Below are 204,195 nucleotides of genomic sequence, written 5' to 3'. Positions count from 1 at the left end.
GTCGGGGTAAGGGGATTCGAACTCCTGACATCCTGCTCCCAAAGCAGGCGCGCTACCGGACTGCGCTATACCCCGGTTTGAAATTGGCTCCGTGACCAGGACTCGAACCTGGGACCCAATGATTAACAGTCATTTGCTCTACCGACTGAGCTATCACGGAACTACACATTTCAATTTACAACGGTGAAGCTTTACTGCGTTCTCTTCGACCCGTTCGCATCGCTGCGTTCGTGTGTCTGAGGCGCGCTATTCTACAATCTTCAGCACCTCTGTCAACCCCCTAAATTGCTTTCAAGTTAATGATTTGCAACTTATTTTGGATTCCTGCTTGGGGAGCGGAAACCCTGGTGGGTGACTGACTGCGGGGCGCACTTTACAGCCCTTTTCCTTTAAGTTCAACAGCCTAACGAAAAAAAGGCCTCGCAATGCGAGGCCTCCTGTTCAACTACACATTTTTGTAGGAGCTCGCTTCCTCGCGAAGACCTCTTGAGCGCTGCGTTTAGCCTGATAACATGCGTTATCGTTAACGACCATCGCGAGCAGGCTCGCTCCTACAGTGGATCAAACGAAGACGATTTCGTCGTTCTCCACAACGCCCTTGGCAGTATCGCCGGGCATGAAACGACCCGACAGAATCAGCTGTGCCAGCGGGTTTTCGATCCAGCGCTGGATCGCTCGTTTCAGCGGCCGAGCGCCATACACCGGGTCGTACCCTACCGCGATCAGCTTATCCATGGCCTCAGGGCTGAGTTCCAGCTTCAGCTCCCGCTCGGTCAGACGACTGCGCAGACGACCCAACTGGATCTCGGTAATGCCGGCAATCTGATCCCGTGCCAATGGCTCGAAGATCACCACTTCGTCGACCCGGTTGATGAACTCCGGCCGGAAGTGCGAAGAAATCGCGTCCATTACTGCCGCACGCTGGGCCTCGCGATCACCGACCAACTCCTGGATCTGCACCGAACCGAGGTTGGACGTCATGACAATCACGGTATTTTTGAAGTCCACCGTGCGGCCATGGCTGTCAGTCAGTCGACCGTCTTCAAGCACTTGCAGCAGGATGTTGAACACATCCGGGTGCGCCTTCTCGACCTCGTCCAGCAGGATCACCGAGTAAGGCTTGCGACGCACGGCCTCGGTCAGGTAACCGCCTTCTTCATAGCCTACATAGCCCGGTGGTGCGCCAATCAGGCGAGCCACGGAATGTTTCTCCATGAACTCGGACATATCGATGCGCACCATCGCTTCTTCGGTGTCGAACAAGAACTCCGCCAGCGCCTTGCACAGCTCGGTTTTACCGACACCGGTCGGGCCGAGGAACATGAACGAACCGCTTGGTCGGTTCGGATCGGCCAATCCCGCACGGGAACGCCGCACGGCGTTGGAAACCGCCACCACCGCTTCGTCCTGCCCGATCACACGCTGGTGCAACAGGCTTTCCATCTTCATCAGCTTGTCGCGCTCGCCTTCGAGCATTTTCGACACGGGAATACCGGTCCACTTCGACACGACTTCCGCGATCTCTTCTTCAGTCACCTTGCTGCGCAGCAACTGGTTTTCGCTCTTGCCGTGCTGGTCGACCATCTGCAAGCTGCGCTCCAGGTCCGGGATCACCCCATACTGCAACTCGGCCATGCGGTTCAGATCGCCTTTACGGCGTGCAGTTTCCAGTTCCTGGCGGGACTGCTCGATCTTCTGCTGAATCTGCGCTGAACCCTGTACCTCGGCCTTTTCCGAGTTCCAGATTTCTTCGAGATCCGAGTACTCACGCTCAAGGCGCACGATTTCTTCCTGGAGTTTTTCCAGACGTTTCTTCGCAGCCTCGTCGCTTTCTTTCTTCAGCGCCTGGGATTCCACCTTCAACTGAATCAAGCGACGTTCCAGACGGTCCAGCACTTCCGGCTTGGAGTCGATCTCCATGCGGATACGGCTGGCGGCTTCGTCGATCAGGTCGATGGCCTTGTCCGGCAACTGACGATCAGTGATATAGCGATGGCTGAGTTTGGCCGCCGCGATAATCGCACCGTCAGTGATCGCTACCTTATGGTGAACCTCGTAACGCTCTTTCAGGCCCCGCAGGATCGCGATGGTGTCTTCTTCACTCGGTTCGTCCACCAACACTTTCTGGAAGCGGCGCTCGAGGGCGGCGTCCTTCTCTATATATTGGCGGTACTCATTGAGCGTGGTGGCGCCGACGCAATGCAGCTCGCCGCGAGCCAATGCCGGCTTGAGCATGTTGCCCGCATCCATCGAGCCTTCGCCCTTGCCGGCGCCGACCATGGTGTGCAGTTCGTCGATGAACAGAATGATCTGCCCTTCCTGCTTCGACAGTTCATTGAGCAAGGATTTGAGGCGCTCTTCGAATTCGCCGCGATACTTGGCACCGGCAATCAGCGCCCCCATGTCGAGGGACAGCAGGCGCTTGCCCTTGAGGCCATCCGGCACTTCGCCGTTGATGATGCGCTGGGCCAGGCCTTCAACGATGGCGGTCTTACCGACCCCAGGCTCACCGATCAATACCGGGTTGTTCTTGGTGCGGCGTTGCAACACCTGAATGGTCCGGCGAATTTCGTCGTCACGACCGATCACCGGGTCGAGCTTGCCCTCTTCGGCGCGCTTGGTCATATCGACAGTGTATTTATCCAGCGCCTGGCGCGACTCTTCGTGGTTAGCGTCGTTGACCGCCTCGCCACCGCGCAGGTTGTTGATCGCATTTTCCAGGGCTTTCTTGCTCACGCCCTGACCGAGCAACAATTTGCCGAGTTTGCTGTTCTCGTCCATGGCGGCGAGCAACACCAGCTCGCTGGAGATGAACTGGTCGCCCTTCTGCTGGGCCAGGCGATCAGCCTGGTTGAGCAGACGCGCCAGGTCCTGCGACATGTTGACGTCGCCGGTCGGATTCTGGATTTTCGGCAGCTGGTCGAGCTCTTTGGTCAGCTCTTTACGCAGGCTGTTGATGTCGAAGCCTGTTTGCATCAGCAGAGGCTTGATCGAGCCGCCCTGCTGTTCGAGCAGGGCCTGCATCAAATGCGCCGGCTCAATAGCCGGATGGTCGAGACCGACGGCCAGGGACTGGGCATCGGACAAGGCTAATTGCAATTTGCTGGTTAAACGATCTATACGCATGGGTCACCTTCCTTTTGAGCAGGTCGGACCAATAAAACATCCTGAATGAAGAAACCTGCCAGATAGCACAATAGATGCGGTCGATTCTGGGAGATTCAAGCGTCGTGATGTTGATGCAGATCAGACAACTCTAGCGTTTGTGGCCTGTCTTACGAGTAACAGTACTCGTGAGACAGGCCACTACAGCCAGATAAGGGAGGCAAACCGGCCGGTTTTCGGACTGCGGCGGTAAGAAAAGAAGCGCGGATCGGTCACGGTGCAGAAACCACCACCATAAACAGCGGTGACACCTCGAGCCGCCAGGCGCAGACGCGCCAACATATAGATGTCGGCCATGAACTTGCCGGCGTTTACGCTTGGCACGAAAGCTTCAGCCGCTTGCGGCAGCTGCTGCACGAAGGTTTCGCGCACTTCCGGGCCGACTTCAAAGGCTTGCGGGCCAATGGCCGGGCCGAGCCATACCAACACATCGGCAGGTGGCACGTCCAGGCTGTCCAGAGTGGCTTCCAGCACGCCAGCCGCCAACCCGCGCCAACCGGCATGGGCCGCCGCGACGCGAGTGCCGGCACGGTCGCAAAACAACGCCGGCAAGCAGTCGGCGGTCATTGCCGCGCAAGCGATGCCCGGCGTCGCCGTCCAGCTGGCGTCGGCAGTGACCACTCGGCCTGGGTCGGCATGGGCCACGACGATGCCGTGGACCTGCTGCAGCCAGGCCGGTTGAATGGAGAAATGATCGGTGAGGCGACGGCGATTTTCGGCGACAGCTTCAGGGCTATCGTCGACGTGATCGCCCAGATTGAGGCTGTCGAACGGTGCCTGACTGACGCCGCCCGCACGGGTGGTCACACAGGCTTTGACCCCGGCCGGCGCGGGCCAGTCAGGAATCAGCCAGTCACTCATCCGATGAACGCCTCGCGGTCTTGCTTGAGCAGGGTCAGCAACCAGACGAAATCTTCCGGCAACGGCGACTCCCAGCTCATCCGTTGACCGGTGGTCGGATGATCCAGCTCCAGGAAACGCGCGTGCAGCGCCTGGCGCGGGAAGTTTTTCAGCGATTCGACCATCGTTGGGTTCGCTGCCGGCGGAATACGGAAGCGACCGCCGTAGGCAGGATCTCCGACCAACGGGAAGTTGATGTGCGCCATATGCACGCGAATCTGGTGCGTACGACCGGTTTCGAGCTTCACCCGCACGTGCGTGTGGGAACGGAAACGCTCGAGCACACGGTAATGGCTGACGGCTTGCTTGCCCCCCTCCATCACCGCCATGCGCTGGCGCTGCTGACCATGACGACCGATCGGCGCATTGATCTTGCCGCCAGCCGTCACCACGCCGATCACGATGCATTCGTAGATCCGGCTGACACTGCGGCTCTGCAATTGTGTCACCAACTGCGTCTGCGCCTGAATGGTCTTGGCCACCACCATCAGACCGGTGGTGTCCTTGTCCAGGCGGTGCACGATACCGGCGCGCGGCACATTGACGATGTCCGGCACGTGGTGCAGCAAGGCGTTGAGCAAGGTGCCATCAGCGTGACCGGCAGCCGGATGCACCACCAGGCCCGCAGGCTTGTTGATCACCAGGATATCGTCATCTTCATAGACGATGTCCAGGGCAATGTCTTGAGCGACCCATTCGCCCTGAGCTTCCTGCTCGGCAGTGAGTTCAAGAATGGCGCCACCGTGAACGATGTCTCGCGGGCGGATAACCGCCCCATCCACAGTCAGGCGGCCGTCTTTGATCCAGGCGGAAAGGCGCGAGCGCGAGTGCTCAGCGAATAATTGTGCGGCGACTTGATCGAGGCGTTGGCCGCCCAATTCGGACGGCACCTCTGCGCGAAGTTCAATTTTATCGGACATGCTCAGACTAGGCGTCGGCACAGCCTTTGGTTTCGGCTGCGCGCTTGTGGTTAAATACGGCGTCTTTTGCCCCGAGGCTATTCAACGGGGCGCTCATCATAACAGGACGGCCACGCCCAAGACAGCGGCCGTCATAGGGACGCAAGCCGCCATGCAAGTGAAACACCTGCTGCTGATCGCCATCCTCGCATTGACCGCTGCTTGCTCATCGAAGGAAGTCGTAGACGAAAACCTGAGTGAAGTCGAGTTGTACCAACAGGCTCAGACCGACCTGGACAACAACAGCTACAACAGCGCCACCGCCAAGCTGAAGGCTCTGGAATCGCGTTATCCGTTCGGTCGTTATGCCGATCAGGCCCAACTCGAGCTCATCTACGCCAACTACAAGAACGCCGAGCCCGAGGCTGCAAAAGCCGCGGCCGAGCGCTTCATTCGCCTGCATCCACAGCATCCGAACGTCGACTACGCCTACTACCTCAAGGGCCTGACGTCGTTCGACCAGGACGTCGGACTGCTGGCGCGCTTCCTGCCACTGGACATGACCAAGCGTGACCCCGGCGCCGCCCGCGACTCCTACAACGAGTTCGCCCAGCTGACCAGCCGTTTCCCGAACAGCCGTTACGCGCCGGATGCCAAGCAGCGCATGATCTACCTGCGCAACCTGCTGGCGGCGTACGAAATTCACGTTGCCGACTACTACCTGACCCGTCAGGCCTATGTGGCTGCCGCGAACCGTGGCCGTTACGTGGTGGAAAACTTCCAGGAAACCCCATCGGTCGGCGACGGCCTGGCGGTGATGACCGAAGCCTACCAGCGTCTGCACCTGGATGAGCTGGCCGCCACCAGCCTCGAAACCTTGAAGCTCAACTACCCGAACCACCCAAGCCTGGTCGACGGTCAGTTCGTACCGTCGGTGGCCGAAGCCGATAACCGTTCGTGGCTGAGCAAGGCCACCCTGGGCATGATCGAATCCCGTCCTCCGCTGCCACCGGGAGAAACCCGCGCCAACCAGGACGTGCAGAAGCAGTTCCAGGACGCCAAGGATGCGATTCCGAACGAACTCAAGCCTAAAGACACCAACGGCGATGTGATCGAAGAAGAAAATCACGAAGCGCAAGGCAACAACAGCGACCGCTCGTGGTTCAGCTACATGACGTTCGGTGTGTTCGACTGACACCCCGCACGGGCCCAAAAGGGAGACTCTCGAGTCTCCCTTTTTTATTGCGCCATTTTTTATAAGGAGCATTGCGCTGTGCGGCTGCGATGTCCCCGGCTAAACTGGCGCTTCATCAACCAAAAAGCAGCTCACCATGCTTCGTTTAATATTCTGGATCGCCGTTATTGCCGCTGCGGTGTGGTTCTGGCGTAAATACAAAGGCCAGGCTTCCGCGCCCAAGTCCCCCGCCGAGCTGGAAGCGGCACCGATGGTCCGATGTGCCCATTGCGGCGTGCACCTGCCCCGCGACCGGGCGCTGAGTCTTCAACAACAGTGGTATTGCAGCCAGGCTCACCTCGAGCAAGGCCCAGGGTCCAGTGGTCGCTGAGACTCAAAGTCCCGGCGGCAAACAGGCCCAGCGACTGCTGCGCCTTTATCACCTCTACCGTTTGAGCGTCGGCATCATCCTGGTGCTTTTGATTTCCAGCGACATGGACACTCAGTTGCTGACGTCCGGCAATGACGCGTTGCTGCGTGGTGGCAGCTGGTTGTACCTGATACTGAACATTCTGCTGGTTGTGTTCTTCGAGGACACACGCCGGCCGGCGCAATTGTTCAGCCTGGCGCTGGCTGACGTGCTGCTGTTGTGCGGCCTGTTTTATGCCGCAGGTGGCGTGGCCAGCGCCGTTGGCAACCTGTTGATCGTATCGGTAGCCATCGGCAACACCTTGTTGCGAAGGCGCATCGGGCTGTTGATTGCCGCTGTCGGCGCGCTCGGCATCGTCGGCTTGAGTTTCCTGCTGAGCTTCAGCCACCCTTCCAGTCCCAACGATTACTTGCAGGCAGGAGCCCTTGGCACCCTGTGTTTTGCCGCAGCGTTATTGGTGCAAGGCCTGACCCGACGCCTGGAGGTCAGCGAAACCCTGGCCGAGCAAAAGGCCAGTGAAGTCATCGGCCTGGAAACCCTCAATGCGCTGATCCTGCAACGGATGCGCACCGGCATACTGGTGCTCGACGAGTGCAGACGAGTGCAGCTCGCCAACCACAGCGCCCTGGCCCTGCTCGATTGCGCGCATCTCGAAGGCCTCGTGATTGACGAGCACTGCCCAGCCCTGACCGAGCGCCTGGACCTTTGGCGCAAGAATCCGACGCTGCGTCCCCACAGCTTGAAGATCACCGGCAACGGCATGGAACTGCGACCCAGCTTCATCGCCCTGGGCATCAGCCCGAACCACCAGACCCTGGTCTTTCTCGAGGACCTCGCCCAGATCGCGCAACAGGCGCAGCAATTGAAACTGGTGGCCCTGGGTCGCCTGACCGCCGGCATCGCCCATGAAATCCGCAATCCGCTGGGCGCCATCAGTCATGCCGCGCAGCTATTACGAGAATCGGAGGAACTGAACGGCGCGGATCGACGTCTGACGCAGATCATTCAAGACCACTCTGAGCGAATGAATCGGGTAATCGAAAACGTCCTGCAACTGTCCCGCCGCCAGCAAACCGTGCCGCAACGACTCGACTTGAAACCGTGGCTGGAACAATTCGTGGGCGAAACCCGCGAGGCGGCAACCGCACACCAACAGATTCACCTGCACACCACTGGTGCAGACTTCAAGACCCTGATGGATCCCGACCAATTGCGGCAGATTCTCGACAACCTGGTAGGCAACGCATGGCGCCACAGTGGCTTGCGCCGCGAGCAGGCGCAGGTCTGGCTGGAACTGTTTATCGATCCAAACAGCCAGTTGCCGATCCTGGAAATTATCGACGACGGTCCTGGTGTCCCCCCGGACCATCAAGCGCAACTGTTCGAACCCTTCTTCACCACCAGTCAGCACGGCACTGGCCTGGGCCTCTACCTGTCCCGCGAGCTGTGCGAAAGCAATCAGGCACGCCTGGACTTCAAGCCACGCCAGGATGGCGGCTGCTTTCGCATTACCTTTGCTCACGGACGGAAACAAGGTTGAACAAGAAATCACGGCAGAAAGTCCTGATCGTCGACGATGAACCGGACATCCGCGAACTCCTGGAAATTACCCTGGGAAGGATGAAACTCGACACCTACAGTGCCCGCGATGTGGGTGAGGCCCTGGGCCTGCTCAAGCGCGAAACGTTCGATCTGTGCCTCACCGACATGCGCCTGCCGGACGGCACCGGCCTTGAGCTGGTGCAGCACATCCAGCAACGTTACCCGCAAATTCCGGTGGCCATGATCACCGCCTACGGCAATATCGAAACGGCGATCAATGCACTGAAGGCCGGCGCCTTCGACTTCCTGAGCAAACCGGTGGACCTTGGCCGCCTGCGGGAACTGGTCGCCAGCGCCCTGCTGCTTGCTGCTCCCGGCAGCACTATCGATCGTCGTCTGCTGGGTGATTCACTGCCCATGCGCAACCTGCGCAAACAGATCGACAAACTGGCGCGCAGCCAGGCACCGGTCTACATCAGCGGCGAGTCCGGCAGCGGCAAGGAGCTGGTTGCGCGCCTGATCCATGAGCGAGGACCACGGGCCAATCACCCCTTCGTACCGGTCAACTGCGGGGCGATACCATCGGAGTTGATGGAAAGCGAGTTTTTCGGCCATCGCAAAGGCAGCTTCAGCGGTGCCATCGAAGATAAACCCGGACTGTTCCAGGCCGCGCACGGCGGCACCCTGTTCCTTGACGAAGTGGCTGACCTGCCGCTGCCGATGCAGGTCAAACTGCTACGCGCGATTCAGGAGAAAGCCGTACGCAGCGTCGGCGGACAACAGGAAGAGGTGGTCGATGTGCGCATCCTTTGCGCCACCCACAAAGACCTCGATGCCGAAGTCGCCGCTGCACGCTTTCGCCAGGACTTGTACTACCGCTTGAATGTGATCGAGCTGCGGGTTCCGCCGCTGCGCGAGCGCCGCGACGACATAGAACCGCTGGCCAGCCACGTGCTCATGCGCCTGGCCGCCGACACCGGGCAGCCGGCGGTAAAACTCCACCCGCACGCCCTCGACGCGCTGAAAAGCTACCGCTTTCCAGGCAATGTGCGGGAACTGGAGAACATGCTCGAACGGGCTCACACCCTGTGCGAAAACAAACAGATCGAGGCCAGCGACCTGCGCCTGGCCGAGGGCAACTGCGCTATCGAGGGGGGATTACTCGACCTGACACAGATCGACAACCTGGAAGCGTACCTGGAAAACGTCGAGCGCCAGCTCATTCTCCTGGCCCTGGAAGAAACCCGCTGGAACCGCACGGCAGCGGCTCAGCGGTTGAATCTGTCGTTCCGCTCGATGCGCTACAGACTGAAGAAATTCGGCCTGGATTGAACGGCTCTTGATCTTGTCTCAGATCCGACCGGTCGGCGCATAGGGTGCAGGATCAATAATCGGCTCACGCCCCAACATCACATCAGCGAACAACTGACACGACGCCGGCGCCAGTACCAGACCGTTACGGTAGTGCCCGCAGTTGAGCCACAACCCATCAAATCCAGGCACCCGACCAATATAAGGAATGCCTTCCGGCGAACCTGGGCGCAATCCGGCCCAATGCCCCACCACTTCTGCATCCGCCAGCGCTGGAATCAACTCCACCGCCGATGCCTTGAGGCTCTCCAGGGCCGACTCGGTCGGCGTCTTGTCATAGCCTTCATGCTCCAGGGTACTGCCAATCAGAATGTGTCCGTCGCGCCGCGGAATCGCGTAACGCCCCTTGGCCAGCACCATGCTCGGCAGAAAGTCAGCGGCGCACTTGTAGAGAATCATCTGGCCTTTTACCGGCTCGACCGGCAACTCCAGCCCCAGCCCCTTGAGCAAGTCGCCGCTCCAGGCGCCCGCCGTCAGGACCACCTGATCTGCAGGGACACTCCCTGTCGAGGTGTGCACGCCAACGACTTTATCGCCTTCACGGAGAAACCCGCTGACTTCACACTGCTCGTGGATCGTCACGTTCGGCAGCGCCGACAACGCAGCCTTGAGCGACTTCACCAGCCGTGGATTGCGCACGTTGGCCACATCGGCCATGTAGATCGCCCGGGAAAAACCGCCGCCCAGCACCGGCACCGCATCGTGTGCCGCCGAGATATCCACAGCCCGCAATGGACGGTTCTCTCGTGCAGCCCACGCCAGCGCCTCGGCCTCGTCATCCAGATCCAGCCAGTACAGACCGGTGATGTGCACCTCGGGATCAACCCCGGTGGCCGCAAACAGGCGCTCACCCAGCTGTGGATAAAAATCCTGGGACCAATGAGCCAATGCGGTGACCGCCGGGCTGTAACGCCATGGATAAAGCGGCGAAACAATCCCGCCGCCTGCCCAGGAGGATTCCCGGCCCACGTTCGAGCGATCCAGCAGCACAACGCTCTGCACTTCGGACGCGAGATTGAATGCCGTCAGCAGCCCGATTACCCCGCCGCCGACAATCACCACTTGCTGTTGCCTGGTCATGTTCTGATCCAACCGATAAATAGACAGTGGACGCAAAGGGGCGTCCGAAAAGTAAACTCAGCGACCCCAGCAATCCTTGGCGGTCAGGCCGGCCGTGGCGTTGACCATGCCACGGACACCGGTATTGGTCATAGTGAAATCTCCGCACTTGTCCGCAGCCATGCTCGTGCCCGGCTTGCGCACGGCGGTCAGCAGGAATGTCTGATCGGTCAGAGTCGGGGTAATGGTGTAGTAATCGTTGCCGGCGCTCAGACCGGTGGCATCGGTGTAGACATTTTTTTGCGAATAGAAGCGCTCAAGGATTTGCGCCTGCTCGGAAAGCAGACTGGCCACTTCGGTACGGCGGCCCTTGTTCAGGTATTCGGTGAAGCTCGGGGCAGCAATGGTCATGACAATCCCGATGATCGCAATCACGATCATGATTTCGATCAGGGTAAAACCGCGGTTGGATCTATGCATGCCTCAACTCTCACTTACTGTATTTGTCGCCACATGATGCGACGGCCGCCGCCGGATTTTTCCATTCCAGGGGGGCCGTTGCCAGCGGATTCATTCGCGCCCTCGCCATTGCCATCGGCGTCCTGGCTCGAATTATCTCCAATGAAGGTCACGCCGTTCGAAAGCATATCGTTGCTGTCGACCACGCCATCGTCGTTGCTGTCGAGCATCTTAGCGCTGATCGCTTCGGGCAGCTTGAGGCAGATGGGTATCAGCCCATGATTGTTGCGATAAAAACCGTACCAGTTGCCATTGGCCAGACAGGTTCGCCGGTCCAGCGCCGGTGAATCCGGCGGCGTGATGGCCTGGGCCGGCACCGACAGGTTCAGCGCGACGATCACACCGCACAGCAACGGCCAGAACCTGGCAGGCCGCTCAGTACTTGGCATAAATGCTCTCCACCACACTGCGAGAATGGCCCGCGATGCCTACCGCCGTTATCCGGTACAAGGTTGCCTGTGTATTGATCGGCACATTCACGGCGTCGCGGCTGACGCCGATGTTTTGCACGCCATAAAAGCCCTTGCCCGACGCCACCCACATCACTCCGGAGGTAGCGTTGAAACCCGCAGACGTAATGGTCAGCGACTCGGCCGGTGGAGCGCATTGAAGGTGCCCGCTGCAATCCGGCAGCGCAAAACCGCCCCGTTGCACCGCGCTTTCGCCCACCCGCAATGCAGCCTCGGCGCCTTGAAACGACTGATTGCGCAGGCTCACGCTGCCGGCCATTTTTTCCTGCAGGGTGGCGTTCTGCATTGAAGAGATACCTATCAGCGTCAGCAACAACAGGAATACCAGGCTGACGAGCAACGCCATGCCGCGCTGGTGATAAGAAATCACGGATGAATAACTCATCGACCTTCCCTTCATGGCAGGCGATTGCGCAGGGCGGCAACCACGTTGAAGGTTTGATCGCTCACCCGATGGTGAGGATCGAAGAGCGTCAGGCTCAGCCGCACGCTGCGAATGCGTGCCGGGTCAGACGGATTGCTGCTATAGCTGGACGCGGCGATATCCGTGGCAGAGCTGGCAATGCCGAAGCTCACGTTGAAGGCTTTGACGTTATCCACCAGCGGCTGCCGGAGCGGTGCGCCATTGCCGACAGCAATCGTCAGCTGGTCCTTTCTCAAGCCATAGGCTATCCGCCGGATCGGAAATGCCAGTTGGCCGGGACCAGGCGTACGTGACTCACTGTAAGCCGTCGCACCGGTCCGACAATCGGAGACCACGGTCCATGTCGGCGTCCCACCGTTACTGCCGACATCCGCCGTCACCAGCGTCAGGCTTTGGCGGGCATTGTCCCAACTGATCGGCGTTTTCCGACTGGCATTGAAATCACTCGCCGAACTCTCAGCGGTAATGGTTTCCAGACAGCCGAACATACCGACCATACGGATTTCCTGAATCATTTTGCTCAGCACGAAACGCGCATCTTCCTGCATGGCTGCGGCGGCGTTCTGACTGACGTAAGTGTTTTTGGCGGCGATGAACACCTGCACCACGCCCAACACCACTACCAGGCTCAACGCCAGGGCGATGAGCAATTCGATCAGGCCAAACCCTCGACTGGATCGATTCATGGCGCATCCACCGGGTCGACAGTGGCCCGGCTACTCAGGACAAAGCTACGACGGGAATCAGCGCTGTTGGCAGCCCGTGAGTCGTCCCAGGAAATGGTGATGGTGTACACACGCTGATTGAGGCTGATGCTGCCGGTCGCACTGGGGCCGCCAAAACCAATGATGTTACTGGTGAAATCGTAGAGATCCTGGTCCCGGGCAACGTTCGGATTGCCCGAGGTCGGTGGCGTAACGGTGTAGTCGGCGGCCGCGTTGGCGCGAATGCGGTCCATCATGTCGTAGGCGATAAAACTGGCCTGGCTGGTCATGCGCGCACTGTCCGTGTACTTGAGTGCATTCAGCTGTAATGCCGCCGCCCCCAACAGACCCACGCTCAAAATCAACAATGCAACCAGGACTTCGATCAGTGTCATGCCCTCCTGTGCACCTTTGCGCCATTGCCTCATCCGCAACTTCCACCCAATAGAATTCGTCCGTTCAAACACAGGTTCAACGTCCTGCTTTGCGCACCCAATACATAACTGATCGCCACCGCCGTGGACGGTGACGACAACCCTCCCAGATTGTTGAAATCGATGGCCGATACACCCGAGGTTAGCGTCAGCGTCGCGCCACTGCTTATCGCCGGCACAACCCGCAATACATTCGCCGGCGTACTGGTTCCGTCATACACCGACAACTCCCCGGTCCATGCGCTGCCACCCGCTGTCGGGCGCACGCGGGTCGTCACTCCGCGATTGATCGCCTCCAGTCGTGCGAAGTTAAGAGCATGTTGCAGATCACCGATTTCGGTATCGGCCCTGTTGATTTGCGCCGAACGCGTAAACGCCGGTACAGCCAGGGTGATCAGGACCAGAAAGACCGCAATCGCCACCAGCAACTCCAGCAACGTGAAACCATTTGAACGATGTTGCATCGGTGCCCTTTGCTGCCGTTGGCTATACCTGCTGTTGCTCGCCAGAACATGCGACCGCCAAATCCCGGTTGCATTGCCATCGCCCGCGCATGGATTGCTCGGCCGAGAAAACTTCAGGGAGGGAAATGTCATGCATCAGCGCGGTTTCAGCCTGATCGAACTGCTCATGGGACTGACAATTGTCGGGATTGTTCTGCACTTGGTCAGTCCGGCGTTTGCGGCACTGTCAGAATCGACCTATCGCGAGGAGACAGCGAAGTCACTTGCCAGCGGAATGCGTAGCGCAAGAGTCGCCGCGATCACACGAAACCAGCCCGTCGTCATTCATGGCATAAACGATGACTGGAGCCAGGGCTGGCGAATCGTCCTGGATGTCAGCGGCAAGGGGCATGAGGACATCAGCAATCCGCTACTGATGGAGCACCGCAGCGGAAACCGAGTGCCGGTGTTCGGCAATCAACATGTCAGGACGTCAGTACGCTTCAGTCATTTGGGCGAACCGGCGAAAAAAGGCCTTCAATCGGGGACATTACACGTTTGCGCCAGCCGCGAACCAGTGAGCCGGCACCAGGTGGTGCTGGCGTCCACCGGCCGCGTCAGCCTGCGCAGCGAAAAAGCTGAACAGGCATTATGCGCAGGAGGGGAAGGCATCAGAGCAGGGAACGAACGCGCAACTCTTTAGGCATGGAGAATGTGATGTTCTCCTCGCGGCCGGCCAGTTCATCAGCACCAGTAGCGCCCCAGGCTTGCAACTGCTGGATCACGCCGCGCACCAGGACTTCCGGTGCAGAAGCGCCTGCCGTGATGCCGATGCGCTCGACGCCGTCGAACCAGCTTTTTTGCAGGTCTTCAGCACCGTCGATCAGGTAGGCCGGGGTCGCCATGCGCTCCGCGAGCTCACGCAGGCGATTGGAGTTGGAGCTGTTCGGACTGCCAACGACCAACACGACATCGCATTCGTCGGCCAGTTGCTTGACCGCATCCTGACGGTTTTGCGTGGCGTAGCAGATGTCGTCCTTGCGCGGACCACCGATGGCCGGGAAACGCGTACGCAGGGCGTCGATGACACGGCTGGTGTCATCCATGGACAGGGTGGTCTGGGTAACGAACGCCAGTTTCTCGGGGTTGTGCACTTGCAGTTCGGCGACGTCTTTTTCGTCCTCGACCAGATAGATCGCACCACCATTGCTCGCGTCGTATTGGCCCATGGTGCCTTCGACTTCCGGGTGACCGGCGTGGCCGATGAGAATGCATTCGCGACCGTCGCGGCTGTAGCGCGCCACTTCAATGTGCACCTTGGTCACCAGTGGGCAGGTGGCGTCGAACACTTTCAGGCCCCGCCCGGCAGCTTCAGTGCGAACAGCCTGGGAAACACCGTGGGCACTGAAGATCACGATCACATCGTCCGGAACCTGATCCAGTTCCTCGACGAAAATCGCCCCGCGTGCGCGCAGGTCTTCGACGACGAATTTGTTATGGACCACTTCGTGGCGTACGTAGATCGGAGGACCGAACACTTCCAGGGCGCGGTTGACGATTTCGATCGCGCGGTCCACACCGGCGCAGAAGCCACGGGGGTTGGCGAGTTTGATTTGCATGCTGTGCCTCGTGTCTTGCCCTGTAGGAGTGAGCCCGCTCGCGATGGGCGTCAATGACAACACGATCATTCTGAATGAAAGCGGTGTCTTTGAGTCCTTCGCGAGCGGGCTCGCGCCTACAACGGGCCGGTTTGGTCAGTTACAGCGCTGTGACGGAAATGATTTCCACGTCAAAGGTCAGCGTCTTGCCTGCCAGCGGGTGGTTGAAGTCGATGGTCACTTGAGCATCATCGAACTCTTTCACCACACCTGGCAATTCAGTATTGGCCGCATCATTGAAGATCACCAACAGACCCGGCGACAGCTCCATGTCCTGGAACTGAGAGCGCGGAATGATCTGTACGTTTTGCGGGTTGGGCTGGCCGAAGGCGTTTTCCGGCTCGATGCTCAGAGTACGCTTGTCGCCAGCCTTGAAACCGAACAACGCCGCTTCGAAACCTGGCAACAGGTTGCCGTCACCGACCTTGAAGGTCGCCGGGGCTTTGTCGAAGGTGCTGTCCACCGTGTCGCCATTCTCCAGGCGCAATGCGAAATGCAAGGTGACTTCCGTGTTCTGGCCAATGCGTTGCTCAGCCAATACCTGTTCAGTCATGAACGGCTTCTCCGGTCTTTTTACTTTTGAACATATCCAGTGCCAACATCACGGCACCGACGGTAATTGCACTGTCGGCAAAGTTGAACGCCGGGAAATACCAGCGGTTCTGCCAATGCACCAGGATGAAATCGATCACATGTCCCAGGGCAATGCGGTCATACAGATTGCCCAACGCACCACCGAGCACCAGCGCCAGGGCGATGGCCAGCCAGGTTTCGTTGCGCCCCAGGCGCTTGAGCCAGACCACCAGCACCGCACTGACCACCACCGCGATCAGTGCAAACAGCCAGCGCTGCCAACCGGAACTGTCAGCCAGGAAGCTGAACGCCGCGCCAGTGTTGTAGGCCAGGGTCCAGCTGAAGTAATCGGGGATCACCACGATTTGCTGGTACATCGCAAGCTTGCCTTCGAAGTAGAACTTGCTGGCCTGGTCGATGACCAGGACCAGCAAACTCAACCAGAGCCAGCTCAGCCGTCCGAAACGGCCAACGGCATTAGGCATAGTGACGAACCTCACCAGCGCCGCTGATGTTGTCGACGCAACGACCGCAGATTTCCGGATGCTCCGGATTCACGCCGACGTCTTCACGGCAGTGCCAGCAACGGGCGCACTTGGCGAAGGCCGACTTGACGATCTTCAACTTCAGGCCGCTGACTTCGGTGACCACGGCGTCGGCCGGCGCCTGCACGAAAGGTGCGACGCTGGCGGTGGAGGTGATCAGCACGAAACGCAGTTCGTTGCTCAGTTTGGCCAGGTCGGCGCTCAGTGCGTCTTCGGCGAACAGCGTCACTTCAGCCTGCAGGTTGCCACCGACGGCTTTCGCCGCGCGCTGGATTTCCATCTCTTTGTTGACCGCAACCTTCACTTCCATGATGCGATCCCAGTAGGCGCGACCGAGTTCGAAACCTTCCGGCAATTCGGTCAGGCCTTCGTACCAGGTGTTGAGCATCACCGATTCGTTGCGCTCGCCCGGCAGGTATTGCCACAGCTCGTCGGCGGTGAACGCCAGGATCGGCGCGATCCAGCGCACCAGCGCTTCGGAGATGTGGAACAACGCGGTCTGGCACGAACGACGAGCCTTGCTGTCGGCGCCGGTGGTGTACTGGCGGTCCTTGATGATATCCAGGTAGAAACCGCCCAGCTCCTGCACGCAGAAGTTGTGGATCTTGGAGTAGACGTTCCAGAAGCGGTATTCGCCGTAGTGCTCTTGCAGCTCGCGTTGCAGCAGCAAGGTGCGATCCACGGCCCAACGGTCCAGTGCCAGCATTTCTTCGGCCGGCAGCAGGTCGGTGGCCGGGTTGAAGCCGGTCAGGTTCGAGAGCAGGAAACGCGCGGTGTTACGGATACGCCGGTAGGCGTCCGCACTGCGTTGCAGGATCTGCTCGGAAACCGCCATTTCACCCGAGTAATCGGTCGACGCGACCCACAGACGCATAATGTCCGCACCCAGGGTGTCGTTGACTTTCTGCGGTGCAATGACGTTGCCCAAGGACTTGGACATCTTGCGGCCGGACTCGTCGACGGTAAAACCGTGGGTCAGCAGTTCGCGGTACGGCGCGTGGTTGTCGATGGCGCAACCGGTCAGCAGCGACGAGTGGAACCAGCCACGGTGCTGGTCCGAGCCTTCCAGGTACAGGTCGGCGCGTGGCCCGGTTTCGTGGCCCATCGGGTGCGAACCGCGCAGGACATGCCAATGCGTGGTGCCCGAGTCGAACCAGACGTCGAGGGTGTCGCTGATCTTGTCGTACTGTGGCGCTTCATCACCGAGCAGTTCGGCGGCATCCAGCTTGAACCAGGCTTCGATGCCTTCGACTTCGACGCGCTTGGCGACTTCTTCCATCAGCTCGACGGTACGTGGGTGCAGCTCGCCGCTTTCCTTATTCAGGAAGAACGGGATCGGTACCCCCCAGTTGCGCTGACGGGAGATGCACCAGTCCGGACGGTTGGCGATCATCGAGTGCAGTCGCGCCTGGCCCCAGGCCGGCACGAACTTGGTCTCTTCGATGGCTTTGAGCGAGCGCTGGCGCAGGGTGTCACCGGTGGTTGGCTGCTTGTCCATGCCGATGAACCACTGCGCGGTGGCACGGTAGATCAGTGGCGTCTTGTGGCGCCAGCAGTGCATGTAGCTGTGCTCGATGATGGTGGTGTGCAGCAGCGCACCCACTTCGGTCAGCTTGTCGACGATGGCCGGGTTGGCCTTCCAGATGAACTGGCCGCCGAAGAATTCCAGCGATGGCACATAAACGCCGTTGCTTTGTACCGGATTGAGGATGTCGTCGTTGACCATGCCGTATTTCTTGCAGGTCACGAAGTCGTCGACGCCGTAGGCCGGTGCAGAGTGAACCACGCCAGTACCGGCGCCCAGTTCGACGTAATCGGCCAGGTAAACCGGCGACAGACGGTCGTAGAACGGGTGACGGAAGTTGATCAGCTCCAGGTCGGAACCGGTGGCAGTGGCGATCACCGAGCCTTCCAGCGAGTAACGTGCCAGGCACGACTCGACCAGCTCTTCAGCCAGCACCAGCAATTTGTCGCCGACATCCACCAGGGCGTAGTTGAATTCCGGGTGAACGTTCAGCGCCTGGTTGGCCGGGATGGTCCACGGGGTCGTGGTCCAGATCACGATCGAAGCCGGTTTGGCCAGCGATGGCAGACCGAATGCGGCAGCCAGCTTGGCTTCATCGGCAATCGGGAAGGCCACGTCGATGGTCGAGGACTTCTTGTTCTCGTACTCGACTTCCGCTTCGGCCAGGGCCGAGCCGCAATCGAAGCACCAGTTCACAGGCTTGAGGCCCTTGAACACGAAACCGCCCTTGACGATTTCTGCCAGGGCGCGGATTTCACCGGCCTCATTCTTGAAGTCCATGGTCTTGTAGGGGTTGGCGAAATCGCCCAACACGCCCAGACGGATGAATTCGGACTTCTGGCCTTCGATCTGCTCGGTGGCGTATGCACGGCAGAGTTCACGGGTCTTGTCCGCGCCCAGGTTCTTGCCGTGGGTCACTTCGACTTTGTGCTCGATCGGCAGACCGTGGCAGTCCCAGCCCGGAACATAAGGCGCGTCAAAGCCCGACAGGGTCTTCGAGCGGATGATCATGTCCTTGAGAATCTTGTTCAGCGCATGACCGATGTGAATCGTGCCGTTGGCGTACGGAGGACCGTCGTGCAGTACGAACTTCGGACGATCCTTGCCAATCTCGCGCAACTTTCCGTACAGGCCAATACTGTCCCAGCGCTGCAGAATCTGCGGTTCGCGCTGTGGCAGGCCGGCCTTCATTGGGAAGGCGGTGTCCGGAAGGTTTAGCGTGGCTTTATAGTCGGTCATTTAAGGCTCTTCATTAGCGATTGGCGCTAGGTGCGACAGGGCACGGGCGGCGGCGACATCCGCATTGATCGCCGTCTTAAGCGCCTCCAGAGAGGCGAAACGCTGCTCTTCACGCAGCTTTTGGTGGAAAACCACCGTCATACGCCGGTCATACAGATCGCCGGCAAAATCTAAAAGATGGACTTCGAGGTGGGCTTTGCCATCTCCCTGGACCGTAGGTCGAACGCCGATATTGGCGACGCCTGGCCAGGTCTTGCCGTCGAGGTCGACGCTGACCAGGTAAACCCCGGTAAACGGCACGCGACGGCGCTTGAGTTGAATGTTGGCCGTTGGCGTACCCAACTGGCGCGCCAGTTTCTGGCCATGCAACACCCGCCCGGCAATCCGGTACGGGCGGCCAAGCAGACGTTCGGCAAGGGCAAAATCTGCAGCGGCCAGCGCATTACGCACCTGGGTGCTGCTGACCCGGATACCGTCGAGTTCGACAGTCTGAGCCGCCTCGACGGTAAAGCCCTGCTTCACGCCGGCCTGTTGCAGGAAATCGAAATCCCCTACCCGGTCACAGCCGAAACGGAAGTCGTCGCCGACTTCAAGATGCTGCACGCCCAGGCCATCCACCAGAATGGTGTCCACAAACTCGCTGGCGCTGAGCTTGCTCAGACGCTGGTTGAAGGCGAGGCACAAGACCCGGTCAACACCTTCGGCAGCGAGCAGCTGCAACTTGTCGCGCAGGCGTGCCAAACGGGCCGGTGCCGTGTCCGGCGCAAAAAACTCACGCGGCTGCGGCTCGAAAATCACCACGCAGCTGGGCACGCCCAATTCAAGCGCACGCTCACGTAGTCGCGCCAGGATAGCCTGGTGGCCACGGTGTACACCGTCAAAGTTGCCAATAGTGGCGACACAGCCCCGATGCTGGGGGCGCAGATTTTGGAGGCCTCGAACCAGCTGCATAACGCGCTTCTTGCTCATAAAGTGGTCGATTATAACCACACCCGGCGGCCGACGACAGGCAACACCGTATCCCAAAGTGATCGAGCCGACAAAAACGCCGGCCCACCCGTGTTTATCGAGGCCCGAGCCTTAGCCCAACGCCTTGCGATTAAAGTCGCGCAAGCGAAAACCCATCAACACTAACATCCCGAAATACGCCACCACACCGGCGACCACCAATGCCCCCAGGCGCAGGAACCGCTCAAGCATATGCCCTTGATCCCAGGCTGGCATAAAGTGCATCGCACCCAGCAACACGCCTGACATCACCGTCACCGCGATCACCAGCTTCAAGCCGAATACCCCCCAGCCCGGTTGCGGCTGGTACATCTGCTGCTTGCGCAGCTGATAGAAGAGCAACCCGGCGTTGATACAGGCACCGCCACTGATGGCGAGCGCCAAACCAGCATGAGCCAGCGGACCGATCAGCATGAGGTTGAACAGCTGGGTGATGATCAAGGTGAAAATTGCGATCTTTACCGGCGTGCGGATGTTTTGTTGCGCATAAAAGCCCGGTGCCAGCACTTTAATCACGATGATCCCGAGCAACCCGACCGAATAGGCGATCAACGCACGCTGGGTCATGGCCGCATCAAATGCATTGAATTGACCGTACTGGAACAGCGAAACCGTCAACGGCTCAGCCAGAATCCCCAACGCCAGGGAACATGGCAACACCAGTACAAAGCACAGGCGCAGGCCCCAGTCGAGGATTCGCGAATATTCATGGCGATCCTTGTTGGCGTAGGTCTTGGCCAGGGTCGGCAACAGGATCGTGCCCAATGCCACGCCCAGCACACCGGACGGCAGCTCCATCAAACGGTCGGCGTAGTACATCCAGGACACGGAACCGGCGACCAGGAACGAAGCGAAAATGGTGTTGATGATCAGCGAGATCTGACTCACGGACACCCCGAGAATCGCCGGCAGCATTTGCTTCATGACCCGCCAGACCCCCGTATCACGCAGATTCAGGCGCGGCAGCACCAGCATGCCGATCTTTTTCAGATGTGGCAGCTGATACAACAGCTGCGCCAGGCCGCCGGCCAGAACCGCCCAGCCAAGCGCCATCACCGGCGGGTCGAAGTACGGCGTCAGGAACACCGCAAAAATGATCATGCTGACGTTCAACAGGGTCGGCACAAAGGCCGGCACCGAAAAGCGGTTCCAGGTGTTAAGGATCGCGCCCGCCAGCGAGGACAGGGAAATCAGCAGGATGTAAGGAAAGGTCACCCGCAGCAGGCTGGAGGTCAGCTCGAATTTTTCCGGCGTATCGGTAAAGCCCGGCGCCGTCACCCAGATGACCCAGGGTGCGGCAATCATCCCCAGCGCGGTCACCACGGCCAGCACCAGCGTCAGCAGACCCGAGACGTAAGCAATGAACGTTCGCGTCGCCTCCTCGCCCTTCTGGCTTTTATATTCGGCAAGAATCGGCACAAAAGCCTGGGAGAACGCGCCCTCCGCGAAGATACGCCGCAACAGATTGGGCAATTTGAAGGCGATGAAGAACGCGTCGGTCGCCATTCCTGCACCAAATATGCGTGCAATGAGGGTGTCACGAACGAAGCCCAGGATCCGGGAAAGCATCGTGATAGAGCTGACGGCGGCCAACGATTTGAGCAGATTCATTGAAAGAGTTTGTGCCTGTCGATAAACAGCAGGCGAACTGAGCGCCTACTTATGCGATACTCCGCGCCGCAACAGCACAGAGCCAAAGCTCGCGAGTTTACAGGTCGCACGCCGGAAAGAAATATTCTGTGCCACCGACCTCATGAAAACGTGACGAGCGAAGGCAAGACAAGGCGAAAACAGGCGAGAAAGCAGAGTTGACGAACGTCAATGAGCATTTCGAGACTGTTTTCAACGCTGCATTGCCGAGCGCAGTCGTTTTCAAGGGGTCGGGACCTACCACTTAGCGGAACGTTTCCTCCGCCCTTGACAACACTGCAACTCATCGGCATGATTCGCGGCCTATTTTGATTGCTATTTCCTAAAAGTCTTTCGAGGAGCTCGACGGTGGCCAACTCACCTTCCGCCAAAAAACGTGCAAAACAGGCTGAGAAGCGTCGCAGCCACAACGCCAGCCTGCGTTCCATGGTTCGTACCTACATCAAGAATGTAGTTAAGGCCATCGACGCAAAAGACGCTGAAAAAGCTCAAGCTGCTTACGTTCTGGCCGTGCCAGTTATCGACCGTATGGCCGATAAAGGCATCATCCACAAGAACAAAGCCGCTCGCCATAAGAGCCGCCTGAATGGCCACGTCAAGGCCCTGAACGTTGCCGCTGCTGCCTAAGCGACACGCTCATTAAAAAACCGACCTCAGGGTCGGTTTTTTATTGCCTGTAATTTGATGACCACACAAAAAACTGTGGGGGCGAGTTTCCTCACCCCCACAGTTCTGATTGGGTCAGATTATTGGGTGTTAGCCCAAGGAAGAATCGGAATCGCCGTGACGGCATTCTGCGGGCTACCCTCGATCAAACGGTCGCTGTACACCAGATACACCAGCGTATTGCGCTTCTTGTCGAGGAAACGCACCACCTGCATGGTCTTGAAGACCAGCGAAGTGCGCTCCTTGAATACTTCGTCGCCATCCTTGAGCTCACCCTTGAAGCTGATCGGCCCGACCTGCCGGCAAGCGATGGACGCCTCGGCGCGATCCTCGGCCAATCCAAGACCACCCTTCACACCGCCGGTCTTGGCGCGTGAGAGATAGCAGGTCACGCCATCGACCTTGGGATCATCAAAGGCCTCGACCACGATCCGGTCATTTGGCCCGACGAACTTGAACACCGTCGAGACCTGACCGATTTCTTCCGCCGAAGCCAGCAAGGGCACCGCCAACAGCAAGCCCAACAATCCTTTTGCCACGCGCATTCAGATATTCCTTCAGACCAGAATCAGGTTATCGCGGTGAACCAGCTCCGGCTCTGCCATGTAACCCAACAGACCGACAATCGCCTCGGATGACTGACCGATGATTTTTTGTGCTTCCAGCGCACTGTAGTTGGCCAGGCCACGGGCGATTTCACGACCGTCCGGCGCCACGCACACCACCATCTCACCGCGACGGAAGCTGCCCTGAACCAGCTTGACCCCGACCGGCAGCAAACTCTTGTTACCCTGGGACAACGCCACCACCGCCCCTGCATCCAGCACCAATGTGCCGCGGGTTTGCAGATGCCCGGCCAGCCATTGTTTGCGCGCCGCCAGCATGCCGCGCTCAGGCGAGAGCAAGGTGCCGATGCGCTCGCCCGCCTTCAGGCGATCCAGCACGCGCTCAAGGCGCCCACCTACGATGATCGTATGAGCACCCGAACGCGCCGCCAGACGCGCCGCGCGCAATTTGGTCTGCATGCCGCCACGCCCCAGCGCACCACCAGTGCCACCCGCTACAGCATCGAGCGCCGGATCATCGGCACGCGCTTCGTAAATCAACTTGGCATCAGGATTGTTGCGCGGGTCGGCGTCGAACATGCCATCGCGATCGGTCAGGATCACCAGCAGATCAGCCTCGACCAGGTTGGCCACCAGCGCCGCCAGGGTATCGTTATCGCCAAAACGGATTTCATCGGTGACCACGGTGTCATTCTCGTTGATCACCGGAATAACCTTCAGCTCCACCAGCGCACGCAAGGTACTGCGGGCATTCAGGTAGCGCTTGCGGTCGGACAGGTCGTCGTGAGTCAGGAGAATCTGCGCAGTGTGCAGGCCATGCTCGGCAAAGCTCGACTCCCAGGCCTGCACCAACCCCATCTGGCCGATTGCAGCGGCGGCCTGAAGCTCGTGCATTGCACTGGGTCGCGTAGTCCAGCCCAGACGGCTCATGCCGGCCGCTACCGCCCCGGAGGACACCAGCACCAGCTCGACGCCCGCCTCATGCAAGGCCACCATCTGCTCAACCCAGACACCCATTGCCGCGCGATCCAGGCCCTTGCCGTCCGCCGTCAGCAAAGCGCTGCCGATCTTCACGACCCAACGCTGCGCACCTGTCACCTTGCTCCGCATCATCTTCAACCTTAGCTTGAGGGCAGCGCGACCTGGCACTGCCCGTGACGTTATTCGTGGCTATTCGTGACCAACCGATTTCCAGATACCAAAACGCCGCTCAATTGAGCGGCGCTTAAGTTTATCGCAACGAATCAGTCACGCACGTAAATGATTTCCGGACCGTCTTCGTCATCCACGTCTTCTTCATCCCAATCATCGTCACCGATGTCGTGGACCGACTTCACGCCGCTGCGACGCAGGGCACGCTGATCGTCCAGCGCTTGCAGCTGGGCACGCGCCTCGTCTTCAATGCGCTGATCGAGCTCTGCCAGCTCCTCACGGTAGGCGGGATCATTGGCCAGACGATCGGCACGGTCTTCCAGATAGCGCATGATGTCGTGGCACAAGCGCTCGGTGTTCTGCTTGGCGATGGCCGAAATCACATAGACCGGACCCGTCCACTCCAGGCGATCAACGATTTCCTTGACGCGTGCATCATGCTCTTCTTCAAGAATCTGGTCGCATTTGTTCAGGACCAACCAACGATCACGCTCAGCCAGGGACGGACTGAACTTGGTCAATTCGTTAACGATGACTTCTGCGGCGTCCGGAGCACTGGTGTCATCCAGCGGCGCCATGTCGACGAGGTGCAGCAGCAGACGGGTACGCGACAAGTGCTTGAGGAAGCGAATGCCCAGACCCGCGCCTTCGGAAGCACCTTCGATCAGGCCCGGAATGTCCGCGACCACGAAGCTTTTCCAGCGATCGACGCTGACCACGCCGAGGTTTGGCACCAGCGTGGTGAACGGGTAGTCGGCAACTTTCGGCTTGGCCGCCGATACCGAACGGATAAAGGTACTTTTGCCAGCATTCGGCAAGCCCAGCAGACCCACGTCCGCCAGCACTTTCATTTCCAGCTTGAGATCACGCTGCTCGCCCGGCTTGCCCGGCGTAGTCTGGCGCGGCGCACGGTTGGTACTGGACTTGAAGCGCGTGTTACCCAGACCGTGCCAGCCGCCATGGGCCACCAGCAGCTTCTGGCCAGCCTTGGTCAGGTCACCGATCACTTCCTGAGTCGCGGAATCGATCACGGTGGTGCCAACCGGAACGCGCAGAACCAGATCCTCACCCTTCTTGCCGGTGCAATCGGTGCTGCCACCATTGGAGCCACGCTCGGCATCGAAGTGCCGGGTGTAACGGTAATCCACCAGGGTATTGAGGTTTTCGTCGGCGATCATGTAGACCGAGCCGCCATCACCGCCATCACCACCGTTCGGACCACCGTTCTCGATGAACTTCTCGCGCCGGAAACTCATGCAACCGTTACCGCCGTCGCCAGCCTTTACTCGAATCGATACTTCATCAACAAACTTCATAACACAACGCCTCTCGCCATACGGACGAGCCGAAAAACACTAAGACATAAGACTCTTGCAAAAATGAGCGCAGCGACCTCAATCAACGACCGCACAATCCAGCGCGCCGACAGCCCATACAAACAGTTTTGCAAGAGACTCACCCCACAAACGAAAAAGCCCCGTCGCGAGACAGGGCTTTTCCAGCGATCGCGCAATTAAGCTGCGACTACGCTCACATAACGACGACCGAAGGCGCCTTTTACTTCGAACTTGATCACGCCTTCGACTTTAGCGAAGAGGGTGTGATCTTTACCCATGCCAACGCCGTAGCCAGCGTGGAATTGGGTGCCGCGCTGACGCACGATGATGTTGCCTGCTTTGATAGCCTGGCCGCCATACATCTTCACGCCAAGGCGTTTGGCTTCTGAGTCGCGACCGTTACGGGTACTACCACCAGCTTTTTTGTGTGCCATGAGTTCAATTCTCCTAGTGAGGAATTAGGCTGTAATTAAGCCTGAATACCGGTGATTTTGATCTCGGTGTACCACTGGCGGTGGCCCATACGCTTCATGTGGTGCTTACGGCGACGGAACTTGATGATGCGGACTTTATCGTGACGACCTTGGGAGATCACTTCAGCCACAACGGTAGCGCCAGCAACAACTGGAGCACCGATATTCACGTCGTCACCATTGGCAACCAACAGAACGCGATCAAAGGTAACGGATTCGCCGGTAGCGACTTCCAGTTTTTCGATCTTCAGGTATTCACCTGGGGCGACTTTGTACTGCTTGCCGCCAGTAACGATTACTGCATAAGACATGGTATTTCTCCGATAATCCTGCTCACCCAGCTCTTTATAAGAAGAGGTATTGGCTGGCATGGCTGCATGGGGCTGGAAGGCCCGCTTGCAATTGCGTAAGGCAGGTGCTGCCCAGGAAGTTCAGGGTGCGCGATTGTACGCAAGGCACGAGCGCCTTGCAATAGGCCGTCCATCGCGCCTTGACACCTGCCGACGCGGGTCCTAGCATGCCGCGCAACCCTTCTGGAGCAACTGTCGCTGATGCAACCCCAAGCTTTCTACCGCGCGGTGGCGGACGATTTTAGCGCCGTCGACGGCATCATCAAGAAGCAGCTGACTTCCCGAGTGCCGCTGGTATCGAAAATCGGCGATTACATCACCTCGGCCGGCGGCAAACGCCTGCGTCCTTTATTAGTCTTGTTGTGCGGCAAGGCACTGGGTCGCGAAGGCGACGACCTGCGCCTGCTGGCAGCCACCATCGAATTCCTGCATACAGCGACCCTGCTGCACGATGACGTGGTGGACATGTCCGGCATGCGCCGTGGTCGCTCGACCGCCAACGCGATGTGGGGCAACGCCCCCAGCGTGCTGGTGGGCGACTTCCTGTATTCGCGCTCCTTCGAAATGATGGTCGAGCTCGGCTCCATGCCGGTGATGAAGATCCTCTCGCAAGCCACGCGCATCATCGCCGAAGGCGAAGTGCTGCAGCTGTCGAAGGTCCGTGACGCCAGCACCACCGAAGAAACCTACATGGAAGTCATCCGCGGCAAGACCGCGATGCTCTTCGAGGCCTCGACCCACAGTGCCGCAGCCCTGTGCGAAGCCACGCCGGAGCAGGCTGAAGCCATGCGCACGTTCGGTGATCATCTGGGCGTAGCCTTCCAGTTGGTCGACGACTTGCTGGACTACAAGGGCGACGCAGAAACCCTGGGCAAGAACGTCGGTGACGATCTGGCTGAAGGCAAGCCGACCCTGCCGCTGATCTACACCATGCGCGAGGGCACGCCGGAACAGGCTGCACTGGTGCGCAAGGCGATCCAGAAAGGGGGTATCGAAGACCTGGAAAGCATCCGCGAAGCCGTGGAAGCCTCGGGCTCCCTGGACTACACCGCGCAACTGGCCCGCGACTACGTTGCCCGCGCGATCAAATGCCTCGAGGCGCTGCCTGCCAGCGAATACCGCGATGCCCTGGTCGAGCTGAGCGAGTTCGCCGTCGCCCGCACGCACTGACAGACACTGTGGGAGCGAGCTCGCTCCCACAGGTTTTCCTGCGCTGTGCCCGCTCCCGCCTAAAACCCTATATAATGTGCGCTTTTTAGCGATCCTGAATCCAAAGGAGCCTTAGTGAGCACGTTGCCACCCTGCCCGAAATGCAATTCCGAATACACCTACGAAGATGGCGCCCAACTGATTTGCCCCGAGTGCGCCCACGAGTGGTCCGCCAACGGTGAAGCCGAAGCCGTGTCCGATGACACCGTTAAAAAGGATTCGGTCGGTAATGTCCTGCAGGACGGCGACACCATCACCGTGATCAAGGACCTCAAGGTCAAGGGCACATCCCTGGTGGTCAAGGTCGGCACCAAGGTCAAGAACATTCGCCTGTGCGATGGCGATCACGATATCGACTGCAAGATCGACGGTATCGGCCCGATGAAACTCAAATCCGAGTTCGTCAGAAAAGTCTGATTCCGCTGTATTCCATCCCGCGCCAAGCGCGGGATGGTGCTTCGCCCTCCCCCACCCCGCCTCTCTCGCCGTAGCCAGCCGCCAGCTGTTTTGACCTTGCGCAGTCTTTACCCCGGAAAAGCCACAATCCGTCGATAGATGCTTGCTATTCAGATAATAAGAATTATTCTCATTGAAACCCTTTTCAATGGAGATGACGCATGACTTATTTGATCGATGCCTGGCTGGACCGCCCACACCCTTACCTGCGAATCCTGCATCGGGAAACCGGGGAAGTCTGTGCGGTGCTTGAAGAGGAAGCCTTGTGCGAACTGCAGGATCAGGGTGATCTGGACGTCAATGGCCTGAGCTCCTGCGAGCCAATGGTACTCAAGGAACTGGTGCGCAATCTGTTTCTGTTCTGCTATGCCCGGGCCTTGCGCCCGCACACTGAACCGCACCATAAAATCGAAGTATGAAATACGTAAAACACTGTAGGAGCGAGCTCGCTCCTACAGGTAATCAGCAGGTCTTACAGAACGTCGAGCAGCTCGACGTCGAACACCAGTACGCTGTGCGGCGGAATGCTGCCAACGCCTTGTGCGCCGTAAGCCAGCTCGCTCGGCACGTACAGACGCCATTTGCTGCCGGCATTCATCAGTTGCAGGGCTTCGGTCCAGCCAGCGATAACGCCGCCGACCGGAAATTCTGCAGGCTGGCCACGCTCGTAGGAGCTGTCGAACACAGTGCCGTCGATCAGGGTGCCGTGGTAGTGAGTACGCACGGTGTCTTCACGGGATGGCTTGGCGCCTTCGCCAGCAGTCAGCACTTCGAACTGCAGACCGGAAGCCAGGGTGGTGATGCCTTCACGCTTGGCGTTCTCGGCCAGAAAGGCCAGGCCTTCGCCAGCAGCCGCTTCAGCCTTGGCTGCCGCTTCGGCTTGCATGATTTCGCGGATGACCTTGAAGCTGGCGGACATTTCTTCCTGACCCACACGGCTTGGCTTACCGGCGAATGCGTCGGTCAGACCAGCCAGGATCGCGTCCAGGCTAACGCCCGGTGGCGGATTATCACGCAGTTGGTCGCCCAGCTGACGGCCAATACCGTAGCTGACGCGGGTTTCGTCGGTGGACAGATTTACTTCGGACATGACACTGCTCCGCTGTGCGGACGGCCCTGGAACTTGCCGTGCGTGCACAGCGCGTCCCGGAGCGCCCGGAACCAAAAGGGCCAGCAGACTAGCACAGTTGCCACGGTGTTGATCAGGGACGTCAGCCCTGTCGCGAAGAACCAAGGTCGATCGGCACCTTCAGGTGTTCTTCGACGTCACCCAGCCCGCACATCTCGTCATGGACCAAGGTGTGCACGAGGTTGAAATTCAACTTGGGAAAGGAATGCAGCACTTCACGCGCATGCTCGACCGAACGCAGGTGAAACATCTGCCCGCGAGCATCGCTCAATGGATACGCCGCGCCATGCATCCGCGCTTCCAGCAGGTAGATACCGCCTTCCATGGAGATCAGGTTCAGCTCATCGACCTTCCCGGCGACAGCATAGGCATTCAACTCTTGCAGGTTCATGAACGCACCTCACGCATTGGCGAGCCAAGACATCTACAGGGATATGCCTCGGCGCGTCAAAGCACAAGCCACAAACGATGCCGCCCGTCTGTTTGGGCAAAATCCCCTGTGGCGAACGAGCTTGCTCGCCGCAGGGGGCATGCCTGGTGTCAGTGCTTGGTCAGCTTATCCAGATAACCCATGGCAAACGCCGACACCACGAACGTCATGTGAATGATCACGTACCACTTCAAATGCTCGGGATCGACGTTTTTGGCGTCCATGAAAATCCGCAGCAAGTGGATGGAGGAAATGGCCACGATGGACGCCGCCACCTTCATCTTCAATGAAGACGAATCCATGGTGCCCAGCCAATTGAGCTTTTCCTTGTGTTCGTCGATATCCAGCTGGGAAACGAAGTTCTCGTAGCCGGAAATCATCACCATCACCAGCAGACCGCCCACCAGTGCCATGTCGATCAGCGACAGCAGCACCAGAATCAGGTCCGACTCGGCCATCGAAAAGACATTGGGAATGACGTGGAAGACTTCCTGGAAAAATTTCAGTGCCAGCGCCAACAATCCCAGGGACAGACCGAAGTAGATCGGTGCCAGCAGCCAGCGGGATGCATACATTGCATTTTCGATAAAGCGTTCCATTGAATCTCACACGTGGTCTGAAATGGCCGCGAGTATAACAGTCGCCTGTGTATGCCCAAAAGCCGCCAGAAACCGTTGAGAAATCCGCCACCTGCGCGTATGTGTCAAATTTTTTCTGCTAGTGTCCAAACTATTGACAGCCGCGTGATATCGGACAGGAAGAGTGGAAATGGATGTGCGACTAACGTTAACGAGTGCTGGAGTTTGCCTGGCCCTGTTGCTGGGCGCCTGCTCACCCGGCGAAGAGAAACGCCAGGTCAGCCTCGAGGAAAAGACCGCGCAGTTCGAAAAATCCCTGGACGCCATCACCGACCCTAAACTCAAGGATGCCGTGGCTGAACTGGGCGGCTCGCTGTTGCTGCTGGAACGCGCGCAGCTCAAGCTGGACAGCAAACCCGTGGAAACCGAGTACGGCGACGACGCCCTCGCCGTACTCAAGCACTACCCCACGCCCCAGGCCCTGGTCGATACCTATATCAACGGCCTGTTCGTGCTGCGCAAAGACTCCAGCTCCGACTACCTGATCGACCTGCAACCGGTGTTCCCCTTCAATTTCAACATTCCCGCCGCGTTCCTGTTTCCCCATGGCCTGGAATGGCAGTCGGTCACCCTGAACAACAAACGCGTCATCGCTTTCCAGCCGGAATGGTCGGAAACCGATCCGGGCATTCAATTGAGCCCGTCGAGCTCCAACCTGACCAGCCCCGATGACCTGACCGTGACCTACCCGTTCATCGAAGGCCTGGACATCGACCACAAGAACCAGCCACAACCGGTGAGTCTGCAAGGCAAGCTGGAAGTCATTGCACCGCGCCGGCTCTACAGCTTCGACTTGACGAAAAAGGACGTTGGCCAGACTCGCACCAACGACAACCTCAGCGTCACCTTGCTCAAGCTGACCCACAACTACGCCGAAATTGAGTTCAACAACAACGCACCGCTTGCACCCGAGATTGGCGAAACCCCACTGAACCCGCTGATCGTCCAGGCCAGGGACGCCACCGGGCAATTTCTCACGCGCTCGGGGTCAATCAACGAAACCGCCTCGCAAATCGCCTTCTACCAACAACAGCTGGCAAAAATGCAGCAGCAGAAAACATGGACCGACGCGTTCGGCAAACAACTCGACGAAGAACAGCGCGCCTTTGAAAAGCAACAAACCCACCATTACTCGAAGGTGTACTTCAACGGGCCGATCGAAACCCTCGAAGTCAGCCTGCTGGATTTTTCCGGAGCCACCGTAACGCGCAAGGACCTGAACCTGCCGGTGCGTCGCTTCGACCGCCACACCACGGAGAAAACCATCCAGCCACTGAGCTTTCCTGTGGTGGTGTATGACGACCAGGCGTCGACCTGGCTCAAAGGCGCCGCATTGACGGAGGAACAACTGAAAAAAGGGGTCAACATCAGTCAATCGGTCGATGACCCCAGCGCAGCAAGGGTCGAATTCAGTCACCTCAAAAGCTTCAATGACGAACTGCTCGGCTCGTCCTTCAACCCCGGCGACAGCCCCGTCAGTTTCTTCACCGAGGACAGTCGCGGCAAACGCGACGAGCCCATCGAACTACCCGCAGAGGCCTACCAGGTCGATCCACTGCGCGGCACCATCACCTATGACCTGAACCTGTTTCCGGAAACACCGGCTTACGTGGTGGGCTCCATGCCGCTGTTCCTGGCCACGGTCGAGAAAAAGCCCCTCGACGCCCATCAGCTGCCCAAGGGGCTTGAGCTAAAGGGCAATGCACTGGTAGTGGATCTGAAAGTGTTTCCCGATCAGGACTGGCGTTTTTTCGCCAAGGATGACAGCGGCAACTACCTGAAGGAAATTCTGGCGGTCAACCATGATGCGAGTGCAGAAGGCCCCGGATTATTTGCCGTGCATTACTTCTACGGGCAACCCACGCAGTTGGAAACCTATCAGCGAACTGACCTCACCACCGTGCAATACGGTTTCGAGGTCAAGCTCGACAAGGCCGACACGTCCCATCTGGTCCAATAGCGCTTAATGCTCGGGCCGGAACTCGAAGCCACCGACGCTACGGCAACGACCACCGTTGATTTCCCGCAACTGGGCTTGCAGATGCAGGCACCAGATCTGCGGGTCATCGGCCAGTTCATAACCGTGCAAGGTCAGGCTTTCAACGATGGTGTCGAGTATCGACTCAGCGACAAAAGGTCCATGAAACGGACCTTGAGCCTTGATGGCTGAAGGTTGTTCGCCCGCCATTCCGGCGGCGAAGAGTAAGGTCCACATGCCCGTATCGCCCGCCAACGGTTTGATGGCGCATTCGATACGGGTCACAAGGCCCAGGCATTGACGGGTGAGGCAGAGGTTGCGCGACATGGCGGCGACCCTCGTTAGATCCGGTATTCAGCCCCCACGCGAAGGCTGTCTCGATCCAGTGATTACTGTCGATATCCTTGAGCAGAGAATAGAAGAAAAGTCTGACTAGCACGTCAGGCAAGTCCAGAAGGCGCCGAATGGTCATTGTGTGAATATTGACGCCAGAGTGATGGCACTTTGGGATACACACAAACAAATGTGGGAGCGAGCCTGCTCGCGATAACAGACTGACAATCAACAAACATGCTGAATGTTAATCCGTCATCGCGAGCAGGCTCGCTCCCACAGTGGAGCGGTTTAATCCCTGGATTGTTTTGTATCAGGCCGGTTTGGCTTCGACCAGTGCCTCCTGCGCCGCCTCTTTCTCGGCTTCCTTCAGATCGTCTTCGCTGATCATTTCCGCGATGACCCGCAAGCGCTCAACCACCCGCGCGTTGACACTGCCTTCGGGAAACTCGCCATTCTCATCCGGCTCACCCGCCGGCTCGCCCACCAGCAAGCTCAAGGCCTCGTCCGCCTGGCGCACCGCGTAGACATGGAACAGCCCTGCGCGCACCGCAGTCAGCACTTTTTCGTCGAGCATCAGCGTCGCGACGTTGGCATGGGGAATGATTGCCCCTTGCTCGCCGGTCAGCCCACGGGCTTCGCAGAGACGGAAGAACCCTTCGATCTTCTCGTTGACCCCACCCACCGCCTGCACTTCACCGAACTGGTTGATCGAACCGGTGATTGCAAAACACTGCTTGAGCGGGGTTTTCGACAATGCCGAGATCAGCGTGCACGCCTCGCCCAGCGACGCACTGTCGCCATCGACATAACCGTAGGATTGTTCCAGCGCAATGCTCGCGGAAATCGCCAACGGGAATTCCTGGGCATAACGACTGCCCAGATAGCCGGTGAGGATCATCACGCCTTTGGAGTGAATCGGCTGACCCAGGTTGACCTCACGTTCGATATCGACGATACCGCTGCCGCCCGGATACACCGTGGCAGAAATCCGCGCCGGCACACCGAAGGCCGAATCGCCGACTTCCAGCACCGTCAAGCCGTTGCACTTGCCGACGGCCGCGCCATCGGTGTCGATCAGGATGATCCCGGCGAGCATGTCGTCGAGAATCCGCGCTGACACACGCCCGGTCCGGGTGGCCTTGGCCTTGAGCGCCCGCTCGATGTGGCCGGCATCGGTCATTTCATCACTCGCCAGATGACGAATGAAATCCGCCTCGCTGACCAGTTGGAACAGATCGCCAATGCGTGCCGACAAACGCCCCTGATGCTCGGCCAGGCGAGCACTGTAAGTCGCCAGTCGCGCCACCGCATCGGCGGTCAACGGCGCCATGCCTTCTTCCGAAGTACGGGTTTTGAGCAACTGGGCGAACTGCTCCAGGCTCTCGTCGACCATCGGGATATCTTCATCGAAATCCACCAGGACGCGGAACATCTCCTGGAAGTCCGGATCGAGGTCCTGCAGCGTGTAGTAGAGCGAACGGGCTCCGATGATCACGACCTTGACCTGTAATGGGATGTTTTGCGGGGTCAGGGTCACAGTGGCCAGGCGCCCCAGTTCTCCGAGCGGTGATTCCATTTTCAGCTTGCGCGATTGCAGGGCGCGCTTCAGCGCGTCCCACACGAACGGCTCACTGAGCATTTTTTCCGCTTCCAGGATCAGGAAACCGCCGTTGGCCCGATGCAACGCCCCCGGCCGCAACTGGCGATAGGTGGTGTACAGCGCGCCTTGATCGGTGCTGTATTCGATCCGGCCAAACAGGTTTTCGTAAGTCGGGTGCGGCTCAAACACCACGGGCGCACCACCGCTGGAGGCATGACCGACCACCAGGCTCGGCGCGTACTGTTCTTCCAGCAGTTTGCGGGCGACGGCGTCAGTCTTGCTGTCGTCCACCAGTTGCTCGACCACGGTCTTGAGCAGGTACACCTGCATGGCTTGCAGGTAACCGCACACGGCGGCGTTCTCTGCGTACTTTTCCGACAATGGCGAAAGCAACGGCTGCAAGGCCAGGGTGATGGTTTCTTCGTTGAGGTGGCGCAGCTGATTGCTCGACTCGCGCTTCCATTGCGGCAGGCTGGCCAGTTCTTCGTTCAGACGCTCTTCCAGAGCGGAAATGTCGTCATGGAAGCGTTCACGCTCGGCTTCCGGCAACTGGGCGAACTCCGCCTCGTCCAGCGCCTTGCCCTCGGCCATCGGGGTGAAGGCGATGTTGCTGCTGTCTCGGTAGAGCGCGACATCCTTCTCCAGGGCCAGACGCTCGATGATATCCAGCGCCTTGTCGTAGCGCTGGTTGAAGGCGCGGTCGATGGCACTTTTCTTTTGTTGATAGGACGGGTGCTCGAACACTGCTGGAAAGGTGGCCAGCAGGTTGTCGATCAAGCCGTTGATGTCGCCGATGAAGGCGCCGGCGGTGCCCGACGGCAATTCCAGTGCGCGGGGCTCGCGCGGCTCATCGAAATTATTGACGTAGACCCAGTCCGCCGGGGTCTGCTGGCGTTTGGCTTCGGCCTTCAGGTAGCGTTTGACGAACGAAAACCGGCCGGTGCCGGGCTCACCCATGACGAACACGTTGTAACCGGGGCGTGGCATGGCCACACCGAACTGCAAGGCTTCGACCGCACGTTCCTGGCCAAGCACACCGCGGAAGGGCTCCAGATCATTAGTGGTAGAGAAGCTGAACTGTTCAGCGGAAAACGGACGGGTCAGCGCTTCAGGCGCTAGACGCAAGCTGGCAGCAACAGGATCAGGCATCGGGCTTCCTTACATCAGGCGGGGCAGATAGCGGCATTCTGGCGCTGCCCATGCCCGACTGGCAAGGAGCGCCTTACCCAAAGCATAGAGAAGTCGAAACCCCGGTACAGAGCCGCGCCAATTCACTGTTTTCAACGAATGTTTTGCAAAAAATCACGGAACCGCTTGATCGTGCCTAAACTCCAAACTGCGCGGCTGGACTAATAACCGGCCCAACTGGCGCCGGAACGGGCCAAACCCCCTTTTCCATTGGTACGCATCTAAAAGAGAACAAAGCTATGAAACGGATTCTTCTCGGTACTCTCTTCACCGTTGCATCCCTCAACGCCATGGCTCAGGCGCCAGGCGGTCCGGATTGCGGTTGGGGCAACATGCTGTTCGAAGGTCAGCGTGGTACTCCGGCTCACTTCCTGGCATCCACCACCAACGGCACTTCCGGCAACGCAACCTTCGGCATGACTTCCGGTACCAACGGTTGCGCGACCAACGCGGCGCTGACCTATGGCGGCAAATCATGGTTCGCCATGAATGGCATGATGAATGAGCTGTCCGAAGACATGGCTAAAGGTCAGGGCGAAGCGCTGACTACTTACGCCGTGGTACTGGGCGTGGCGCCGGAAGACCGTGCGCACTTCGCCGCCGTCACTCACGAGCACTTCCAACAAATCTTCAGCAAAGCTGACGTGACCGCTGAAGATGTGCATACCAACACGCTGGCCGTTCTGAAAAACGACCCTCGCCTGGCCAAGTACGCCACCCAGGCTTAAGCTCGACGCCACCCCGCTTCTTCAGGGAAGCGGGTTTTGTTTTTTGGACCTGCCCCTCTTTGGGTCTTTGTTTTTTTTCGAATTAAGTTGCCACTTATGCTCAAACGCCTTGCCTGGCTGGCGCTCAGTATCTGCGCCCCGCTGTCCGCCGCGCCTCACATCGATCCACAACGTTTGCAGCAACTGGCCAACGACCCTTTCTGGATTTCCCTGGGTCATTACGAAACCGCCAAGCTCGGCGGCTGGCGCAGCTACGTCAGTGACAAAAAATTCTTCCTCGCCGCCGATGGCAATGAACACCCTGATCACGAACTGGCGGCCACCGTGCAAGCGCTATATGCCCCGACCAGTGCAGGCGAACAGCATGCCCAATGCGTTTACCCGGCCCGCACCCGCTGGCTGAAAGCGCAGCTCAACCTGACGGACCTGCCGACCGTGGACTGCGCTGAATTCAAGCAGTGGTTCAAGGATGTTTCGCCCCACAGCGCGGTGATGATTTTTCCGGCGGCTTACCTGAACAGCCCCTCCTCGATGTTCGGCCACACCCTGTTGCGCATCGATCAGGCTGACGTACAGACCGACAAGACCTCGCTGCTCAGCTACGCGATCAACTTCGGCGCCTACATCGAAGGCTCGGATAACAGCATCCTCTATGCCTGGAAAGGCCTGATGGGCGGGTATCCGGGCCTCTTTGCGCTGGTGCCGTACCAGGAAAAACTCTCGGAATACCGCAGCCTGGAAAACCGTGACCTGTGGGAATACCGGCTGAACCTGACCCAGGCAGAAACGGCGCGCATGGTCGAGCACGTCTGGGAACTGAAACAGATCAAGTTCGACTATTTTTTCTTCGACGAAAACTGTTCCTATCGCCTGCTGGAGCTGCTGCAAGTGGCTCGCCCGAGCCTGCGCCTGACCGAACAATTCCCCCTGACGGCCATTCCCACCGACACTGTCAAAGCGGTGAAAGAGGCCGGGCTGGTGGAGTCCATTCAATATCGGCCGTCGCGTGAACGGGAACTGCTGAGCCGCGCCGAACCGCTGACCGCCGAAGAACAACAGTGGGTGCTGAAGGTCAGCGCCGACCAGAAACAATTGCAGGCCCCGGCATTCAAGGCACAGCCCCGCGACCGCCAGGCGTTGATCATCGACGCCGCTTATCGACTGGAGCGCTACCGGGCCAATGGACAGGAACGCGATCCCGCACGGGCCCAGCGCAGCTTCGAACTGCTGCGGGCGATCAATCAGAACCCGGCACCGGAGCTGGACATCCCGCAACCCAGCCTGCCGGAGGACGGTCACGAATCCCGCACCTGGCAGGCCGGTCTCGGCACCCGGGGCGACAAGGCGTTTGGTGAATACGGCCTGCGCATGGCCTATCACGACCTCAACGACAACGCCGAAAGTTTCCCCCTCGGCGCGCAGATCGAAATCCTCCAGCTCAAATTGCGCCAGTACGAAGGCAATGACTGGCAGTTACAGCAACTGGATCTGGCGACCATCCGCTCCCTGACACCGCGCAATGAGTTGCTGCAACCGCTGTCGTGGCAGGTCACAGGCGGCCTGGAGCGGGTCCCGGGCAAACATGACGACGAAACCCTGGTCAGCCACGTCAACGGCGGCGGTGGTGGCACCTGGCAACTGGGCGACGACCTGCTGGGTTTTGCCTTGGGAACGGTACGGGTCGAACACAACAATGACTTCGCCGGTTTTATCGCCCCGGCGGCGGGTTTCAACACGGGCCTGCTGTGGAAAAATCCGCTGGGCAACTTCAGCCTGGAAGCCAAGGGCGATTACTTCACCAACGGCGAAGTGCGTCGTGGCCTGAGCCTGAACCAGCAGTGGGAACTGTCGCGCAACCTGGGCTTGCGCCTGAGCGCCCAGCGCGAATTCAGCCACCTGGCCACGCCCGAGAACGAAGTGATGCTTGAGGTGAAGTGGTATCACTACTAGCTCACAGGCAGCGCGCCACCCCGTTGTGGACGAGCGTGCGGCCCGGGCCCTTCAGTCGCCACAGGTCGCTCACAGACATTCCTCGAAACTAAAAGCCTGCAACCATGGCCCAAACCCTATATCGGGAGAAAACCATGAGTCGTGCCTTCGTCAATGAAGATAATGCCGCCGCGCAAGCCGATCAGCCGGTCGAACGGCAGGTCAGCGTGCAACCCAATTACGTCACCCCCTCAGGCCTGACCCAGTTGCAGGCGAAGGTTGCGGAGCTGCAAACCCTGCTGGGAGAACTGAACGCCCTGGGTGAGCTGGCCGACAAGCAGCGCGAAGCTGATCTTCAGCGCGACTTGAGGTATTTCAACCAGCGCCTGCAAAGCGCTCAAGTCGTCACCCCCGCCAGTTCGACGACGAAGGTGCAGATCGGCAGCCGCGTGACGTTCGCAGACGAGCACAGCCACGAACAAACCGTGCAATTGGTCGGTGAGGACCAGGCCGACGCGGCAGCCGGCCTTATCAACTGGAGTTCACCCCTGGGCCGGGCATTGCTCGGGGCACAACTGGGCGATGAGGTGCTGTGGCAACGCCCGGCCGGCGATCAACTGATCGAGATCATCCGCATTCAACCGGCTTAAACCACACCTTGGGCGAGCATGGCGTCGGCGACTTTGACGAAGCCGGCGATGTTCGCGCCTTTGACGTAGTTGACCTGGCCGTTCTCTTCCCCGTAATGCACGCACGCATGGTGAATCGACTGCATGATCGCGTGAAGCTTGCTGTCCACTTCACCACCGGTCCACAGCAGACGCATGGCGTTTTGTGACATCTCCAGCCCGCTCACCGCGACGCCACCGGCGTTCGACGCCTTGCCCGGCGCAAACAAGATGCCCGCTTCGATAAACAGGTCCACAGCCTCCAGGGTGGTTGGCATGTTCGCCCCTTCCGCCACACAGGTGCAGCCATTGCGCAGCAGCGCACGGGCCGCCTCGGCATCCAGTTCATTTTGCGTGGCGCATGGCAGCGCGATGTCGCAGCTCAGCCCCCAAGGGTGCTGGCCGGCGAGGAACTCCAGGCCAAAACGGCCGGCCAATTCGCTGATGCGTCCACGCTGGACGTTTTTCAGTTCAAGCACCGCTTGCCATTGCGCCTCGGTCAAACCGCTTTCGCAATACAGCGTGCCTTCGGAATCGGACAGCGAAATCACCTTGCCACCCAGATCCATGACCTTGCGCGCAGCGTACTGCGCGACGTTGCCCGAGCCCGAAATCGCCACGCGTTTGCCTTCAACGGTTTGACCGCGACGCTTGAGCATTTCTTCGGCGAAGTACACGCAACCGAAACCGGTGGCCTCGGGGCGAATCAGGCTGCCGCCGTAGCTTGGCCCCTTGCCGGTCAACACGCTGGTGAACTGGTTGCTCAGGCGTTTGTACTGGCCGAACAGGAAACCGATCTCGCGGGCACCGACGCCGATATCACCGGCCGGCACATCAACGTCGGCACCAATGTGGCGGTACAGCTCGCTCATGAAGGCCTGGCAGAAGCGCATGACCTCCGCGTCGCTCTTGCCTTTAGGGTCGAAGTCCGAGCCCCCCTTGCCACCGCCCATGGGCAACGACGTCAACGAGTTCTTGAAGGTCTGCTCGAACGCCAGGAACTTCAACACCCCGAGATTCACCGAAGGGTGGAAACGCAAGCCGCCCTTGTACGGGCCGATGGCGCTGTTCATCTGGATACGGAAACCGCGATTGACCTGGACCTTGCCCTGATCATCGACCCAGGAAACCCGAAAGACGATCGCGCGCTCCGGCTCGCACATGCGCTCCAGGATGCCGGAAGTCAGATAGTGCGGATTGGCTTCGAGAAAGGGCCACAAACTGCGCAGGACTTCTTCGACGGCCTGGTGGAATTCAGGCTGATCCGGGTCGCGTTTTTTCAGGCGGGCAAGGAAGGATTCGACGGATTCGATCATGGAAAAGTCTCGGCAAATTTTTTGTCGTAGGAAGCGTTTGGGCCGGACTTTAACAAACGACTCGTGCACAGGAACAGCGCAAAATGTCGCATTTGTGAAATTAAATGGTGCGCAGGATATAAATAAGACTGATTTTTGAGCTTATTTTGCACCTGAATGGGGAGACAAGATCCAGATCATGCACCAACAGCTACACCGCTATCGCTGGCAGGCCAGCTCCCACAGAGGACGGCGGTGGAACACTGATCCCGGACATCCCAAAAAACACTGTGGGAGCTAGCCTGCTAGCGATGAATTCGCCTCGGCACTCCTGAAAAAAACCCCAGGCAAAAAAAACGGAGCCCGAAGGCTCCGCTTTTTCATGCCACCGACCCGAATCAGGCCAGCTTCTTGTGCCGTACCCGATGCGGCTGGGCAGCGGCTTCGCCGAGGCGTTTTTTGCGATCGGCTTCGTACTCGGTGTAGTTGCCTTCGAAGAACACCGCTTGCGAATCGTCTTCGTACGCCAGGATGTGAGTGGCGACACGGTCAAGGAACCACCGATCGTGAGAGATCACAATGGCAGCGCCCGGGAAGTCCAGCAGGGCTTCTTCCAGGGAACGCAGGGTTTCAACGTCGAGGTCGTTGGACGGTTCGTCGAGCAGCAGGACGTTGCCGCCCTCTTTCAGGGTCAGGGCCAGGTGCAAGCGACCGCGCTCACCACCGGACAGGTCCTTGACGAACTTCTGCTGATCGCCGCCCTTGAAGTTGAAGCGACCGACGTAGGTACGCGACGGGATCTCGTAGTTGCCGATGCGGATCTGGTCGGAGCCATCGGAAATCTGCTGGAACACGGTCTTGCTGCCGTCCAGGTCTTCGCGGCTCTGATCGACGCACGCCAGTTGCACGGTTTCACCGACTTCGATGGTGCCCGAGTCCGGCGTTTCCTTGCCCATCAGCATGCGGAACAGGGTCGATTTACCGGCACCGTTACCGCCGATCACACCGACGATGGCGCCTTTAGGCATGGAGAACGACAGGTTGTCGATCAGCACGCGATCGCCGTAGCCCTTGGTGACGTTCTTGAACTCGATGACCTTGTCGCCCAGGCGCGGACCGGCCGGGATGTAGATCTCGTTGGTTTCGCTGCGCTTCTGGAATTCCTGCGATTGCATTTCCTCGAAGCGTTGCAGACGAGCCTTGGATTTGGACTGGCGGGCCTTGGCGCCTTTGCGCACCCACTCCAGTTCTTCCTTCATGGCCTTTTCATGGGCCGACTGCTGCTTGGATTCCTGGGCCAGACGATCGGACTTGGCTTCCAGCCAGCCCGAATAGTTGCCCTCGTAAGGAATGCCCGCGCCACGGTCGAGCTCGAGGATCCAGCCAGCCACGTTGTCCAGGAAGTAACGGTCGTGCGTGATCGCTACCACGGTGCCCGGGAAGTCGTGCAGGAAGTGCTCCAGCCAGGCGACGGAATCGGCGTCCAGGTGGTTAGTCGGTTCGTCGAGCAACAGCATGTCGGGGGCGGACAGCAGCAGGCGGCACAGGGCCACACGACGCTTTTCACCACCGGACAGGTGTTCGACTTTGGCGTCCCAGGCCGGCAGACGCAGTGCATCGGCGGCGACTTCCAGTTGGCGTTCCAGGTTGTGACCGTCGCTGGCCTGCAGGATCGCTTCGAGCTTGGCCTGTTCGGCAGCCAGTTTGTCGAAGTCGGCATCCGGATCGGCATAGGCGGCGTAGACCTCGTCCAGGCGCGCTTGCGCGTCCTTGATCACGCTGACGGCTTCCTCGACCACTTCACGCACGGTCTTGGTCGGATCCAGTTGCGGCTCTTGCGGCAGGTAGCCGATGTTGAGGTCCGGCATCGGACGGGCTTCGCCGTCGAACTCGGTGTCGACGCCCGCCATGATTTTCAGCAGCGTGGATTTACCCGAACCGTTGAGGCCGAGCACGCCGATCTTGGCGCCTGGGAAGAAGGACAATGAGATGTTTTTCAGGATTTCCCGCTTCGGCGGCACAACTTTGCCCAGCCGATGCATGGTGAATACGTATTGAGCCATGGAGAACCTAGGGTCAGTGACAGATGAATGATCAGGGCTCAGGCGATGCCTGGCCAGGCCGTGCGCGTCGCCCGATTGAAAGCGTTCAAGGTGGTGCGCGCTGAAAAAGCCCTGGGAGCTGGAACGCTCCCGCGTAACCGGCAAAGCTACCTGAATGACAGATGGCCGTCCAGCCGAGCGGGACTGGCACTTTGCCACAACTCAAGGCATGCTAGCCGCCCTTCGGGCGTCCGGCTTATAGTGCACGTCGCGCCAGTCAAGCCAAACCGCAGGATCAAAGTTTGTCCAACGTCCCTTCGCCCCTGACCACCAGCGCACCGATAACGGCGCCCGGCTCTCCCCTGCGCGGAACGCTCATAGGCGCGTTGGCGACGCTTGTACTCTTGCTGCTCGCGTTGCTGTTCTGGCAGCTGCTGGATCAGTTGCGCGAAACACAGAAAAACCAGCGTCAGTACACCATCGACTACACCGCTGATCTGGCCGCACAAGTCAGCCTGAACATGGCGCTCAACGCGCAGATCGCCCTTAACCTGCTACCGATCGTCGAACAACCGCAAAGTCCCGACGAACAGCAGGAGCTGCTGCGCAAACTGCAAAAGTCCTTGCCCGACCTGGTCAGCCTGGCATTGCTCAGCCCGTCCGGAGTCATCCTCAATGACAGCGCCGACAATAGCGAAGACGCCGATTTCCTGAGCGAACTGGTCCGTCGCAGCGGTGCCCAGCGTCACTACTTCAGCAATGCCATCGACGGCTCGGCGGTGCATCTGCTGTTGCATCAGGCCAGCGGTAGTACCCGCGGCTACTGGGCCTTGCGCCTGAAGCCGACGTTTCTTTCGTCACTGACCAATCTGACTGAAGTGACCGGCCGACCGCAGTGGCTGGTGGAAAACCGCTTCAACCACCAGATCATCAGTCGCGATGAAGCCCTTCCCCTGGTCAATCCGGGCACGCTGACCCAGGACGATGTGGCCAACAGCGTGCTGACCGTGCCCTTGAGCAGCAGCGACTGGCAACTACGTGGATTGTTCGATCGGCAGCGTGTACTTGAAGAACTGCTGCCGGCCTTCATTGGCAAGTGCCTGCTGGGCCTGGCCTTTTCCATGCTGCCGTTTATCGTCCTGTTGAACATGCGCCGCCGACAGCGCCAGTTGCATGAAGGGCGTCGACGTTATCAGGAGATCTTCGAAGGCACCGGCGTCGCACTGTGCGTGCTCAACATATCCGGCCTTAAAAACGCCTTCGACAAGGCTCAATTGCAGAACACCGAACAACTGCAAGCGTGGCTGGCGGTCCCGCAGAGTCGCCGGCAATTGTTGCAGGAATTGCGCATAACCGAAGTCAATCAGGTTGCACTGCAACTGCTCAACGTCACGACCCCCGCTCAAGCCTGGAAGTTGCTGATCGACGGCAACCCGCTTGGGGACAGTGCCATCGGCAATCAGGTGCTCGAAGCGGTCCTCAACCAGCAAAAGCAGCTTGAACTGGAAATCAAACTGGAGAACGCCAGTGGTCGGGACCAGCATCTGTGGCTGGTGCTGCGCCTGCCGGAAGATCCCGAGGACTATAAAGCGGTGATCCTGAGCATCACCGACATCACCAGCCGTAAACTCATCGAGCTGTCTCTGCTGGAGCGCGAAGGATTCTGGTCCGACGTGGTGCGAACCGTGCCCGATCACTTGTATGTGCAGGACGTGATCAGCCAACGAATGATCTTCAGCAACCACCATCTGGGCCAGACGCTGGGATACAACCGCACCGAACTGCAACAGATGGGCGAGTATTTCTGGGAAATCCTGCTGCACCCCGAAGACGCCGACTTCTATCACCGTTCGCGCCAGGCCCAGAGGCAAGCCGGTTATCGGCAATTGATGCAGTGTCAGTTGCGCTTTCGTCACCACAACGGCGGATGGCGGCGCTTCGAGATTCGCGAGCAGGCTCTGGCAAGGGACAAGCACGACCAGGTCACGCGGATTATCGGCGTGGCCAAGGACATCACCGACCAGATCGAAGCCAGTGAATCGCTGCGCGACAGCGAACAGCGCTACCGGATGCTCGCTGAAAGCATCAGCGACGTGATTTTCTCCACCGATAGCCGATTGGCACTCAACTACGTCAGCCCGTCGGTGCTATCGGTGCTGGGCTACGAAGTCGAGTGGATTTTCAACAATGGCTGGCAATCGACCATTGCCAACCCGCAGCAGTTGACCAGCATATTCCACCTCATGGACCGGGTCAGCAAAGCGCTGGATAAACCCGATCAACTGGCATTGTTGCGCAGCCAGGTGCAGACCCAATTGTTCCTGTTCGACTGCCTGCGGGCCGACGGGCGCAAGATTCCCATCGAGTTGCGACTGGTGCTGGTCTGGGATGAACACGGTGCGTTTGAAGGCGTGTTGGGGGTCGGTCGCGATATCAGCCAGCAACGCCGCGCCGAGAAAGACCTGCGCATGGCGGCGACGGTTTTTGAACACTCGACCTCGGCGATCCTGATCACCGACCCGGCCGGCTATATCGTCCAGGCCAACGAGGCGTTCAGCCGCGTCAGTGGTTATGCGGTGGAGCAAGTCCTCGACCAGTTGCCGAACATGCTGACCGTCGACGAGCAGCAGGAAGCCCATCTGCGTTATGTACTCAAGCAACTGAGCCAGCACAGCACCTGGGAAGGCGAAGTCTGGCTCAAGCGCCGCAATGGTGAGCACTATCCGGCCTGGGTCGGCATCACCGCCGTTCTGGATGATGAGGGCGATCTGGCCAGTTACGTGTGCTTCTTCACCGACATCAGCGAGCGCAAGGCCAGCGAACAGCGGATTCACCGCCTCGCCTATTACGACGCCCTGACGCACCTGCCCAACCGCACATTGTTCCAGGACCGTCTGCACACCGCATTGCAAGCGGCGGAACGGCAAAAGTCCTGGGTGGTGCTGATGTTCCTCGACCTGGACCGCTTCAAGCCGATCAACGACTCCCTGGGGCATGCCGCAGGCGATCGCATGCTCAAGGACATGGCCACGCGCCTGCTCGGCTGCGTCGACGATGACGACACCGTGGCGCGCATGGGTGGCGACGAGTTCACCTTGCTCCTGCAACCGCGAGCCAACCGCCAAATCGCCTTGAACCGGGCGATTCATGTGGCAGAGCAGATACTCGCCAGCCTGGTGAAACCCTTTGTGCTCGAAGGCCGCGAATTCTTCGTGACCGCCAGTATCGGCATCGCCCTCAGCCCGCAGGACGGTAACGAACTCAGCCAGTTGATGAAGAACGCCGACACCGCGATGTACCACGCCAAGGAACGAGGCAAGAACAACTTCCAGTTCTACCAGGCGGACATGAACGCCACTGCCCTGGAGCGTCTGGAGCTGGAAAGCGACTTGCGCCACGCCCTGGAGCAAAACGAATTCGTGCTGTATTACCAACCGCAATTTAGTGGCGACGGCAAACGCTTGACCGGCACCGAAGCCCTGCTGCGCTGGCGCCATCCACGACGTGGCCTGGTGCCGCCGGGGGACTTCATTCCGGTGCTCGAAGAACTCGGCCTGGTGGTGGATGTCGGCGACTGGGTGATCAGCGAGGCTTGTCGCCAGCTGAAAAACTGGCACCAGACCAAGGTGCGCGTGCCGAAGGTCTCGGTGAACATTTCCGCCCGGCAGTTCTCGGATGGTCAGCTCGGTACGCGGATCGCCACCATTCTCAAGGAAACCGGCCTGCCGCCGGCCTGCCTGGAACTGGAGTTGACCGAGAGTATCCTGATGCGCGAAGTCTGCGAGGCGATGCAGATCCTCGACGGCCTGAAGAACCTCGGCCTGAGCATTGCGGTCGACGACTTCGGCACCGGGTATTCATCGCTCAACTACCTCAAGCAGTTCCCGATCGACGTACTGAAAATCGACCGAACCTTCGTCGACGGCCTGCCCTCGGGTGAACAGGATGCACAAATTGCCCGCGCGATCATCGCCATGGCCCACAGTCTCAACCTGGCAGTGATCGCCGAGGGCGTGGAAACCCAGGAACAGCTGGACTTCCTGCGCGAACACGGTTGCGATGAGGTTCAAGGCTACCTGTTCGGCCGCCCGATGCCGGCCAACAAGTTTGCAGCGCAGTTCAGCAATGATGCCCTCTTCATGTTTGATTGATTGGAGCCCAACGCTCCAATCAATCAAACATGAAGACCGGTTGCGAGCTGCAAGCTGCAAGCTAAAAGCTGCGAGCTGCGAGCTGCGAGCAAGGGCGAATCGGCTTTTACTTGCAGCTTGAAGCCCGCTTATCCACAACCTGACTGTGTTTCATATCCCTTCTAAAAGCGGTTGGGTTAGAATGCCCCCCTTTTCCGCCCCCGATCCTTGAGGACCGCCATGTTCAGCCGTGATTTGACTATTGCCAAGTACGACGCCGATCTCTTTGCCGCCATGGAGCAAGAAGCTCAGCGCCAGGAAGAGCACATTGAGCTGATCGCTTCGGAAAACTACACCAGCCCTGCGGTGATGGAAGCTCAAGGCTCGGTACTGACCAACAAGTACGCCGAAGGCTACCCGGGCAAGCGCTACTACGGTGGCTGCGAGTACGTCGACGTGGTCGAGCAACTGGCCATCGACCGTGCAAAAGAGCTGTTCGGCGCCGATTACGCCAACGTCCAGCCACACGCTGGCTCCCAGGCCAACAGCGCCGTTTACCTGGCCCTGCTGTCGGCTGGCGACACCATCCTGGGCATGAGCCTGGCCCACGGTGGTCACCTGACCCACGGTGCCAGCGTTTCGTCCTCCGGCAAGCTGTACAACGCCATCCAGTACGGCATCGATGCCAACGGCCTGATCGACTACGACGAAGTCGAGCGCCTGGCGGTTGAGCACAAGCCGAAAATGATCGTGGCCGGTTTCTCTGCCTACTCGCAGATCCTGGACTTCCCGCGTTTCCGCGCAATCGCCGACAAGGTGGGCGCCTACCTGTTCGTCGACATGGCCCACGTGGCCGGTCTGGTCGCCGCTGGCGTCTACCCGAACCCGGTTCCTTTCGCTGACGTCGTGACCACCACCACCCACAAGACCCTGCGCGGTCCACGTGGCGGCCTGATCCTGGCTCGCGCCAACGCCGACATCGAGAAAAAGCTGAACTCCGCCGTGTTCCCTGGCGCCCAGGGTGGCCCGCTGGAGCACGTGATCGCAGCCAAGGCGATCTGCTTCAAGGAAGCGCTGCAGCCTGAGTTCAAGGCTTACCAGCAACAAGTGGTGAAAAACGCCAAGGCCATGGCCGGTGTGTTCATCGAGCGTGGTTTCGACGTTGTATCGGGCGGTACCGAAAACCACCTGTTCCTGTTGTCGCTGATCAAGCAGGAAATCTCCGGTAAAGACGCTGATGCCGCGCTGGGCAAGGCGTTCATCACCGTGAACAAGAACTCCGTGCCAAACGATCCGCGCTCCCCGTTCGTCACCTCCGGCCTGCGCTTCGGCACTCCGGCCGTGACCACTCGCGGCTTCAAGGAAGCAGAGTGCAAGGAACTGGCCGGCTGGATCTGCGACATCCTGGCTGACCTGAACAACGAAGCGGTGATCGACGCCGTTCGTGAGAAAGTCAAAGCCATCTGCAAGAAGCTGCCGGTATACGGTGCTTGATAAGCCCCGCTAGACCGCAGTAAAAGAACCGGCCAGAGATGGCCGGTTTTTTATTGCCAGAATAAAGACGAGCAACGCACACATTTAATAAAGCAACCCACAAGTCACTCTGGCCACCCACTCCAATACCGCCCCCGATTTAAATCCTTGCAACATACGCAATCCCAAAAATCAATAAAAACTACCTACTCTAAAACCCGTTCTACCCAACAAACTTAATAAACGGGTTACATCATGAATAGCAATATAGAAAAATCTTTCATCGCAACGTTGAGAATGTTTGACCATAAAGTAAACCTACTTGAAGAGCTCCATGGCAAACCCGCGCTGGCCACCATCAGACACTTCAGCGGTGGTTTCTTCACCGGAAAGCCGCAGACCCACGACCACTCCCAGCGACTTGGCATCCGACCAAACGAGCAGATCGGTGAGGTAGCGCCACTCACACTGCACTTCCGGCATACGGCCGATGGCTACATACTCTCGATAAAAAACACCGGTGAATATTACAATCAGATCATCAGTGAAAAAGCGCTGGATACTTTTGCCGCCATTGACTCGGACGCTGAAGACCCGACAGCCTTTACCCTTGTCAACCAACAAGGCCAACCTGTCACACTGGATAATCTACGCAACACTCACTCTGCAGTTTCACTCAAGATCAAAGACAAACACTATTTGGGCGGACTCAAACTAAATGGCTCGCCCTATGTTTATCTTGGCAAAACCGAAGAGCGCTCAAAGATAACTTTCATTCTGAGTATTCTTCAAAGAAAAGTACCTCAGACCCTGTCCTGAAATGCCCTTCAATATCAGAAAAAACACCCTCTGAAGCGACATCCCTGAAGGCGTCTGGACACTGATACACGATGTCACCTTGGCCGCACCCTGAAAAAATCGGCATCCATTGCCGATTTTTTCTGCCAACCGCTCAAAACCAGGGCATCGCGCGCAACTGGTAAGACCGGTAAAGCCAATCGCTCAATTTTCACTTGCGATCACCTGCATTCAGTGCCTAGACTGGCTCCGCACTGGACATACCGGTAAGACCACAATAATTAAGTACTGACGTCGATCGGCTTATGCGGGCGACGGCCAGGACACCGACCAGGATTCCTCCCATGCTCAGATGGTGCTCGCGTTCAATCTTCCTCCAAGTGGTTCTCGGACTGGTGCTCGGCATCGTCTGCGGGCTGGCCCTTCCTGAATACTCCGCTCAGCTCAAGCCCCTCGGTGACGGGTTTATCAAGCTGATCAAGATGCTCATTGGCCTGATCGTGTTTTGCGTGGTGGTCAGCGGTATCAGCGGTGCCGGCGACCTGAAGAAGGTCGGACGCATCGGCCTCAAATCAGTGATCTACTTTGAAGTGCTGACCACCATCGCTCTGGTAATCGGCCTCGTGTTCGCTTTCAGCACCGGCATCGGCAGCGGCGCGAACATCCATCTGGATCAGCTTTCCGCTGCCGACATGGGTGACATCGCCCAGCGCGGCCAGCACATGCATACCACCACGCAGTTCTTGATGGACCTGATTCCGACCTCGGTGATCGGGGCCTTTGCAGACAACAACATTCTGCAAGTCCTGCTGTTTTCGGTGCTGTTCGGCAGTGCATTGAATCTGGTGGGCGAAGCGGCGTCGGGTATTTCGCGGCTGATCAATGAACTCAGCCACGTGATCTTTCGCATCATGGGCATGATCGTGCGCCTGGCGCCGATTGGCGTGTTCGGCGCCATTGCCTTCACCACCAGCAAATATGGCCTCGATTCGCTGCAACACCTGGGCAGCCTGGTCGGTTTGTTTTACCTGACCTGCACCGCTTTCGTGGCGTTGATTCTTGGCCTGGTGATGCGCTTGTCCGGCCTGAGAATGTGGCCGCTGCTCAAATATCTGCGCGAGGAACTGCTGATCGTCATGGGCACCGCTTCGTCAGACGCCGTACTCCCGCAAATCATGCGCAAGCTTGAGCACCTGGGCATTGGCAGTTCGACCGTCGGGCTGGTGATTCCTACCGGTTATTCATTCAATCTCGACGGTTTCTCGATCTACCTGACCCTGGCCATCGTGTTCATCGCCAACGCCACCGGCACACCGCTGGCCATGACCGACCTGCTGACCATTCTGCTGGTGTCGTTGATCACGTCCAAGGGCGCGCACGGCATCCCAGGTTCGGCACTGGTCATTCTGGCGGCCACCCTGACGGCTATTCCGGCCATACCGGTGGTGGGCCTGGTCCTGGTGCTGGCGGTGGACTGGTTCATGGGCATCGGCCGGGCGCTGACCAACCTGATTGGCAACTGCGTGGCGACCGTGGCCATTGCCCGCTGGGAAAAAGACATCGATGTGCAACGGGCGAACAAGGTACTTTCCGGTCAGGTGGGTTATACCTTCCAGCCGCGAAAACCGGCCGCTTCGGCGCATCAGCAGGAATTCTGAATCAACGGCGTGCCGCTCCAGCTGGCCGGCACGCCCCTACTACTTTCGATGCTCAGGGAGCGAACAGTGATTACCTCGTCGACCGTTGTAAATTCAGTCGTGGAAAAACTTCGGGCCGCGCTGGCCCGGGGTCAATGGCGCTCCGGCGAAATGCTGCCGGGGCAACGTGAACTGGCCGAACAACTGGGCATCAGTCGTCCGAGCCTGCGTGAGGCGGTCATCGTCCTGGAAACCCTTGGCCTGGTGCGTTCCATGCCAGGCAAAGGCGTGGTGGTGCTGGAGGCCAATCCCGGCGACAGCCAGAGCTATGACAACGCGGTGTCGGCGGCAAGCCTGGAAGACGTGCTGCAACTGCGCTACACCCTTGAACCGTTCATCGTAGGCCTCGTGGCGCAATCGATCAGCAGCAAGGAAGTCGGGCAATTGCGCCTGACCCTGATGGACATGCGCGAAGCTCTGGAAGCCAACGACAGCGAGGCCGGGGTCAACGCCTACATCGCGTTCCACGAAGAGCTCTTCACGCTGACGTCCAACCCGATCTTCCAGAGCGTGGTGCAGCAAACCAGCAACGCGCTCAAGCAAAGCGCCGAAGTGCTGCGTAACTCCCCGGAGCATCTGGCTGAACGCCTCGAAGAAAACGAAGCCGTGGTGCGCGCGATTCGCAGCAAGAACAGCGCCCAGGCCAGCGCCGAGATGCGTCGGCACATTCTTCGTGAAGGCCAACGGATGGGCATCGAATTGAACATCCCGGAAGACAACTTCGGTAGCTGAAACCGCTTCGAACTGGAGACAGGCCATGAACAGCTTCGCTTCACCGCAAACACTCGTTGCCCTGCCCTTCCCTGGAAAAAATCTCGGGCAGCCGTCGGCGGAGGATCTTTACTCCCGGATCTTCGACGCCATTCTCGAACAGCGCCTCCTGCCCGGCAGCCGCTTTACCGAGGACAGCCTGGGCCAGATGTTCGGCGCTCGACGCAGTGAAGTTCGCAGCGTGCTGACGCGACTGTCCCACCAGCAGGTCATTATCCTGCGAGCCAACCATCGCCCTCGTGTCGCCGCACCCGATGTCGAACAGACCCGACAAACGCTGCACGCACGGCGCCTGACCGAGATGACGCTGGTCAGACTGGCCTGTCAGCGACCTCTGCCAGAACAGCTGAAACGCCTGCACGCGCTGGTCGATAGCGAGCGCCACTGCACCGCGCGCGGCCCGACGATTCGCTTGTCCGGGACGTTTCATTTGCAGTTGGCTGAAATGGCGGGCAATGCGCCACTGGCGCATTTTCTCGGTAGCCTGGTACCGCTCACCTCACTGGCGATTGCGCAATTTGATACGCAGTTGGAAGGTTATTGCGGGTGGCAGGTGCATGAACACATCCTGGACGCCGTTGAGCGCGAGGACTCCCGGGAAGCCGAGTTTTTGCTGAGCAAGTATCTGGATCATTTGGAGGCGGCATTGCTGAACCCGCAACCGATCTCCCGCCAGAATCGTGTTGCCGGTTAGACCACGTTCGCGAGCAGGCTGGCTCCCAAATCTCCCGTGGGAGCGCGCCTGCTCGCGATAGCGACATCCGCCTCACTGAACATGGCACCCCTTACTGCGCCGCCACCTTCGCAAACCCCTCACGGATTTTCTCTTCCGGCAAATCATCGGCAATAAACACGATCACGCTCTCGCGCGATTCGCCCTCGGCCCATTCGGTGTCCCAGTCGAAGCCGTAAAGCTTCAGCACGCCCTGAAACACCATGCGTCGCGGTTCGCCAAGGATGTTCAACACGCCTTTGTAGCGCAGCAATTGCTTGCCATGGTCTTCCAGCAGTTCATTCATGAACTCGCTGAGCTTGTCGATATCCAGCGGTTTGTCGGTACGCAGCACCAGGCTGGAAATGCGGTCGATGGACGGCGCCTGGGTCACGGGCCGCAAACTCACGCCTCCCCCGAGGTCGGCATTGAGATTGAAACCGCGCACGTCGAGCAGCTCGGCCAGGTCGATCCTGCCGTGATCAACCACACGAATCGGCGCGCGACGATTGATCCGGGTCAGGCGCTCACTCAACGCGGTGAAGGTCGGCTCGTCCACCAGGTCACGCTTGCTCACCAGCAAACGGTCGGCGAAACCGATCTGCGCCTGGGCAATGGTCTGGGTCAGGTGCCGCTCGGCATGCGCCGCGTCGACCAGGGTGATGATGCCATCAAGGATGTAGCGCTCGCGCAGCTCTTCGTCGATGAAGAAGGTTTGCGCCACCGGGGCCGGATCCGCCAGCCCCGTGCATTCGATCACCAGACGGTCGAAGGTGATATCGCCGCTGTCCAGGCGTTCGAGCAGCAGATACAACGCTTTGGTCAGGTCAGTGTGAATCGTGCAGCAGACGCAGCCGTTGGACAGCGTCATCACTTGTACCGGCTCGTCGCCCAACAGCTGGGTATCGATGCCCGCATCGCTGAATTCGTTTTCGATCACCGCGATTTTCAGACCGTGCTCGGCTTTGAGCAGGTGGCGCAACAGCGTGGTCTTGCCGGCGCCGAGGAAGCCGCTGAGGATCGTGACGGGGATGGGAGAGGACAAAATTGATCTCCTGTTTCACAAAACTGATAAACAACACAAAACAAAAGTGAGAGCGAGCTTGCTCGCGATAGCGGCTTAACATTCAACATCACTGTTGATTGACAGTCCGCCATCGCGAGCAAGCTCGCTCCCACAGGTTTTGCCGTTAACCCGCCATCCGGATCAACAGCACTTCGGCCCACCCTTGCCACCGTAACGGGCTTCCTGGCGTTCGCGGAAGAACGCCTCGTAGCTCATCACCGGTTTGTCCGGGTGTTTGGTTTGCATGTGCTCGACGTAGTTGTCGTAGTCGGGCATGCCGACCATCAGGCGCGCGGCCTGACCGAGGTATTTACCGAGGCGACTCAGGTCATTGAACATGCTGCAATCCTCGATCAAGCATCCGGCAGCGCCTGGAATGGCGATTCTTTATCCGTACGTTCTTTTTTACCCCAGGCGGCAATGCCGACCTTGAGCGCATAGAACAGGATACTGAACACCACGAACAGGAACAGCGCGGTCAGCGTTGCGTTGGTGTAGGCGTTGAAGATCACGTGCTGCATCTGCGTGATGTCCTTGGCCGGAGCGAGGATCTGACCATTGGCCAGCGCATCGCTGTATTTTTTAGCCAGGGACAGGAAGCCGATCGCCGGGTTGGCGTCGAACAGCTTGATGAAGCCAGCGGTGGTGGTGCAGACCAGCAGCCAGGCCGCAGGCAACAAGGTCACCCAAATGTAGCGCTGGCGTTTCATCTTGATCAGCACGACGGTGCCGAGCATCAGCGCGATACCGGCCAGCATCTGGTTGGAGATGCCGAACAGCGGCCACAAGGTGTTGATGCCACCCAATGGATCGATCACGCCCTGGTACAACAGCCAGCCCCACATTGCCACGCAACCGGCGGTCGCGATCAGGTTGGCGGTCCAGGATTCGGTGCGGCGCAGCGCCGGCACGAAGGAGCCCAGCAGATCCTGCAGCATGAAGCGGCCGGCACGGGTGCCGGCGTCGACGGCGGTCAGGATGAACAGGGCTTCGAACAGGATCGCGAAGTGGTACCAGAATGCCATGGTGTTTTCACCCGGCAGCACGCTGTGCAGGATCTGCGCGATACCGACCGCCAGGGTCGGCGCACCGCCGGCACGGGCCAGGATGGTGGTTTCACCGATGTCCTTGGCCACTGCTTGCAGGGCGTCCGGGGTAATGGCAAAGCCCCAGCTGCTGACGGCTTGTGCAACGGCCACGACATCACCGCCGACCACGGCGGCCGGGCTGTTCATGGCGAAATACACGCCTGGCTCGATCACCGAGGCAGCGACCATGGCCATGATGGCCACGAAAGACTCCATCAGCATGCCGCCGTAACCGATATAGCGGGCGTTGGTTTCGTTATCCAGCAACTTCGGCGTGGTGCCGGAGGAGATCAGCGCGTGGAAACCGGACACCGCGCCACAGGCGATGGTGATGAACAGGAACGGGAACAGCCCGCCCTTCCACACCGGCCCGGTGCCGTCGATGAACTGGGTCACTGCCGGCATTTTCAGCTCGGGCATGGTGATCAGGATGCCGATGGCCAGGGCGACGATGGTGCCGATTTTCAGGAAGGTCGACAGGTAATCGCGCGGCGCCAGGATCAGCCACACCGGCAAAACTGCCGCCACGAAACCATAGCCGATCAACATCCAGGTGATCTGGATACCGGTGAAGGAAAAGGCCTTGGCCCATACTGGATCGGCGGCAATCTGCCCGCCCAGCCAGATCGAACCCAGCAACAGCACTACGCCGATCACCGAAATTTCACCGATGCGGCCCGGGCGGATGTAGCGCATGTAGATGCCCATGAACATCGCGATCGGGATGGTCGCCATCACCGTGAAAATGCCCCACGGACTTTCGGCCAGGGCCTTGACCACGATCAGCGCCAGCACCGCGAGGATGATGATCATGATCAGGAAGCAGCCGAACAGCGCGATGGTGCCGGGAATGCGGCCCATTTCTTCACGGACCATGTCGCCCAGGGAGCGGCCGTTGCGGCGGGTGGACATGAACAGGACCATGAAGTCCTGCACGGCGCCAGCCAGCACCACACCGGCGATCAGCCATAGCGTGCCGGGCAGGTAGCCCATTTGCGCCGCCAGCACCGGCCCGACCAGCGGACCCGCGCCGGCAATGGCCGCGAAATGGTGACCGAAGAGGATATGTTTATTGGTGGGGACGTAATCAAGACCGTCGTTATTGAGCACGGCGGGAGTGGCCCGTCGCGCATCGAGTTGCATCACATTGTTAGCGATGAACAGACTGTAGTAGCGATACGCGACCAGATAAATGGCCACGGCTGCGACCACAATCCACAAGGCGTTGATCGCCTCGCCTCGACGCAATGCCACGACACCCAGGGCGCACGCACCTATGATTGCCAGCACCAGCCAGGGTAGATGGCGTAGCGGGCTATTATTATTTTTCATTTTATTATTCCAGCCAGAGTGGACAAGAAAGAAAGCCACCTCGAGTTTAGCGCCCCTGACGACAAAGGGCATACCCGATATTGGTCTGGCGCCTCTCTTGCTGGCAGTCTTGCGAAAGGCGGGTCTATAGTCAGCGAACCTATCGAGGATTGCGCCATGAGCGACCACCCTGCCGACCGCCGCCGTTTCAAACGTATTGCGTTCGATGCCCGAACCGAGCTCCGTCAGGGTGAACACACCTGGCCGGTAAAGCTGATCGACCTGTCACTCAAGGGCTTGCTGATTGAACGCCCTGCCCCGTGGCTGGGTAATCCGCAGCAGAACTTTTCCGTCGGCATTCACCTGTCCGATGACACCGACATTGCCATGGATGTCGAACTGACCCACGAGGACAAAGGCCAGCTCGGCTTTGTCTGCCGGCATCTCAGCCTGGAATCGATTGCGAGCCTGCGGCGGTTGATCGAGCTCAACCTGGGTGACGCCGCTGAACTTGAACGAGAGCTGGGTGCCCTGATCGAAATCTGACGGCCCGACACCATCCCAGTGGGATCAAGTCCGGCCCGGAAACTTATTCGAACAAGGCGTCCAGCGCCTGCTCCAGACGGGTGACGGCAATGATCTGCAAACCCGGCGGAGCCTCTTTCGGTGCATTGCCCTTGGGCACGATGGCGCGCTTGAAACCGTGTTTGGCGGCTTCTTTCAAACGCTCCTGACCGCTCGGTACCGGACGCACTTCACCGGACAGCCCCACCTCACCAAACACCAGCAGATCATGAGGCAACGGCCGGTTGCGCAAGCTGGACATGACCGCCGCCATCAATGCCAGATCGGAAGCCGTTTCCAACACTTTCACGCCACCGACGACGTTGAGGAATACGTCCTGATCGTGGGTCGGAATACCGCCATGACGATGCAACACCGCCAGCAACATCGCCAGGCGATTCTGATCCAGACCCAGGGTTACCCGGCGTGGATTGGCCAGATGGCTGTCGTCCACCAACGCCTGGACTTCCACCAGCATCGGTCGGGTACCCTCCCACGTCGCCATGACCACACTGCCCGGAACTTCTTCCTGAGCCCGGGTCAGAAAAATCGCCGATGGATTGGAGACTTCTTTCAGGCCCTTGTCGGTCATGCCGAACACGCCCAGTTCGTTAACCGCACCGAAACGGTTTTTCACTGCCCGCAGCAGGCGCAGACGACCATCGGATTCGCCTTCGAAATACAGGACCGTGTCGACCATGTGCTCCAACACACGGGGACCAGCCAGCGCCCCCTCCTTGGTGACATGGCCGACCAGGAAAATCGCCGTACCGCTCTGCTTGGCATAACGCACCAGCAATGCCGCGCTTTCGCGGACCTGAGACACGCCGCCCGGTGCCGACTGCAGTTGCTCGGTGAAAATCGTCTGGATCGAGTCGATCACCATCACCTTGGGCTTTTCCTGCCGCGCCGTGGCGATGATGGTTTCGATACAGGTCTCGGTCATGACCCGCAACTGATCCTGAGGCAACCCGAGGCGTCGGGCACGCATGGCCACTTGCTGTTGGGACTCTTCGCCGGTGACGTACAGCGCCGGCATGCTCTTGGCGAGGTTGCACAAGGTTTGCAACAGAATGGTCGACTTGCCGATGCCGGGATCACCACCGATCAGCACCACCGAACCGTCCACCAGACCACCGCCCAGCACCCGGTCCAGTTCGCTGGACGCCGTGGAAAAACGCGGAATCTCCTCGACACTGACTTCGGCCAGGGTCTTGATCTGCGCCTGTTGGCCGGTCCAGCCGGTGCGACCGCTGGGCGCTGCCGCCCCACCGCTTTCCACCATGGTTTCAGTCAGCGTGTTCCAGGCGCCGCACTCGCCGCACTGGCCAGCCCACTTCGGAAAAGTCGAGCCGCACTCGGTGCAGCCATACATGCGCTTGGCCTTGGCCATCGGAACTCCCGGCAAAAATCGCGATGATACCCCAGGTGGAGCTAATCAGTGCGACGCGGGTGTCCGCCGACAACTTGTCATGATCGATTGGCACATGTAACGACATGGTTAATTAAAAACATTTACAATTTTTTACAACTAACACCAAACACCCCACATATGACCTGTACACATCCACTACAACTACCGTATCAACGTACAGTAAGCGCAAAATCCGCCATCAATATAAATAGCAAAACTGACCAAGCCCGCCCTTATATCTTGTCCTCGCTCTCACCTCCCCGCTGAATTCTCAAAATCCAAACAACCCAAAGTGAAACTTTATTTATGTTGCCACTATCATTTCATTCCAGCTGACCTTCGCCACACGCCTGGTTTTCGACAGTTGAGCAGCACAACGACAGGCTCGCGAAAAAGCCTCGAAACCCTTTCTCGCTCACCCTGCGAGGGTGGCATTTTCAAACTTTTTCCCGATACCCCGGTCGACAGCAGGCGGCGTTTGTAAGCAGGCGTTTCGAGCAAGATGCGTCTTGCTGATTTACACTGCGTTCACCAACCTCATCTGTAACAAGGAAATAACCTATGGGCGTGATAAGTGAGTTCAAGGCCTTCGCGGTCAAGGGCAATGTGGTCGACATGGCCGTGGGTATCATCATCGGCGCCGCCTTCGGCAAGATTGTCACGTCGTTTGTCGGCGATGTGATCATGCCGCCAATCGGGCTGTTGATCGGTGGGGTGGACTTCAGTGACCTGGCCATTACGCTCAAGGCCGCTGACGGTAACGTCCCGGCGGTGGTGCTGGCCTACGGTAAATTCATCCAGAGCCTGATCGACTTCCTCATCGTCGCCTTCGCGATCTTCATGGGTGTCAAAGCCATTAACCACTTGAAACGCGAAGAGGCAGTGGCGCCCACCGTGCCGCCGGTTCCGACCAAGGAAGAAATATTGCTGGGCGAGATCCGCGATCTGCTCAAGGCCCAGAACAACCGGCCTTGAATGTTTGAAAGAAATACGGATGGCGCCCTTGCGGCGCCGTTTTTTTTACCAGAAGTTTTCCACCGCCACCTGACCAGGTCGTCGACTGAGGCTCAAATGCATATCGCGCGCTTTAAGCAATCTGCGCGTGTCATCGATCATCTGTGGATTGCCGCATAGCATGACCCGAGAGTGCTCGGGCGTCAGGGCCACCCCGGCCGCGCGCTCCAGCTCGCCATTTTCGATCAATGTGGTAATGCGCCCGTTCAAGGCGCCAGGATGTTGCTCGCGAGTCACCGTGTTGATGAGTTGCAGCTTGTGGGCGAATTCCGACAGATACTCACGCTGCGCCAGCCCCGCGATAAGGTCCTGATAAGCCAGCTCCCGGGTCTCACGGACGCTGTAGACCAGGATGATCCGTTCGAATTTTTCCCAGACCTCGAAGTCCTGCAGGATCGACAGAAACGGCGCCAGCCCCGTACCTGTGGATAACAACCACAGATCACGTCCGTCAACGAAGCGATCAAGCGTCAGGTAACCATAGGCCTGTCGATCGACCAGCAGCGTATCGCCGACACCCAGACGGCTCAGCTCGCTGGTGAACTCGCCCCCCGGAACCACGATGGAAAAGAACTCAAGAAACTCGTCGAAGGGTGACGACACCATGGAATAGGCACGCCAAACCGTACTGCCATCAGCCCTGGTGACGCCTAACCGGGCAAATTGCCCCGCTCGGAAGCGAAACCCCGGATCCCGTGTTGCCCGCAAGGTAAACAGGTTCGGAGTCAACGGCTGGACGTCGATGAGGGTTTGGCGAGTAAATTTCTCATCACTGATGGTCATGGGGTACTCCATTAAACAGATATCACAGTGTCTCGCAAAGCCAACTCTATATACACATGTTTTGTAGTGTCTTATTAGAGTAACAACGCCTCCTGTATACTTATACAACATGCCTGTATTACAAAACATTCCATAAAGTTAAAATGACATCTCACATACCATAGAGACGCTTATACGCCCCCCTCTTTACTCTTATAGCTAGAACCAAAATCCAGTTTTCCTGCAACTTGGCAAAGCCAAATATTTTAACCATCGCCGTAGGATTCATCCTACAATCCTGTAATCCAAATTATTGGATCCAACCAGCCCCCCCTTCTGTAATGGGAGCTTCGCTATGGAAAAATGGAAAATCTCTCAGCTCGAACAACTGTCATCCACCAATGATCTTGAAACGGCCTACCGGATATCAGTGAACTTCGCGAAAAATATAGGCTTCAGATTCTTCGGATTTTCAACCAGTTACACTTCAAATACCGAGAGGCTGAGTGCTCTGCGCTTGAACAATTACCCGTCAGACTGGAACGCCGATTACGAAAAAAGAAAACTGGCTCGCATCGATCCAGTAGTGGCGCATTGCTTTCAATCGGCAATACCCGTTCTGTGGACCGAAGAACTGTTCGACAGCACGCAATGTCTCTGGAATGAGCTTGAACTACAAGGATTGCAACACGGTTGGTCCCAAGCCGTTCACGACGAGAATAGCGGTCTGTGCAGCATACTGAGCCTGGCGCGCAGCCATTGTCCGATCAGTGCATGGGAGCTGTACGAAAATCAGGGCTACTCCGTATTCATCGGACATCACCTGCACAAGCTGGTTGCGCGAGCGCTGCCCAAGGGGGCTGGCACACCGTCCACCCCGCAATTGTCTCTTCGGGAAATCGACGTGTTGAAACTGGCCGCGGATGGCAAAACGGCCTACGAAAGCGCCAGGATTCTCAATCTCAGCCCGCGAACGATCAATTTCCATGTTCAGGAAACCATCCGCAAATTCGGAGTAAGCAATAAGATTTCAGCTGTCATCGCCGCCGCCAAGGCTGGCTACCTCGACAGAAACGCAATGGGTTGACTGGAAAAACCTGCGAGTAATCCACTCCAAAAAAACGTACCATTCGCGGTCCCTCCTGAGTGATGACGTGTGATTTGTCCACGACGCAGTCCACTCGGACGGCCCCGCCGCCAAGACGTCCCCGGGCCGCGGGACACCCGTTGATTACCCAGAGCCCCGCCCCATGCCCTTGCTCGAAACACCCTTCGCCAGCCTCGACCTGATCCGCCAACCCGAACAGCAGAACGAACCGCTGCAAGCCTTTGACGCGGCAGACGAGTACCTGCTCAACCATCTGGCCGAACAGCAACCTTCGACCGAGATGCGGGTTCTGGTGCTCAACGACAGTTTCGGTGCATTGGCAGCCAGCCTCGCGGGCAAGGTCAAAGTGACCAGCAGCGGCGACTCGTTCCTGGCCTTTCAGGGCCTGGAAAAGAATCTGGCGCGCAATGGCCTGCCGTTTGATGGCGTACCGCACATACCCGCCAGTGAAGCGCTCAAGGGGCCCTTTGACCGGGTACTGATCCGGGTGCCGAAGACGCTGGCCTTACTGGAAGAACAACTGATCCGCCTGCAAGGCCAGTTGGCGCCGGGCACCCAAGTGGTCGCGGGCGCGATGATCAAACACCTGCCACGTGCCGCCGGCGATCTGCTGGAGCGCTACATCGGCCCGGTACAGGCGACCCTGGCGGTGAAGAAAGCACGGCTGCTGATCGCCACGACCGAAGCAAAAGCCCCCGTAGTTTCACCCTACCCGACTCGCTATCGACTCGATGCACCGGCCATCGAATTGCTCAACCACGCCAACGTGTTCTGCCGTGAAGGCCTGGACATCGGCACGCGAGCGTTTCTCCCACACCTGCCGAAGAACCTCGGCAGCGCACGGGTTGCCGACCTCGGTTGCGGTAACGGCGTTCTGGCGATCGCCAGCGCCCTGCAAAACCCCGAGGCCCATTACACACTGGTCGATGAGTCGTTCATGGCCGTGCAATCGGCCGCCGAGAACTGGAGCGCCGCACTGGGCGAGCGCGATGTGATTGTGCGGGCGGGCGATGGGTTGGCCGGGCAGGAACCTCAATCGCTGGACGTGGTGTTGTGCAATCCACCGTTTCACCAGCAGCAGGTGGTCGGCGACTTCCTGGCCTGGCGGATGTTCCAGCAAGCCCGGGAAGCCCTGGTGACAGGCGGTGCGTTATTCATCGTCGGCAACCGTCATCTGGGGTATCACAGCAAGCTCGCGCGGTTGTTCCGCGGGGTCGAGCAAGTCGCCGCCACGCCGAAATTCGTGATTCTCAAGGCCCGCAAATAATCAGGGCAAAAAAAACCCTCCATCAGGAGGGTTGTAAATCCGCGCCGCAAGGCTGCGGGATGGGATGTCAGGTCATTAATGTGTGGTCAGGCCGGCGGCGTTCATGAACATCCGCATCAGGCTGGCGACGATGAACAATGCACCGACGCTTCCCGCCCAAATCATGGCCAACCAGCCGAGCCGCTGCCACAGCGGCTTTTTTTCGGCCTGTTCGATGTCGTGCAGGGAATGTTTGTTGCTCATAGCCTGTACCTCCAATGAAGGTGGGTGGCGCCCGTCATGGCGCCATCGCGAGCAAGCCCGCACCCACAAATCCGCGCAGAAAAGGCCTAGTGGTAGCCATCTTCATGGGTGACCTTGCCGCGGAACACGTAATAGCTCCAGAAGGTGTACCCAAGGATGAACGGGATGATGAACAGCGTGCCCACCAGCATGAAGCCCTGGCTCTGCGGCGGTGCCGCGGCGTCCCAGATCGAGATCGACGGCGGCACGATGTTCGGCCACAGGCTGATGCCCAGGCCGCTGTAACCGAGGAAGATCAACACCAGCGTCAGCAGGAACGGCGTGTAGTGCGCGTTACGAGCCACCGCACGGATCAGGCCGTACAAAGTCACCAGCACCAGGATCGGCACCGGCAGGAACCAGAACAGGTTCGGCAACGTGAACCAGCGCGCCGCAATCTCGGCATGGGCCAGTGGCGTCCAGATGCTGACGATGCCGATCACCGCCAGCAATACGAACGCCAGCGGCCGCGCCAGGTCATGCATTTGCTCCTGCAGCTTGCCTTCGGTCTTCATGATCAACCAGGTGCAACCGAGCAGCGCATAAGCCACTACCAATGCAGCTCCGCAGAACATCGTGAACGGTGTCAGCCAGTCCAGTGACCCTCCGGCGAACTGACGATTGACCACCGGCAAGCCATCGATGAACGCCCCCAGCGCCACACCCTGGAAGAAGGTGGCCGCGACCGAACCACCGATGAACGCCTTGTCCCACAAGTGACGTTTGTCGTCCTTGGCCTTGAAGCGGAACTCGAAGGCCACGCCGCGGAAAATCAGGCCGATCAGCATGAACATCAGCGGCAGGTACAACGCCGAGAGCACCACCGAGTAAGCCAGCGGGAACGCACCGAACAATGCTGCGCCCCCCAGTACCAGCCAGGTTTCGTTGCCGTCCCAGACCGGAGCGACGGTGTTCATCATCACGTCGCGGTCACTTTTGCCCGGGATGAACGGGAAGAGAATCCCGATCCCCAGGTCGAAACCGTCCATGACCACGTACATCATGATGCCGAAGATGATGATCACGGCCCAGATCAGCGGAAGATCAATACCCATGATTCAAATCTCCTTGGTCGTGGTGCGGTCGGCATCGGCGTGTTCATCGTCGGCTGCGGACAGCGGACGTGCCGGTGTGCGTTTCTGGCCAGGACCACCTTCGTTGGTTTCCTTGCCCTCGTCGATCTTCGGCCCCTTGCGCACCAGGCGCATCATGTAGCCCAGGCCGGCACCGAACAGGGCGAAATACACCACGACGAACAGGATCAGGGTGATGCTCATCTGCATGAAGCTATGGTTGGACGACGCATCCGCCGTACGCATCAGCCCGTAGACCACCCACGGTTGACGACCGATTTCAGTAGTGAACCAGCCGGCGAGAATCGCGATCAGGCCGGACGGCCCCATCCACAACGCCAGATACAGGAACGGCCGCGAGGTATAGAGCGTGTCGCGCTTGCGCAGCCACAGGCTCCACAACCCGGTGAAGATCATCAGGAAACCCAGGCCGACCATGATCCGGAACGACCAGAAGACGATGGTCGAATTAGGCCGGTCTTCAGGCGGGAATTCCTTGAGGGCGGGCACCTGTTTGTCCAGGGAGTGGGTCAGGATCAAGCTGCCAAGGTACGGAATCTCGACGGCGAATTTGGTTTTCTCTTCTTTCATGTCCGGCCAGCCGAACAGGATCAGCGGCGTCGCTTCGTTACCTTTGTTTTCCCAGTGCCCCTCGATCGCGGCGATTTTTGCCGGTTGATGCTCGAGCGTGTTGAGGCCGTGGAAGTCACCGATGACCGCCTGAATCGGCGCCACGATCAGCGCCATCCACATGGCCATCGAGAGCATGGTGCGAATCGCCGGGTTGTCTTTGCCGCGCAGCAAATGCCAGGCCGCCGAGGAACCGACGAAGAAAGCCGTTGCGACGAACGCCGCCGTGGCCATGTGCATCAGGCGATACGGGAACGACGGGTTGAAGATCACCGCCAGCCAGTCGGTCGGAATGACCTGGCCGTTGATGATCTCGAAGCCTTGCGGGGTCTGCATCCAGCTGTTGGACGCGAGAATCCAGAAGGTCGAAATCAAGGTGCCGATGGCGACCATCACCGTGGCGAAGAAGTGCAGGCCGCGGCCCACCTTGTTCCAGCCAAACAGCATGACGCCGAGGAAACCGGCTTCGAGGAAGAATGCGGTCAGGACTTCGTACGTCAGCAACGGCCCCGTCACCGATCCGGCGAAGTCCGAGAAACGGCTCCAGTTGGTGCCGAACTGATACGCCATGACCAGCCCCGACACCACGCCCATGCCGAAGTTGACCGCAAAGATCTTCGACCAGAAGTGGTAGAGATCGCGGTAGGTGCCGTTGTGGGTTTTCAGCCACAGGCCTTCGAGCACCGCCAGGTAACTCGCCAGGCCAATGGTGATGGCAGGAAACAGGATGTGGAACGAGATAGTGAACGCGAACTGAATTCGGGCGAGATCAAGTGCCTCTAAACCGAACATAAGTCTTCCTCTGTCAGGTAGTACGGCTGCCGGCGCAAGCCTGCATCCACGGTTCCCACGGGTATGGAGTGCGGCGAATTCAAATTCGTTCTTTTTTTTACCAGCATCGCAACGCAGGGAGTCTGGCGCTCGGGTCACTGGATCAACGCCTGTCGAGGGTATTGATCTGGATCAAGCAACGTTGAAAGAGTAGTCCCATTTGCGAGGATGAACCGCGTGGTCTTTTGCCGCGTGACAAGTTGCCTCACCGAGGCGGGCCAGGTGAATAGATGTCTAGCTAACGAAATCTTCCAAGATGGCAACTTCCTGTTACAGCTTAATGATAATCTCTCCCTTTCCCACACCCAGATCTGCCGCCAGATGCCCAGCCAAGAGCCCTTGCTGTTACGTCATCACCGCCCTTTCATCGCGTTCTGGCTGGCCCGGATCTTTACGGCCAGCGGCTTTCAAATGCTCACGGTGGCCATTGGCTGGAACCTGTACCAGCTGACCGGCAACGTGCTCGATCTGGGCCTGGTCGGGCTGGTGGAGTTCGCCCCGCGCGTGCTGTTCATGCTGCACACCGGGCATGTGGCGGACCGCTACGACCGGCGCAGGGTCGCGGCGATCTGCCAGTCCATTCAGGCACTGATCGCCCTGTCGCTGGCGATCGGCAGCGCCACTGACCATGTCACCCGGGAAATGATCTTCATCCTCGCGTTCGTGCTCGGTGCCGCTCGCTCCTTCGAAATGCCGACCACCCAGGCCCTGCTGCCGAGTATCGTGCCCAGCGCCCTGTTTCCCCGGGCCGTCGCCGCCGCACAGTCGGCCCAGCAGTCAGCGACCATCGTCGCCCCGGCCCTCGGTGGATTGCTCTACGCCTTCGGCAGTGTCTGGGTCTATGGCCCGACGGTGATCCTTTACCTCATTGCCTGCTCACTGATGCTCAACCTGCCCGCCCGCCAAACGCCGCTGAACAAGGGCAAGGCCACCCTCGATTCACTGCTGGCCGGCATCCGCTTCATTCGCAGTCGCCCCGACATACTGGGGGCTATCTCCCTGGACCTGTTCGCCGTCCTGCTGGGTGGCGCGACGGCGTTGCTGCCGGTTTTCGCCAAGGACATCCTGCTGACCGGCCCGTGGGGCCTGGGCCTGCTGCGCTCGGCACCCGCAGTGGGCGCGCTGATGATGTCGCTGTGGCTGGCGCGATTTGCTGTCGACCGCAATGTCGGGCGAGTGATGTTCACCGCCGTGGGCATATTTGGTGTGGCAACCATCGCCTTCGGCCTGTCGACATCGTTCTGGTTCTCGCTGGCCGTGTTAGTCGTCCTGGGCGCGGCCGACATGATCAGCATGGTGATCCGCGCGTCCTTCGTGCAACTGGAAACCCCGGACGAAATGCGTGGCCGGGTCAGCGCCGTGAACGGATTGTTCATCGGTGCTTCGAATCAATTGGGAGAATTCGAATCCGGCCTGACCGCCCACTGGTTCGGAACCGTGCCGGCGGTGGTCATGGGCGGTATTGGCACGCTGGTGGTGACCGGGGTGTGGATCAAACTGTTCCCGAGTCTGGCCAGCCGCGATCGCATGCATGTGCCGAACGAAGAGGCGAAGGTCTGACGCTAAACCACCAACTCCGATGCCACCGCCGTTCGCGTGGCCTTGCCGCAGAGTTGTTCCACCAGCGCCAGGACGAACGGCAGGGCGGCGCCCGAGCCCTGGGCCGTGATGCAGTTGCCATCGACCACCACCGGTTGATCGACGAAGGTGCAGCCTGACAGTTGATGGCTGGCCGAAGGCAGGCAGGTCATGCGCCGCTGGCGCAACACGCCAAAGGCCTGCAGCGCCAGCGCGGGGGCCTCGGCAATGCCCGCGAACAAGCGACCGGCCGCGGCCTGGTCCTTGATCAATTGTTGCAGGGGTTGATGGTTCGACAGGTGCTGCGCCCCCACCGCACCGCCGGGCAGGGCGATCAGGTCGAATGGCTGGGCCAGCAGGTCCACCAGCATGGCATCGCAGGTCAGGCGGGTGCCGCGGGCGCAGGTGAGCATGCGTCGCCCCTCGATGCTGGCCACCACCACTTCCACTTTGGCACGGCGCAGCACGTCGACCAGGGTCACGGCTTGCAGGTCATCGATGCCCTCGGCGAGGGTAATCAAGGCTCTAAAGGTCATAAGGGCAATCCACGGAATGATCCTTAAAGCGTAGTCAGCTTTCCCGACCCTTGTTCGAACCCCGCCTTACTTGATGTAGAGCTGCGTCGACAAGGTGTTGCCCGGGGCGTTGATCGAGGTGTTGCTGAAGGTGAACGTGCCTTCCTGCTTGCCCGCCATATCGAAGACGTACAGATAACCAACGGTTTTCATGCCGACAGTGCAGTCCGTCAGGTTGCCATTATTGAAAGCACAGACTGGAGCCCGGGTGCCGTTCACATCAAAACCGTCCAGTCCGACATGCGCCTCGCGACCGTAACCGATTTCCAACACGTAGATCATGATGTGAGGGCCGGAGTGGTTGCAGCGTGTCTGCTCCTGTCCTTCAGCAATGTCTTCAAAGCCGCAGGCCGGCGATTCGACTTTGAGCACTTTCAACTGAGTCAAGGGTGGCGCCGAGGCCGCCGAGGCGGTTTGTGCCCCCAGGCACAAGGCCAGCAACATTCCAATGCCGATAAACAGACGCTTCTTCACGCGATACCCCTCCCCAAAAACAGCGCGCAGTATGGCTGACTTGAGCTAAACGCAAAACATCGACGACGATCACCGCCATAAGCAGCCATAACCCTACGCTGCTGGTATGATGCGCGGCTTTTTCCGACCCACAGAAAATTCCCAGGCGCCAACAGCGGTCTGTGCTTTGCTGTTGAGGTCGATACATTCACGGCGCCGGGCGCGCCACGGGGAGCAGACATGCTGGAAAGGCTGTTTCAACTCAAGGCACACAACACCAACGTACGCACCGAGATACTGGCGGGCGTCACGACCTTTTTAGCCATGGCCTACATCCTGTTCGTCAACCCGAGCATCCTCGGCGAGACCGGCATGGACAAGGGCGCGGTATTTGTCGCGACCTGTCTGGCCGCCGCCATTGGCTCCACAGTCATGGGGTTGATCGCCAACTACCCGATCGCCCTCGCGCCGGGCATGGGCCTGAACGCCTTCTTCACCTACACCGTGGTCCTGCACATGGGTCACACCTGGCAAGTGGCGCTGGGCGCGGTGTTCATTTCGGCGGTGTGTTTCTTCCTGCTGTCGATCTTCCGCATCCGTGAATGGATCATCAACAGCATCCCGTTGCCATTGCGCTCGGCGATTGCCGCCGGTATCGGCCTGTTCCTGGCGTTGATCGCCCTGAACAAAGCCGGCATCGTAGTCAGCAACCCGGCGACCATGGTCGGCCTCGGTGACCTTAAACAACCGGCACCGATCCTCGCCACCCTCGGCTTTGCCTTGATCGTCGCCCTCGAAGCGCTGGCCGTGCGTGGTGCCGTGCTGATCGGCATTCTGGTCGTGACCATTGTTTCGATCGCGATGGGTTTCAGCCCGTTCGGCGGCGTGATGTCGATGCCGCCTTCGCTGGCGCCGACCTTCCTGCAACTGGACATCAAGGGCGCATTGGACATCGGTCTGTTCAGCGTGATCTTCGCCTTCCTGTTCGTCGACCTGTTCGACAACTCCGGCACCCTGATCGGCGTCGCCAAGCGCGCCGGCCTGATGGGCAAGGATGGCCACATGCCGAAAATGGGCCGCGCCCTGATCGCCGACAGCACCGCCGCCATGGCCGGTTCCCTGTTGGGCACCTCGACCACCACCAGCTACATCGAATCCGCCGCCGGCGTGAGTGCCGGTGGCCGCACGGGCCTGACGGCCGTCGTGGTGGCCGTGCTGTTCCTGCTGGCACTGTTCTTCTCGCCACTGGCCTCCAGCATTCCGGCTTACGCCACTGCCCCGGCGCTGCTGTTCGTCGCCGTACTGATGACATCCGGCCTGGCCGAAATAGACTGGGACGACATCACCGTTGCCGCACCGGTCGTGATCACCGCCCTGGCGATGCCATTCACTTATTCCATCGCCAACGGCATCGCTTTCGGTTTCATCTCGTGGACCGCGATCAAACTGCTGTCCGGGCGTGGCCGCGAGCTGAACCCGGCGCTGGTGATTCTGTCGATTCTGTTCGTGATCAAGCTGGGTTGGTTCAACGCATGACTTTTAATTCCCAGGCCTACGCCACTCAGCTCGAAGAAAAGGTCACGCGCTTGCGTGACCTCCTGGCGCCGTTCGATGCGCCGCAGCCGGCCGTCTTCGACTCGCCGCTGCAGAATTTCCGCCTGCGCGCCGAATTCCGCCTGTGGCGCGAAGCCGGCGAGCGCCACTACGCGATGTTTTCCCAGGAAGACAAACGCACGCCGATCCTGATCGAAGAATTCCCGATCGCCAGCCAGCGCATCAACCAGTTGATGCCGCAGCTCAAGGCCGCCTGGCAAGCCAGTTCAGCCCTGAGCCACAAGCTGTTTCAGGTGGAGTTCCTGACCACCCTGGCTGGCGACGCCATGATCACCCTGTGCTACCACCGTCCGCTGGACGAACACTGGCACGCGGCGGCCTCGAAGCTCGCGACCGAATTGAATGTCAGCGTGATTGGCCGCTCCAAGGGCAAGCGCGAAGTCATCGGTCACGATTACGTGGTGGAGAAGCTGGAAGTCGGCGGCCGTACCTTCAGCTATCGCCAGCCCGAAGGCGCCTTCACCCAGCCCAACGGCACCGTGAACCAGAAGATGCTCAACTGGGCGTACGACGCGCTGGGCGATCGCCCGGACGACTTGCTGGAACTGTATTGCGGCAACGGCAACTTCACCCTGCCGCTGGCCACTCGTGTGCGCAACGTGCTGGCCACCGAAATCAGCAAGACCTCGGTCAACGCCGCACTGAGCAACCTCAGCGAAAACGCGGTGGATAACGTCACCCTGGTGCGCTTGTCCGCCGAAGAGCTGACCGAAGCCTTGAATGAAGTGCGGCCGTTCCGCCGACTGCACGGCATCGACCTCAAGAGCTACGAGTTTGGCAGCGTATTCGTCGACCCGCCGCGCGCCGGCATGGACCCGGACACCTGCGAACTGACCCGGCGCTTCGACAACATCCTGTACATTTCCTGCAACCCGGAAACCCTGGCGGCCAACATCGCCCAACTGCACGACACGCACCGCATCACCCAATGCGCGATGTTCGACCAGTTCCCGTGGACTCACCACATGGAATCCGGCGTATTGCTGACCCGGCGCTGAGTGCAGGTGCCAGACATGAAAAAGCCGTCTCTGCGACGGCTTTTTTTCACCCGGTTTTCACCCCGGCAGATTCTTTCGATATTCAGTGGTGGTGATGCCTTTATACCCCCAGTTATCGGTATCAATTTCCTCGATCACGATGTGCGTCAGTTCAGGCGGTTTGCCGAGGACGCGCTGCAAGGTTTCGGTGATTTCCGCGATGACCTGGGCTTTTTGCTCCCGGGTAACGCCGTCACGGGTAATACGTACGCTGACGAAAGGCATGCTGTATCTCCTGCTCGTTGATCAAGAAAGGCCTGGGGTATCGAACTCACTGTATCGGTGTGCAGGCATCTGATAAATACTGATTCACACACTTCATTTGATCCCCGGTGTAATCAATCATGCAGCGACAATTCGACGATCTTCAGCTGGGCAGTATCGAGCTGTTTTGCCTGGCCGCCGAAGCCGGTAGCTTCACTTCTGCCGCGCTGGTGGCAGGCGTCACTCCGGCGGCCGTGAGTCGCTCGGTGTCACGTATGGAAGAGCGTCTGGGCGTACGGCTGTTCGCACGCACCACCCGCAGCGTCAAGCTGACCGACAGCGGTCGTCGCTACTACGAGGAATGCCGCCAGGCGCTGGCTCAACTGGTTGAAGCCCAGCGCGAAGTCATGGGCCAGCAGCAAGTGCCGTCCGGGACCTTGCGCATCAGTATTCCCACCACCTACGCCCACCATCGCATCCTGCCGTTGCTCCCGGCCTTTCGCGCGCGTTTTCCGGCGGTGAAGGTTGAGTCGCACATCAGCAATCGCAACATCGATTTCGTCGGCGAAGGTTATGACATGGCCATTCGCGTGCGGGCCATTCCCGATTCCGGCCTGATCGCCAGGCCCCTCGAAGACGCCGAACTGGTGATGGTTGCCAGCCCCGACTACCTCCAGCATGCCGGCACGCCGCAAACCCTCGACGACCTGCAGCACCACGAATGCATCCAGTACGAACTGCCCAGCAGCGGCCGGCGCATCGCCTGGTTGTTCAACGACAAGAGCGTGGAGCGGGAAATTCTGGCGGAAGGCAACTTCAGTTGTTCCGACGATGTACTGGGTGGCGTGACCCTGGCGAAACACGGCGCGGGGTTGTTTCAGACCTATCGTTTCATTGTCGAAAAGGAGCTGGCTGATGGCTCGTTGCTGGAAGTGCTCAAGCCCTACGGCGGACGCTCTCGGCCGTTTACCCTGCTCTATCCGCAAAGTCGCCACGTCCCCCTCAGATTGCGGGCGTTTATCGATTTTCTGCTTGAGCATCTGCCGCGCTGATACGAAACCGTCCGATCACCGCACACAAAAAGCCCGCTGACCGGCTCTTCAATTGACCGTATTAACCAGTTAGTACAATTTATCTCCACAGGCCGGAATCCTCGGCCAATGCCAAAAACAATAAGTGGAGAAACATCGATGTCCCCCATTATTCTGGTGCTCAACGGCCCGAATCTGAACCTGCTCGGCACCCGTGAGCCGGCAACCTACGGCCACGAAACCCTCGCTGACATTTCCGCCCTGTGCGGTCGTACCGCCGAAGAATTCGGCCTGGCGGTGGAGTTTCGCCAGACCAACCACGAAGGCGAACTGCTCGACTGGATTCACAACGCCCGCAACCGTTGCGCCGGCATCGTGATCAACCCGGCCGCCTGGACCCACACCTCGGTGGCGATCCGCGATGCGCTGGTGGCCAGTGAACTGCCAGTGATCGAAGTGCACCTGTCCAATGTCCACGCCCGTGAACCTTTCCGCCACCACTCCTTCGTCTCGGCGATTGCCACTGCGGTGATGGCCGGGTTCGGCAGCCACGGCTATCGCCTGGCGCTGGAGCATTTCAGTCTGCGCTTGAAGGGGTGAGCATCGTGAATCAGAACCATACGGTATTGGCCGGACTGATCGGCGCCGGCATCCAGGCATCCCGCACCCCGGCGCTGCACGAACATGAAGGCGATGCCCAGGGTTTGCGCTACCTCTATCGCCTGATCGACCTCGATCAGCTGAAACTCGACAGCAATGCCCTGCCCGACCTGCTCAGTGCCGCCGAGCGCATGAACTTTACCGGGCTGAACATCACCTTCCCGTGCAAGCAGGCGATCATCCCGCTGCTCGACGAATTGTCGCCGGAAGCCCGCGGCATCGGCGCGGTGAACACCGTGGTGCTCAAGGATGGCAAGCGCATCGGCCACAACACCGATTGCCTGGGATTTGCCGAAGGCTTTCGCCGTGGCTTGACCGGCGTTGCCGTTGACCGCGTCGTACAGATGGGTGCCGGAGGCGCCGGTGCCGCCGTCGCCCACGCACTATTGAGCGAAGGCGTACGGCAACTGAGCATTTTCGATGTGGAAACCAGTCGCGCCCAGAGCCTGGCGGACAACCTCAATCAACATTTCGGCAGCGGCCGCGCCGTCGCGGGTCTCGATCTGGCGGGGAGCCTGGCCGAGGCCGACGGCCTGGTGAACACCACACCCATGGGCATGAAAAAACTGCCGGGCATGCCAGTGCCGGTCGAGTTGCTGCGCGCGCAGCTGTGGGTCGCGGAGATTGTTTACTTCCCGCTGGAAACCGAACTGCTGCGCAACGCCCGCGCCCTGGGTTGCCGGACCCTGGATGGCGGCAACATGGCGGTGTTTCAGGCGGTGAAGGCGTTCGAATTGTTCAGCGGCGTGGTGCCCGATGCCCAGCGAATGCTGGCGCACTTTCAAAGCATGAATGGCTGAAGGTTTTCTGTGGCGAGCGAGCTTGCTCGCCACGGTTTCAGGCCTGCAGGTAGCGCAATACCGACTCGCAAATCATCTCCCGGTGACGCGCCTTAATGCCCTCGTCCGGCAAGTCGATCTGAAAAATCTCACCGAAGGTGTGACGGTTCGACACGCGATAGAAGCAGAACGAGCTGATCAGCAAATGCACATCCAGCGGAACCAGCCCCTTGCGAAACAGCCCTTCCTCGGCACCACGACGCAGAATCTCGCCCAATGAATCGAGGATGGTGTTGTTCATCGCCTTGATCGCATCGGAACGCTTCACGTACTCGGCGTTATGGATGTTTTCAATGCTGACGATGCGCACGAAATCGACGTTGCGGTCATGGTGATCGAAGGTGAATTCCACCAGCCGCCGAATCGCCTCCACCGGGGCCAGTTCGGCCAGGTGCAGACGGTTTTCGGTGCTGCGGATATCGCCGTAAAGCTTTTCGAGCACTTCGACGTAGAGCTGTTCCTTACTGCCGAAGTAGTAATAGATCATGCGCTTGGACGTGTGGATGCGCTCGGCGATCGCATCCACGCGAGCCCCGGAAAGCCCCTGCTGAACGAACTCGACAATGGCTTCTTGAAGAATGTTCTCGCGGGTTTTTTCCGGGTTGTTCTTGCGACTCTTGCGCGGCTCGGCCATCGGTTCGCCGGACGCCAAGGAGAGTTCTGAAGTCATTGTCATTGCGGGCTCACGGCCATCACTGCACAAGCGGGCGATTATGGGCTGAGCCGCACACTGAGGGAAGCCGTGCGGCAATGGATTACTCCCGTCATTACGAATTTCCTACAACTTTGCCTGACGGACGGCACCGCTTCGGGATTTGGCCATTGCCGCCAGTCGTACCGCGACGTTGGCCGCGCCGTAACCGGCATAGCCGTTCTTGCGCTGGATGATCTCGAAGAAAAACCGCCCTTCGAACGGCTCGGTGTAGACATGGAACAGCTCGCCACCCTGGGCATCGCGGTCGTACAGCACGTTGTAGTAGGCCAGTTCGCTGAGGAACTCGTCGTCGAAGTCGAAGCGCGCCGCCAGGTCGTCATAGTAGTTGAGCGGGATGTCCAGCAACGGAACGCCCGCCGCTTTCGCGCGACTGACTTCGGCAAAGATATCGTCGCAATCAAACGCGATGTGATGCACGCCGGAGCCGCGATAACTCGACAGCGCGTGTGAGATGGCGGTGTTGCGGTTCTCGGAAATGTTCAGCGGCAGACGAATCGAGCTGTCCCGACTGCGCAACGCGCGGCTCTTCACCAGACCATAAGGGTCGGGCAACACCACTTCGTCGTCGGCCTCGAAATCCAGCAGGCTCTTATAGAACAACACCCAACTGTCGAGGCTGTCGGCCGGCAGGGCCATCGCCATGTGATCGATGCGTTTGAGGCCGCCGCTGGCCAGCGCGTTCGGCTGCAGGTTGAAGTCGGTGCCGTAGACGTCGGCGTCCTGATCCACCAGGTAAATCAGGCTGCCATCCGGCGCGCGCACGGCGGCGAGTTCCAGTTCATTGGGGCCGACCAGCCCGCGATAGGGCTGGCCTTTGTAAGCCACGGCGCGGGCCAGTGCACTGGCGCTGTCCTTGACCCGCACGGCGGTGGCGCACAGCGATGGACCGTGGGCCTCGAAAAAACTGTGGCCGAACGAGTAAGGCTCGGAGTTGAGGATCAGGTTGATATCGCCCTGGCGCAACAGGCTGACGCTCTTGGAGCGATGCTGGCCAGCCTTGACGAAGCCCAGGCGTTCCAGCCAGTTCGAGAGCTTGGCACCGAGGCTTTCATCCACGGCGAACTCGAGAAACTCGATGCCGTTGTACTCGCTGGCCTTGGGCGTCTCGAACAGGATGTCGAGGTTGGCCGCAGGTCGGGATTCCTGCTCCAGGCGCTGACGGGTTTTCTCTTCGAGGTACAGCAACGAACGCAAACCGTCGGCGGCATTGGCCCGTGGCGGCGCGGCGCGAAAGCCGTCGTTGAAGATCTCCAGCGACAGCGGCCCGGTGTAACCGCTCTTGATGATCGGTGCGAGGAAGCCCGGCAGATCGAACTCGCCCTGGCCCGGGAAGCAGCGGAAATGCCGGCTCCACTCCAGCACATCCATGGCCAGGATGGGCGCGTCGGCCATTTGCACGAAGAAGATCTTGTCGCCCGGGATATCAGCGATGGCGCTTGGATCGCCCTTGAGCGACAGCGTATGAAAGCTGTCGAGCAACACGCCGAGGCTTGGATGATCGGCCTGACGCACGATGTTCCACACCTGTTGATAGGTGTTCACATGCCGGCCCCAGGCCAGTGCTTCGTAACCGATACGCAAGCCCCGCGCGCCGGCGCGTTCGGCCAGCAGGCGCAAGTCGTCGACCAGAATCTGCTCGTCGCCAATGGAATCGGCCGAGGCGTTGCTGCACACCAGCACCAGGTCGGTGCCCAGTTCCTGCATCAGGTCGAACTTGCGCTCGGCCCGCTCCAGATTGCGCGACAGGCGGTCACGGCGGCAGCCTTCGAAATCCCGGAACGGTTGAAACAAGGTGATGGCGATCCCGAGATCGGCGCACATCTGTTTGATTTCCCGGGGGCTGCCGTCGTAGTAGAGAAGGTCATTCTCGAAAATCTCGACGCCGTCAAAACCGGCGGCGGCAATGGCTTCGAGTTTTTCCGGCAGGGTACCGCTCAAGGAAACGGTGGCAATGGAACGCTGCATATCTTCGACTCCCGGTACTGGAGACCATTTTGTTAGGGGCATTCGCCAGCTGATGCGGGGACTGCGTTTAGCTTTGAGTGAATTATTGGCTGCGTGATCCCGCACAGCAATTTAAAGTGTACTACCCAGTTAGTTTTGCGTGCGATTATCGAACAAAATGACAATTGGCGAATTGACGATTTTTCGTCCACTGCGCAACATCAACACCACATTGGGCCCGGTCACCACACATCGGTCCCAGTTAACAACGACCCAGAACACCACATAAAAATTTCAAAAAAACGGGTATACGCTCATGCGCTCCTTCACCGCTCTGCTCGCTCGAACCAACGCCATTACGCCTGGCCCGGCGTCCATCCGCCCCCTGCGCACCGCTGGCACACACGTGCCGCTCGCTGAATAACCCGTCAGCCGACGAAACAGCCGATCAGTCCTCACGCGCACGCCGCCAGCGATTGATCACGCGCCCTTGAAGTCCCGACGAGCCTGGCTTGTCAGTCATTGAACGGATGGCACACATGAATCCTACACAAAGCTCACGCATGGCCCCGGCCATGAGCGCTACCACTGGTGGCATCGGCGATAAAATTCGCGGCGCCATGGCCGTCGGCAAAACCCGTTGGGGCATGCTGGCGCTGGTGTTTTTCGCCACCACCCTGAACTACATCGACCGCGCCGCCCTCGGCGTCATGCAGCCCATCCTGGCCAAGGAAATGAGCTGGACGGCGATGGACTACGCCAACATCAACTTCTGGTTCCAGGTCGGTTACGCCATCGGCTTCGTGCTGCAAGGGCGCTTGATCGATCGGGTCGGTGTGAAGCGCGTGTTCTTCTGCGCCGTACTGCTCTGGAGCCTCGCAACCGGCGCTCATGGCCTGGCCACATCGGCGGCTGGCTTCATGGTTTGCCGCTTCATCCTCGGCCTGACCGAAGCCGCCAACTACCCGGCCTGCGTGAAGACCACGCGCCTGTGGTTCCCGGCCGGTGAGCGTGCCGTGGCCACCGGTATTTTCAACGCCGGGACCAACGTCGGTGCGATGTTCACGCCGATGCTGCTGCCATTGATCCTGCATGCCTGGGGCTGGCAAGCCGCGTTCCTGTGCATGTCGGCACTGGGCGGCATCTGGCTGGTGTGCTGGGGCCTGAAATACTTCAACCCGGAAGATCACCCTCGCGTTAAACAGTCGGAACTGGACTACATCCAGAAAGAAGTCGAACCGGAACAAACTCGCGTACCGTTCTCGAAAATCCTGCGCATGCGTGGCACCTGGGCCTTCGCCCTCGCCTACTCGATCACCGCGCCGGTGTTCTGGTTCTACCTGTACTGGCTGCCACCGTTCCTCAATCAGCAATACAACCTGGGGATCAACGTCACCCAGATGGGCATCCCGCTGATCATCATCTACCTGACGGCCGACTTCGGTAGCGTGGGCGGCGGGATACTGTCCTCGTTCCTGATCGGCCGCGGTATCAACCCGATCAAGGCGCGACTGATGTCCATGTTCCTGTTCGCCTGCTGCATCATCGGCGTGATCATGGCCGCCGGCTCCAGCAGCCTGTGGGTCGCGGTGTTTGCCATTTCCCTGGCCATCGGCGCGCACCAGGCCTGGACCGCGAACATCTGGAGCCTGGTGATGGACTACACGCCCAAGCACATGATGAGTACGGTGTTCGGTTTCGGTGGCATGTGCGCCGCCATTGGCGGGATGTTCATGACCCAGTTGGTCGGCCACATCCTGACCGTCACCAACAACAACTACACCGTGCTGTTCACCCTGATTCCGGCGATGTACTTCATCGCGCTGATCTGGATGTACTTCATGGCCCCGCGCAAGATTCCGAAAGTAGAAGACTGATGCTGCCTCGGCGCAGGCCCGATTTCGGGCCTGCGCTTTTTTTGTGCCCGCATTTCATGAATCCACGATTTTTCGTTCATCGCCAAGGAGGTCTAACCATGTCGCCAGGTCGCCTGAGCATCGCCCAACGCGCGGTCATCAGCTTCGGTCTCATCGCCCTGCTGGTGCTGTTGCAGGGCTTGTTCGCCCTCAAGCAAGTCGCCCAAGTGCGTGCCACCGGCCAATACACCGAGAACATCTCCCTGCCCAGCACCCGCTACCTGGGGGAAATCCGCGACTATGCATTGAGCATTCGCGTACTCAGCCTGCGCATGGCACTCAACCGCGACCCCAAGGTGCTCGAGGCCACGGTGAGCCGCCTGCATCAGGTGCAGGGCTGGCTGGAGCAGGCGCTGAACAAATTCACCCCCCTCGTGGGCGATTACAACAGAGAGCCGTACGAAAAATTCGTCGCGACCGTCACCCAATACCGTCAAGCGCTGGCGCAATACGAAACCCTGTCGCGGGAAAACCGCCAGGAAGAAATGACCGCGCTGCTCAACGGCAAGATCCAGGATTACTCGACCCTGACCGGTGACCAGTTCGCCGAGCTGGTGGCCCTCACCACCCAGCAAGTCAGTCAATCGGCGCAACAGGCCGACGCGCTCTACAACCAGGTGAAAGTCACGGTGATCGGGGCCTTGATCGCCGTCTCGCTGCTGACCGTGCTCCTCGCCTGGATGTTGATTCGCAGCATCGTGGCGCCCATCCGTCAGGCCGTAGACGTGGCCGAACAGGTCGCCGCCGGGGATCTCAGTACGCCGATCAGCAGCCACGGCACGGATGAAACCGGGCGCTTGCTGACCGCGTTGTCGATCATGCAAACCAGCCTGCGCGAGACCCTGCAACGGATCAGCGACGCCTCCACGCAACTGGCCGCTGCCGCCAACCAGATGAAACAGAGCACCCACCAGGACTCTGGCCGCCTGCAACAGCAGCACAACGAAATCGAACAAGCCGCCACGGCGGTGAACGAGATGACCGTGGCCGTGGAAGAAGTCGCCCGCAATGCCGTATCGACGTCGGACAGTACGCGCCAGTCGACACAACAGGCGAGTCAGGGTCAGGCGCGGGTGATTGAAACACTCGACTCGATCCAGGCCATGAGCGCCGATGCCGGCACAGCCCTGCAACAGGTGCAGACCCTGGCCGAGCAATCCCGGGAAATCGGCAAGGTGCTGGACGTGATTCGCGCCATCGCCGAACAGACCAACCTGCTGGCGCTCAACGCGGCCATCGAGGCCGCCAGGGCCGGGGAAGCCGGGCGCGGTTTTGCGGTCGTGGCCGATGAAGTTCGCGCACTGGCCCATCGCACCCAACAATCGACCCGGGAAATCGAACAGATGATCGGCCGGGTTCAGGGCGATACCGAAGGGGTGGTGCTGTCGATGCACGACAGCAGCCAGCGCGTTGCGCAAACCCTGTCGCTCGCTGAACAGGCTGGCATCGCGCTGGCGGAAATTACCCGGGCCATGGAACAGATCCATGAGCGCAACCTGGTGATTGCCAGCGCGTCGGAAGAGCAAGCGGCGGTGGCGCGCGAGGTGGACAGGAATCTGCTGAACATTCGCGACCTGTCACTGCAAAGCGCCGACGCCTCGACCCGCACCAGTGCTACCAGCCAGGAGCTGTCGCAATTGGCGGCGGGCCTGCAAAACCTGGTGGTGCGCTTCAGGTTCTGAGCGGCCTCAACGGCGACTTTGCTGCCAGGCCGCCGCCAGGCCACTGCAGCAAATCACCGCGATCCCGAGCACCGTGGTCAGGGTTGGCGTGTGGGAAAAGAGCAACCAGCCCAGCAGACCGGCAAACACGATCTGGCAGTAACTGAAGGGCGCCAGCAAGGCGGGCGCGGCATGGCGGAAAGCCTGGGTCAGAAACAGATGCGCCGTCATGCCGCAGGCGCCCAGCGCCAGCATCAGCACGCCATGCGGCAGGCTCGGCACCTGCCAGAAGAACGGCACCAACGCACTCATCACCAGGGTGTTGCACAGCCCGGCGAAGAAGTTGCTGGTGGTCGGGCTGTCGATCTCGCTGAGCTTGCGGGTCAGCAGTTGATAGAAGCAGAAAAACAGCGCCGAACAGAACGGCAGCAACACCGCCGGGGTGAACAACTCGCCGCCGGGGTGAACAATGATCAGCACGCCACTGAAACCGAAAATCACCGCCAGCCACTGCCCGCGCGTCACGCGCTCCTTGAGCAACGGCACCGACAACGCCGTGACCAGCACGGGCGCCAGGAAGTTGACCGAGGTCGCTTCCGCCAGCGGGATGTACATCAACCCCGTGGTGAAAAACAGACTGGTGCCCAGCAGGCATAACGCCCGGGCCAATTGCAGCAACGGGCGCTTGGTACGCAACACCCGCAACCCGGATTGCGGCAGGAAAATCCCGGCCATCAACAAGGTGTGCACCACATAACGCGCCCACACCACCATGACAATCGGGTAGAACCCCGAGAGGTATTTGGATATCGCGTCATGACTGGAAAACAGGAAGGTGGCAACGACGATCAGCAAGATGCCCTTGAAGGGCTGATTGACGCCGGAAAGCGGGGTGCTGACTGTCATTGGGTTTCCTTTTGTTTACATCAAAAATCAAAAGCTTCGCGGGCAAGCCACGCACCCACAGGTCCGCATAAAACGTGTGGGTGCGTGGCTTGCCCGCGACAGGTGCGCAGCACCGCTTACAGCCGCGCCAACAATTCCCGGGTTTTATCCAACGCCATCTGCGCCCGGTCCAGGCCGCTCACGCCCTGCTCCAGCAGTTGCAGGGTGGGAATTTCCAGACTCAATGGAATGTTAGCCGGCAAACAACGCAACAGCCCCGGCAGATCGCAATCGCCATCGCCGGGAAACCGCCGCTCGTTACGGGCCTGACGCAAAATCTCGGCCATGTCCGCCGGACGGGGCCCCGCCACATCACATAACTGCGCATACCGTAGCCGCGAAGGGGCAACCCTGGCCAGATCTTCCAGCCGCGACCCGGAGCGATCGAAATGGAACGCATCCACCAGCACTGCACCGTTTTCGCGCCCGGCTGCCTCGACGATGCGCACGGCTTGCTCAAGGTTGCGCGCATCGGTCCAGGGCATGAACTCCAGGTGCGGATGCAGTCCATATGGGGCCGCCAGATCACAAAGCAGCGCAAAGTTATCGGTCAGGCGTTGCTCATCCACATCATTACCGGCCACCAGTAATTCAGTCGCACCGAATTCGGCACCGACCGCCAGCACCTTCTCGAATTCGGCGACGACGGTATCCGGCTTCAAGCGCAGGATTTCAACATCCAGTACACGTAGGCCGGTATCGCGCAGACGCGCCAGGGTCTGACGGCGCAAACCCGCATCCGCCACCAGGGCAAAATGGTGCTCCTCCGGCGTCGCCGGCACCAGACGCAAGCCGACGTGGCTGTACCCGGCCCGCGCCGCGACGTCGACCATCTCGGGCGGTGACAGCTCCAGCACGGTCAGACTGGCCAGGGAAAAGATTCGTTCACTCATGGTCAAGCCTCAATCAGGGAAGGTGTGCAAGCGCGACCGGTTTCGGCGGCTTCGCGGATGGCTTCGATCAGCGCCAGGGTGCGGGCGGCATCGGCGGCGCTCACCAGCGGCTCGACTTCCCGGCGCACGACGCGCACGAAATGCTGCAACTGCAAGCGCAACGCCTCATCGGCGCTGAAGCTTTCCTGCGTCTGCACCAGGGACTGATGCCACCCGCCATCGGCTTCGGTGTAATGCCAGCGCTTGAGTTGCGGAATGCTCAGCGCCCCGCCGGTTCCGGCGAGCAAGTAACACGGCTGGTCGGCCTGACGCGGATACACCGGGTTCTCCCCGGAATCCAGCTCCCAACTCCAGGGCGCCGCCACCGCGTCGGACCCGGTCAGGCTGCCCAGGGCACCGTTGTCGAACTGCAGCAACACCGCCGCGCAATCTTCGTTGGCAAAACCGCGGATGGCGTTGCTGGTGATGGCCTGCACCTGACGCACTTCACCGCACAAGTGCCGCAGCAAATCGAGGTCGTGGATCAGGTTGGTCAACAACATCCCGGCACCCGCCTCGCGGCGCCAGGGCGTCTCGAAGTAACTGTCGGGTTTGCGCAACTGCCAGAGCGCCGTGACCGTGGTCAACCGGCCCAAGGCGCCGCTCTTGACCAGTTCATGGGCACGGACGATCAACGGGTTGTGCCGCCGATGATGGCCCACCAGCACCGGTACTCCCGTAGCCTTCGAAGCCTCCACCAACCGGCGAACCTCATCCAGATGCACGCCGACCGGTTTCTCCAGCAACACCGCTACACCGACGGCGAGGCAATCGAGGGCAGTGCTGACGTGCAGATTATTCGGATTGGCGACGATGACCGCGTCCGGCTTCGTCTGCTCCAGCATCTGAGCGTGATCGGCGAAATACGCCACTCCCCATTCGGCGGCGAGGGTTGCTGCTAGCGGACCGGGATCGGCCACGGCGCACAGCGTCGCTTCAGTCAGGGTTTTCAGATGCCGGTAATGCTGCTGGCCCATGATGCCAGCGCCGATCAGGGCGATTCGAAGGGGCGAATTCAAGGCGCGGTCCTCTTGTGTTTATTGTTGGAAGGAAGATTTCCAATAATTTAGAACCAGGTTCCAGATTCTTACACACACAAGGACTGAAAGTGTTCGAACAGCGCACAGCTTTCATTTGGCAAACGAAAATCCTTTGTGGGAGCGAGCTTGCCCGCGATAGCGGACCTCCAGCCAACAATGATGTCGGATATACGTCCCTCATCGCGGGCAAGCCCGCTCCCACAGGAGAAACTTCCGCCCCTAGTTAAATAACTCCGACGCCAGGCTCGCCGCCGACAATTCCTCGGTAAACCTCAACAACAACGGCGCCAGTTCATGCAGTCGTGCGCCCGGCATCCGCGCGCTCGGCCCGGCAATGCTGAGTACGCCAATCACCCGGCCAGAGCCGGGATGACGCACCACCGCGGCAATCGCCGACGTGCCTATCGCCGAACTTTCCTCGACACAGGCGTAGCCTTGCTCCCGCGCCAGGCGCAGGCGCTCGAGCAATTCAATGTTCGAGCGCGGCGCATTCGGCCCCAGTTCCAGTGGTCGGTCCATGGCCTGGCGTTCTACCAGCGACAGGGCTTCGGCATCGCTCATGCACGCCAGCCACGCATGCCCGGAGGCCGTGTAAAACAGCGGTGCATCGCGGCCCATGTCCGGGTCGTAACGCAAGCCGGAGCGGGCCCCCTGGGACTTGGCGATCCAGGTCTGCCGCTCGCCGTCTATGACGCCCAGACGCACCAGTTCACCGGTTTCCTGAGCCAGGCGATCGAGCACCGGCTGCACGATATCGGCGCCACTGCTCGACAGATAACGGAACCCCATCGCCACCAGCTTGGTCGACAGGTGGTAGCGCAGGTTCTCCGGGTTCTGTCGCACATAACCGAGGCGAATCAGCTCCGCCAGCATGCGATGGGTGGCGCTCTTGGGGATGTCCAGCTGCTCTGCCAGGGTCTGCATCGGCAGGCCACGGGGGTCGCTGGTGAGGCTTTCAAGCACACTGAAAACACGTTCGATCTGACTGCCGGCCATGGGAGCTTCCACGCAAAATTTGCTCGATTCTAGAAGACAACCGGCCGAATGCGAAATCTGGAACTCGCCGTCCGATTACCGCCCGCTTTGTGCGCCACAGGCTTGCCCGACTCCGTCGACCTCTTATATTTTCTGGAATCAAATTCCAAAATAATAAGCCACTGGAGTGCTCACAATGCCTGCCGAACCGCCCATTCTTCCCGACATCGACTGTGATGTGCTGATCGTCGGCTCCGGTGCGGCCGGTTTGTCGGCCGCTGTCACGGCGGCATGGCATGGCCTGAAAGTCATTGTGGTGGAAAAGGATGCGGTTTTCGGTGGCGCCACGGCATGGTCCGGCGGCTGGGCCTGGGTGCCCTGCAATCCCCTGGCCCGTCGCGCCGGCATCGTCGAAGACGTGGCACTGCCACGCACCTATTTAAAACACGAGTTGGGCGAGCACTTCGAGCCGGCAATGATTGATGCCTTCCTGGAGGCCGGCCCACAGATGGTTGCGTTTTTCGAACAGCACACCTCGCTGCAATTCGCCGACGGCAATGCCATTGCCGACATTCACGGCGACACGCCAGGCGCAGGCACCGGCGGGCGCTCGGTGATCGCCGCCCCCTATGACGCACGAAAAGTCGGCAAGCTGCTCAAGCGTCTGCGCAAAACCATGCGTGAAACGTCGTTCATGGGTATGCCAATCATGGCGGGCGCGGACCTTACGGCATTCCTCAACCTGACCCGCTCGCTGCCCGCCGCCTGGCACGTCACCCGACGCTTCACCCGCCACCTGCTCGACCTCGCCGTGCATGGCCGCGCGATGCAACTGGTCAACGGTGTGGCGCTGGTCGCACGCCTGGCAAAATCCGCCGAGGACCTCGGCGTATTGCTGTGGGAGTCGGCGCCCGTCACCGAGTTGCTGCGCGAGAACAATCAGGTCCATGGCGCGGTGGTCAGCACTACCAAAGGTTCGGTGCGCATCCACGCGCGCAAGGCCGTGGTACTCGCGGCGGGCGGCTTTGCCAATGACATCGAACGGCGCAAGGCATTGTTTCCACGCACGCCAACCGGGCGTGAACACCTGGCCCTGCCACCGCTGGCGGTGTCCGGCGACGGGCTGCGACTGGGCGAAAGCGTCGGCGCTCGAGTGAATACCGATATGGCGTCACCGGTCGCCTGGGCACCGGTCTCGCAGGTGCCGCACAGCGATGGCAGCGTTGGCCATTTCCCGCACATTATTGAACGCGGCAAGCCGGGGATCATCGGCGTGCTGAGCAATGGCCAGCGCTTCGTCAACGAAGCCAACGGCTACTACGACTACGTCAAGGCCATGGTCGCCGCTGCCCCGCCAGGCGAAGAGGTCGCTTCGTGGCTGATTTGCAGCCATGGTTTCCAGCGGCGCTACGGGCTGGGCATCTCTCGGCCGTTTCCGGTGCCGTTGTCATCCTTTATCCGCAGCGGCTATCTGAAAACCGGTAACACTCTTGAAGCATTGGCGTCGGCCTGCGGCATCGATCCGGACGGTCTACGCCGCACCGTGGAAGACTACAACCGCCATGCGCGCAACGGTGAAGACCCGCAGTTCGGTCGCGGTTCGACCCCCTATAACCGCAAGCAGGGCGATGCGCGGCAACAACCCAACCCCTGCGTCGCGCCGATCGAACAAGGCCCGTTCTACGCGGTGAAGGTCCAGCCCGGTTGCTTCGGCACCTTCGCCGGGCTCAAGGTCAACGCACACGCCCAGGTCCTCGACGACACAGGTCAGGCCATCGCCGGTCTGTATGCGGCGGGCGGCGACATGGCCAGCATCATGGGCGGGCACTACCCCGCCGGCGGCATCAATCTGGGCCCGGCGCTGACCTTCGGCTACATCGCCGCGCGGCATATCGCGGGTATCACCGCTTATGAAAAGGAGATCGACCATGCAGCACATCGTTAACGCCCAAGGCTTGAACATGCCAAAACTGGGCCTCGGCACCTGGCCGATGCTGGGCGAAGAATGCACCCGCGCCGTGGAACAGGCCCTGGCACTGGGTTATCGGCACATCGATACCGCGGCGGGCTACAACAACGAAGACGCTGTCGGTCAAGCACTGGCGAACAGTCCGACACCCCGCGAGCAGATCCATGTCACCACCAAGGTCTGGTGGGACCAACTGCAGCCCGACGCCATGCGCCACTCCATGGACCGCAGCCTCAAGGCCCTGCGCAGCGATTACGTCGACCTGTTCATGATCCATTGGCCGAGCACCGACTGGGACTTGCCGAGCACGATCGAGACCCTGGTGTCGTTCAAGGAACAAGGCCTGGCGCGCAATATCGGCGTGGCGAATTTTCCGCTGCCGCTGTTGCGCACAGTCGTCGAGGAACTGGGCGCTCCGCTGTCCGCCATTCAGGTCGAGTATCACGTACTGCTCGGCCAAAACGCCCTGCTGAACTACGCCCGTCAACACGATCTGGCCCTCACGGCCTACACGCCCCTGGCTCGCAACAAGGTCTCGGACATCCCGCAGATCCGGCAGATCGCCGCCAAACACGGCGTGCTGCCAACCCAGGTCGCACTCAAATGGCTGCTGGATCAAGCGAACGTGGCCGCCATTCCCAAGGCCAGTAGCGAGGCCAATCAACGGGCCAACCTGGCGGCGCTGGAGGTGCAACTGGATGACACGGACCGCGCCTTGATCGCCAGCCTTTCCAAACGCGAGCGCCAGGTCAGCCCGCCCTTTGCCCCGGTATGGGACGCGTTCGACGAATAACCCCGCCGATCCGAGCGCTTTACGCAGCGCTCGATGCTCCCCCGATAAAAAAACCGTCGCCCTGCGGAATTCGTCGGGGTGTCCGTGTTCAATACAAGCCTGAAATGTGCTCGGCAATCCGTCAGGGGTTGCCGGGCCTAGGGGCGCGTGCGACAAAAACCCGGACGACTGGACTGGCGCCGCTCCCACTTGGCAGCAACACTCACCGCACGGGGTCATTACCCGGAACAGAAGAGGATTCCCACATGCTATGGAAAAAAGGCCGACGCAGTGACAACGTGGTCGATGCCCGTGGCGATGATGTCGGCGGTGGCGGGATGCGCTTTGGCGGTGGCAAGGGCCTGAGCCTGACGGCGATCCTTCTGATCGTCGGCATCGGCTGGATCACCGGCCAGGACCCACTGCAGATCCTCGGCCAACTGACCGGGCAGATGGGCCAGCAAACGGCACCGGCGACCACTCAGACGCGCAAGGCGCCACCAGCCAGTGATGAAGGCGCCGAATTCGTCCGTTCGATTCTGGGTGATACCGAGGACACCTGGCAGCAGATATTCCAGCAGGCCGGCAAGCAATACAAAGACCCGACCCTGGTGTTGTTCAGCAATCGCGTGAACTCGGCCTGCGGCCTGGCGACGTCGGCGACCGGTCCGTTTTATTGCCCGGCGGACCAGAAGGTCTATCTGGACATGGCGTTTTTCCAGGAAATGGCCCAACGTTTTTCCGCGGCGGGGGACTTCGCCCAGGCCTACGTGATCGCTCACGAAGTCGGACACCACGTGCAGACCTTACTTGGTGTTTCCGCGAAAATTCAGGCCGCGCGCCAGCAAGGCCGGCAAATGGAAGGCGATGGTGGCTTGCTGGTGCGTCAAGAACTGCAAGCCGATTGCCTGGCCGGCGTCTGGGCCAACCATGCACAACGACGGCTGAACTGGCTGGAACCGGGCGATGTCGAAGAAGCGCTCAACGCTGCCAATGCCATCGGCGATGATCGTTTGCAGCAACAGGGTCAAGGCCGTGTGGTGCCCGACTCGTTTACCCATGGTACGTCGGCGCAACGGGTGCGCTGGTTCAAAACCGGATTCGCCCAGGGCCAGGTTGGCCAGTGCGATACCTTTGCGGCGAAAAATCTGTAAATGAAGACGTGGCTGTTGGCGTTGTTGATCACCTGCACAAGTACTTGGGCTGCCGAGCATGCCGTCAAGGAGGTCAGCCCCGGACGCCTGTTGTTGAAATCAGGCGAGATCGCGGTGGGCATCAGCCCTGGCCCGGCCAAAATCGAACGAGTGTTGATCATCGTCCATGGTCGCTTGCGCAACGCACAGACCTACCTGCACAGCGGCGAACACGCGGCGGAACTGGCCGGGCAAAGTGCGACAACACTGATCATCGCCCCACAATTCCTCAATGAAACCGACGTCGCGATGCATCCCGTTGCCGAGACGGTTCTGCGCTGGCAGGGCAATGAGTGGATGGCGGGTGGCGAATCCACTGCGCCGTTCCGTCTCAGCGCCTTTGCGGCGCTGGACGAAATCATCGCCCGCCTGGGTGATCGCGAGCAGTTTCCCGATGTGAAGCAAATCGTCATCGCCGGCCACTCCGGTGGCGCTCAAGTGGTTCAGCGATACGCCATGCTCGGACACGATCAGCCAGCCCTCGACGCCGCCGGGGTGCAGGTGCGCTATGTCATCGCCAATCCATCTTCCTATGCGTACTTCGACGAACGCCGGCCAGTGGCTTTCAGCCATGCCCGCTGCCCGGACTTCAATCGCTGGAAGTACGGGCTGACGGATCTACCCGCCTACGCCGAAGGGAAAACGCCTGCGCAACTGCAGGCAACCTACGTCAAGCGCAACATCGTTTATCTGCTGGGGCAACAGGACATCGACCCCAACCACCCGGCGCTGGACAAGGGCTGTGAAGCCCAGGCGCAAGGCCCCTATCGATTGGCCCGCGGGCGCAATTACTTTGAGTATCTGAAGCGGCTGCAACCGAAAGGGCTCAATCAGCAACTGATCGAAGTGCCCGGCGTCGGGCATGACGGGGATGGGATGTTTACTTCGCCGGAGGGGCAAAAGGCGTTGTTCGGGCTGTAGGTTTCGCGCTGGCCGAGAGCATCTGCCGCAACTCGATGCAATCGGCCGCATGCCAATCGGTCAATTCCGGCCACGGATTATCCGGCAGGTTCACCAGCACCGTCCGTGCCCCCGCCGCCCGCCCGCAATCCAGATCAAAGCGGTAATCACCGACCATCACCATTTCGCTCGCCGGTACGTTCCAGGCTTGCGCCAATTTCAGCAAACCACCGGGGTGCGGTTTTGGCGGCGCTTCATCTCGACCGAGCACGTCCTCCACCGCGAAGCAGTCAGCCAGGCCAATGGCCTCCAGCGTGACATGCGCCAATTCACGGGCATTGCGCGTGAGAATGCCCAGGCGATACCCGCGCCCGGCCAGGTCACGCACCAGCTCTACGGCACCCGGTGCCGGTTTCGACCCGAGCGCCAGGTCGCGCTCGTGCTCGAGCAGCCACGCATGCTTGGCAGCGGCTTCGTCGGCCGGTAGCGCGGCGAGGTGGGTCAGGATGTCGTCTTCGGCCGGGATCGCCAGCGCCACGCGAATCGCCGCGAAATCATGCACGGCCACCGTCAGGGTGCCGTCCATGTCGAACACCCAGTGACGCACATCGGCCAGGCTCATGACCAATCCTTGCGATGACGGATCAGGCCTTCCTGCGTGACCGAGGCCACCAGTTTCCCGGCGCGGTTGAACACGCTGCCACGGGAGAAACCACGGGAGTTGCCGGCCCAGGGACTGTCCATCGCGTACAACAACCAGTCATCGGCACGCAGATCAGCGTGGAACCACAGCGCATGATCGAGGCTGGCGACCTGCATGTCCTTGTGCCAGACCGATTTGCCATGGGGCTGCATCGAGGTGGTCAGCAGACCGAAATCCGAGGCATAGGCCAACAAGTACTTGTGCAACGCCGGGGAGTCGGCCAAGGCACCGTCGGCACGAAACCAGACGTACTTGATCGGGTCGGATGGCAGCGGGTTGTAGGGATCCTTTTCGGTGATCGGCCGGAACTCGATCGGCTTGGGGCACAGCAGTTTTTCGCGCATTTTCTCGGGGATCAGGTGCGCGCGCTGCTGGGTCAGCTCCAGCTCCGATGGCAGGTTTTCCGGACCGACCACTTGCGGCATTTCGCTTTGGTGCTGGAAACCTTCTTCGTCGTACTGGAACGAGGCGCTGCAGGTGAAGATCGGATGGCCCTTCTGGATCGCGGTCACCCGGCGTGTGCTGAAACTGCCACCGTCGCGCACCCGATCAACCTGATACACCACCGGCAACCCGGCGTCGCCCGGACGCAGGAAGTAGCCGTGCATCGAATGCACATGGCGCGCCTCATCGACGGTCTGACTGGCCGCCGACAGGGACTGGCCGAGTACCTGGCCACCGAACAACTGCCGAAAACCCAGGTCCTGGCTACGGCCACGGAACAGGTTTTCCTCAATCGGCTCCAGGGTCAGCAGGTCGACCAGATCATCCAACACTTGGCTCATTCAGACTCTCCTCACACAAAGCAATGCCGCGCAGTCTTGGCTGCGGCGGTCGATTCAGTTTCTGGCCAGGGCCGATGGGGGCCATTGTAAACATCCGCGGCGGCTTATCCATGCAAGGTTTGCAGCCATTGTTCACGGCTGATGCGATACAGCACGTGATGGCGCAAGGGATGATCGACGGCAAGGTTGGGGTGTTCAAAGTCATCAGCGCCATCATGGTGCATGCCGATGGCCTGCATGACTTTCTGTGATGGCAGGTTGCTGTCGGCCGTGAAGGAGACGATTTCGTTCAGCGCCAAACGGTCAAACCCGCAGCGCAGAGCGGTCCACGCCGCCTCACTGGCATAACCCAGTCCCCAATGCTCGCGCGCCAGGCGCCAGGCGATTTCGATGGCGGGGGTGAACGGCGCGTCGAAACCCACCACCCCGAGCCCGGTAAATCCGATGAACTGCCCAGTGTCCTTGCGCTCCAGCGCCCACGGACCGAAACCATGCTCAGCGAAATGACCACGGATTCGCCCGATCAATGAAGCACTTTCCAGTCGGCTCAAGGGTGCCGGGAAATAACGCATGACCTGTGGATCGGCACACATTGCCGCAAACTCCGGCAAATCCTCATCCTGCCACTGCCGCAACAGCAGCCGCGCGCTCTCGAGTTCCAGTATCGGCTCCATCGTGCTCCCCCCATTTTCATGCCGCGAGTCTACAACGCTGGTAGGATCCTTCACTCATTCCTGTACGAAAGCATCATGCCGCTGCCGCTGATTTATCACGAAGACTACAGTCCCGAATTCCCGGCGGATCACCGCTTCCCCATGGACAAGTTCCGCTTGCTGCGCGATCACCTGGTGGACAGCGGCCTGACTCGCGACGCCGACCTGCTGCGTCCGCAACTCTGCCCGCCGGAGATTCTCGCCCTCGCCCATGACCCTTCGTACATCGAACGCTACATGGGCGGCGAGTTGTCCCGCGAGGATCAACGTCGCCTCGGCCTGCCCTGGAGCGAAGCCCTGGCCCGGCGCACGGTGCGGGCGGTCGGCGGCTCGTTGCTGGCGGCCGAGCAGGCGCTCGAGCATGGCCTGGCCTGTCACCTGGCCGGCGGCACTCACCACGCTCACTATGACCACCCGGCCGGCTTCTGCATTTTCAATGACCTGGCGGTGATCAGCCATTTCATGCTGGAAAGTGGCCGGGTCAACCGGGTACTGATCTTCGATTGCGATGTGCACCAGGGTGACGGCACTGCACGCATCCTGCACGACACTCCGGAGGCCATTACCGTTTCCCTGCATTGCGAGAAGAATTTTCCTGCACGCAAGGCCGACAGCGACTGGGACATTCCATTGCCCAATGGCATGGGCGATGCCGATTACCTGAAAGTGGTGGATGACGCGCTCAACTACCTGTTGCCGCTCTATCAACCGGATCTCGTGCTGTATGACGCCGGCGTCGATGTGCACAAGGACGATGCCCTCGGCTATCTGAAACTGACGGACGAAGGCCTCGCCGCCCGCGATGAAGCCGTGATGCGTCATTGCCTGGGCCGCGACATCCCGGTGGTCGGGGTGATTGGCGGCGGCTACAGCAAGGACCGCAAAGCCCTGGCCCGCCGCCACGGCATTCTCCACCACAGCGCGCAGCGGGTCTGGCAGTCATCAGGTTGTCACTGAGTTGTGGACGCTTTACCCACAATGCCTGTGGAGCTGCCTGTGGATAACCTGAGTGAAAGCGACCGCAGCCCATGCGGGGTGTGGGCTACAGACTAATGATCATTTTTTAACCACCCTTTCAAACCCCATACAGTCCCCGTGGGAGCGGGCTTGCCCGCGATGAGGCCGGCACCTTCACCCTCTTCGGTGACTGACACTCCGCCATCGCGGGCAAGCCCGCTCCCACAGGGATTTTGGCTGCTAGAATGCCTACCTTCATTCCGCCAGACCGCAGCGCAGCCCATGACCCGACCCTCGACACCCTCCACCTCTCACGTCGCCATCATCGGTGGCGGTCCCGCCGGCCTGATGGCGGCTGAAGTGTTGAGTCAGGCCGGGATCAAGGTCGATCTGTACGACGGCATGCCTTCGGTCGGGCGCAAATTCCTCCTGGCCGGCGTCGGTGGCATGAACATCACCCACTCCGAAGCCTACCCGGCGTTCCTTTCGCGCTATGCCGAACGGGCACCGCAGATCGCCCCGCTGCTGCGCGGTTTCGGCGCCGAAGCCCTGTGCCAGTGGATTCAGGACCTGGGCATCGACACCTTCGTCGGCAGCTCGGGCCGGGTCTTTCCGACCGACATGAAAGCCGCGCCGCTGCTCCGTGCCTGGCTCAAGCGTCTACGTGACGGCGGCGTCGTTATCCACACCCGCCATCGCTGGCTGGGCTGGAATGAAAACGGCGGTTTGCGCATCGACAGCCCCGAAGGCGAAAAAACCGTTCAGGCCGACGCCACCCTGCTGGCGCTCGGTGGCGGCAGTTGGGCGCGCCTGGGTTCGGACGGCGCCTGGATGCGGCCACTGGAGCAACGCGGTGTAGGACTGGCACCGCTGCAACCGAGTAATTGTGGCTTCGAGGTGCAGGCCTGGAGCGAATTGATGGTCAGCAAATTCGCCGGCAGCCCGCTGAAAAACATCGCCATCGGCCTCAACGACGACGTGCCGCGCCTCGGCGAATGCGTAATGACCGCCACCGGCATCGAAGGCAGCCTGATCTATGCCCTGTCGGCACCGATCCGCGAAGCGATCAACCGGCACGGCTCGGCGACTATTCATATCGACCTTCTGCCCGGCCGGCCTGTGGATAAAGTGCTGTCGGCATTGAGCAAGCCGCGCGGCTCACGCTCGATGGCCAAACACCTGCACAGTCAGTTGGGCATCGATGGGGTGAAAGCCGCGCTGCTGCGCGAACTGACCTCTGCCGAAACCTTCACGGACATGGCTTTGCTGGCCCAGGCCATCAAGGCATTGCCACTGACACTGGTGAAAACCCGGCCATTGGACGAAGCCATCAGCAGTGCGGGCGGTGTGTTGTTCGAAGCGATGGATGAACGCTTGATGCTCAAGCAGTTGCCTGGGGTGTTCTGCGCGGGGGAAATGCTGGACTGGGAGGCGCCGACGGGCGGCTATCTGCTGACCGCGTGTTTCGCCAGTGGGCGGGCGGCGGGGTTGGGGATGATTGAGTGGTTGCAGCGCTAGGGCTGAAGACCGAATAGCCCCCATCGCCAGCAGGCTGGTTCCCACAGGAAACACCTGTGGGAGCCAGCCTGCTGGCGATGGCGGCTTAGCAGACGCCGCCGTTAATCAAGGCTTACGCTTGCGCGGCCCGGTATTGAACACCGGCACCTTGCGCACAGGCTTGACCGAAGGTTCTGCTGGTGCGACTTCCCCGCTATCCACCCACTTGCCAAGGTTGCGCTTGCCGCCACCACCCGAAGCTTTCGGCTTCTTAGGCTTTTTCGGCTTCTTGATCACCTGGCCACTGGCATCGGTGTCCGGCACCCGGTGCTCAGGCTCGAAGTCCGGTTCGTTCTGACGCTTCAAGGTCTGGCGGGTGAGCATCTCGATGGCCGAGAGCAGGTTCACCTCATCGGCACACACCAGGGAAATCGCCTCGCCGGTCGAGCCCGCGCGGCCGGTACGGCCGATGCGGTGGATGTAGTCCTCGGCGACGATCGGCAAGTCGAAATTGACCACCAGCGGCAAGTCTTCGATATCCAGACCACGGGCCGCAACGTCGGTGGCGACCAGGATCTGCACTTCGCTCGCCTTGAAACGGTCCAGCGCACGCTGGCGGGTCGCCTGGGGTTTGTCGCCGTGAATGCCGTCGGCGTTGATGCCCAGGCCCTGCAGCTTCTCGACCAACGCATCCACACCATTACGGGTCTTGGCGAACACCAGCACTTGCTTCCACTTGCCCTTGCGCATCAAGTGCACGAACAGCTCTGGCTTGCGCTTCTTGTCCACCGTCACCACCCATTGCTTGACGGTGTTGGCGGCCACGTTGCGCGGGCTGACTTCGATGGTCTGCGGGTCGTTGAGCATTTGCCCGGCCAGCAGGCGGATGTCGTCGGAGAAAGTCGCGGAGAACAGCAGCGTCTGACGTTTCTTCGGCAATGCGCGGTAAATGTTCGCCAGTTCTTCGGAAAAGCCCAGGTCGAGCATCCGGTCGGCTTCGTCCAGCACCAGGGTTTGCAGCTGGTTGAACTTCAGCGCGTTCTGGCGGAACAGGTCGAGCAAACGGCCCGGGGTCGCCACCAGCAGATCGACACCGCTGCGCAGCTTCATCATTTGCGGGTTGATGCTGACGCCGCCGTACACCGCGTAGGTGCGCAGTGGCAGGTTCTCGGCGTACTGGCGCACGGCTTCGTGAACTTGCTCGGCCAGTTCGCGGGTGGGCACCAGGATCAGCGCGCGCACCGAGTTGGCGGTGACTTTCGGCCCTTCCATGGCCAGCAATTGCAGGAGCGGCAGCGCGAAACCGGCGGTCTTGCCGGTGCCGGTCTGGGCGGCGGCCATCAGGTCGCGACCGGCCAGCACCGCCGGTATGGCTTGCGCCTGAACCGGCGTCGGAGTCTGGTAGCCAAGCTTCTCAAGGGAGCGCAGCAAGGGTTCGATCAGGCCAAGGGAGGCGAAAGTCATGGGAGTACCGTAGGAAAATTCAGCGCGGGTTGTGCAAAACAAGTGTGCAAAACAAATGTGCAATGGCGCGCAGTTTACCCTAATTCACACGGGATTCTGTCGGCACTGCCTTCACCACCGGCTGCGGTGGCGAACGGCGCCACTGCGGCAGACCGATCAACACCACGGCACTGATGATCACCAGCATCGCCAGCCCTTCTTCGATACCGATGGTCTCGCCGACAAACACGATCCCCAGCAACACCGCCACCGCCGGGTTGACGTAGGCATAACTGGTGGCCGCCGCCGGGCGCACGTGTTTCAACAGATACATGTAGGCGTTGAAGGCGATGATCGAACCGAACACGGTCAGGTACGCCAGCGCGGCCCAGCCTTCGATCGGCGGCATCTGTTCCAGGTGCTCGCCGCTCACGGCACTGCCGATCAGCAACACCACCCCGCCCACCAGCATTTCCACGGCACTGGCCATGGCGCCCTGAGGCAATGGCAAGTGTTTGCTCCACACCGAACCGAAGGCCCAGGTCGCCGCTGCAAAGATCAACAACGCGGCGCCCAAGGGGCTCGATTGCAAGTTGGAACCCAGGTTGAGCATGGCGATACCGATCAGCCCGAGGACAATCCCGGCCCATTCGAGACGGGTATTGCGCGCGCCCCACAAGTAGCCACAGAGCAAGGTGAACAACGGCACCGTCGCCACCGCCAAGGCGGCGACACCTGAAGCCACCCCCGTGTGCTCGGCGAGGCTGACCCCGCCGTTGCCGCAAGCCAGCAGTAACACCCCGATAATGCCGGCGGCTTTCCATTGCGCCCAGGTCGGTGCCGGTGCCCCGCGCCAACGCAGGAAGGCATACATCAAGCTCCCGGCAATGACGAAGCGAATCCCGGCCAGCAGCAGCGGCGGCCAATACGCCACGCCGATGCGGATTACCAGGTAAGTCGAGCCCCAAATCACATACAAGGCGAAGAAGGCGGCGATCAGCGGTAAGGGAAAACGACGTAGGCCAGGCATGGGGGGCAGCTCACAGGCAAGACAAGTGAGCCGCTATTTTAGAAAGGCTGACAGCAGAAAATAAGTTACAAAACCTTTTTAAAGCGCCGGTACACTTTTCAAAACACGGAGTTCAGCGCTATATACCGTTGTTTCGAAAGTCAGCCCTTTTCAGGAGTCGCCCCGTGGATAAATACGACCGCATGCTGCTCAGCGCCCTGCTGGAAAACGGTCGCGCGTCCTACGCCGACCTGGCGCGCAAGGTCAACCTGTCCGCCCCCGCCGTGGCCGAACGCGTGGCCAAGCTCGAAGCCAGTGGTGTCATCACCGGTTACCAGGCGAAAGTCGACATGGCCAAGCTGGGCCTGCCCATCCAGTGCGTGATCGAACTGCGCCTGAACCAACACGGTAACCAGAAAGCCTACGACGACCTGATCAAAATCCCACAGTTGACTGAATGCCACCGGGTGACGGGCGATCCCTGCGTGATCATGCAGGCGGCGGTGGGTTCGATGCCGGAGCTGGAAGAGTTGATCAACCGGATCGCCACGTTCGGCTTCAGCAAGACGTCAATTGTGTTGTCGAGCGCGATAGAGAAGCGCGTGCCGCTGGGGCACATCGAGGGCAATGGAAAGTGAACAACCTGTAGGAGCGAGCCTGCTCCTACAGGGAATCTGCGGTGTAGTCAGAAGCCGCGATAGCGCTTCAGATGTTCGCCCACTTTTGCCGCCGGCACTTTCTGCAACTTGCACAGCAGGTCGTGGGACAACTCGCGCAAGCCGTGTTTCTGGCGCAGCTCTTGGGCCAGGTGCGCCGTGAGGTTGGCGGCCATTTCCGCGTCGGCCATGGCCCGGTGGGCCTTGCCGGTGTGGGGCAGGTTGGCGAAGGTGGTGAGGGTGCCGAGTTTGTGGTTGGGCGCGGCCGGCATCAGGCGGCGGGCCAACAGTAGCGAACAGGCGAAGTTCTGCAGACGGGTGCGTTTGATGCGCCCGAGCTCGAAGTCCCAGAATTTCTGGTCGAACGCGGCGTTGTGCGCCAGCAACGGCGTGGTGCCCACGAATTCGTTGACCTCGTTCATCACCTGCTCGGCCGATGGCGCGGTGCGCAGCATGGCGTTGCTGATGCCGGTGAGTTGTTCGATGAAGGCCGGGACTCGCACTCCGGCATTCATCAGGCTCTGGTAACGCTCGACGATGCGCCCCTGTTCAAGGATCACCACGGCAATTTCCGTGGCCCGGCAGTTGCTGCTCGGGGAGATCCCGGTGGTTTCAAAGTCGATGACTGCTATGCGTTCCAAACCTGTTTCAACTCCGTAAAAATCAATTCTTGAGCAGCAGCGCACCTTCGATCGGCACGTAGCGACTGGCCGCGCGGATCAGCGAGTTGGCGGTCAGGCCCGGCACGCCGTAGGCCACCGCCTGCACGCCGTGCTTGCTGATGATGCGCTCAAGCAGCATGTCGAAATCGCCGTCGCCGGAGGCCAGCACCACTTCGTCGACATGGTCGGCGGCGTCCATGATGTCGAGGGTGATGCCCACGTCCCAGTCGCCCTTGGCCGAACCGTCGCTGCGCTGGATGAAAGGCTTGAGCTTCACGGTGAACCCGAGATTGCGCAGGATCTGCTGGAACTGCTGCTGTTTGCTGTCGCCGCGATCGATGGCGTAGGCGTAGGCCTCGACAATCTGCCCCTGCTTGCTGATTTCAGCCCACAGCGCGGCGTAATTGAAGTGGCAACCGTAAGCCTGACGCACGGTGTAGTAGAGGTTCTGGACATCGGCGAACACTGCGATTTTTTTCACCGCACATCCCCTTGGGCGCAGGCAGGATCAGGCACCAGGCCCGAAAAGTCGCCCAGTATGCCAGCCTGAAGGCGTATTCCGCGAATAATCGGCCCGAGGCATCCGGACGCCTCGGACGAATGGCACCTGTGGAATGGGCAACGTTGAGGAGTGACACCTTTGGAATGACACCTGTGGCGAGCGAGCTCGCCACAGGTCAGGTGCAACAGAAGGGTCAGACGAAAGAGTCGTCGTCGCCGCCGAAGAACGATGAGCTGTCATCGTTGTAGTCGGCGTCAGTAAAGCCGCCCTGGTCGTTACTATAAGAATCGTTACCCGCCATACGCTGGTCATCGCCCCAGCCATTGTTGCTCTGGTCGCTGACCTGGGCCGGCTCTTCCTTGATGACTTCGACGATTTCCTGCGGTTGCTGATTGTTATGGAACAGGCTGCTGATGCCTTGCGCCAGCATTACGCCACCCGCGACGCCCGCGGCGGTTTTCAGCGCGCCACCGAGGAAACTGCTGCCGGCCGCTGCCGGAGCCTGCTGCTGCGGCGCATAACCCTGCTGCGCAAAGCCCTGCTGCGGAGCACCGTAGTTTTGCTGCGGCGGTTGGCCACCGAACGACGACCGCCCTGGCTCGCGCCAGCCGCCACCACTCGATACCGGTGCGCTTTGGCTGGGCGCCGGCTGCGGGTCGCGGGCGCTGCCACCAAAGATGCTCGACAGAAAGCCGCCACTGCTTGGGGCCGGCGCCGCTGTCTGCGCCTTGGCCTGCTGCAGTTCGGCCTGCAATTGCTGGATTTGTGCCGTCAGTTGCTTGTTCTGCTCGTCGAGGCTCTTGATCGCCGCCTCTTGCACCAGAATCGCCTGGGTCATGAAATAACCCGCTGCGGGCTGGCGAGTCAGGTGTTCCTTGATCCGCGCCTCGGCCTGGGCGTCGCGCGGGGCTGAGTTCGTTTCGGCCTGTTGCAGCCGGGAAAACAGTCCATCGATCAGGGTTTGTTCTTCGCTGTTCATGGCGACCTCTTAGATTGCCGGGAAAATCGTTGCCTGTATCCACCGAGGATAAGGTGCCTGACCTTAATGGAGGCTGAAACAAGTTGTTTCAATGACCTTTACCGAACGTTTACGTTTGTGCCCTTGTGCACATCATCGGTTAAAGTGGACCACTGATTGCAACCTGCGATACCGACTGATGAATCCGTTCGACGTACTGCGTGACTCCCTGTACTTCTTCAAACGCAATCTGGGCCAGATTGTGCAACTGTGCCTGCCGCTGGTGATCATCGAGGCCCTGCTGCAACAAGTGGTCGACCATTCGACCGAGCCCGACAGTTTTCCAGGCATCAGCGTGATCGTCGGTTTGCTGATCTATCCGCTGTACACCGCCGCGCTGATTCTGTTTCTCGATGCCCGCAGCCGTGGGGAATCGCCCCGTAACCGCGATTTGCTGACAAGGTCCGCCTACCTGTGGCCGCGCTTTGCCTTGCTGACGGCCCTCAATACCGTGCTGATACTGCTCGGCCTGTCGCTGTATTTCCTGCCGGGCATCTGGCTGATGGTGACCCTGGCTTTCGGCGAATACCTGCTGGTGCTGCGTGGCCTGGCCCCGCTGGCGGCGATGAAGGAAAGCCTGCGCCTGACCCGCGGGCACTTCATGCGCATCCTGGTGTGCATTCTGTGCGTGATGGGGCCGTTGTGGGTGCTCAAGGGCGCGACGCTGGCGGTGTATCCCGACCCGCAGAACCCGGTGATCTCGCTGTTGATCGACAGTGCCCACAGCTTCCTGCAGCTGTTCACCAGCGTGGTGCTGTTCCGCCTGTTCATGCTGATCGGCGATACGCCGGAAAAAATCGATGGACCACGCTGACCGTGGGCGATGGCTTGTCAGTCGGGTATGCTCGGGGTCTATCCTCGTAACACAATAATAAGATAATAAGCCGAGCCATGACCCGACCATTGCGCTACACCCTGCTGGGATTGTTGATTGTGATCGCCTTGGCAGGCGCGATGGTCTACAGCCTGACCTGGCGTCCTGACGCCAGGGAGGTGCTGCCGGTCAGTTGCAGTACTCAGCCCCCCACCGTCGCACCTGGCCAGGCGCTGAAGGTGATGACCTGGAACGTCCAGTACCTGGCGGGCAAGCGCTACGTGTTCTGGAACGACCTGGCGGCCGGCACCGATGAAGCCCCCACCGCCGACGACATGGCCTTCAGCCTCGATGAGGTGGCGCGGGTGATTCGTGACGAGCAACCGGACATCGTGCTGTTGCAGGAACTCGATGACGGCGCCAAGGCCAGCGGCTACCAGAATCAGCTCAAGCTCTTGCAGGAGCGGGTCGCCGACCTCTATCCATGCAGTGCCCACGCGTTCGACTGGAAAGCCGACTTCATCCCTGATCCGCACATTTTCGGCAGCGTTGGCCGGCAACTGGCGACCTTGAGCCGCTACGAGATCGAACACGCCGAGCGCCTGCAATTGCCCGTGTCGGAGGTCAACCTGATCAGCCGTCAGTTCAAGCCGAAAAACGCCTTGTTGCTGACCTACCTGCCGTTGAGCGACGGCGGCCAGATGGCGGTCCTCAACACCCATCTGGACCGTGCGACCCAACCCGACGAAACCCTGCAAGCGCAAGTCTCGGCCGTGGCCAAGGTCCTCGACAAATTCGAAAGCCGTGGCACGCCGTGGCTGATCGGCGGCGACTTCAACCTCCTGCCGCTGGGTCAATACCAGCGCCTGCCCAGCGAGCAACGCACGCCCTATTCCTCCGACAGCGCCTTGCATGTGCTGTGGGACAAATACCCGATGATCCCCACCAACAACGAAGCCAGTGGCATCGACCGCGCGCGCTGGCTGACGCACTACCCAAACGATACGAACGTGAGCGGCCCGGACCGGACTGTCGACTTCCTGTTTTACAGCCCGCGCATCAAACGGGTCGAAGCGAGGGTGCGACAGGACGATACATTACGCATCTCCGATCACTTGCCGGTGATCGCCCGGTTCCTGCTGCCGGCGGCGCCATAGCGCCAGACTCCAGGCCAACACCGCCCCTGTGGGAGCCAGCTCGCTCCCACAAAGAACGTGCATCAATGCACCTCTTCCAGGTCGTCATGCAGCAAGCCGAAAATCTTGCGTTTCATGTCAATGAACGAGTGTTCCATGACCATGTCCAGCGTGCGTGGGCGCTCGATCGGCACGTCGAGAATCTGCTTGATTCGCCCGGGACGTGCGCCCATCACATAGACCCGGTCACCGAGCAGAATCGCTTCGTCGATGTCATGGGTGACGAACAACACGGTTTTCTTGCTGTGGCCCCAGACCCGCAACAGCAGCTGCTGCATTTGCAGGCGCGTCTGGCTGTCGAGGGCACCGAAGGGCTCGTCCATCAGCAGAATCTGCGGGTCGTTGGCCAGCGCGCGAGCGATCGCCACACGCTGCATCATGCCGCCGGACAACTGCTTGGCGTAGTTGTCGGCGAAGTTGCTCAGGCCGACTTCGTTGACGTAGTAGTCAACAATGTCCTTGCGTTGCGCCGCCGGCATGCCACGCCGCTTGAGTCCGAACTCGACGTTCTGGCGCACGGTCAGCCACGGGAACAGCGTGTAGCTCTGGAACACCATGCCGCGATCCGCACCGGGCCCCTGCACTTGCTGGCCCCCCACATAAATCTCGCCCGAAGTGGGCTCGTTGAGGCCGGCGGTGAGGTACAGCAGGCTCGACTTGCCGCACCCCGAAGGGCCGACCAGCACAGCAAATTGCTGATCCGGCACGTCGAAAGACACCTCTTCCAGCGCGGTAAACGTGCCGCCATCGGGTTTCTTGTAACGCAGGCTGACCTTGTCCACTTGCAGTCGTGGCGCGGCCTGCACCGCAGTGGCCTGGGGGGTGGCGAATCGATGATTGGCAGCGGTTACTGAGCCCATGCGGTGATCCTCAGACGTAAGAAGCGGAACAGTTGATCGGTCGCGAGGCCCAGCAGGCCGATGATCGCGATGGCCAGGAAAATCACATCCACCTGAAAGCCGCGCATGGCTTTGAGGCTCAGGTAACCCAGGCCACTGGAGGCCGCGACCAGTTCGGCGACGACCAGGTAAGTCCAGGCCCAGCCCATGGTCACGCGCAGGGTGTCGAGCACGCCCGGCAAGGACGCCGGGGCAATCACGTGCAGCACGGCGTCACGACGGTTCGAGCCCAGGGTGTAGGAGGCGTTGATCAGGTCCTTGGAGATGCCCTTGGACACATCCGCGATCATCACCAGTTGCTGGAAGAACACGCCGAAGATAATCACCGACACCCGCTGCTCCAGACCGATGCCGATCCACAGAATGAACAGCGGCACGAAGGACGTGACCGGCAGATAGCGGATGAAGTTGACCATCGGCTCGAGAAACGCCTGGACGATGCGGAAGCTGCCCATCAGCAACCCCAGCGGCACGGCGACCAGGGACGAGACAATAAAACCGACCATCACCACTTCGACGCTGGCCCAGACATGCTGGCCGAGCGTGCCGTCACGACCCAGGCGCACGGCGGCCTCGACCACGGCACCCGGTGTCGGCAGGAACATGCCCGGCACCACGCCGCCGTAGGACAAGCCGGCCCAGAGGCCGACCAACAAGACCCAGGCCAGGCCGCTCGCACTCCAGATCACCGACACCGGCAGGCCGGTCTTGGGTGTGATGCAGCGGCTCAGCCATGAATTGCGCTTGAACATGCAAACCTCCTAGAGCGGGCTGACGAAACGGTTGTCGATCAGGTCGTCATTGCTGACGTTGTAAGGCTTGCCCTGCAACTCGCTGGCGGTCTCGTTGGCCAGTTTGATCAGCGGTTCGCTGTCACCCGGCTTGCCCGGCGAGCCGAGCAGTTTTTCGCTCATGGCCTGATCGTAGAAGCGCACGCCTTTTGCGGCCGCCGCCAGCTCCTTCGGATCGGCAAGGTAGCCGCCGACGCCCTTGGCCATGATGGTGTACGCCTGCTCCGGGTGGTCCTTGGTGTACTGCACCGCTTTGTACAGACCGGCCACCAGGGCCTTGACGTCTTCCGGTTGTTTTTCGATGACGGTGCAGTTGAGTGCCACCACGTCGACGATCACGCCCGGCGTGCTGCTGCTGTCGATCAGCACCTTGCCCTGTTGCTTGTCGCGGACCATCGACAGGTGCGGCTCCCAGGTCACGGCGGCGGGCACGCGACCGGCGATGAAGGCGGTGGCGGCGTCGTCAGCCGTCATGTTCTGCACAGTGATGTCGCTCATGGTCATGCCATGTTTTTTCAGCAGGTAAGACAACCAGAACTGCGAGGTCGAGCCTTCGTTGACCGCCACGGCCTTGCCCTTGAGCTCCTGCAAGCTCTTGACGTCCTTGCCCACCAGCACGCCGTCGCCGCCATGGCTGTCATCCAGCGCGGCCACCGCCTTGAAGCAGAATTGCGGACGGTATTTCAGCACTTCGTCGATGGTCGACGCCGAGCCCGACAACTCGCCCGACGCTTGCGCCGCCATGTACATCGAAGCCTCTTCGACGACGGGCAGTTCCACGGTCAAACCGTTTTCCTTGAAGTAGCCCAGGTCCTGGGCCAGGTAGAGGGTGCCGTAACCGACCCAGGTGGTGTGACCGATGGAGAGGGTGCCGGCCTGGGCGCTAGTGGCGACCGTCGCGGCGATGGCGGTGACCGCCAGTGGATAAGTAACGCGGGTAAGCAAGGACTTGATCATAGGGCACTCCCAAAGCTGTTGATTTAGTTTTGATGGGCAGTACGGCCAGCGGCCCTGAACATCAGCTGCCACCGGCGATCTCTGACGGACCTTTGGTTGGGCAGCATGGGGCTGACTGGCGAAGTCGATGTTGGCCCAAGGCAGGGCTCAGGAAAATGAGGAAATATGTCGATGGGAACGATGAAAAAACTGGGTAGCGTGCGCGGAAAAAGGGCAGCGTTGGAGGGGGTGCACGGGGTGGGTGCAAAAATGAAAGGGGAGTTGAATGGGCAAAAGCAATCGCGGGCAAGCCCGCTCCCACAGGTCATGTGTCGGTCGCACGTTTAAGCACGACACATAACCTGTGGGAGCGTGGCTTGCCCGCGATAAGGTCCGCAGGACCTTCAGGCGGTGTTAGAGCCGGCCGTATTCCTGCGCCGTACGATCCACCGCTTTCAGGGTCTTGCCCACCAGCTCGTCAATCTCTTCACGACTGGCAATCAACGCTGGCGCCATGATCATCCGCCCCAGCGTCGAACGAATGATCACCCCTTCTTCAAAGCCAATCGTGCGGCAACGCCAGGCGATGTCGTTCTCGTTGGCAAAGCGTTTGCGGCTGGTCTTGTCTTCGGCCAATTGCAGTGCCGCCACCATGCCCGTGCCCTGGATATCGCCCACCAGCGGGTGATTGCCGAACACCTCGCGCAGGCACTGCTGCAGGTACGGACCGATGTCATCCTTGACCCGCGTCACCACCCCTTCATCGCGCAACGCCTTGAGGTTGGCGATCGCCACAGCCGCCGCCACCGGGTGCCCGGAATAGGTCAGGCCGTGGGCGAACACACCGCCCTGCTCCACCAGCACCCGGGCCATTTTTTTCGACAGCACCAGGCCTCCCATCGGGATGTAACCGGAGGTCAGGCCCTTGGCGATGGACAGGGTGTCCGGCTCGAAACCGAAGTACTCGTGGGCGAACCATTCGCCGGTACGCCCGAAGCCGCCAATCACTTCGTCGGCACACAACAGCACGTCGTATTTGCGGCAGATGCGCTGGATTTCCGGCCAGTAGCTTTCCGGCGGGAAGATCATGCCGCCCGCGCCCTGGAACGGTTCGGCGATGAAGCCGGCAACCTTGTCCGCGCCCAGCTCGAGAATCTTCGCTTCCAGTTGCTGCGCCGCGCGCAGACCGAATTCGGCCGGCGTCAGGTTACCTTCGTGAGCGAAGAAATACGGCTCGTCGATGTGCTCGATGTCGGGGATCATGCCGCCCATTTCGTGCATGAACTTCATGCCACCGAGCGCCGTCGCGGCCAGGGTCGAACCGTGGTAGCCGTTCCAGCGGCCGATCATGATTTTCTTCTCGGGCTTGCCGAGCACCTGCCAATAACGCCGCACCGTGCGGATCAACACTTCGTTGGCTTCGGAGCCTGAGTTGGTGTAGATCGCGTGGCTGTAGTGATCCGGCAACAGGCTGAACAACAGCTCGGAAAGCTCGATCACCTGCGGGTGAGTGGTGTGGAAAAACATGTTGTAGTACGGCAGCTGTTCCAGCTGCTGGCTCGCCGCCAACGCCAGGTCCTTGCGCCCGTAGCCGAGGTTGGTGCACCACAGCCCGGACATGCCGTCGAGGTAACGCCGACCGTCGTTGTCCCACAGGTGCAGGCGCTCGCCACGGACCATCACCCGAGGTCCTTCATCGTTGAGTGCCTTTTGATCGACGAATGCGTGGATGTGGTGCGCGGCGTCGGCGGCCTGGTAGTCGCGGGTGTCACGTGGGGTGGTCATCGCCAGTTCTCCGTTTTGTTATCAGCGCAATTGAAACCAGGTGGTCTTCAACTGGGTGTATTTATCGAATGAGTGCAGCGACAGGTCACGGCCAAAACCGGACTGTTTGCCACCGCCGAAAGGCACGGTCACGTCCAGCGCATCAACGCTGTTGACCGACACGGTACCGGCTCGCAATTGTCGCGCCACGCGGTGGGCGCGATTGAGGTCGTCGGTCCACAGCGACGCCGCCAGACCGTAGACGCTGTCGTTGGCCAGTTGCAAGGCGTGGGCCTCGTCATCGAACGCCGTGACCGCCAGCACCGGGCCGAACACCTCATTGCGAAACAGCGGCATGTCCGGGCTCACCCCGGTAAAAATGGTCGGCTGGATGAAGTTGTCGGAACCATTGAAGATCGACTGCCGGCCGCCACAAACGCGGGTCGCGCCCTGCCGCTCGGCCTGCTGGATGAACGTCATGATGCGTGCCGTCTGGCGGCTGTCGACGATGGCACCGGCAGCGCTCGACGGGTCCAGGGGATTGCCCGGCTGCCAGCACTCGGCCTGGGCCTTGAGGCGCTCGACGAATTCATCGTGAATCGAGCGCTGCACCAATAACCGCGAGTTGGCGGAACAGACTTCACCCTGATTGAAGAAGATGCCGAACGCCGCCTTCTGCGCCGCCAGATCCAGGTCCTGACAGTCGGCGAACACCAGGTTCGCACTCTTGCCGCCGCACTCCAGCCACACCTGTTTCAGGTTCGATTGTGCCGAGTACTGCATGAAGTATTTGCCGACTTCGGTGGAGCCGGTGAACACCAGGCAATCGACGTCCGGGTGTAGGCCGAGGGCTTTACCGGTCTGTTCGCCAAGCCCCGGCAGCACATTGAGGACACCGGCCGGCAGGCCGGCTTCGAGCGCCAGCTCGGCCAGACGCAGCGCGGAGAACGGCGACTGCTCGGCCGGCTTGAGGATCACCGAATTGCCCGCCGCCAGGGCTGGCGCGAGTTTCCACGCGGCCATGTCCAGCGGGAAGTTCCAGGGCACCACGGCCGCGACCACGCCCAACGCTTCGCGGGTGATGGTCGCCAGCACGTTCTGTGCGCTGGGGGCGACCTGATCGTAGAGTTTGTCGAGGCTCTCGGCGTACCAGCGCAACACCCCGGCGGCGCCCGGCACGTCAATGTTGTAGGCGTCCATGACGGGTTTGCCCATGTTCAACGAATCGAGCAGCGCCAGTTCTTCGCGATGGGCCAGAATCAGATCCGCCAGGCGCAACAGCACCTGCTTGCGCTCGCTCGGCGAACGCGCCGCCCAAGTGCCGGCTTCGAACACCTGCCGCGCGTTGCGCACCGCTGCGTCGACGTCCTCGTCACCGCAAGCCGCCACGTTGGCCAGCCACTGGCCAGTGGCGGGGTTGATGGCCGCGAATGTCTGTCCCGACTGCGCCGCACGGGATTGACCGTCGATCACGGCCTGGTCGGGAAGCCGCAGCGCAGCGGCCTTGTTTTGCCAATATGCAAGCTCGAACACGTTCAGATGCTCCAGGGGCTTTTCTTGTGCATGGATGGTGGCCCAGGCCCGTGTCGAGGAAAAATAGTAAAAATGTCTTCGCAGACGATGAAAAAACTGGGTAGCCAATCTCCCTGGTCGCGCCGCTTGTGGTTATTGTTCAAACGCGACAAAAACTTCGCCTGAAGGGATACGGGCGGTGCGTAAATTGCTTGGATGCCTTACCCGTCCGTCCCGAGGTTTGTCGTGGCCGCCTACAACCTGCGTCAATTGAAGTACTTCATTACCACCGTCGATTGCGGCAGCGTCGCCGAGGCTTCGCGCAAGTTGTATATCGCCCAACCGGCGATCTCGACGGCGATCAAAGGCCTGGAGGACAGCTTCGGCGTGCAACTGCTGATCCGCCATCACGCCCAGGGCGTCTCCCTGACGCCCAGCGGCGCGCGCTTCTACCGCAAGGCCCAGGAACTGCTGCGCATGGCCAAGGAGTTCGAACAGAACGCTCTGGCCGACAACGACGTGGTGGCCGGGCAAATCGATATCGGCTGCTTCGAAACCGTCGCACCGCTGTATTTGCCAAAGCTGATTGCGGGGTTTTCGGCACTGTACCCGGGGGTAAAAATCCGTATCCGCGACGGTGAGCAGCAGGAGTTGGTGCAAGGCCTGACCTCGGGCACCTTCGATCTGGCGATTCTCTATGAGCACGACCTGGACGCCACCATCCAGACCGAACCCCTGATGCCGGCGCAGCGCCCTTATGCCTTGCTGCCGGCGGATCATCGCTTTGCCCAGTTGAAGCAAGTGTCGCTGCGCGACCTGTGCCTGGAGCCGATGATTCTGTTGGATGTACAGCCGAGCCGGACCTACTTCGTCAGCCTGTTCGAGGAACTGGGCCTGACGCCGCACATTGCCTTCAGCTCACCGTCGATCGAGATGGTGCGCGGAATGGTCGGGCAAGGGTTTGGCTTCTCGATCCTGGTCACGCGGCCGCATTCGGAGTGCACCTATGACGGGCAAAAAGTGGTGTGCGTGGACATTGTCGAAGACGTCACGGGGTCAGGACTGGTGGCGGCGTGGTTGAAACGCGGACAATTGACCAAACCAGCGCAGTTGTTCGCCGATTACTGCCGCGAGCAGCTCACCGAAAAATCACGCCCGCCCTTGTAGAAACCGGCTCGCCGGCAAAAGGGCCGTGGAGACTTGCACCGACCTTGATGCCGCCTTCGCTGGCAAACCAGCGCCTACTTACGCGGCTTGATCCGTGCGGTCGCTTCGGCCACCAGCGGATCATCCGGCCAGTAGTGCTTCGGGTAGCGCCCCTTCAAGTCCTTCTTCACTTCGGCGTAGGTGCTGCGCCAGAAGTTCGCCAGGTCTTGCGTCACCTGCACCGGCCGCCGCGCCGGGGACAACAGATGCAGCTTGACCACCTGCCGGCCACCGGCGATGCGCGGGGTCTCGGCCAGGCCAAACAGCTCCTGCAGGCGCACCGCCAGAATCGGCGGTTGTTCGCTGTAATCCAGACGGATCGACGAGCCTGAAGGCACGCTCAAATGATGCGGTGCCAGCTCGTCGAGCCGTTGCGGAAGCGGCCATGGCAACAGGTTATGGACGATGCTCGACAGGTCAAGGTTAGCGAAGTGACTGAGCCGCGAGACCTTGCCCAGATACGGCATCAGCCAGTGCTCCAGGCTTTTGAGCAACGCGGCGTCGCTGACATCCGGCCACTCGCTCTCGCCCTTGCCCGCCAGATCCAACTGGCGCAACAAGGCGACCCGCGCCTGCCACTGACGCAACTCCGGCGTCCACGGCAACAATTCCAGACCCTTGCGCCGGACCAGATTGACCAGCGCCTGGCTGCGGGCGGTTTCATCGAGGCCGGTCAGCGGTTCGCGGCTGAGAATCAGTTCCCCGACCTTGCGCTGACGCTCGGCCCGCAACACGCCTTCGCGTTCGTCCCAATCCAGTTGATCGACCACGCGCACCTGTTCGGCCAGCACCGAGTCGAACAGTGCCGGGTCGAAATCCGTCGCCAGATAAATCCGTTCTTCACGCTGGCCCTGACGACTGCCGAGGTCGGCGATCACCAGCCAGGGTTGCTTCATCAGGCTGTCCGCTTCGGCGAACAGGGCTGCGCGGCCATTGGCCAGGCGATACTCGGCGCCGCCCGCGCGTCGTTGTTGGGCGACGCGATCGGGATAGGCCAGTGCCAGCAGCGCGCCAAGCCAGCGCGGGTGATCGGGATCGCTGACCGGCTGCGTTGCCTTGCCGCGCAGATAGCCTCGATATTGCCGCGCCAGTTGCCGCGCCCGCTGCACCCCGCCCTGGGCACCGCGAGCGGCGCGCGCCTCGCCGGACAACAGCACCAGTCGGCTGTGCAGATCCGCACCGGCACCGCGCAAGATGTCGCGCTCGCCAAGCAGCGCCGCGACATCGCAGGCCATGTCTGCCAAACCCAGGGCCTGGCCGCGCAACAGCAAATGGGCGATGCGCGGATGCGCCGGCAACTCGGCCATGGCCTGACCGTGACGGGTCAGCGTTTGGCCATCCAGTGCGCCCAAGCGTTCGAGCAGGTCCTGCGCCTGGGCGTACGCGGCGGCGGGGGGTACATCGAGCCAGACCAATTGCCCGGGCGTCACGCCCCAGCGGCCGAGTTGCAAGGCCAGACCGGCGAGGTCCGCCGAAAGGATCTCCGCACTGCCGTAGGCCGCCAGTTGTTCGTGCTGATCCTGTGACCACAGGCGATAACACACGCCGGGCTCCAGTCGCCCGGCGCGGCCCGCACGCTGGGTAGCGCTGGCCTTGGAGATACGTTGGGTGTCGAGGCGGGTCATGCCGCTGCCCGGGTCGAAACGCGGCACCCGCGCCAACCCGGCATCAATCACCACGCGCACGCCGTCGATGGTCAGGCTGGTCTCGGCGATGTTGGTGGCCAGCACCACTTTGCGTTGGCCCACCGGCGCCGGGTCGATCGCCGCACGTTGCGCGGCCAGGTCCAGTTCGCCATGCAACGGACAGAGCAACACCTGAGGGGTGTCGCCCAGCGCATCGGTCAGTTGTTGATGCACGCGTCGAATTTCCGCTTGTCCGGGCAGGAACACCAGCACGCTGCCGGTCTCATCGTTCAAGGCTTCGAGAATGGTCTGCACCAGCCGTGGCTCGATGAATTCACCCGGCTGGAATGGCCGCCCCCAACGCATCGCCACCGGGTACATGCGCCCTTCGCTGCGCAGGATCGGCGCATCATCCAGCAGCCCGGCCAGGCGTTCGCCCTCCAGGGTCGCGGACATCAGCAGGATTTTCAGCGGTTGATCGTCGCGAAACAGCTCCCGGCCATTGAGGCTCAGGGCCAACGCCAGGTCGGCGTCGAGGCTGCGTTCGTGAAATTCGTCGAAGATCAGCAGGCCCACGCCTTCCAGTGCCGGGTCGTCCTGCAAGCGCCGAGTGAGGATGCCTTCGGTGACCACTTCGATGCGGGTGTTGGGACCGACCTTGCTGTCGAGCCGGATGCGATAACCCACGGTTTCGCCGACTTTCTCGCCCAGTTCACTGGCCAGGCGCTCCGCTGCCGCACGCGCCGCCAACCGGCGCGGCTCGAGCATCAGGATGGTTTGCCCGGCCAGCCACGACTCGTTGAGCAAGGCCAAGGGCACGCGGGTGGTTTTACCGGCGCCGGGCGGTGCTTCGAGCACGGCTTCGTGGCGTGTCGCCAAGGCTTCACGCAGGGCGGGTAAAACTTCATCAATCGGCAAAGAAATCATGCTGGCTCCCAAACAGAGCGGCGAGTATAACGGCGAACTGCCCAGTGTTCGTTGCGGTCCTAATTCATACCGATGACGCTTCGTTTTGAAATGACCCAGGAGATTTCATATGCGTATTCCCTTTCGCCTGATTGGCGGTGTTCTGGTCGCCACCCTGCTGACCCAAGTAACGGCCTGCGGTTCGATCTTCTACCCGGATCGCCGCGGCCAGATCGACGGCAAGATCGATCCGGCCATTGCCGTGCTCGACGCCGTGGGCCTTCTGTTCTATATCATTCCCGGCCTGATCGCGTTTGCCGTGGACTTCGCCACCGGCGCGATTTACTTCGAACCGGGCAAGACAGCCCAGGTTGATCCGGAAAAGCTCAAGGACGCCATCGGCGCCGACGGCAAGGTCGATAACCTCAAGTTGCAGACTATTCTGCAGCGTGAACTGGGCCGCAGCTTCCCGCTGGATGATCCACGCCTGATCCAGCACAAGGGCAGCACCCAGCAACTGGCCATGTTCGGCCTGCAACCCGCCGCGTAATCGGTGCATTTCAAGGAAAGGCCGCACTTATGATCTCCAGCTCCGAACACGCCCGCCTGCTGCGGCTGGCGACTCGTGCCTCGGTGGCGGTGGCTTGCACGCTGGTCGTCGCCAAGGCCATCGCCTAGTGGCTGAGTGGATCGGTGAGCATGCTCGCCGGGTTGACCGACTCGGCACTCGACGGCATCACTTCGATGCTCAACTTGCTGGCTGTGCACTACGCCCTGCGCCCCGCCGACGACGATCATCGCTACGGGCATGGCAAGGCCGAGTCGCTGGCCGGCATGGCGCAGGCGCTGTTCATCGGCGGTAGTGCGGTGCTGATTGCGATGCAGGCGTTCGAGCGGATCAAGCATCCGGAGCCGGTGGGCGCGCCATGGATCAGCATCGGGGTGATTGTGTTCTCGCTGGTCCTGACCCTGGCGCTGCTGATGTTGCAGCATCGTGTGGTCAAGGCCACGGGGTCCAACGCGGTGCGCGCCGACTCCTTGCATTACCGCTCGGACATGCTGCTCAACGGCAGCATCCTGGTGGCGCTGGTACTGGCCGGGTTTGGCTGGCATCAGGTCGACGCCTGGTTCGGCCTGGGCATCGCCGCGTACATCCTCTGGAGCGCGGTGCAGATCGCCCGGGAAAGTTTCACGGTGCTGATGGATGAAGAGCTGCCACCGGATGTCAGCCAGCACATGCTCGAACTGGCGTGCAGCGTTCCGGGCGTGCTGGGCGCCCATGACCTGCGTACGCGGGTTTCCGGCAACCAGTGGTTCGTGCAACTCCACCTGGAATTGCCGGGGGATCTGACGCTATCCGTTGCCCACGGCATCAGCGATCAAGCCGCCGATGCAATTCACGCCGCCTACCCGCGAGCCGAGGTGCTGGTGCACGCCGACCCGATGAAAATAGCGGCAAGCTCCAAGCTTTAAGCTGCAAGTTTGAGGCTAATGCTCACAGCTTGCGGCTTGAAGCTTGAAGCTTGAAGCTTGAATCTGCTACTGAACCTGATACCCGCGACTGCTCAGGCAATTGCCCTGAGCCTGGCGATAGGCTTGCACCACCGAAGGGTCTGGCTGGTAGGTCGCGGTTCGCGGATCGAAGCCACTCTGCTGTACCGCGTATTGATAACACTCGTAGCCATCCCGATTGACTTGCTCCTGGGACTGGCCGTTGGCCGGGTAAGCCACCACGTCATAACTGTTGTTGACGGGTGGTGGTGGCTGTTGCGGCTGCGGCTGAAGGCTGCCAACGGGTGGTTCGACCACGACGTAATCCTGGGTACTCTCCTGATAGGCGTAGTACGCGCCCGCCGCCAGAAATAGCACCGCGCCGCCGATCAACACCTGTTCGGCGTAATCCGGCAAGTAACTGACGCGAATCCCGCGCGGTGGTTCAACCACCACATAACGCGGGCCCAGCGGGCGATACCAGTAACCGCCGGAGTAGAAATAATCCATGCCACGGTAAGGCACGCGGTACTCGCGGTCCGGGAAGCGATCGATCACATGACCCGGACGATACTGCGGCCCAGGGCCCCAACCATTGCCGTGCCCGTTCGGACGGCCCTGCCACTGATTATTACTCGACGGCGCACCGGTATAGCCGCCCCAGTGCTGGTTGTTGTCGTTGCGCCGCGGCACGTCCTGGTAATACCCGCGCTGCGGCGGCTGGGTCTGACGCACCGCGTCGGGCCTTGGCTGGATCGGCAAGTCATTGGCCGGCAATTGCGGTGGCGGCGGAGGGGAACGAACCGGATTGTTGAAATCGGGCTGTTGACGGTTTTGCCATTGGCCATCGTTCCGGTTCTGGCCGTTGTGCTCGAACTGGCGACTGTTGTCGCCACGAATGACGTCATTGTTTTGCGGGCGCGGTTGATTGTTGCCATGGCCCTGATTATTTCCCTGATGACCGCCCTCCCCCTGTCGACCACCCTCGGGCCCACGGTTCTGCGGCTCATCGGCCAACGATTGCGCAGTGACACTGACACACAGCAAACCAACTCCGGCCAAACGCCAGATGCGCGACTTCATGCTTTTCCTCACTGTGGGGACTGCTGGGGTACGGATTGCGTAGGAGCGAACAGCGCTTGTACGTAAGACTGGAAATGCACAGGCTGGTTCTGCCACAGGTTATCAGTCGCGAAACTTATTTATTGAGGGGCAGCACTATATTCCAGGCATAGAAAAAGGGGAGACCTGTCGGCCTCCCCTTGAGAACTTCGTCCGTGCTCGACGCTTTTGACGTCGGCTCACCTCACGCCGTCTTCTGGACAGTGTGTAGCTCGGGGGCCGGCACATCCCCTGTGGGGGTGGCGACCGCAGCTGGCCTGATTGGGCGAGCCGCACTGGACTGTTTGTCCGAGCAGTGATTCTGGTGATAAGAATAGGCTCGGAGAGCCAGCAGAGGATTGCGAAGATTGCTCAAATAAACACTACTTGCGCAATTTTTAACCCTGGATAGATAATCTGTCGCAATAGTTATGACAAAGGCCTGATTGATGAGCAAACTCGACCGATACGACCTGAGCATTTTGGCTGAATTGCAGCGTGATGCACGCATCTCCAATCAGGAGCTGGCCGAACGCATCGGCCTGTCACCGTCGCCCTGCTCACGGCGGGTCAAGCAACTGGAGGACGACGGCTACATTTCCCGCCAGGTCGCCTTGCTCGACCGCAAGATGCTCGGCCTGAGCCTGACGGCGTATGTGCTGATCGGCATGGACCGCCATACGCCAGAGCGCTTCGAGAACTTCGAAGCGGCTATCCGTACCTTGCCGCAAGTCCTGGAATGCAGCCTGGTGACCGGGATGGATGCCGATTATCAGCTCAAGGTCGTGGTGCCGGACATGGATCACTATCAGAAACTGCTGCTGGGGCACCTGACGCGAATTGAAGGCGTGACCAGCGTGCGCTCCAGTTTTGTGTTGAATCAGGTTTTGAACAGCACAGAATTGCCGCTGACTCATCTTCGTAGCTAAGGGCGCCTTCGCTGGCAAGCCAGTTCCTACAGGGGATCTTCAGCGCGCCAGGATCAACTGTAGGAGCGAGCTTGCTCGCGATGGGGCCGCAACAGCCGACGAATGACTGCGACACACCGCCGCAGGTCAATACTGCCCTCCCCTAGCGAGGCGTATACTCCCCGCGCCCTTTTAGCCTCGCCCGCGCTGGAGATGTTCAATGGATCCTGCAGTTTTCGAAGAGTGGATGATGACCGGCCTGGTCTCCATCCTGATCATTTTCATGGGTTTCATCGTCTGGGATCTGGCGAAGAAGTCCAAGGCCGGGCGTTTCGGCTCGTTCATTCTGTTCTTCGTGCTGGGCCTTGGCGTGGCGGCGTTCGTCATCAAGAGCGTGGTGATCGGATTGATCGAGTCCGGCACCTTATAAGCGCGCCGGCACTTCCTTCCACTGGCCCTGATCGAGCCCTTCGAGGCTCCAGTCGCCGATTCTGACCCGCACCAGGCGCAAGGTTGGCAGCCCGACCGCCGCCGTCATGCGGCGCACCTGACGGTTTCGCCCCTCGCGAATCACCAGCTCCAGCCAACGGGTCGGCACACTCTTGCGAAAGCGCACCGGCGGATTGCGCGGCCACAACTCGGGTTCGTCGAGTTGCCGCGCCTCGGCAGGCAAGGTCATGCCGTCGTTCAACTCCACGCCATCGCGCAAACGCTGCAACTGCTCGGCGCTCGGCTCACCTTCCACTTGCACCCAATAGGTCTTGGCCAGTTTGTGCTTCGGGTCGGCGATCCGCGCCTGTAGCTGGCCGTCGTTGGTCAGCAGCAGCAAGCCTTCGCTGTCACGGTCCAGCCGTCCGGCGGGGTAAATCCCCGGAATATCGATAAAGTCCTTGAGCGTCGCCCGACCTTCGCCATCGCTGAATTGCGTCAGCACATCGAAGGGTTTGTTGAACAGGATCAGTTTGGGCTCGGCCGGTGGCGCCTTGGCGACACGGCGCGGGGCCGAAGGGGATGGCTTCGCGCCAGGACGGCGGGAAACGGGACGTTGAGGACGGGACATGGCAAAAGAGACATCTAACGGTCAGGGCTGACAATGCTAGGGCGCGCCATCAATAATTACCACTGCCACGCCCTTGCCCCGACCGCTAAATGACCATGACAAACCGTTAGCGGAACGGCGGTTCGTCGAAGCTGCGCAGTTTGCGCGAGTGCAGCGAGTTGAGTTCGGTGCGCAGCAAGTCCACCGCCTCGATGCCGATCTTCAAATGCTGGCTGACCGCGCGTTCATAGAAGGCGTTGGCCGAGCCCGGCAGCTTGATTTCACTGTGCAGCGGCTTGTCCGACACGCAGAGCAACGTGCCGTAAGGCACACGCAGGCGATAGCCCTGGGCGGCGATGGTGCCGCTTTCCATGTCCACCGCGACGGCGCGAGACAGGTTGATCAGCGGACGCTCCTGGGCCCAGCGCAGCTCCCAGTTACGGTCGTCGTAGGTCAATACGGTGCCGGTGCGCAGGCGTTTCTTCAATTGGTCGCCTTGCTCGCCGGTGATGTTGGCCGCCGCTTGCTGCAAGGCCATCTGCACTTCGGCCAGGGCCGGGATCGGAATGTTCGGTGGCACCACCCGGTCGAGAATCCCGTCGCGGCGCATGTAGGCGTGCGCCAGCACGTAGTCGCCAATGGTCTGTGACTGACGCAAGCCGCCACAGTGACCAATCATCAGCCAGCAGTGCGGACGCAGCACCGCCAGGTGATCGGTGATGTTCTTCGCGTTGGACGGGCCGACGCCGATGTTCACCAGGGTCACCCCGTGACCGTCGCTGGCGATCAGGTGATAGGCCGGCATCTGGTAGCGGTGCCAAACCACGCCCGCCGCAATCGCCGAGGCTTCGCCGTGGTCCATGCTCTTTTCGATGATCACGTTGCCCGGCAGCACCATGCGCACGAAACGCGGGTCTTTGCGCAATTGTTCCAGGCCATGGACGATGAACTGGTCAACGTAACGGTGGTAGTTGGTCAGCAGAATCCACGGCTGTACATGACGCCAGTCGCTACCGGTGTAGTGCACCAGTCGGCGCAGGGAGAAATCCACCCGCGCGGCATCGAACAGCGCCAGTGGCAGCGGATCGGTGTTTTCCCAGTCGTACAAGCCATCGGCAATGCCGTCGGTCGCCGCCGACAGGTCGGTGCTTGGGAACACCCGAGCCAGCACGGCAGCGGTGACGCCAGAGCCGGCCAGCTCATCGCCCTGTTCGACGACATACGGATACGGGATGTTTTGCTGACTGACACCGACCTCTACGGTCACGGTGAAGTCGTGCATCAAGGGCACAAGCTGTTCCAGCAGGTACTTACGGAACGCCGAAGGGTGGGTGACGGTGACGCTGTAGGTGCCTGGCAACTGGACCTTGGCGTAGGCGCGGGTGGTCTGCGGGACTTCGCCCTGGCAAAGGTAGGTCAGACGCAGTTCGGGATATCGAAACATTGCCCGCTGCTCGGCGTCCGGTTCGACACGATCCTTGAGGTAGCGCTTGAGCGCCTGACTCAGAGCGGTGGTTGCACGATTGTGCAAGAGCGCAAGCCGGTCAACGGCTTGCTCGGCGGTTTGAACGACAATAAAAGCTTCGGTCACGATCAGCATCCTGTGTTCTGACTTGCAGGCCTTCATCTTGCCTGCATCGTCGCTTCACGGGAACAGTGGCATGCTGATACAAAAAATATTGCACACACCGAAAATCCTGTGGGAGCGAGCCTGCTCGCGATCAGGCCATCACATCCAACATTTTGGTTGAATGGAAGTTCGCTATCGCGAGCAGGCTCGCTCCCACAGTAGGTTGATGGTGATCAAAAGCCCTGCGGGATCGACCGCGCGACAATGGCTTCCACCTCCAGCCCCCGTGGCAACGCGCCATATACACGTCCGGCGGAACCGAGACGACTGGCGATGAAGGCATCGCTGACCGCCGCATTGCCCGCCTCCAGCAGCAGCTTGGCCTGCAGCCCCAGGGCAATGTCTTCGGTCAATTGCCGGGCACGGTACTGAATGTCACTGGTGTCCTTGAAGGCTGTCTGCAACCGATTGATGTGCGCGGCCAGGCGCTTGTCGCCATGGCCGTCGCCCAGCTCGTTGAACAATACGTCCAGCACGCCAGGCTCTTTGGACAGCGCCCGCAGCACATCGAGGCATTGCACGTTGCCGGAGCCTTCCCACGTCGAGTTGACCGGTGCTTCGCGGTACAGCCGTGGCAGGATGCTGTCTTCGACATATCCGGCCCCCCCCATGCATTCAGCGGCTTCGTTGATCATGGCTGGCGCGCGCTTGCAGATCCAGTACTTGCCCACCGCCGTCACCAGTCGGGCGAATTTCGCTTCCTGCTCACTCTCCAGATGATCCAGCGCCCGGCCCATGCGCAAGCTCAAGGCCAGCGCCGCTTCGCTTTCCAGTGCCAGGTCCGCCAGCACGTTTTGCATCAATGGCTGTTCGCTGAGCAATTTGCCGCCGACCGAGCGGTGCGCACAGTGATGGCTGGCCTGGGTCAGGGCCTGGCGCATCAGCGAACTGGAACCGACCATGCAATCGAAGCGGGTCATGGCCACCATTTCGATGATGGTGGGAACACCGCGCCCCTCTTCGCCGACCATCCACGCCAGCGCACCACGAAACTCCACTTCGCTGGAGGCGTTGGAGCCGTTGCCGAGCTTGTTTTTCAGGCGCTGGATGTAGAACTGATTGCGCGTGTCATCCGGGCGATGGCGCGGCAGCAGGAAACAGGTCAAGCCCTTGTCCGTTTGCGCAAGCGTCAGAAAGGCATCGCACATCGGCGCCGAACAGAACCACTTGTGCCCCACCAGTTCGTAAGCCTGGCCAGGACCGCTGGCACCGACCGGATAAGCCTTGGTGGTGTTGGCACGAACGTCGGTGCCACCCTGTTTCTCGGTCATGGCCATGCCAATGGTGACCCCGGCCTTATGGACCATGCCGACGTTGCGCGGGTCGTATTCGGTGGCAAGAATTTTCGGCAGCCATTGTCTGGCCAGATCCGGCTGCAGACGCAGTGCCGGCACGCTGGCGAACGTCATGGTCAGCGGGCAGCCACTGCCGGCTTCGGCCTGGCTGTGCAAATAGGTCATGGACGCGCGGGCAACATGGGCACCGTCCTGGGGGTGTGCCCAGGGCAAGGAGGTCAGGCCATGCTCGATCGCCGTGCGCATCAGTTGGTGATAGGCCGGGTGAAACTCCACCAGGTCGATACGATGGCCAAAGCGGTCGTGACTGTTGAACACCGGTTTGTTCTGATTGGCCAGGAATCCCGCTTCCATCAGCGGCCCGCCCGCCAGCGCACCGTACGCATCGATCCGCGATTCGGCCCAACCGGCCCCGAAGCGCCGCGACCACTCCTGCAACGGCAGGTCGATGCGATACAGGTTGATGCCGTCCAGAGACGGTGGCTGGTTGGTGACTTCGTGGGTTTCGGCAAACTGATGCAGGTTCATGACGGGGCTCCTTTGGTCAGCCAAGGGACCTCAGTTAAGCACCGCCCTTGGGCTGATCAAAGTGTCATATCTGCCTAACTGCCGGCGCTTTCGCCCTGTTACGCGCAAAGCACCCGTCGATAGAGCGCAGCCTGCAAATCTTCGAATTTCACCGGTTTGTTCAGGTAGTCGATCAACGCGCCGGTCGGGCAGCGCTCCCGTTCAACGCCCAGTGCGATGATGAATATCGGCACCTCGGCGCAGCCCGGCAAGGCGCGAATCTGGCAGCACAACGACACACCCTCCACGGCCGGCAACTGACAATCGAGCAGCACGGCGTCGAAGGTTTCACACTGCAACAATTCGAGTGCGGTTTGGCCGCTGTCAGCCGTGCGGACCCGGAACCCGAGCTTGAGCAACATGCCGCGCATCACCAACTGATTGATGCTGTTTTCGTCCGCCAGCAACACCGAGCAATCCTGCGGCAGGCGCAGGCGCGGGAAATCCCGGGCCATAGAGGGCACCGTCGAACGTTCCGACGCTGGCACTTCGAACTCGACATCGAGCTGGAAGCGACTCCCACGCCCAGGCTCGGAGCGATGGGTCAGGCGTCCGCCAAGCAACTCCACCAACTGCCGGCAGATGGCCAGACCCACGCCCAAGCCACCGTATTCACGGGTCATCGAACCATCGAGCTGGAAGAAGCGTTGATACATGGTCGCCTCCCCCAGATCGGTAAAGCCGATGCCGGTGTCGATCACCGCGAAGGACAGCGCGAGTCGGTCAGGCTCGACGGTTTTACCCGTCACCCGCAACGCCAACCCTCCCACCTTGGTGAATTTGATCGCGTTATCCAGCAGGCATTCCAGGCATTGCGCCAACTTGGTGCTATCGCCATGCAATCGGTCCGGCACGCCGGGTGCCACGTCGACCTTGAAGTCCAGCGATTTGCTCGACGCACTGCTGTCGAATTGCACACGCAACGCCTCGACCACACCGCGCAAACTGAATGTCGTCGGGTAAGCCTTGAGCTTGCCGGCCTGCAACTCGGTCAGGGTCAGGATGCCGTTGACCATACGCATCATCTCCCGCGCCGATCCCGCGGCTGTTTGCTGGTATTGCTCCAGCTCGGGGTCCATCTCGACGGTCTGCATCAGCTCCAGTGAGCCGATCACCCCGTTCATGGGCGTGCGCAGCTCATGGGTCAGGGTGGCCAGGAATTCGTCCTTGAGCTTGTTACTGTGGGCCAGTTGCTGGTTGAGCACTTCAAGTTTTTGCCCGGCGTCGAACAACGTTTGCGCCTGCTGTTCGCGCATCGCATTGATGCGGTCGGCCAGGGCCAGGGACAGCAGTGCCACTTCGATGGCCGAACCGATCTGGCTGGAGTACATGGTCAGGAACACGTTCGGCAGATAACCCAGCACCATCAGCGTGTTGATGATGCCGCCCAGCAAAAAAGCCGACCAGGCAATGATGAAATACCGCGCCACTCGCAGACCACGTAGCCAAGCGAAAATCCCCGCAGAAAAGATCACCACGGTAAAGGTCAGCGCCAGCGCCGTGGCCAGGCGCAGGGCCAGGGCGTAACTGGTCATCAAGGACAATCCGACCACCAGCGCGCTGAACGACACCAATGCCAGCAACAGGCGATCGAGCCAGCGACTGTGGGTGGCCGTCTGCAAGAAGCTGCGAGCGAACTGGCTGCCGAACAGTCCGGCGCAACCAATGAAAAATGGCGTCGCAGCGTTGGCCCACCAGGGGTTGTCCGGCCAGAAATACTGCACGGCCGCACCATTCACAGAGAGCTGGTACAGGCCAAACGAGGCAATGTAGACGATGTAATAGAGGTAACTGGTGTCGCGCACACTGAGGTAGATGAACAGGTTGTAGACCAGCATCCCCAGCAACACGCCATAGATCAGGCCCAACACATAGAGTCGCACCGGCTGCTCTTCGAGGTAGGCGGTGCTTGACCACAATGTCACCGGCGCCTGGATCGAGCCCTCACTTTGCAAGCGCAGGTACAGGGTTTGGGTCTGGCCGGGGGTGAAGTTCAGACTGAACAGGTAGTTGTTCTGACGGATCTCGCGGCTGGCGAACGGCAAGGCATCGCCCGTCTGGCGAACCAATTGATAGTTGCCGGCTGCATCAGGCAAGTAGAGGTCAAGGTGATCGAGGGGTGGATACGCCAGCTCCAGCAGCCAGGTCCGTTGCGCCGTCGGGTCGGTCGGGCGGTACTGCAAGTCGATTTTCAGCCAGAACACTGAACGCGAGTAGCCGGCATTGAGGGTGGCTTTGTCATGGGGTTTGAAGTTACCGGCCGCCGCTTGTGCGCGCACGTCCGCAACGGTCGCCTGACCACTTGCGTCTTCAAACACCTGCAGGGATCGGCCCAGGGGGAGGCTTTGAGTGAACTCATCGAATTCGACGGCGTTCGCCAAAATGGGCAAACACAACATCAACATTAGCAAATAGCGCATTGGTGCCCCAGCGTGGCCTATCCGGTTCTGTCAGGAAGCCCCCCATTCCTTTTGAGCAGACGTAAAACCGGTATTACCTGTTATTGATTTGGATCCACTCTAGCATAGCCGTTGATGGCCATTGAGCACTACTGAAATTTTTCCTGCAAAGGCTCTAGAACGGGCTTTTCAGCGGAGATTATTGAGCTAGAGCTGTTTGATTGATCCGCTTGTAAAAATACCTGAGCGAACACCTGTGGCGAGGGTGCTTGCTCCCGCCAGGCTGCGAAGCGGCCCCAACGTTTTGTCAGTTGCGCCGAGCCATTGGACTTGACGACTGCTTCGCACTCGAGCGGGAGCAAGCTCCCCTCGCCACAAGCATGTCGCAGCATCCGAAAAAAGATGTTTGGTGGTAAGCTCGCGCACCATGAATATCTACAGCTCTCGCCCCGTTGTCCTCTGTCTCTCCGGCCACGACCCAAGTGGTGGCGCCGGCTTGCAGGCAGATATCGAAGCCCTGCTCGCTCAGGGTTGCCATGCGGCTCCGGCCGTCACTGCCCTGACCGTGCAAGACACGGTCAATGTCACTGACTTCCGTGTCCTCGACCGTGAGTGGGTGTTGGCCCAGGCCAATGCCGTGCTCAACGATTCCGAGGTCGCGGCCGTCAAACTGGGCATGCTCGGTTCGCTGGAAATGGTCGACACCGTGGTCGAACTGCTCTCGGCGCACCCGCACCTGCCAGTGGTCTGCGACCCGGTGCTGCGCGCTGGCGGCGGCGGACGCCTGGGCAAGGATGAAGTCGGCTACGCCATGCGCGAACGCTTGCTGCCGCTCTCGATCATCGCCACCCCTAACCTTCCCGAAGCCCGAATCCTCGCCGAACTGCCCGAAGGCACCGCGGACGAGTGCGCTGAAAAACTCCTGCCGTTCGTCAAACACCTGCTGATCACCGGCGGCCATGGCGACGAAACCGAAATCCACAATCGCCTCTACAGCCGCGACGGCCATCGCGACACTTTTACCTGTCAGCGCCTGCCGGGCAGTTATCACGGTTCCGGCTGCACCCTGGCCAGTGCCCTCGCCGGCCGTCTGGCCCAGGGTGAAAACCTCGCCAGCGCCGTACAGACTGCACTTAACTACACGTGGCGCACCCTGCGTGACGCGGAGCAACTGGGCAAAGGGCAATTCGTGCCACGCCGCCTGCCACTGGACTTCTGTTCGTAACGCCATGAGGCCTGTCCGATGAAACTACGTGGCCTGTACGCCATTACCGACAGCCAATTGCTGGCCGGTAAATTTCTCTCGTACGTGGAGGCGGCGCTGGAAGGCGGCGTCACCCTGCTGCAGTACCGCGACAAGAGCAGCGATGAGGCCCGTCGACTGCGCGAGGCGCAAGCCCTGCGCAATTTGTGCGAGCGCTACAAGACGCAGTTGATCATCAATGACGACGCCGAACTGGCCGCACGCCTGAACGTAGGCGTACACCTGGGCCAAACCGACGGCCCGTTGTCGCCGACCCGCGCCCTGCTCGGCTCCAAAGCCATCATCGGTTCGACCTGCCATGCACGGCTCGACCTGGCCGAGCAAGCTGTCAAGGAAGGCGCCAGTTATGTCGCGTTCGGACGCTTCTTCAATTCCAACACCAAGCCCGGCGCCCCGACCTGCAGCCTCGATCTTCTGGACCAGGCGCGCCAGCAATTGCACCTGCCGATCTGTGCGATCGGCGGCATCACCCTGGACAACGCCGCCCCGCTGGTGGCCCATGGCGTCGATCTGCTGGCCGTGGTGCATGGTTTGTTTGGCGCCGAGAGCACGACCGAAGTGACCCGCCGCGCCCGCGCATTCAATGAATTACTAAAAATCTGATTTGAGAGTCCGCACATGTCTCGTTCCGAAACCCTATTTGCCAATGCCCAGAAACACATTCCCGGTGGCGTGAACTCGCCAGTGCGCGCGTTCAAGAGCGTTGGCGGCACGCCGTTGTTCTTCAAACACGCTGAAGGCGCCTACGTCACCGACGAAGACAACAAGCGTTATGTGGATTACGTCGGCTCCTGGGGCCCGATGATTCTCGGCCACAGCCACCCGGACGTGCTGGACGCGGTGCGCAAACAACTGGAGCACGGCCTGTCCTACGGCGCGCCGACCGAGATGGAAACCCAGATGGCCGACCTGGTCTGCTCGCTGGTGCCATCGATGGACATGGTGCGCATGGTCAGCTCCGGCACCGAAGCGACCATGAGTGCCATTCGTCTGGCCCGCGGTTTCACTGGCCGCGACAGCATCATCAAGTTTGAAGGCTGCTACCACGGTCACTCCGACAGCCTGCTGGTCAAGGCCGGTTCCGGTGCCCTGACCCAAGGCGTACCGAGTTCGGCCGGCGTGCCGGCGGCGTTCGCCAAACACACCCTGACCCTGCCATTCAACGACATCGACGCGGTTGAAGCGATGCTCGCCGAAGTCGGGCAGGACGTGGCCTGCATCATCGTTGAACCGGTGGCTGGCAACATGAACTGCGTACCACCGGCGCCAGGTTTCCTCGAAGGCCTGCGGACCCTGTGCGACAAGCACGGCGTGGTCCTGATTTTCGACGAAGTGATGACCGGCTTCCGTGTCGCCCTGGGCGGCGCCCAGGCTCACTACGGCGTAACGCCGGACCTGACCACGTTCGGCAAGATCATCGGCGGCGGCATGCCGGTCGGCTGCTTCGGTGGCAAGCGCGAAATCATGTCGCGCATCGCCCCGCTGGGCCCGGTCTACCAGGCCGGTACGTTGTCGGGTAACCCGCTGGCGATGGCTGCCGGCCTGACCACCCTGCGCCTGATCAGCCGTCCGGGTTTCCACGCGGAGCTGACCGACTACACCACGCGCCTGCTCGATGGCTTGCAACAACGTGCCGATGCGGCAGGCATCCCGTTCGTGACCACTCAGGCCGGCGGCATGTTCGGCCTGTACTTCAGCGGCGCCGACGACATCGTGACTTTCGATGACGTGATGGCCAGCGATGCGGCGCTGTTCGGTCGCTTCTTCCACCTGATGCTCGAAGGTGGTGTGTACCTGGCGCCAAGCGCGTTCGAAGCCGGCTTCACCTCGATCGCCCACGGCGAAACCGAGCTGAAACTGACCCTGGATGCCGCTGAGCGCGCGTTCGCTGCACTGAAGTAACGTGATCGAGCCGACGCTGGCCGTCGCCAGCGTCGGCTTTCACCTGCATTCCCGCTTTTTTTCCGACTCATCTGCCAACAATCCCCAGCAAAGTGGGCGATATATTTCCCGCGCAGCAGAAAAACGAGTAAAGACTTTGTAAGGTTGGCCCTGCTTATTTCATAATGCGCGCTTATTGGATCCCCTCGATGGGTCCGCGCGCCCTTCAGAGGTAAGTCGATTCCCATGAACCGCACCGGCCGCGCCCTTTCACTGGGCTGCCTGTTGCTCCTTCAGCCCCTGCTCGCGCTCGCACAAGCAGGCGGTAACTCGTTGTTAATCCCAGCGATGGGTCGCTGCACCCTCAATACCCAGCCGCAAGACCTGGCACAGGCACTCGCCGCCTGCCAGAAAGCGTCGGATGAAGGGGATGCCCAAGCGCAATACGAGTTGGGTGAGTTTTACTACGAAGGCAAAAACGCCCCGCGCGACCTCAATCAAGCCCTGAGCTATTTCGAAAAGGCCTCGCTGCAAGGCCACGCCCAGGCGCAATTCAAACTCGGCACCATGTTTTTCCACGGTGAAGGCGTGCCGGCCAATAACGTTCAGGCGTATATCCTGCTGAAAATGGCTGCGGTCAATGGCGACGAAGATGCGCTGGACACTGCCGACGAAGTCACCGAAAAGATGCCTCGCGAAGAACTGGAAGTCGCCACTCAGGTGCTGGGGCAAATTTTCCGTAAGTATTTGATGGAATTGCAGAGCGCCGATGGGCGTACGCCGTTCGCGCCGTTGCCTTAAGTTCTGTACCGATTTTTCTGGCCCCATCGCGAGCAAGCTCGCGATGGGGACGACTCGGTCTCGAAACCTTACTTCTCAGGCATCGGCATCGGAAACGGCATGACATTGCCGACCGCGCCACGGGCTTCGCTGATTTTCGGCGTGCCCAGGCGCTCGACTTCGTCGATGCGCACGATCGAATGCATGGGCACAAAACTGCGCACCACGCCTTCGAACTGAGCCTTGAGCTTCTCTTCGCTCGGATCGACGACCACTTGCGTGCGCTCGCCAAAGACGAACTCTTCCACTTCCAGAAAGCCCCACAGATCACTTTGATAGATCTGCTTGGCGTACATTTCGAACACCTGGCCCTGGTTGAGGAAAATCACCTTGTAGATTGGAGCTTCACGTTTGGTCATGGTGGGCGGGTAACACATCGAGGGATAAAAAAGAGGGCGCGAACTATAGCATAGCCGTCGGACGCGCAGCGGTAGGAACCTGGGTGCATGTTCCCTATAATGCGCGGTTCTTTGAATCACGTGATGACTCTTTCCATGGCCAAGAAGCTTTACATCGAAACCCACGGTTGCCAGATGAACGAGTACGACAGCTCGCGCATGGTCGATCTGCTGGGCGAACACCAGGCCCTGGAAGTCACCGCGCGTGCTGAAGACGCCGACGTGATCCTGCTCAACACCTGCTCGATCCGCGAACGGGCTCAGGATCGTGTCTACTCTCAGCTCGGCCGCTGGCGCGAACTGAAACTCGCCAACCCGGACATGGTCATCGCCGTCGGCGGTTGCGTGGCCAGCCAGGAAGGCGCCGCCATTCGAGATCGCGCGCCCTACGTGGACGTCGTCTTCGGCCCGCAGACCTTGCACCGCCTGCCGGAAATGATCGACGCCGCACGCATCAGCAAGCTGCCGCAGGTCGACGTTTCTTTCCCGGAAATCGAAAAATTCGACCACTTGCCCGAGCCGCGCATCGATGGCCCCAGCGCTTACGTGTCGGTGATGGAAGGCTGCAGCAAGTACTGCACCTTCTGCGTGGTGCCGTACACCCGCGGCGAAGAAGTGAGCCGGCCATTCGACGACGTGATCGCCGAGATCATTCACCTGGCTGAAAACGGCGTGCGCGAAGTCACCTTGCTGGGGCAGAACGTCAACGGTTATCGCGGCACCACGCACGACGGTCGCCTGGCCGATCTGGCCGAGCTGATCCGCGTGGTCGCCGCCATTGATGGCATCGACCGCATCCGCTACACCACCTCGCACCCGCTGGAATTCTCCGACAGCCTGATCCAGGCCCACGCCGAGGTGCCGGAACTGGTGAAACACCTGCATTTGCCAGTGCAGTCAGGCTCGGACCGCATCCTCGCGGCGATGAAGCGCAACCACACCGCGCTGGAATACAAATCCAAACTGCGCAAGCTGCGCGCGGCCGTACCGGGCATCTGCATCAGTTCGGACTTCATCGTCGGTTTCCCCGGCGAGACGGAAAAAGACTTCGAACAGACCATGAAACTGATCCAGGACGTCGGCTTCGACTTTTCCTATTCGTTCGTCTACAGCCAGCGTCCAGGTACTCCGGCCGCCGATCTGGCAGACGACACCCCCGAAGAGCTGAAAAAAGAGCGCTTGAACGCCTTGCAACATCGCCTGAACCAACAAGGCTTCGAAATCAGCCGACAAATGGTCGGGTCGATCCAGCGGATTCTGGTCACCGATTATTCGAAAAAAGACCCCGGAGAGCTGCAAGGCCGGACCGAAAATAATCGAATCGTCAACTTCAAGTGTGACAATCCGACCCTCATCGGTCAGTTTGCCGACGTGCACATCGATGCCGCACAGCCGCACTCGCTGCGAGGCTCGCTGATTCAATAACACCGATCCCTGTGGGAGCAGGCTTGCCAACGATAGGGCCAGCAAGCCCGACAACGATGTCGCCAGTTACATCGCCATCGCTGGCAAGCCAGCTCCCACAGTGAAATGCATTGTTCTTGAGAATGGGTTGATCCATTTAAGAGCTTTCGCACCCACGCCACTGGCGCTATCCTTGAACTCATCACTATTGCCCCAGGGCGGCTAAATACGACCTTGAACGCACCCATCGAACCACATCGTTTTATCCTCGAGCCTTTTGAAGCTCGCCGCTTCGCCAATTTGTGCGGGCAATTCGACGAGCATCTGCGCTTGATCGAACAGCGCCTGACCATCGAGATCCGCAACCGCGGCAATCAGTTCGAGCTGATCGGCGAACCCAAGCACACCACCTCTGCGGAAAACCTGCTGCGCCGCCTGTACCGGGAAACCAAGGGTACGGAGCTGTCGCCGGACATGGTTCACCTGTTCCTGCAGGAATCGGCCGTTGAAGAGCTGGACAATCACTCCCCTGCCGAAGCCTCCGTCGCCCTGCGCACCAAGAAAGGCATGATTCGCCCTCGCGGCTTGAATCAGTTGCGCTACGTGAAGGAAATCCTCGGCAACGACATCAACTTCGGCATTGGTCCGGCCGGTACCGGCAAGACCTATCTGGCGGTTGCCTGCGCGGTCGATGCACTGGAACGCGAGCAGATCCGCCGCATTCTGTTGGTGCGTCCAGCGGTCGAAGCCGGTGAGAAACTCGGCTTCCTGCCTGGGGATCTGTCCCAGAAGATCGACCCGTATTTGCGCCCGCTGTACGACGCGCTCTACGAGATGCTCGGCTTCGAATACGTCGCCAAACTGATCGAACGCCAGGTGATCGAAGTCGCCCCCTTGGCTTATATGCGCGGGCGCACGCTGAACAACAGCTTCATCATCCTCGACGAAAGCCAGAACACCACGGTCGAGCAAATGAAAATGTTCCTGACCCGGATCGGCTTCGGCTCTACCGCCGTCATCACCGGTGACATCACCCAGGTCGACCTGCCCAAAGGCACCAAATCCGGGCTGCACCATGTGATCGAAGTGCTCAAAGACGTGCCAGGCATCAGCTTTACCCATTTCATGCCCAAGGACGTTGTGCGTCATCCGTTGGTGCAGCGCATTGTCGAAGCCTATGAGCGCTTCGAGAACCGCGTGACCGATGAAGCACCAAAGGACAGCCGCCGCGATGCTTGAGCTTGATCTGCAACTGGCTACCCAGGCGCCCGCCCCCGGCGAGGCCGAGCTCCGCCAATGGTGCGAATTGGCCCTGCGCCAGCGCAGCGCCGACTCCGAGATGACCATTCGTCTGGTCGACGAAGCCGAAGGCCGCGAACTGAATCACACCTGGCGGCAGAAGGATTACGCCACTAACGTCCTGTCATTCCCTGCCGACGTACCCGACGAGTTTCTCGACATCCCGTTGCTGGGCGATCTGGTGATCTGCGTGGCCGTGGTCGAGCGCGAAGCCGCCGAACAGGGCAAGGAACTCAAGGCCCACTGGGCTCATCTGGTGATTCACGGCTGCTTGCATCTACTGGGTTACGACCATATAGATGACGACGAAGCCGAGGAAATGGAAGCACTGGAACGAACGTTGCTTGCAGAATTGGGCTATCCCGATCCGTACGCGGACGACGAAACCGAAACATCCCCAACCGTTACAACAAAGGATTCAGAGTAATCGCTATGAGCGAAGATCGATCGAGCAACGGGCAAAAGTCCTGGCTGGGTAAGCTTACCCAGGCTTTTGCCCATGAGCCGAAAAACCGCCAGGAGCTGCTGGAGCTGCTGCGCGACGCACACCAAAACAAACTGCTGGACAGCGAAGCGCTGGCCATCGTCGAAGGCGCCATCCAGGTCGCTGACCTGCAAGTACGGGACATCATGGTCCCGCGCTCGCAGATGGTCAGCATCAAGGCGACCCAGACACCCCGCGAGTTCCTGCCCGCCGTGGTCGACTCGGCCCACTCCCGCTACCCGGTGATCGGCGAGAGCCACGATGACGTGATGGGCGTGTTGCTGGCCAAGGACTTGCTGCCGTTGATCCTTCGGGAGAACGGCGACAGCTTCAATATCAAGGATCTGCTGCGCCCGGCCACATTCGTGCCGGAGTCCAAGCGCTTGAACGTGCTGCTGCGCGAGTTCCGCGCCAACCATAACCACATGGCCATCGTCATCGACGAATACGGCGGCGTGGCGGGCCTGGTGACCATCGAAGACGTGCTCGAACAGATTGTCGGCGACATCGAAGACGAACACGACGTCGAAGAAGACAGCTACATCAAGCCGCTGCCCAGCGGAGATTTCCTGATCAAGGCCCTGACGCCGATCGAGAACTTCAACGAATTCTTCGACAGCGAGTTCTCCGACGACGAATTCGATACCGTCGGCGGCCTGGTAATGAGTGCATTCGGGCACCTGCCAAAACGCAACGAAATCACCGAAATCGGCCCCTATCGCTTCCGCATCCTGAACGCCGACAGTCGTCGGATTCATCTGCTGCGCTTGACGCCCATCGCCCGGTAAATATTAAGGATAGAAATGCGCTGGACTACCCGCCCCGGCTGGCCCGGTAACCTGCTGGCCGTGGCGGCCGGTGCAATCACCACCCTGGCCCTGGCGCCGTTCGATATCTGGCCCTTGGCACTGCTGGCGGTCGGGCTTTTCTATGCCGGTCTGCGCGAACTGAGCCCTCGCCAGGCACTCGGCCGTGGCTGGTGTTTCGGTTTTGGCCTGTTCGGCGCCGGTACCAGCTGGATCTACTACAGCATTCACAACTTCGGTGGCGCTTCGGTTTTGCTGGCCGGGTTCCTGATGCTGATGTTCACGGCGGCGATTGCCTGGTTCTTTGCCCTGCCCGCCTGGCTCTGGGCGCGCTGGCTACGACGCAACGAAGCGCCACTGGCCGACGCCCTTGCATTCGCCGCGCTGTGGGTAGGCCAGGAGGCCTTCCGCGGCTGGTTCCTGACCGGCTTCCCGTGGCTGTATTCCGGCTACAGCCAGCTCGATGGCCCACTGACGGGGCTCGCCCCCGTTGGCGGTATGTGGCTGATTTCCTTCACCCTGGCCCTGACCGCTGCGCTGATCTACAACGGTATGCGCCTGGTGCGCACGGGTCGTAAAGGCTTCATCGTGGCTGGCGCCGTGCTGCTGGTCGGCCCCTGGGTCGCCGGCATGGCACTCAAACACCACGCCTGGACCAGCCCTTCGGGCGCACCACTGAGTGTCGCGGCGATCCAGGGCAATATAGAGCAGAGCATGAAGTGGGACCCGGCGCAGCTCAATGCACAACTGGCGCTTTATCGCGACATGAGCTTCAGCTCCAAACGCGTCGACCTGCTGATCTGGCCGGAAACCGCGGTCCCGGTACTCAAGGAGTCCGCCGAGGGCTACCTGAACATGATGGGGAATTTTGCCGCAGAACGTCACTCGGCGTTGATTACCGGCGTGCCGATTCGCCAGATGGTCCACCACGAAAAACGTTTCTACAACGGCATCACCGTGGTCGGTGAAGGCGACGGCACATACCTCAAGCAGAAATTGGTGCCGTTTGGCGAATACGTTCCACTGCAGGATGTGCTGCGCGGCTTGATCGCCTTCTTCGACCTGCCGATGTCGGACTTTGCCCGAGGCCCGGCCGACCAGGCCATGTTGCAGGCCAAGGGTTACCAGATTGCGCCGTTCATCTGCTACGAAGTGGTGTATCCGGAGTTCGCTGCCGGCCTCGCGGCACAAAGCGATTTGCTGCTGACCATCAGCAACGATACCTGGTTCGGCACCTCGATCGGTCCGCTGCAACACTTGCAGATGGCGCAAATGCGCGCGCTGGAGGCCGGACGCTGGATGATCCGCGCCACCAACAACGGCGTGACCGGCCTGATCAACCCGTTCGGCCAGATCACCGCGCAGATCCCGCAGTTCGAGCGCGGCATCCTGTATGGCGAAGTGGTGCCGATGCACAACCTGACGCCTTATCTTCAATGGCGTTCGTGGCCGTTGATCATAGTTTGCGTGCTGTTGTTTGGCTGGGCACTGATTGCCAGCCGGATGGCCAAAACGGTCTGACTTGCGGGCCCTGGACAGAGGGCTTTTTGTGGTGAGGGAGCACACTCCCTCACCACAGGGTGTTGGCCAGCCGTTGCTATCGGTAGAACAACGAATACCCCACTTGCCCCACCGCCTCATTCAGCAACTGCCCGCTCTGCCAGATCGACTTGAATTCCGGCATCCAGCCACCCAGCGGCCGGGCATTGTCCACGCCTAAAAAACCCACGGGCGCAGGCACCACTTCAAACCCTGCCTTCTGGAAGCTCCAGACAGCTCGCGGCATGTGCCAGGCCTGAGTCACCACCACCACGCGCTTGATGCCTTCAGGCAACAATACTTCGGCGCTGAATTGCGCGTTTTCCCAGGTCGTACGGCTGCGCCCTTCCTGCCATCGAACAGTGACGCCGAAATCATCGTGCAACGAGTCGGCCATCAATCGGGCCTCGGTCGGCGGCGTGCCGTAATGCAGGCCGCCACTGGTCAGCACTGGCAAGCCCGAGGCCTTGGCCAGGCGCGCCGCATAGCGTTCGCGCTCCAGGCCCACGCCCGTCGGCTGATCCGCACCCCATGCCGGATCGCCCCGCTCGCGCCCCGAGCCCAATACCACGATCGCATCGGCATGCCGAGCCAAAGTGGCCCACTCCTCGCGCGCCAACGGCGGCTCGCGCTCCAACAGCTCGGCGCCCCATTGCACCACGATGGGCAAGCTCATCAGCCAGAAGCCGCCCAAGCCCAGGGTAAAGCACACAGCGGCGAGCCTCGGCCTTGAACGGCGCCACCACCAGGCAAGCGCCAGCAATAGCAACAGAATGCCCGGCGGCAACAGAAGTTGTTTTAAGAAATAACGAAAAGGCATCGAGCATCTCCATGAAGATGCTCGAAGCCTAAGTGGGTTGACGTAATGCGACAATCAATATGGAAAGGCTATGCTTCGAAAAACCCGGGAGCATGACGCTATGCCTTACTTGCAATGCAGAGACCGGACCTTTACCGCGTCTCTGCCGGGTGTTTTGTCCTTGAGCCAGATGATCTTGGCTGAATGCGGCGCATCAAGTTGCTTCACTGCCTCGGACAAGCATCCGTGCGTTTCACGCTCACAACGATCCAGATACGCCTTGACCAGAGCAAACTCTGCGGGGCTCAGGCCACGCAATTCCAGCTCAAGCGGACGCTCATCACGCAACCGGCCTGCGGTTTTTGCCGCTTCCAGGGCCATTCCAAGACGATCTATCAGTCTTCCATATAACTCCGGTTTTGTAGCTTTTTGCTGTGAATCAACCATCCCTCACCTCATTGGAAGATAAAACCTACTCCCCAGTTAGAGCTTAGCTTCCATGAACAAACCAACTGAACGCCGCGACCAACGGCCCTCGTAGCGTTTTTTGCGAGACGCGCGACAGTAATCAGGGTTTCCCTCGATAGAGTGCGGTCATGTATGCTACGGCGCTTCCTGTAACTCCACTTCCAGCTCGCCTGGGCACCGAAACGCCGAATTGGCGCATTCACCGTCCAGCGTCGCATTGAAGAGGATTAGGCCACCCCTATTCAGTTCAAAAGTAGCCATGCACGAACAATATCAGCCCCGTGAAATCGAAGCCGCCGCCCAATCGTTCTGGGACGAGCAAAAGTCCTTTGAAGTCAGTGAACAGCCAGGCAAGGAGACTTACTACTGCCTGTCGATGTTCCCTTACCCCAGCGGCAAGCTACACATGGGGCACGTGCGCAACTACACCATCGGCGACGTGATCTCCCGCTATCAGCGCATGCAAGGCAAGAACGTCCTGCAACCCATGGGTTGGGACGCCTTCGGCATGCCGGCGGAAAACGCCGCGATGAAGAACAACGTAGCGCCCGCCAAGTGGACCTACGAAAACATCGCCTACATGAAAAACCAGCTGCGCAGCCTGGGCCTGGCGGTGGACTGGTCGCGCGAAGTGACCACCTGCAAGCCTGACTACTACCGCTGGGAACAATGGCTGTTCACCCGCCTGTTCGAAAAAGGCGTGATCTACCGCAAGAACGGCACCGTGAACTGGGACCCGGTCGATCAGACCGTCCTGGCCAACGAGCAGGTCATCGACGGTCGCGGCTGGCGTTCCGGCGCGCTGATCGAGAAGCGCGAAATCCCGATGTACTACTTCAAGATCACCGCCTACGCGGATGAACTGCTGGAGAGTCTCGACGAGCTGACTGGCTGGCCTGAACAGGTCAAGACCATGCAGCGCAACTGGATCGGCAAATCCCGCGGCATGGAAGTGCAGTTCCCGTACAACGTCGATTCCATCGGCGAAGCCGGCGCACTGAAAGTCTTCACCACCCGTCCGGACACCCTGATGGGCGCGACCTACGTCGCCGTGGCCGCCGAGCACCACCTGGCCACCCTGGCCGCGCAAAACAATCCTGAGTTGCAGGCGTTCATCGCTGAATGCAAGGGCGGCAGCGTCGCCGAAGCCGATGTCGCCACCCAGGAGAAGAAAGGCGTTCCGACCGGCCTGTTCGTCGAACACCCGCTGACCGGTGAAAAGCTGCCGGTCTGGGTCGCCAACTACGTGCTGATGCATTACGGCGATGGCGCGGTGATGGCCGTTCCAGCCCACGACGAACGCGATTTCGAATTCGCCCACAAGTACAACCTGCCGGTCAAATCCGTGGTACGCACCAGCTCCGGTGACGTCAACCCGGCACCGTGGCAGGACGCCTATGGCGAACACGGCACGCTGATCAACTCCGGCGAATTCGACGGCCTCGACTTCGCCGGCGCCTTCGACGCCATTGAAGTGGCACTGATCAAGAAAAACCTCGGCGCCTCGCGCACCCAGTTCCGTCTGCGCGACTGGGGCATCAGCCGTCAACGCTACTGGGGCTGCCCGATCCCGATCATTCACTGCGAAACCTGCGGTGACGTGCCGGTACCGGAAGATCAACTGCCGGTCGTGCTGCCGGAAGACGTCGTACCCGACGGCGCCGGCTCGCCACTGGCGCGCATGCCCGAGTTCTACGAGTGCAGCTGCCCGAAATGCGGCCAGCCTGCCAAGCGTGAAACCGACACCATGGACACCTTCGTCGAGTCCTCGTGGTATTACGCCCGCTACGCCTCGCCGCACTTTGAAGGTGGCCTGGTGGAAAAATCCGCGGCTGACCACTGGCTGCCGGTGGACCAGTACATTGGCGGTATCGAACACGCGATTCTTCACCTGCTCTATGCGCGCTTCTTCCACAAGCTGATGCGCGACGAAGGCCTGGTGAGCTCCAACGAACCGTTCAAGAACCTGCTGACCCAGGGCATGGTGATCGCCGAGACTTACTATCGTCGCGAAGCCAACGGTGCCTACACCTGGTTCAACCCGGCGGACGTGGAACTCGAACGCGACAGCAAGGCCAAGGTCATCAGCGCCAAATTGAAATCCGATGGCCTGCCGGTGGAAATCGGTGGCACCGAGAAGATGGCCAAGTCCAAGAACAACGGCGTTGACCCACAGTCGATGATCGATCAGTTCGGCGCAGACACTTGCCGCCTGTTCATGATGTTCGCCTCGCCACCGGACATGAGCGCGGAATGGTCCGACTCCGGGGTGGAAGGTTCGCACCGCTTCCTCAAGCGCGTCTGGCGCCTGGCTCAAGCGCACGTCACTCAGGGCCTGCCGGGCAAGCTCGACGTAGCCAGCCTGAACGACGAGCAGAAAGCCATTCGCCGCTCGATCCACCAGGCCATCAAGCAGGCCAGCCACGACGTCGGCCAGAACCACAAATTCAACACCGCCATCGCCCAGGTGATGACGCTGATGAACGTGCTGGAAAAAGCCCCGCAAGGCACCGGGCAGGATCGCGCACTGGTTCAGGAAGGCCTGGAAACCGTGACCCTGCTGCTGGCCCCGATCACCCCGCACATCAGTCACGAGCTGTGGAATCAACTCGGTCACGCCGAACCGGTGATCGACGCCGCCTGGCCAGTGCTGGACGAGAGCGCGCTGGTACAGGACAGCCTGCAACTGGTGATCCAGGTCAACGGCAAACTGCGCGGCCATATCGACATGCCGGCCAGCGCCAGCCGTGAAGAAGTCGAAGCCGCCGCACGCGCCAACGAGAACGTGCTGCGTTTCGTCGACGGTCTGACCATTCGGAAAGTGATCGTGGTGCCCGGGAAACTGGTCAACATCGTCGCCAGCTAATTGGATCAGGCGCCAGGTCATGCCTGGCGCCGCGTAAAACCTTTCGGGCCGCATGATCGGCCCACATGGTTTCAAGGGGAGCAACACAATGATCAAACGCAATTTGCTGGTGATGGGCCTTGCGGTCCTGCTGAGCGCCTGCGGTTTCCAGCTGCGTGGCACCGGCACTACAGAACTGGCGATCAAGGAGCTCGACCTGAGCGCGCGCAACGCCTACGGCGAAACCGTGACGCAAATGCGCCAGGTGCTGGAAAGCAGCGGCGTCAAGGTCTACACCGGTGCACCTTACAAACTGGTGCTGACCGATGAGCAGGAAAACCAGCGCATCCTCAGTTACGCCGGCGCCGGTCGTACTGGCGAATACCAGGTCACCACTGTCCTCAACTACGACATCCGTGGTCAGAACAACCTGGATCTGCTGAGCGACAAACTTGAAGTTCAGAAGATCTTCATGCACGACGGCAACAACCTGGTAGGTTCCGACCAGGAAGCTGCAACAGCCCGGGGCGAAACCCGCCGCGAGCTGATTCAGCGCATGATGCTGCGCCTGCAACAACTGACCCCGGCCCAGCTCGATCAGTTGCAGCAAACTGCCGATGCCAGGGCCAAGGCTGAAGCCGCGGCGCTGGAAGCGGCGCAGAAGGCTGAAGCGGAAACGCCGCGTCAGTCGCCTCTCGAACTGCCGAAGCAGTAAGACTTGCGGGGCGCTCAGGCGCCCCGTTCGCCCTCGCCTATGAAACTCGCCTCCGCCCAACTCGCAAAGCACCTGCAAGGTGCCCTCGCGCCGGTCTACGTCATCAGTGGCGACGACCCCTTGCTGTGTCAGGAAGCCGCCGACGCCATCCGCGCTGCCGCTCGCCAACAAGGTTTTGATGAACGCCAGGTCTTTGCCGCCGATGCCAGTTTCGACTGGGGTACGCTGCTGCAAGCCGGTGCCAGCATGTCGCTGTTCGCCGAAAAACGCCTGCTGGAACTGCGTCTGCCCTCCGGCAAGCCCGGTGACAAGGGCGCCGCGGCTCTCATCGAGTACTGCTCGCGACCGGCCGAAGACACGGTGCTGTTGATCAGCCTGCCAAAGCTCGATGGCAGCGCGCAGAAAACCAAGTGGGGCAAGGCGTTGGTCGAAGGCCAGCAAACCCAGTTCGTGCAGATCTGGCCGGTGGATGTCAGCCAGTTGCCGAGCTGGATCCGACAGCGACTGTCCCAGGCCGGGCTTTCCGCCAGTCAGGACGCGGTCGAGCTGATCGCAGCGCGGGTCGAAGGCAACCTGCTGGCCGCCGCCCAGGAAATCGAAAAACTCAAGCTGATGGCCGAAGGTGGTCAGATCACGATCGAAACCGTGCAGGCCGCGGTGGCCGACAGTGCGCGCTTCGATGTCTTCGGGCTGACCGATGCGATTCTCAACGGCGAAGCCGCCCATGCCCTGCGCATGCTCGAAGGGCTGCGCGGGGAAGGCGTCGAACCGCCGGTCATTCTCTGGGCGCTGGCCCGGGAACTGCGCCTGCTGGCCAATATCTCGTTGCAATACAGCCAGGGAACTCCACTGGACAAAGCCTTCAGCCAGGCCAAACCACCTGTCTGGGACAAGCGCAAGCCGCTGATGAGCAAAGCCCTGCAACGTTATTCGGCGCAACGCTGGGCGCAGTTGCTACTCGAAGCGCAGCGCATCGATGCACAGATCAAGGGCCAGGCCGCCGGCTCGCCCTGGATGAGCCTGAGTCGGTTGACGTTATTGATGGCGGGCCAGCGCCTTACCCTGCCTGCCGAGTAATTCCGCCTCCCCCTGTAGGAGCGTGCCTGCTCGCGATGGTCGTTAACGATAACGCGGGGAGTCTGGTTCTCCGCAGTGTTCCTGACTCCATCGCGAGCAGGCTCGCTCCTACAGGGTACGGCGTGTTTACTGACAACTCGCCCTATAGACAGAACCCCAACTTCAGCCGATGATTTGCTCCGCAAAAACCACTCACTTGCGAGCATCCATCATGAGCAAAAAGCCGTCCAAACGCGGCCCCAACAAGGCCAAATCCATCATCGCCCAGCCATTGTTCCGCAGCCGTCAGGAACGAGCCGGCAAGGGCAAAGGCAGCTACCGCCGCGAAGCCTTCCAGTCTAATAGCTGGGAGGCTTCTTACTTTCTGGCAGCCTGAAAGGCATGCATCCGCTCAACATGTTAAGGTCTGCACCTGATCCGTTTTCCCTGGACCCGTGCATGCCCCTTTGTCTTTCCCGTCGTTGGCACCTGCGCCAATTGATAGCTGCCTCCAGCCTCATTTTGCTAGTCGCCTGCGCGGAAAAACCCACCGCCGCCGACGCCCAGCCGCTTCAGACCCTTCCTGTCACCACCGCCCCCGCAGTGGTAGCACCCGTGGTACCAAGCGACGACAATCTCGACATCCAGCCGACCCAGACCTTCGCCGAATGGCAGGCCGGTTTCCGCAAGGACGCCCTGGCCGCCGGTATTCGCGCCGACCTCTTCGATCGCGCCTTCGCCAACGTCAGCTTCGACCCCAGCGTGATTCGTGCCGACCGCAGCCAACCGGAATTCACCCGGCCAGTATGGGAATACCTGGACGGCGCCCTGTCGCCACTGCGGGTGCGCAAAGGCCAGGCACTGGTCAGCCAATACGACGGCATCCTGCAAAGCATCGAGCAGCGTTACGGCGTCGATCGCCAGGCACTGGTGGCGGTATGGGGCATGGAAAGTAACTTCGGCCAATTCCAGGGCAACAAGTCGGTGATCAACTCACTGGCGACCCTGGCCTATGAAGGCCGGCGCCCGGGCTTCGCTCACGCGCAATTGATCGCAGCCCTGCAGATTCTGCAACAAGGTGACATCGAACCGGAGAAAATGCTCGGCTCCTGGGCCGGCGCCATGGGCCAGACCCAGTTCATCCCGACCACCTACAACACCCACGCCGTGGACTTCGATGGCGACGGTCGCCGAGATATCTGGGGCAGTGCCAGCGACGCCCTCGCGTCGACCGCGCATTACCTGCAAAGCTCTGGATGGCAGAAAGGCCAGCCATGGGGCTTCGAAGTGCAACTGCCGGGCAACTTCAATTACATGCTGGCTGACGGCACAATTCGTAAAAGTGTCGCCGAATGGCGCCAACTGGGCATCACACTGCCCAATGGCGGGCAGGTCCCGGCAGGCACCGAGCAACTGTCTGCGGCCTTGCTGCTGCCAGCCGGCTATCGCGGTCCGGCATTCCTCGTGCTCGATAACTTCCGGGCGATCCTCAAGTACAACAACTCTTCGTCCTACGCCCTGGCGGTGAGCCTGTTGTCCGAGCGTTTCAACGGTGCGGGCCTGATCAACGGCTCCTGGCCGAAAGATGATTTGCCATTGAGCCGTACCGAGCGCATTGAACTGCAAAACCTGCTGAGCGCGCAAAACTACGATGCGGGCACTGCCGACGGCATCATCGGCGCCAACACGCGCAAGGCGATCCGCAGCGCCCAGCAGTCATTCGGCTGGCCCGCCGATGGTTACCCGACGCACAAGTTGCTGGAAGGTCTTCGCAGCCGCTGAAAGCGTCGCGGGCAAGCCCCCCACTGACATCAAGTTGCGTGCAAATACTGCATTCACCTTGATGCCCGTGGGGGACTTGCCCGCGATGGCGACTTGTCAGGCCGTGACGTTCTAGCGCCTGATCACCACATCCTGTTCCAGCAGCAGCTCTTGCCTGCCCGCATTCAGCCTGACCAGCGCGCCCATGGGCAACGTCAAATTCGGGTCACAATGCCCGCTGCGCCACCCGGATAGCACCGGAATCCGAAATGGCTCGAACGCCTGCTTGAGCAATCGATCCAGGGAGGACACATCGACCCCCGCCACGTCCCCGACCAGAACGCCACGCAGCTTGCGCAGCGTCCCGGCGAGTCGCAGATGAGTCAGCAATCGATCGATGCGATACAGCGGTTCGTTGATGTCTTCGATAAACAGGATGACACCCTCGGCGTCGATCTCGTAAGGCGTGCCCATGGTCGCGGCGATCATCGACAGGTTCCCACCCAGCAAACGCCCGTGAGCGATGCCAGGTGCGATCGTGGTCAATGGGTAGGCCTCGGGATGCGCGAGCACGCTGCCCGCCTTCAAATGGCCGCGCAACATGTTGAGGAACGAAGACTCGGTGGGTTGTTGTCGTTTGCCGAGCAGGTCGGCGTTGAGCAGTGGACCATGGAACGTCACAAACCCTGCATGGCGACTGATCGCCAGATGCAACGCAGTAATGTCGCTATAACCGATGAATGGCTTGGCGTTATTGCGCAGCAGCTCGAAATCGATACGGTCAAGCAAGCGTGGCGTGCCGTAACCACCTCGCAGGCAGATGATGGCGTCGACTTCAGGATCGGCAAATGCCGCATGCAAATCGTTCAGCCGCACCTCATCGCTACCGGCCAGGTAGCCTTCCTTTTCGTAGACGCCGGGAAACACTTTGAGCGAATAGCCTCGGGCGCGCATCCACTGTACGGCCTTGTGGGTGTCCAGCGCAGCGGGACCGGCAGGCGCAATGACGCCAATCAGCCCTTCCATCGGCAATGCCGGAACGGGAGCATTTGGACAAAGAGTGTGGGTCGGTGGAACTGTCATCCATATCTCCCTGCGTGAAATCCTCAACACACAGTAGTCAGGAATGGGCACAAACAGAAGAGGCTTCTTTGCCCGCAGGTTGCAGGAGAAATCGGTGATGGGCGTGGGCAGGACAAAAAAATGCCCGCCTGGCTCAATGCCTGGCGGGCGTTTTCCTGTCTTCAGCGCATCAGGACGACATCAACTCGGCCTTGACCAGCTTCGCCTGCTCGTCGGCGTGGTACGAGGAGCGAACCAGCGGACCGGAAGCGACGTTCTTGAAGCCCATCTTGTAACCTTCCTCGGCGAACCAGGCGAAGGTGTCCGGGTGCACGAAACGCTGCACCGGCAAGTGGCTGCGGGACGGTTGCAGATACTGGCCCAGGGTCAACATGTCGATGTCGTGTTCGCGCATGCGCTTCATGACTTCGATGACTTCTTCATCGGTCTCGCCCAGGCCCAGCATCAGGCCTGACTTGGTCGGAATGTGCGGCATCATCTGCTTGAAGCGCTGCAGCAGGGTCAACGACCACTGGTAGTCCGACCCCGGACGCGCAGCCTTGTAGAGGCGCGGCACGGTTTCCAGGTTGTGGTTGAACACATCCGGCGGCTCGGCCGCGGTGATTTCCAGCGCGATGTCCATGCGGCCACGGTAGTCCGGCACCAGGGTTTCGAGCTGAACGTTTGGCGACAGTTTGCGGATTTCACGGATGCAGTCGGCAAAGTGCTGGGCACCGCCGTCACGCAGGTCGTCACGGTCTACCGAGGTGATCACCACGTATTTGAGACGCAAGTCAGCGATGGCGATGGCCAGGCTTTCCGGCTCATTGACGTCCAGTGGCTTCGGACGACCATGACCCACATCGCAGAACGGGCAGCGACGGGTGCAGATGTCACCCATGATCATGAAGGTCGCGGTACCACCGGAGAAGCACTCGCCCAGGTTCGGGCAGGAGGCCTCTTCGCACACGCTGTGCAGTTTGTGTTTGCGCAACAGGGCCTTGATGCGGTCGACCTCCGGGGATACCGGGATACGCACGCGAATCCAGTCAGGCTTTTTCGGCAGCTCGGTGGTCGGAATGATCTTTACCGGAATGCGTGCAACCTTCTCGGCGCCGCGCAGCTTTACGCCGGCTTCAACCTTGGCACGCGGGGCCGGACGATCAGTGACATCCTGCGTCGGGATCATGGTTTGCACTGCATCAGTAGTCATATCAGTCGATTCCGCCCGTTAGGGTCGTCTGCTCAGCATAGTCGAGGTGTTTGACGAGCTGCGCGCGCAGCCGGGCACTTACCTCGGCAAATTCAATCGATCCTGCGTGATCGCTCAGCTGGGTCATCGCCAGCCCGGCGTAGCCGCAGGGATTAATCCGTCGAAACGGTTCCAGGTTCATGTCCACGTTCAGGGCCAGGCCGTGAAAGGAACAACCGTGGCGGATCCGCAGACCCAGGGATGCGATTTTCGCTCCGTCGACGTAGACACCCGGCGCATCCGGCTTGGCCGCAGCCGTCACGCCATAACTGGCGAGCAGCTCGATCAGGCACGTCTCCATGCGGGTCACCAGGTCACGGACACCGAAACCCAGCTTGCGCACGTCCAGCAGCAGGTAGGCCACCAATTGCCCGGGGCCGTGATACGTCACCTGGCCACCGCGGTCAACCTGCACCACCGGAATATCTCCCGGCAGCAACAGGTGTTCGGCCTTCCCGGCCTGGCCCTGGGTGAACACCGGCGGGTGCTCTACCAGCCAGATTTCGTCGGCGGCATCGCTGCCGCGTTCGTTGGTGAAGCGTTGCATGGCATGCCAGACCGGTTCGTAAGCCATCTGGCCGAGTTCGCGAAAGCCCAGCGTGCCAGGCATCACAGCACCATGTGCACGAAGCCGGTGGCCCGCAGTTCGCTGTTGATGTTGTACAGCTGATCCTGATCGGTGGCGACGATGTGCAACTGAATCGTGGTGTATTTACCGTTGGTGCTTTGACGCTCATCCACACGCTCATCGTTGATCGTCGCGTGTTTCCTGACGATCTCGATGATCCTGTCTTTGTTGCCCACGCCAGTATCGCTGATCACCTTAACCGGGTAATCAACGTTGGGGAATTCGATCTTTGGCGCCTTTACTTCAGTATCGGTCATGGCGTAACGGCCTCGTAAGCGTAAGCCGTGGCGACGGGCAAGGCTCCGGGCTGGATCAGCGCGGAGCCTTGCAGGTGCACACTAAATTCAGTTGAACAGGCTGTAGAAGAATAGACGGATGCTATCCCACATGCGGCGGAAGATACCACCTTCCTCGACGGCGTCCAGAGCGATCAGATCAGCGCTGTGCACGACCTTGTCGTCCAGTTTCACTTCGACTTTACCGATCACGTCGCCCTTGGCGATTGGCGCAACCAGTTGCGGGTTCATGGTCATGCTGGCAGCGAGCTTTTTCAGCTGGCCTTTCGGCAGGGTCATGGTCAGGTCTTCAGCCAGACCGGCCTTGACCTGGTTGGTCGAGCCTTTCCAGACAGGAGCCTGAGCCAGCTCGGCGCCTTTCTGATAGAAGGTCTGGGTTTCGAAGAAACGGAAACCGTAAGTCAGCAGTTTCTGAGTCTCGGCGGCGCGAGCCACTTCACTGTTGGTGCCGAACACCACGGCGATCAGACGCATGCCATCACGCACGGCCGAAGACACCATGCAGTAGCCTGCTTCATCGGTGTGGCCGGTTTTCAGACCGTCAACGGTCTTGTCGCGCCACAGCAGCAGGTTGCGGTTCGGTTGCTTGATGCCGTTCCAGAAGAACTCTTTCTGCGAGTAGATCGCGTAGTGGGCCGGGTCTTCGTGGATGATCGCGCGAGCCAGCACCGCCATGTCGTGAGCCGACGAGTAGTGCTCAGGGTTCGGCAGCCCGGTCGGGTTCATGAAGTGGGTGTTGCTCATGCCCAGATCGGCTACGGTTTTGTTCATCAGGTCGGCGAACGCGTCTTCGCTGCCGGCGATGTGCTCGGAGAGCGCAACGCTGGCGTCGTTGCCCGACTGAATGATGATGCCGTGCAGCAGGTCGCTGACAGTGACTTGCGAGCCGACCTTGATGAACATCCGGGAACCGCCGGTGCGCCAGGCGTTTTCACTGACGGTCACCGGATCGTTTTCGCCGATCTGGCCACGACGGATTTCCAGGGTCGCGATGTAGGCGGTCATCAGCTTGGTCAGGCTGGCTGGCGGCAGGCGCTGGTCACCATTGTTCTCGACCAGCACGTTGCCGCTGCTGGCGTCCATGAGCACGTAGGCCTTGGCGGCCAGTTGCGGTGGCGACGGCATCATCTCGGCCGCGAACGCGGCAGGCGAGAGGAGCAGCGGGACTAGAAGGCACAGGCGTTTGGCAAAGGTGGTGATGTTCATCCGTCTCTCGAAATCGCTAATGGAAACTTGCCCAAGGGCAAAACTAATCAAATAACCTTCAGGCTTTGCTCTTGAACGGCCTGTGCGACGATCACGCTGCTTGCGTGACCGCCGCTCGGCGAGTTTTCGAACAAACCCTACGAGTCATCGCGTATTCAGTTGCTCACTCCAGTCACCCTTTGCCGGGCTTTTGTTCTCGACGAGCCAACAACCTGGTTCACTCCCGACTGCAAGTGAACCGTCAATCAAGTCCTACGTATTACTCCGTGACCACACTCGGCGAACCAAGATTGGCCAGACGCACGCTGTTCTGCACTTGCTGGATTTCACCCGGCGTACCGATTGGCCCCAGTCGAACCCGATGCAGCGTCTGTTGATTGCGTACGATCGAGCTGATGAACACCGGGGTGCTCACCATCCCGCTGAGTTTCGACCTCAGGAGCTCCGCAGCGTCCGGGTTGGCGAACGCGCCCACCTGCAGATACTGGCCAGAGGCTGGTGCAGAAGCGTTTTTTTTAGTATCGATCTGGACAGGCACAACGGCGGCAGCGTGCTGCTGTGGTGGCGGTGTCCATTGCTCGACGGTACCGGCCGACGCCGTAATGACCGGGGCACTATTCTGTGCAACTTGCGGCTCGTTGAGCATCAAGGGCGCCGGTCGGCCCTTGGCGGCCCACCATTGTTGCGGATCGATCCCTTCCACCTTGACTCGCGCGGTGCCGATTTCGGCATAGCCCAGCTTTTTGGCTGCGGCGTAGGACAAGTCGATGATCCGGTCCGAGTAGAACGGCCCGCGGTCATTGACCCGCAGGATCACGCTCTTGTTATTGTCCAGGTTGGTCACCCGAACGTAACTTGGCAGTGGCAAAGTCTTGTGCGCGGCACTCATGCCATACAGGTCATAGACTTCGCCGTTGGCGGTGTTCTGACCATGGAACTTGGTGCCATACCAGGACGCCGTGCCCGAAGCAACGTACGTCTTGGATTCCTGCAGCGGGAAATAGGTTTTTCCGAGCACCGTGTACGGGTTGGCCTTGTAGGGACCTGTGTGCAGGGTCGGCGTGGCATCGGGGATGCGCGACACATCGACATCCCACCACGGCGCGCCATCCTTGTGGGCGCGGTTGATGTCCAGCCCCGGTGCCGAGCGCACGGCGGTGGAGGACTTCTGGCCGGGCGAGCGACTGGTCGAACAACTGGCGACCAGCACCGCCAACGCGACGAATGCCATCAGCTTCAGGGGTTTATTCATAGGCAATGCCCGCATTACTTGACGCCCCGTGCTTGGACCAGCTGTTCTGACAGTTGATGTACGGCCATGGCGTACATCACGCTGCGGTTATAACGCGTGATTGCGTAAAAATTCTTCAGGCCCATCCAGTATTCAGGGCCATTGTCGCCTTCCAGGCGGAACGCGGTAACCGGCATATCATCGCGCAGCGCATCATGACTTGACCAGCCCAAGGCCCGCAACTCTCCGACGGTTTTCGTCGGTTCGATGCCAGTGGTCAAACCATCGTCCACCTGATCACCCCGGACATCGGCGCGACTGACCACAGGCTCCCCGGCCACCCAGCCATGACGCTTGAAGTAACTGGCGACGCTACCGATGGCGTCGTCCGGATTGGTCCAGATATTGATGTGCCCGTCACCGTCGAAGTCCACCGCATAGGCGCGAAAGCTGCTCGGCATGAACTGCGGCAAGCCCATGGCACCGGCGTAGGAACCTTTGAGGGTCAATGGATCGACCTGCTCTTCCCGGGCCAGCAGCAGGAATTCACGCAATTCCTTGCGGAAAAATTCGGCACGGGGAGGATAGTCGAAACTCAGGGTCGACAAGGCATCGATTACCCGGAAATTACCGGTATTGCGTCCGAAAAAGGTCTCAACGCCGATGATCGACACAATCACCTGAGCCGGCACGCCATATTCCTGCTCGGCACGGGCCAGCACCGCCTCGTGCTGACGCCAGAAGTCGACACCGCGGGCAATGCGCGCATCGGTGATGAACATCGGGCGATATTCGCTCCACTGCTTGACCCGCTCGGCAGGTTTCGAAATCGCGTCCAGAATTGACTGCTTGCGCTCGGCTTCACGGAACACGCCCATCAGCTGCTCGCCGGCGAAGCCGTAATCGCGGGTCATCTCACCGACGAATTCGGCCACCTGGGGTGAACCTTCGTAATCGCCGGCCAACGCTTCCTGCGCAGTGCCAAGGATGCTTACCAGGCCAACCCACGACGCGTATCGAGTCGCCCAGCCATGCATTACTTGCATTGAAATCTTCACCTTATTCAAACCTGCGCGATCCACTTGCGATGGGTATGGATCGACATCAAAACCCCAAACGCTGACAGCAACGTCACCAGCGAAGTTCCTCCGTAGCTAATGAACGGCAACGGCACCCCCACCACCGGCAACAGGCCACTGACCATACCGATGTTGACGAAAACATATACAAAAAACGTCATGGTCAGGCTGCCGGCCAGCAATTTGCCGAACAATGTCTGGGCCTGGGCGGTAATCACCAGCCCTCGACCGATCAACAGCAGGTAGATCAGCAGCAGCGCGCAGATGCCCACCAGGCCGAACTCCTCACCCATGACCGCGATGATGAAGTCGGTGTGGCTCTCCGGCAGGAAGTCCAGGTGCGACTGGGTGCCCAGCAACCAGCCCTTGCCGAACACACCGCCGGAACCGATGGCGGCCTTGGACTGAATGATGTTCCAGCCGGTGCCCAGCGGATCGCTTTCCGGGTCGAGGAAGGTCAGGATCCGCTGCTTCTGGTAGTCGTGCATGATGAAGAACCACATTGCCACGGCCACCGGCACGGCGGCCGCCAGCACGCTGAGAATCCAGCGCCAGCGCAGCCCGCCCATGAACAGCACGAAGGCGCCACCGGCCAGAATCAACAGCGAAGTGCCCAGGTCCGGCTGCCGGACGATCAGGATGAAGGGCAAGCCGATCAGAAACAGACTGACGCCCACATGCTTGAGCTGCGGCGGCAACGTGCGCTTGGACAGGTACCAGGCGATGGTCGCCGGCATCAGGATTTTCATGAACTCCGAAGGCTGGAAGCGAATCACCCCCGGGATGTTGATCCAGCGCGTGGCGCCCATGGCGTTGTGGCCCATGACGTCCACCACCACCAGCAAAAGCACGCCGAGCACATAACCGACCGGCACCCAGCGGGCCATGAAGCGCGGCTCGAACTGGGCAATGACGATCATCGACACCAGACCGATGCCAAACGACGTCGCCTGTTTGGCCAGCAGATCCCAACTCTTGCCACTGGCCGAATACAGCACGAACAGACTGCCGGCGGCGAGGGTCAGCAGCAAAATCAGCAGCGGGCCATCAATGTGCAGGCGCTGCAGCAGCGTCGCACGACGACGCATCACATCCTCGCTGGAGAGCATGCGATCAAAATTATTCATCACGGGCGGTAGCCTCCGCGCTGTTAGGGCTGGCGTATTCGGCTTTGAGACGACCATCCTTATCCAGCAGCCAGGCGTCCATGACCTGACGCACCACCGGCGCGGCGACACCGGAGCCGGATTCACCGTTCTCGACCATCACCGACACCACGATTTTCGGATCATCGGCCGGCGCGAAGCCAACGAACAAGGCGTGGTCGCGATGGCGTTCCTGAACCTTGGAGCGGTCATACTTTTCACCCTGTTTGATCGCGACCACCTGGGCCGTACCACTCTTGCCGGCGATCCGGTACTGCGCACCGATCGAGGCTTTGCGCGCCGTGCCACGGGCGCCGTGCATCACTTGCTGCATGCCGTGGTTGACCTTGTTCCAGTCGGACGGGTCACGCAGGACGATGTCCGGCATCGGGTTGGGATCCACAGGTTTCAGGCCTTCAATGGTCTTGGCCAGGTGCGGACGGTTCCAGACGCCTTTGTTGGCCACCAGCGCGGTGGCCTGGGCCAGTTGCAACGGGGTCGACTGCATATAGCCCTGGCCGATCCCGAGAATCAGTGTTTCGCCCGGGAACCATGCCTGGCGGCGCGTTGCACGCTTCCACTCGCGCGTAGGCATCAATCCCGGAGACTCTTCGAACATGTCCAGCGAGACCTTCTGACCGATGCCGAACTTGCTCAAATACGAGGACAATCGATCGATCCCCAGCTTGTGGGCCAGGTCATAGAAGTAGGTGTCGTTGGAGCGCATGATCGCCGTATCGAGGTCGACAAAGCCGTCGCCGGTGCGGTTCCAGTTGCGGTATTTGTGGTCGTAGTTGGGCAACATGTAGTAACCGGGGTCGAAAACCCGCGTCGAGGCCGTGACCACGCCCGAATCCAGGCCGGCAATCGCCACCGCCGGCTTGATGGTCGAACCCGGTGGATACAGACCGCGCAGCACGCGGTTGAACAGCGGCCGGTCGATGGAGTCGCGCAACTCGGAATAAGCCTTGAAGCTGATGCCGGTGACGAACAGGTTCGGGTCGAAGCTCGGCTGGCTGACCATCGCCAGCACTTCACCGGTTTTCGGGTCCAGTGCCACCACCGCGCCACGACGACCGCCGAGCGCGGCTTCGGCGGCTTCCTGCAGTTTGATGTCCAGGCTCAGGACGATGTCCTTGCCGGGAATCGGATCGGTGCGCTTGAGTACCCGCAATACGCGGCCCCGAGCGTTGGTCTCGACTTCCTCATACCCGACCTGACCGTGCAGTTCGGGCTCGTAGAAGCGCTCGATGCCGGTTTTGCCGATTTGATGGGTACCGCTGTAACTCACCGGGTCCAGAGATTTGAGCTCTTTCTCGTTGATCCGCCCCATATAGCCCACCGAGTGCGCAAAGTGCGCGCCCTGGGGATAGTGACGAACCAGTTGCGCGACCACTTCCACCCCGGGCAGGCGGAACTGGTTGACGGCGATTCGAGCGATTTGCTCCTCGGTCAATTCGAACATGATCGGCACCGGCTCGAACGGCCGACGCCCCTGGCGCATGCGCTTTTCGAAAATCACCCGGTCCTCGGGCGTCAGTTCCAGCACCTGAACGATCACATCGAGCACTTGCTGCCAATCGCCAGAGCGCTCGCGGGTCATGCTCAGACTGAAGCTGGGTCGGTTGTCGGCAATGACCACTCCGTTGCGGTCGTAAATCAACCCACGGGGTGGCGGAATCGGCTGCACGTGGACGCGGTTGTTTTCCGACAGGGTCGAGTGGTACTCGTACTGGATCACCTGAAGGAAATACAGCCGCGCGATCAGCACGCCGATCAGCGTCACGACCGCAATGGCCCCGAACACGACACGGCCACGCACCAGACGGGCGTCTTTTTCGTGGTCCTTGATGCGGATCGGCTGAGACATGAGGGCAGAACTACTTGTGGTAAGGGTGGCCGGACAACACGGTCCAGGCACGATACAGCTGTTCGCCGATCAGAATTCGCACCAGCGGGTGCGGCAACGTCAACGGCGATAGCGACCAGCGCTGATCGGCACGGGCACAGACTTCAGGCGCCAGCCCCTCGGGGCCACCGACCATGAAGTTCACCGTGCGCGAGTCCAGCCGCCAGCGATCGAGCTCGACCGCCAGCTGCTCGGTACTCCAGGGCTTGCCGTGGACTTCGAGGGTGACAACACGTTCGTTCGGCCCGACCTTGGCCAGCATGGCTTCGCCTTCCTGACGGATGAAGCGGGCCACGTCGGCGTTCTTGCCACGGGTGTTGAGCGGAATTTCCACCAGTTCAAGCGCCAGCTCGGACGGAAGACGCTTGGCATATTCATGCCAGCCCTCTTCCACCCATTTGGGCATGCGTGAACCGACGGCGATCAGTCGCAGTCGCACAGCGGGCCCTTATTCCTGGTCTTTGTTGAGCTTGGTGAAGTGCTCGTGGGTATTTTCAGGGCTGTGGTGAGCCGCGCTGGCCGAACGGCTCTGTTCGGCACCGGCCCACAAGCGTTCCAGGTCGTAGAACTGGCGAGCGGAGGCCGTCATCATGTGCACAATGACATCGTCCATATCCAGCAGGACCCAGTCGCTGTCGCCCTTGCCTTCCTCACCCAGTGGCTTGACGCCCTGGGCCTTGACCGCTTCGCGGACCTTGTCGAGCATCGCGCCGATCTGGCGATTGGACGTACCGGTAGCGATGATCATGAAGTCAGTGATGCTCTGCTTTTCACGAACGTCGATCACCTGAATGTCCTGGGCCTTCACATCTTCCAGGGCCGCCACGGCAACCTTGACCAGCTCTTCGCCGGCGAGAACCACGCCGGTTGCTGCCGGTACTGGCAGCGGAGCGCTCCTGAACGTGCCTTTGCGCTTTACTTTGGTTTGGTCTTTGTCAGTCATATAAAACTCGTTTTGCTCGTATGTTCGGGCGCTTCAATACACGTTGTTGCTACGTGCCTTGAGGCACTCCTATTCAGTTCGACGCACGGTAAAGTCCGTGCGCATCGATGTAGGCCAGGACCGCGTCGGGCACCAGGAAACGTACCGACTTACCGCTGGCCAGCAGTTGACGGATCTGGGTGGCGGATACCGCGAGCGGTGTCTGCCAGACGAATGCAATCTGTCCGCTCGGCCCTTTGAGGGCCAGCGGGTCGCTCACCGAACGCGCTGCCAGCAGGTTGCGCAAGGCATCCGGCGGTTCGCTGTCGGCATCCGGGCGTTGCAACACCAGGATATGGCAATGCTGGAGCAACTCTTCCCAGCGGTGCCAAGTGGGCAGGCCGCAAAAAGCGTCCCAGCCCAAAAGCAGAAAAACCTGGTCATCCGCGGCCAGTTCGGCACGCATCAGTTCCAGGGTATCAATGGTGTAGGACGGTTTGTCCCGCTGCAATTCGCGGGCGTCCACCACCAACGGCGCCACACCGGCCACCGCGCACTCGACCATCGCCAGACGGCCTTTCGCCGATACCTGCGGCGTATCCCGATGGGGAGGCCTGGCACTGGGTGTCAGACGCAGCTCATCGAGCGCCAATGATTCGGCGACTTCCAGTGCACCGCGCAAGTGGCCGATGTGCACCGGGTCGAAAGTTCCGCCCAGTATGCCGATACGGCGAGGTGCGGGCTCGCTGCCAGTGACCGGAGCTGACGGGTCGAGGTCGCCCAAGTCAGACCGACTCCTGTCCGCGCAGCTGTCCATCACCGACCACGACGTACTTCTCGCAGGTCAAACCTTCGAGGCCGACCGGGCCGCGGGCGTGCAGCTTATCAGTAGAAATGCCGATCTCGGCACCCAATCCGTATTCGAAGCCATCGGCAAAGCATGTCGGGGTGTTGATCATCACCGACGACGAGTCGACTTCAGCCACGAAACGCCGGGTGTCGCCCAGGTGTTCGCTGACAATCGAATCGGTGTGGTGAGAGCCGTAATGGTTGATGTGCTCGATGGCCTGCTCCAGCCCGTCGACCACGCGGATCGACAGGATCGGCGCCAGGTACTCGGTGCTCCAGTCTTCTTCAGTGGCCGGCAGCGCTTCGATGATTGCCCGCGTACGATCGCAACCGCGCAGCTCGACGCCTTTTTCGCGGAACCGGGCAGCCATCGGCGGCAGGAAATCCTGGGCAACGGTTTGGTCGACCAGCAGCGTCTCCATCGCACCGCAAATGCCGTAGCGGTAAGTCTTGGCGTTGAAGGCGATACGCTGGGCTTTCGGCAGGTCGGCGTGGGCACTGACATAAACGTGGCAGATGCCGTCCAGATGCTTGATCACCGGCACGCGGGCATCGCGGCTGACCCGTTCGATCAGGCCACGGCCGCCACGGGGCACGATGACATCAACGTATTCCGGCATGGTGATTAACGCGCCTACGGCGGCACGATCGGTGGTTTCGACCACTTGCACCACCGCCGCCGGCAAATCGGCTTCGGCCAGACCGCGCTGGATACAGGCGGCGATGGCACGATTGGAATGAATGGCCTCGGAGCCGCCACGCAGGATGGTCGCGTTGCCAGACTTCAGGCACAGGCTGGCGGCGTCGATGGTCACGTTCGGTCGCGATTCGTAAATAATCCCGATGACACCCAAAGGCACGCGCATTTTGCCGACCTGGATACCCGAAGGCCGATAGCTCATGTCGCGGATCGCACCGACCGGGTCCGGCAACGCCGCGACCTGGCGCAGACCGACGATCATGCCGTCGATACGCGCAGGGGTCAGCGCCAGGCGTTCAAGCAGCGCCGGCTCCAGACCAGTGGCGCGGCCGGCTGCCAAGTCCAGCTCATTGGCGGCCGTCAGCTCGGCGCGGGCAGCATCCAGCGCATTGGCAGCCGCCTGCAAGGCGCGATTTTTCTGCGCGGTGCTGGCACGGCCGATAACGCGGGAAGCCTCGCGGGCAGCGATCCCCAAGCGGGTCATGTAGTCAAGAACGGACTCAGTCATGGTCTGGCGTGGTCTTTTCCAAGGTCGTGGTAAAGAGTAAAGCGGCAGATTATAGCTGTCGCGTCCACCGACTAACAGCGGTGACGGGCGGATGGTCGAAATGGAGGGCAATTTGCCGACGTTCAGCCGGGATTAAGCTGCAAATTGTTATCATCACGACTCAATCAGCCCTGATAAACGCCGTTCATCATGACTAATCTGACTGTTCGTGAGTCCGCCGCGAGCCTGCCCAAGGGCCTCCCGGACGCTTTTTTCGACCGTGACGCCCAAATGCTGGCCCGGGATCTACTGGGCAAAGTCATCCGCCATCGGGTCGGCGACCTGTGGCTCAGCGCCCGGATTATCGAAACAGAAGCCTATTACTGCGAAGAAAAAGGCAGTCACGCCTCCCTCGGTTACACAGAAAAGCGTAAGGCTTTGTTTCTGGATGGCGGCCACATTTATATGTATTACGCCCGTGGCGGCGATTCCCTCAACTTCAGCGCTCAAGGCCCTGGCAACGCAGTGCTGATCAAATCCGCCTACCCTTGGGTCGATGAGGTCAGCGGACCGGCGAGCCTGGCGCAGATGCTCTTGAACAACCCCGACGCCCAAGGCCGCCCTCGCCCCTCGCAGAAGCTGTGCGCGGGGCAAACGTTGCTTTGCAAGTCCTTGGGACTGAAGGTGCCCGTCTGGGATGCAAAGCGCTTTGATCATGAAGTGCTGCTGGTGGAAGACGTCGGTCTGCCCCCTCCCCATATTATCCAGGCCACGCGCCTGGGCATTCCTCAAGGGCGTGACGAACACTTGATGTACCGCTTCGTGGATGGGGCCTATGCCGCCCATTGCACGCGGAACCCGCTGCGACGGGGGCAGGTCGAAGGTCGCGATTATTTTGTGCTGACTTGACGATGGCGACATAACCGTCGACATCCGCGCTGACTATCAGCCTGCAATCGCGAGCATCCGGGTAGCGATGTAGATTGTGTTCGCCCTCAAAGGGCGCAATTGAATTAGATGGAGTTTTTTTATGGGCCCATGGCTCGATAGCGTGACGGCCTGGTTGACGGTCAACCCGCAATGGCTGGCAGCAGCAGTATTCATCGTGGCCTTCGTGGAGTGCCTGGCGATTGCCGGACTGATCGTCCCCGGCACGGTTTTGTTATTCGCCGTGGCAGTGCTGGCCGGCAGCGGTGCGCTGTCGTTGAGCGAAACGTTATTGCTAGGCTTCCTCGCCGGCGTACTGGGCGACGTCGTGTCCTATTTCCTGGGACGGCATTTCCATCAGAACATCCGTCGGCTGCCCGGGTTGCGCCATCACCCGGAGTGGATCGCCGGGGCCGAGTCATATTTCCAGCGCTACGGCATTGCCAGCCTGCTGGTCGGGCGTTTCATTGGCCCCTTGCGACCCATGCTGCCGATGGTCGCCGGGATGTTCGACATGCCATTCCCACGTTTCTTCGCTGTCAGTCTGCTGGCGGCGGCGGGATGGTCGGTAGCGTATCTACTGCCGGGTTGGGCCACCGGCGCGGCGATTCGCTTGCCGTTGCCCGAAGGCTTTTGGCTGCAGGCGGGCATCGTCGTCGGCAGTATTGCAGTCATGGTGGGACTGAGCGCGACCAGCAGCCTGCGTCGCCACCGCAAGGCCACGATGTTCATTGCAGGCATGAGTGTTCTGATTCTGGCAGGGTTGTTTATCGGCTATCCGTACCTGACGGCCCTCGACCAGGGGGTTATGGCCCTGGTACAGGAACACCGCAGCCCGATGCTCGATGAAGTGGCCGTTGTCTTCACGCTGATTGGCGAATTCCGCAACATGCTGCTGTTCAGTGCCTTGCTGGTCGGGCTGCTGCTGATCACCCGGCAATGGCGTCCGGCGATTTTCGCCGGCAGCACGCTGATGTGCACCGCACTGGCCAACACCTTGACCAAGCATTTTTTCGCCCGTGTGCGCCCGGAAGTGCTCAGCGACCCACTGACCAGCTACAGCATGCCCAGCGGCCACGCGTCAGGCTCTTTCGCGCTGTTCCTGACCCTCGCCGTATTGGCCGGCCGCGGGCAGCCACCACGGATGCGCCTGACCTGGCTGCTGGTGGGATGCCTGCCGGCGCTGGCGATTTCCCTTTCCCGCGTCTACCTTGGCGCGCATTGGCCGACGGATATTTTGGCCGGGGCGATGCTGGCGGCATGCGTCTGCGCGACGAGCCTGTGGTTGATCCAGCGTCAGACTTCGCTCAACGCCCTGCCGCCCAGGGTGTGGTGGCTGGTATTGCCGGCGATGGTGGCGCTGTTTGCATTCTTCGTGATCCGGCATTTGCCGCACACAATGTTGAGGTATGCCTATTAAAAAAGAACCCCGGCCTGACAGGCCGGGGTTCTTTTTTGAACCGTATTCAGTTCATCAGTGATCAAGCACTTTGACGCTTGCGCATCTCAAGAATGAGAGCATCAGCAAGCCGACCTGCCGTGGCTGCGGTGTCCTCAAAAGATTGCCCGAGGCTGGCATGTTTAAGCATGTAGCCCACAGCAGCAGCTTCCCAGGCGGCACGTTCGGTTGTGTAGATAGTCATGATTTTAATTCCTTTTAGTAATGAAATTGGCCACTTCGTGTGGACCAACCGCAAACTAAATAAATCCTTGGCGCCCTTCAATGCTGGCAACCTGACCGAATCGTTGCCAATTGCTGCTCAGGCAAACAATTCCCCTTGCAACTCGTCCAGCAACGCCTGAATCGCGTCCAGTCGTTGCTGCGGATCATCGAGTTGCAGCAGGTCGATCTTGTCCACTTCGGCGAACGGCAAGAGGTAAGCCAACTGATTGGCCAACGACTGTTGGCCGGTCGCTTCCGTGCCCATATTCAGCGCTTCGACCATCGGGTGTTCGGCCAGCGCGTTGAGCAAGGCCACCAGATCGGCGTCCTCATCCTGTAGTGGCTGTTCAGGCTCATCTTCCAGCCACTCGACCTCGGCGACGGTCAACTGATCGCGCTGAACCTCAGTGCGCAACACATGGAATCGCCGACCGCCCTGGACTCGAATCCCGAGCAAGCCGTTGTCCTGCTGCTTGAAGTCGGTGATCAGCGCCTCGCATCCGACCAGCGCGTAACCCGCCGGAGCGATGCCGACTTCTTCGCCGTCTAGAATGCACACCACACCGAAGCCGCCGCCCTGCTTCATGCAGCGACCGATCATGTCCAGGTAGCGCGCCTCGAAAATCTGCAAGTCGAGGATGCAGCCAGGAAACAGCACCGTGTTCAGCGGAAAAAGCGGCAGACTCATAGACATTTCCTTCAAACCACTATCGACACCGCCAACGGCAGGAACACCGCCGTGGCCACGCCCATCAAACTCATCGCCAGCGCCGCGAACGCGCCGCACTCTTCACTTTCCTGCAAGGCCACCGACGTGCCAACCGCGTGGGCGGTCATGCCCAGTGCCATGCCGCGTGCCTCCGGGCTGTGGACACCGAGCCGGGTCAGCAGGCTTGGGCCGAATATCGCCCCGATCACACCCGTGATCAACACGAACACCGCCGCCAGCGCCGCGACACCGCCGATTTGCTCGGCCACCAACATGGCAATCGGCGAAGTCACCGACTTCGGCGCCATGGTCATCAGGATCATGTGTTCGGCACCGAACCACCAGCCCAACAGCACGCCCATGCCTGTAGCCACCACGCCGCCTATCACCAGCGTAGTAAAAATCGGCCAGAACAACTGCCGAATCCGTCGCAGGTTGAGATAAAGCGGGACGGCCAGCGCGACCGTCGCCGGGCCGAGCAGAATACTGAGAATTTCGGTGCTCTTGCGGTACTCGGCGTAGGTCAGCCCGCAGCCCACCAGCACACCGATCACCAGCAACATGGAGACCAGCACCGGCTGCAAAAAGATCCAGCGGGTTTTCTCGAATGCGGCCAGTACCAGCTGATAGGCGCCGAGGGTAATGCCGATACCGAACAATGGATGGTGAATCACCGACGTCCAGGCGCCGTACCAGTCAAGGATCATTGGTTGTCCTCGGGATGGTGGGCATGACGCTTGATCAAGCGCTGCATCAGCACGCCCGCGAAGGCCATGGACAGCAGCAGCGACAACACCAAGGCTCCCGTGATGGCCCAGAAATCAGCGGCAATGTCTTTGGCGTAAACCATCACGCCCACCGCCGGCGGCACCAGCAGCAAGGGCAAATATCGCAACAGGCTGCTGGCCGCCAGGTTCAGCGGTTCACCCACCTGACCACGACTGATCAGAAACACCAACAACAGCAGCAGACCGACAATCGGCCCCGGCAGCACTGGCAAAAACAAATGGTTGATCGCGGTGCCGAGCAATTGGAACAGCACCAGCCAGGTCAGGCCACGTAACAACATTCTTCATCTCCCGCAAATCCGTCACCCGCATTGGCCCGGGCATTATAAGCACGCCTGCGCTATAGACCGGCATTCGCCAAAAGCATGGTCGGTTGACCGGAGCAATTTGCCATGTTGATCTAAAGTGGTAAGCCGGGAGGCCAAAAATCCCCCCATTCAAAACTATAAAACCGATGAACCCAAGGAGAGTCTCAATGCCCTATGTTCCAGTTGCAGAGCTCAATGATTATGTCGGCAAGGAACTTGGACGTTCCGAATGGCTCACCATCGATCAGGAACGCATCAACCTGTTCGCCGAAGCCACAGGGGACTATCAGTTCATCCATGTCGATCCGGTCAAAGCCGCGCAAACGCCCTTTGGCAGCACCATCGCCCACGGTTTCCTGTCACTGTCGCTGATTCCAAAACTGATGGAAGACATCCTCGTCATGCCCGAGGGCTTGAAGATGGTGGTCAACTACGGCCTCGACAGCGTGCGCTTCATTCAGCCGGTCAAGGTCAATTCGAAGGTGCGCCTCAAAGTCGACCTGACCGAAGTCACCGAGAAGAAACCCGGCCAATGGCTGCTCAAAGCCACCGCGACCCTGGAAATCGAAGGCTCGGACAAGCCGGCGTACATCGCTGAGCCCTTGTCGCTCTGCTTCGTGTAAACCATCCCGGATGCGAAGCAGGCCGCACTGTTTCGCATCACCTCCTTTTATACCGACTGTATAAGGTCACATAGCTGCGGCATACTCCGTCGCCTAATTGCCCGGATCCCGCTATGCGCTCACTCGCACTCCTTGCCTTGACCCTGATGCTCACCGCTTGCGGCGACGGCGAATCGCCGCTGCCCCCTGACGCCCGCCTGCCGGATGGCGGACGCTATCGTGGAGATCTGGTCAATGGGCTGCTGCAAGGCCAGGGTCGCATCGATTACCCGAACGGCAGTTGGTATGCCGGTGAGTTCGACCAAGGCCAATGGCATGGCCAGGGCGAATGGCACGGCAGCAACGGCGAGGTTTATCGCGGTCAATTCAAGCAAGGGCTGTTCGATGGCCAGGGCAGCCTGACCACCAATGGCAGCAGCTTCACCGGTAGCTTCAAACTCGGCCGCCGCGACGGCGAAGGCACACTCAAAGAAAACGGCATGACCTACCGCGGCGAATTCAAAGCCGATCAGTATTCAGGGCTTGGCCGTCTCGAACTCGATGATGGCAGCACCTACCAGGGCCAGTTCGCCCACGGCAAGCCCAACGGCGAAGGCCAGCGCGGGGACGGCAACGGCAATCAGTTCACCGGGCACTTCGTCGATGGACAGCTGCAAGGCAACGGGACGTTCAACAGTGCCGACGGCGACATTTATGTCGGCGGTTTCAAGAACAATCAACTGCACGGCAAGGGCCGCTACGAAAACGCCGACGGCGACGTCTGGCTGGGCCAATTCGAGGAAGGCTCGCTGAACGGCAAGGGCGAGTTGATCGGCGCCGATGGCAGCCATTACATTGGTCAATTCAGCGACTGGCGCTTTGCCGGCCAAGGTCGCCTGAACCTGCCTGATGGCAGTTTCTATATCGGCCAGTTCGACAACGACAGCTATTCCGGTCGCGGCACCCTGGTGCTGACGGACGGCACGGTACAAAGCGGTACCTGGATCAACGGCCAGCGCGTGCGCGATGCCAATGGCAAATTACTCCCCGACAGCCTCGAACTCGGCCTGCTGGCCCAGGGCCGCCTGCTGGAGGACGCACTCAGTAATGTGCCGGCCTCGACTCCGGCCGTCGAGCTGTACACCTTGACCCTGGGCGGCGATGGCAAGCAGAGCGTGTTCCTGCGCGAATCCGACTACGTCGCCAACATGCTCACCAGCCGCTTCGGCGCCTTTGGCCAGATCCGCCTGGTGAACCATCGCGACCACCTCGTCGATCGCCCGATGGCCACCCGGGAAAACATGCGCCGCGCCGCCGTGACCCTGGCTGAACGCAGCGGGCCGGAAGACCTGATTTTCATCTACCTGACCAGCCACGGCACCAGTGAACACGAACTGGTGCTCGACCAGCCGCGCATGGAACTGGCCGATCTGCCGGCCGACGAACTGGCCGCCGTCCTGGCACCACTGAAAAACCGCGATAAGGTCATCGTGATTTCGGCCTGCTACTCCGGCGGCTTCATCCCTGCCCTCAAGGATGAACGCACCCTGATCATGACCGCCTCGCGGGCTGACCGCGTGTCCTTTGGCTGTTCGGAAGAAGCCAACTTCACTTACTTCGGCGATGCCCTGTTCGCCCAGGCCCTGAACCAGACCGATGATCTGGAACAGGCCTTCAAACTGGCCAGGGCGACTGTCGCCGAGCGCGAGCTGGCCGATGGCTTCGAAGCCTCCGAACCGCAGATCTGGGCACCGAAAACCGTGCTCTCCCACTGGCAGCTGTTACGTAAACAACAGGCACGCAAAGCCCTGCAAAGTGCCGCCATTGAAAGCAAGGATACAAAGAACAACTAAGCTGATGGGTATCAAGGGAGAAACACTATGTACTTGACGCCTCAGCACGTACTGCTTGCCGGAGCCACCGGCTTGACCGGTGAACATCTACTCGATCGTTTGCTCAATGAGCCGACCATTACGCGGGTTCTGGCGCCCTCACGCCGGGCGCTGGCCAAACATCCCCACCTTGAAAACCCGGTCGGCGACCCGGCCGTGTTCCTCCCGCAATTGAACGGTCGCGTCGACATCGCCTATTGCTGCCTGGGCACCACCATCAAGCAGGCGGGCTCGGAACAGGCGTTTCGCGCGGTGGACCTGGACATGGTGGTGGCCTTCTCCAAACGGGCGCGGGAAATGGGCGCCCGTCATCTGATCGTGATCAGCGCCTTGGGCGCCGATCCGAAGTCTCCGATTTTCTACAACCGGGTCAAAGGCGAGATGGAGCAGGCATTGCGCGCGCAGGACTGGCCGCAACTGACCATCTGCCGTCCATCACTGCTGCTGGGTGAGCGCACCGAACCGCGCCTGGCCGAGAAACTCGCCGGCCCACTGTCTCGCCTGATACCGGGCAAGTACCACGGCATCGAGGCCTGCCAAATGGCCCGCGCCATGTGGCGACTGGCGCTGGAAGAACAGGATGGAGTGCGGATTGTCGAGTCGGATGAACTGCGCAAGCTCGGCAAATAGACTGACCAACTTGTGGCGAGGGGGCTTGTCGGAACGCCGGACCGCCCCTCGCCACAGAAGCCGGCTCTCCTACAATCCGCCTGTCGCCTGAAAACTGACCCCGATCACAGTCAGCAACGACAATGGCAGCAGCAGGGTGTCGAGCAGTGCGCTGGCCGGCAGGTCGACGCCGGGATAGCTCGGCGCTTCGGCACCGAAGCGGTCCATCGCGCAACAACCACCGTTCATCGCATACAGATCCAGCCGAGTCCCTGAGTACACCACCGGCGCTCCCGGCTTCGCGGCATCCAGCGTGCGCGCGGTGGCGCACCCGGCCAACTGCAAGGCGAGAACAATCGTCAGAAACTTATTCATCGCTGGTCAGATGGTGTTCGCCCCAGCGTGGCAGCATGTCTTGCGGAATATTCAACAGGTTGAGAATGCGCGCCACGACGAAATCGATCAGGTCGTCGATGGTTTGCGGCTGATGATAGAAGCCCGGCGATGCTGGCAGAATTGTCACGCCCATGTTCGACAACTTGAGCATGTTTTCCAGGTGAATGCTCGAATACGGCGCTTCACGGGGCACCAGGATCAGCTGGCGACGCTCCTTCAGCGTCACATCGGCGGCACGTTCGATCAGGTTGTTGCAGGCGCCGGTCGCGATGGCTGACAACGTCCCGGTAGAGCACGGCACCACCACCATCGCCGCCGGTGCGCCGGAGCCCGAGGCCACCGGCGACATCCAGTCTTCCTTCCCATACACCCGAATCTGCCCCGCCGCAGCGCCGGTGTATTCGGTGAGGAAGGCCTGCATCATCTGCGGTTTGGCCGGCAGCGTGACGTCGGTTTCGGTGGCCATCACCAGTTGCGCGGCCTTGGAAATCAGAAAGTGCACTTCCCGCTCTTCGCGCACCAGGCAGTCGAGCAGGCGCAAGCCGTACTGGGCGCCGGAAGCGCCTGTCATCGCCAGCGTGATACGGTCCGGGCCGTTGTTCATTTGAGCGCCTCGGCGAGTTTGCCGTGCAGGCCGCCAAAGCCGCCGTTGCTCATGATCACCACGTGAGTGCCGGGCTGGGCCTGGCTCTTGACGCGCTCAATGATGCCTTCGAGGGAATCACTGACGATCGACGGCACCGTACACAGCGCGGCGGTGCCCGCCAGATCCCAACCGAGGTTGGCCGGTGCGTACCAGATCACCTGGTCGGCATCGACCACGCTTTCCGGCAAACCATCACGGTGCGCACCGAGCTTCATGGAATTGGAGCGCGGCTCGATAATAGCGATCAACGGTGCATCGCCAATGCGTTTACGCAAGCCGTCGAGCGTGGTGGCGATGGCGGTCGGATGGTGAGCGAAGTCGTCATAAATAGTGATGCCGCGCACTTCCGCGACTTTTTCCATGCGACGCTTCACGCTTTTGAAAGCGCTCAAGGCGGCGATGCCCATGGACGGCACCACACCCACGTGACGTGCAGCCGCCAGTGTGGCCAGTGCGTTGGCGACGTTGTGCTGGCCGGTCATGTCCCACTCGACCACGCCTTGGGAAGCACCTTCGAACATCACTTCGAACTTCGAGCCGTCTTCGCTGAGCAGCTTGACCTGCCACTGGCCGCTGGCACCCGTGGTTTGCACCGGGGTCCAGCAGCCCATCTCGATGACGCGTTGCAAAGCTGGCTCGGTAGTCGGATGAATGATCAGGCCTTCGCTCGGAATGGTCCGAACCAAATGATGGAATTGGCGCTCGATCGCCGGCAGATCCGGGAAGATGTCTGCGTGATCGAACTCAAGATTATTCAGGATCGCCGTGCGCGGACGGTAGTGCACGAATTTGGAACGCTTGTCGAAGAACGCACTGTCGTACTCATCGGCTTCGATGACGAAGAACGGCGTATCACCCAGGCGCGCCGAGACCGAAAAATTCTGCGGCACACCGCCGATCAGGAAGCCCGGGCTCATGCCCGCATGCTCCAGCACCCAGGCGAGCATGCTACTGGTGGTGGTTTTGCCATGAGTACCGGCAACGGCCAGCACCCAGCGACCTTGCAGCACGTGGTCCGCCAGCCATTGCGGGCCGGACACATACGGCAGGCCTTTGTTCAGCACATATTCCACGGCGGGGTTGCCACGGGACATGGCGTTGCCGATCACCACCAGGTCGGGGGCCGGGTCCAGTTGCGCCGGATCATAGCCTTGGGTCAACTCGATGCCCTGGGCCTCGAGCTGAGTGCTCATCGGCGGATAGACGTTGGCATCGGAGCCCGTCACGTGATGGCCCAGCTCTTTGGCCAGAACCGCCATCGAACCCATGAAAGTGCCGCAGATACCAAGAATATGAATGTGCATAGTCGACCTCGTAAAACATGGCCGCAGGTTAGCTTAGGGAGGGGAAAATCGCACCTTGTGTTTCAGACCACGCTGATGGCTGGACCGGTGGGAGCACGACTTTCCGTGCTCCCACCGATTGGCTGGCCCTAGCGGGCGATACCGTGTTTTCGCAGTTTTCTGTAAAGCGTGTTACGGCTGACTCCCAGTTGCTCAGCCGTGTGGGTCATGTGCCAACGCGTTTGCTCCAGCGCATTCAACAGCGCCAGGCGTTCGGCATCTTCCAGCGGATGTTCGGCAGGCTCTTCAATGACCGGTCGAACCGCCGGTCGGGTCTGGCGAATCATCGCCGGCAAATCGTCCAGCACAATCCGCCCGCCCTCGCACAACGCGGCCAATGTCCGCAGCACGTTGCGCAACTGCCGCACATTGCCCGGCCAGGCGAAACCCAGCAGGGCCTGACGGGCCGGCCCGTCGATCACGACCAGTTCTGCGCCCGCCTCTTCGGCCAGCAAAAAGTCCAGCAGTTGCGATTTGTCACTGCGATCGCGCAATGCCGGCAGCGCGACCTCCAGCCCGTTGAGTCGATAGAACAGGTCCTCACGGAAACTGCCTTCCTGCACCCGTTCCAGCAGATTGCGGTGCGTGGCGCTGATGATCCGCACGTTGACCGCCTCCGGCTCGCCACCGATCGGCACCACCTGACGATCCTCCAGCACCCTCAACAGGCGCGTCTGCATCGCCAGCGGCATGTCGCCGATCTCGTCGAGGAACAAGGTGCCGCCATCGGCCTGTTGTAACTTGCCGCGCATGCCTTCCTTGCGAGCCCCGGTGAAGCTGCCGCCGCGATAGCCGAACAGCTCGCTCTCGATCAGGCTTTCCGGGATGGCGGCGCAGTTGAGGGCGACAAACGCCTTGTCCGCCCGTTGACTGGCGCGATGGACGGCTTTGGCAAACGCCTCTTTACCCGAGCCGGTTTCACCGTTGATCAGCAATGGCACGTCCCGTTCGTACACCCGCAGGGCCTTGCGGAAATCCGCCTGCAAACCGGCATCGCCCAGGCAAATACCCGATGACGGCGCACGCGCCTCAACCACCGGACCGGGCGCCAGTGGTAATGGCACGCGGCGCGGCTGCCCACGCAATACGGCGAACAGCTTGCGCCCGTCACGGGTGCGCAGCGGCCAACTGGCGCTGGCATGGGCGCTTGCACGGCCAAGCAACTCATCCAGCGAACAATCGAAAAATGCCTCAACCGGCTTGCCCAGCAATCCACCGCGCACATGGCCCAGCAGGTTCAGTGCGCTCTGATTGACCGCGCAGATTCGCCCCTCCCCATCGAACGCCAGCAACCCTTCGCTGAACAGCCCGACGGACTCGGCCTGCAAATGAAAACGCAGCAGCCATTGGTTATCGAAGTAACGCAGGAAATAGCAGCTCTCGATCATCTTCGCCGAAAGATTGACCAGGGCCATCGTATGGAACTGACTCTGACGCGACACCTCATGCCGCGCCGACGAGACGTCGAGCACCGCCAGCAGCTCGCCGTGGGGGTCGAACACCGGGCTTGCCGAGCAGGTCAGGCCGGTATGACGGCCGCGGAAGTGCTCGTCCTGGTGGATGGTCAGCGACTGGCGCTCCACCAGGCAGGTACCGATGCCATTGGTGCCCTCGCAGGCCTCGCTCCAGTCGGCGCCGAGCCAGAGCCCGGCGCGCTCGAAAATCTTCCGTTCGGCGGGCGCCGTCACACAGTTGAGGATCACACCACGCGCATCGGTCAGCAGCACCGCATGGCCGGCGCCGGAAAGCTGTTGATGCAGGCTGGTCATTTCACTGCCGGCGATGTGCAGCACTTGCTGCAGGCGTTCACGACTTTCGAGGACGCGTCCATGTTCCAGCACTGTCGGCGCCATGCTCAGGGCCGGATCGAGGTGATAGTCCTCAAGGCAGCGCAGCCAGGAGCGGGCGATGGACGGATCGCTGCCAGGACCGTGCAGGTGGGCTTTGCCCTGGGTCACAGTCAGTACTTGCTGGGCATGGCGACTCAAATGGTTGTCGTGCATTTCTTATTATTCTCCCCGGGGCTCGGCGACCCGTGTTGAGGTGATGCCGAGCATCCTCCAGCCTAGCCCGCATTGCAATGTCGGCAAGACCGGCCAGTCACAGGCTGCGCCACAAACGGTACAAAGTGTCACAGGCACTGTACCGAAAGCGTCACAGACACCGCCCGCCCGTCCGACAGAAATCGCCCAAGGCCTTGATTTGCCTGACCTGCAAGGCACTGGCCCGACCCTTGCTCTACGCTTATAGCAAGCGCACATGCGCGTCTCTCTTATAAATACAAAAGCCAAGGAGAAACATCATGCGTTACGCTCACCCCGGTACTGAAGGCGCTATCGTTTCGTTCAAGAGCAAATACGGTAACTACATCGGCGGCGAGTTCGTCGCGCCTGTCAAAGGTCAGTACTTCACCAATACCTCGCCAGTCAATGGCCAACCGATTGCCGAATTCCCGCGTTCCACCGCCGAAGACATCGACAAGGCCCTGGACGCCGCCCACGCGGCCGCCGATGCCTGGGGCGCCACGTCCGCCCAGGCACGCTCGCTGGTGCTGCTGAAAATTGCCGACCGCATCGAACAGAACCTCGAACTGCTGGCAATCACCGAATCCTGGGACAACGGCAAAGCCGTGCGCGAAACCCTCAATGCCGATATTCCGCTGGCCGCCGACCACTTCCGCTACTTCGCCGGTTGCATCCGCGCCCAGGAAGGCAGCGCTGCCGAAATCGACGGCAACACCGTGGCCTATCACATCCATGAACCGCTGGGCGTGGTCGGGCAGATCATCCCCTGGAACTTCCCGATCCTGATGGCCGCCTGGAAACTCGCCCCGGCCCTGGCCGCCGGCAACTGCGTGGTGCTCAAGCCTGCCGAACAAACCCCGCTGGGCATTACCGTGCTGGTCGAGCTGATTGGCGACCTGCTGCCACCGGGCGTACTGAACATTGTGCAAGGTTTCGGTAAAGAAGCCGGCGAAGCCCTGGCGACCAGCAAACGCATCGCCAAAATCGCCTTTACCGGCTCGACCCCGGTCGGCTCGCACATCATGAAATGCGCCGCCGAAAACATCATTCCGTCCACCGTGGAGCTGGGTGGCAAATCGCCGAACATCTTCTTCGAAGACATCATGAAGGCGGAGCCAAGCTTCATCGAAAAAGCCGCCGAAGGCCTGGTGCTGGCGTTCTTCAACCAGGGTGAAGTCTGCACCTGCCCGTCCCGCGCGCTGGTGCAAGAGTCGATCTACGACGAATTCATGCAAGTGGTGATGAAGAAGGTCCTGCAGATCAAACGTGGCGACCCGCTGGACACCGACACCATGGTCGGCGCACAGGCGTCCGAGCAGCAATTCGATAAAATCCTCTCGTACCTTGAAATCGCCAAGGGCGAAGGTGCTGAACTGCTGACCGGCGGCAAAGTGGAAAAACTCGAGGGCACCCTCGCGACCGGGTACTACATCCAGCCGACACTGCTCAAAGGCACCAACAAAATGCGGGTGTTCCAGGAAGAAATCTTCGGCCCGGTCGTGAGCATCACCACCTTCAAGGACGAAGCAGAAGCCCTGGCCATTGCCAACGACACCGAGTTCGGCCTGGGCGCCGGCCTCTGGACTCGCGACATCAACCGCGCCTACCGCATGGGCCGTGCCATCAAGGCCGGTCGTGTGTGGACCAACTGCTACCACCTGTACCCGGCGCACGCCGCGTTCGGCGGTTACAAGAAGTCCGGCGTCGGCCGTGAAACCCACAAAATGATGCTCGATCACTATCAGCAGACCAAAAACCTGCTGGTGAGCTACGACATCAATCCGCTGGGCTTCTTCTAAAACCCGCGGCGACACAGGGATTCTGTGTCGCCTTTCCAGCAGCCATCGCGAGCAAGCTTGCTGGCGATGGCGCCTTCAATGGCACAACACAAAAGGCTGGCCGCTCTGGCACGGGCCTTGCGTGCCCGCATTACACGCAAAAGCCGCTTCCGAAAGTCCAAAAGATCAAACAATAAAAAAGACAGCGAGGACTTATGACTTCTACCACACAGCTCAAACCCACACTCGGCACCCTGCATTTATGGGGCATCGCCGTCGGCCTGGTGATTTCCGGCGAATACTTCGGCTGGAGTTACGGCTGGGGCACCGCAGGCACCCTGGGTTTCCTCGTCACCGCCCTGATGGTGGCGACGATGTACACCTGCTTCATCTTCAGTTTCACCGAATTGACCACCGCCATTCCCCACGCGGGCGGGCCGTTTGCCTACAGCCGGCGAGCCTTTGGCGAGAAAGGTGGTTTGATCGCCGGCATCGCCACCCTGATCGAATTCGTCTTTGCGCCCCCGGCGATCGCCATGGCCATCGGCGCCTACCTCAATGTGCAATACCCGGAACTGGACCCGAAAATCGCGGCGGTAGGCGCCTATTTCGTGTTCATGACCCTGAATATCCTCGGCGTCAGCATCGCGGCCACCTTCGAACTGGTGGTCACCGTACTGGCGGTCGCCGAACTACTGGTGTTCATGGGCGTCGTTGCACCAGGGTTCAGCTTCAGTAACTTTGTGCTCAATGGCTGGTCCGGCTCCAATGAGTTCACGATGGCCTCGATTCCCGGCATTTTCGCCGCCATTCCTTTCGCGATCTGGTTTTTTCTCGCCATCGAAGGCGCGGCCATGGCGGCCGAAGAAGCCAAGGACCCGAAACGCACGATCCCCAAGGCCTACGTCAGCGGCATTCTGACCCTGGTGTTCCTGGCCATCGGCGTGATGGTCATGGCCGGCGGCGTCGGCGACTGGCGTCAACTGTCGAACATTAACGATCCGCTGCCCCAGGCCATGAAGGCCGTGGTGGGCAACAATTCGAGCTGGATGCATATGCTGGTGTGGATCGGCCTGTTCGGCCTGGTGGCAAGTTTCCACGGCATCATCCTGGGCTATTCGCGGCAGTTCTTTGCGCTGGCCCGCGCCGGCTACCTGCCTCGCGGCCTGGCCAAACTGTCGCGCTTCCAGACGCCGCACCGGGCGATCCTTGCCGGCGGCGTCATCGGTATCGCGGCAATTTACAGCGACGGCCTGGTGAACCTGCAAGGCATGACCCTGACGGCAGCGATGATCACCATGTCGGTTTTCGGCGCCATCGTGATGTACATCATCAGTATGCTGAGCCTGTTCAAACTGCGTAAAACCGAGCCGAACCTGGAACGCACCTTCCGTGCGCCAGGCTATCCGATCGTGCCGGGTATCGCGCTGTTTCTCGCCGTGGTGTGCCTGGTGGCGATGGCCTGGTTCAACACCCTGATCGGCCTGGTTTTCGTCGGATTCATGGCCGCCGGTTACCTGTATTTCCAGTTGACCGCCAAGCAACGCTCCGAAGCACCGGCGGACGCCATGCTCGAAGGCGTCTGAGTTGCACCGGCGCTGGGCCCTTGGCCTGGCGCCTGCATGATTGAAGTGCATGCACATTCCCTTGTGGGAGCGCACGCTCTCCCACTGGGACTGTTTGTGTTATCAAGACTTGTACAGACCAGAGGACACCGCCCCATGGCCGCATTTGCCCATTCCGTCGGCGCTCAGACCTATCGCTTCGAAAACCTCAAGGAAGTGATGGCCAAGGCCAGTCCGGCGCGTTCCGGGGATTTTCTGGCCGGCGTCGCCGCGCTCAATGACGGCGAACGTGTGGCCGCACAAATGGCTTTGGCCGACATTCCGCTCAGCCATTTCCTACAGGAAGTACTGATTCCTTATGAAGATGATGAAGTCACCCGGCTGATCATCGACACCCACGACATGCATGCCTTCAGCGTGGTCAGTCACCTCACCGTGGGCGGTTTTCGAGACTGGCTGCTCAGCGATGCCGCCGACGAACATGTCCTGCGCGCCCTTGCACCCGGCCTGACGCCGGAAATGGTCGCCTCCGTGTCGAAGATCATGCGCGTGCAGGATCTGGTGCTGGTGGCACAGAAAATCCGTGTGGTCACACAGTTCCGCGGCACCCTGGGCCTGCGCGGCCGGCTCTCCACGCGACTGCAACCGAATCACCCCACGGATGAACCGGCCGGTATCGCCGCGAGCATCCTTGACGGTTTGCTGCATGGCAACGGCGACGCCATGATCGGGATCAACCCGGCCACCGACAGCATCGCCTCGATCTGCGCGATGCTGGAAATGCTCGACGCCATCATTCAACGCTACGAAATCCCGACACAGGCCTGCGTTCTGACGCATGTCACGACGTCGATCGAAGCCGTCAATCGCGGGGTGCCGCTGGACCTGGTGTTCCAGTCGATCGCCGGCACCGAGGCGGCCAACGCCAGTTTCGGCATCAATCTGAATGTATTGAAGGAAGGTTACGACGCCGGATTGAGCCTCAATCGCGGCACCCTCGGGCAAAACCTGATGTATTTCGAAACAGGCCAGGGCAGCGCCCTGTCGGCCAACGCCCACCATGGCGTCGATCAACAGACGTGCGAAACCCGAGCGTATGCCGTGGCACGACATTTCAATCCGTTTCTGGTGAACACCGTCGTAGGATTTATCGGCCCGGAGTACCTCTACAACGGCAAACAGATCATTCGCGCCGGCCTTGAAGATCACTTCTGCGGCAAGCTGCTGGGCGTACCGATGGGCTGTGACATCTGCTACACCAACCACGCCGAAGCCGACCAGGACGACATGGACACCCTGTTGACCCTGCTGGGCGTGGCCGGGATCAACTTCATCATGGGCATCCCCGGCTCCGACGACATCATGCTCAACTACCAGACCACTTCGTTCCACGACGCGCTCTATGCTCGTCAGACCCTGGGCCTGAAGCCCGCGCCGGAGTTCGAACAATGGCTGGCGAAAATGGGCATCTTCACTCAAGCGGACGGCAAGATTCTCTTCGGCAACAGCCTGCCTCCGGCGTTCCGCCAGGCCTTGGCGCAATTGGGATGAGTGTTTCCATGGATAAACCACCCTTCGATCCGCACAACCCATGGCTGGAACTGCGACGCCTGACACCGGCGCGGATCGCCCTGGGCCGCACGGGCACCAGCATGCCCACGCGCGCGCAGCTGGACTTCCAGTATGCCCACGCCCAGGCCCGGGACGCCGTGCATTTGCCGTTTGACCACAAGGCACTGAGCTCGCAATTGGCTGAACGTGGGCGCGAAAGCATCTTGCTGCACAGCGCGGCAATCGATCGCAACAGCTACCTGCAGCGCCCCGATTTGGGGCGAAAGTTGAGCGATGAGTCCGCACAGATCCTGCGCGATTACGCATCAGCCCATCCCGGCGGGGTCGATCTGGCGATCGTGGTCGCCGATGGTTTGTCGGCCCTGGCCGTTCATCGCCACACGTTGCCGTTTCTGGCGCGCCTGGAAGAACAGATGGGGGCCGAAAACTGGTCAATGGCCCCGGTGATTCTGGTGGAACAAGGTCGCGTTGCAGTGGCCGACGAGGTTGGTGAACTGCTCGGCGCCAAAATGACAGTGATCCTGATCGGCGAGCGCCCCGGCCTCAGCTCGCCAGACAGCCTGGGATTGTATTTCACCTACAATCCCAAGGTCGGCCTGACGGACGCCTACCGCAACTGCATCTCTAATGTTCGCCTTGAAGGCCTGAGTTATGGCATGGCGGCACACCGTTTGCTGTATCTGATGCGCGAGGCCTGTCGACGGCAGCTTTCGGGCGTCAATTTAAAGGATGAAGCGCAGGTTCAGACGCTGGAGTCGGACGTTGACGCGGACATCAAAGGTAATTTCCTACTGAGTCCGCCGGATGCCTGAACCGCTTCCGCATTGCACTTTCGGGATGATTTCAGGCAGGATCGAAGCACGGCTGCCAGTGAGTACCTTTTGCCGTCAGAGCACGTGAAGACAGCCACTTGAAGACGAGACCTACCATGCGGATTATTCAAGCGACCCTCGAACACCTGGACCTGCTGACCCCGTTGTTCGTCAAATATCGCGAATTTTATGGCTCCCTGCCGTATCCGGACTCGTCCCGGGCGTTCCTCGAGAAACGCCTGCGTCGCAAGGAGTCAGTGATTTACCTGGCACTGGCCGATGACGACAACAACAAGCTGATGGGTTTCTGTCAGTTATATCCAAGCTTTTCCTCGCTATCGCTCAAACGCGTGTGGATCCTCAACGACATCTATGTCGCCGAGGACGCCCGCCGCCAACTGGTGGCTGACAACCTGATCCGTACCGCGAAGAAAATGGCCAAGGAAACCAATGCCGTGCGCATGCGTGTTTCCACCAGCAGCAACAACCAGGCCGCACAGAAAACCTATGAATCCATCGGGTTCAAGGAAGACACCGAGTTCAAGAACTACGTGTTGCCAATCAGCGAAGAGCTTTGACCCGCGTCAAACCTGCAGGCGCAAGCTTGCTCTCGATTGCGGTGTGTCATTTGGCACCTCCATCGCGAGCAGGTGTGCGCCCGCAAAACAGAGCGCACCCAGCGTCGGCCCGAGTGAAATCCCCCGCTACAATCTCGACGCTCTTTTCACTTCTCAGTCCGTATAATCCCGATCTTTCCGGCTTGTAAGAAAAACTACACCCATCCGTAGTCTTACGCGAAGTCATACGCACAGGCCTGCCGAGTCGGGCCGTTATCACAGGTGCCCTCCATGGATTTCAACCCGATCGATATCGTTCTGCATCTCGACGTCTACCTCGACATGCTCGTAACCAATTACGGGGCCTGGATTTACGCCATTCTGTTTCTGGTGATCTTTTGTGAAACCGGCCTGGTGGTGATGCCTTTCCTGCCAGGCGACTCGCTGCTGTTTATCGCCGGCGCCGTTGCCGCCGGTGGCGGTATGGATCCGGTGCTGCTGGGCGGGCTACTGATGCTGGCGGCGATTCTCGGCGACAGCACCAACTACGTGATCGGACGAACAGCCGGTGAAAAACTGTTCAGCAACCCGAACTCGAAAATCTTCCGCCGCGACTATCTGCAACAAACCCATGACTTCTATGACAGGCACGGTGGCAAAACCGTAACCCTGGCGCGCTTCCTGCCCATCATCCGCACCTTTGCACCGTTCGTCGCCGGCGTCGGCAAGATGCCTTACCCGCGCTTTTTCGGATTCAGCGTACTGGGCACGATTTTTTGGGTCGGCGGCCTGGTCACCCTCGGTTACTTCTTCGGTAATGTACCGTTCATCAAGAAAAACCTGTCGCTGCTGGTGGTCGGGATCATCCTGCTGTCACTGCTACCGATGATCATCGGCGTGATTCGCAGCCGCTTCGGCAACTCGAACTCCAAAGCCGAAACACGCTGATTCACGATGTGGTCCCTAAGCGCCTGGCGACGCCAGCGCACCTTGGCCAAACACCCGATTGCCGACGACATGTGGCAACGGGTGCGCCATCAACTGAGTTTTCTGGATGGCATCAGCGCCGCTGAAGACCAGTGGCTGCGTGAAGCCAGCGTGCTGTTCCTGCAAGACAAACACCTGACCGCCCTGCCGGGCGTTGAACTCCATCAGGAGCAACGTCTGCTGCTCGCGGCCCAGGCGCAACTGCCATTGCTGAACCTGGGCGACCTGAACTGGTACCAGGGTTTTCACGAAATCATCCTCTACCCCGACGATTTCCTCAGTCCGCAACGGCATCGCGACGCCAGCGGTGTCGAGCACGAATGGGATGGCGAGCACAGCGGCGAAGCCTGGCAGCAGGGCCCGATCATCCTCGCCTGGCCCGGCGTCATGGCCAGCGGTGGCTGGGAAGGCTACAACCTGGTGATCCACGAGCTGGCGCACAAACTCGACATGCTCAACGGCGATGCCAATGGCCTGCCACCGTTGCATGCCGACATGCGGGTCAGCGACTGGGCGAAAGTCATGCAAGAAGCCTATGACGATCTCGACCGACAACTTGATCGCCATCCTGACGCCGAGACCGCGATAGATCCCTACGCCGCCGAGAACCCGGGCGAATTTTTCGCCGTGACCAGCGAGTACTTCTTCAGTGCTCCGGATTTGCTGCACGAGGCTTATCCACAGGTCTATGAGCAGCTGAAACTGTTCTATCGCCAGGACCCGCTGAGGAGGCTCAAGCAACTTCTCGCCGAGGACCCGGTCTATCAGGCACATGACTAAGGTCTACGACCTCTGGTACATGGCGTCGACACAGGAATATGCCTATAATCGCCGCCACTTTTTGGTCAATCCGGCCAAGTGTTTTTGGTCAACTAACGGGGGCAACGCCCAATGAGCTACAGCAAGATTCCGGCTGGCAAAGACCTGCCGAACGACATCTACGTCGCGATCGAGATCCCGGCCAACCACGCGCCGATCAAGTACGAAATCGACAAAGACAGCGATTGCCTCTTCGTTGACCGTTTCATGGCCACCCCAATGTTCTACCCGGCCAACTACGGTTACATCCCGAACACCCTGGCTGACGACGGTGATCCCCTCGACGTGCTGGTCGTGACCCCTTACCCGGTTGCTCCAGGCTCCGTGATCCGCGCTCGTCCGGTCGGCATCCTGAACATGACCGACGACGGCGGCGGCGATGCCAAAGTCATCGCGGTTCCACACGACAAGCTGTCCCAGCTGTACGTGGACGTGAAGGAATACACCGACCTGCCACCGCTGCTGATTCAGCAGATCGAGCACTTCTTCGCGAACTACAAAGATCTCGAAAAAGGCAAATGGGTGAAAATCGAAGGCTGGGACGGCGCAGACGCCGCCCGTGCCGCGATCACCAAGTCGGTTGCTGCCTATAAAGGCTAAGCGCCGCTGCGAGCTTCAAGAAAAGCCCCGGTGATCCGGGGTTTTTTTTGGGCGCTCGAAAAGCACCACTTAAACGGGTCGTTTAACAGGCTCCGAATTGGTTTTTTCTTGTTTAATTTCACTCAAGAACGTCTTACATCCAGTCTTAAATCTCCCTCGAAATTTGAACGGTTCGTTTATTCAAAGCCTTATGCGCCGCCAGTAGACTCGCGTTTATGAAAAAGAACACTAGCGGCCCGCGCTTTAAAGCGCTCCTTGAAGAAGCGAACATCACGACAACGGGATTTGCCGAGTTTCTGGACGCAGTCCCGCAGAAAGTCCACAACTGGTACACCCGTGGCGTGCCTGCGCACTGCATGGAAGAAGTGGCCAGAAAACTCTCCGTGAACAGTGAATGGCTGAAAACGGGCGAAGGCCCGAAAGACGCCAGACACCTGCGCCTGCTCGACGAAACCGGCCATACATTCGATGCCCAGGCCATCCGCGGCATTTACACCGTCGTCGAGCCCCTTGACGTCGAACTGCCCTTCTACAAAGAAACCGCCACCGCACCTGGCTCCAACAAAACCCACGTCGTCGAAGACCCCGGCCAATCCATCCGATTGCCCCGCAGCCACCTCGATTCCCTGGAAATCAAACATACCGATGCCATCTGTGCCCGCATGATCGGCAACAGCATGGGCGAAAGAATTGAAGACGGCTCCTTCGTGGGCATTGACCGTGGGCTCAAGGACATCATCGATGGCGAGATCTACGCGATCGAACATGACGGCATGCTGCGGATCAAATACCTGCACCGAGTGCCCGGCAACGCCATTCGCATGCGCAGCCACAACAGGATCGAATACCCGGACGAAATCTTCCGGGCCGCGCAGATCGAAGAGCAAAACATTCGGGTATTAGGTTGGGTGTTCTGGTGGTCGACACTGAACAAGCGCCGGCCGGAAGTGCCATTTCTGTGATACCGAGGCGAATTCATCACGCGCAAGCCATGCGCCCGCAGGGACAGGCGAGACCTGCGGGAACGGACTTGCCCGCAAAGACGTCGAGAGAATCACCCTGAGAACCAACCCAGAGCTCTATCTCGCACACCAAGCTGGGAATTTCCTCAAAAAATCAGTATGCTGCGCCCCACATTTGCGCATCCCCCCGCTCCGCGGCGGAGCATCGCACCGACAAGGCAGATGATTTTCTCGCCGAGTCCCACAGCCGGACGCAAGATCCGGGTGTACGTTTTGAAGGCTGGCGCGGTTTACCAAAAATGAACCAAGCCAGTCCCCGAGAAGCCGGCCACAAGCCGGCTTTTTAATTGCCCAAAATAATCCCGTCCCATCCGAGATTCCTGCCGATAGCCTGGCTATCACGGGCGTTTCAGGCGCGTCACTGTCTGATGGCGTTCAACGCCATTTGATCTCGTCCGACGACGTAATGGGACGACAGGGAAACATCAATGGGTCAGCTGAATCCTTCGAAAACCTGACCGAACCCGGCACCGATGACGAGAGCCATGGGCTACGCTTGCTCGTCAAACCTGCCAGGCGTAAATCCTGGCTTCTTCGCTTTCAATTGGCGGGCCGTCGTAGAGAAATGGGCCTGGGCTCATTCGCGGCAAGTGGCTGGCCCTAAAAGAAACTGGAGTTCACCTGATGAGTCATGTGCAGATCCGCCCGGCGACCCTGGAGGACGCCGAGAACATTTTTCAGACCCACAAAGATTCGGTTGAGCGCCTGTGCACGGCTGACTACAGCGCCGAACAGATCGCCATGTGGCTGGACGGGCGTTCGCCACAGACGTACCGGGAGGCGATCGTGGGCGGCAACGTGTGGCTGGCGCAAAACGACGGGATCCAAGGGTTTGTCGAGGTTGACGGGCATGAAGTCAGCAAACTGTTCATACGCGGCAGCGGGGCGCGGCAGGGTATCGGCAGGCTGCTGCTGGAAAAGGCCTTGCAACAGATCCGCGATGCTGGCCACTCCAGGGCTTACCTGGAGGCGACCTTGACCGCAGAAAAGTTCTACCAGCAGTTCGGCTTTCGCAAGATCGGCGAAGGCACGTTTTCCCGAGGCAACAGCCCGGTCTCCATCGAGATCATCAAAATGGAACGGCCTCTCCAGGCTACTTAATCGCTGCCGTTTGGCGCTCGGTGCCGACTACTCGGATAAATGCCCCCCTTGCCAATACTGGCACCCCAAGTGCTAAATCCACCCTTTTCGACCACAACCTCGTTGACCCGACCCCCCTTCTGCGGGACCACTCCGGTTTGAGCTTCGCGGGAACCAAAGACATGGCGCTTCACATCCCGACCTTGCTGGTCGCGTCAGTCTTCGTCTTCGCGTTGATGGGGCTGTTGACCTGTCACGCCTGGTGGCGCGAACCCCGTGAGCGGACCCTGGCTTATCTGGGCGCCATGATGCTGCTGGCTGCGCTGGGTGTGGTGCTGGTCAGTTGGCGGGGTCGGGGGGTCGATTTTGTGCCGATCATCTTCGGCAACGTCGCCCTGTTGTTGAGCGCGGCGATGAACTGGACGGCCATGCGCGTGTTCGTCGGACGCACACCCTCAATGCAGGGGATTCTGGCCGGGGCCGGCCTCTGGCTGACGCTGTGTCTGAGCCCGGTTTTCTATGACGCCATGCCCGTTCGAGTCGTGGTGTATTCCCTGCTGGTCGCCGGTTATGGCGTGCTGACGGCACTGGAGTTCTGGCGCAGCCGTCGCAGCCTTGAAGTCGCGTACATGCCCGCGCTGCTGCTGACGCTGCTGCACACCACTTTCTATGTGGTCCGTAGTGTGATCGACAAAAGCCTGCCGCTGGATCAGGCCTTGTCGGGCGTCGGTGATGGCGTGCGCTTTTTCTCCTTCATGCTGTTCGAGTCCATGCTCTACGTCATTGGCATTGCCTATGTGGCGCTGGCCATGGTCAAGGAGCGCGCCGAACTCAAGCTCAAGGCCGCCGCTTTCTGTGATCCGTTGACCGGAATCGGCAACCGTCGCGCGTTCATGGCTAACGGGGAACGCTTGCTGGCGGACAGCAATCGCCACAAGGAACCCGCCGCTCTGCTGCTATGCGACCTGGATCACTTCAAGCGCCTGAACGACAGCTTTGGTCACCCGGTGGGGGACCAGGCCTTGATCGCATTCAGTCGGATTCTGGCGGAGAACCTGCGCAAGCAGGATGTGTTCGGTCGTATCGGTGGCGAAGAGTTTGCCTGCCTGCTCAAGGAGGCAGGTGAGCAGGAAGCGGTTCAGGTGGCCGAGCGCATTCGCCTGTCCTTTTCACAGCTGTCGATGCTGGAACCGGGGATGCTCAGTGTCAGCATTGGTGTCGTCACCACGCGTGAGTCGGGCTACGATCTTTTCGGCCTGCTTTCACAAGCGGATGAAGCGCTATACGGGGCAAAGGATCGGGGACGTAACCGCGTTCAGACCCTGCGCAAGATGTACTTGAGCCTCACGGATAACTGAACCCCTTCACCAGCGTCAACTCCCCCACCGCCCGCATCGGCACCAGAAACGTCTCGATCTTCTCGCTCGGCGTCCCCTCCTCGGTAATCACGGTGACCTGCGCGGTGGTCAGCGCTTGAACCGCCTCTTCCTGCCCCTCTTCGTCAATGCGATAGCCACCGCCGAAGTAATTCACGTACACCAGATACTGCCCCTTGATCGGCGCAGGCATGGCGAAGATTTCCGGACCGTAGCCTGTGGTGACGTCGACATCGAGTGCTGCGCCATTGGGGGCGACGCGGTCGCCGTACCAGATGTGCGCACCGTCGGGGGTGATCAGGTGCAGGTCGAGGTCGGTGTTATCGCTGTCCCATGACAGCAGAACGCGCAATTTGGCCGGTGTTGCTCCACCGCTGGCATTCAAGAACTGAACACGACGGCGTTGCTGGCCGTCAGGACTACGGACCTCGACACTGTTGCTGCCGTTGGGAAACGAGAACGGGCGATCAAAGCGGCCCGCCGGATCGATTTTCAGCGGCATGCTGACACCGTTCACAATCAACCGGCCGGGCTCCGCCGACTTGGGCGTGGCTTTGATCTGTCCGGCGATGCGCGCGGTGTTGGCCTGGCCTGCCGGTGTGTTCACCGAGGAGGCCGGGTAGTTGACGGTCTGACGGAAGTTCTCCCCCTCGCCTTCCGCCGCACCTGTGCGCCAACCGCCTGCGGGGGTGTCGAGCTTGACGCTATCGGCAGCCTGGGTCGGCGATAACACGGCCGACGCGAAGAGCAACAGCAAGACCTGTGGATAACGGAGTGTCATGGTCTATTCCAGCAAAAGATGACGGGCGAGCCCTTCGATGTAGGTTTCATCCTGGCCGTTGGGGTGTGCCTCAAAGGCCAGGTGCAGGTATTCATGAGTCAGGTCGAGACGGTCTTGCAGCGAGAGCACGCCGCGCACATAGATGCGCTGGCGTTCGCGGTCGACGTAGGGGCGGCCAAAAGTCAGGCGGCAGACGGCGAACGTGCTGACTTCGTTGTAGCCGGTTTCGCTTTCCAGCCGTGGGCGCCAGCCGCGACGCTGCTTTTGCAGCCAGTCTTGCGCGGCGGGCAGCGCTTCGCAGGAGGCGACGGGATTGTCCCAGCGGCTGAGGCTGGCGCGTGGGTAAGCGTGCAGCAGGATGGCGTCGTAGCGTTGGCCGGCATTGGCTTGTTCGACGGCGTGCTGCCAGGACAGTTTGTCCGGGCCGGGTTGATCGGAATGGTAGGTCACGGTGCTGCCGGCCAGTACCAGATCACGGGTCCAGGCGGCGATATCGCGCGCTTCGGCGCTGGCCGGACGCGGTGCGACCCGTTGGCGCTGGCTGCTGTCGTCGATGCTCAGGCAGTCGCCGTGGCGCGTGGCGTTTTGCAGCAGGTAGGTGCGAATGGCCACGGCCAGGGCTTTGGCCGCTTCGGCGGGTTCAGCGCTGGCCTCGCGCTGCAGCACGCGCGCGACGTATTCTTCGCGATCCAGCCGAGCCACCAGTGTGTCGTTCAGTAAAAACAGTTCACCATCGCTGTGGATATCGAGCTGATTGCCGCTGGCGAACTCTACGCGGTAGTCGCCCTGTAAAGGTCCGGACGCTGCCACGCGACCTCCCGACAGTACGCGTTTCAGTGGATAACGAGAGAACAGACTGACCTCCACGCACGTTCCGCTCTCGGCCGCGCCTGATGGCGGGAGCACCGTCGCCAACGCCGGACCATATTCACGCAAGACTCGCTGACTGGTCCCGCGCCCACCGGCCCAGATCGGCGTACCGTCCACCGTCCAACCGGCAAAACCGCCCTGGCGCGACGCCGGATCCCGATCCCCCAGCCAGCTCCAGGTTTTCACCCGCAACCGGCCGCCGAGCTCGCCGACCACATTGCCGTCTGCGGCATTGAGCACCACATCGAGCAACACCCGGCGCGCCTGATCCTGGGCCGGCAGCAGCGCCAACGTGCGTAACAACTGAGCCACCGGGACCCGAGTGGCGGGCTGCAACGACGGTAAGCTCAGCAACCATTCCGGCGCCTGTCGCGTCTGCCAATAGACTCGCCAATCGGCGCTGGAAATGCCCAGACGCGCCGGTTCGAAATACAATCCGCAGGATTTGACCAGCGCCTGATCACGCTCGATCTTGCCGCCCGCCGTGCAGCAATAGACTTCCTCCTTCGACTGCCCGCGACATTCATAAGCCGCCTCGCGGGCGCCGGTGTCCACCAGCCAGGCATAGACAAACAACTTCCACACACTGCCCAGCGGGGTCTGCAAGGTCTCGGGCAACGGCTCGCGCGACAGCAACTGAGTCCGGCTCAAGGACAGCAAATCGCCCTTGAACGCCAGATGCAGCGGTTCGTCCTGCGCCGTGGCCAGCGCAGGAAGCAAACACAACAGCCAGCAGACCAGAAGCCGTGGCATGTCAGTGGACCGTGACCTGACCGAGCGCCGGTTTCTGCTCTTGAGCCTGATGCTGTGGCGCATACACCTGAGTGAAGCGCGCCGGCGGCAGGTTGAATTGGCCTTTCTGCGAGAAACGCACCAGATGACGCAGGCGCAGTTCGCCGCTCAGCGCATCGACCGGCACGGCATAGGCCAGTTGTCCCGGTTCGAAACGGGCCTTTTCCAGTGCCGTCGGCTCGGTGCCGGCCTTGCCCATCAACTTGATGCCCCAGGTGGTGCGCTCAACATCGGCGCCCGGTGGCAACGGCACTTCGAGCATGCCGTAGCGCAGCGGTTTGGCAGCTTTGCTGGTGAGGATCACTTCGTCCAGGTACAGGTTGTCACTGGACAACGGCGCGTTGCCGACCGCTTCCAGTTTGAAGGTGAACGCTTCATCCCCCGGCACCAATCGCGACAGACGACGGGTGATGGTCACGGCCATCGGATCGACGGTCGGTTGCTGGCTCTGGAAGCTCAATGCGGCCCGCAATGGGCGCTCCTGAGTGCCGCTTAACGACAACACCGTTGGTACCGGCGTAGTCCCCTGCCACGTCCAATACACCTCACCGGTATCACCGTATTTTTTCTTCCAGCCTTCACCCGGCGCCAAGGCGATGGTGGGTGACGCCTGTTCGATACTGCGCTGCAGCCAGGTCAGCGCCAAGGCACGTTCCAGCGTCGACTGCTGTGGCAGCAAACGCTGCAGCAACACTTGCGCGCGGGCCTGATCGAAGGCTTGCAGTGACAGGGTCAGGGCTTCGGCAAACGGCTGGGAACTGACGGCCAGGCGCTGCTGTGCATCCGCCAGTTGTCGGTTGAAAGCGTCGGGCACGGTGACCTTCGATTGCTTGGCCAAAGACGCTGTCAACGCCCGGGCCGCGGCCAGACCCAGCGCCGAATCCGGATCACTCATGACGATGCTGTCTTCGCCATCGTCCATCAGGTTCGCGGCATTGCCCTCGCCCGCTTTTGCCAGATCCTCCATCAATCCACTGAGCAAGGTGTTCACCGGCAATTGCATCTGTTTGGCGAACGACAGAATCAGCGCTCGCTGCAACAGCGGCGTGTTCTTCGCCTGTTTCGAATAGACCTCCAATACCCGTTGCCAGTGCTCTGGCGGCAGGCTCAGTTCCAGCACTTTGCTGGCGTGCCAGTCGGCGTAATAAGCGTAGGCGGTCAGGAACGCGTCCGGCTCGCCGTCCATGCCCCACCAGGTGAAACTCGCCGACGGCCCGGCCATTTGCACCAGACGCAAGCGGCTGTTCTGCATGATCAGGCGCAAGCGGTCGCGGACCTGCGGGTTCGACGACAGGCTCGGATAGGCAATGCTCAGAGGCAGCAAGCGACTGGCGGTTTGTTCGACGCCGCCATAGGGGTAGCTCAGCAGATCGTCCAGCGCCGAGCGGAACAGCGCTTGCGGGCTGTCATCCAGACGCAGGCGAACATGGGTGGCGTCCGCCGGCAGTGTCAGCGGCGTATCGCCGACAGTCACGTCCAGGCTTTGGCTCTGCGTGACCTGCCAACCTTCGCCGGTGGCGGCCAGGCGCACGGCCAAGGCATCAGCGGTTTTGCCATCCTGCACCAGCTCAGCGGTCCACTCGCCACTGGCCAACGAGAACGCCGGCAACGCGATGTAGTTAATGCCGTTGCTCAGCGTCACGGGCACACGCTGCTCGTTGCCCGCGTAATGAATCACCAGTTCGGCCTTGACCGGTTTTTCTGCCTGGCTGAACGCGAACACGCCGAGATCCGGCTTATCGCCCGTGCGGAATGTGCTCGGTCCGCTCCACTTCAGGTACAGCGGTTTCTCCGAGCGCACGAACTGCTTCTTCTGCCCGACCTGACCGTCATCGGCGATGGCCCGGGCGGTGATGCGCCAGCGGGTCAGCGAGTCCGGCATCTTGAAGGTGAAGCGGGCCTTGCCACTGGCGTCGGTCACCAGCTCCGGTTGCCACGCGGCGGTGTCGACGTCTTCACGACGCGGTCGCTCCAGCACCTTCACACCGCGCTCGCTGCGGTTGGCCTTGCCCGGTGCACCAGGGCTGCCCGGCAGCGCCACGTCGTAGCTGATGAACGACAGGCTGGCGCTGGTGCGCACGTTGTTACGCCGCGGGTGGTAGAAGAACTGGTCGATGCTAGGCGCCACCTCCGGCTGCAGCGCATAGACCATTTCGTCGACCACGCTGACCGTCAGGTGCGCCGGGATCGGCTTGCCGGCGAACTGGGTGGTCAGGTCCACCGACACGGTATCGCCGGGTTGATAGGTGTCTTTATCGGTGGCGATGGCCACGTCTATCTGCGGCGCAATCACCTTGATGCCGGCGTTCTGGAAACTGTACTGGCCGCCCTTGGTGTACAGCACCGAGAAGGTCAGGTTCGGCGCGAAGTTGTCCTTCACCGCAATGCGCGCGCGGTATTGAGTGTCGCTGAGTTTTTCCATCTTCAGCCAGTCACCGCCCCTGGACAGCAACGCCGTCGCCTCGACCTTGTCGCGTTCCAGCGACAGTAATGCGTCGCTGATCGGCTCGGGGAAGGTGATCAGTGCCAGCGCTTCGTCGCCGGCCTTGTACTGCGGTTTGTCGAGGACGATTTCAACGGTGCCCGGCACCGCTTTGACACCCTCGCCGGTGACCGAATGACCCGTAGCGCCGAGGGTTCGGCCGTGGTCATCCCGGAGTGTCAGGTTGTAGGTGCCAGGGCGCTCGAACGCCAGGCTGAACCCCTTGTCGGTGGCCGCCAGTTTGCCTTCGCCGGTGCTCTGGTCCTCCAGGCGCACCCAGCCATAACTGCTCGGCGTGACCGACTGGCGCTGCTCGCTTTCATTGGCGTAGCTGAAGGCCACCTTGTCGCCCACCGCACTGAACCGTTGCGGCGCGCTCAAGCGGAAATTTGCCGCACCGCGATCAATGAGAATTTCCTTGGTGGTCTTGACCCGGTACGCCGCGCCATCACTAGCGAACACGGTGAGCATGTAGCGGCTCGGTTTCTCCGCGGCCGGCAGCTCGAGGGTGGCGTTGCCCTTGGCGTCGGTGGTCAGTTCGGTGCTGGTCAGCTCCACCGGGAATTGCCCGAGGTATTGCAGCTCGTTGTCGACCATCGACAGCTGCTGAGCGCGCAGGCTCAGGCTCAATTTGGCATTGGCCACCGGTTTGCCGTCGGGATACAGCAGCACCAGGCTGCCCTTGACCGCTTCGCCGGTGCGGTAGTCCTGTTTGGCCAGGTTCAGTGAAATCTCGAAGTGCGGCTTGATGTACTCGGCGACCCGGAAGGCGCTGCTGTAGGCCTGATCCTTGTAATTGAAACGCAGCTCATAACCACCGGCCACGGCGTTGTCAGGCAACTGGAAACGGCCTTGGGTGCCGGCCTTGGTATCGAGTTTCAAGTCCAGGGTTTGCAACGCCGTTCCCGTCGCATCCAGCACCGTCACATTGACTTCAGCGGCACTCGGTTGCACCGAATCCCGGGCGTTCTTGAACTCGCGCCCGACGATTTTCAGCGACACCCAGTCCCCCGGCCGGTACAGCGGCCGGTCGGTGAACGCGTAGAGTTTGGTGTCGTAGATTTCACTGTCGTAGTAGAAGTTTTCCGAGACGAAAACCCCGCCCTCTTCGTCTTCGCCTATCACGAACGAACGCTCGGGGCTGACGTGCTTCAGACGCAGCAGACCATCGGCGTCAGTGGCGCCGCTGCTCATCACGCCGAGGCCGTCGGTCCATAGCACATTGACCTTGGGCACCGAACTGCCTTCGTGTTTGCGCGCAGCCCACACGAGCAACTCATCGCCAGCGATCTTGCTCACGGCCACGGTGTTGGAGACGAAGACCATGGTCGTCGCGCGGTACTTGCCGATCAGGGCTTCCACCAGATACAGCCCCGGTTTCAGGTTGCCCAAGGGGATATAGACGTTGCCCGGCGCGACGCTGACGAATTCACTGGAGGAGCCAGCGAGGTTCACTCCTTCCGGTGGCTGGATCGGCTTGGCCTGCCACAGCGGGTAGCGAAACTGGCTGACCACTGGCAGCCCCGGAATCAACGCGAATTGCGGCTGAGCGTCGTAGGGCGTGGGCGCGGCCATGGCGTTGCCCATCTTCAGTTCCGGCACTTCTTCGGTGACGTGTTTACGCGACTCGTAGGAAAACGCTCGCTGCATTACCCGGCGGGACTTGCGGTACCAGCTATCCCACAGGTACGCCAAGGTGTTGGACAGTCCTTCGCCCTTGAACTGGCCGTCGCTGACCACCCGGTGCAGGTTCTTCTGGCGCTTGAGGAAATCCAGCGGCTTGTCGATGCGATACACGCGGATGTCGGCGCCGCCGTAGGGTTCCATGCGGAACCGGCGATAGTCGCGACCCGGTGCTTCGAGACGCACCATCGCCTGTTCGTCACTGGCGAAACTGCTGTCCGCCAGCAGAAAGAAACTCTCACCGGCCACCGGCGTATAGCCACTCGGCTCGACGGTGTCTTCGGCATTCACCCGCGAAAAAGGCAGCATCAAGACCAACAGCAGGGGCAGAAAACGCAACATGCGGGCACCGATCATTGGGAGAGAAAATTCAGTCGATAAACGCCGATGAAGTTGGGGTTGGCTGCATCGGGTATCCATCGGGTGTCCTTCCATGTCATGAGTTGTTGCAGGCTTGCGGAGCGCATGCCGTTGTCAGTGGGTGTGGTGGTGCCGGTGTGGTAAGCGATGTAGCGGCCCATCCAGATCATCAGGTGCTGGTCGTCACCCTGATCGAAAAACATCAGGTCGCCGGGACGCGCCTGGGCCACATCACGGCCGACCAGATGGCTGTTGAACTGAATCAGCTTGATCGCATTGACGTACGGTCCGACCTTGCCGCCGCCCTGCTGCCACTGCTGGGCGAGGCCGCGCTGGGCGTCGCTCAGTTGCAGTTCCGGCGGCAGGTAGCGGTTGGACAGGCCGTTGCTGCGCAGCCATTTGTCGTCATGCACCTTCAGCGCTTCGTTGGCGGCGAAGCGCACCAGCCCGGCGCAATCCTGCTGATACCAGCGCGGGCTCGGGCCCTGGCTCAGTTGCTCCTGGGCGATGCGCACGAACCAGGCGCGGAACACCTGGGATTGCTGCGGGTCGAGCGCCGGGGTTTCGACGGCCCGGGCACCCGCGCTCAGCAACAGCGCAAGCAGGCCAAGGCTTCGGATCAGTCCGGTCACAGAGCTTTCCATTCCAGTGGCAGCCATTGCCAGTGGCCGTCGGGTTCGCTGCCTTCAGGCAAGGTCAGGGCGTACTTGCCGTAACCGCCGAGCTTGCGCAGTTTCGGGATCAGGTAGGTTTGCGCGGCGTTGTAGAACACCGGCTCCATGTCCTGGGGCAGGCTGTCGAGGGTTTCCTGCTGCATCAGTTGGGCCATCGCATCCGGACCGAAATAGACCGGCATCAGCAGGTCTTTCGGCACTACGTCGGCCATCGGCGGGAAGCGTTTGTCGAGGGTGCCGAGCGCCTTGTCCACCAGTTTGTCGTCGAGGGAGAACAGCAGCGTCGAACCGTGACGCGCCAGGCTGACGCGCATGAACGCCTTGCCGGTGATCGCCTCCGGGTCCTCGGCGTCCTTCGCCGCGTACGGACCGAAGTTGGAGCTGACCTGACGCTGCCACTGATGGCTCTGGCCCTCCTGCTTTTCGACCACCGGGAACGCGTGATCATCAACCTTGCCTTCGTAGGCACCGACCATCGAGCCGAACAGTTTGCCCAGATCACCGTCGAGTCGGGCGCTGTCCTTATCGCTCAGGCCGGCCACCAGCAGCGGCGTGTACAGGCGCGAATCGGCGTACCAGCACAGGCCCGCGGCACCGGCCATGTGTTCGGTCAAGGCCTGTGCCACCTTCTCCTCGGCACCGAGCTTAACCAACAGCGGTTTCTGTTGTGCGGCGGCGAGTGGCAAGGCCACACAGGCGCTGGCGCCCATGGGCATGGCTTGCCAGATCGGCTTGAAATCGAAGCCCGGCTGGTCGTCCAGTTCATCCATGGCGAGGAAGCTGTGCCAGCCCTTGTCGTCCATGTCGAAGCGCAGCCCGGCGAAGTTGGGGATGAAGCGCTGGTAACCCATCGCCAGCACACTGGCGTTGACCGACAGGCGTTGCTTCACTTCAGGCGCGCGCGGCGGCAGGCCGAATGCTTCGGGGAACAGTTTGTCACCGTTGAGCAACGCGGCGATGGCGGCTGTCGAGACACTGCCGGGCTCCTCGGCCTGGCCACTTTGCGGGTCGTAGAGTTTCGACGGATTGGACAGCACCACCAGTTTGTCGCCATGGGAGGCAAACAGCAGCGCCTTGCTGGCGTTGTAGGTGAGCTGATAGAGCGCCACATCGTCGTTGCCGACTTTCACATCGGCGATTTTGCTCAGCTGTGAATCATCCAGCGCGACCTTCGCCAGCGGCTCGAGCACCTTGGCCAGTCCGCCGCGATCCATCACCAGCAGGAAATCCTTGAGCCGACCATCCGCCCCACGCCACAGCGCCACGTCGGCGGGTTGATCGAAGAGCTGCTCGATCAGGCTGTCCTGCAACTTCAGGTCATGCTCGTAAATGATCCGCCGCAGACTGCCGATCAGTCCGAGACGATCCGCGTGAGTTTCGTAATAGAAGACGAAATCTTCGGTGAGTGTTTCCTTGAGGAACGGCACCGCCAACAGATCCTTGGGCAATTGGCTCAAGGAACGGGTTTCCAGCAGGCCATCCGGCCGGCTCATGCCCAGCTTGTCGCTGGCCAATACGGGCGCAGGGGTCTTGGGTTTGTGCAGGAACCACCCCACCCCGCCCGCCACCACGGCTACCAGGCCTAACCCAAGCAATAGCGCCGGCCAGCGCCGGGAAGGTTTGGCGGCCGCTGAATCGGCGGCAGGGGACACGATGTTTTCACTCATTTCACAAAACCCAATTCATCCGTGGCGCGGGATGCTTAATAGTTGAAAGTTTTGACCAGCAGCAGGTCGCCGATCGCACGCAAGGGCACGATGAAGGTCTCGCGTTTTTCGTCGACAGTATTTTCGTTGAGCACCAGATTGATCTGCGAGGTGATCACCTCGTTCTGGTTGCTGGCCTCATCGAAGTTATAGCCGCCACTGCCGAAGTTGCCCCAATAGTTCACGTAAACCAGATAGGTGCCATGCAGCGGCGCCGTCATGGTGAACATTTCCGGGCCAGGACCGTCGACGCCGTCCGGGTCGAGGCCGCCGCCGTTGGTCAGCGCCGAGTGAGCCCAGAACGCGTGCTGGCCATCGGGAGTAATGATGTGCAGGTCGAGCTCGGCCTTCGGGTCGTCCCAACCGAGCACCACCCGAATCCGCGCCGGGGTGCGCAGGTTGTTGGCTTCATAGAATTGAACGCGCTTGAGCGACTGGCCTTCGGCACTGCGTACTTCGACACTGTTGGAGCCCGCGCCGAACGCATAGGGCCGGGCGAAACGCCCCTGATCGTCGGTGTACAGGTTCAACGGATTGCCGTTGACCGCCAATGTGTGGGGACCACGTTGCGTGCCGATGGCCTTGAGCTGGCCCTCGATCATCGTGCGATTGCGCTGCACACCCCGGTCGATGGGAGGCGTGGGATAGGCCACTTGAGGATTTTCCGTACGGTCGAGCAAACCGTTGTAGCGCCAGCCGCCCACGGGTTCCGAGACCTCGGCACTCGGCGCGGCCAGGAGGCCCGACGCACAGAGCCATCCAACAAGCAGCAAAAGAATCGAACGCATGTGATGCCTCCTGCCATGCATGACGAAACCTTGCGCCCGATCCTCGGCGCGTTACAGAGGTTGATACTGCGTTTCGTCTGAAAGACCCGTGACTGTCGGGTCGTATAGGGCGCGAAGGTTAACCGCCGTGGCCGCTTCTAACAATGAGATCGCCGTGAAAATGAGGTGCAAATCACGCGGGTGAGTGGACGGTGAGCCGAATAATGCTTCTATTCGGCTCATTTTGTGAGCCGAATAATCCCCAAGTCTGCGCCATCATCCACTTGTGGCCGGGGAGCTCGCTCTCGCTTGGCCGCGAAGCAGTCGCCAAATGCCCCGCTCATTTGCCCATAAACCCCATGTCTGCTAGTGTCGCGCCGGTTTAACGTCAACCGGAAATCGCCGCCATGGCCCGCAAAAAAGCTGCACTGGATTTCGAACAATCCCTCGCTGACCTGCAAACGCTGGTCGAGCGTCTGGAGAATGGTGAATTGTCGCTGGAAGACTCGCTGACCGCTTTCGAGCAGGGCATCGGTCTGACCCGCGATTGCCAGGCGGCGCTGGCCCAGGCCGAGCAAAAGGTGCAGGTGCTGCTCGAGCGTGATGGCGAGTTGGCCGAGGAACCCTTCGACGCGGATCAACCAGAATGATTGCAGCGTATTCGGCGACCAGCCAGGCCCGGGTCAATGCGGCCCTGGAAACCCTGTTCATCGCGCCCGGTCCTGAGCTGGCGCGTCTCTACGAAGCCATGCGCTACAGCGTGATGAACGGCGGCAAACGTGTGCGCCCGCTGCTGGCCTACGCCGCGTGTGAAGCACTGGGTGGCAAGGCCGAGCAAGCCAACGGCGCGGCCTGCGCGGTGGAGCTGATCCACGCCTACTCGCTGGTGCACGACGATTTGCCGGCCATGGACGACGACGACCTGCGCCGCGGCCAGCCCACCACTCACAAGAAATTCGATGAAGCCTGCGCGATCCTCGCCGGCGACGGCTTGCAGAGCCTGGCTTTCAGCGCCCTGCTCGACCCGCGCCTGAACAGCGCAGACGCGGAAATCCGCCTGCAGATGGTCAGCGCCCTGGCATTGGCGGCAGGCCCGGCGGGCATGGTCGGCGGGCAGGCCATCGACCTGGGTTCGGTCGGCCTCAAGCTCGATCAGAAGGCCCTCGAATACATGCACCGGCACAAGACCGGTGCGCTGATCGAAGTCAGCGTCAAGCTCGGTGCCCTGGCCAGTGGGCACGCGCAGAAGGACGAACTGAAATCCCTGCAGACTTATGCACAGGCCGTTGGTCTGGCATTTCAGGTCCAGGACGACATTCTCGACGTCGAAAGCGATACCGAAACCCTCGGCAAACGCCAGGGCGCAGACATTGCCCGCGACAAGCCGACCTACCCGGCCCTGCTCGGCCTCGACGCCGCCAAGGCCTACGCTCTGGAATTGCGCGATCAGGCCCTGCACGCGATGCGACCGTTTGACGCGGCGGCAGAGCCTCTGCGCGATCTGGCCCGTTACATCGTCGATCGCCGCAACTAAAGGCGTATCCGCCAAAAAGGACCTATGCGTGGGCAGGGTGCGATCCATCAGGTAAACTGCCGCATCTTTTATACCTATAACGATTCGCCTGATGCCCACGACGTTTCATGAGATTCCCCGCAAGCGCCCAACCACGCCCCTGCTCGACCGCGCGAATACGCCGGACGGCCTGCGCCGGTTAGGCGAAGCCGAGCTGGAAACCCTGGCCGATGAGTTGCGCCTGGAATTGCTCTACACGGTCGGTCAGACCGGTGGGCATTTCGGCGCCGGCCTGGGCGTGATCGAGCTGACCATCGCGTTGCATTACGTCTTCGACACCCCGGACGACCGGCTGGTGTGGGACGTGGGTCATCAGGCTTATCCGCACAAGATCCTCACCGGTCGTCGCGAGCGCATGGGCACCCTGCGCCAGAAGGACGGCATCGCCGCCTTCCCGCGCCGCTCCGAGAGCGAATACGACACCTTTGGCGTCGGCCACTCCAGCACCTCGATCAGCGCAGCGCTGGGCATGGCCATTGCCTCCCGCCTGCAAAACAATGATCGCAAGGCCATCGCGGTGATCGGCGACGGCGCCTTGACCGCCGGCATGGCGTTCGAAGCGCTGAACCACGCGCCGGAAGTCAACGCCGACATGCTGGTGATCCTCAACGACAACGACATGTCGATCTCGCGCAACGTCGGTGGCTTGTCCAACTATCTGGCGAAGATCCTTTCCAGCCGCACCTACGCCAGCATGCGCGAAGGCAGCAAGAAAGTGCTGTCGCGCCTGCCCGGGGCCTGGGAAATCGCCCGTCGCACCGAAGAATACGCAAAAGGCATGCTGGTCCCCGGCACCCTGTTCGAAGAGCTGGGCTGGAACTACATCGGCCCGATCGATGGCCACGACCTGCCGACCCTGATCGCCACCCTGCGCAACATGCGCGATCTGAAAGGCCCGCAGTTCCTGCACATCGTCACCAAGAAGGGCAAGGGCTTCGCGCCTGCTGAAGTCGATCCGATCGGCTACCACGCGATCACCAAGCTCGAGCCACTGGACGCCCCTGCCGCTGCGCCGAAAAAAGCCAGCGGGCCGAAGTATTCCGGTGTGTTCGGTGAATGGCTGTGCGACATGGCCGCTGCCGACCCACGCCTGGTGGGCATTACCCCGGCAATGAAGGAAGGCTCCGACCTGGTGGCCTTCAGCGAGCGCTTCCCGTTGCGTTACTTCGACGTGGCGATTGCCGAGCAACACGCCGTGACCCTTGCCGCCGGCATGGCCTGCGAAGGCGCGAAACCGGTGGTGGCGATTTACTCGACCTTCCTGCAGCGCGGCTACGACCAGCTCATTCATGATGTGGCGGTACAAAACCTCGACGTATTGTTCGCCATTGACCGTGCAGGTCTGGTGGGCGAAGACGGCCCGACGCACGCCGGCAGTTTCGACCTGTCGTTCCTGCGCTGCATTCCCGGCATGCTGGTGATGACCCCGAGCGACGAAAACGAGCTGCGCAAAATGCTCACCACCGGCCATCTGTACGAAGGCCCGGCGGCGGTGCGCTACCCGCGTGGCACCGGCCCGAATGCGACCATCGAGAAGAACCTCGAACCGATCGAAATCGGCAAGGGCGTGGTTCGCCGTCAAGGCCGAAATGTCGCCCTGCTGGTGTTTGGCGTGCAACTGGCCGAGGCGCTGAAAGTTGCCGAGACGCTGGACGCCACCGTGGTCGACATGCGTTTCGTCAAACCAATGGACGAAGCACTGGTTCGCGAAATCGCCGCCAGCCATGAGCTGCTGGTGACCGTCGAGGAAAACGCGATCATGGGCGGCGCCGGCGGCGCGGTCAGCGAGTTCCTTGCCCGGGAAAACATCCTCAAGTCGATGTTGCACCTGGGCTTGCCGGACAGCTACGTCGAGCATGCCAAGCCTGCGCAAATGCTGGCCGAGTGTGGATTGGACGAGGCCGGAATCGAAGCCGCGATCCGCGAACGGCTGCAGCTGCTTAACCGCTAAACACACTGTCCCTGTGGGAGCGGGCTTGCCCGCGAAGAGGCCGGCTTATCCAACATCAATGTTGGCTGTACCGACGCCTTCGCGGGCAAACCCGCTCCCACAGTGTTTTGTGGGCTCTCAAAACTGTATTTGCCTCAACGCACCATCGGACTATCAATGAAGTTTGCCCGCGTCGCCCTGCCCCTGTTTCTGCTACCCACCGCCAATACCCTCGCTGACACTTTCGAACGCGATCAAGCCCTGAAACTGCCCGACGTGCTGATCAGCGCCAACCGCCAGGTCGAAGCGCGCAACGACAGCAGCGCCGCCAACACCGTGTTCACCCGCGAAGACATCGACCGCCTGCAACCGAACAGCATCGCCGATTTGCTGCGTCGAGTGCCGGGCGTACAAGTGGCGCAAACCGGTGGTCGCGGCAGCTTGCCGGGGGTGTACATTCGCGGCACTCAATCGGCCCAGAGCCTGGTGCTGGTGGACGGCCAACGGATCGGCAACTCGACCTCCGGTGACAGCAACCTGCAACACATCAACATCGAGCAGGTCGAGCGCGTGGAAGTGCTGCGCGGCTCCCGCTCGGCGATTTACGGCAGCGATGCGATTGGCGGCGTCATCCAGATCTTCACCCGTCGCGGCGGCGAGCAAGGCTTGCAACCACGCCTGCACATGGGCTTTGGCAGCCACCAGACCTGGGAGCGCAGCCTCGGCCTGTCCGGTGGCGATGAACGCACCCGCTTCAACCTTGGCACCAGCCTTGATGAAACCGCCGGGATCAACCGCACCCGCCAGTCGTATCCCAGCGATGGCGATCACGATGAATACCGCAACAAGTCGCTGAGCCTGAGCCTGAGCCACGCCCTCACCGACGACATCGAAGTCGGCGCCAACCTGTTGGATAACCGCGGCAAAAGCGCGTTCGACAACCCGTTCGGGCGCTTTGACCCGGCCACCTTCGAGTCGCTGCAGCAGCAGCCCTACAGCGAATTCGACGTGAGCAGTGTCAGCAGCTACCTCGACGCGCGAGTGAATGACCTCTGGAAAACCCGCCTCGAATTCGGCCACAGCGAAAACCGCGAGAAGACCCTCGACAAACTCAGTGACGAGCGCAGCGTGTTCAACACCTATCGCGACTCGCTGACCTGGCAGAATGACCTGACGCTCAACGAGCACAACAGCCTGATCCTCGGCGGCGACTGGTACGAAGACCGGATCAACAGCAGCACGGACTTCAACGAAGACAGTCGCTGGAACCGCGCGGCGTTCATCCAGCATCGCTATCAGACAGACCGCTTCTCCACCGAGCTGGGCTTGCGTCACGATGACAATCAGCAGTTCGGCGGCCAGAACAGCTGGAGCGGCACCTTCACGCTGCCGCTGAACCCGGACAACGACATCCTGCTGAGCTACAGCGAAGGCTTCCGCGCACCGACCTTCAACGACCTGTATTACCCGGACTTCAGCAACCCGGACCTGAAACCCGAAACGTCAAAGAGCTATGAGCTGCAATGGCGCAGTCAGTTGACGCAGGACAGTCGCCTGGAAGCCTCGCTGTACCGCACGGATTTGGAAGACGCGATCATCTTCGGCAGCAACTCGCGCCCGCAGAACGTGGCTTCGGCACGGATCAACGGCTTTGAAGCGGCGTTGAAACAAGAGCTGTTCGGCTGGCAGAGCAACCTCGGCGTGGCGATCATCGACCCTCGCGATCGCGACACGGGCCATACCCTGGCGCGGCGTGCCCGGCGCACCTTGAGCCTGGACCTGGACCGGCAGTTCGACCGCCTGGGCCTCGGCGCCAGCTGGCAAGCGGTGAGCGGCAGCTATGACGACCTGAACAATCAACAACCCTTGGGCGGCTATGCCTTGTTGGGGTTGCGTAGCAGCTGGGAGCTCAATCGCGAGATCAAGCTGGAGTTGAAGGTCGATAACCTGCTGGACAAGGACTACAGCCGGGTGCTGTACAGCCATGAAGGCAGTCAGTATGGGTATCGTGAGGAAGGTCGAACGTGGATGTTTGGGGTGACGTGGACGCCCCAGATCTGACCTGAAAAAAGCGGTGTTCGGACAGGCCTCAACGGTCAGGTGCGATCAACTGGCAAAGCTTGGCGGTCGCTTCGATCATTTGCCCGCTGGGCCGCTCCAGGCCTTTATCCGCCACCAACAGCAACTGCCCCTTCGCCACCGCTTCCACCTGGGACCAGGTTTTCCACGCATCGAGCTGCGCCTGATCGCCGGCCAGAATCACCTGCGGATTGCGCTGTAACACCGCCTCCACACTGACCTGTGGCGCGGCCAGCGTCTGGTCGCCGAATACATTTCGTGCCCCGCAAACTTCGAGCGCATGACTGATGATCTGCCCGCCACCAATGGTGTACAGCGGCCGATCCCATACCTGATAAAACACCCGCAACGGTTGATCGCGGCGATAACGTTGACGCAACTCCGTCAGGCGCTGCCTTAACCCCGTCGCCAGTGAGACACCGCGCTCCGGCCGCCCCAGTTGCGTGGCAATCGCCTCGATTTGCGCGGCGAGCTGGTCCAGGTCATGGGGTTCGGCGACGTAGGTCGGGATGTTCAGGTTTTTGAGTTGTTCACGCTGGGCCGGACCGACGCTGCCGGGCCAGAGCAGCAGCAAGTCGGGCTGGAGGCTGAGCAGCCGCTCCATATCCAACTGACCGTAGCGGCCAACGGAAGGCAGGTTCTGGATTTCAGCCGGACGCTCACCGGCATCCAGCACCCCCACCAGCAGGTCGGCTGAACCCAGTTCGACAACGATTTCAGAGAGCGATGGCGCGAGACTGACGACCCGTTCGACCGCCGCCACCGAGCCGCTGACGGCCAGCAGCAGAACCGCCAGCCAGGCCGCCTGCATCAGCCGAGTTGACGCGGAATGCGGTAGAGGTAGAACAGCACCGTGGTCGAGAGCGCCAGCAGCACCAGCGGCACGGCTTCGAGACCGACGAACACGGCCAGGGCACCGATCCATGCCGGCAGGCCGGCGACAAGAAATGCCGTACGCCGTTTGGCCGCCAGACTGATCCACGCGGCAGGCTCTTCAGGGGTATCAAGGGCTTTCTGGGTGGCGATCAAGGCGTGCTTGTAAGCACCGAAAAACTTCAGGCTGACAAACATCGAAGCCACACCGGCGATGAACAACGGCATCGCCAGCACCGGCAAGATCGCTTCGCTCTGGCCGAACACGCCGTTGATCACGAACAGCGGCAACAAGGCCAGCGCCAGGTATTGCCACCAGTTGACGGACAGTCGCCGCCGCACCTGACCGCGGGTCACGCCCGGTCTACCTCGCCCTGATGTTCATTGCCCATCATGTGGTCAAGCTTGCTGGCCTTGGTCGCCAGGTAGAGTTTGTTGTGCGGATTGTGACCGGTGTGCAACGGCACGCGCTCGGCGACCACGATGCCCATCTCGGTCAAGGCTTTGACCTTGCGGGGGTTGTTGGTCATCAAACGCAAGGATTTCACGCCCAGGTGCTCCAGCATCGGCAGGCACATGGCGTAGTCGCGCTGGTCGGCGGCAAAACCCAGGCGCTCGTTGGCTTCAACGGTGTCGGCACCGCCATCCTGCAGCTCATAGGCGCGGATCTTGTTCAGCAGGCCAATGCCACGGCCTTCCTGACGCAAGTACAGCAATACGCCACGGCCTTCGCGGGCAATCGCCTGCAACGCGGCTTCGAGTTGCGAGCCGCAGTCGCAACGCTGGCTGAACAAGGCATCGCCCGTCAGGCATTCGGAGTGCAACCGGCCGAGCACCGGGGCACCGTCGGCAATCTCGCCCAGGCTCAGCACAACGTGCTCACGACCGGTGGCTTCATCGAGAAAGCCATGCATGGTGAATTGCGCAAAAGGCGTTGGCAGCTTGCAAGCGGCGACAAAAACGACAGGCACCTGTGTGCTCCTGATCTAAAAGTCTGAAGATTCGCAGGCGGGCATTGTAACAGCAGGTTCCGGATGACGCTTAGGCTGAATTATCGGGGATAACGATCAAAAAGTTTGATATGCCCCCTGACGACACCGCTCCTGTGAGGTGTCAGCCCTTCAGTTTTCATCAAACGGATAAGGCTGTTTCCAGCGTTCGAAGATGGGTTTTAGCTCGCCGCTTTTCACCAGTTGTTCCATGCGCTGGTCAAACAACACCATCAGCGATCGGGCCTGCGGGGTCTTGGCAAAGCACAGATACAGCGGCAGTTCTGCGATGTGGGTACGGCGCAACTGCGATGGATCCTTGGCGCGGCTGACGACGTAATCGACCTCGGTCAACGCGTCTATATAAAAGTCGGCACGGTCGTGGGTCAGCATCGAAACGATACCGGTACGCCGGATGACTTCGGCGTAATGACGCACATTGGGCAAGTAATCCTGGTAGTCGTAGCCACGAACCCACGCCAGCCGATAATTGCCCAGGGTTTCCGGGGTCGGCACCGGGCTGCTGACCAGCCCCAGGGCGTAGATGTGATCGGTATCGAAGTTCCAGCGGGGATAGAGCAGTTCGCTGGATTCGTCGCGATAGGAACCGACACAGGCGTCGACCTCGCCACGCTCGGCCAGGCCTACGGAGCGCAGGTAGGGTTCAGTGCGGATATCGAGCTTGACGCCTGCCGGTTCGAAGACTTGTCGCAGCACGTCCCAGCCCAGCCCATGGCCGTCGGCGGCGGTATAGTCCTCCCAGTCCTCGCTGGCCAGGTGAATGACCGACGGCGGCGCCACGACCTCCTGCGCTTGCGCGAGGGAGCAAAACACGACAAGCACCATTACCACCAACCTGTGTAGAGCCATCCTTAGTTCTCCCACTTGGCGCCTCAAGACCTTTACGGTCAGGTCAGGCGAAAATCCATACCAACCCCTGCATCGCCAGCCACGCAAACACACCCGCCAAAACGTCATCGAGCATGATCCCGACGCCACCGTGCACATGCCGGTCGATCCAGCGAATCGGCCATGGCTTGAGAATATCGAAGAAACGGAACATCAGGAAACCCGCCAGTAACCACTGCCAGCCTTCCGGCACCAGCCACAGGGTGATCCACATCCCGACCATCTCGTCCCAGACGATGCCTTCATGGTCGTGCACCCGCAAGTCGTCCGCGACTTTGCCGCACAGCCAGAAGCCGAACAGCATGGTGATGCCTAGCATCAGCCAGTAACCCCAGTCCGGCAGCATCTGCCACAGCGGAATAAAGGGTAGCGCAACCAATGAACCCCAGGTGCCGGGGGCCTTTGGCAAGGTGCCCGAGCCGAAGCCGAACGCCAGGAAATGCCACGGATTGCGCCAGACCGACGGCGGTACGACTTCCGCCGGGACCTGTTTGGGATGATCTGTCACGGTGACTCCCGAAAATGTTGATAACCCCGGGTTTGCGGGGTGATGTCTTGCCCATCGCTGTCGAGCAGTGTCACGCCCTGCCCCGCCACAATCCGCCCGATCACATGAATCGGCCAACCCTCGGCCAGTAATGGCGATAACTCGACGGACGGCAGCGTGAAAGCCAATACGTAATCATCACCACCGCTGAGGGCCGCGTTCTGCGCGCCCGCCTGCCCGAGGAAAGCGACCAGGGCCCCGGACAGCGGCAAGCGATCGCGCTCGACTTGAACGGCGACCTTCGAGGCCAGCGCAATATGCCCACAGTCAGCGAGCAAGCCGTCGGAGATGTCCAGCGCCGCCGTTGCCTTGCCACGTAATGCCTGGCCCAGCGCCAACTGCGGTTGCGGCGACCAATAGTGCGCCAGCAGCGGATCGGCGATGGCAGGTTCGGCATGACGCTCGCCGAGCACCAGCGGCAAGGCGCCAGCGGCATTGCCCAGTTCACCGCCGACGCACAACAAGTCGCCCGGTTGCGCGCCGCTACGGCTCAGGGCCAGCCCGTTGGGTACGCGCCCGAACACAGTCATGGTCATGCTCAACGGCCCGCGGGTGGTGTCACCGCCCACCAATGCAACGCCGCAGCTTTGCGCCATCCGGTTCAAACCGCGGGCATAGGCCTGCAACCAATCGGCAGTCACCGTTGGCAAGGTCAGGGCAAGGGTAAAGGCAATGGGGGTGGCGCCCATGGCGGCCAGGTCACTGACGGCCACGGCCAGCGAGCGCTGACCGAGCAGAAAGGGATCGCAAGGGTCGGCGAAATGCACACCGGCCACCAGCGTATCGGTAGAAATCGCCAACTGCTCCCCCGGGGGAACAGCCAGCAAGGCGCAATCGTCACCGATCCCGAGGTCAACGCCTTCGCCGCCCTGCGCACAAGGCGCGGCGGCGAAGAAATTGCGGATCAGCTCAAACTCACCCATTGGGTATCCTGTTCAAGCGCAGGTTAGCGCTTGAACGCCTTCACTTCAGCTTCACGCAGACGCGGGGCCAGTTTGTCGAGCACACCGTTGACGAACTTGTGACCGTCGGTGGAACCGAAGACCTTGGCCAGTTCGATACCTTCGTTGATCACAACGCGGTACGGTACGTCGACGCGCTTGAGCAGTTCCCAGGTGGACAGACGCAGAACCGCCAGTTCAACCGGGTCGAGCTCTTCGATGGTCAGGTCCAGGCAAGGCTTGAGTGCGGTGTCGATTTCGGTCTTGAACTGCGGAACCCCATGCAGGATCTCGCGGAAGTACGCGCCGTCGACATCGCTGAAATCGTTATCGACCCGGAACTGCGCTTCGATCTCGTTCAGCGACTGTTTGGCCATGTGCCATTGGTACAGCGCCTGGGTCGCGAGCTGACGGGCTTCGCGACGCTTGACGCTTTTCGATGGCTTGCCGGCATCCGCAGGCTTTGGATCGCGCGGGTTGAAACGATCGCTTTCGTCGCTAATCACTTGGCCTCCAACTGCGCCAGCAGGCTGACCATTTCCAGAGCGGACAGGGCAGCTTCAGCACCTTTGTTACCGGCCTTGGTGCCGGAACGTTCGATGGCTTGCTCGATGGAATCAACGGTCAGGACGCCGAAAGCGACCGGAACGCCGAACTCCATGGACACCTGGGCCAGGCCCTTGGTGCATTCGCCTGCCACGTATTCGAAATGCGGAGTACCGCCACGAATGACCGCGCCCAGGGCGATGATTGCCGCGAACTCACCCTTCTGAGCGACTTTCTGCGCAACCAGCGGGATTTCGAAGGCGCCAGGCGCACGGATGATGGTGATGTCGCTTTCGCTCACGCCATGGCGAACCAGGGCATCAACTGCACCGCTGACCAGGCTTTCAACGACGAAGCTGTTGAAACGGCCCACTACCAGAGCGTAGCGGCCTTTAGGGGCGATGAAGGTACCTTCGATGGTCTTCAGGGTCATTCGTTAGATCTCTTAAAGAGCCGGGACGCGTCTTCTACGCGCCCCTCAGTGATATTTGAACCGCGAATTCAAGGCCGGAAACAACCGGTCATTATTCGGAGGGCACGTATTCTACAACTTCCAGATCGAAACCGGATATCGCATTAAATTTCATCGGTGCGGACATCAGGCGCATTTTGCGCACACCGAGGTCGCGCAGGATCTGCGAACCGGCACCGACAATGCTGTAGGTGGTCGGTTTTTTCACGGCCGCGTGGTCTGCGGTTTCGCGGATGTGCGCCAGCAACACGTCGCCATCCAGCGGGTGGCCGAGCAACAGCACCACGCCGCTGCCGGCCTCGGCAACCGCGGCCATGGCGGCGCGCAGGCTCCAGCGGCCCGGTTGCTTGACCATCAGCAGGTCGCGCAGCGGGTCCATGTTGTGCACGCGGACCAGGGTCGGTTCATCAGCGCAGACATTGCCCAGGGTCAGCGCCATGTGCACGTCGCCTTCCACGGAGTCACGATAGGTCACCAGGTTGAATTGGCCCAGTTCGCTGTCCAGCGGCTGCTCGGCAATCCGCTGAACGGTACGTTCGTGGATCATCCGGTAGTGAATCAGGTCGGCGATGGTGCCGATCTTGATGTTGTGTTCGGCAGCGAAAGCTTCGAGTTCCGCGCGACGGGACATGGTGCCGTCGTCGTTCATCACTTCGCAGATCACGCCGCTCGGCTCGAAACCGGCCATGCGCGCCAGGTCGCAGGCGGCTTCGGTGTGGCCGGCGCGAGCCAGCGTACCGCCGGCCTGGGCCATCAGCGGGAAGATGTGGCCAGGGCTGACGATGTCTTCAGCCTTGGCGTCTTTCGCGGCCGCAGCCTGCACGGTGCGGGCACGGTCGGCGGCGGAGATGCCGGTGGTCACGCCGGTGGCCGCTTCGATCGAAACGGTGAACTTGGTGCCGAAACCGGAACCGTTGCGCGGCGCCATCAGTGGCAGCTTCAGCAGCTCGCAGCGCTCGCGGCTCATCGGCATGCAGATCAGGCCGCGGGCGTGCTTGGCCATGAAGTTGATGTGCTCGGGTTTGCAGCACTCGGCGGCCATGATCAGGTCGCCTTCGTTCTCGCGGTCTTCGTCATCCATGAGGATGACCATCTTGCCTTGGCGGATATCTTCAACCAGTTCTTCGATGCTATTGAGCGCCACAAGGCACCCCCTTGAGTCAGGATTTGAGGTAGCCGTTGGCGGCCAGAAAGCTTTCAGTAATGGTGCTGCCAGCCGTAGGCTCTGCGGCTTTGTCGCCGAGCAACAGGCGCTCCAGGTAACGCGCCAGCAAGTCCACTTCCAGATTCACCCGGCGACCCGGCTGGTACGACGCCATGATGGTTTCGCTCAGGGTGTGCGGAATGATCGTCAGCAGGAACTCAGCGCCATCGACCGCGTTCACGGTCAGGCTGGTGCCGTCGACGGTGATCGAGCCTTTATGGGCAATGTACTTGGCCAGTTCTTTCGGTGCGCGGATTCGGAACTCCACGGCACGGGCATTCTCGGTGCGGGCAACCACTTCACCCACGCCATCGACGTGCCCGCTGACCAGATGCCCGCCAAGGCGAGTCGTCGGAGTCAGGGCTTTTTCCAGATTGACCGGACTGCCGCTTTTCAGGTCGTTCATGGCGGTGCAGTCGAGGGTTTCGCGGCTGACGTCGGCCGCAAAGCCGTTGCCCGGCAATTCAACCGCCGTCAGGCACACGCCGTTGACCGCAATGCTGTCGCCCAGTTTGACGTCGCTCAGGTCGAGCTTGCCGGTTTCTACATGGACCCGCACATCTCCGCCTTTTGGGGTCAATGCGCGAATACTGCCGATGGATTCGATAATGCCGGTGAACATGGGGTTCTCCTCGAGAACAGAGCCAGCGCAATAGCGATGGCCGGAAATTATACGCTCGCTGCTGGCAAAGGAATGGCAGTGACTCGCCAGTCATCGCCAACCGCACGAATTTCGATAATTTTGAGCACTGGCGCGTCTTTCATTTGCGCGAGCGGCCAGTCCAGCAGTGGGCGCGCCGAGGAGCCCAGGAACTTGCCGGCCATGAAGATCTGAAACTCATCGACCAGACCTTGCTGAGCAAAAGCCCCGGCAAGACGCGGCCCCGCCTCGACCAACACCTCGTTGACTCCGCGAGCGGCCAGTTCGACCAGCAACTGGCGCAGATCGACCTGGCCATCGTAGCCCGGCACGATCAGGCATTCAGGTCCGTTGGCGTATTGCTCTTCCACCGCCATGCACGTGGCGACGAGCGCCGGGCCGGCCCTGAAGAATGGCGCATCCAGCGGCACACGCAGACGACCGTCCACCAGCACGCGCAGCGGCGGGCGACTCATGGCCAGTGCGGTCTGCTCGGCGTCCAGCCCCAGCTCATCGGCGCGCACGGTCAGGCGGGCGTTATCCGCCAGCACCGTGTCGGCACCGGTCAACACCACACTGGCCTGGGCCCGCAGGCGTTGCACCGCCGAACGCGCCGCCGGGCCAGTGATCCATTGGCTTTCACCGCTTTCCATCGCCGTGCGGCCATCGAGGCTCATGGCCAACTTGACCCGCACGAACGGCAAGCCGTGTTCCATGCGTTTCAAGAAGCCTTGATTGAGCTGGCGCGCCTCGCCTTCCAGCACACCGCTTTGGGTAACGATGCCGGCCTGTTCCAGGCGTTGCAGGCCGCGACCGGCGACTTCCGGGTTCGGGTCCTGCATCGCCGCGACCACCCGCGCCACACCGGCATTGACCAGTGCGTCGGCACAGGGCGGTGTCCGGCCATGATGGCTGCAGGGTTCGAGGGTTACGTAAGCGGTGGCGCCACGGGCGAGTTCACCGGCGGCGCGCAAGGCGTGGACCTCGGCGTGGGGTTCGCCGGCGCGTTCGTGCCAGCCTTCGCCGACGATCTGCCCGTCACGCACGATCACACAACCGACCCGGGGATTGGGGTGCGTCGTGTAATGACCTTTGCGCGCCAGTTCCAGGGCACGGGCCATGAAATGGGCGTCGAGGATGGCTTGTTCGGCAGGCATGCTCATTCTTTCACCGGCTCACGGGCCAGGCGATCGATCTCTTCGCGGAACTCGTTGAGATCCTGGAAGCGTCGATACACCGAGGCGAAACGGATGTAGGCGACCTCGTCGAGCTTCTGCAGCTCGGCCATCACCAGTTCGCCGACGACAAGGGATTTGACCTCGCGCTCGCCGGTGGCACGCAGTTTGTGTTTGATGTGCACCAGCGACGATTCCAGGCGTTCTACACTCACAGGACGCTTTTCCAGCGCGCGCTGCATGCCGGCACGGAGTTTTTCTTCGTCGAACGGCTGACGACTGCCGTCGGTTTTGATCAGGCGCGGCAACACCAGTTCGGCGGTCTCGAACGTCGTGAATCGCTCGCCGCAGGCCAGGCATTCACGCCGGCGGCGCACCTGTTCGCCCTCGGCGACCAGACGCGAGTCGATGACCTTGGTGTCGTTGGCACCGCAGAAGGGACAGTGCATGGTGGCAGGCAACAAAAAAAGGGAGGGCCATGGTAGCGCATCCCCGTGGCAAGACAAGCCATAGGGTTTGCGGTATACAGACGCCATGATCTATCGATCCATGGAATTTACCTTTACGGAGCTGCCAATGTCGTTACGACCGCTCGTTTTGCTCAGTGTTTTCAGCCTGCTGGTGGCTTGCGGCAGCGATGCACCCAAACCCCAGTCACCGACGCCAGGCCCCGCGCCGGCACAGGCGCAGAAGAAAGCCAGGGAGTCGGCCAACCTCGGCCCGTTGCCCGCCTATCAACGCGAACTGAGCGGGACCCTGCAAGGCGTGCCCGAAGGCGCCGAAGTCGAACTGGCGCTGCTGGTGATCGACGAAAAAGGTCGTCCACAACAATTACTCGCCAGTTCGAACCTGATCGGCAACAACCAGCTGCTGCCGTTTCACTTGCGCTTCAATCCGGAGTCCTTCCCTGCCGGTGCCCGGGTTGAACTGCGCGGCCGTGCCAGCCAGTCCGGCCAGTTGATCCTGCATCTGCCGGCGCAGCCGATCACGCAACCGAATACCCAGGTGCTGGGCCAACTGCAATTCGTCAAAGCCCCATGAGTGCACCGTTCGACCTGCAACGGGCCTTGGGGGAATTGCTTGGCGACGCGCAATTGGTCGACTGCCAGCTGCCGGGCACCGAGCTGAAGCTGTGGCTGATCGATGGCGACAACATGGACCGCGCCTTCACCCCGGAAGAAACCCGACGGATTCTGCATGAACCGCCTTACTGGTGTTTCTGTTGGGCCAGTGGCTTGGCGGTAGCCCGCTATCTCGCGCAATTCCCTGAGTGGGTCAAAGGCAAACGAATCCTGGATTTCGGCGCAGGCTCCGGCGTGGCCGCGATTGCGGCGGTGAAGGCCGGAGCGCTGGAAGTGGTGGCTTGCGACCTCGACCCGCTGGCGATTGCCGCCTGCCGGGCGAATGCCGAACTCAATGACGTGCAGCTCCACTACTCGACGGATTTTTTCGCCGAAGCCGATCGCTTTGATCTGATCCTGGTCGCCGATGTGCTGTACGACCGGGCGAACCTGCCGCTACTCGATGAGTTCCTGAGTCGTGGCCAGGAGGCGCTGGTGGCCGATTCGCGAGTCCGGGATTTTCGCCATCCGTTGTATCGCCGGATCGAAATGCTTGAAGCGATGACCCTGCCGGATCTGGCCGAGCCGGAAGAGTTTCGGCATGTGAGCCTTTACCATGCGCGGCGCGCTTGAAAGCGTCGCGACAGGCCGTATAGTTGCCCCATTCACGCTTCTACGAGATCCCCCATGAGCCAGGAAACGCCGTACATCTTCGACGCCACGACTGCCGACTTCGACCAGTCGGTGATCGAGAATTCTTTCCACAAACCGGTGCTGGTGGATTTCTGGGCCGAATGGTGTGCGCCGTGCAAAGTGCTGATGCCGATGCTGCAAACCATTGCCGAGAGCTACCAGGGTGAGTTGCTGCTGGCCAAGGTCAACTGCGACATCGAACAGGATATCGTCGCTCGCTTCGGCATTCGCAGCCTGCCAACCGTGGTGCTGTTCAAGGATGGTCAACCCGTCGACGGGTTTGCCGGGGCGCAACCGGAATCAGCCGTGCGCGCGCTGCTCGAGCCTCACGTGCAAATGCCGCCACCGGCCGCCGCAGATCCGTTCGACCAGGCCCAGGTGCTGTTCGACGACAGCCGCTTCGCCGACGCCGAAGCCATCCTCAAAGTGCTGCTGGGCGAAGACAACACCAACGCCAAGGCGCTGATCCTCTATGCCCGCTGCCTCACCGAACGCGGTGAGCTGGGCGAGGCGCAAGCCGTGCTCGACGCGGTCAAGAGTGATGAACACAAGGCTGCATTGGCCGGCGCCAAGGCACAGATCAAGTTTCTCGGCCAGGCCAAGGACTTGCCGGATGCCGCCGAGCTGAAGGCACGCCTGGCAAAAAATCCGCAGGACGATGAGGCGGTCTATCAACTGGCGGTGCAACAACTGGCTCGCCAGCAATACGACGCGGCGCTGGATGGCCTGCTCAAGCTGTTCATTCGCAACCGCAGCTACAGCGAAGGCTTGCCACACAAGACTTTGCTGCAGGTGTTCGAACTGCTCGGCAACGATCACCCACTGGTGACCACCTACCGTCGCAAGTTGTTTGCAGCCCTTTACTAAGCAAGACCTTGTAGGAGCGAGCCTGCTCGCGATGGACGTCAACCATAACGCGGGCTAACTGTATAACCAGGGCTCCCGTATATCCTTCGCGAGCCAGCTCGCTCCTACAACCAGCGATAGATCGGCGTATCCCCGCCACTCTCCACCTTCACATCCGGGCAATGGCGCAAACGCACCAACAGGCGTTTGCCCGCCGACGCATTGCCGGTCAGCCCTTCCAGTTGCTCCAGCAGATCCGGCCCACTCAACTGCCCTGCCTTGCGCAATAAGTCCCTGGCGATCTGCCACAGCGCATCATCCTGATTCTGCGGTTTGGCCGGCGCGGCAGTGACCCCGGTTTTTTCCACGGTCAACTGCGCCCCCAGCCGCGCCCAGTCGGCGTCATCCATCTCCAGCGTCAAATCCACCGGCCAATCGCCGATGCTCCCGCGAATTCGCAACATGAGTCTGCTCCCGCCTATTTCTAAGCGGCATGCTCCCATGGGACTTGTGCAACGCCAAGCAGCCAGTCAAACTCTCCGCACTTACGTTATAAGATTACATAACATATTTTTCATTTTACTTTCCGGAGTGTCACCCATGCGTCGTCTGCTGCTCGCTTTGCCGTTTGCCCTGCTGCCGCTGGCTGTCGCCCACGCGGCTGACGAACATGACCACGACCATGAGCACGGTAGCCTCGGCGCCCACGAACACGGTGTCGGGCGCTTGAACGCGGTGCTGGAGGGTCAGACCCTGGAGCTGGAACTGGAAAGCCCGGCGATGAACCTGGTGGGCTTCGAACACACCGCCACCACCGATGCCGACAAGGCCAAGGTGGCTGCCGTGCGCGCCCAACTGGAGAAGCCCCTGGCGCTGTTCTCCCTGGCGAAAGCCGCCGGTTGCGAAGTGGCGAGTCAGAAACTGGAAAGCCCGCTGTTCGGCGACAAACCAGAGGCTGATGACGATCACGACGAAGGCGCCAAGGACGAACATCACCACGACCACAGCGAAATTCACGCCCATTACAGTTTCACCTGTGCCACTCCCGGTGCGCTGAAGACTTTGGATCTGGCGAATATCTTCAACACGTTCCCGGCCACCCAGAAAATTCAGGTACAACTGATCGGCCCGAGCGGACAGCAAGGGGTAGAGGTGACGGCGAAGGCCGCTGCCCTGAAATTCTGAATTAGCTGAAGATCACCTGTAGGAGCGAGCCTGCTCGCTCCTACAGGGTTTACCACCAACCAGACCGGTTTCACATGACCCAAGCACTCATCGAACTGTCCGACCTGGGCTTCAGTTGGCCCGGTCACCCACCGTTGCTGGATATCCCGGCGTTTCGCCTGGAGCCGGGGGAAACCCTGTTCCTCAAAGGCCCGAGCGGCAGCGGCAAGACCACCCTGCTCGGCCTGCTCGGCGGTGTGCAGAAACCGAATCGTGGCAGTATCCGCCTGCTCGGCCAGGAACTGACCGAACTCTCGGCCGGTGCCCGCGATCACTTTCGCGTCGATCACACCGGCTACATCTTCCAGCAGTTCAACCTGCTGCCGTTTCTCTCGGTGCGCGAAAACGTCGAGCTGCCTTGCCGCTTCTCCAAGTTGCGCGCCCGACGGGCGATCCAGCGCCATGGCAGCATCGATCAGGCCGCGGCCACGTTGCTTGCACATTTGGGGTTGAAAGATGAAAGCATCCTCAGTCGCCGCGCCGACTCGCTGTCCATCGGCCAACAGCAAAGAGTGGCGGCCGCACGGGCGTTGATCGGCCAACCGGAACTGGTGATCGCCGACGAACCGACCTCGGCCCTGGATTACGACGCCCGCGAAAACTTCATTCGCCTGCTGTTCGCCGAATGCCGCGAAGCCGGATCGAGCCTGCTATTCGTCAGCCATGATCAAAGCCTCGCGCCGCTGTTCGATCGCCACCTGTCGCTGGCCGATCTCAATCGCGCCGCCACCCCGTCCGAGGTCTGAGATGTATTTGTTTCGTCTAGCCATGGCCAGCCTGGCTAACCGCCGCTTCACCGCGATCCTCACTGCGTTCGCCATTGCCCTGTCGGTCTGCCTGTTGTTGGCGGTTGAGCGGGTGCGCACCGAGGCCAAGGCCAGTTTCGCCAGCACCATCAGCGGCACCGACCTGATCGTCGGCGCTCGCTCCGGCTCGGTCAATTTGCTGTTGTACTCGGTGTTCCGCATCGGCAACGCCACCAACAACATTCGTTGGGACAGCTTCGAACACTTCGCCAGCAACCCGAAAGTGAAGTGGGCGATCCCGATGTCCCTCGGTGACTCGCACCGCGGTTATCGGGTGATGGGCACCACCGAAGCGTACTTCGAGCATTATCAGTACGGCCGCCAGCAACACCTGGAACTGGCCGAAGGTCGCGCCTTCGCCACCGATCCGTTCGAAGTGGTGCTTGGAGCCGAAGTGGCCGATGCGCTGCACTACAAACTGGGCGACAAACTGGTCCTGGCCCACGGTGTCGCGGCGATCAGCCTGGTCAAGCACGACGACAAGCCCTTCACCGTGGTCGGCATTCTCAAGCGCACGGGTACCCCGGTGGACCGCACGCTGCACATCAGTCTTGGTGGCATGGAAGCCATTCACATCGACTGGCACAACGGCGTGCCGGCCAGGGGCGAAGGTCGGGTCAGCGCCGATCAGGCGCGCAACATGGACCTGACGCCGCAAGCGATCACCGCGTTCATGCTTGGCCTCAACAACAAGATTTCGACCTTTGCCCTGCAGCGTGAAATCAATGAATTCCGCGGCGAACCAATGCTGGCGATCCTGCCGGGAGTGGCCCTGCAAGAATTGTGGAGCTTGATGGGCACGGCGGAAAAAGCCTTGTTCGTGGTGTCGCTGTTCGTCGTGCTGACCGGACTGATCGGCATGCTCACGGCCATTCTCACCAGCCTCAACGAGCGGCGCCGCGAGATGGCGATCCTGCGTTCGGTGGGCGCGCGGCCATGGCACATCGCAACGCTGCTGGTGCTGGAGGCGTTTGCCCTGGCATTGTCCGGCGTGGTCGCCGGCGTGGCGCTGCTGTATGTGTGCATCGCCGCCGCCCAGGGTTACGTGCAAGCCAATTACGGTCTGTTTCTACCGCTGACCTGGCCAAGCGATTATGAATGGACGCTGCTCGGTGGCATTCTGATCGCCGCGCTGCTGATGGGCAGCGTGCCGGCCTGGCGCGCCTATCGCCAATCCCTGGCCGATGGCCTGTCGATCCGTTTATGAGGACGTTGAAAATGCCCCGCGCTCTGCTTGCGCTGTTGATGCTGGTCGCCCTGCCCCTATGGGCGGCCGAGCCGAAAGAGCTGACCTGGTCGGAAATGATCCCGCCGGACGCCCCGGCGGAAGTGCCGAACATGACGCCACTGCACGACATGTCGCAGATGAGCAGCGCGCTGTCCGCCGAATCCGCGCCCGCCGCCAGGCAGGACATGCCCAACGCGCCGGTGGTCAAGGCCCTTGACGGGCAAAACGTTCGCCTGCCGGGTTACATCGTGCCGCTGGAAGTGAGTGAAGAAGGACGTACGACGGAGTTTCTGCTGGTGCCATATTTCGGCGCCTGCATCCACGTTCCGCCGCCGCCCTCGAATCAGATCGTGCATGTCAAAAGCGAAGTCGGCGTAAAGCTCGACGAGCTGTATCAGCCGTATTGGATCGAAGGTGCGATGCAGGTCAAACCCTCCACCAGCGAACTGGCCGATGCCGGGTATCAGATGGAGGCGGACAAGATTTACATCTATGAATTGCCAGAGTGAACCCGTTTTTTTGCGTTGTCAGATCATCCGCCATCGTGAGCAAACTCGCTCCCACAGGGAAACGCGCAACCCTGTGGCAGAGAGCTTGCTCGCGAACAGCCCCGCAAAATCGCCAACAAAATCCCGCACACCCAACTTTCATTGAGCTGAGTCAAAAGACCGAATCAAACGGCTGTTTACCATTGGACATCAAATATTTCTAACGTCCTTTGGAGCCCCCATGAACAAGTCCTTGCTCAGCGTCGCGCTGGTCTCCCTCGCGCTCGCCGCCCCGCTCGCACACGCTCACGAAGCCGGTGACATCATCCTTCGTGCCGGTGCAATCACCGTCAACCCGAAAGACGACAGCTCAAGCGTCAAAGTCGATCAGGGTCCGTTGGCGGGCGCCAATCTGGGGGGCAAGGCAACCCTGAACAGCGACACGCAGTTGGGTCTCAACTTTGCCTACATGATCACCAACAACTGGGGGATCGAGCTGCTCGCGGCCACGCCGTTCGAGCATGACGTCAAACTCAAGGGCACCGCCCTGGGTGCAGCGAACGGCAAACTCGGCTCGCTGAAACAC

At 60.5% G+C, this 204,195-nt stretch carries 192 protein-coding genes, 2 tRNA genes and 4 pseudogenes (1 of these 198 cut by a window edge); 89 read left to right on the top strand and 109 right to left on the bottom strand.

Going from position 1 to position 204,195, the window contains the following annotated elements; all coding sequences use genetic code 11:
* Position 1 precedes the first annotated feature (1 nt).
* The 5 genes from AC1Q6D_RS23935 to rluD all read right to left on the bottom strand — a co-directional run bounded on the left by AC1Q6D_RS23935 (position 2) and on the right by rluD (position 4,985).
* Positions 2-75 (bottom strand) — tRNA-Pro (locus AC1Q6D_RS23935).
* 9 nt (positions 76-84) lie between these two features.
* Positions 85-160: transfer RNA gene (locus AC1Q6D_RS23930), tRNA-Asn, on the bottom strand.
* A 401-nt stretch (positions 161-561) separates the two neighbouring features.
* Positions 562-3,126, bottom strand: a complete 2,565-nt coding sequence (clpB, locus tag AC1Q6D_RS23925) for an ATP-dependent chaperone ClpB (protein ID WP_103403517.1) — start codon at positions 3,124-3,126, stop codon at positions 562-564.
* A gap of 180 nt (positions 3,127-3,306) precedes the next feature.
* Positions 3,307-4,026, bottom strand: a complete 720-nt coding sequence (gene pgeF, locus AC1Q6D_RS23920) for a peptidoglycan editing factor PgeF (protein WP_103403516.1) — start codon at positions 4,024-4,026, stop codon at positions 3,307-3,309.
* The gene (gene rluD, locus AC1Q6D_RS23915) at positions 4,023-4,985 is read right to left on the bottom strand and encodes a 23S rRNA pseudouridine(1911/1915/1917) synthase RluD (RefSeq protein WP_047533394.1); all 963 of its coding nucleotides are present in this window, start codon (positions 4,983-4,985) and stop codon (positions 4,023-4,025) included. The genes pgeF and rluD overlap by 4 nt, the downstream gene beginning before the upstream one ends.
* Positions 4,986-5,136: 151 nt before the next feature.
* Between rluD and AC1Q6D_RS23910 the strand changes: the two genes are divergently transcribed.
* The 4 genes from AC1Q6D_RS23910 to AC1Q6D_RS23895 all read left to right on the top strand — a co-directional run bounded on the left by AC1Q6D_RS23910 (position 5,137) and on the right by AC1Q6D_RS23895 (position 9,442).
* The gene (locus AC1Q6D_RS23910) at positions 5,137-6,159 is read left to right on the top strand and encodes an outer membrane protein assembly factor BamD (RefSeq protein WP_103403515.1); all 1,023 of its coding nucleotides are present in this window, start codon (positions 5,137-5,139) and stop codon (positions 6,157-6,159) included.
* Positions 6,160-6,295: 136 nt separating this feature from the next.
* Complete coding sequence (locus AC1Q6D_RS23905; protein ID WP_103403514.1) at positions 6,296-6,529, top strand: PP0621 family protein; 234 nt, start codon at positions 6,296-6,298, stop codon at positions 6,527-6,529.
* The gene (locus AC1Q6D_RS23900) at positions 6,519-8,108 is read left to right on the top strand and encodes a sensor histidine kinase (RefSeq protein ID WP_103403513.1); all 1,590 of its coding nucleotides are present in this window, start codon (positions 6,519-6,521) and stop codon (positions 8,106-8,108) included. Before AC1Q6D_RS23905 ends, AC1Q6D_RS23900 begins: the two co-directional genes overlap by 11 nt.
* Positions 8,105-9,442, top strand: a complete 1,338-nt coding sequence (locus AC1Q6D_RS23895; protein ID WP_103403512.1) for a sigma-54-dependent transcriptional regulator — start codon at positions 8,105-8,107, stop codon at positions 9,440-9,442. The genes AC1Q6D_RS23900 and AC1Q6D_RS23895 overlap by 4 nt, the downstream gene beginning before the upstream one ends.
* Positions 9,443-9,460: 18 nt before the next feature.
* Here AC1Q6D_RS23895 and thiO read toward each other — a convergent pair whose 3' ends face one another.
* Genes thiO through AC1Q6D_RS23860 form a run of 7 tightly spaced genes read right to left on the bottom strand, consistent with a single transcriptional unit; the run spans position 9,461 to position 13,555 of the window.
* Positions 9,461-10,561, bottom strand: a complete 1,101-nt coding sequence (thiO, locus tag AC1Q6D_RS23890) for a glycine oxidase ThiO (RefSeq protein ID WP_103403511.1) — start codon at positions 10,559-10,561, stop codon at positions 9,461-9,463.
* 57 nt (positions 10,562-10,618) lie between these two features.
* A complete protein-coding gene (locus AC1Q6D_RS23885) occupies positions 10,619-11,020 on the bottom strand; it encodes a type IV pilin protein (RefSeq protein WP_047533404.1) in 402 nt (133 codons plus the stop codon).
* A 14-nt stretch (positions 11,021-11,034) separates the two neighbouring features.
* A complete protein-coding gene (locus AC1Q6D_RS23880) occupies positions 11,035-11,448 on the bottom strand; it encodes a hypothetical protein (RefSeq protein WP_103403510.1) in 414 nt (137 codons plus the stop codon).
* Positions 11,435-11,914: a pilus assembly PilX family protein gene (locus AC1Q6D_RS23875; protein ID WP_103403509.1), complete on the bottom strand. Its 480-nt coding sequence runs from the start codon at positions 11,912-11,914 to the stop codon at positions 11,435-11,437. Before AC1Q6D_RS23875 ends, AC1Q6D_RS23880 begins: the two co-directional genes overlap by 14 nt.
* 11 nt (positions 11,915-11,925) lie before the next feature.
* Positions 11,926-12,639, bottom strand: a complete 714-nt coding sequence (locus AC1Q6D_RS23870) for a prepilin-type N-terminal cleavage/methylation domain-containing protein (protein WP_103403508.1) — start codon at positions 12,637-12,639, stop codon at positions 11,926-11,928.
* Positions 12,636-13,085, bottom strand: a complete 450-nt coding sequence (gene pilV, locus AC1Q6D_RS23865) for a type IV pilus modification protein PilV (RefSeq protein ID WP_103403507.1) — start codon at positions 13,083-13,085, stop codon at positions 12,636-12,638. The genes AC1Q6D_RS23870 and pilV overlap by 4 nt, the downstream gene beginning before the upstream one ends.
* The gene (locus AC1Q6D_RS23860; protein ID WP_103403506.1) at positions 13,082-13,555 is read right to left on the bottom strand and encodes a GspH/FimT family pseudopilin; all 474 of its coding nucleotides are present in this window, start codon (positions 13,553-13,555) and stop codon (positions 13,082-13,084) included. Before AC1Q6D_RS23860 ends, pilV begins: the two co-directional genes overlap by 4 nt.
* A gap of 130 nt (positions 13,556-13,685) precedes the next feature.
* On the opposite strand from AC1Q6D_RS23860, the gene AC1Q6D_RS23855 reads away from it, so the two are divergent.
* Positions 13,686-14,237 carry a GspH/FimT family pseudopilin gene (locus tag AC1Q6D_RS23855; RefSeq protein ID WP_103403505.1) on the top strand — a complete coding sequence of 184 codons (552 nt, stop codon included), beginning with the start codon at positions 13,686-13,688 and terminating at the stop codon, positions 14,235-14,237.
* Here AC1Q6D_RS23855 and ispH read toward each other — a convergent pair.
* The 6 genes from ispH to murJ all read right to left on the bottom strand — a co-directional run bounded on the left by ispH (position 14,206) and on the right by murJ (position 21,693).
* Positions 14,206-15,153 (bottom strand): 4-hydroxy-3-methylbut-2-enyl diphosphate reductase, encoded by a 948-nt coding sequence (ispH, locus tag AC1Q6D_RS23850; protein WP_047533422.1) that lies wholly within the window; start codon positions 15,151-15,153, stop codon positions 14,206-14,208. The two genes, AC1Q6D_RS23855 and ispH, sit on opposite strands and share 32 nt — an antisense overlap.
* A gap of 139 nt (positions 15,154-15,292) precedes the next feature.
* Positions 15,293-15,745, bottom strand: a complete 453-nt coding sequence (gene fkpB / locus AC1Q6D_RS23845) for an FKBP-type peptidyl-prolyl cis-trans isomerase (RefSeq protein WP_047533425.1) — start codon at positions 15,743-15,745, stop codon at positions 15,293-15,295.
* A complete protein-coding gene (lspA, locus tag AC1Q6D_RS23840) occupies positions 15,738-16,250 on the bottom strand; it encodes a signal peptidase II (protein WP_090325278.1) in 513 nt (170 codons plus the stop codon). Before lspA ends, fkpB begins: the two co-directional genes overlap by 8 nt.
* A complete protein-coding gene (gene ileS / locus AC1Q6D_RS23835; RefSeq protein WP_047533431.1) occupies positions 16,243-19,074 on the bottom strand; it encodes an isoleucine--tRNA ligase in 2,832 nt (943 codons plus the stop codon). The genes lspA and ileS overlap by 8 nt, the downstream gene beginning before the upstream one ends.
* A complete protein-coding gene (gene ribF, locus AC1Q6D_RS23830; RefSeq protein WP_178083107.1) occupies positions 19,075-20,025 on the bottom strand; it encodes a bifunctional riboflavin kinase/FAD synthetase in 951 nt (316 codons plus the stop codon).
* 129 nt (positions 20,026-20,154) lie between these two features.
* Positions 20,155-21,693, bottom strand: a complete 1,539-nt coding sequence (murJ, locus tag AC1Q6D_RS23825; RefSeq protein WP_047533437.1) for a murein biosynthesis integral membrane protein MurJ — start codon at positions 21,691-21,693, stop codon at positions 20,155-20,157.
* 387 nt (positions 21,694-22,080) lie between these two features.
* On the opposite strand from murJ, the gene rpsT reads away from it, so the two are divergent.
* On the top strand, positions 22,081-22,359 hold the full coding sequence (gene rpsT, locus AC1Q6D_RS23820) for a 30S ribosomal protein S20 (RefSeq protein ID WP_020798646.1): 279 nt from the start codon (positions 22,081-22,083) through the stop codon (positions 22,357-22,359).
* Positions 22,360-22,478: 119 nt separating this feature from the next.
* Here the strand turns inward: rpsT and AC1Q6D_RS23815 are convergent, their stop codons facing one another.
* The 5 genes from AC1Q6D_RS23815 to rplU all read right to left on the bottom strand — a co-directional run bounded on the left by AC1Q6D_RS23815 (position 22,479) and on the right by rplU (position 26,237).
* Complete coding sequence (locus AC1Q6D_RS23815; RefSeq protein WP_103403503.1) at positions 22,479-22,943, bottom strand: CreA family protein; 465 nt, start codon at positions 22,941-22,943, stop codon at positions 22,479-22,481.
* A gap of 12 nt (positions 22,944-22,955) precedes the next feature.
* On the bottom strand, positions 22,956-24,074 hold the full coding sequence (proB, locus tag AC1Q6D_RS23810) for a glutamate 5-kinase (RefSeq protein ID WP_103403502.1): 1,119 nt from the start codon (positions 24,072-24,074) through the stop codon (positions 22,956-22,958).
* A gap of 134 nt (positions 24,075-24,208) precedes the next feature.
* Entirely contained in the window at positions 24,209-25,432 is a 1,224-nt protein-coding gene (gene cgtA / locus AC1Q6D_RS23805; RefSeq protein WP_047533450.1) for an Obg family GTPase CgtA, read from the bottom strand.
* A 197-nt stretch (positions 25,433-25,629) separates the two neighbouring features.
* The gene (gene rpmA, locus AC1Q6D_RS23800; RefSeq protein ID WP_003281574.1) at positions 25,630-25,887 is read right to left on the bottom strand and encodes a 50S ribosomal protein L27; all 258 of its coding nucleotides are present in this window, start codon (positions 25,885-25,887) and stop codon (positions 25,630-25,632) included.
* A 35-nt stretch (positions 25,888-25,922) separates the two neighbouring features.
* A complete protein-coding gene (gene rplU, locus AC1Q6D_RS23795) occupies positions 25,923-26,237 on the bottom strand; it encodes a 50S ribosomal protein L21 (RefSeq protein ID WP_007950961.1) in 315 nt (104 codons plus the stop codon).
* Positions 26,238-26,477: 240 nt separating this feature from the next.
* Here rplU and AC1Q6D_RS23790 point away from each other — a divergent pair, with 240 nt between their 5' ends.
* The 3 genes from AC1Q6D_RS23790 to AC1Q6D_RS23780 all read left to right on the top strand — a co-directional run bounded on the left by AC1Q6D_RS23790 (position 26,478) and on the right by AC1Q6D_RS23780 (position 28,360).
* Positions 26,478-27,446 (top strand): polyprenyl synthetase family protein, encoded by a 969-nt coding sequence (locus AC1Q6D_RS23790; protein ID WP_047533460.1) that lies wholly within the window; start codon positions 26,478-26,480, stop codon positions 27,444-27,446.
* A 114-nt stretch (positions 27,447-27,560) separates the two neighbouring features.
* Entirely contained in the window at positions 27,561-27,902 is a 342-nt protein-coding gene (locus AC1Q6D_RS23785) for a zinc ribbon domain-containing protein YjdM (RefSeq protein ID WP_047533463.1), read from the top strand.
* Between the two features lie 200 nt (positions 27,903-28,102).
* Positions 28,103-28,360: a PA4570 family protein gene (locus AC1Q6D_RS23780; RefSeq protein WP_103403501.1), complete on the top strand. Its 258-nt coding sequence runs from the start codon at positions 28,103-28,105 to the stop codon at positions 28,358-28,360.
* A gap of 53 nt (positions 28,361-28,413) precedes the next feature.
* On the opposite strand, the gene bamJ is transcribed toward AC1Q6D_RS23780, so the two are convergent.
* The 3 genes from bamJ to AC1Q6D_RS23765 form a co-directional block, all read right to left on the bottom strand.
* The gene (gene bamJ, locus AC1Q6D_RS23775; RefSeq protein WP_047533466.1) at positions 28,414-29,031 is read right to left on the bottom strand and encodes a BamJ family beta-barrel-assembly machinery protein; all 618 of its coding nucleotides are present in this window, start codon (positions 29,029-29,031) and stop codon (positions 28,414-28,416) included.
* Positions 29,032-29,152: 121 nt separating this feature from the next.
* Positions 29,153-29,461, bottom strand: a complete 309-nt coding sequence (locus AC1Q6D_RS23770; RefSeq protein ID WP_103403500.1) for a DUF6482 family protein — start codon at positions 29,459-29,461, stop codon at positions 29,153-29,155.
* 149 nt (positions 29,462-29,610) lie between these two features.
* The gene (locus AC1Q6D_RS23765) at positions 29,611-30,099 is read right to left on the bottom strand and encodes a TIGR00645 family protein (RefSeq protein ID WP_047533470.1); all 489 of its coding nucleotides are present in this window, start codon (positions 30,097-30,099) and stop codon (positions 29,611-29,613) included.
* Positions 30,100-30,268: 169 nt separating this feature from the next.
* On the opposite strand from AC1Q6D_RS23765, the gene AC1Q6D_RS23760 reads away from it, so the two are divergent.
* The gene (locus tag AC1Q6D_RS23760; RefSeq protein WP_103403499.1) at positions 30,269-32,098 is read left to right on the top strand and encodes a hypothetical protein; all 1,830 of its coding nucleotides are present in this window, start codon (positions 30,269-30,271) and stop codon (positions 32,096-32,098) included.
* Between the two features lie 3 nt (positions 32,099-32,101).
* Here the strand turns inward: AC1Q6D_RS23760 and AC1Q6D_RS23755 are convergent, their stop codons facing one another.
* On the bottom strand, positions 32,102-32,443 hold the full coding sequence (locus AC1Q6D_RS23755) for a PA4575 family protein (protein WP_047533476.1): 342 nt from the start codon (positions 32,441-32,443) through the stop codon (positions 32,102-32,104).
* A 319-nt stretch (positions 32,444-32,762) separates the two neighbouring features.
* Positions 32,763-35,201 (bottom strand): Lon protease family protein, encoded by a 2,439-nt coding sequence (locus AC1Q6D_RS23750; RefSeq protein WP_090466960.1) that lies wholly within the window; start codon positions 35,199-35,201, stop codon positions 32,763-32,765.
* 278 nt (positions 35,202-35,479) lie between these two features.
* Between AC1Q6D_RS23750 and AC1Q6D_RS23745 the strand changes: the two genes are divergently transcribed.
* The 3 genes from AC1Q6D_RS23745 to AC1Q6D_RS23735 all read left to right on the top strand — a co-directional run bounded on the left by AC1Q6D_RS23745 (position 35,480) and on the right by AC1Q6D_RS23735 (position 38,547).
* Entirely contained in the window at positions 35,480-35,968 is a 489-nt protein-coding gene (locus AC1Q6D_RS23745) for a DUF3015 domain-containing protein (protein WP_090325302.1), read from the top strand.
* Between the two features lie 96 nt (positions 35,969-36,064).
* Positions 36,065-37,918 (top strand): Lnb N-terminal periplasmic domain-containing protein, encoded by a 1,854-nt coding sequence (locus AC1Q6D_RS23740; RefSeq protein WP_103403498.1) that lies wholly within the window; start codon positions 36,065-36,067, stop codon positions 37,916-37,918.
* Positions 37,919-38,052: 134 nt separating this feature from the next.
* Complete coding sequence (locus AC1Q6D_RS23735) at positions 38,053-38,547, top strand: GreA/GreB family elongation factor (protein WP_103403497.1); 495 nt, start codon at positions 38,053-38,055, stop codon at positions 38,545-38,547.
* On the opposite strand, the gene gdhA is transcribed toward AC1Q6D_RS23735, so the two are convergent.
* Positions 38,544-39,881 (bottom strand): NADP-specific glutamate dehydrogenase, encoded by a 1,338-nt coding sequence (gdhA, locus tag AC1Q6D_RS23730; RefSeq protein WP_047533496.1) that lies wholly within the window; start codon positions 39,879-39,881, stop codon positions 38,544-38,546. The genes AC1Q6D_RS23735 and gdhA overlap by 4 nt on opposite strands.
* A gap of 377 nt (positions 39,882-40,258) precedes the next feature.
* The gene (gene ettA, locus AC1Q6D_RS23725) at positions 40,259-41,923 is read right to left on the bottom strand and encodes an energy-dependent translational throttle protein EttA (RefSeq protein WP_047533499.1); all 1,665 of its coding nucleotides are present in this window, start codon (positions 41,921-41,923) and stop codon (positions 40,259-40,261) included.
* 281 nt (positions 41,924-42,204) lie between these two features.
* Here ettA and AC1Q6D_RS23720 point away from each other — a divergent pair, with 281 nt between their 5' ends.
* The 6 genes and pseudogenes from AC1Q6D_RS23720 (at position 42,205) to AC1Q6D_RS23695 (ending at position 51,465) form a co-directional block, all read left to right on the top strand.
* Positions 42,205-46,053 (top strand): sensor domain-containing protein, encoded by a 3,849-nt coding sequence (locus tag AC1Q6D_RS23720; RefSeq protein ID WP_103403495.1) that lies wholly within the window; start codon positions 42,205-42,207, stop codon positions 46,051-46,053.
* Positions 46,054-46,272: 219 nt separating this feature from the next.
* Entirely contained in the window at positions 46,273-47,526 is a 1,254-nt protein-coding gene (gene glyA, locus AC1Q6D_RS23715) for a serine hydroxymethyltransferase (protein ID WP_047533504.1), read from the top strand.
* Between the two features lie 234 nt (positions 47,527-47,760).
* Complete coding sequence (locus tag AC1Q6D_RS23710; protein WP_103403494.1) at positions 47,761-48,324, top strand: hypothetical protein; 564 nt, start codon at positions 47,761-47,763, stop codon at positions 48,322-48,324.
* A gap of 323 nt (positions 48,325-48,647) precedes the next feature.
* Positions 48,648-50,031 (top strand): annotated as a pseudogene (locus AC1Q6D_RS23705) (C4-dicarboxylate transporter DctA).
* The gene (locus AC1Q6D_RS23700; RefSeq protein WP_047533511.1) at positions 50,028-50,732 is read left to right on the top strand and encodes a FadR/GntR family transcriptional regulator; all 705 of its coding nucleotides are present in this window, start codon (positions 50,028-50,030) and stop codon (positions 50,730-50,732) included. The pseudogene AC1Q6D_RS23705 and the gene AC1Q6D_RS23700 overlap by 4 nt, the downstream one beginning before the upstream one ends.
* Positions 50,733-50,757: 25 nt before the next feature.
* Positions 50,758-51,465 carry a GntR family transcriptional regulator gene (locus tag AC1Q6D_RS23695; RefSeq protein WP_103403493.1) on the top strand — a complete coding sequence of 236 codons (708 nt, stop codon included), beginning with the start codon at positions 50,758-50,760 and terminating at the stop codon, positions 51,463-51,465.
* 91 nt (positions 51,466-51,556) lie between these two features.
* Here AC1Q6D_RS23695 and yjiA read toward each other — a convergent pair whose 3' ends face one another.
* The 3 genes from yjiA to AC1Q6D_RS23680 form a co-directional block, all read right to left on the bottom strand.
* On the bottom strand, positions 51,557-52,528 hold the full coding sequence (gene yjiA / locus AC1Q6D_RS23690; RefSeq protein ID WP_103403492.1) for a GTPase: 972 nt from the start codon (positions 52,526-52,528) through the stop codon (positions 51,557-51,559).
* A 162-nt stretch (positions 52,529-52,690) separates the two neighbouring features.
* Positions 52,691-52,888, bottom strand: coding sequence for a YbdD/YjiX family protein (locus AC1Q6D_RS23685; RefSeq protein ID WP_007937254.1), 198 nt, complete (start codon positions 52,886-52,888; stop codon positions 52,691-52,693).
* Between the two features lie 14 nt (positions 52,889-52,902).
* A complete protein-coding gene (locus AC1Q6D_RS23680; protein ID WP_047533519.1) occupies positions 52,903-54,969 on the bottom strand; it encodes a carbon starvation CstA family protein in 2,067 nt (688 codons plus the stop codon).
* Positions 54,970-55,125: 156 nt separating this feature from the next.
* On the opposite strand from AC1Q6D_RS23680, the gene AC1Q6D_RS23675 reads away from it, so the two are divergent.
* Positions 55,126-55,494 (top strand): PilZ domain-containing protein, encoded by a 369-nt coding sequence (locus tag AC1Q6D_RS23675; protein WP_103403491.1) that lies wholly within the window; start codon positions 55,126-55,128, stop codon positions 55,492-55,494.
* A 43-nt stretch (positions 55,495-55,537) separates the two neighbouring features.
* Here AC1Q6D_RS23675 and radA read toward each other — a convergent pair whose 3' ends face one another.
* Positions 55,538-56,905 (bottom strand): DNA repair protein RadA, encoded by a 1,368-nt coding sequence (gene radA / locus AC1Q6D_RS23670; RefSeq protein WP_007937264.1) that lies wholly within the window; start codon positions 56,903-56,905, stop codon positions 55,538-55,540.
* Between the two features lie 582 nt (positions 56,906-57,487).
* Between radA and mscL the strand changes: the two genes are divergently transcribed.
* Positions 57,488-57,901, top strand: coding sequence for a large-conductance mechanosensitive channel protein MscL (mscL, locus tag AC1Q6D_RS23665; protein ID WP_103403490.1), 414 nt, complete (start codon positions 57,488-57,490; stop codon positions 57,899-57,901).
* 45 nt (positions 57,902-57,946) lie between these two features.
* Here mscL and AC1Q6D_RS23660 read toward each other — a convergent pair whose 3' ends face one another.
* Entirely contained in the window at positions 57,947-58,723 is a 777-nt protein-coding gene (locus AC1Q6D_RS23660) for a ferredoxin--NADP reductase (protein ID WP_103403489.1), read from the bottom strand.
* Positions 58,724-59,057: 334 nt separating this feature from the next.
* Between AC1Q6D_RS23660 and AC1Q6D_RS23655 the strand changes: the two genes are divergently transcribed.
* Both AC1Q6D_RS23655 and AC1Q6D_RS23650 read left to right on the top strand, forming a co-directional pair.
* On the top strand, positions 59,058-59,789 hold the full coding sequence (locus tag AC1Q6D_RS23655; RefSeq protein WP_103403488.1) for a helix-turn-helix transcriptional regulator: 732 nt from the start codon (positions 59,058-59,060) through the stop codon (positions 59,787-59,789).
* Between the two features lie 163 nt (positions 59,790-59,952).
* On the top strand, positions 59,953-61,077 hold the full coding sequence (locus tag AC1Q6D_RS23650) for a methyltransferase (protein WP_103403487.1): 1,125 nt from the start codon (positions 59,953-59,955) through the stop codon (positions 61,075-61,077).
* A 75-nt stretch (positions 61,078-61,152) separates the two neighbouring features.
* Here the strand turns inward: AC1Q6D_RS23650 and AC1Q6D_RS23645 are convergent, their stop codons facing one another.
* The 3 genes from AC1Q6D_RS23645 to AC1Q6D_RS23635 form a co-directional block, all read right to left on the bottom strand.
* Positions 61,153-61,320 (bottom strand): DUF2474 domain-containing protein, encoded by a 168-nt coding sequence (locus AC1Q6D_RS23645; RefSeq protein WP_081997949.1) that lies wholly within the window; start codon positions 61,318-61,320, stop codon positions 61,153-61,155.
* Between the two features lie 86 nt (positions 61,321-61,406).
* Positions 61,407-62,414: a cytochrome d ubiquinol oxidase subunit II gene (cydB, locus tag AC1Q6D_RS23640; RefSeq protein WP_103403486.1), complete on the bottom strand. Its 1,008-nt coding sequence runs from the start codon at positions 62,412-62,414 to the stop codon at positions 61,407-61,409.
* A gap of 3 nt (positions 62,415-62,417) precedes the next feature.
* A complete protein-coding gene (locus AC1Q6D_RS23635; protein ID WP_103403485.1) occupies positions 62,418-63,854 on the bottom strand; it encodes a cytochrome ubiquinol oxidase subunit I in 1,437 nt (478 codons plus the stop codon).
* 360 nt (positions 63,855-64,214) lie between these two features.
* Between AC1Q6D_RS23635 and AC1Q6D_RS23630 the strand changes: the two genes are divergently transcribed.
* Positions 64,215-65,453 (top strand): MFS transporter, encoded by a 1,239-nt coding sequence (locus AC1Q6D_RS23630; RefSeq protein WP_103403484.1) that lies wholly within the window; start codon positions 64,215-64,217, stop codon positions 65,451-65,453.
* Positions 65,454-65,455: 2 nt separating this feature from the next.
* Here AC1Q6D_RS23630 and AC1Q6D_RS23625 read toward each other — a convergent pair whose 3' ends face one another.
* Both AC1Q6D_RS23625 and AC1Q6D_RS23620 read right to left on the bottom strand, forming a co-directional pair.
* Positions 65,456-66,007, bottom strand: coding sequence for a DJ-1 family glyoxalase III (locus tag AC1Q6D_RS23625; RefSeq protein ID WP_103403483.1), 552 nt, complete (start codon positions 66,005-66,007; stop codon positions 65,456-65,458).
* Positions 66,008-66,073: 66 nt separating this feature from the next.
* Positions 66,074-66,490 carry a DUF4879 domain-containing protein gene (locus tag AC1Q6D_RS23620; protein ID WP_103403520.1) on the bottom strand — a complete coding sequence of 139 codons (417 nt, stop codon included), beginning with the start codon at positions 66,488-66,490 and terminating at the stop codon, positions 66,074-66,076.
* A gap of 249 nt (positions 66,491-66,739) precedes the next feature.
* Here AC1Q6D_RS23620 and AC1Q6D_RS23615 point away from each other — a divergent pair, with 249 nt between their 5' ends.
* Both AC1Q6D_RS23615 and trmA read left to right on the top strand, forming a co-directional pair.
* Complete coding sequence (locus tag AC1Q6D_RS23615; RefSeq protein WP_103403482.1) at positions 66,740-68,035, top strand: NCS2 family permease; 1,296 nt, start codon at positions 66,740-66,742, stop codon at positions 68,033-68,035.
* On the top strand, positions 68,032-69,111 hold the full coding sequence (gene trmA / locus AC1Q6D_RS23610; RefSeq protein WP_103403481.1) for a tRNA (uridine(54)-C5)-methyltransferase TrmA: 1,080 nt from the start codon (positions 68,032-68,034) through the stop codon (positions 69,109-69,111). Before AC1Q6D_RS23615 ends, trmA begins: the two co-directional genes overlap by 4 nt.
* Positions 69,112-69,168: 57 nt before the next feature.
* Here trmA and AC1Q6D_RS23605 read toward each other — a convergent pair whose 3' ends face one another.
* Positions 69,169-69,375: a tautomerase family protein gene (locus AC1Q6D_RS23605; protein WP_047533558.1), complete on the bottom strand. Its 207-nt coding sequence runs from the start codon at positions 69,373-69,375 to the stop codon at positions 69,169-69,171.
* Positions 69,376-69,494: 119 nt separating this feature from the next.
* Between AC1Q6D_RS23605 and AC1Q6D_RS23600 the strand changes: the two genes are divergently transcribed.
* The 3 genes from AC1Q6D_RS23600 to AC1Q6D_RS23590 all read left to right on the top strand — a co-directional run bounded on the left by AC1Q6D_RS23600 (position 69,495) and on the right by AC1Q6D_RS23590 (position 71,845).
* Positions 69,495-70,406 (top strand): LysR family transcriptional regulator, encoded by a 912-nt coding sequence (locus AC1Q6D_RS23600; protein ID WP_103403480.1) that lies wholly within the window; start codon positions 69,495-69,497, stop codon positions 70,404-70,406.
* A gap of 138 nt (positions 70,407-70,544) precedes the next feature.
* Entirely contained in the window at positions 70,545-70,985 is a 441-nt protein-coding gene (gene aroQ, locus AC1Q6D_RS23595; RefSeq protein WP_103403479.1) for a type II 3-dehydroquinate dehydratase, read from the top strand.
* A gap of 5 nt (positions 70,986-70,990) precedes the next feature.
* Positions 70,991-71,845: a shikimate dehydrogenase gene (locus AC1Q6D_RS23590; RefSeq protein WP_103403519.1), complete on the top strand. Its 855-nt coding sequence runs from the start codon at positions 70,991-70,993 to the stop codon at positions 71,843-71,845.
* A gap of 37 nt (positions 71,846-71,882) precedes the next feature.
* Here AC1Q6D_RS23590 and AC1Q6D_RS23585 read toward each other — a convergent pair whose 3' ends face one another.
* Both AC1Q6D_RS23585 and quiC read right to left on the bottom strand, forming a co-directional pair.
* Positions 71,883-72,560 carry a TetR/AcrR family transcriptional regulator gene (locus tag AC1Q6D_RS23585; RefSeq protein WP_103403478.1) on the bottom strand — a complete coding sequence of 226 codons (678 nt, stop codon included), beginning with the start codon at positions 72,558-72,560 and terminating at the stop codon, positions 71,883-71,885.
* Positions 72,561-72,662: 102 nt separating this feature from the next.
* Positions 72,663-74,564 (bottom strand): 3-dehydroshikimate dehydratase QuiC, encoded by a 1,902-nt coding sequence (gene quiC / locus AC1Q6D_RS23580; protein WP_047533568.1) that lies wholly within the window; start codon positions 74,562-74,564, stop codon positions 72,663-72,665.
* A 518-nt stretch (positions 74,565-75,082) separates the two neighbouring features.
* On the opposite strand from quiC, the gene AC1Q6D_RS23575 reads away from it, so the two are divergent.
* The 3 genes and pseudogenes from AC1Q6D_RS23575 (at position 75,083) to AC1Q6D_RS23565 (ending at position 78,141) form a co-directional block, all read left to right on the top strand.
* Positions 75,083-76,420: an MFS transporter gene (locus tag AC1Q6D_RS23575; protein ID WP_103403477.1), complete on the top strand. Its 1,338-nt coding sequence runs from the start codon at positions 75,083-75,085 to the stop codon at positions 76,418-76,420.
* Positions 76,420-77,286 (top strand): annotated as a pseudogene (locus AC1Q6D_RS23570) (MCP four helix bundle domain-containing protein); the annotation flags it as partial. The gene AC1Q6D_RS23575 and the pseudogene AC1Q6D_RS23570, both read left to right, overlap by 1 nt.
* Positions 77,278-78,141, top strand: coding sequence for a methyl-accepting chemotaxis protein (locus AC1Q6D_RS23565; RefSeq protein ID WP_371919888.1), 864 nt, complete (start codon positions 77,278-77,280; stop codon positions 78,139-78,141). The pseudogene AC1Q6D_RS23570 and the gene AC1Q6D_RS23565, both read left to right, overlap by 9 nt.
* A 6-nt stretch (positions 78,142-78,147) precedes the next feature.
* Here the strand turns inward: AC1Q6D_RS23565 and AC1Q6D_RS23560 are convergent, their stop codons facing one another.
* The 4 genes from AC1Q6D_RS23560 to AC1Q6D_RS23545 all read right to left on the bottom strand — a co-directional run bounded on the left by AC1Q6D_RS23560 (position 78,148) and on the right by AC1Q6D_RS23545 (position 82,033).
* The gene (locus AC1Q6D_RS23560) at positions 78,148-79,026 is read right to left on the bottom strand and encodes a DMT family transporter (RefSeq protein ID WP_103403475.1); all 879 of its coding nucleotides are present in this window, start codon (positions 79,024-79,026) and stop codon (positions 78,148-78,150) included.
* Positions 79,027-79,142: 116 nt separating this feature from the next.
* Positions 79,143-79,958: a sugar phosphate isomerase/epimerase family protein gene (locus AC1Q6D_RS23555; protein WP_103403474.1), complete on the bottom strand. Its 816-nt coding sequence runs from the start codon at positions 79,956-79,958 to the stop codon at positions 79,143-79,145.
* Between the two features lie 2 nt (positions 79,959-79,960).
* Entirely contained in the window at positions 79,961-81,016 is a 1,056-nt protein-coding gene (locus AC1Q6D_RS23550; protein ID WP_103403473.1) for a Gfo/Idh/MocA family protein, read from the bottom strand.
* Between the two features lie 240 nt (positions 81,017-81,256).
* Positions 81,257-82,033, bottom strand: a complete 777-nt coding sequence (locus AC1Q6D_RS23545) for an IclR family transcriptional regulator (RefSeq protein WP_103403472.1) — start codon at positions 82,031-82,033, stop codon at positions 81,257-81,259.
* Positions 82,034-82,208: 175 nt separating this feature from the next.
* Between AC1Q6D_RS23545 and AC1Q6D_RS23540 the strand changes: the two genes are divergently transcribed.
* The 4 genes from AC1Q6D_RS23540 (at position 82,209) to AC1Q6D_RS23525 (ending at position 86,867) form a co-directional block, all read left to right on the top strand.
* Positions 82,209-83,957, top strand: a complete 1,749-nt coding sequence (locus AC1Q6D_RS23540) for an FAD-dependent oxidoreductase (protein ID WP_103403471.1) — start codon at positions 82,209-82,211, stop codon at positions 83,955-83,957.
* Positions 83,941-84,774, top strand: a complete 834-nt coding sequence (locus AC1Q6D_RS23535; protein ID WP_047533592.1) for an aldo/keto reductase — start codon at positions 83,941-83,943, stop codon at positions 84,772-84,774. Before AC1Q6D_RS23540 ends, AC1Q6D_RS23535 begins: the two co-directional genes overlap by 17 nt.
* 245 nt (positions 84,775-85,019) lie before the next feature.
* Positions 85,020-85,907: a KPN_02809 family neutral zinc metallopeptidase gene (gene ypfJ, locus AC1Q6D_RS23530; RefSeq protein WP_103403470.1), complete on the top strand. Its 888-nt coding sequence runs from the start codon at positions 85,020-85,022 to the stop codon at positions 85,905-85,907.
* Complete coding sequence (locus AC1Q6D_RS23525) at positions 85,908-86,867, top strand: alpha/beta fold hydrolase (protein WP_103403469.1); 960 nt, start codon at positions 85,908-85,910, stop codon at positions 86,865-86,867.
* Here AC1Q6D_RS23525 and AC1Q6D_RS23520 read toward each other — a convergent pair.
* From AC1Q6D_RS23520 to AC1Q6D_RS23510, 3 genes are all read right to left on the bottom strand, one after another.
* On the bottom strand, positions 86,827-87,468 hold the full coding sequence (locus tag AC1Q6D_RS23520) for an HAD family hydrolase (RefSeq protein ID WP_052193627.1): 642 nt from the start codon (positions 87,466-87,468) through the stop codon (positions 86,827-86,829). The two genes, AC1Q6D_RS23525 and AC1Q6D_RS23520, sit on opposite strands and share 41 nt — an antisense overlap.
* Complete coding sequence (gene tesB, locus AC1Q6D_RS23515; protein ID WP_047533601.1) at positions 87,465-88,334, bottom strand: acyl-CoA thioesterase II; 870 nt, start codon at positions 88,332-88,334, stop codon at positions 87,465-87,467. Before tesB ends, AC1Q6D_RS23520 begins: the two co-directional genes overlap by 4 nt.
* 104 nt (positions 88,335-88,438) lie before the next feature.
* A complete protein-coding gene (locus tag AC1Q6D_RS23510; RefSeq protein WP_103403468.1) occupies positions 88,439-89,008 on the bottom strand; it encodes a GNAT family N-acetyltransferase in 570 nt (189 codons plus the stop codon).
* A gap of 75 nt (positions 89,009-89,083) precedes the next feature.
* Here AC1Q6D_RS23510 and AC1Q6D_RS23505 point away from each other — a divergent pair, with 75 nt between their 5' ends.
* Together AC1Q6D_RS23505 and AC1Q6D_RS23500 are read left to right on the top strand one after the other, a co-directional pair.
* The gene (locus AC1Q6D_RS23505) at positions 89,084-90,004 is read left to right on the top strand and encodes a histone deacetylase family protein (protein ID WP_103403467.1); all 921 of its coding nucleotides are present in this window, start codon (positions 89,084-89,086) and stop codon (positions 90,002-90,004) included.
* Positions 90,005-90,286: 282 nt separating this feature from the next.
* Complete coding sequence (locus tag AC1Q6D_RS23500) at positions 90,287-91,522, top strand: TIGR03862 family flavoprotein (protein ID WP_103403466.1); 1,236 nt, start codon at positions 90,287-90,289, stop codon at positions 91,520-91,522.
* 105 nt (positions 91,523-91,627) lie between these two features.
* Here the strand turns inward: AC1Q6D_RS23500 and rhlE1 are convergent, their stop codons facing one another.
* Positions 91,628-92,965 (bottom strand): RNA helicase RhlE1, encoded by a 1,338-nt coding sequence (gene rhlE1, locus AC1Q6D_RS23495; protein ID WP_103403465.1) that lies wholly within the window; start codon positions 92,963-92,965, stop codon positions 91,628-91,630.
* 79 nt (positions 92,966-93,044) lie between these two features.
* Positions 93,045-93,974 carry a drug/metabolite exporter YedA gene (gene yedA, locus AC1Q6D_RS23490; RefSeq protein ID WP_103403464.1) on the bottom strand — a complete coding sequence of 310 codons (930 nt, stop codon included), beginning with the start codon at positions 93,972-93,974 and terminating at the stop codon, positions 93,045-93,047.
* Between the two features lie 164 nt (positions 93,975-94,138).
* Between yedA and AC1Q6D_RS23485 the strand changes: the two genes are divergently transcribed.
* The gene (locus tag AC1Q6D_RS23485; RefSeq protein WP_007990688.1) at positions 94,139-94,591 is read left to right on the top strand and encodes an Lrp/AsnC family transcriptional regulator; all 453 of its coding nucleotides are present in this window, start codon (positions 94,139-94,141) and stop codon (positions 94,589-94,591) included.
* Between the two features lie 47 nt (positions 94,592-94,638).
* Here AC1Q6D_RS23485 and AC1Q6D_RS23480 read toward each other — a convergent pair whose 3' ends face one another.
* From AC1Q6D_RS23480 to AC1Q6D_RS23470, 3 genes are all read right to left on the bottom strand, one after another.
* Complete coding sequence (locus AC1Q6D_RS23480) at positions 94,639-95,250, bottom strand: 3'-5' exonuclease (RefSeq protein ID WP_103403463.1); 612 nt, start codon at positions 95,248-95,250, stop codon at positions 94,639-94,641.
* Between the two features lie 22 nt (positions 95,251-95,272).
* Positions 95,273-95,752, bottom strand: coding sequence for an NYN domain-containing protein (locus AC1Q6D_RS23475; protein ID WP_047533625.1), 480 nt, complete (start codon positions 95,750-95,752; stop codon positions 95,273-95,275).
* Positions 95,753-95,966: 214 nt separating this feature from the next.
* Positions 95,967-96,752 carry a DUF2076 domain-containing protein gene (locus tag AC1Q6D_RS23470; protein ID WP_090466925.1) on the bottom strand — a complete coding sequence of 262 codons (786 nt, stop codon included), beginning with the start codon at positions 96,750-96,752 and terminating at the stop codon, positions 95,967-95,969.
* A gap of 178 nt (positions 96,753-96,930) precedes the next feature.
* Here AC1Q6D_RS23470 and AC1Q6D_RS23465 point away from each other — a divergent pair, with 178 nt between their 5' ends.
* Both AC1Q6D_RS23465 and AC1Q6D_RS23460 read left to right on the top strand, forming a co-directional pair.
* Entirely contained in the window at positions 96,931-97,605 is a 675-nt protein-coding gene (locus AC1Q6D_RS23465) for a DUF7847 domain-containing protein (protein WP_103403462.1), read from the top strand.
* A 77-nt stretch (positions 97,606-97,682) separates the two neighbouring features.
* Positions 97,683-98,762: an endonuclease/exonuclease/phosphatase family protein gene (locus tag AC1Q6D_RS23460; RefSeq protein ID WP_103403461.1), complete on the top strand. Its 1,080-nt coding sequence runs from the start codon at positions 97,683-97,685 to the stop codon at positions 98,760-98,762.
* Between the two features lie 62 nt (positions 98,763-98,824).
* Here the strand turns inward: AC1Q6D_RS23460 and AC1Q6D_RS23455 are convergent, their stop codons facing one another.
* From AC1Q6D_RS23455 to AC1Q6D_RS23435, 5 genes are all read right to left on the bottom strand, one after another.
* Positions 98,825-99,661: an ABC transporter ATP-binding protein gene (locus AC1Q6D_RS23455; RefSeq protein ID WP_047533636.1), complete on the bottom strand. Its 837-nt coding sequence runs from the start codon at positions 99,659-99,661 to the stop codon at positions 98,825-98,827.
* Positions 99,649-100,452 carry an ABC transporter permease gene (locus tag AC1Q6D_RS23450; protein WP_047533639.1) on the bottom strand — a complete coding sequence of 268 codons (804 nt, stop codon included), beginning with the start codon at positions 100,450-100,452 and terminating at the stop codon, positions 99,649-99,651. The genes AC1Q6D_RS23455 and AC1Q6D_RS23450 overlap by 13 nt, the downstream gene beginning before the upstream one ends.
* Before the next feature lie 9 nt (positions 100,453-100,461).
* On the bottom strand, positions 100,462-101,448 hold the full coding sequence (locus AC1Q6D_RS23445; protein WP_103403460.1) for an ABC transporter substrate-binding protein: 987 nt from the start codon (positions 101,446-101,448) through the stop codon (positions 100,462-100,464).
* Positions 101,449-101,841: 393 nt separating this feature from the next.
* Positions 101,842-103,212 carry an aspartate aminotransferase family protein gene (locus AC1Q6D_RS23440; RefSeq protein ID WP_103403459.1) on the bottom strand — a complete coding sequence of 457 codons (1,371 nt, stop codon included), beginning with the start codon at positions 103,210-103,212 and terminating at the stop codon, positions 101,842-101,844.
* A gap of 21 nt (positions 103,213-103,233) precedes the next feature.
* A complete protein-coding gene (locus AC1Q6D_RS23435) occupies positions 103,234-104,724 on the bottom strand; it encodes an aldehyde dehydrogenase (protein ID WP_103403458.1) in 1,491 nt (496 codons plus the stop codon).
* Positions 104,725-104,949: 225 nt separating this feature from the next.
* On the opposite strand from AC1Q6D_RS23435, the gene AC1Q6D_RS23430 reads away from it, so the two are divergent.
* On the top strand, positions 104,950-105,870 hold the full coding sequence (locus AC1Q6D_RS23430) for a LysR substrate-binding domain-containing protein (protein WP_103403457.1): 921 nt from the start codon (positions 104,950-104,952) through the stop codon (positions 105,868-105,870).
* 74 nt (positions 105,871-105,944) lie between these two features.
* Here the strand turns inward: AC1Q6D_RS23430 and hrpB are convergent, their stop codons facing one another.
* Positions 105,945-108,461 (bottom strand): ATP-dependent helicase HrpB, encoded by a 2,517-nt coding sequence (hrpB, locus tag AC1Q6D_RS23425; RefSeq protein ID WP_103403456.1) that lies wholly within the window; start codon positions 108,459-108,461, stop codon positions 105,945-105,947.
* Between the two features lie 109 nt (positions 108,462-108,570).
* On the opposite strand from hrpB, the gene AC1Q6D_RS23420 reads away from it, so the two are divergent.
* Together AC1Q6D_RS23420 and AC1Q6D_RS23415 are read left to right on the top strand one after the other, a co-directional pair.
* A complete protein-coding gene (locus tag AC1Q6D_RS23420; protein ID WP_047533652.1) occupies positions 108,571-108,990 on the top strand; it encodes a hypothetical protein in 420 nt (139 codons plus the stop codon).
* A 29-nt stretch (positions 108,991-109,019) separates the two neighbouring features.
* Positions 109,020-109,913: pseudogene (locus AC1Q6D_RS23415) on the top strand (cation diffusion facilitator family transporter).
* A 66-nt stretch (positions 109,914-109,979) separates the two neighbouring features.
* Here the strand turns inward: AC1Q6D_RS23415 and AC1Q6D_RS23410 are convergent.
* Complete coding sequence (locus AC1Q6D_RS23410) at positions 109,980-111,014, bottom strand: DUF6515 family protein (protein WP_103403455.1); 1,035 nt, start codon at positions 111,012-111,014, stop codon at positions 109,980-109,982.
* A gap of 467 nt (positions 111,015-111,481) precedes the next feature.
* On the opposite strand from AC1Q6D_RS23410, the gene AC1Q6D_RS23405 reads away from it, so the two are divergent.
* Both AC1Q6D_RS23405 and AC1Q6D_RS23400 read left to right on the top strand, forming a co-directional pair.
* Positions 111,482-111,961 (top strand): Lrp/AsnC family transcriptional regulator, encoded by a 480-nt coding sequence (locus AC1Q6D_RS23405; protein WP_007937367.1) that lies wholly within the window; start codon positions 111,482-111,484, stop codon positions 111,959-111,961.
* Positions 111,962-112,160: 199 nt separating this feature from the next.
* Positions 112,161-112,370 (top strand): DUF2788 domain-containing protein, encoded by a 210-nt coding sequence (locus AC1Q6D_RS23400; RefSeq protein WP_007937369.1) that lies wholly within the window; start codon positions 112,161-112,163, stop codon positions 112,368-112,370.
* Here AC1Q6D_RS23400 and AC1Q6D_RS23395 read toward each other — a convergent pair.
* The 4 genes from AC1Q6D_RS23395 to AC1Q6D_RS23380 all read right to left on the bottom strand — a co-directional run bounded on the left by AC1Q6D_RS23395 (position 112,365) and on the right by AC1Q6D_RS23380 (position 118,891).
* A complete protein-coding gene (locus AC1Q6D_RS23395) occupies positions 112,365-113,000 on the bottom strand; it encodes a pseudouridine synthase (protein WP_103403454.1) in 636 nt (211 codons plus the stop codon). The two genes, AC1Q6D_RS23400 and AC1Q6D_RS23395, sit on opposite strands and share 6 nt — an antisense overlap.
* Before the next feature lie 106 nt (positions 113,001-113,106).
* Complete coding sequence (gene amn / locus AC1Q6D_RS23390; protein ID WP_178083106.1) at positions 113,107-114,606, bottom strand: AMP nucleosidase; 1,500 nt, start codon at positions 114,604-114,606, stop codon at positions 113,107-113,109.
* Between the two features lie 176 nt (positions 114,607-114,782).
* A complete protein-coding gene (locus AC1Q6D_RS23385) occupies positions 114,783-116,432 on the bottom strand; it encodes an acyl-CoA dehydrogenase family protein (RefSeq protein ID WP_103403453.1) in 1,650 nt (549 codons plus the stop codon).
* A gap of 98 nt (positions 116,433-116,530) precedes the next feature.
* A complete protein-coding gene (locus AC1Q6D_RS23380; protein WP_103403452.1) occupies positions 116,531-118,891 on the bottom strand; it encodes a hybrid sensor histidine kinase/response regulator in 2,361 nt (786 codons plus the stop codon).
* Positions 118,892-119,297: 406 nt separating this feature from the next.
* On the opposite strand from AC1Q6D_RS23380, the gene AC1Q6D_RS23375 reads away from it, so the two are divergent.
* From AC1Q6D_RS23375 to AC1Q6D_RS23360, 4 genes are all read left to right on the top strand, one after another.
* Positions 119,298-120,095 (top strand): hydroxymethylpyrimidine/phosphomethylpyrimidine kinase, encoded by a 798-nt coding sequence (locus AC1Q6D_RS23375; RefSeq protein ID WP_034148145.1) that lies wholly within the window; start codon positions 119,298-119,300, stop codon positions 120,093-120,095.
* 18 nt (positions 120,096-120,113) lie between these two features.
* Positions 120,114-120,737 carry a thiamine phosphate synthase gene (gene thiE, locus AC1Q6D_RS23370; protein ID WP_103403451.1) on the top strand — a complete coding sequence of 208 codons (624 nt, stop codon included), beginning with the start codon at positions 120,114-120,116 and terminating at the stop codon, positions 120,735-120,737.
* Positions 120,738-120,752: 15 nt separating this feature from the next.
* The gene (hemL, locus tag AC1Q6D_RS23365; protein ID WP_047533682.1) at positions 120,753-122,036 is read left to right on the top strand and encodes a glutamate-1-semialdehyde 2,1-aminomutase; all 1,284 of its coding nucleotides are present in this window, start codon (positions 120,753-120,755) and stop codon (positions 122,034-122,036) included.
* Between the two features lie 225 nt (positions 122,037-122,261).
* Positions 122,262-122,816, top strand: a complete 555-nt coding sequence (locus AC1Q6D_RS23360) for a tetratricopeptide repeat protein (RefSeq protein ID WP_103403450.1) — start codon at positions 122,262-122,264, stop codon at positions 122,814-122,816.
* Between the two features lie 68 nt (positions 122,817-122,884).
* On the opposite strand, the gene AC1Q6D_RS23355 is transcribed toward AC1Q6D_RS23360, so the two are convergent.
* Positions 122,885-123,214, bottom strand: coding sequence for a DUF1820 family protein (locus tag AC1Q6D_RS23355; protein ID WP_003185742.1), 330 nt, complete (start codon positions 123,212-123,214; stop codon positions 122,885-122,887).
* A 135-nt stretch (positions 123,215-123,349) separates the two neighbouring features.
* Here AC1Q6D_RS23355 and miaB point away from each other — a divergent pair, with 135 nt between their 5' ends.
* From miaB to lnt, 5 genes are all read left to right on the top strand, one after another.
* Positions 123,350-124,678, top strand: a complete 1,329-nt coding sequence (gene miaB / locus AC1Q6D_RS23350; RefSeq protein WP_178083105.1) for a tRNA (N6-isopentenyl adenosine(37)-C2)-methylthiotransferase MiaB — start codon at positions 123,350-123,352, stop codon at positions 124,676-124,678.
* Between the two features lie 213 nt (positions 124,679-124,891).
* Positions 124,892-125,896, top strand: a complete 1,005-nt coding sequence (locus AC1Q6D_RS23345) for a PhoH family protein (RefSeq protein WP_103403448.1) — start codon at positions 124,892-124,894, stop codon at positions 125,894-125,896.
* Positions 125,889-126,383: an rRNA maturation RNase YbeY gene (ybeY, locus tag AC1Q6D_RS23340; protein ID WP_103403447.1), complete on the top strand. Its 495-nt coding sequence runs from the start codon at positions 125,889-125,891 to the stop codon at positions 126,381-126,383. The genes AC1Q6D_RS23345 and ybeY overlap by 8 nt, the downstream gene beginning before the upstream one ends.
* Before the next feature lie 5 nt (positions 126,384-126,388).
* Complete coding sequence (locus AC1Q6D_RS23335; protein ID WP_046028710.1) at positions 126,389-127,228, top strand: CorC family transporter; 840 nt, start codon at positions 126,389-126,391, stop codon at positions 127,226-127,228.
* 15 nt (positions 127,229-127,243) lie between these two features.
* A complete protein-coding gene (lnt, locus tag AC1Q6D_RS23330) occupies positions 127,244-128,767 on the top strand; it encodes an apolipoprotein N-acyltransferase (RefSeq protein WP_103403446.1) in 1,524 nt (507 codons plus the stop codon).
* 76 nt (positions 128,768-128,843) lie between these two features.
* Here lnt and AC1Q6D_RS23325 read toward each other — a convergent pair whose 3' ends face one another.
* Together AC1Q6D_RS23325 and AC1Q6D_RS23320 are read right to left on the bottom strand one after the other, a co-directional pair.
* The gene (locus AC1Q6D_RS23325; protein WP_103403445.1) at positions 128,844-129,605 is read right to left on the bottom strand and encodes a YdcF family protein; all 762 of its coding nucleotides are present in this window, start codon (positions 129,603-129,605) and stop codon (positions 128,844-128,846) included.
* Between the two features lie 105 nt (positions 129,606-129,710).
* Positions 129,711-130,031, bottom strand: a complete 321-nt coding sequence (locus AC1Q6D_RS23320; RefSeq protein WP_103403444.1) for a hypothetical protein — start codon at positions 130,029-130,031, stop codon at positions 129,711-129,713.
* A 280-nt stretch (positions 130,032-130,311) separates the two neighbouring features.
* Between AC1Q6D_RS23320 and leuS the strand changes: the two genes are divergently transcribed.
* The 5 genes from leuS (at position 130,312) to AC1Q6D_RS23295 (ending at position 136,450) form a co-directional block, all read left to right on the top strand.
* Positions 130,312-132,918: a leucine--tRNA ligase gene (gene leuS, locus AC1Q6D_RS23315; protein ID WP_103403443.1), complete on the top strand. Its 2,607-nt coding sequence runs from the start codon at positions 130,312-130,314 to the stop codon at positions 132,916-132,918.
* A gap of 88 nt (positions 132,919-133,006) precedes the next feature.
* The gene (locus AC1Q6D_RS23310; RefSeq protein ID WP_103403442.1) at positions 133,007-133,612 is read left to right on the top strand and encodes an LPS-assembly lipoprotein LptE; all 606 of its coding nucleotides are present in this window, start codon (positions 133,007-133,009) and stop codon (positions 133,610-133,612) included.
* A 39-nt stretch (positions 133,613-133,651) separates the two neighbouring features.
* Complete coding sequence (gene holA / locus AC1Q6D_RS23305) at positions 133,652-134,689, top strand: DNA polymerase III subunit delta (protein WP_103403441.1); 1,038 nt, start codon at positions 133,652-133,654, stop codon at positions 134,687-134,689.
* Between the two features lie 211 nt (positions 134,690-134,900).
* A complete protein-coding gene (arfA, locus tag AC1Q6D_RS23300; protein WP_047533707.1) occupies positions 134,901-135,065 on the top strand; it encodes an alternative ribosome rescue factor ArfA in 165 nt (54 codons plus the stop codon).
* 62 nt (positions 135,066-135,127) lie between these two features.
* Entirely contained in the window at positions 135,128-136,450 is a 1,323-nt protein-coding gene (locus AC1Q6D_RS23295) for a lytic murein transglycosylase (RefSeq protein ID WP_103403440.1), read from the top strand.
* A 111-nt stretch (positions 136,451-136,561) separates the two neighbouring features.
* Here AC1Q6D_RS23295 and AC1Q6D_RS23290 read toward each other — a convergent pair whose 3' ends face one another.
* From AC1Q6D_RS23290 to AC1Q6D_RS23230, 13 genes are all read right to left on the bottom strand, one after another.
* Complete coding sequence (locus AC1Q6D_RS23290; protein ID WP_103403439.1) at positions 136,562-137,512, bottom strand: S66 peptidase family protein; 951 nt, start codon at positions 137,510-137,512, stop codon at positions 136,562-136,564.
* Positions 137,513-137,681: 169 nt separating this feature from the next.
* Positions 137,682-138,704 (bottom strand): lipoyl synthase, encoded by a 1,023-nt coding sequence (lipA, locus tag AC1Q6D_RS23285; RefSeq protein WP_047533713.1) that lies wholly within the window; start codon positions 138,702-138,704, stop codon positions 137,682-137,684.
* Position 138,705: 1 nt separating this feature from the next.
* Complete coding sequence (lipB, locus tag AC1Q6D_RS23280; RefSeq protein ID WP_047533716.1) at positions 138,706-139,353, bottom strand: lipoyl(octanoyl) transferase LipB; 648 nt, start codon at positions 139,351-139,353, stop codon at positions 138,706-138,708.
* Positions 139,353-139,628 (bottom strand): DUF493 domain-containing protein, encoded by a 276-nt coding sequence (locus AC1Q6D_RS23275; protein WP_047533719.1) that lies wholly within the window; start codon positions 139,626-139,628, stop codon positions 139,353-139,355. Before AC1Q6D_RS23275 ends, lipB begins: the two co-directional genes overlap by 1 nt.
* Positions 139,629-139,715: 87 nt before the next feature.
* The gene (locus AC1Q6D_RS23270; protein WP_047533722.1) at positions 139,716-140,873 is read right to left on the bottom strand and encodes a D-alanyl-D-alanine carboxypeptidase family protein; all 1,158 of its coding nucleotides are present in this window, start codon (positions 140,871-140,873) and stop codon (positions 139,716-139,718) included.
* A 259-nt stretch (positions 140,874-141,132) separates the two neighbouring features.
* Entirely contained in the window at positions 141,133-142,140 is a 1,008-nt protein-coding gene (locus AC1Q6D_RS23265; RefSeq protein ID WP_103403438.1) for a septal ring lytic transglycosylase RlpA family protein, read from the bottom strand.
* The gene (mltB, locus tag AC1Q6D_RS23260; protein WP_103403437.1) at positions 142,140-143,150 is read right to left on the bottom strand and encodes a lytic murein transglycosylase B; all 1,011 of its coding nucleotides are present in this window, start codon (positions 143,148-143,150) and stop codon (positions 142,140-142,142) included. Before mltB ends, AC1Q6D_RS23265 begins: the two co-directional genes overlap by 1 nt.
* Positions 143,151-143,167: 17 nt before the next feature.
* Positions 143,168-144,271 (bottom strand): rod shape-determining protein RodA, encoded by a 1,104-nt coding sequence (gene rodA, locus AC1Q6D_RS23255; protein ID WP_090327560.1) that lies wholly within the window; start codon positions 144,269-144,271, stop codon positions 143,168-143,170.
* Between the two features lie 31 nt (positions 144,272-144,302).
* Positions 144,303-146,198: a penicillin-binding protein 2 gene (gene mrdA / locus AC1Q6D_RS23250; RefSeq protein ID WP_103403436.1), complete on the bottom strand. Its 1,896-nt coding sequence runs from the start codon at positions 146,196-146,198 to the stop codon at positions 144,303-144,305.
* A gap of 10 nt (positions 146,199-146,208) precedes the next feature.
* Complete coding sequence (gene rlmH, locus AC1Q6D_RS23245) at positions 146,209-146,676, bottom strand: 23S rRNA (pseudouridine(1915)-N(3))-methyltransferase RlmH (RefSeq protein WP_007937439.1); 468 nt, start codon at positions 146,674-146,676, stop codon at positions 146,209-146,211.
* Between the two features lie 9 nt (positions 146,677-146,685).
* The gene (rsfS, locus tag AC1Q6D_RS23240; RefSeq protein WP_103403435.1) at positions 146,686-147,180 is read right to left on the bottom strand and encodes a ribosome silencing factor; all 495 of its coding nucleotides are present in this window, start codon (positions 147,178-147,180) and stop codon (positions 146,686-146,688) included.
* A gap of 73 nt (positions 147,181-147,253) precedes the next feature.
* Positions 147,254-147,943 (bottom strand): nicotinate-nucleotide adenylyltransferase, encoded by a 690-nt coding sequence (gene nadD / locus AC1Q6D_RS23235; RefSeq protein WP_178083104.1) that lies wholly within the window; start codon positions 147,941-147,943, stop codon positions 147,254-147,256.
* Between the two features lies 1 nt (position 147,944).
* Positions 147,945-149,216 (bottom strand): glutamate-5-semialdehyde dehydrogenase, encoded by a 1,272-nt coding sequence (locus AC1Q6D_RS23230; protein ID WP_103403433.1) that lies wholly within the window; start codon positions 149,214-149,216, stop codon positions 147,945-147,947.
* 189 nt (positions 149,217-149,405) lie between these two features.
* Here AC1Q6D_RS23230 and AC1Q6D_RS23225 point away from each other — a divergent pair, with 189 nt between their 5' ends.
* Together AC1Q6D_RS23225 and AC1Q6D_RS23220 are read left to right on the top strand one after the other, a co-directional pair.
* Positions 149,406-150,104, top strand: a complete 699-nt coding sequence (locus tag AC1Q6D_RS23225; protein ID WP_103403432.1) for a DNA-3-methyladenine glycosylase — start codon at positions 149,406-149,408, stop codon at positions 150,102-150,104.
* Between the two features lie 121 nt (positions 150,105-150,225).
* Positions 150,226-151,542, top strand: a complete 1,317-nt coding sequence (locus AC1Q6D_RS23220; RefSeq protein WP_103403431.1) for a bifunctional DedA family/phosphatase PAP2 family protein — start codon at positions 150,226-150,228, stop codon at positions 151,540-151,542.
* A gap of 61 nt (positions 151,543-151,603) precedes the next feature.
* On the opposite strand, the gene AC1Q6D_RS23215 is transcribed toward AC1Q6D_RS23220, so the two are convergent.
* The 4 genes from AC1Q6D_RS23215 to AC1Q6D_RS23200 all read right to left on the bottom strand — a co-directional run bounded on the left by AC1Q6D_RS23215 (position 151,604) and on the right by AC1Q6D_RS23200 (position 153,563).
* A complete protein-coding gene (locus AC1Q6D_RS23215) occupies positions 151,604-151,765 on the bottom strand; it encodes a hypothetical protein (protein ID WP_158249377.1) in 162 nt (53 codons plus the stop codon).
* A gap of 117 nt (positions 151,766-151,882) precedes the next feature.
* On the bottom strand, positions 151,883-152,473 hold the full coding sequence (locus AC1Q6D_RS23210) for an LON peptidase substrate-binding domain-containing protein (protein WP_103403430.1): 591 nt from the start codon (positions 152,471-152,473) through the stop codon (positions 151,883-151,885).
* 11 nt (positions 152,474-152,484) lie between these two features.
* Positions 152,485-153,201, bottom strand: coding sequence for an LrgB family protein (locus AC1Q6D_RS23205; protein WP_047533755.1), 717 nt, complete (start codon positions 153,199-153,201; stop codon positions 152,485-152,487).
* On the bottom strand, positions 153,198-153,563 hold the full coding sequence (locus AC1Q6D_RS23200) for a CidA/LrgA family protein (protein WP_047533756.1): 366 nt from the start codon (positions 153,561-153,563) through the stop codon (positions 153,198-153,200). The genes AC1Q6D_RS23205 and AC1Q6D_RS23200 overlap by 4 nt, the downstream gene beginning before the upstream one ends.
* A gap of 194 nt (positions 153,564-153,757) precedes the next feature.
* Between AC1Q6D_RS23200 and AC1Q6D_RS23195 the strand changes: the two genes are divergently transcribed.
* The 3 genes from AC1Q6D_RS23195 (at position 153,758) to AC1Q6D_RS23185 (ending at position 156,714) form a co-directional block, all read left to right on the top strand.
* Complete coding sequence (locus tag AC1Q6D_RS23195) at positions 153,758-154,213, top strand: MaoC family dehydratase (RefSeq protein ID WP_103403429.1); 456 nt, start codon at positions 153,758-153,760, stop codon at positions 154,211-154,213.
* A 113-nt stretch (positions 154,214-154,326) separates the two neighbouring features.
* Entirely contained in the window at positions 154,327-156,045 is a 1,719-nt protein-coding gene (locus AC1Q6D_RS23190) for a C13 family peptidase (RefSeq protein ID WP_103403428.1), read from the top strand.
* A 27-nt stretch (positions 156,046-156,072) separates the two neighbouring features.
* Complete coding sequence (locus tag AC1Q6D_RS23185) at positions 156,073-156,714, top strand: oxidoreductase (protein WP_047533767.1); 642 nt, start codon at positions 156,073-156,075, stop codon at positions 156,712-156,714.
* 69 nt (positions 156,715-156,783) lie between these two features.
* Here AC1Q6D_RS23185 and AC1Q6D_RS23180 read toward each other — a convergent pair whose 3' ends face one another.
* The 4 genes from AC1Q6D_RS23180 to AC1Q6D_RS23165 all read right to left on the bottom strand — a co-directional run bounded on the left by AC1Q6D_RS23180 (position 156,784) and on the right by AC1Q6D_RS23165 (position 161,081).
* A complete protein-coding gene (locus tag AC1Q6D_RS23180) occupies positions 156,784-157,068 on the bottom strand; it encodes a YceK/YidQ family lipoprotein (protein WP_047533769.1) in 285 nt (94 codons plus the stop codon).
* Entirely contained in the window at positions 157,061-157,693 is a 633-nt protein-coding gene (gene ubiX, locus AC1Q6D_RS23175; protein WP_047533771.1) for a flavin prenyltransferase UbiX, read from the bottom strand. The genes AC1Q6D_RS23180 and ubiX overlap by 8 nt, the downstream gene beginning before the upstream one ends.
* Positions 157,690-159,039, bottom strand: coding sequence for a UDP-N-acetylmuramate:L-alanyl-gamma-D-glutamyl-meso-diaminopimelate ligase (gene mpl, locus AC1Q6D_RS23170; RefSeq protein ID WP_103403427.1), 1,350 nt, complete (start codon positions 159,037-159,039; stop codon positions 157,690-157,692). Before mpl ends, ubiX begins: the two co-directional genes overlap by 4 nt.
* Positions 159,040-159,167: 128 nt before the next feature.
* The gene (locus tag AC1Q6D_RS23165; RefSeq protein ID WP_103403426.1) at positions 159,168-161,081 is read right to left on the bottom strand and encodes a sigma-54-dependent Fis family transcriptional regulator; all 1,914 of its coding nucleotides are present in this window, start codon (positions 161,079-161,081) and stop codon (positions 159,168-159,170) included.
* 299 nt (positions 161,082-161,380) lie between these two features.
* Here AC1Q6D_RS23165 and exaC point away from each other — a divergent pair, with 299 nt between their 5' ends.
* The 12 genes and pseudogenes from exaC (at position 161,381) to AC1Q6D_RS23105 (ending at position 173,252) form a co-directional block, all read left to right on the top strand.
* Positions 161,381-162,901 (top strand): acetaldehyde dehydrogenase ExaC, encoded by a 1,521-nt coding sequence (gene exaC, locus AC1Q6D_RS23160; RefSeq protein ID WP_047533778.1) that lies wholly within the window; start codon positions 161,381-161,383, stop codon positions 162,899-162,901.
* Positions 162,902-163,095: 194 nt separating this feature from the next.
* Positions 163,096-164,466, top strand: coding sequence for an ethanolamine permease (eat, locus tag AC1Q6D_RS23155; protein WP_090466889.1), 1,371 nt, complete (start codon positions 163,096-163,098; stop codon positions 164,464-164,466).
* A gap of 135 nt (positions 164,467-164,601) precedes the next feature.
* Entirely contained in the window at positions 164,602-165,996 is a 1,395-nt protein-coding gene (locus AC1Q6D_RS23150) for an ethanolamine ammonia-lyase subunit EutB (protein WP_103403425.1), read from the top strand.
* Positions 165,997-166,004: 8 nt separating this feature from the next.
* On the top strand, positions 166,005-166,829 hold the full coding sequence (eutC, locus tag AC1Q6D_RS23145; RefSeq protein WP_103403424.1) for an ethanolamine ammonia-lyase subunit EutC: 825 nt from the start codon (positions 166,005-166,007) through the stop codon (positions 166,827-166,829).
* Between the two features lie 116 nt (positions 166,830-166,945).
* A complete protein-coding gene (locus AC1Q6D_RS23140; protein ID WP_047533786.1) occupies positions 166,946-167,407 on the top strand; it encodes a GNAT family N-acetyltransferase in 462 nt (153 codons plus the stop codon).
* A gap of 270 nt (positions 167,408-167,677) precedes the next feature.
* A complete protein-coding gene (locus AC1Q6D_RS23135) occupies positions 167,678-168,334 on the top strand; it encodes a DedA family protein (RefSeq protein WP_103403423.1) in 657 nt (218 codons plus the stop codon).
* A 6-nt stretch (positions 168,335-168,340) separates the two neighbouring features.
* Positions 168,341-169,153 (top strand): M90 family metallopeptidase, encoded by an 813-nt coding sequence (locus AC1Q6D_RS23130; protein WP_103403422.1) that lies wholly within the window; start codon positions 168,341-168,343, stop codon positions 169,151-169,153.
* Positions 169,154-169,264: 111 nt separating this feature from the next.
* Positions 169,265-169,792: an inorganic diphosphatase gene (gene ppa / locus AC1Q6D_RS23125; protein ID WP_003228599.1), complete on the top strand. Its 528-nt coding sequence runs from the start codon at positions 169,265-169,267 to the stop codon at positions 169,790-169,792.
* Positions 169,793-170,007: 215 nt separating this feature from the next.
* On the top strand, positions 170,008-170,754 hold the full coding sequence (locus AC1Q6D_RS23120) for a S24 family peptidase (RefSeq protein WP_047533792.1): 747 nt from the start codon (positions 170,008-170,010) through the stop codon (positions 170,752-170,754).
* A 466-nt stretch (positions 170,755-171,220) separates the two neighbouring features.
* Positions 171,221-171,397 (top strand): annotated as a pseudogene (locus tag AC1Q6D_RS23115) (Arm DNA-binding domain-containing protein); the annotation flags it as partial.
* Between the two features lie 41 nt (positions 171,398-171,438).
* Positions 171,439-171,915: a GNAT family N-acetyltransferase gene (locus AC1Q6D_RS23110; RefSeq protein WP_103403421.1), complete on the top strand. Its 477-nt coding sequence runs from the start codon at positions 171,439-171,441 to the stop codon at positions 171,913-171,915.
* A gap of 161 nt (positions 171,916-172,076) precedes the next feature.
* Positions 172,077-173,252, top strand: coding sequence for a GGDEF domain-containing protein (locus AC1Q6D_RS23105; protein ID WP_103403420.1), 1,176 nt, complete (start codon positions 172,077-172,079; stop codon positions 173,250-173,252).
* Here AC1Q6D_RS23105 and AC1Q6D_RS23100 read toward each other — a convergent pair.
* The 6 genes from AC1Q6D_RS23100 to AC1Q6D_RS23075 are packed head-to-tail and all read right to left on the bottom strand — an operon-like array spanning position 173,239 to position 183,406.
* Complete coding sequence (locus AC1Q6D_RS23100) at positions 173,239-174,051, bottom strand: YfaP family protein (protein ID WP_103403419.1); 813 nt, start codon at positions 174,049-174,051, stop codon at positions 173,239-173,241. The genes AC1Q6D_RS23105 and AC1Q6D_RS23100 overlap by 14 nt on opposite strands.
* A 3-nt stretch (positions 174,052-174,054) precedes the next feature.
* A complete protein-coding gene (locus AC1Q6D_RS23095; RefSeq protein ID WP_103403418.1) occupies positions 174,055-175,674 on the bottom strand; it encodes a DUF2300 domain-containing protein in 1,620 nt (539 codons plus the stop codon).
* A 1-nt stretch (position 175,675) separates the two neighbouring features.
* Positions 175,676-180,235 carry an alpha-2-macroglobulin family protein gene (locus tag AC1Q6D_RS23090; RefSeq protein ID WP_207291489.1) on the bottom strand — a complete coding sequence of 1,520 codons (4,560 nt, stop codon included), beginning with the start codon at positions 180,233-180,235 and terminating at the stop codon, positions 175,676-175,678.
* Complete coding sequence (locus AC1Q6D_RS23085) at positions 180,232-180,882, bottom strand: DUF1175 domain-containing protein (RefSeq protein ID WP_103403416.1); 651 nt, start codon at positions 180,880-180,882, stop codon at positions 180,232-180,234. Before AC1Q6D_RS23085 ends, AC1Q6D_RS23090 begins: the two co-directional genes overlap by 4 nt.
* Complete coding sequence (locus AC1Q6D_RS23080) at positions 180,867-182,579, bottom strand: DUF2138 domain-containing protein (protein ID WP_103403415.1); 1,713 nt, start codon at positions 182,577-182,579, stop codon at positions 180,867-180,869. Before AC1Q6D_RS23080 ends, AC1Q6D_RS23085 begins: the two co-directional genes overlap by 16 nt.
* 35 nt (positions 182,580-182,614) lie before the next feature.
* Positions 182,615-183,406 carry a YfaP family protein gene (locus AC1Q6D_RS23075; protein WP_047533809.1) on the bottom strand — a complete coding sequence of 264 codons (792 nt, stop codon included), beginning with the start codon at positions 183,404-183,406 and terminating at the stop codon, positions 182,615-182,617.
* A gap of 386 nt (positions 183,407-183,792) precedes the next feature.
* On the opposite strand from AC1Q6D_RS23075, the gene AC1Q6D_RS23070 reads away from it, so the two are divergent.
* The 4 genes from AC1Q6D_RS23070 to AC1Q6D_RS23055 all read left to right on the top strand — a co-directional run bounded on the left by AC1Q6D_RS23070 (position 183,793) and on the right by AC1Q6D_RS23055 (position 188,949).
* On the top strand, positions 183,793-184,035 hold the full coding sequence (locus AC1Q6D_RS23070; protein ID WP_007894317.1) for an exodeoxyribonuclease VII small subunit: 243 nt from the start codon (positions 183,793-183,795) through the stop codon (positions 184,033-184,035).
* Complete coding sequence (gene ispA / locus AC1Q6D_RS23065; protein WP_103403414.1) at positions 184,032-184,919, top strand: (2E,6E)-farnesyl diphosphate synthase; 888 nt, start codon at positions 184,032-184,034, stop codon at positions 184,917-184,919. The genes AC1Q6D_RS23070 and ispA overlap by 4 nt, the downstream gene beginning before the upstream one ends.
* A 91-nt stretch (positions 184,920-185,010) precedes the next feature.
* Positions 185,011-186,909 carry a 1-deoxy-D-xylulose-5-phosphate synthase gene (gene dxs, locus AC1Q6D_RS23060; RefSeq protein WP_103403413.1) on the top strand — a complete coding sequence of 633 codons (1,899 nt, stop codon included), beginning with the start codon at positions 185,011-185,013 and terminating at the stop codon, positions 186,907-186,909.
* A gap of 156 nt (positions 186,910-187,065) precedes the next feature.
* Positions 187,066-188,949: a TonB-dependent receptor domain-containing protein gene (locus tag AC1Q6D_RS23055; RefSeq protein WP_103403412.1), complete on the top strand. Its 1,884-nt coding sequence runs from the start codon at positions 187,066-187,068 to the stop codon at positions 188,947-188,949.
* Between the two features lie 28 nt (positions 188,950-188,977).
* Here AC1Q6D_RS23055 and AC1Q6D_RS23050 read toward each other — a convergent pair whose 3' ends face one another.
* The 12 genes from AC1Q6D_RS23050 to nrdR form a co-directional block, all read right to left on the bottom strand.
* A complete protein-coding gene (locus tag AC1Q6D_RS23050) occupies positions 188,978-189,778 on the bottom strand; it encodes a cobalamin-binding protein (protein WP_103403411.1) in 801 nt (266 codons plus the stop codon).
* Positions 189,778-190,197 (bottom strand): MFS transporter, encoded by a 420-nt coding sequence (locus AC1Q6D_RS23045; RefSeq protein ID WP_103403410.1) that lies wholly within the window; start codon positions 190,195-190,197, stop codon positions 189,778-189,780. Before AC1Q6D_RS23045 ends, AC1Q6D_RS23050 begins: the two co-directional genes overlap by 1 nt.
* Entirely contained in the window at positions 190,194-190,811 is a 618-nt protein-coding gene (gene ribA, locus AC1Q6D_RS23040; RefSeq protein ID WP_047533858.1) for a GTP cyclohydrolase II, read from the bottom strand. Before ribA ends, AC1Q6D_RS23045 begins: the two co-directional genes overlap by 4 nt.
* 150 nt (positions 190,812-190,961) lie before the next feature.
* Positions 190,962-191,699 (bottom strand): substrate-binding periplasmic protein, encoded by a 738-nt coding sequence (locus AC1Q6D_RS23035; RefSeq protein WP_103403409.1) that lies wholly within the window; start codon positions 191,697-191,699, stop codon positions 190,962-190,964.
* 43 nt (positions 191,700-191,742) lie between these two features.
* Positions 191,743-192,246, bottom strand: a complete 504-nt coding sequence (locus AC1Q6D_RS23030; RefSeq protein ID WP_047533863.1) for a phosphatidylglycerophosphatase A family protein — start codon at positions 192,244-192,246, stop codon at positions 191,743-191,745.
* The gene (thiL, locus tag AC1Q6D_RS23025; RefSeq protein ID WP_103403408.1) at positions 192,243-193,208 is read right to left on the bottom strand and encodes a thiamine-phosphate kinase; all 966 of its coding nucleotides are present in this window, start codon (positions 193,206-193,208) and stop codon (positions 192,243-192,245) included. The genes AC1Q6D_RS23030 and thiL overlap by 4 nt, the downstream gene beginning before the upstream one ends.
* A 23-nt stretch (positions 193,209-193,231) precedes the next feature.
* A complete protein-coding gene (nusB, locus tag AC1Q6D_RS23020; protein ID WP_103403407.1) occupies positions 193,232-193,732 on the bottom strand; it encodes a transcription antitermination factor NusB in 501 nt (166 codons plus the stop codon).
* On the bottom strand, positions 193,729-194,205 hold the full coding sequence (gene ribH, locus AC1Q6D_RS23015) for a 6,7-dimethyl-8-ribityllumazine synthase (protein ID WP_003228649.1): 477 nt from the start codon (positions 194,203-194,205) through the stop codon (positions 193,729-193,731). The genes nusB and ribH overlap by 4 nt, the downstream gene beginning before the upstream one ends.
* A gap of 91 nt (positions 194,206-194,296) precedes the next feature.
* Complete coding sequence (gene ribBA, locus AC1Q6D_RS23010) at positions 194,297-195,388, bottom strand: bifunctional 3,4-dihydroxy-2-butanone-4-phosphate synthase/GTP cyclohydrolase II (RefSeq protein WP_047533876.1); 1,092 nt, start codon at positions 195,386-195,388, stop codon at positions 194,297-194,299.
* Positions 195,389-195,404: 16 nt separating this feature from the next.
* Positions 195,405-196,070, bottom strand: coding sequence for a riboflavin synthase (locus tag AC1Q6D_RS23005; protein ID WP_008059524.1), 666 nt, complete (start codon positions 196,068-196,070; stop codon positions 195,405-195,407).
* Between the two features lie 47 nt (positions 196,071-196,117).
* Positions 196,118-197,251: a bifunctional diaminohydroxyphosphoribosylaminopyrimidine deaminase/5-amino-6-(5-phosphoribosylamino)uracil reductase RibD gene (gene ribD, locus AC1Q6D_RS23000; RefSeq protein ID WP_103403406.1), complete on the bottom strand. Its 1,134-nt coding sequence runs from the start codon at positions 197,249-197,251 to the stop codon at positions 196,118-196,120.
* The gene (gene nrdR, locus AC1Q6D_RS22995) at positions 197,248-197,712 is read right to left on the bottom strand and encodes a transcriptional regulator NrdR (RefSeq protein ID WP_003228656.1); all 465 of its coding nucleotides are present in this window, start codon (positions 197,710-197,712) and stop codon (positions 197,248-197,250) included. Before nrdR ends, ribD begins: the two co-directional genes overlap by 4 nt.
* Positions 197,713-197,839: 127 nt before the next feature.
* Here nrdR and AC1Q6D_RS22990 point away from each other — a divergent pair, with 127 nt between their 5' ends.
* From AC1Q6D_RS22990 to trxA, 3 genes are read left to right on the top strand one after another with little or no spacing between them, the layout of a single operon-like run.
* Positions 197,840-198,304 carry a hypothetical protein gene (locus AC1Q6D_RS22990; protein ID WP_103403404.1) on the top strand — a complete coding sequence of 155 codons (465 nt, stop codon included), beginning with the start codon at positions 197,840-197,842 and terminating at the stop codon, positions 198,302-198,304.
* Positions 198,301-198,957 (top strand): class I SAM-dependent methyltransferase, encoded by a 657-nt coding sequence (locus AC1Q6D_RS22985; protein WP_103403403.1) that lies wholly within the window; start codon positions 198,301-198,303, stop codon positions 198,955-198,957. Before AC1Q6D_RS22990 ends, AC1Q6D_RS22985 begins: the two co-directional genes overlap by 4 nt.
* A 54-nt stretch (positions 198,958-199,011) precedes the next feature.
* The gene (gene trxA, locus AC1Q6D_RS22980; protein WP_103403402.1) at positions 199,012-199,884 is read left to right on the top strand and encodes a thioredoxin; all 873 of its coding nucleotides are present in this window, start codon (positions 199,012-199,014) and stop codon (positions 199,882-199,884) included.
* A gap of 104 nt (positions 199,885-199,988) precedes the next feature.
* Here the strand turns inward: trxA and AC1Q6D_RS22975 are convergent, their stop codons facing one another.
* The gene (locus AC1Q6D_RS22975; RefSeq protein WP_103403401.1) at positions 199,989-200,327 is read right to left on the bottom strand and encodes a hypothetical protein; all 339 of its coding nucleotides are present in this window, start codon (positions 200,325-200,327) and stop codon (positions 199,989-199,991) included.
* A gap of 136 nt (positions 200,328-200,463) precedes the next feature.
* On the opposite strand from AC1Q6D_RS22975, the gene AC1Q6D_RS22970 reads away from it, so the two are divergent.
* The 5 genes from AC1Q6D_RS22970 to AC1Q6D_RS22950 all read left to right on the top strand — a co-directional run.
* Entirely contained in the window at positions 200,464-201,048 is a 585-nt protein-coding gene (locus tag AC1Q6D_RS22970; protein ID WP_103403400.1) for a DUF2796 domain-containing protein, read from the top strand.
* A gap of 74 nt (positions 201,049-201,122) precedes the next feature.
* A complete protein-coding gene (locus AC1Q6D_RS22965; protein WP_047533892.1) occupies positions 201,123-201,833 on the top strand; it encodes an ABC transporter ATP-binding protein in 711 nt (236 codons plus the stop codon).
* 1 nt (position 201,834) lies between these two features.
* Positions 201,835-203,100 carry an ABC transporter permease gene (locus AC1Q6D_RS22960; protein WP_103403399.1) on the top strand — a complete coding sequence of 422 codons (1,266 nt, stop codon included), beginning with the start codon at positions 201,835-201,837 and terminating at the stop codon, positions 203,098-203,100.
* Positions 203,101-203,111: 11 nt separating this feature from the next.
* Positions 203,112-203,630, top strand: a complete 519-nt coding sequence (locus AC1Q6D_RS22955) for a DUF3299 domain-containing protein (RefSeq protein WP_090466835.1) — start codon at positions 203,112-203,114, stop codon at positions 203,628-203,630.
* 220 nt (positions 203,631-203,850) lie between these two features.
* On the top strand, positions 203,851-204,195 hold the beginning of the coding sequence (locus AC1Q6D_RS22950) for an OmpW/AlkL family protein (RefSeq protein ID WP_103403398.1). The gene runs 354 nt beyond the window's last position; only the first 345 of its 699 coding nucleotides appear in the window; its start codon is at positions 203,851-203,853; its stop codon lies off the right edge, out of view.

It is taken from the genome of Pseudomonas sp. MT92, assembly GCF_058792515.1.
The sequence above is the reverse complement of the archived record's forward strand: the minus strand, read 5'-3'. Positions and strand labels throughout refer to the sequence as shown.

Coding starts and splice junctions, on each gene's coding strand:
- clpB (WP_103403517.1), bottom strand. CDS start 3,126: ATGCGTATAGATCGTTTAACCAGCAAATTGCAATTAGCCTTGTCCGAT.
- pgeF (WP_103403516.1), bottom strand. CDS start 4,026: ATGAGTGACTGGCTGATTCCTGACTGGCCCGCGCCGGCCGGGGTCAAA.
- rluD (WP_047533394.1), bottom strand. CDS start 4,985: ATGTCCGATAAAATTGAACTTCGCGCAGAGGTGCCGTCCGAATTGGGC.
- AC1Q6D_RS23910 (WP_103403515.1), top strand. CDS start 5,137: ATGCAAGTGAAACACCTGCTGCTGATCGCCATCCTCGCATTGACCGCT.
- AC1Q6D_RS23905 (WP_103403514.1), top strand. CDS start 6,296: ATGCTTCGTTTAATATTCTGGATCGCCGTTATTGCCGCTGCGGTGTGG.
- thiO (WP_103403511.1), bottom strand. CDS start 10,561: ATGACCAGGCAACAGCAAGTGGTGATTGTCGGCGGCGGGGTAATCGGG.
- AC1Q6D_RS23885 (WP_047533404.1), bottom strand. CDS start 11,020: ATGCATAGATCCAACCGCGGTTTTACCCTGATCGAAATCATGATCGTG.
- AC1Q6D_RS23880 (WP_103403510.1), bottom strand. CDS start 11,448: ATGCCAAGTACTGAGCGGCCTGCCAGGTTCTGGCCGTTGCTGTGCGGT.
- AC1Q6D_RS23875 (WP_103403509.1), bottom strand. CDS start 11,914: ATGAGTTATTCATCCGTGATTTCTTATCACCAGCGCGGCATGGCGTTG.
- AC1Q6D_RS23870 (WP_103403508.1), bottom strand. CDS start 12,639: ATGAATCGATCCAGTCGAGGGTTTGGCCTGATCGAATTGCTCATCGCC.
- pilV (WP_103403507.1), bottom strand. CDS start 13,085: ATGAGGCAATGGCGCAAAGGTGCACAGGAGGGCATGACACTGATCGAA.
- AC1Q6D_RS23860 (WP_103403506.1), bottom strand. CDS start 13,555: ATGCAACATCGTTCAAATGGTTTCACGTTGCTGGAGTTGCTGGTGGCG.
- AC1Q6D_RS23855 (WP_103403505.1), top strand. CDS start 13,686: ATGCATCAGCGCGGTTTCAGCCTGATCGAACTGCTCATGGGACTGACA.
- ispH (WP_047533422.1), bottom strand. CDS start 15,153: ATGCAAATCAAACTCGCCAACCCCCGTGGCTTCTGCGCCGGTGTGGAC.
- fkpB (WP_047533425.1), bottom strand. CDS start 15,745: ATGACTGAACAGGTATTGGCTGAGCAACGCATTGGCCAGAACACGGAA.
- lspA (WP_090325278.1), bottom strand. CDS start 16,250: ATGCCTAATGCCGTTGGCCGTTTCGGACGGCTGAGCTGGCTCTGGTTG.
- ileS (WP_047533431.1), bottom strand. CDS start 19,074: ATGACCGACTATAAAGCCACGCTAAACCTTCCGGACACCGCCTTCCCA.
- ribF (WP_178083107.1), bottom strand. CDS start 20,025: ATGCAGCTGGTTCGAGGCCTCCAAAATCTGCGCCCCCAGCATCGGGGC.
- murJ (WP_047533437.1), bottom strand. CDS start 21,693: ATGAATCTGCTCAAATCGTTGGCCGCCGTCAGCTCTATCACGATGCTT.
- AC1Q6D_RS23815 (WP_103403503.1), bottom strand. CDS start 22,943: ATGCGCGTGGCAAAAGGATTGTTGGGCTTGCTGTTGGCGGTGCCCTTG.
- proB (WP_103403502.1), bottom strand. CDS start 24,074: ATGCGGAGCAAGGTGACAGGTGCGCAGCGTTGGGTCGTGAAGATCGGC.
- cgtA (WP_047533450.1), bottom strand. CDS start 25,432: ATGAAGTTTGTTGATGAAGTATCGATTCGAGTAAAGGCTGGCGACGGC.
- rpmA (WP_003281574.1), bottom strand. CDS start 25,887: ATGGCACACAAAAAAGCTGGTGGTAGTACCCGTAACGGTCGCGACTCA.
- rplU (WP_007950961.1), bottom strand. CDS start 26,237: ATGTCTTATGCAGTAATCGTTACTGGCGGCAAGCAGTACAAAGTCGCC.
- AC1Q6D_RS23790 (WP_047533460.1), top strand. CDS start 26,478: ATGCAACCCCAAGCTTTCTACCGCGCGGTGGCGGACGATTTTAGCGCC.
- AC1Q6D_RS23780 (WP_103403501.1), top strand. CDS start 28,103: ATGACTTATTTGATCGATGCCTGGCTGGACCGCCCACACCCTTACCTG.
- bamJ (WP_047533466.1), bottom strand. CDS start 29,031: ATGTCCGAAGTAAATCTGTCCACCGACGAAACCCGCGTCAGCTACGGT.
- AC1Q6D_RS23770 (WP_103403500.1), bottom strand. CDS start 29,461: ATGAACCTGCAAGAGTTGAATGCCTATGCTGTCGCCGGGAAGGTCGAT.
- AC1Q6D_RS23765 (WP_047533470.1), bottom strand. CDS start 30,099: ATGGAACGCTTTATCGAAAATGCAATGTATGCATCCCGCTGGCTGCTG.
- AC1Q6D_RS23760 (WP_103403499.1), top strand. CDS start 30,269: ATGGATGTGCGACTAACGTTAACGAGTGCTGGAGTTTGCCTGGCCCTG.
- AC1Q6D_RS23755 (WP_047533476.1), bottom strand. CDS start 32,443: ATGTCGCGCAACCTCTGCCTCACCCGTCAATGCCTGGGCCTTGTGACC.
- AC1Q6D_RS23750 (WP_090466960.1), bottom strand. CDS start 35,201: ATGCCTGATCCTGTTGCTGCCAGCTTGCGTCTAGCGCCTGAAGCGCTG.
- AC1Q6D_RS23745 (WP_090325302.1), top strand. CDS start 35,480: ATGAAACGGATTCTTCTCGGTACTCTCTTCACCGTTGCATCCCTCAAC.
- AC1Q6D_RS23740 (WP_103403498.1), top strand. CDS start 36,065: ATGCTCAAACGCCTTGCCTGGCTGGCGCTCAGTATCTGCGCCCCGCTG.
- AC1Q6D_RS23735 (WP_103403497.1), top strand. CDS start 38,053: ATGAGTCGTGCCTTCGTCAATGAAGATAATGCCGCCGCGCAAGCCGAT.
- gdhA (WP_047533496.1), bottom strand. CDS start 39,881: ATGATCGAATCCGTCGAATCCTTCCTTGCCCGCCTGAAAAAACGCGAC.
- ettA (WP_047533499.1), bottom strand. CDS start 41,923: ATGGCTCAATACGTATTCACCATGCATCGGCTGGGCAAAGTTGTGCCG.
- glyA (WP_047533504.1), top strand. CDS start 46,273: ATGTTCAGCCGTGATTTGACTATTGCCAAGTACGACGCCGATCTCTTT.
- AC1Q6D_RS23710 (WP_103403494.1), top strand. CDS start 47,761: ATGAATAGCAATATAGAAAAATCTTTCATCGCAACGTTGAGAATGTTT.
- AC1Q6D_RS23695 (WP_103403493.1), top strand. CDS start 50,758: ATGAACAGCTTCGCTTCACCGCAAACACTCGTTGCCCTGCCCTTCCCT.
- AC1Q6D_RS23685 (WP_007937254.1), bottom strand. CDS start 52,888: ATGTTCAATGACCTGAGTCGCCTCGGTAAATACCTCGGTCAGGCCGCG.
- AC1Q6D_RS23680 (WP_047533519.1), bottom strand. CDS start 54,969: ATGAAAAATAATAATAGCCCGCTACGCCATCTACCCTGGCTGGTGCTG.
- AC1Q6D_RS23675 (WP_103403491.1), top strand. CDS start 55,126: ATGAGCGACCACCCTGCCGACCGCCGCCGTTTCAAACGTATTGCGTTC.
- radA (WP_007937264.1), bottom strand. CDS start 56,905: ATGGCCAAGGCCAAGCGCATGTATGGCTGCACCGAGTGCGGCTCGACT.
- mscL (WP_103403490.1), top strand. CDS start 57,488: ATGGGCGTGATAAGTGAGTTCAAGGCCTTCGCGGTCAAGGGCAATGTG.
- AC1Q6D_RS23660 (WP_103403489.1), bottom strand. CDS start 58,723: ATGACCATCAGTGATGAGAAATTTACTCGCCAAACCCTCATCGACGTC.
- AC1Q6D_RS23655 (WP_103403488.1), top strand. CDS start 59,058: ATGGAAAAATGGAAAATCTCTCAGCTCGAACAACTGTCATCCACCAAT.
- AC1Q6D_RS23650 (WP_103403487.1), top strand. CDS start 59,953: ATGCCCTTGCTCGAAACACCCTTCGCCAGCCTCGACCTGATCCGCCAA.
- AC1Q6D_RS23645 (WP_081997949.1), bottom strand. CDS start 61,320: ATGAGCAACAAACATTCCCTGCACGACATCGAACAGGCCGAAAAAAAG.
- cydB (WP_103403486.1), bottom strand. CDS start 62,414: ATGGGTATTGATCTTCCGCTGATCTGGGCCGTGATCATCATCTTCGGC.
- AC1Q6D_RS23635 (WP_103403485.1), bottom strand. CDS start 63,854: ATGTTCGGTTTAGAGGCACTTGATCTCGCCCGAATTCAGTTCGCGTTC.
- AC1Q6D_RS23630 (WP_103403484.1), top strand. CDS start 64,215: ATGCCCAGCCAAGAGCCCTTGCTGTTACGTCATCACCGCCCTTTCATC.
- AC1Q6D_RS23625 (WP_103403483.1), bottom strand. CDS start 66,007: ATGACCTTTAGAGCCTTGATTACCCTCGCCGAGGGCATCGATGACCTG.
- AC1Q6D_RS23620 (WP_103403520.1), bottom strand. CDS start 66,490: ATGTTGCTGGCCTTGTGCCTGGGGGCACAAACCGCCTCGGCGGCCTCG.
- AC1Q6D_RS23615 (WP_103403482.1), top strand. CDS start 66,740: ATGCTGGAAAGGCTGTTTCAACTCAAGGCACACAACACCAACGTACGC.
- trmA (WP_103403481.1), top strand. CDS start 68,032: ATGACTTTTAATTCCCAGGCCTACGCCACTCAGCTCGAAGAAAAGGTC.
- AC1Q6D_RS23605 (WP_047533558.1), bottom strand. CDS start 69,375: ATGCCTTTCGTCAGCGTACGTATTACCCGTGACGGCGTTACCCGGGAG.
- AC1Q6D_RS23600 (WP_103403480.1), top strand. CDS start 69,495: ATGCAGCGACAATTCGACGATCTTCAGCTGGGCAGTATCGAGCTGTTT.
- aroQ (WP_103403479.1), top strand. CDS start 70,545: ATGTCCCCCATTATTCTGGTGCTCAACGGCCCGAATCTGAACCTGCTC.
- AC1Q6D_RS23585 (WP_103403478.1), bottom strand. CDS start 72,560: ATGACAATGACTTCAGAACTCTCCTTGGCGTCCGGCGAACCGATGGCC.
- quiC (WP_047533568.1), bottom strand. CDS start 74,564: ATGCAGCGTTCCATTGCCACCGTTTCCTTGAGCGGTACCCTGCCGGAA.
- AC1Q6D_RS23575 (WP_103403477.1), top strand. CDS start 75,083: ATGAATCCTACACAAAGCTCACGCATGGCCCCGGCCATGAGCGCTACC.
- AC1Q6D_RS23565 (WP_371919888.1), top strand. CDS start 77,278: ATGCAAACCAGCCTGCGCGAGACCCTGCAACGGATCAGCGACGCCTCC.
- AC1Q6D_RS23560 (WP_103403475.1), bottom strand. CDS start 79,026: ATGACAGTCAGCACCCCGCTTTCCGGCGTCAATCAGCCCTTCAAGGGC.
- AC1Q6D_RS23555 (WP_103403474.1), bottom strand. CDS start 79,958: ATGAGTGAACGAATCTTTTCCCTGGCCAGTCTGACCGTGCTGGAGCTG.
- AC1Q6D_RS23545 (WP_103403472.1), bottom strand. CDS start 82,033: ATGGCCGGCAGTCAGATCGAACGTGTTTTCAGTGTGCTTGAAAGCCTC.
- AC1Q6D_RS23540 (WP_103403471.1), top strand. CDS start 82,209: ATGCCTGCCGAACCGCCCATTCTTCCCGACATCGACTGTGATGTGCTG.
- AC1Q6D_RS23535 (WP_047533592.1), top strand. CDS start 83,941: ATGCAGCACATCGTTAACGCCCAAGGCTTGAACATGCCAAAACTGGGC.
- ypfJ (WP_103403470.1), top strand. CDS start 85,020: ATGCTATGGAAAAAAGGCCGACGCAGTGACAACGTGGTCGATGCCCGT.
- AC1Q6D_RS23525 (WP_103403469.1), top strand. CDS start 85,908: ATGAAGACGTGGCTGTTGGCGTTGTTGATCACCTGCACAAGTACTTGG.
- AC1Q6D_RS23520 (WP_052193627.1), bottom strand. CDS start 87,468: ATGAGCCTGGCCGATGTGCGTCACTGGGTGTTCGACATGGACGGCACC.
- tesB (WP_047533601.1), bottom strand. CDS start 88,334: ATGAGCCAAGTGTTGGATGATCTGGTCGACCTGCTGACCCTGGAGCCG.
- AC1Q6D_RS23510 (WP_103403468.1), bottom strand. CDS start 89,008: ATGGAGCCGATACTGGAACTCGAGAGCGCGCGGCTGCTGTTGCGGCAG.
- AC1Q6D_RS23505 (WP_103403467.1), top strand. CDS start 89,084: ATGCCGCTGCCGCTGATTTATCACGAAGACTACAGTCCCGAATTCCCG.
- AC1Q6D_RS23500 (WP_103403466.1), top strand. CDS start 90,287: ATGACCCGACCCTCGACACCCTCCACCTCTCACGTCGCCATCATCGGT.
- rhlE1 (WP_103403465.1), bottom strand. CDS start 92,965: ATGACTTTCGCCTCCCTTGGCCTGATCGAACCCTTGCTGCGCTCCCTT.
- yedA (WP_103403464.1), bottom strand. CDS start 93,974: ATGCCTGGCCTACGTCGTTTTCCCTTACCGCTGATCGCCGCCTTCTTC.
- AC1Q6D_RS23470 (WP_090466925.1), bottom strand. CDS start 96,752: ATGAACAGCGAAGAACAAACCCTGATCGATGGACTGTTTTCCCGGCTG.
- AC1Q6D_RS23465 (WP_103403462.1), top strand. CDS start 96,931: ATGAATCCGTTCGACGTACTGCGTGACTCCCTGTACTTCTTCAAACGC.
- AC1Q6D_RS23460 (WP_103403461.1), top strand. CDS start 97,683: ATGACCCGACCATTGCGCTACACCCTGCTGGGATTGTTGATTGTGATC.
- AC1Q6D_RS23455 (WP_047533636.1), bottom strand. CDS start 99,661: ATGGGCTCAGTAACCGCTGCCAATCATCGATTCGCCACCCCCCAGGCC.
- AC1Q6D_RS23450 (WP_047533639.1), bottom strand. CDS start 100,452: ATGTTCAAGCGCAATTCATGGCTGAGCCGCTGCATCACACCCAAGACC.
- AC1Q6D_RS23445 (WP_103403460.1), bottom strand. CDS start 101,448: ATGATCAAGTCCTTGCTTACCCGCGTTACTTATCCACTGGCGGTCACC.
- AC1Q6D_RS23440 (WP_103403459.1), bottom strand. CDS start 103,212: ATGACCACCCCACGTGACACCCGCGACTACCAGGCCGCCGACGCCGCG.
- hrpB (WP_103403456.1), bottom strand. CDS start 108,461: ATGATTTCTTTGCCGATTGATGAAGTTTTACCCGCCCTGCGTGAAGCC.
- AC1Q6D_RS23420 (WP_047533652.1), top strand. CDS start 108,571: ATGCGTATTCCCTTTCGCCTGATTGGCGGTGTTCTGGTCGCCACCCTG.
- AC1Q6D_RS23410 (WP_103403455.1), bottom strand. CDS start 111,014: ATGAAGTCGCGCATCTGGCGTTTGGCCGGAGTTGGTTTGCTGTGTGTC.
- AC1Q6D_RS23405 (WP_007937367.1), top strand. CDS start 111,482: ATGAGCAAACTCGACCGATACGACCTGAGCATTTTGGCTGAATTGCAG.
- AC1Q6D_RS23400 (WP_007937369.1), top strand. CDS start 112,161: ATGGATCCTGCAGTTTTCGAAGAGTGGATGATGACCGGCCTGGTCTCC.
- AC1Q6D_RS23395 (WP_103403454.1), bottom strand. CDS start 113,000: ATGTCCCGTCCTCAACGTCCCGTTTCCCGCCGTCCTGGCGCGAAGCCA.
- amn (WP_178083106.1), bottom strand. CDS start 114,606: ATGAAGGCCTGCAAGTCAGAACACAGGATGCTGATCGTGACCGAAGCT.
- AC1Q6D_RS23385 (WP_103403453.1), bottom strand. CDS start 116,432: ATGAACCTGCATCAGTTTGCCGAAACCCACGAAGTCACCAACCAGCCA.
- AC1Q6D_RS23380 (WP_103403452.1), bottom strand. CDS start 118,891: ATGCGCTATTTGCTAATGTTGATGTTGTGTTTGCCCATTTTGGCGAAC.
- AC1Q6D_RS23375 (WP_034148145.1), top strand. CDS start 119,298: ATGAATATCTACAGCTCTCGCCCCGTTGTCCTCTGTCTCTCCGGCCAC.
- thiE (WP_103403451.1), top strand. CDS start 120,114: ATGAAACTACGTGGCCTGTACGCCATTACCGACAGCCAATTGCTGGCC.
- hemL (WP_047533682.1), top strand. CDS start 120,753: ATGTCTCGTTCCGAAACCCTATTTGCCAATGCCCAGAAACACATTCCC.
- AC1Q6D_RS23360 (WP_103403450.1), top strand. CDS start 122,262: ATGAACCGCACCGGCCGCGCCCTTTCACTGGGCTGCCTGTTGCTCCTT.
- AC1Q6D_RS23355 (WP_003185742.1), bottom strand. CDS start 123,214: ATGACCAAACGTGAAGCTCCAATCTACAAGGTGATTTTCCTCAACCAG.
- miaB (WP_178083105.1), top strand. CDS start 123,350: ATGGCCAAGAAGCTTTACATCGAAACCCACGGTTGCCAGATGAACGAG.
- ybeY (WP_103403447.1), top strand. CDS start 125,889: ATGCTTGAGCTTGATCTGCAACTGGCTACCCAGGCGCCCGCCCCCGGC.
- AC1Q6D_RS23335 (WP_046028710.1), top strand. CDS start 126,389: ATGAGCGAAGATCGATCGAGCAACGGGCAAAAGTCCTGGCTGGGTAAG.
- lnt (WP_103403446.1), top strand. CDS start 127,244: ATGCGCTGGACTACCCGCCCCGGCTGGCCCGGTAACCTGCTGGCCGTG.
- AC1Q6D_RS23325 (WP_103403445.1), bottom strand. CDS start 129,605: ATGCCTTTTCGTTATTTCTTAAAACAACTTCTGTTGCCGCCGGGCATT.
- AC1Q6D_RS23320 (WP_103403444.1), bottom strand. CDS start 130,031: ATGGTTGATTCACAGCAAAAAGCTACAAAACCGGAGTTATATGGAAGA.
- leuS (WP_103403443.1), top strand. CDS start 130,312: ATGCACGAACAATATCAGCCCCGTGAAATCGAAGCCGCCGCCCAATCG.
- AC1Q6D_RS23310 (WP_103403442.1), top strand. CDS start 133,007: ATGATCAAACGCAATTTGCTGGTGATGGGCCTTGCGGTCCTGCTGAGC.
- holA (WP_103403441.1), top strand. CDS start 133,652: ATGAAACTCGCCTCCGCCCAACTCGCAAAGCACCTGCAAGGTGCCCTC.
- arfA (WP_047533707.1), top strand. CDS start 134,901: ATGAGCAAAAAGCCGTCCAAACGCGGCCCCAACAAGGCCAAATCCATC.
- AC1Q6D_RS23295 (WP_103403440.1), top strand. CDS start 135,128: ATGCCCCTTTGTCTTTCCCGTCGTTGGCACCTGCGCCAATTGATAGCT.
- AC1Q6D_RS23290 (WP_103403439.1), bottom strand. CDS start 137,512: ATGACAGTTCCACCGACCCACACTCTTTGTCCAAATGCTCCCGTTCCG.
- lipA (WP_047533713.1), bottom strand. CDS start 138,704: ATGACTACTGATGCAGTGCAAACCATGATCCCGACGCAGGATGTCACT.
- lipB (WP_047533716.1), bottom strand. CDS start 139,353: ATGCCTGGCACGCTGGGCTTTCGCGAACTCGGCCAGATGGCTTACGAA.
- AC1Q6D_RS23275 (WP_047533719.1), bottom strand. CDS start 139,628: ATGACCGATACTGAAGTAAAGGCGCCAAAGATCGAATTCCCCAACGTT.
- AC1Q6D_RS23270 (WP_047533722.1), bottom strand. CDS start 140,873: ATGAACATCACCACCTTTGCCAAACGCCTGTGCCTTCTAGTCCCGCTG.
- AC1Q6D_RS23265 (WP_103403438.1), bottom strand. CDS start 142,140: ATGCGGGCATTGCCTATGAATAAACCCCTGAAGCTGATGGCATTCGTC.
- mltB (WP_103403437.1), bottom strand. CDS start 143,150: ATGCAAGTAATGCATGGCTGGGCGACTCGATACGCGTCGTGGGTTGGC.
- rodA (WP_090327560.1), bottom strand. CDS start 144,271: ATGCGTCGTCGTGCGACGCTGCTGCAGCGCCTGCACATTGATGGCCCG.
- mrdA (WP_103403436.1), bottom strand. CDS start 146,198: ATGTCTCAGCCGATCCGCATCAAGGACCACGAAAAAGACGCCCGTCTG.
- rsfS (WP_103403435.1), bottom strand. CDS start 147,180: ATGACTGACAAAGACCAAACCAAAGTAAAGCGCAAAGGCACGTTCAGG.
- AC1Q6D_RS23230 (WP_103403433.1), bottom strand. CDS start 149,216: ATGACTGAGTCCGTTCTTGACTACATGACCCGCTTGGGGATCGCTGCC.
- AC1Q6D_RS23225 (WP_103403432.1), top strand. CDS start 149,406: ATGACTAATCTGACTGTTCGTGAGTCCGCCGCGAGCCTGCCCAAGGGC.
- AC1Q6D_RS23220 (WP_103403431.1), top strand. CDS start 150,226: ATGGGCCCATGGCTCGATAGCGTGACGGCCTGGTTGACGGTCAACCCG.
- AC1Q6D_RS23215 (WP_158249377.1), bottom strand. CDS start 151,765: ATGACTATCTACACAACCGAACGTGCCGCCTGGGAAGCTGCTGCTGTG.
- AC1Q6D_RS23210 (WP_103403430.1), bottom strand. CDS start 152,473: ATGAGTCTGCCGCTTTTTCCGCTGAACACGGTGCTGTTTCCTGGCTGC.
- AC1Q6D_RS23205 (WP_047533755.1), bottom strand. CDS start 153,201: ATGATCCTTGACTGGTACGGCGCCTGGACGTCGGTGATTCACCATCCA.
- AC1Q6D_RS23200 (WP_047533756.1), bottom strand. CDS start 153,563: ATGTTGTTACGTGGCCTGACCTGGCTGGTGCTGTTCCAATTGCTCGGC.
- AC1Q6D_RS23195 (WP_103403429.1), top strand. CDS start 153,758: ATGCCCTATGTTCCAGTTGCAGAGCTCAATGATTATGTCGGCAAGGAA.
- AC1Q6D_RS23190 (WP_103403428.1), top strand. CDS start 154,327: ATGCGCTCACTCGCACTCCTTGCCTTGACCCTGATGCTCACCGCTTGC.
- AC1Q6D_RS23185 (WP_047533767.1), top strand. CDS start 156,073: ATGTACTTGACGCCTCAGCACGTACTGCTTGCCGGAGCCACCGGCTTG.
- AC1Q6D_RS23180 (WP_047533769.1), bottom strand. CDS start 157,068: ATGAATAAGTTTCTGACGATTGTTCTCGCCTTGCAGTTGGCCGGGTGC.
- ubiX (WP_047533771.1), bottom strand. CDS start 157,693: ATGAACAACGGCCCGGACCGTATCACGCTGGCGATGACAGGCGCTTCC.
- mpl (WP_103403427.1), bottom strand. CDS start 159,039: ATGCACATTCATATTCTTGGTATCTGCGGCACTTTCATGGGTTCGATG.
- AC1Q6D_RS23165 (WP_103403426.1), bottom strand. CDS start 161,081: ATGCACGACAACCATTTGAGTCGCCATGCCCAGCAAGTACTGACTGTG.
- exaC (WP_047533778.1), top strand. CDS start 161,381: ATGCGTTACGCTCACCCCGGTACTGAAGGCGCTATCGTTTCGTTCAAG.
- eat (WP_090466889.1), top strand. CDS start 163,096: ATGACTTCTACCACACAGCTCAAACCCACACTCGGCACCCTGCATTTA.
- AC1Q6D_RS23150 (WP_103403425.1), top strand. CDS start 164,602: ATGGCCGCATTTGCCCATTCCGTCGGCGCTCAGACCTATCGCTTCGAA.
- eutC (WP_103403424.1), top strand. CDS start 166,005: ATGGATAAACCACCCTTCGATCCGCACAACCCATGGCTGGAACTGCGA.
- AC1Q6D_RS23140 (WP_047533786.1), top strand. CDS start 166,946: ATGCGGATTATTCAAGCGACCCTCGAACACCTGGACCTGCTGACCCCG.
- AC1Q6D_RS23135 (WP_103403423.1), top strand. CDS start 167,678: ATGGATTTCAACCCGATCGATATCGTTCTGCATCTCGACGTCTACCTC.
- AC1Q6D_RS23130 (WP_103403422.1), top strand. CDS start 168,341: ATGTGGTCCCTAAGCGCCTGGCGACGCCAGCGCACCTTGGCCAAACAC.
- ppa (WP_003228599.1), top strand. CDS start 169,265: ATGAGCTACAGCAAGATTCCGGCTGGCAAAGACCTGCCGAACGACATC.
- AC1Q6D_RS23120 (WP_047533792.1), top strand. CDS start 170,008: ATGAAAAAGAACACTAGCGGCCCGCGCTTTAAAGCGCTCCTTGAAGAA.
- AC1Q6D_RS23110 (WP_103403421.1), top strand. CDS start 171,439: ATGAGTCATGTGCAGATCCGCCCGGCGACCCTGGAGGACGCCGAGAAC.
- AC1Q6D_RS23105 (WP_103403420.1), top strand. CDS start 172,077: ATGGCGCTTCACATCCCGACCTTGCTGGTCGCGTCAGTCTTCGTCTTC.
- AC1Q6D_RS23100 (WP_103403419.1), bottom strand. CDS start 174,051: ATGACACTCCGTTATCCACAGGTCTTGCTGTTGCTCTTCGCGTCGGCC.
- AC1Q6D_RS23095 (WP_103403418.1), bottom strand. CDS start 175,674: ATGCCACGGCTTCTGGTCTGCTGGCTGTTGTGTTTGCTTCCTGCGCTG.
- AC1Q6D_RS23090 (WP_207291489.1), bottom strand. CDS start 180,235: ATGATCGGTGCCCGCATGTTGCGTTTTCTGCCCCTGCTGTTGGTCTTG.
- AC1Q6D_RS23085 (WP_103403416.1), bottom strand. CDS start 180,882: ATGGAAAGCTCTGTGACCGGACTGATCCGAAGCCTTGGCCTGCTTGCG.
- AC1Q6D_RS23080 (WP_103403415.1), bottom strand. CDS start 182,579: ATGAGTGAAAACATCGTGTCCCCTGCCGCCGATTCAGCGGCCGCCAAA.
- AC1Q6D_RS23075 (WP_047533809.1), bottom strand. CDS start 183,406: ATGCGTTCGATTCTTTTGCTGCTTGTTGGATGGCTCTGTGCGTCGGGC.
- AC1Q6D_RS23070 (WP_007894317.1), top strand. CDS start 183,793: ATGGCCCGCAAAAAAGCTGCACTGGATTTCGAACAATCCCTCGCTGAC.
- ispA (WP_103403414.1), top strand. CDS start 184,032: ATGATTGCAGCGTATTCGGCGACCAGCCAGGCCCGGGTCAATGCGGCC.
- dxs (WP_103403413.1), top strand. CDS start 185,011: ATGCCCACGACGTTTCATGAGATTCCCCGCAAGCGCCCAACCACGCCC.
- AC1Q6D_RS23055 (WP_103403412.1), top strand. CDS start 187,066: ATGAAGTTTGCCCGCGTCGCCCTGCCCCTGTTTCTGCTACCCACCGCC.
- AC1Q6D_RS23050 (WP_103403411.1), bottom strand. CDS start 189,778: ATGCAGGCGGCCTGGCTGGCGGTTCTGCTGCTGGCCGTCAGCGGCTCG.
- AC1Q6D_RS23035 (WP_103403409.1), bottom strand. CDS start 191,699: ATGGCTCTACACAGGTTGGTGGTAATGGTGCTTGTCGTGTTTTGCTCC.
- thiL (WP_103403408.1), bottom strand. CDS start 193,208: ATGGGTGAGTTTGAGCTGATCCGCAATTTCTTCGCCGCCGCGCCTTGT.
- ribH (WP_003228649.1), bottom strand. CDS start 194,205: ATGACCCTGAAGACCATCGAAGGTACCTTCATCGCCCCTAAAGGCCGC.
- AC1Q6D_RS23005 (WP_008059524.1), bottom strand. CDS start 196,070: ATGTTCACCGGCATTATCGAATCCATCGGCAGTATTCGCGCATTGACC.
- ribD (WP_103403406.1), bottom strand. CDS start 197,251: ATGAGCATGCCTGCCGAACAAGCCATCCTCGACGCCCATTTCATGGCC.
- nrdR (WP_003228656.1), bottom strand. CDS start 197,712: ATGCACTGTCCCTTCTGCGGTGCCAACGACACCAAGGTCATCGACTCG.
- AC1Q6D_RS22990 (WP_103403404.1), top strand. CDS start 197,840: ATGTCGTTACGACCGCTCGTTTTGCTCAGTGTTTTCAGCCTGCTGGTG.
- AC1Q6D_RS22985 (WP_103403403.1), top strand. CDS start 198,301: ATGAGTGCACCGTTCGACCTGCAACGGGCCTTGGGGGAATTGCTTGGC.
- trxA (WP_103403402.1), top strand. CDS start 199,012: ATGAGCCAGGAAACGCCGTACATCTTCGACGCCACGACTGCCGACTTC.
- AC1Q6D_RS22975 (WP_103403401.1), bottom strand. CDS start 200,327: ATGTTGCGAATTCGCGGGAGCATCGGCGATTGGCCGGTGGATTTGACG.
- AC1Q6D_RS22970 (WP_103403400.1), top strand. CDS start 200,464: ATGCGTCGTCTGCTGCTCGCTTTGCCGTTTGCCCTGCTGCCGCTGGCT.
- AC1Q6D_RS22965 (WP_047533892.1), top strand. CDS start 201,123: ATGACCCAAGCACTCATCGAACTGTCCGACCTGGGCTTCAGTTGGCCC.
- AC1Q6D_RS22960 (WP_103403399.1), top strand. CDS start 201,835: ATGTATTTGTTTCGTCTAGCCATGGCCAGCCTGGCTAACCGCCGCTTC.
- AC1Q6D_RS22955 (WP_090466835.1), top strand. CDS start 203,112: ATGCCCCGCGCTCTGCTTGCGCTGTTGATGCTGGTCGCCCTGCCCCTA.